The 176,647-nt window shown below is 71.0% G+C and carries 168 protein-coding genes, 3 tRNA genes and 1 pseudogene; 78 read left to right on the top strand and 94 right to left on the bottom strand.

What is annotated here, in order from left to right:
• From G6039_RS01685 to G6039_RS01675, 3 genes and pseudogenes are all read right to left on the bottom strand, one after another.
• Positions 1-321: pseudogene (locus tag G6039_RS01685) on the bottom strand (lytic transglycosylase); the annotation flags it as partial.
• 280 nt (positions 322-601) lie between these two features.
• Positions 602-1,756: a cystathionine gamma-synthase gene (locus G6039_RS01680; RefSeq protein ID WP_006939059.1), complete on the bottom strand. Its 1,155-nt coding sequence runs from the start codon at positions 1,754-1,756 to the stop codon at positions 602-604.
• A gap of 69 nt (positions 1,757-1,825) precedes the next feature.
• Positions 1,826-3,211 (bottom strand): cystathionine beta-synthase, encoded by a 1,386-nt coding sequence (locus tag G6039_RS01675; protein WP_006939058.1) that lies wholly within the window; start codon positions 3,209-3,211, stop codon positions 1,826-1,828.
• A 120-nt stretch (positions 3,212-3,331) separates the two neighbouring features.
• Here G6039_RS01675 and G6039_RS01670 point away from each other — a divergent pair, with 120 nt between their 5' ends.
• Positions 3,332-4,294 (top strand): SGNH/GDSL hydrolase family protein, encoded by a 963-nt coding sequence (locus tag G6039_RS01670; protein ID WP_043800405.1) that lies wholly within the window; start codon positions 3,332-3,334, stop codon positions 4,292-4,294.
• Here G6039_RS01670 and G6039_RS01665 read toward each other — a convergent pair.
• From G6039_RS01665 to G6039_RS01655, 3 genes are all read right to left on the bottom strand, one after another.
• Positions 4,291-5,142: a Bax inhibitor-1/YccA family protein gene (locus G6039_RS01665; RefSeq protein WP_029542200.1), complete on the bottom strand. Its 852-nt coding sequence runs from the start codon at positions 5,140-5,142 to the stop codon at positions 4,291-4,293. The genes G6039_RS01670 and G6039_RS01665 overlap by 4 nt on opposite strands.
• Before the next feature lie 96 nt (positions 5,143-5,238).
• Positions 5,239-6,384 carry a class I SAM-dependent methyltransferase gene (locus tag G6039_RS01660; RefSeq protein ID WP_006935794.1) on the bottom strand — a complete coding sequence of 382 codons (1,146 nt, stop codon included), beginning with the start codon at positions 6,382-6,384 and terminating at the stop codon, positions 5,239-5,241.
• The gene (locus G6039_RS01655) at positions 6,378-6,737 is read right to left on the bottom strand and encodes a hypothetical protein (RefSeq protein WP_006935793.1); all 360 of its coding nucleotides are present in this window, start codon (positions 6,735-6,737) and stop codon (positions 6,378-6,380) included. The genes G6039_RS01660 and G6039_RS01655 overlap by 7 nt, the downstream gene beginning before the upstream one ends.
• Before the next feature lie 161 nt (positions 6,738-6,898).
• Here G6039_RS01655 and G6039_RS01650 point away from each other — a divergent pair, with 161 nt between their 5' ends.
• Both G6039_RS01650 and G6039_RS01645 read left to right on the top strand, forming a co-directional pair.
• Positions 6,899-10,393: a serine/threonine-protein kinase gene (locus G6039_RS01650; protein WP_029542198.1), complete on the top strand. Its 3,495-nt coding sequence runs from the start codon at positions 6,899-6,901 to the stop codon at positions 10,391-10,393.
• Between the two features lie 51 nt (positions 10,394-10,444).
• A complete protein-coding gene (locus G6039_RS01645) occupies positions 10,445-11,461 on the top strand; it encodes a magnesium transporter CorA family protein (RefSeq protein ID WP_029542196.1) in 1,017 nt (338 codons plus the stop codon).
• 25 nt (positions 11,462-11,486) lie between these two features.
• Here G6039_RS01645 and G6039_RS01640 read toward each other — a convergent pair whose 3' ends face one another.
• Positions 11,487-11,678, bottom strand: a complete 192-nt coding sequence (locus tag G6039_RS01640) for a hypothetical protein (RefSeq protein ID WP_029542193.1) — start codon at positions 11,676-11,678, stop codon at positions 11,487-11,489.
• A 160-nt stretch (positions 11,679-11,838) separates the two neighbouring features.
• Between G6039_RS01640 and G6039_RS01635 the strand changes: the two genes are divergently transcribed.
• Positions 11,839-12,036: a CsbD family protein gene (locus tag G6039_RS01635; RefSeq protein WP_006935789.1), complete on the top strand. Its 198-nt coding sequence runs from the start codon at positions 11,839-11,841 to the stop codon at positions 12,034-12,036.
• Positions 12,037-12,105: 69 nt separating this feature from the next.
• Here the strand turns inward: G6039_RS01635 and G6039_RS01630 are convergent, their stop codons facing one another.
• On the bottom strand, positions 12,106-13,617 hold the full coding sequence (locus G6039_RS01630; RefSeq protein WP_006935785.1) for a DUF4389 domain-containing protein: 1,512 nt from the start codon (positions 13,615-13,617) through the stop codon (positions 12,106-12,108).
• 364 nt (positions 13,618-13,981) lie between these two features.
• Between G6039_RS01630 and G6039_RS01625 the strand changes: the two genes are divergently transcribed.
• The 3 genes from G6039_RS01625 to G6039_RS01615 all read left to right on the top strand — a co-directional run bounded on the left by G6039_RS01625 (position 13,982) and on the right by G6039_RS01615 (position 15,345).
• On the top strand, positions 13,982-14,125 hold the full coding sequence (locus G6039_RS01625; protein ID WP_006935784.1) for a hypothetical protein: 144 nt from the start codon (positions 13,982-13,984) through the stop codon (positions 14,123-14,125).
• Positions 14,126-14,401: 276 nt separating this feature from the next.
• The gene (locus G6039_RS01620) at positions 14,402-15,103 is read left to right on the top strand and encodes a type 1 glutamine amidotransferase domain-containing protein (protein WP_006935783.1); all 702 of its coding nucleotides are present in this window, start codon (positions 14,402-14,404) and stop codon (positions 15,101-15,103) included.
• Between the two features lie 92 nt (positions 15,104-15,195).
• Positions 15,196-15,345 (top strand): hypothetical protein, encoded by a 150-nt coding sequence (locus G6039_RS01615; RefSeq protein ID WP_006935782.1) that lies wholly within the window; start codon positions 15,196-15,198, stop codon positions 15,343-15,345.
• Positions 15,346-15,364: 19 nt separating this feature from the next.
• Here G6039_RS01615 and G6039_RS01610 read toward each other — a convergent pair whose 3' ends face one another.
• Complete coding sequence (locus G6039_RS01610) at positions 15,365-16,858, bottom strand: amidase (RefSeq protein ID WP_006935781.1); 1,494 nt, start codon at positions 16,856-16,858, stop codon at positions 15,365-15,367.
• A 143-nt stretch (positions 16,859-17,001) separates the two neighbouring features.
• On the opposite strand from G6039_RS01610, the gene G6039_RS01605 reads away from it, so the two are divergent.
• From G6039_RS01605 to G6039_RS01595, 4 genes are all read left to right on the top strand, one after another.
• On the top strand, positions 17,002-17,181 hold the full coding sequence (locus G6039_RS01605; RefSeq protein WP_006935779.1) for a hypothetical protein: 180 nt from the start codon (positions 17,002-17,004) through the stop codon (positions 17,179-17,181).
• Between the two features lie 736 nt (positions 17,182-17,917).
• On the top strand, positions 17,918-18,268 hold the full coding sequence (locus G6039_RS01600; RefSeq protein ID WP_029542191.1) for a DUF1254 domain-containing protein: 351 nt from the start codon (positions 17,918-17,920) through the stop codon (positions 18,266-18,268).
• A complete protein-coding gene (locus tag G6039_RS30410) occupies positions 18,265-18,819 on the top strand; it encodes a DUF1254 domain-containing protein (RefSeq protein WP_029542189.1) in 555 nt (184 codons plus the stop codon). Before G6039_RS01600 ends, G6039_RS30410 begins: the two co-directional genes overlap by 4 nt.
• Complete coding sequence (locus G6039_RS01595; protein ID WP_231386010.1) at positions 18,792-19,097, top strand: DUF1214 domain-containing protein; 306 nt, start codon at positions 18,792-18,794, stop codon at positions 19,095-19,097. Before G6039_RS30410 ends, G6039_RS01595 begins: the two co-directional genes overlap by 28 nt.
• Before the next feature lie 113 nt (positions 19,098-19,210).
• Here the strand turns inward: G6039_RS01595 and G6039_RS01590 are convergent.
• The 6 genes from G6039_RS01590 to G6039_RS01565 all read right to left on the bottom strand — a co-directional run bounded on the left by G6039_RS01590 (position 19,211) and on the right by G6039_RS01565 (position 23,705).
• Positions 19,211-19,284: transfer RNA gene (locus G6039_RS01590), tRNA-Leu, on the bottom strand.
• Positions 19,285-19,350: 66 nt separating this feature from the next.
• Positions 19,351-20,310 (bottom strand): Ppx/GppA phosphatase family protein, encoded by a 960-nt coding sequence (locus G6039_RS01585; RefSeq protein ID WP_043800401.1) that lies wholly within the window; start codon positions 20,308-20,310, stop codon positions 19,351-19,353.
• Positions 20,307-20,834 (bottom strand): DUF501 domain-containing protein, encoded by a 528-nt coding sequence (locus G6039_RS01580; protein ID WP_006940800.1) that lies wholly within the window; start codon positions 20,832-20,834, stop codon positions 20,307-20,309. Before G6039_RS01580 ends, G6039_RS01585 begins: the two co-directional genes overlap by 4 nt.
• Positions 20,831-21,493, bottom strand: a complete 663-nt coding sequence (locus G6039_RS01575; protein ID WP_006940798.1) for an FtsB family cell division protein — start codon at positions 21,491-21,493, stop codon at positions 20,831-20,833. The genes G6039_RS01580 and G6039_RS01575 overlap by 4 nt, the downstream gene beginning before the upstream one ends.
• A 10-nt stretch (positions 21,494-21,503) precedes the next feature.
• Positions 21,504-22,790: a phosphopyruvate hydratase gene (gene eno / locus G6039_RS01570; protein ID WP_006940797.1), complete on the bottom strand. Its 1,287-nt coding sequence runs from the start codon at positions 22,788-22,790 to the stop codon at positions 21,504-21,506.
• 153 nt (positions 22,791-22,943) lie between these two features.
• A complete protein-coding gene (locus tag G6039_RS01565; RefSeq protein ID WP_043800398.1) occupies positions 22,944-23,705 on the bottom strand; it encodes a lytic transglycosylase domain-containing protein in 762 nt (253 codons plus the stop codon).
• 139 nt (positions 23,706-23,844) lie between these two features.
• Here G6039_RS01565 and efeU point away from each other — a divergent pair, with 139 nt between their 5' ends.
• Genes efeU through efeB form a run of 3 tightly spaced genes read left to right on the top strand, consistent with a single transcriptional unit; the run spans position 23,845 to position 27,163 of the window.
• On the top strand, positions 23,845-24,723 hold the full coding sequence (gene efeU / locus G6039_RS01560; protein ID WP_006940787.1) for an iron uptake transporter permease EfeU: 879 nt from the start codon (positions 23,845-23,847) through the stop codon (positions 24,721-24,723).
• A gap of 29 nt (positions 24,724-24,752) precedes the next feature.
• Entirely contained in the window at positions 24,753-25,892 is a 1,140-nt protein-coding gene (gene efeO, locus G6039_RS01555) for an iron uptake system protein EfeO (protein WP_029542176.1), read from the top strand.
• Complete coding sequence (efeB, locus tag G6039_RS01550) at positions 25,889-27,163, top strand: iron uptake transporter deferrochelatase/peroxidase subunit (protein ID WP_029542174.1); 1,275 nt, start codon at positions 25,889-25,891, stop codon at positions 27,161-27,163. Before efeO ends, efeB begins: the two co-directional genes overlap by 4 nt.
• A gap of 37 nt (positions 27,164-27,200) precedes the next feature.
• Here efeB and G6039_RS01545 read toward each other — a convergent pair whose 3' ends face one another.
• From G6039_RS01545 to G6039_RS01520, 6 genes are all read right to left on the bottom strand, one after another.
• Positions 27,201-28,613 (bottom strand): sugar transferase, encoded by a 1,413-nt coding sequence (locus tag G6039_RS01545; protein ID WP_050036302.1) that lies wholly within the window; start codon positions 28,611-28,613, stop codon positions 27,201-27,203.
• A 221-nt stretch (positions 28,614-28,834) separates the two neighbouring features.
• Positions 28,835-30,691: a putative bifunctional diguanylate cyclase/phosphodiesterase gene (locus tag G6039_RS01540; protein ID WP_029542170.1), complete on the bottom strand. Its 1,857-nt coding sequence runs from the start codon at positions 30,689-30,691 to the stop codon at positions 28,835-28,837.
• A gap of 45 nt (positions 30,692-30,736) precedes the next feature.
• Complete coding sequence (locus tag G6039_RS01535; RefSeq protein WP_043800394.1) at positions 30,737-32,866, bottom strand: Rv1355c family protein; 2,130 nt, start codon at positions 32,864-32,866, stop codon at positions 30,737-30,739.
• Positions 32,866-33,210 (bottom strand): hypothetical protein, encoded by a 345-nt coding sequence (locus tag G6039_RS30405; RefSeq protein WP_232334094.1) that lies wholly within the window; start codon positions 33,208-33,210, stop codon positions 32,866-32,868. Before G6039_RS30405 ends, G6039_RS01535 begins: the two co-directional genes overlap by 1 nt.
• Before the next feature lie 513 nt (positions 33,211-33,723).
• Positions 33,724-34,149 (bottom strand): hypothetical protein, encoded by a 426-nt coding sequence (locus tag G6039_RS01525; RefSeq protein WP_029542164.1) that lies wholly within the window; start codon positions 34,147-34,149, stop codon positions 33,724-33,726.
• Positions 34,146-34,607 carry a GyrI-like domain-containing protein gene (locus G6039_RS01520; protein WP_029542162.1) on the bottom strand — a complete coding sequence of 154 codons (462 nt, stop codon included), beginning with the start codon at positions 34,605-34,607 and terminating at the stop codon, positions 34,146-34,148. Before G6039_RS01520 ends, G6039_RS01525 begins: the two co-directional genes overlap by 4 nt.
• Positions 34,608-34,853: 246 nt before the next feature.
• Here G6039_RS01520 and G6039_RS01515 point away from each other — a divergent pair, with 246 nt between their 5' ends.
• The 4 genes from G6039_RS01515 to G6039_RS01500 are packed head-to-tail and all read left to right on the top strand — an operon-like array spanning position 34,854 to position 38,581.
• The gene (locus G6039_RS01515; protein WP_029542160.1) at positions 34,854-36,110 is read left to right on the top strand and encodes a class I SAM-dependent methyltransferase; all 1,257 of its coding nucleotides are present in this window, start codon (positions 34,854-34,856) and stop codon (positions 36,108-36,110) included.
• A complete protein-coding gene (locus G6039_RS01510) occupies positions 36,107-36,901 on the top strand; it encodes a glycosyltransferase family protein (protein ID WP_029542158.1) in 795 nt (264 codons plus the stop codon). Before G6039_RS01515 ends, G6039_RS01510 begins: the two co-directional genes overlap by 4 nt.
• Positions 36,898-37,551: a PIG-L deacetylase family protein gene (locus tag G6039_RS01505; RefSeq protein WP_029542156.1), complete on the top strand. Its 654-nt coding sequence runs from the start codon at positions 36,898-36,900 to the stop codon at positions 37,549-37,551. Before G6039_RS01510 ends, G6039_RS01505 begins: the two co-directional genes overlap by 4 nt.
• 1 nt (position 37,552) lies before the next feature.
• On the top strand, positions 37,553-38,581 hold the full coding sequence (locus tag G6039_RS01500; protein ID WP_043800390.1) for an NAD-dependent epimerase/dehydratase family protein: 1,029 nt from the start codon (positions 37,553-37,555) through the stop codon (positions 38,579-38,581).
• Here the strand turns inward: G6039_RS01500 and rfbC are convergent.
• A complete protein-coding gene (gene rfbC / locus G6039_RS01495; protein WP_043800389.1) occupies positions 38,565-39,119 on the bottom strand; it encodes a dTDP-4-dehydrorhamnose 3,5-epimerase in 555 nt (184 codons plus the stop codon). The genes G6039_RS01500 and rfbC overlap by 17 nt on opposite strands.
• A 14-nt stretch (positions 39,120-39,133) precedes the next feature.
• Between rfbC and G6039_RS01490 the strand changes: the two genes are divergently transcribed.
• From G6039_RS01490 to G6039_RS01465, 6 genes are all read left to right on the top strand, one after another.
• Positions 39,134-40,204: a class I SAM-dependent methyltransferase gene (locus G6039_RS01490; RefSeq protein WP_043800387.1), complete on the top strand. Its 1,071-nt coding sequence runs from the start codon at positions 39,134-39,136 to the stop codon at positions 40,202-40,204.
• Positions 40,183-41,193 (top strand): TIGR03621 family F420-dependent LLM class oxidoreductase, encoded by a 1,011-nt coding sequence (locus G6039_RS01485; protein ID WP_080688574.1) that lies wholly within the window; start codon positions 40,183-40,185, stop codon positions 41,191-41,193. Before G6039_RS01490 ends, G6039_RS01485 begins: the two co-directional genes overlap by 22 nt.
• A gap of 141 nt (positions 41,194-41,334) precedes the next feature.
• Positions 41,335-42,831 carry a lipopolysaccharide biosynthesis protein gene (locus G6039_RS01480; protein WP_029542145.1) on the top strand — a complete coding sequence of 499 codons (1,497 nt, stop codon included), beginning with the start codon at positions 41,335-41,337 and terminating at the stop codon, positions 42,829-42,831.
• A 107-nt stretch (positions 42,832-42,938) separates the two neighbouring features.
• Positions 42,939-43,496: a YdcF family protein gene (locus G6039_RS01475; protein WP_308936536.1), complete on the top strand. Its 558-nt coding sequence runs from the start codon at positions 42,939-42,941 to the stop codon at positions 43,494-43,496.
• A gap of 256 nt (positions 43,497-43,752) precedes the next feature.
• Positions 43,753-44,751, top strand: coding sequence for a hypothetical protein (locus tag G6039_RS01470; RefSeq protein WP_196813320.1), 999 nt, complete (start codon positions 43,753-43,755; stop codon positions 44,749-44,751).
• Positions 44,752-44,883: 132 nt separating this feature from the next.
• The gene (locus G6039_RS01465) at positions 44,884-45,756 is read left to right on the top strand and encodes a glycosyltransferase family 2 protein (protein ID WP_043800413.1); all 873 of its coding nucleotides are present in this window, start codon (positions 44,884-44,886) and stop codon (positions 45,754-45,756) included.
• Positions 45,757-45,799: 43 nt separating this feature from the next.
• On the opposite strand, the gene G6039_RS01460 is transcribed toward G6039_RS01465, so the two are convergent.
• The 6 genes from G6039_RS01460 to G6039_RS01435 form a co-directional block, all read right to left on the bottom strand.
• A complete protein-coding gene (locus tag G6039_RS01460; RefSeq protein ID WP_043800382.1) occupies positions 45,800-46,687 on the bottom strand; it encodes a nucleoside triphosphate pyrophosphohydrolase in 888 nt (295 codons plus the stop codon).
• 22 nt (positions 46,688-46,709) lie between these two features.
• Complete coding sequence (gene mfd, locus G6039_RS01455) at positions 46,710-50,342, bottom strand: transcription-repair coupling factor (protein WP_029542134.1); 3,633 nt, start codon at positions 50,340-50,342, stop codon at positions 46,710-46,712.
• An 88-nt stretch (positions 50,343-50,430) separates the two neighbouring features.
• On the bottom strand, positions 50,431-51,006 hold the full coding sequence (locus G6039_RS01450) for a PIN domain-containing protein (protein WP_006938885.1): 576 nt from the start codon (positions 51,004-51,006) through the stop codon (positions 50,431-50,433).
• A gap of 11 nt (positions 51,007-51,017) precedes the next feature.
• Positions 51,018-51,350 carry a helix-turn-helix domain-containing protein gene (locus tag G6039_RS01445; RefSeq protein WP_006938886.1) on the bottom strand — a complete coding sequence of 111 codons (333 nt, stop codon included), beginning with the start codon at positions 51,348-51,350 and terminating at the stop codon, positions 51,018-51,020.
• 44 nt (positions 51,351-51,394) lie between these two features.
• On the bottom strand, positions 51,395-52,030 hold the full coding sequence (locus G6039_RS01440) for a ScbR family autoregulator-binding transcription factor (protein WP_029542131.1): 636 nt from the start codon (positions 52,028-52,030) through the stop codon (positions 51,395-51,397).
• A 160-nt stretch (positions 52,031-52,190) separates the two neighbouring features.
• A complete protein-coding gene (locus tag G6039_RS01435) occupies positions 52,191-52,784 on the bottom strand; it encodes a TetR/AcrR family transcriptional regulator (RefSeq protein WP_037201479.1) in 594 nt (197 codons plus the stop codon).
• Between the two features lie 234 nt (positions 52,785-53,018).
• On the opposite strand from G6039_RS01435, the gene G6039_RS01430 reads away from it, so the two are divergent.
• The 6 genes from G6039_RS01430 to G6039_RS01405 all read left to right on the top strand — a co-directional run bounded on the left by G6039_RS01430 (position 53,019) and on the right by G6039_RS01405 (position 59,963).
• Positions 53,019-53,090 (top strand) — tRNA-Gln (locus tag G6039_RS01430).
• 71 nt (positions 53,091-53,161) lie between these two features.
• Positions 53,162-54,640, top strand: coding sequence for a bifunctional UDP-N-acetylglucosamine diphosphorylase/glucosamine-1-phosphate N-acetyltransferase GlmU (gene glmU, locus G6039_RS01425; protein ID WP_029542129.1), 1,479 nt, complete (start codon positions 53,162-53,164; stop codon positions 54,638-54,640).
• Positions 54,637-55,617, top strand: a complete 981-nt coding sequence (locus tag G6039_RS01420; protein ID WP_006938895.1) for a ribose-phosphate diphosphokinase — start codon at positions 54,637-54,639, stop codon at positions 55,615-55,617. The genes glmU and G6039_RS01420 overlap by 4 nt, the downstream gene beginning before the upstream one ends.
• A gap of 53 nt (positions 55,618-55,670) precedes the next feature.
• Positions 55,671-56,300 carry a DUF2461 domain-containing protein gene (locus G6039_RS01415; RefSeq protein ID WP_029542126.1) on the top strand — a complete coding sequence of 210 codons (630 nt, stop codon included), beginning with the start codon at positions 55,671-55,673 and terminating at the stop codon, positions 56,298-56,300.
• A gap of 192 nt (positions 56,301-56,492) precedes the next feature.
• Positions 56,493-57,167: a hypothetical protein gene (locus G6039_RS01410; RefSeq protein ID WP_043800379.1), complete on the top strand. Its 675-nt coding sequence runs from the start codon at positions 56,493-56,495 to the stop codon at positions 57,165-57,167.
• A 237-nt stretch (positions 57,168-57,404) separates the two neighbouring features.
• Positions 57,405-59,963 carry a helix-turn-helix transcriptional regulator gene (locus G6039_RS01405; RefSeq protein ID WP_006938901.1) on the top strand — a complete coding sequence of 853 codons (2,559 nt, stop codon included), beginning with the start codon at positions 57,405-57,407 and terminating at the stop codon, positions 59,961-59,963.
• A 111-nt stretch (positions 59,964-60,074) separates the two neighbouring features.
• Here the strand turns inward: G6039_RS01405 and G6039_RS01400 are convergent, their stop codons facing one another.
• Positions 60,075-60,716 carry a class I SAM-dependent methyltransferase gene (locus G6039_RS01400; RefSeq protein WP_043800378.1) on the bottom strand — a complete coding sequence of 214 codons (642 nt, stop codon included), beginning with the start codon at positions 60,714-60,716 and terminating at the stop codon, positions 60,075-60,077.
• A 54-nt stretch (positions 60,717-60,770) separates the two neighbouring features.
• Between G6039_RS01400 and G6039_RS01395 the strand changes: the two genes are divergently transcribed.
• Complete coding sequence (locus tag G6039_RS01395) at positions 60,771-62,054, top strand: MFS transporter (RefSeq protein ID WP_043800375.1); 1,284 nt, start codon at positions 60,771-60,773, stop codon at positions 62,052-62,054.
• Positions 62,055-62,058: 4 nt separating this feature from the next.
• Here G6039_RS01395 and G6039_RS01390 read toward each other — a convergent pair whose 3' ends face one another.
• The 6 genes from G6039_RS01390 to G6039_RS01365 form a co-directional block, all read right to left on the bottom strand.
• A complete protein-coding gene (locus G6039_RS01390; RefSeq protein WP_029542117.1) occupies positions 62,059-63,255 on the bottom strand; it encodes an MFS transporter in 1,197 nt (398 codons plus the stop codon).
• 81 nt (positions 63,256-63,336) lie between these two features.
• On the bottom strand, positions 63,337-64,293 hold the full coding sequence (egtD, locus tag G6039_RS01385; protein WP_043800373.1) for an L-histidine N(alpha)-methyltransferase: 957 nt from the start codon (positions 64,291-64,293) through the stop codon (positions 63,337-63,339).
• On the bottom strand, positions 64,290-65,036 hold the full coding sequence (egtC, locus tag G6039_RS01380; RefSeq protein ID WP_006938912.1) for an ergothioneine biosynthesis protein EgtC: 747 nt from the start codon (positions 65,034-65,036) through the stop codon (positions 64,290-64,292). The genes egtD and egtC overlap by 4 nt, the downstream gene beginning before the upstream one ends.
• Positions 65,029-66,324: an ergothioneine biosynthesis protein EgtB gene (gene egtB, locus G6039_RS01375; protein WP_006938913.1), complete on the bottom strand. Its 1,296-nt coding sequence runs from the start codon at positions 66,322-66,324 to the stop codon at positions 65,029-65,031. The genes egtC and egtB overlap by 8 nt, the downstream gene beginning before the upstream one ends.
• Positions 66,321-67,553, bottom strand: coding sequence for an ergothioneine biosynthesis glutamate--cysteine ligase EgtA (gene egtA / locus G6039_RS01370; protein WP_043800369.1), 1,233 nt, complete (start codon positions 67,551-67,553; stop codon positions 66,321-66,323). The genes egtB and egtA overlap by 4 nt, the downstream gene beginning before the upstream one ends.
• A gap of 79 nt (positions 67,554-67,632) precedes the next feature.
• The gene (locus tag G6039_RS01365; RefSeq protein WP_043800367.1) at positions 67,633-68,877 is read right to left on the bottom strand and encodes an APC family permease; all 1,245 of its coding nucleotides are present in this window, start codon (positions 68,875-68,877) and stop codon (positions 67,633-67,635) included.
• 45 nt (positions 68,878-68,922) lie between these two features.
• Between G6039_RS01365 and G6039_RS01360 the strand changes: the two genes are divergently transcribed.
• The 4 genes from G6039_RS01360 to pth all read left to right on the top strand — a co-directional run bounded on the left by G6039_RS01360 (position 68,923) and on the right by pth (position 73,145).
• Positions 68,923-70,101: an aminotransferase class V-fold PLP-dependent enzyme gene (locus tag G6039_RS01360; RefSeq protein ID WP_006938916.1), complete on the top strand. Its 1,179-nt coding sequence runs from the start codon at positions 68,923-68,925 to the stop codon at positions 70,099-70,101.
• Between the two features lie 89 nt (positions 70,102-70,190).
• The gene (locus G6039_RS01355) at positions 70,191-71,660 is read left to right on the top strand and encodes an FAD-dependent oxidoreductase (protein ID WP_043800410.1); all 1,470 of its coding nucleotides are present in this window, start codon (positions 70,191-70,193) and stop codon (positions 71,658-71,660) included.
• Between the two features lie 205 nt (positions 71,661-71,865).
• Entirely contained in the window at positions 71,866-72,471 is a 606-nt protein-coding gene (locus G6039_RS01350) for a 50S ribosomal protein L25/general stress protein Ctc (RefSeq protein WP_006938918.1), read from the top strand.
• A gap of 101 nt (positions 72,472-72,572) precedes the next feature.
• Positions 72,573-73,145, top strand: a complete 573-nt coding sequence (gene pth / locus G6039_RS01345) for an aminoacyl-tRNA hydrolase (protein ID WP_006938920.1) — start codon at positions 72,573-72,575, stop codon at positions 73,143-73,145.
• An 8-nt stretch (positions 73,146-73,153) separates the two neighbouring features.
• On the opposite strand, the gene G6039_RS01340 is transcribed toward pth, so the two are convergent.
• Positions 73,154-74,788 (bottom strand): fatty acyl-AMP ligase, encoded by a 1,635-nt coding sequence (locus G6039_RS01340; RefSeq protein WP_029542107.1) that lies wholly within the window; start codon positions 74,786-74,788, stop codon positions 73,154-73,156.
• A gap of 199 nt (positions 74,789-74,987) precedes the next feature.
• Here G6039_RS01340 and G6039_RS01335 point away from each other — a divergent pair, with 199 nt between their 5' ends.
• Both G6039_RS01335 and G6039_RS01330 read left to right on the top strand, forming a co-directional pair.
• Positions 74,988-76,655, top strand: a complete 1,668-nt coding sequence (locus G6039_RS01335) for a peptide chain release factor 3 (protein ID WP_029542105.1) — start codon at positions 74,988-74,990, stop codon at positions 76,653-76,655.
• Positions 76,656-76,740: 85 nt separating this feature from the next.
• Positions 76,741-77,274 carry a hypothetical protein gene (locus G6039_RS01330; protein WP_006938924.1) on the top strand — a complete coding sequence of 178 codons (534 nt, stop codon included), beginning with the start codon at positions 76,741-76,743 and terminating at the stop codon, positions 77,272-77,274.
• 126 nt (positions 77,275-77,400) lie between these two features.
• Here G6039_RS01330 and G6039_RS01325 read toward each other — a convergent pair whose 3' ends face one another.
• From G6039_RS01325 to G6039_RS01310, 4 genes are all read right to left on the bottom strand, one after another.
• Complete coding sequence (locus tag G6039_RS01325) at positions 77,401-78,438, bottom strand: enoyl-CoA hydratase/isomerase family protein (protein ID WP_029542103.1); 1,038 nt, start codon at positions 78,436-78,438, stop codon at positions 77,401-77,403.
• Between the two features lie 83 nt (positions 78,439-78,521).
• Positions 78,522-78,968, bottom strand: coding sequence for a VOC family protein (locus G6039_RS01320; protein ID WP_006938929.1), 447 nt, complete (start codon positions 78,966-78,968; stop codon positions 78,522-78,524).
• 28 nt (positions 78,969-78,996) lie between these two features.
• Positions 78,997-79,476 (bottom strand): nuclear transport factor 2 family protein, encoded by a 480-nt coding sequence (locus G6039_RS01315; RefSeq protein WP_006938931.1) that lies wholly within the window; start codon positions 79,474-79,476, stop codon positions 78,997-78,999.
• Between the two features lie 101 nt (positions 79,477-79,577).
• Positions 79,578-80,207, bottom strand: a complete 630-nt coding sequence (locus G6039_RS01310; protein WP_029542101.1) for a TetR/AcrR family transcriptional regulator — start codon at positions 80,205-80,207, stop codon at positions 79,578-79,580.
• A 101-nt stretch (positions 80,208-80,308) separates the two neighbouring features.
• Here G6039_RS01310 and G6039_RS01305 point away from each other — a divergent pair, with 101 nt between their 5' ends.
• The 3 genes from G6039_RS01305 to G6039_RS01295 are packed head-to-tail and all read left to right on the top strand — an operon-like array spanning position 80,309 to position 83,768.
• Positions 80,309-81,823 (top strand): hypothetical protein, encoded by a 1,515-nt coding sequence (locus tag G6039_RS01305; protein ID WP_006938936.1) that lies wholly within the window; start codon positions 80,309-80,311, stop codon positions 81,821-81,823.
• Positions 81,820-82,614 (top strand): enoyl-CoA hydratase-related protein, encoded by a 795-nt coding sequence (locus tag G6039_RS01300; RefSeq protein ID WP_006938937.1) that lies wholly within the window; start codon positions 81,820-81,822, stop codon positions 82,612-82,614. Before G6039_RS01305 ends, G6039_RS01300 begins: the two co-directional genes overlap by 4 nt.
• Positions 82,611-83,768 carry an acyl-CoA dehydrogenase family protein gene (locus tag G6039_RS01295; protein WP_006938938.1) on the top strand — a complete coding sequence of 386 codons (1,158 nt, stop codon included), beginning with the start codon at positions 82,611-82,613 and terminating at the stop codon, positions 83,766-83,768. The genes G6039_RS01300 and G6039_RS01295 overlap by 4 nt, the downstream gene beginning before the upstream one ends.
• A gap of 27 nt (positions 83,769-83,795) precedes the next feature.
• Here G6039_RS01295 and G6039_RS01290 read toward each other — a convergent pair whose 3' ends face one another.
• On the bottom strand, positions 83,796-84,356 hold the full coding sequence (locus tag G6039_RS01290) for a PadR family transcriptional regulator (protein ID WP_043800364.1): 561 nt from the start codon (positions 84,354-84,356) through the stop codon (positions 83,796-83,798).
• Between the two features lie 52 nt (positions 84,357-84,408).
• Here G6039_RS01290 and G6039_RS01285 point away from each other — a divergent pair, with 52 nt between their 5' ends.
• On the top strand, positions 84,409-85,590 hold the full coding sequence (locus G6039_RS01285) for an FAD-dependent oxidoreductase (RefSeq protein WP_043800362.1): 1,182 nt from the start codon (positions 84,409-84,411) through the stop codon (positions 85,588-85,590).
• A gap of 7 nt (positions 85,591-85,597) precedes the next feature.
• Here G6039_RS01285 and G6039_RS01280 read toward each other — a convergent pair whose 3' ends face one another.
• Both G6039_RS01280 and G6039_RS01275 read right to left on the bottom strand, forming a co-directional pair.
• Positions 85,598-87,397 carry an ABC-F family ATP-binding cassette domain-containing protein gene (locus tag G6039_RS01280; protein WP_043800361.1) on the bottom strand — a complete coding sequence of 600 codons (1,800 nt, stop codon included), beginning with the start codon at positions 87,395-87,397 and terminating at the stop codon, positions 85,598-85,600.
• A gap of 23 nt (positions 87,398-87,420) precedes the next feature.
• The gene (locus G6039_RS01275) at positions 87,421-88,347 is read right to left on the bottom strand and encodes a 4-(cytidine 5'-diphospho)-2-C-methyl-D-erythritol kinase (RefSeq protein WP_006938943.1); all 927 of its coding nucleotides are present in this window, start codon (positions 88,345-88,347) and stop codon (positions 87,421-87,423) included.
• Between the two features lie 75 nt (positions 88,348-88,422).
• Here G6039_RS01275 and G6039_RS01270 point away from each other — a divergent pair, with 75 nt between their 5' ends.
• Positions 88,423-89,412, top strand: a complete 990-nt coding sequence (locus tag G6039_RS01270; protein WP_029542091.1) for a helix-turn-helix transcriptional regulator — start codon at positions 88,423-88,425, stop codon at positions 89,410-89,412.
• 81 nt (positions 89,413-89,493) lie between these two features.
• Here G6039_RS01270 and G6039_RS01265 read toward each other — a convergent pair whose 3' ends face one another.
• The 5 genes from G6039_RS01265 to G6039_RS01245 form a co-directional block, all read right to left on the bottom strand.
• The gene (locus tag G6039_RS01265) at positions 89,494-89,700 is read right to left on the bottom strand and encodes a cold-shock protein (RefSeq protein WP_003937833.1); all 207 of its coding nucleotides are present in this window, start codon (positions 89,698-89,700) and stop codon (positions 89,494-89,496) included.
• Positions 89,701-90,142: 442 nt separating this feature from the next.
• Positions 90,143-90,349: a cold-shock protein gene (locus G6039_RS01260; protein ID WP_003937832.1), complete on the bottom strand. Its 207-nt coding sequence runs from the start codon at positions 90,347-90,349 to the stop codon at positions 90,143-90,145.
• A gap of 267 nt (positions 90,350-90,616) precedes the next feature.
• Positions 90,617-91,507: a 16S rRNA (adenine(1518)-N(6)/adenine(1519)-N(6))-dimethyltransferase RsmA gene (gene rsmA, locus G6039_RS01255; RefSeq protein WP_037201475.1), complete on the bottom strand. Its 891-nt coding sequence runs from the start codon at positions 91,505-91,507 to the stop codon at positions 90,617-90,619.
• A gap of 87 nt (positions 91,508-91,594) precedes the next feature.
• Complete coding sequence (locus tag G6039_RS01250) at positions 91,595-92,722, bottom strand: resuscitation-promoting factor (RefSeq protein WP_029542088.1); 1,128 nt, start codon at positions 92,720-92,722, stop codon at positions 91,595-91,597.
• A gap of 12 nt (positions 92,723-92,734) precedes the next feature.
• Positions 92,735-93,862 (bottom strand): resuscitation-promoting factor, encoded by a 1,128-nt coding sequence (locus tag G6039_RS01245; protein ID WP_029542085.1) that lies wholly within the window; start codon positions 93,860-93,862, stop codon positions 92,735-92,737.
• A gap of 286 nt (positions 93,863-94,148) precedes the next feature.
• Between G6039_RS01245 and G6039_RS01240 the strand changes: the two genes are divergently transcribed.
• Positions 94,149-95,549 carry an amino acid ABC transporter substrate-binding protein/permease gene (locus tag G6039_RS01240; RefSeq protein ID WP_231386008.1) on the top strand — a complete coding sequence of 467 codons (1,401 nt, stop codon included), beginning with the start codon at positions 94,149-94,151 and terminating at the stop codon, positions 95,547-95,549.
• Positions 95,546-96,316, top strand: coding sequence for an amino acid ABC transporter ATP-binding protein (locus G6039_RS01235; protein WP_006944900.1), 771 nt, complete (start codon positions 95,546-95,548; stop codon positions 96,314-96,316). Before G6039_RS01240 ends, G6039_RS01235 begins: the two co-directional genes overlap by 4 nt.
• A gap of 39 nt (positions 96,317-96,355) precedes the next feature.
• Here the strand turns inward: G6039_RS01235 and G6039_RS01230 are convergent, their stop codons facing one another.
• Positions 96,356-96,781: a DoxX family protein gene (locus G6039_RS01230; protein ID WP_006944906.1), complete on the bottom strand. Its 426-nt coding sequence runs from the start codon at positions 96,779-96,781 to the stop codon at positions 96,356-96,358.
• A gap of 208 nt (positions 96,782-96,989) precedes the next feature.
• On the opposite strand from G6039_RS01230, the gene G6039_RS01225 reads away from it, so the two are divergent.
• Together G6039_RS01225 and G6039_RS01220 are read left to right on the top strand one after the other, a co-directional pair.
• Complete coding sequence (locus G6039_RS01225) at positions 96,990-97,499, top strand: VOC family protein (protein WP_006944908.1); 510 nt, start codon at positions 96,990-96,992, stop codon at positions 97,497-97,499.
• Positions 97,500-98,480, top strand: coding sequence for a pirin family protein (locus tag G6039_RS01220; RefSeq protein WP_006944910.1), 981 nt, complete (start codon positions 97,500-97,502; stop codon positions 98,478-98,480).
• Between the two features lie 68 nt (positions 98,481-98,548).
• Here G6039_RS01220 and G6039_RS01215 read toward each other — a convergent pair whose 3' ends face one another.
• Positions 98,549-99,607 (bottom strand): maleylacetate reductase, encoded by a 1,059-nt coding sequence (locus G6039_RS01215; protein WP_029542080.1) that lies wholly within the window; start codon positions 99,605-99,607, stop codon positions 98,549-98,551.
• 52 nt (positions 99,608-99,659) lie between these two features.
• Positions 99,660-100,490: a TatD family hydrolase gene (locus tag G6039_RS01210; RefSeq protein WP_006944914.1), complete on the bottom strand. Its 831-nt coding sequence runs from the start codon at positions 100,488-100,490 to the stop codon at positions 99,660-99,662.
• Positions 100,491-100,526: 36 nt separating this feature from the next.
• Between G6039_RS01210 and metG the strand changes: the two genes are divergently transcribed.
• The 5 genes from metG (at position 100,527) to G6039_RS01185 (ending at position 106,774) form a co-directional block, all read left to right on the top strand.
• Positions 100,527-102,074 carry a methionine--tRNA ligase gene (gene metG, locus G6039_RS01205; RefSeq protein WP_006944915.1) on the top strand — a complete coding sequence of 516 codons (1,548 nt, stop codon included), beginning with the start codon at positions 100,527-100,529 and terminating at the stop codon, positions 102,072-102,074.
• Positions 102,075-102,116: 42 nt separating this feature from the next.
• Entirely contained in the window at positions 102,117-103,295 is a 1,179-nt protein-coding gene (locus G6039_RS01200; protein WP_029542077.1) for a DUF2786 domain-containing protein, read from the top strand.
• Positions 103,296-103,401: 106 nt separating this feature from the next.
• On the top strand, positions 103,402-104,547 hold the full coding sequence (locus G6039_RS01195) for an FAD-dependent oxidoreductase (RefSeq protein ID WP_174824796.1): 1,146 nt from the start codon (positions 103,402-103,404) through the stop codon (positions 104,545-104,547).
• A complete protein-coding gene (locus G6039_RS01190; protein WP_006944922.1) occupies positions 104,544-105,419 on the top strand; it encodes an RNA polymerase sigma-70 factor in 876 nt (291 codons plus the stop codon). The genes G6039_RS01195 and G6039_RS01190 overlap by 4 nt, the downstream gene beginning before the upstream one ends.
• Positions 105,420-105,469: 50 nt before the next feature.
• Positions 105,470-106,774, top strand: a complete 1,305-nt coding sequence (locus G6039_RS01185; protein ID WP_029542075.1) for an aminodeoxychorismate synthase component I — start codon at positions 105,470-105,472, stop codon at positions 106,772-106,774.
• Here the strand turns inward: G6039_RS01185 and G6039_RS01180 are convergent.
• From G6039_RS01180 to rsmI, 3 genes are all read right to left on the bottom strand, one after another.
• Positions 106,713-110,693, bottom strand: coding sequence for an nSTAND1 domain-containing NTPase (locus tag G6039_RS01180; protein ID WP_029542073.1), 3,981 nt, complete (start codon positions 110,691-110,693; stop codon positions 106,713-106,715). The genes G6039_RS01185 and G6039_RS01180 overlap by 62 nt on opposite strands.
• A gap of 386 nt (positions 110,694-111,079) precedes the next feature.
• Positions 111,080-112,474 carry an alanine/glycine:cation symporter family protein gene (locus tag G6039_RS01175; protein WP_006944928.1) on the bottom strand — a complete coding sequence of 465 codons (1,395 nt, stop codon included), beginning with the start codon at positions 112,472-112,474 and terminating at the stop codon, positions 111,080-111,082.
• Positions 112,475-112,507: 33 nt separating this feature from the next.
• Positions 112,508-113,368: a 16S rRNA (cytidine(1402)-2'-O)-methyltransferase gene (rsmI, locus tag G6039_RS01170; protein ID WP_006944930.1), complete on the bottom strand. Its 861-nt coding sequence runs from the start codon at positions 113,366-113,368 to the stop codon at positions 112,508-112,510.
• A gap of 71 nt (positions 113,369-113,439) precedes the next feature.
• Here rsmI and G6039_RS01165 point away from each other — a divergent pair, with 71 nt between their 5' ends.
• The gene (locus tag G6039_RS01165; protein WP_170914054.1) at positions 113,440-114,948 is read left to right on the top strand and encodes a dolichyl-phosphate-mannose--protein mannosyltransferase; all 1,509 of its coding nucleotides are present in this window, start codon (positions 113,440-113,442) and stop codon (positions 114,946-114,948) included.
• Here the strand turns inward: G6039_RS01165 and G6039_RS01160 are convergent.
• From G6039_RS01160 to mscL (G6039_RS01145), 4 genes are all read right to left on the bottom strand, one after another.
• The gene (locus G6039_RS01160; RefSeq protein ID WP_029542063.1) at positions 114,899-115,459 is read right to left on the bottom strand and encodes an SAM-dependent methyltransferase; all 561 of its coding nucleotides are present in this window, start codon (positions 115,457-115,459) and stop codon (positions 114,899-114,901) included. The two genes, G6039_RS01165 and G6039_RS01160, sit on opposite strands and share 50 nt — an antisense overlap.
• Positions 115,452-117,104 (bottom strand): BCCT family transporter, encoded by a 1,653-nt coding sequence (locus G6039_RS01155; RefSeq protein WP_029542062.1) that lies wholly within the window; start codon positions 117,102-117,104, stop codon positions 115,452-115,454. Before G6039_RS01155 ends, G6039_RS01160 begins: the two co-directional genes overlap by 8 nt.
• Before the next feature lie 65 nt (positions 117,105-117,169).
• Positions 117,170-117,532 (bottom strand): GntR family transcriptional regulator, encoded by a 363-nt coding sequence (locus G6039_RS01150; protein ID WP_006944937.1) that lies wholly within the window; start codon positions 117,530-117,532, stop codon positions 117,170-117,172.
• An 82-nt stretch (positions 117,533-117,614) separates the two neighbouring features.
• Positions 117,615-118,040, bottom strand: coding sequence for a large conductance mechanosensitive channel protein MscL (gene mscL / locus G6039_RS01145; RefSeq protein WP_029542060.1), 426 nt, complete (start codon positions 118,038-118,040; stop codon positions 117,615-117,617).
• 94 nt (positions 118,041-118,134) lie between these two features.
• Here mscL (G6039_RS01145) and arsC point away from each other — a divergent pair, with 94 nt between their 5' ends.
• Positions 118,135-118,482 carry an arsenate reductase (glutaredoxin) gene (gene arsC, locus G6039_RS01140; protein WP_006944940.1) on the top strand — a complete coding sequence of 116 codons (348 nt, stop codon included), beginning with the start codon at positions 118,135-118,137 and terminating at the stop codon, positions 118,480-118,482.
• Between the two features lie 33 nt (positions 118,483-118,515).
• Here arsC and arcA read toward each other — a convergent pair whose 3' ends face one another.
• Entirely contained in the window at positions 118,516-119,721 is a 1,206-nt protein-coding gene (gene arcA / locus G6039_RS01135) for an arginine deiminase (protein ID WP_006944942.1), read from the bottom strand.
• Positions 119,722-119,837: 116 nt separating this feature from the next.
• Between arcA and G6039_RS01130 the strand changes: the two genes are divergently transcribed.
• Positions 119,838-120,305 carry a heme-binding beta-barrel domain-containing protein gene (locus tag G6039_RS01130; RefSeq protein ID WP_006944943.1) on the top strand — a complete coding sequence of 156 codons (468 nt, stop codon included), beginning with the start codon at positions 119,838-119,840 and terminating at the stop codon, positions 120,303-120,305.
• A gap of 4 nt (positions 120,306-120,309) precedes the next feature.
• Here the strand turns inward: G6039_RS01130 and G6039_RS01125 are convergent, their stop codons facing one another.
• Positions 120,310-120,927 carry a response regulator gene (locus G6039_RS01125; protein WP_006944945.1) on the bottom strand — a complete coding sequence of 206 codons (618 nt, stop codon included), beginning with the start codon at positions 120,925-120,927 and terminating at the stop codon, positions 120,310-120,312.
• Entirely contained in the window at positions 120,924-122,105 is a 1,182-nt protein-coding gene (locus G6039_RS01120) for a sensor histidine kinase (RefSeq protein WP_050034767.1), read from the bottom strand. Before G6039_RS01120 ends, G6039_RS01125 begins: the two co-directional genes overlap by 4 nt.
• A gap of 112 nt (positions 122,106-122,217) precedes the next feature.
• Here G6039_RS01120 and G6039_RS01115 point away from each other — a divergent pair, with 112 nt between their 5' ends.
• Positions 122,218-123,288 carry an FtsX-like permease family protein gene (locus G6039_RS01115; RefSeq protein WP_029542054.1) on the top strand — a complete coding sequence of 357 codons (1,071 nt, stop codon included), beginning with the start codon at positions 122,218-122,220 and terminating at the stop codon, positions 123,286-123,288.
• Positions 123,289-123,347: 59 nt separating this feature from the next.
• Complete coding sequence (locus G6039_RS01110) at positions 123,348-124,010, top strand: ABC transporter ATP-binding protein (protein WP_006944950.1); 663 nt, start codon at positions 123,348-123,350, stop codon at positions 124,008-124,010.
• Positions 124,011-124,013: 3 nt separating this feature from the next.
• Here the strand turns inward: G6039_RS01110 and G6039_RS01105 are convergent, their stop codons facing one another.
• The 3 genes from G6039_RS01105 to G6039_RS01095 form a co-directional block, all read right to left on the bottom strand.
• Entirely contained in the window at positions 124,014-124,874 is an 861-nt protein-coding gene (locus G6039_RS01105) for an SDR family oxidoreductase (protein ID WP_029542053.1), read from the bottom strand.
• 176 nt (positions 124,875-125,050) lie between these two features.
• The gene (locus G6039_RS01100; RefSeq protein WP_006944955.1) at positions 125,051-125,194 is read right to left on the bottom strand and encodes a hypothetical protein; all 144 of its coding nucleotides are present in this window, start codon (positions 125,192-125,194) and stop codon (positions 125,051-125,053) included.
• Positions 125,195-125,304: 110 nt separating this feature from the next.
• Positions 125,305-125,380 (bottom strand) — tRNA-Ala (locus tag G6039_RS01095).
• Between the two features lie 99 nt (positions 125,381-125,479).
• On the opposite strand from G6039_RS01095, the gene G6039_RS30940 reads away from it, so the two are divergent.
• Positions 125,480-127,129, top strand: a complete 1,650-nt coding sequence (locus G6039_RS30940) for a helix-turn-helix domain-containing protein (RefSeq protein WP_269216348.1) — start codon at positions 125,480-125,482, stop codon at positions 127,127-127,129.
• Positions 127,126-127,917: a class I SAM-dependent methyltransferase gene (locus G6039_RS01085; protein WP_006944958.1), complete on the top strand. Its 792-nt coding sequence runs from the start codon at positions 127,126-127,128 to the stop codon at positions 127,915-127,917. The genes G6039_RS30940 and G6039_RS01085 overlap by 4 nt, the downstream gene beginning before the upstream one ends.
• 85 nt (positions 127,918-128,002) lie before the next feature.
• Here the strand turns inward: G6039_RS01085 and sepX are convergent, their stop codons facing one another.
• The 4 genes from sepX to G6039_RS01065 form a co-directional block, all read right to left on the bottom strand.
• Positions 128,003-128,857: a divisome protein SepX/GlpR gene (sepX, locus tag G6039_RS01080; RefSeq protein ID WP_029542048.1), complete on the bottom strand. Its 855-nt coding sequence runs from the start codon at positions 128,855-128,857 to the stop codon at positions 128,003-128,005.
• Positions 128,858-129,082: 225 nt separating this feature from the next.
• Positions 129,083-129,718 (bottom strand): GNAT family N-acetyltransferase, encoded by a 636-nt coding sequence (locus G6039_RS01075; RefSeq protein ID WP_029542046.1) that lies wholly within the window; start codon positions 129,716-129,718, stop codon positions 129,083-129,085.
• Entirely contained in the window at positions 129,718-130,977 is a 1,260-nt protein-coding gene (gene glp / locus G6039_RS01070; RefSeq protein WP_006944964.1) for a molybdotransferase-like divisome protein Glp, read from the bottom strand. Before glp ends, G6039_RS01075 begins: the two co-directional genes overlap by 1 nt.
• A 32-nt stretch (positions 130,978-131,009) precedes the next feature.
• The gene (locus G6039_RS01065) at positions 131,010-131,921 is read right to left on the bottom strand and encodes a UTP--glucose-1-phosphate uridylyltransferase (RefSeq protein WP_006944965.1); all 912 of its coding nucleotides are present in this window, start codon (positions 131,919-131,921) and stop codon (positions 131,010-131,012) included.
• A 62-nt stretch (positions 131,922-131,983) separates the two neighbouring features.
• Here G6039_RS01065 and G6039_RS01060 point away from each other — a divergent pair, with 62 nt between their 5' ends.
• From G6039_RS01060 to mscL (G6039_RS01045), 4 genes are all read left to right on the top strand, one after another.
• Entirely contained in the window at positions 131,984-132,589 is a 606-nt protein-coding gene (locus tag G6039_RS01060) for a 5-formyltetrahydrofolate cyclo-ligase (RefSeq protein ID WP_006944966.1), read from the top strand.
• A gap of 69 nt (positions 132,590-132,658) precedes the next feature.
• Positions 132,659-132,958 carry an FmdB family zinc ribbon protein gene (locus G6039_RS01055; RefSeq protein WP_006944967.1) on the top strand — a complete coding sequence of 100 codons (300 nt, stop codon included), beginning with the start codon at positions 132,659-132,661 and terminating at the stop codon, positions 132,956-132,958.
• A gap of 98 nt (positions 132,959-133,056) precedes the next feature.
• The gene (locus G6039_RS01050; protein WP_051445995.1) at positions 133,057-133,755 is read left to right on the top strand and encodes an RcpC/CpaB family pilus assembly protein; all 699 of its coding nucleotides are present in this window, start codon (positions 133,057-133,059) and stop codon (positions 133,753-133,755) included.
• Positions 133,756-133,851: 96 nt separating this feature from the next.
• Complete coding sequence (gene mscL, locus G6039_RS01045) at positions 133,852-134,283, top strand: large conductance mechanosensitive channel protein MscL (RefSeq protein ID WP_029542041.1); 432 nt, start codon at positions 133,852-133,854, stop codon at positions 134,281-134,283.
• A gap of 90 nt (positions 134,284-134,373) precedes the next feature.
• Here the strand turns inward: mscL (G6039_RS01045) and G6039_RS01040 are convergent, their stop codons facing one another.
• The 8 genes from G6039_RS01040 to mrf form a co-directional block, all read right to left on the bottom strand.
• Positions 134,374-135,066, bottom strand: coding sequence for an MspA family porin (locus G6039_RS01040; protein ID WP_029542039.1), 693 nt, complete (start codon positions 135,064-135,066; stop codon positions 134,374-134,376).
• Between the two features lie 960 nt (positions 135,067-136,026).
• Positions 136,027-136,524 (bottom strand): MogA/MoaB family molybdenum cofactor biosynthesis protein, encoded by a 498-nt coding sequence (locus G6039_RS01035; protein WP_029542037.1) that lies wholly within the window; start codon positions 136,522-136,524, stop codon positions 136,027-136,029.
• Positions 136,525-136,595: 71 nt separating this feature from the next.
• Positions 136,596-137,864, bottom strand: coding sequence for a S1C family serine protease (locus G6039_RS01030; RefSeq protein ID WP_006944973.1), 1,269 nt, complete (start codon positions 137,862-137,864; stop codon positions 136,596-136,598).
• A 107-nt stretch (positions 137,865-137,971) separates the two neighbouring features.
• A complete protein-coding gene (locus G6039_RS01025; protein ID WP_202916546.1) occupies positions 137,972-139,360 on the bottom strand; it encodes a HAMP domain-containing sensor histidine kinase in 1,389 nt (462 codons plus the stop codon).
• 38 nt (positions 139,361-139,398) lie between these two features.
• Positions 139,399-140,088, bottom strand: coding sequence for a response regulator transcription factor (locus G6039_RS01020; RefSeq protein WP_006944976.1), 690 nt, complete (start codon positions 140,086-140,088; stop codon positions 139,399-139,401).
• A 101-nt stretch (positions 140,089-140,189) separates the two neighbouring features.
• Entirely contained in the window at positions 140,190-140,363 is a 174-nt protein-coding gene (gene rpmF / locus G6039_RS01015; protein ID WP_006944977.1) for a 50S ribosomal protein L32, read from the bottom strand.
• Between the two features lie 30 nt (positions 140,364-140,393).
• Complete coding sequence (locus G6039_RS01010; RefSeq protein WP_006944978.1) at positions 140,394-140,648, bottom strand: type B 50S ribosomal protein L31; 255 nt, start codon at positions 140,646-140,648, stop codon at positions 140,394-140,396.
• Positions 140,645-141,859 carry a ribosome hibernation factor-recruiting GTPase MRF gene (mrf, locus tag G6039_RS01005; protein WP_029542033.1) on the bottom strand — a complete coding sequence of 405 codons (1,215 nt, stop codon included), beginning with the start codon at positions 141,857-141,859 and terminating at the stop codon, positions 140,645-140,647. Before mrf ends, G6039_RS01010 begins: the two co-directional genes overlap by 4 nt.
• Before the next feature lie 117 nt (positions 141,860-141,976).
• Between mrf and rpmB the strand changes: the two genes are divergently transcribed.
• The 5 genes from rpmB to G6039_RS00980 all read left to right on the top strand — a co-directional run bounded on the left by rpmB (position 141,977) and on the right by G6039_RS00980 (position 144,044).
• Positions 141,977-142,213, top strand: a complete 237-nt coding sequence (rpmB, locus tag G6039_RS01000) for a 50S ribosomal protein L28 (RefSeq protein ID WP_006944981.1) — start codon at positions 141,977-141,979, stop codon at positions 142,211-142,213.
• On the top strand, positions 142,213-142,377 hold the full coding sequence (gene rpmG / locus G6039_RS00995) for a 50S ribosomal protein L33 (protein ID WP_003937781.1): 165 nt from the start codon (positions 142,213-142,215) through the stop codon (positions 142,375-142,377). The genes rpmB and rpmG overlap by 1 nt, the downstream gene beginning before the upstream one ends.
• Positions 142,378-142,380: 3 nt before the next feature.
• Entirely contained in the window at positions 142,381-142,686 is a 306-nt protein-coding gene (gene rpsN / locus G6039_RS00990) for a 30S ribosomal protein S14 (RefSeq protein ID WP_006944984.1), read from the top strand.
• Positions 142,687-142,696: 10 nt separating this feature from the next.
• Entirely contained in the window at positions 142,697-142,957 is a 261-nt protein-coding gene (rpsR, locus tag G6039_RS00985) for a 30S ribosomal protein S18 (protein ID WP_006944985.1), read from the top strand.
• Positions 142,958-143,150: 193 nt separating this feature from the next.
• Positions 143,151-144,044 (top strand): DUF559 domain-containing protein, encoded by an 894-nt coding sequence (locus tag G6039_RS00980; protein WP_029542030.1) that lies wholly within the window; start codon positions 143,151-143,153, stop codon positions 144,042-144,044.
• Between the two features lie 31 nt (positions 144,045-144,075).
• Here G6039_RS00980 and G6039_RS00975 read toward each other — a convergent pair whose 3' ends face one another.
• The 6 genes from G6039_RS00975 to G6039_RS00950 are packed head-to-tail and all read right to left on the bottom strand — an operon-like array spanning position 144,076 to position 150,430.
• The gene (locus G6039_RS00975) at positions 144,076-145,089 is read right to left on the bottom strand and encodes a zinc-binding dehydrogenase (RefSeq protein WP_029542027.1); all 1,014 of its coding nucleotides are present in this window, start codon (positions 145,087-145,089) and stop codon (positions 144,076-144,078) included.
• On the bottom strand, positions 145,065-146,666 hold the full coding sequence (phnE, locus tag G6039_RS00970; protein WP_029542023.1) for a phosphonate ABC transporter, permease protein PhnE: 1,602 nt from the start codon (positions 146,664-146,666) through the stop codon (positions 145,065-145,067). The genes G6039_RS00975 and phnE overlap by 25 nt, the downstream gene beginning before the upstream one ends.
• On the bottom strand, positions 146,663-147,595 hold the full coding sequence (gene phnC / locus G6039_RS00965; protein ID WP_029542021.1) for a phosphonate ABC transporter ATP-binding protein: 933 nt from the start codon (positions 147,593-147,595) through the stop codon (positions 146,663-146,665). The genes phnE and phnC overlap by 4 nt, the downstream gene beginning before the upstream one ends.
• Before the next feature lies 1 nt (position 147,596).
• Complete coding sequence (locus tag G6039_RS00960; RefSeq protein WP_006944992.1) at positions 147,597-148,559, bottom strand: phosphate/phosphite/phosphonate ABC transporter substrate-binding protein; 963 nt, start codon at positions 148,557-148,559, stop codon at positions 147,597-147,599.
• A gap of 30 nt (positions 148,560-148,589) precedes the next feature.
• On the bottom strand, positions 148,590-149,267 hold the full coding sequence (locus G6039_RS00955; RefSeq protein WP_029542018.1) for a phosphonatase-like hydrolase: 678 nt from the start codon (positions 149,265-149,267) through the stop codon (positions 148,590-148,592).
• A 32-nt stretch (positions 149,268-149,299) separates the two neighbouring features.
• On the bottom strand, positions 149,300-150,430 hold the full coding sequence (locus G6039_RS00950) for a TIGR03364 family FAD-dependent oxidoreductase (protein ID WP_006944999.1): 1,131 nt from the start codon (positions 150,428-150,430) through the stop codon (positions 149,300-149,302).
• A gap of 97 nt (positions 150,431-150,527) precedes the next feature.
• Here G6039_RS00950 and G6039_RS00945 point away from each other — a divergent pair, with 97 nt between their 5' ends.
• Positions 150,528-151,244 carry a GntR family transcriptional regulator gene (locus G6039_RS00945; protein ID WP_006945000.1) on the top strand — a complete coding sequence of 239 codons (717 nt, stop codon included), beginning with the start codon at positions 150,528-150,530 and terminating at the stop codon, positions 151,242-151,244.
• 46 nt (positions 151,245-151,290) lie between these two features.
• Here the strand turns inward: G6039_RS00945 and G6039_RS00940 are convergent, their stop codons facing one another.
• Positions 151,291-151,650: a hypothetical protein gene (locus G6039_RS00940; RefSeq protein WP_152103971.1), complete on the bottom strand. Its 360-nt coding sequence runs from the start codon at positions 151,648-151,650 to the stop codon at positions 151,291-151,293.
• Here G6039_RS00940 and G6039_RS00935 point away from each other — a divergent pair.
• The 3 genes from G6039_RS00935 to G6039_RS00925 are packed head-to-tail and all read left to right on the top strand — an operon-like array spanning position 151,619 to position 154,131.
• Positions 151,619-152,545: an AEC family transporter gene (locus G6039_RS00935; protein WP_006945002.1), complete on the top strand. Its 927-nt coding sequence runs from the start codon at positions 151,619-151,621 to the stop codon at positions 152,543-152,545. The two genes, G6039_RS00940 and G6039_RS00935, sit on opposite strands and share 32 nt — an antisense overlap.
• A gap of 23 nt (positions 152,546-152,568) precedes the next feature.
• On the top strand, positions 152,569-152,961 hold the full coding sequence (locus tag G6039_RS00930; protein ID WP_029542015.1) for a hypothetical protein: 393 nt from the start codon (positions 152,569-152,571) through the stop codon (positions 152,959-152,961).
• Between the two features lie 3 nt (positions 152,962-152,964).
• Positions 152,965-154,131 carry an MFS transporter gene (locus G6039_RS00925; RefSeq protein ID WP_029542013.1) on the top strand — a complete coding sequence of 389 codons (1,167 nt, stop codon included), beginning with the start codon at positions 152,965-152,967 and terminating at the stop codon, positions 154,129-154,131.
• A gap of 131 nt (positions 154,132-154,262) precedes the next feature.
• On the opposite strand, the gene G6039_RS00920 is transcribed toward G6039_RS00925, so the two are convergent.
• Both G6039_RS00920 and G6039_RS00915 read right to left on the bottom strand, forming a co-directional pair.
• Positions 154,263-156,200, bottom strand: a complete 1,938-nt coding sequence (locus tag G6039_RS00920; protein ID WP_043797702.1) for a vWA domain-containing protein — start codon at positions 156,198-156,200, stop codon at positions 154,263-154,265.
• Positions 156,200-157,585, bottom strand: coding sequence for a sigma 54-interacting transcriptional regulator (locus G6039_RS00915; protein WP_029542008.1), 1,386 nt, complete (start codon positions 157,583-157,585; stop codon positions 156,200-156,202). The genes G6039_RS00920 and G6039_RS00915 overlap by 1 nt, the downstream gene beginning before the upstream one ends.
• Before the next feature lie 136 nt (positions 157,586-157,721).
• Between G6039_RS00915 and G6039_RS00910 the strand changes: the two genes are divergently transcribed.
• The 3 genes from G6039_RS00910 (at position 157,722) to G6039_RS00900 (ending at position 159,826) form a co-directional block, all read left to right on the top strand.
• Positions 157,722-158,294, top strand: a complete 573-nt coding sequence (locus tag G6039_RS00910; protein ID WP_029542006.1) for a DUF4126 domain-containing protein — start codon at positions 157,722-157,724, stop codon at positions 158,292-158,294.
• A 23-nt stretch (positions 158,295-158,317) separates the two neighbouring features.
• The gene (locus G6039_RS00905; RefSeq protein ID WP_006945011.1) at positions 158,318-159,277 is read left to right on the top strand and encodes an alpha/beta hydrolase family protein; all 960 of its coding nucleotides are present in this window, start codon (positions 158,318-158,320) and stop codon (positions 159,275-159,277) included.
• A 312-nt stretch (positions 159,278-159,589) separates the two neighbouring features.
• A complete protein-coding gene (locus tag G6039_RS00900; protein WP_006945013.1) occupies positions 159,590-159,826 on the top strand; it encodes a hypothetical protein in 237 nt (78 codons plus the stop codon).
• A 23-nt stretch (positions 159,827-159,849) separates the two neighbouring features.
• Here G6039_RS00900 and purH read toward each other — a convergent pair whose 3' ends face one another.
• The 4 genes from purH to G6039_RS00880 all read right to left on the bottom strand — a co-directional run bounded on the left by purH (position 159,850) and on the right by G6039_RS00880 (position 165,031).
• Entirely contained in the window at positions 159,850-161,415 is a 1,566-nt protein-coding gene (gene purH / locus G6039_RS00895) for a bifunctional phosphoribosylaminoimidazolecarboxamide formyltransferase/IMP cyclohydrolase (RefSeq protein ID WP_029542004.1), read from the bottom strand.
• Positions 161,402-162,049, bottom strand: a complete 648-nt coding sequence (gene purN, locus G6039_RS00890) for a phosphoribosylglycinamide formyltransferase (protein WP_080688460.1) — start codon at positions 162,047-162,049, stop codon at positions 161,402-161,404. Before purN ends, purH begins: the two co-directional genes overlap by 14 nt.
• Before the next feature lie 54 nt (positions 162,050-162,103).
• Entirely contained in the window at positions 162,104-163,732 is a 1,629-nt protein-coding gene (locus tag G6039_RS00885; protein WP_029542000.1) for a cell division protein PerM, read from the bottom strand.
• Positions 163,733-163,798: 66 nt separating this feature from the next.
• Positions 163,799-165,031 (bottom strand): DUF5336 domain-containing protein, encoded by a 1,233-nt coding sequence (locus G6039_RS00880; RefSeq protein ID WP_161780427.1) that lies wholly within the window; start codon positions 165,029-165,031, stop codon positions 163,799-163,801.
• Positions 165,032-165,138: 107 nt separating this feature from the next.
• On the opposite strand from G6039_RS00880, the gene G6039_RS00875 reads away from it, so the two are divergent.
• Positions 165,139-165,762, top strand: coding sequence for an IMPACT family protein (locus G6039_RS00875; protein WP_029541994.1), 624 nt, complete (start codon positions 165,139-165,141; stop codon positions 165,760-165,762).
• A 70-nt stretch (positions 165,763-165,832) separates the two neighbouring features.
• Here the strand turns inward: G6039_RS00875 and sucD are convergent, their stop codons facing one another.
• The 3 genes from sucD to G6039_RS00860 form a co-directional block, all read right to left on the bottom strand.
• On the bottom strand, positions 165,833-166,735 hold the full coding sequence (sucD, locus tag G6039_RS00870) for a succinate--CoA ligase subunit alpha (protein WP_003937757.1): 903 nt from the start codon (positions 166,733-166,735) through the stop codon (positions 165,833-165,835).
• A gap of 15 nt (positions 166,736-166,750) precedes the next feature.
• Positions 166,751-167,920 (bottom strand): ADP-forming succinate--CoA ligase subunit beta, encoded by a 1,170-nt coding sequence (sucC, locus tag G6039_RS00865; protein WP_006945023.1) that lies wholly within the window; start codon positions 167,918-167,920, stop codon positions 166,751-166,753.
• A 144-nt stretch (positions 167,921-168,064) separates the two neighbouring features.
• The gene (locus G6039_RS00860; RefSeq protein WP_029541991.1) at positions 168,065-169,780 is read right to left on the bottom strand and encodes a hypothetical protein; all 1,716 of its coding nucleotides are present in this window, start codon (positions 169,778-169,780) and stop codon (positions 168,065-168,067) included.
• Between the two features lie 226 nt (positions 169,781-170,006).
• Between G6039_RS00860 and G6039_RS00855 the strand changes: the two genes are divergently transcribed.
• On the top strand, positions 170,007-171,050 hold the full coding sequence (locus G6039_RS00855; protein WP_043797705.1) for a M23 family metallopeptidase: 1,044 nt from the start codon (positions 170,007-170,009) through the stop codon (positions 171,048-171,050).
• A gap of 77 nt (positions 171,051-171,127) precedes the next feature.
• Here G6039_RS00855 and pcrA read toward each other — a convergent pair whose 3' ends face one another.
• Complete coding sequence (gene pcrA / locus G6039_RS00850; protein WP_029541986.1) at positions 171,128-173,572, bottom strand: DNA helicase PcrA; 2,445 nt, start codon at positions 173,570-173,572, stop codon at positions 171,128-171,130.
• A 289-nt stretch (positions 173,573-173,861) separates the two neighbouring features.
• Between pcrA and G6039_RS00845 the strand changes: the two genes are divergently transcribed.
• Positions 173,862-174,170, top strand: coding sequence for a chorismate mutase (locus G6039_RS00845; RefSeq protein ID WP_029541984.1), 309 nt, complete (start codon positions 173,862-173,864; stop codon positions 174,168-174,170).
• A gap of 159 nt (positions 174,171-174,329) precedes the next feature.
• On the opposite strand, the gene G6039_RS00840 is transcribed toward G6039_RS00845, so the two are convergent.
• A complete protein-coding gene (locus tag G6039_RS00840; protein ID WP_029541981.1) occupies positions 174,330-175,781 on the bottom strand; it encodes an NAD-dependent succinate-semialdehyde dehydrogenase in 1,452 nt (483 codons plus the stop codon).
• A 79-nt stretch (positions 175,782-175,860) separates the two neighbouring features.
• Between G6039_RS00840 and G6039_RS00835 the strand changes: the two genes are divergently transcribed.
• Positions 175,861-176,647, top strand: a 787-nt coding sequence (locus tag G6039_RS00835) for a glucose-6-phosphate isomerase (protein WP_478384484.1), incomplete at its 3' end; no start/stop codon positions are given.

Genomic DNA, 176,647 nt, shown 5'->3' with positions numbered 1-176,647 from the left:
CGGGTTCTCCACCGGCGCCGGCGGCGGTTCGAGCACCGCGGCCGCCTCCGCCGGCAGGTGCGGCATCAGCGCGTCCTTCGCCGCCGACGTCGCGTCCGCCACGGCCTGCTCCGCCGCCGGACGCATCGGCTCGGGCAACCCCGCCACCAGATCGGCGACCTGCCGGTCCGTGGTCGCGGCGGAGGCTTCGGCCGATGCCTGGAACGACTCGACCGCCTGCGTCACCTGTTCCTTGATCTGATCCGGGATGTCCGCTCCCTGTACCAGGGCACTCGCCGCCGTGGCCACCGCCACAATCACCGCCGACGGGTCAACTGACATACGCGAACTCCCCATCCCTCAGACGACCGCCTTCACCGTACTTGTGATCTCTGTCACCGGTGCGGTTTCGTTACTTGGATATCATATATATGTAAGAACCTGTTCCAATTTGGCTGTTGTGACGCGCCACACAGCGAACTCGAAGTTACATCAACAGGGAACGCGGCGCTCGATCACCGCGCGGTCGACCGGGAGGTTCGGGGGTCGAGAGGGCGGTTCCTGCGGCCACATGCGAGAAAGGGCGCCCACATCCGCCCCCTCGGCGCAGTCACATCCGGGTTTACGCCTCCAGTGCCTGCTCGATGTCCGCGACGAGGTCGGCGGCATCCTCGATGCCGACGGACAGGCGCACCAGGTCTTCCGGGACCTCGAGCAGCGACCCGGCGGTCGAGGCGTGCGTCATCGCGCCCGGGTGCTCGATCAGCGACTCGACACCACCGAGGGACTCGGCGAGGGTGAAGATCTCGGTTCGTGCGCAGAAGTCGAGGGCGGCCTGCTTGCCGCCGGCCAGGCGCAGCGAGACCATGCCGCCGAACCGGCGCATCTGCTTCGAGGCGACGGCGTGGTCGGGGTGCGCCTCGTGGCCGGGGTAGATCACCTGGGCGACGGCGGGATGCCCGTCGAGCAGCTCGACGATCTTCTCTGCGTTGTCGCTGTGCCGTTCCATCCGCAGTGCCAGCGTCTTGATGCCGCGCATCGTCAGGTACGCGTCGAACGGGCCCGGGACGGCGCCCGCACCGTTCTGCAGGAACGCGAACCTGGTGTCGAGTTCCTCGTCGTTCGTGACCAGCGCGCCGCCGACCACGTCGGAGTGGCCACCGAGGTACTTGGTGGTCGAGTGCAGTGCGACGTCGGCCCCCAGGGCCAGCGGCTGCTGCAGGTACGGCGACGCGAACGTGTTGTCGACCACGATCTTCGCCCCACCGGTGTGCGCGACGTCGGCGAGGGCCGCGATGTCGCCGATGTTGAGCAGGGGGTTCGTCGGGGTCTCGACCCACACCAGCTTGGTGGTGGGGCGCATCGCCTCGCGCACGGCGTCGACGTCCGAGATGGGCGCGGGCGTGTACTCGATGCCCCACTGCGTGAACACCTTGTCGATCAGCCGGAAGGTGCCGCCGTAGGCGTCGTTGGGGATGACGAGGTGATCGCCGGGCCGCAGCACCGAACGCAGCAGGCAGTCGGTGGCGGCCATGCCGGAGCTGAAGGCCCGGCCGAAGGTGCCCGCCTCGATGGCCGCGAGGTTCGCCTCGAGCGGCTTGCGGGTGGGGTTTCCGGTGCGGGCGTACTCGAATCCGCCGCGCATCCCGCCGACCCCGTCCTGCGCGAACGTCGAACTCGCATAGATGGGGACGTTGACGGCGCCGGTCGCCGGGTCGGGATCGTATCCGGCGTGGATCGCTCGGGTGGAAAAGCCGTGGCTGCGCTGCTCACTCATGCGGCTCAGCCTAGTCGGGGGCACACGCCGGTGGCCCGGGGAACACACCCCGGGCCACCGGCGCGGCCGCTACGAGCCCGCGCTGATGAACCCGAGCAGGTCGTGACGGGTGATCACGCCGACGGGCTTGCCGTCGTCGATGACCAGCAGCGCATCGGTGTCGCCGAACGCCTTCGTAGCGGCGGCGATCGACTCGCCGACACCGATCAGCGGCAGCGACGGGCTCATGTGCTTCGCGACGGGGTCGGCCAGCCTCGCGCGGCCCTCGAAGACGGCGCTGAGGAGCTCGCGCTCGCTGACGCTGCCCGCGACCTCACCGGCGGTGACGGGCGGCTCGGCACCCACGACCGGCATCTGCGAGACCCCGTACTCGCGCAGGATCTCGACGGCGTCGCGGACCGTCTCCGACGGGTGCGTGTGCACGAGGGCGGGCAGCTCCCCCGACTTGCTGCGCAGCACGTCGCCGACGGTCGAATCGTCCGGCTTGCCGTCGAGCGGGGCCCGCAGGAAACCGTACGAGGCCATCCACTTGTCGTTGAAGATCTTCGACATGTAGCCGCGCCCACCGTCGGGAAGCAGTACCACGACGAGCGCGTCCGGTCCCTCGCGCTCGGCGACCCTCAGGGCGGCGACGACGGCCATGCCGCACGACCCGCCGACGAGCAGGCCCTCCTCGCGGGCGAGACGCCGGGTCATGTCGAACGAGTCCGCGTCGGAGACGGCGATGATCTCGTCGGGGATCGAGGGGTCGTAGGCGCTGGGCCAGAAGTCCTCGCCCACACCCTCGACGAGGTACGGGCGACCGGTGCCGCCGGAGTAGACGGAGCCCTCCGGGTCGGCGCCGATCACCTTGACCTTGCCGCCGGAAACCTCCTTGAGGTAGCGGCCGGTGCCGGTGATGGTGCCGCCGGTGCCGACGCCGGCGACGAAGTGGGTCACCTTGCCGTCGGTATCGCGCCAGATCTCCGGGCCGGTGGTCTCGTAGTGGCTCTCCGGCCCGGCCGGGTTGGAGTACTGGTCGGGCTTCCAGCCGCCGGGCAGTTCCCGGGCGAGCCGGTCGGAGACGCTGTAGTAGCTGTCGGGATGCTCCGGGGGCACCGCGGTCGGGCACACCACGACCTCGGCGCCGTACGCGCGGAGCACGTTGCGCTTGTCCTCGCTGACCTTGTCGGGACACACGAACACGCACTTGTAGCCGCGCTGTTGCGCGACGAGCGCGAGACCGATGCCGGTGTTGCCGGAGGTCGGCTCGACGATGGTGCCGCCCGGTTTCAGCGCACCCGAGGCTTCGGCGGCGTCGACCATCTTGACCGCGATGCGGTCCTTGGAACTGCCACCGGGGTTGAAGTATTCGACCTTCGCCGCGACCAGCCCCGAACCCGGCTTCGTCACCGAGTTGAGCTTGACCAGCGGCGTGTTTCCGATGAGACCGACGACGGAATCCGCTATGCGCATTCCTCCATGGTCTCAGATGCCTCTGCACAACGCCGTTCCGGCTGCTCGAGCGACGCATACGACGCACACTGGACACGGCAACTTCAGGGTGTGGCCGTCCTCTCGGAAAGGTGATCCACCGTGCCCCGAACTTCGTGGCGTGCCGCGGCGCTGGCCGGCGCGACGGCCGTCGCCGCCGGCTCCGGCGCCGGCGGCGCCTCGTGGCTGACGTACACGTACCTGATGCGCCAGGCGACGGAAGCGAGAGGCGTCATCGGCCGCACCTGGGCGAAGCCGCCCGAGGCGGACGGGGTGTACCTGCCCGGAGCGCAGTCCCCGGTGCCGTGGCGCCGCGACGTGCCGTTCGACCTGCACCTGATGATCTTCGGGGATTCGACGGCGGCCGGCCTGGGCTGCGCGAGCGCCGCCGAGGTGCCCGGGGTGCTGCTGGCCCGCGCCCTGGCCGACGAGTCCCGTCGCCGGGTCCGGCTCAGCACGAAGGCGATCGCGGGGGCCACCTCGCGGGGCCTGGCGGGGCAGGTCGACGCGATGTACGTGGCGGGACCGCCGCCGGACGCGGCCGTCATCCTGGTCGGTGCCAACGACGTGACCGCGAAGCAGTCGCTGCATCGTTCGGCGCAGCGGCTGGGCTCGGCGGTGCACCGGCTGCGCGCCGGCGGCGCCGTCGTGGTCGTCGGCACGTGCCCCGACCTCGGGGTGGTCGGCGCGATCCCCCAGCCGCTGCGCACGGTCGTGCGGACGTGGGGGCGGCAACTGGCCCGCGCGCAGGCCGCGGCGACGCGCGCGGCCGGTGGGCATCCGGTGCCGCTGGCCGACCTGTTGACGCCCGAGTTCCTCTCCGCGCCGGACCGCCTGTTCTCCGCGGACGGGTTCCATCCCTCGGCCGCGGGATACGAGCTGGCGGCCCGTCACCTGCTGCCGGTGCTGGCCGCCGCGCTGGGTCACTGGGCGGGCGGTCCGGTGCCGGAGCCGCCGCTGACGTCGGCGGCTGCCCGGCTGTGGCTGCCCCGGACACGCCGCGGGCCCCGGGAACGGCTGTTCCCGAGGCCCGCGGTCGGCACGGTGGCCGGAGAGATCGGCTAGTCGTTCTGGAAGTACGACAGCAGGCGCAGGATCTCGACGTACAGCCAGACCAGGGTGACGGTCAGACCGAAGGCGACGCCCCACGCGGCCTTCTCCGGCGCCTGGGCGCGGATGAGCTGATCGGCGGCGTCGAAGTCCAGCAGGAAGCTGAACGCGGCGATGCCGATGCAGACGAGGCTGAAGACGATCGCCAGGGTGCCGCCGTCGCGCAGGCCCAGGCCGCCGTCGACGAAGAAGCTCGCCACCAGGTTGCCCAGCGCCAGGACGAGGACACCGATCAGCGCGCCGACGATCATGCGCGTCAGGCGCGGGGTCACGCGGATCGCCCCGGTGCGGTAGACGACGAGCATGCCGAAGAACACGCCGAACGTGCCGAGCACCGCCTGGACGATCAGGGTTCCGCCGCCGGCGCCACCGAAGGTGATGTCGGTGAACATGAACGACAGCGCACCCAGGAAGAAGCCCTCGGCGACGGCATAGGCCAGGACGATGGCCGGGTTGTCCATCTTGCGGCCGAAGGTAGCCACGAGGACCAGGACCAGGCCGATGAGACCACCGCCGATGACGAACGGCGCGGCCAGGTTCACGTTGCCGTTGACGAGGACGTAGGAGATCAGCGCCGAGATCGCCAGCACGCCGAGCGTGATGCCGGTCTTGGTGACGACGTCGTCGATCGTCATCGACCGCTCGGTGGTGGGCCGGGCCCAGGGGTCCGCCTGCGCGTACTGCGGCTGGCCGAATTGCTGGGTGACCTGCGCGGCGCCCGCCGTCGCAGAGCCGAACGTGGCGTATCCGCCGCCCTCTTGCTTGGGCAGGTTGCGGAACACCGGGTTACTGGTGGTGCGCACCGTGCACATCCCTTCTCGTGGTCGGTTCTGTCCGTTCAACGATCCGCGGACGCCGGGAGTTCCCCGGACCGGAGCCGAGCACGGACAAACCGGACTCTACCGGGTGCGCACGGAGCGGGTCACGGTGAACTTACGGTTGCGTCCTGCAACTTCTGTGCGGCCGACCGTCCGCTGCAGCATCCCACGATAGTTCAGGTGGGTGTTGTAGACGGTCCACAGTTCACCGCCCGGGCGCAACAGCCGGGCGGCCGCGTCGAACATCTTCACGGCCGCGCCCGTGTGCACGGCGGCGCCGACGTGGAACGGCGGATTGCACAGCACCACGTCGACGGAGGCGTCCGGCAGCGACCCGGCCACGTCGTCGCGCAGGACCTCGACCCGGTCCGCGACGTGGTTCGCGGCGGCGGTGGCGGCGGCCGACGCGACCGCCGCGGCCGACTGATCGGTGGCGATCACCCGCAGCCCGGGGAACCGCCGGGCCGCCGCGACGGCGAGGATGCCGGTGCCGCAGCCGAGGTCGACGGCGGTCCTCGCGTCGCGTGGCAGCCGGGGCAGGAAGTCCAGCAGGAATCGGGTGCCGATGTCCAGGCGGGAACCGGCGAACGCGGCCCCGTGCGCGACGACGGTGAGCCCGACGTCGGTCACCGTCTCGGTCACCGGGTAGGTCGGCTCGGCGGCGATCGGGCCGCGGGCGGTGAGCACCCGTGACTTCTGCCGGCCCCGGGAGGCCCGGACCTCGGTGAAGCTCCGGGCCAGCACCTCGTTCATCGCGGGCGTGATGTGCTTGTCGCGGCCACCGGCGAACACCGTCACGCCGGGGTCGGCGTGCCGGGCGACGGTCTCGGCGATCTCGGTGAGCGCGGCGAGCGACCGCGGCAGCTGCAGCAGCACCACCCGGGCCCCGGTGAGCAGATCGGCCCCGAGACCGTGCACGGTGAAACGGTCGGACAGGCCCTCGCGCGCGGCGTTCGCGGCCAGGGCCCGCTCCCCCACCACCGAGTCCTGGTGCACCCGGATCCCCGACGCGGAGTACCGCACGGCGACGCCGAGGGTGAGGGCGCCGTAGTGGTCGTCGATCACCGCGACGGTCCCGGCCGGCGCCGCGGCGAGCGCGGCGTCGGCTTCGTCGAGGATCAACCTGTCGGCGGCGTCGACGGCGACCAGGTTGGGCGCCTCCACGTCCGGGAGGCGCCGCAACCGGCCGAACAACTCGTCGCCGGCAGCAGAGTCGCCGGTCAGCACTGCCCCTTGCCGGCGTTCTCGACGGCGCGCAGCGTTTCGGCCTGCTGTTCCTCGCTCAGCTCCGCCCAACCCGGCAGCGACTTCTGCGCGTCGGCGACGGAGGTCGCGGCCTGGGTGCGGTCCTGCCCCCAGGATTCGAGCTGGTCGAAGTACGGCACCAGGGCGCTGCAGATCTGGTCGTAGCTCTGGCCCAGCTCGATGCCGGTGCTTCCGGTGACCTGGCTCGTGCTCGGCGCGGCGGTGGTGGACTCGGTGGTCCCCTCGCCTGCGGAGCCGGAGTCGCCGGACGATCCGCAGGCCGCCGCGAGCAGCACCGCACCCGTACCGAACAGCGCCGCGAGAGTCTTCTTCATCGTTTCCCAATTCCGATCGCAGTGTCGTTTCCCGGAGTTTCCGGCCGTCGTTGCCGGGAGGCCCGGCCGGACAACGGTAATGGAGAACCGGCGATCGATCCGTGTCGTGCCCGCCACACCCGGGACTATCCTGGAGGAATCCACGTGAGGTGAGTGCCCCGATGGCAGAGAACGATCCACTCGCCACCCGGCGAGCCCCGGTCTCCCACGCCGGCGCGGCGGAGGACGAGACCGTCGAAGATCTGCGCCTCGCGGGGTTCGCGGACGCCGTGGAGATCGGCCGCGGCGGTTTCGGGGTGGTGTACCGGTGCCGGGAGACGGCACTCGACCGCACCGTCGCGGTGAAGGTGCTCACCGCGACGCTCGACGCCGACAACCTCGAACGGTTCCTCCGCGAGCAGCGCGCGATGGGCCGGCTCTCCGGGCACCCGCACATCGTCACCGTGCTGCAGGTCGGCACGACCGGCAGCGGCCGGCCCTACCTGGTGATGCACTACCACCCGCACGACTCGCTCGAGGCCCGCATCCGCCGCTACGGACCGCTGCCGTGGCCGGACGTGCTGCGCATCGGCGTCAAGCTGTCCGGGGCGCTCGAGACGGCACACCGGGCCGACGTGCTGCACCGCGACGTCAAGCCCGCGAATATCCTGCTCACCGAGTACGGCGAACCGCAGCTGACCGACTTCGGCATCGCGCGCATCGGCGACGGCTTCCACACCTCGTCGGGCGCGATCACCGGCTCCCCGGCGTTCACCGCGCCGGAGATCCTGGCCGGCACGCCGCCCACCCCGGCCGCCGACGTCTACGGCCTGGCCGCCACCCTGTTCTGTGCGCTGACCGGGCACGCGGCGTTCGAGCGGCGCCGCGGCGAACAGGTCGTCACACAGTTCCTGCGGATCACGACCGAACCGGTCCCGGATCTGCGTAGCACCGGCGTCCCGGACGACGTGTGCTCGGCCCTCGAGCGCGGCATGGCCACCGAGCCGGATGCCCGTCCGCAGTCCGCCGCGGAGTTCGGGGAGCTGCTGCAGCAGGCGCAGGAGCGCGGCGGCTGCGACGTGGACGAGATGGCGCTGCCCGTGGGTCCGGACAGTCTCGGGCCGCTGCCGGTCGCGGGGACCACGCACACCACCGGACCGCACCCCACGCCCACCGCGATCACCACGCCGCCGGTGCCGGCGACCCGGTTCCGGCCGCAGGCACCCACCCGGCCGCTGGTGAAGCGCACCCGGCTCATCGACCGGCTGCGCCTCGGCCGGCGCCGCCGCCTCGTCGCGATCCACGCCCCGACCGGGTTCGGGAAGTCGACGCTGGCCGCCCAGTGGCGGGAGGTACTCACCGCCGAGGGTGTTGCGGTGGCGTGGCTCGCGGTCGATCGGGACGACAACAACGTGGTGTGGTTCCTCACCCATCTGATCGAGGCGTTCCGGCAGGTGCGTCCGCAGTTCGCCCGTCAGCTGCGGCAGGTGCTCGAGGCCCACGGCGACGACGCCGAGCGGTACGTGCTGTCCACCCTGATCGACGAGATCCACCGGGAGGAGGCGCCGATGGCCCTGGTGATCGAGGACTGGCACCTCGTCACCGCCCCGGGGACCGTCGCCGCACTGGACTTCCTCCTCGACCGCGGGTGCCATCACCTGCAGATCGTGGTGACCAGCCGGAGCCAGGCCGGCTTACCGCTCAGCCGGATGCGGGTCCTCGACGAGCTCATCGAGATCGACTCGGACGCCCTGCGTTTCGACGCCGAGGAATCCGATGCCTTTCTGCGCGACGTGAGCGGCCTGGACCTCGAGCCCGAGGACGTCCGCGACCTGACCGACGTCACCGACGGCTGGGTCGCCGCGCTGCAACTGGTGTCGTTGTCGCTGCGCGACAGTGAGGATCCGACCGGGCTGATCGAGAACCTCTCCGGCCGGCACCACGCCATCGGCGAGTTCCTCGCGGACAACGTGCTCGACACCCTCGAGCCGGAGGTGTACGAGTTCCTGCTCGCGACGTCGATCACCGAGGAGATCACCGGCAGCCTCGCCACCGCGCTCACCGGCGACCCGCACGGGCAGGCGATGCTCGAGCAGATCGAGGAGCGGGACCTGTTCCTGCGCCGGGTCGACGACGAGGGCCGCTGGTTCCGCTACCACCGGCTGTTCGCGGACTTCCTGCGCCGCCGGCTCGAACGCGATCACCCCGAACGCGTGGGCGCGCTGCACCACGCCGCCGCGGAATGGTTTGCGCGCCAGCACATGCTGCGCGAGGCCGTGGACCATGCGCTCAGCGCCGACGAGCCGGAACTCGCGGTCGAGATGGTCGCCGCCGACGGGATGCTCCTGGTCGAGCACTCCCACATGACGACACTGCTGGCGCTGGTCGCGAAACTGCCGCCACGTGGGGTGGCGGCGCATCCGCAGCTGCAGATGACCGTCGCGTGGGCGAACGCGTTGCTGCAACGGGCCGACCAGACCCGCGTCGCCCTCGCCGCGGCCCGGGGATGCCTGAGCTGCTGCAACGCGCCCGAGGAGGATATCGCGGTCCTGCAGGTCGAGGCCGACGTCGTCGACGGTGTCGTCGCCGCCTCCACCGACCACACCGCCGGCGTCGCGGACAAGGTCGCGCCGTGCCTGGACGACCCGGACACCTTCCGCCCCTGGGTGGTGTCCGTCGCGGCGAACGTGGCGACCTTCGTGGACGTCTACCGGTTCGACTTCGAGGCGGCGCGGCGGCGGCAGCGGTGGGCCGAGCCGTACCACCGGGCCACCAACGGCCCCTTCAGCCTCGTGTACGGGCTGTGCCTGCTCGGCATCGCGGCCAACGAGCAGCTCGACGTCGCCACGGCCGAAAGGCACTTCCGCGCGGGGTTGCGGGCCGCCCGCAAGGGGGGCGGCGTCCACACCCATGCCGCGCGCCTGGCCGCCGCCATGCTCGGGGAGCTGCTCTACGAGCAGGGCCGGATCGCCGAGGCCGAGGCTCTGCTCGACGAGAGTCACGAGCTCGGAACCGAGGGCGGCGTACCGGACTTCATGATCGCCCGGTTCGTCACGGCCGCGCGGCTCAAGGCGCTGCGCGGCGACCGCGCCGCGGCGGCGGCACTGCTCGACGAGGGAGCGCGGGCCGCCGACGACTACCGGCTGCCGCGGCTGCGTGCCCGGGTGATCAACGAACGCGTGCGGCTCGGCCTGCCGGTTCCGCGGCCCGCCCCGCGGGAGATGCCGGATTCCGACGCCCCGGATCCGGACGGCATCGCGGAGATCACCGCGCAGGTGGAGGACGCCACCGCCATCCGTCTCCTCTACGGCACGGGCCGGGCCGAGGACGTGGCCCGGGCCTGCGACTGGGCCCGGCTGTGGCATCGCCGGGTGTCCGGCCGCGGCCGGTACCGCGCCGAACTGCAGGCGGCGCGGCTGCTCGTGGCGTGCCTGCACGCGGCGGGACGTCTCGAGGAGGCCCAGCAGGTGCTGGCCCCCGCGGTGGCCACGTGCGGGCGGCTGGGCATGCTCCGCTATCTCGTCGACGGTGGAGCCCATGTGGTGCAGGTCCTCCCGCTGCTCCGCGACCGGCTGCAGACTCTGCTGTGGCCCCCGGACTGGCCGGCGGTGGACGAGGCCTTCCTCGACGAGATGCTGCGGCTGACGGAGTCGGGCGGCACGAGCACCGCGCTCTGAGCACCGGCCGTCGGGGCACGCGTCGGCGGACGGGTAGGGCAGACTGCGAACGTGACCGCTGCTGTTCCCGACCACGTCCGCACCCGGCTCTGGCGCGACGGACGGCTCGTCGCCGAGAACTATCCGCTGGCCGAGGTCTCCGAGCACCTTCAGGACGAGGGGGCCCTGGTGTGGGTGGACCTGCACGATCCGACGCACCGCGAGCTGTCCGACGTCGCGGACGAGCTGGATTTCGATCCGCATGCCGTCGAGGACGTCGTGGCGCACGCGGAACGCACGAAGGTCACCCGCTACGCCACCCACACCTTCATGACGATCTACGCCACGTCGCTGGCGAACGAGAGCGAGCCGGCCGATGCGCACGGGTCACGGCTCAGGATCACGCGGGTCTCGGTGTTCGTGGTCCCGCGCGGCCTGGTCACGGTGCACCGGGGCACCGGATTGGACGTCGGCGAGGTGATGCGGCGCTGGGACGACAACTCCGATCTGCTCCGGCACGGCACCGCCGCGTTGCTGCACGGGCTGCTCGACGTCGTCGTCGACGGCCAGTTCGAGACCATTCAGGGGCTCGACGACGCGATCGAGGAACTGGAGGACGGGTTGTTCGACGAGCGCGCGCACATTCGCGCGCTCCAGCGTCACACCTACCGGGTACGCAAGGAACTCGTCCAGCTGCGCCGGGTCGTGCTGCCGATGCGGGAGGTGGTGGCCGCGGTGATGCGGCACCGGGCCGAGCGGGGAAACTCCGTCGAGCTCGACGGCTGGTACACCGACCTGTACGACCACGTGATCCGCGCGACGGAGTGGACCGAGTCGCTGCGCGACATGGTCACCACGGTTTTCGAAACCAACCTGTCGCTGCAGGACGCGCGGCTGAACATGGTGATGAGGAAGCTCACGGGGTGGGCCGCGATCATCGCCGTGCCCACCGCGGTGACGGGCTGGTACGGCCAGAACGTGCCGTACCCCGGCTTCGGGCAGTGGAGCGGGGTGTTGTCGAGCACCGCGATCATCGCCGGGTCGGCGGGGATGCTCTACATCGTGTTCAAGCAACGCAACTGGTTGTGACCGGCGCGGCCCGCGTCCGGCCGTGCTACGAGGTTCCTTCGGTGTCGTCGAAGAACCGCCAGTCGTGGTCGCCCTCGACCCTGACCTCCATACGCCAGCCCAGCTCGCTGTTGTCGGCCTTGGAGTCCACGAACCAGGCGTGCGCGTCGTCCGCGCTCTCGATGTCCTTGGTCGCCACCACTTCGCCCTTGGGGTCGATCACTCGGTAAGTAGCCATGCCCGGGGCTTTCCCCGGTGACGCGGCGGCCAAACCCGCGGCGCGGGGGATTGAGCCGTCCCCGCGGCGCGGGGATTGAGCCGTCCCCGCGGCGCGGGGATTGAGCCGACGCGCTGTGGGGTAACCGGCAGGGGAAGCGACCACGGACGAAGGAGGAGACATGGCTGATTTCATCGACAAGGCCAAGCACAAGGCGGAGGACGTGTCCGGTCAGGCCAAGGAGGGAGCGGGCCGCGCGACCGGTGACCGTGACCTCGAGGCGGAGGGCCGGGGCGACCAGGCGTCGAGCAGCCTCAAGCAGGCCGGCGACAAGATTTCCGACGCCGCCGGCAAGGTCAAGGACTCGTTCAAGAAGTAGTGCCGCGGCACGCATGCACGTGGCCTCGTCGACCCTGTCGACGAGGCCACGGCTCATGTCCGGGGACCGTCAGCGTCCCTCCCCCGGGCGGGTCTGCTCCCCGGAGGCCGGGTCGCCGTACTGCTCCTTCGAGAGCGGGATCTGCGTTCGGGTGGGGCCGTGTTCGGGCGGGAGGTCGTCGTGCGGCCCCTCCGGTGCCGCGTACTCGTGCAGTTCCCGGGGACCCTGGTCGAGCCGGAACGGCGGGTACTCGTCGCGCAGCAGGGCCGCGTAGGCCCACACGCGGAACCGCCAGCGGTTGATGCCCACGACGAGATCGAACAACCCGCTCGGGTAACGGGCGGTGAACAGCAGGGCGATCGCCGCGACGAGCACGAGAATGCCGAGCAGCGACCACGAGTAGGTCCACACCGCGTCGTCCCAGTCGTCGCCGTTCCCCGACGCCGCTGTGGCCCCACCCCCGACGAGCACGGCGAGGATCAGATAGTGCGGGACGGCGAGCAGCCACCACTTGACCAGCACCAGTCCCCGGGAGAGGCGTTCCGGGTAGGGGACGTCGAAATCGGCGGGATAGTCCGTGCGGTGCAGCGTGAAGGGCGGATACCGGTCGGTGCCCAGGGCCGCGTAGGTGTAGAACCCGACGCGCCACCACCACCGCATCACGCCGACGTTGAAGTCGAACAGCGGCCGTGGGTAGCGGCCGGTGAACAGGATCGCGAAGCCCGCGACGATCGTCGTGACGAAATGCGCGATCGCGAGGAAGAAGAGCACGATGTAGTGCGGGATCGCCAAGAGCCACTTCACGAGCCACAGCCCGCGCGACGGCGCGTCCGGATCGCCGCGCAGCATCACCGGATAGGATCCCGGGGCGACGGCTGCGGGAGGCGGAGCGTGCGCCGCGGGCGGGCCGTGCCGGCCGAGTCCCACCGCTCCGAGGACGAGCAGCGGCACCCCGATCACCAGTAGCACGAGCCCGCTGATCAGCAGCCACAGCGCGAGCGGTCCCAGGAACGGGAACTGGGCGCCCGCCTGCAGGTCCACCGCCACGCCCGGGGTGGCGTCGGCGTTCATCACGACGATCGACCACACCCCTTCCTGGAATTCCCAGCGCAGCTCCTGGGTGCCCGGGCCGGAGGCCGACGCGGCCCAGAAGTCCTCGTCACCGGGCACGCGGGCGGGGTCGTCGCCTGGGATCTCGCGATACTCGGCGCGGAACGGCTCGAACCGGACGTCGGTGAGCTCGGCGTGCGCGACGCCGGACAGGAAGGCGTCGACCTCCGCCTGCGGGCCGATGCCGACGAACACCGGCCGGCCGGGATCCTCCGACGCCGCACGCAATCTGAGCCGGCCGAGGTCCTCGGCGCCGAAACCTGTCGGCGCGTCGTCGAAGACCAGGTCGATGCGCTCGGAGACGAGCGCACTCGAGTCGGTGCGGTACCGCTCGGTGGGAGCGGTGAACCAGCCGTCGTCGCGCTGGGCGAAGTATCCCCAGCCGAGCACTCCGGCGGCGACGAGCAACGCCAGGCCGAGCATCGACAGCAGGACGCCTACAACGAACATGACGATCTTGCCGGCCTTCATATCGGCCTCCGATTCGCAGTGTCGTACACGCGGTCCGCACTCACCGTAGACGCCACCGAACAGGACGAACAAGACTTTGCCTCACCTCGCCGCGCCGCACCCCGCGACACGTCACGCACAGGTTCCATGCGCGTAACGCATCGGCCACCTCCCGCCGTGTAGGGTGACTGCATCGACGACACGTCTCGGTCGATCGCTTCCGATCGGGCGAGTACAGCGTGATTTCGGTCGAGCACCACCAACCGAGCCCTGTCCCGTGACCGTCCTACCCGCATACCGGGTACGGGTGTAGCGGCGGCAGCGTCGGGGTACCACAGCTGCGGCTCCGCCGCCCCGACCCGGCTCGCCGGCCCGAAAGGACATCATGCACAACGAAACCGAGTTCCAGACGCCGCTCTTCGTCGAGCCCACCACTCCCGGCGACGAGGGGAACACCGAGCCCGTCGCGACCTCGCAGCCGCCGAGCGGTCCGTACGACTACCACGGCATCTTCTCCGCCCGGGCCTGACCCGCGTCACTGCCGGCCCGGATTGCGGGATGACAAGCCCGCCAGACGATCCCGGCAGTCTCCCTGCCCTCGAGGCCCGTGCGACAGGGCCGCCGTCCGGAAGGCGTACAGTGGACGGCGGCCGGTGGGGAAGACCCGGCCACGCGAACGCCCCGGCCCCGCGCCGGGGCGTTCGTCATTCCGGACGCCGTTCGGTCGACGATTGGAATCGGCCGGGAACGGGAACGCAGTCCGAGGGTCGCCCACGACCCTTTCCCGACCGGAAGGACTTCCATCATGACCAAGGTGCTGTTCGTCGTCACCGGAGCCGATCACTGGACGCTGGCCGACGGGACGCGACACCCCACGGGGTTCTGGGCCGAGGAGCTGATCGAGCCGTACCGGGTGTTCACCGACGCCGGATTCGACATCACGTTCGCCACACCGGGTGGCCGCACCCCCGTCGTGGACGAAGCCAGTCTCGCGCCCGACGCCGCCGGAGGCGAGGAGCGCAGCGACGAACTGCGGCAGACCCTCGCCGACCTGAAGCCGGTCCTCGACTCCCCCACCGTGCTCGAGGACGTGCGCGCCGAGGACTACGACCTCGTGTTCGTCCCGGGTGGGCACGGCCCGATGGAGGATCTTGCCGTGTCCGAACCGTTCGGCCGGCTGCTCGGGAACTTCCTGGACGCCGACAAGCTCGTCTCCGTCGTATGCCACGCCCCCGCCGCACTGCTGCCGGCACGACGCGCGGACGGCGGCTGGCTCTTCGACGGGTACCGGATGACCGGCTTCACGAACGAGGAGGAGACGCAGGCCGGTCTGGCCGAGAAGGCGCCGTGGCTGCTCGAGGATCGCCTCCGTGAGAGCGGCGCCCAGTTCTCCGCGGGACCGGCGTGGCAACCGCACGTCGTGGTCGACCGCCGCCTCTACACCGGGCAGAACCCGGCGTCGTCGCGTGAGGTGGCGGAGCGGGTGGTCGAGGCGGCGAAGAACTGATCTCGCCCGAGCGGCGCCGCTTGTCGCCCTGACCGAGCCGGGGCGCGGGGTGTCACATTGCGGACATACCGGTCACCCGGTTTCATGTAGGGGTGCGCCGGCTGTGGAAGTGGAACAAGGAAGAGCCGTTCTTCGGGGACCCCGAAGAGCCCCGTGGCACGGCCGCGATCGTCGTGATGATCGCGGTCGTCGTCGCAGTGGGGACCGTGCTGTTGCTGACGGCGGGCGCGCCGCTGCCCTGACGCGTGGCCGACACTGCCGTCAGGCAGCCGGCGCCCACAACGGCGGCTGCAGGTCGAACCATGGTCGTGCCCGCTCGAGTTCGGCCGCCAGGGACAGCAGCAAACCCTCACCGCCCAGAGGCGCCACGAACTGCACCCCGAGCGGCAAGCCCGTCGTCGTCCAGTACAGCGGCAACGAAATCGCCGGCCTTCCGGTCAGATTCGCCAACTGGGTGTAGGGCGTCCGACCGAGGTTCTCGTCCACGATGCGATCCATGACGCCCGCCCGGCGGAGGACCCCTCCCAGATGTGCCGCGAGGAGGACGCGACCGGCGGCGCGGACGACGCGGGGGGTGGTCAACTCACCGATCCGCGCCGGCGGGAACGCAAGCGTCGGTGTCAGCAACAGGTCGTACGTCTCATGGAAGACCGCCAACCGGCGGGCGTATCCGTTCCACCGCTCGAGCGAGGCGAGGTACTCGGACGGCCGCACCGAGTCCCCGAGGGCGGCGAGAAGACGGGTGTCCATTTCGAATCCCTCGGGACCACACCCGGTGAGCCGACGGGCTCGCCGGATCTCGACGGCCACCCCCGCGAACCACATCGTCAGGAAATCCACTGCGAGGCCGCGTTCGTCGACTCCGGTGGCCGCGGGTTCCACGTGGTGCCCGAGTTCGCCGAGCAGGGTCGCCGCATCGGCGACGGCCGCGACGGCCGCCGGATCCACCGGCGTGCCGAGCGGCGATTCCGTCGCGAATCCGATGCGCAGCCTGCGGGGTTCTTCCGACGCCACAGAGGAATACGAATCCTCGGGCATGGCAACCAGATACGGACCCGCCGGGTCCGGACCGGCGAGCACGTCCAGCATCGCCGCCGTGTCCCGTACCGTGCGCGTCACCACCCCGTGGCTGACGGCTCCGTGCAGGAGCTCACCGAACGCGGGACCACTCGGAACCACACCGCGCCCCGGTTTCAGGCCGACCAGCCCGCAGCACGCCGCCGGGATGCGGATCGAACCGCCGCCGTCGTTCGCCCCCGCCGCCGGCACCACCCCCGCCGCCACCGCGGCGGCCGAACCCCCGGAGGATCCGCCCGGGGTGTGCGCGGGATTCCACGGATTACGGGTGGGACCGTTGACCTCCGGCTCGGTGATGCCCTTCGCGCCGAACTCGGGGGTGTTGGTCTTCCCGAAGATCACCAGTCCCGCTCCGAGCCACCGGTCCACGACCAGCGCGTTGCGCTCGGCGGGCAGTGCGGCGAGGGCGCGGCTGCCACTTCCGGTGGGCGTCCCGGCGACGTCCTGCAACAGATCCTTGACCAGGAACGGCACCCCGGCGAACGGGCCGGTGAGTATCTCGCGCGCCCGGGCACGGGCGCGCTCGTCGAGCCGGTACACCACCGTGTTCAGAGTCGGCTCCACAGTGTGGAGTCGGCTCAGCGCCGCTTCGAGCAGCTCCCCCGCGTCGACCTGCCCGCTCGCGACGAGCCCGGCAAGGCCCACGGCGTCGAACCGGCGGTACTCGGCGTAGTCCACGGCTCCGCCTCCTCGGGAACCCGGCGGTGTCTCCTCATTCTCCCGCCGGGGCCAGCGCGAGGGGAGCGCTTTCCCGCGATGTTCGCGCGACCGGGTTCGACCGAATGCGCCCGATCGGGACGGGGCCTGCAACGATTTTGGATATGAAGCACTTTCGGATAGTCAACGAAGACGGGTCCGTCGTCGACCAGCAGCCGTTCGAGACCGAGGACGAGGCCCTGGCGTGGGCGCACACGCATCCGCGGGCGGGAACCCCGGGATGGACCCTGGAGGAGCAGGTCGAGGCAGACTGGGAGAAGCGGGAGAACTCCGAGCGGACCTGACCGCAGCGGACCGGGCTGCTCGGGGGGTGGATTCAGCCCTCCTGACGCTTCGCCCACGTCAGCACGAGTCTCGGCTCTGCAGAATTGGACGAATCGAGTTCCAGCGTGGCGTCTTCCGGAGCGCCCGCGAGGAACGCACGGACGATGCTCATCGTGACCGGGGTACTGAGGGGCAGAACGGCACTTTCGGTTTCGTTCGACATACACCGAACGTATCGTCATCGCGGGTCCTCCGCTGGGTGAGACGAGCGGTCGTCCGCCTCCGTCAACGCTCGCCGGCAGTCACGAGCGTCCGAGAACAGAGCCCCGACAACGGTGAGCACCTGGTCGGTCCGCAAGTCCGTGCGAACAAGATCATCAGTGGGTGTCGGTCGGCTGTCGGGGACAGCAACAGGCCTTCGCTGCCTGGCGGCTGCTGAGCGCAGATGATTCGACGAATGCGCCGCGACCAGGGCCTTCGTCCGGGACGATGCCCACTGGAAGTACTCCCGGATCGTGCACACGGACGGCGCCGTCGTCGACGAGCAGCCGTTCGCGACCCAGGACTAGGCGGACGCGTGGGCACGCACGCACCCGTGGACGCTTCCCGACCGAGGAATGGGCTGGGAGCAGGCGGGGCCTGCGCTCCTCATCCCTTGCAGGTGAAGGGAGCTACTCGATCGGCGGCCGACGACTGTGTACCGCGCATCCGGGGCTCAACCTGCGAGTCCACTGATTCCGAGAGAGGACCGACATCATGGACGAAACCACGCGGCCTTCGGAGGCCCTCAACACGTTCCTGAATGCACTTCCCGGAGTCAACAGCTGGGCGATGCGCAAGGGGTATCTCGAGGCGGGCATCCGGGACAACGACGTCGTCGTGTGGTCGGGGATGCTGGACTCCAGGACGATCCTGCTCGGGGGAAGTTCCAGCTCTCTCTACTTCTCGACGTCCGCGGACCTGACCGGCGGTCCACTGGTAGTCGAGAGTCCGCCGCTCACACTCACATTCATGAACGACATGTGGGCACGGTGGGTGACCGACTCCGGCATGGGCGGCCCGGACCGCGGTGCCGGCGGTTCGTCGAGGGAACCGGTCTCCCCATGAACACCGTCAATCCCAACGACAGTTCGTTCTACCAGTTCGCGAGTGACCTGGTGAGCGACCAGCCCGCCGAGGCACTCGATGCCGAGATTGCCGGCGAACTCGCCGCGATCGGGATCGTCAAGGGCAAGGCCTTCGAGCCGGACGCGCGGATGCGGGAGATCCTGACCGAGGCAGCCGCCGTGGGCAATGCGATCGCACGCACCCTCACCTTCCGCCCGCGCACAGAAGACGGGGTCCACTACTACGGGGAGGCGTCGCAATGGGTCAACGGCCTGCTCGCGGGCGGTTACGACCTCATGACCCCGCCCGCGGAGGTTTCCGACACGGGAATCGGGCCGTACCCGTCCGACGGCGCACGGAAGCTGCATCTTCGCACCCAGTTCTTCTACCTCGCCTGGGGAATCAGTCCGGCGATGTGCATGCGGATCACGAACCTCGGTTCGCAGTACCTCGTCGCGGCCGCGGACAAAGAGGGCCGAACCCTCGACGGCGGCAGGCATTACACGGTGTCGCTTCCCCTGGCATCCCGGCCGCCAGGTTCTGGTCCCTGACCGCGTGGGACAACCAGACCCGGTCCATGCTCGACACACCGCAACGATTCTCGAAAGTCGGCAGCCAGGGCTACCCTCGCCGGGCTGCGACCGCCGATCCCGACGGGTCGACGACGGTGCACTTCGCGCCCGAACTCCCCGACGGCGTACCCGATGGCAACTGGATCCAGACGACGCCGGGCAGGGGATGGTGTGTGTGCCTGCGTCTCTACAGCCCGCTGCAACCGTTCTTCGACAAGTCCTGGCGCCCCGGGGAGCTCGACGAAGTGGAGATCTGAAGGGATCACCGCCGTCGATGCTGGGCACCTCATGCTGTTCACCCGACGACGCACCCGGTGGTGCGGGTCATTTGCTACGGCCGCGAATTGGTCGCCGAATTGTATAGATCGAGTGCCCCCAGTCGGACTCGAACCGACACTGCGCGGATTTTAAGTCCGCTGCCTCTGCCAATTGGGCTATGGGGGCGCAAGAAGAGGGTAGTGCGTGGTGTCCTTCCGGACCCGGGCAGGTCCGGAAGGACACCACGGCGACCTACGCGATCGACAGCGCGATCCCGTCGAGGATGTCGTGCTCGCTGACGACGAGCTCGCCGATGCCCGCGCGACGGCCGAGTTCGTCGGCCAGCACGGTCGTGACGATCGCCCCGCCGCCGATGACGTCGACCCGTCCGGGGTGCATCGGGCCGAGCGCCGCGCGCTCGTCGTGCGTGGCGGCGAGCAGGCCGTCGCACACCTCGCGCAGCCGGTCGAAACCGACGGTGGACAGGTGCACGCGCTCGGGGTCGTACTCCGCGAGGCCGTTCGCGAGGGCCGCGATCGTGGTCATGGTGCCGGCGACGCCGACCCAGGTACGGGCCTGCTCGACCGGCACGTGTGCGAGCGCCTCGGCGATCTTCTCCCTCGTGAACTCTCGGGCCGCCGCGATCTGTCCGGCCGTGGGCGGGTCGTCGTGCAGGCACCGCTCGGTGAGCCGCACGCAGCCGATGTCGGTGGAGTAGGCGGCATGGACACCGTCGGCGTCGCCGAGCACCACCTCGGTGGAGCCGCCGCCGAGGTCCACGACGACGAACGGCCCCCGGGTGGGGTCGAGTTCGCCGACGGCGCCGGTGAAGGACAGCCGCGCCTCCTCGTCGCCGGTGATGACCTCGGCCTCGGCACCGGGGATCACCGCACCGAGGACCTCGCGGGTCATCGCGAAGAAGTCGTCCCGGTTGGCGGCGTCGCGGGTGGCGGAGGTCGCGACCATCCGCACCGCCTGCGCACCGGTCTCCCGGATGAGGCCGGCGTATTCGACGAGGGCGACGCGGGTGCGTTCGATCGCCTCGGGGGCGAGCCGGCCGGTGGCGTCGACGCCCTGCCCGAGCCGGACGATGCGCATCAGCCGCGTCACGTCGGTGAGCCGGCCGTCGTCGCCCAGGTCGGCGATGAGCAGGCGGATGGAGTTGGTGCCGCAGTCGATCGCCGCGACGCGGCGGGCGCCGACGGCGGTCACTCGGTCTCTCCGCGCAGCTCGGCGTAGGTCGGCCAGTCGGCGGGGACGGCGGTGCCACGCAGGCCGGCGTCAGCGGCGAGGGCGACGGCCTCGTCGCCGAACGGGTTCACGCCCGGCCCCTTGGCGAGGGAGTGCGCGATCAGCACGTGCAGGCACTTGACGCGGTCGGGCATGCCGCCGCCGCTGAAGTCGGTGCCGAGCGAGTCGAGGGCGTCGCGTTCGGCGAGGTAGGACTCGTGGGCCCGCCGGTACGCGGCCGCGAGGTCGGGGTCGGCGGCGAGCCGCTCGGTCATCTCCTTCATGACCCCGCCGGATTCCTGCCGGCTGGCCTCGGCGGTGAGCCGCGGATCGGTGAGGTAGAACAGCGTCGGGAACGGTGTGCCGTCGGGCAGTTTCGGCGCGGTCTTCACGACGCCGGGGGCTCCGTCCGGGCAGCGGTAGGCGATGGCGAGGACGCCACGCGGGGCCCGCCCGAGCTGAGCGGCGACGGCGTCGAGGTCTTCCTGTGCGACGGGATCGGTCACCCGGTCGGTTCTCCTGGTTCTGGGGGCGCCACCGGCATCTGCCGCGGCACCGGGGCGGGTTCGGGTTCTGGCGCGGGAACGGACACCGACTGCCACAGGTCGCTGTACCAGGCGCCGGTGGAGGGCAGTTCCTCGGTCTGCTCGGTGACCGGTTCCTGGTAGTCGCCGGGCAGCTGCACCTGGTAGGGAGTCTCGCCGGGCATGACGAACCGCAGCCGTTCGCGGGCCTGGGCGCGGATCCACGCCGGGTCCTCGATCTGCGCCTTCTGTTCGCGGAGCGCCGCTATCTCCTGCTCGAGCTGTGCCCGTTCCGCGGCGACCCGCTCGGCCTCGGAGCGCTGGCTGACGTACGTGCGCAACGGAACCGCGAGGGTCAGGGCGAGGCCGCACACCACGAGGGCGAGGACGACGGCACGGCCGGTGGACAGGCCGAGGAAGGTGCGCTCGGCACGGGCGGGCCGGGACTCGCGCGGCGTTCCGACGCGGGTGGGCCGGGCCCGCCCCGATGCGCCCCCGGTGCGGGCACCGGGAGCGTCGGCGGGCGGTTCCGTCGAGGCGGTAGGTCCGGCCGGGCGGGCCCGTCCGGGCCGCCGGACGCCCGGCGCACCCTCGGTGCGGGTGCGCCGGGCACCGGGCCGGGACCTACCGCGCTGGCTCATGCGGGTGCGCTCAGCCCTCGATGTTGAAACGCGGGAACGCCAGTTCGCCGGCGTACCGGGCGGCGTCGCCGAGCGACTCCTCGATGCGCAGCAGCTGGTTGTACTTGGCGACGCGCTCGGAGCGGGCCGGGGCACCGGTCTTGATCTGGCCGCTGCCCACGGCGACGGCGAGGTCGGCGATGGTGGTGTCCTCGGTCTCGCCGGAGCGGTGGCTCATCATCGACTTGTAGCCGTTGCGGTGCGCGAGGTCGACGGCGTCGAGGGTCTCGGTGAGGGTGCCGATCTGGTTGACCTTCACCAGCAGCGCGTTGGCGGCGCCCTTGACGATGCCTTCCTCGAGACGCTCGGGGTTGGTGACGAACAGGTCGTCGCCGACGAGCTGCACCTTGTTGCCGATCTTGTCGGTCAGTGCGACCCAGCCGTCCCAGTCGTCCTCGCTCAGCGGGTCCTCGATGGACACCAGCGGGTACGCGGAGAGCAGCTCGTTGTAGAAGTCGGCGAGCTCGTCCGCGGTGCGGTCCTTGCCCTCGAACTTGTAGCCGGCAGCTTCGGTGTAGAACTCGGTGGCGGCGACGTCGAGCGCGAGCGCGACGTCGGTGCCGAGCTTCAGACCAGTCTTGGCGACGGCCTCGCTGATGAGGTCGAGGGCCTCCTTGGTGCCGGCGACGTCGGGCGCGAAGCCGCCCTCGTCACCGAGACCGGTGGCCAGGCCGCGGCTCTTGAGCACGGACTTGAGGGCGTGGTACACCTCGGCGCCCCAGCGCAGGGACTCCTTGAAGGTGGGGGCGCCGATCGGGGCGACCATGAACTCCTGGACGTCGACGCCGGTGTCGGCGTGGGCGCCGCCGTTGAGGATGTTCATCATCGGCACGGGCAGGATGTGGGCGTTCGGGCCGCCGAGGTAGCGGAACAGCTCGAGTCCGGAGGACTCGGCCGCGGCCTTGGCGACGGCGAGGGACGCGCCGAGCAGGGCGTTGGCGCCGAGCCGACCCTTGTCGGGGGTGCCGTCGGTGTCGAGGAGGGCCTGGTCGACGGTGCGCTGTTCGGTCGCGTCGAGGCCGATGATGGCCGGGGCGATCTCGCCGAGGACGCCCTCGACGGCCTGCTCGACGCCCTTGCCCAGGTAGCGTTCGCCACCGTCGCGCAGCTCGACGGCCTCGTGCTCACCGGTGGACGCACCGGAGGGCACCGCAGCGCGGGCAAAACTTCCGTCGTCGAGCAGCACCTCGACCTCGACCGTGGGGTTACCACGCGAATCGAGGATCTCGCGGGCTCCTACCTGCTCAATGATGGCCACTGGCTGATTCTCCTTCGATGGACTTCACGCTGCGGGGTCTGCACGCTGGGAACAGCCTAACCGCCCCGACCTGCGCCCGAAGCACGGCGCGCCCCACGGCGGCGGCCACCGGCCGCCCGCCCGGCGGGGAGGCGGACGGATCGGGCAGCCGCGTCAGGGCCGACGGCCCACCCCGTACGCGGCGGCGCGGTCGCGCACCAGCGCGAGGTATTCGCCCGAGAGGTTGTAGGCCGTCAGCGCCCGCGTCCAGCCTTCGGCGGTGGTGAGGTCGCCGCCCCGGTCGCACAGGTAGCGGCCGGCGGTCAGGGTCGCGTCGTCGATGTTGTCGGGGTCGGCGACGCCGTCGCCGTTCGCGTCCACGCCCCAGCGGAACCAGGTCTCGGGGATGAACTGCATGGGCCCCACCGCCCGGTCGAGAACGGGGTCGCCGTCGAGCCGGCCGCCGTCGGTGTCTCGGATCTCGGCCAGTCCGGGACCACCGTCGAGGGGCACACCGCGGATGGGCGGGTCGACGCGTCCGTCGGGGGCGATGCTCGCGCCGTTGTACCGGCCGTGCCGGCTCTCCACGCTCCCGATGCCGGCGAGCGTCGTCCATGCGAGCCCGCAGCCGGGGCGCGAGGCGGCGAGCACGGCTGCGGCGTGACCGTAGGCCTCGAGCGCGGTGCTGGGGATGCCGAGCGCCTCGGCCTGCGGTGCCGCCCAGTCCCGCAACTGGTCGGCGGTGCGGCCGGGGGCGTCGACGTCGATCGCCGGGACCGCGGTTCCGGGGGCGGGCGGGACGCCGTCCGGGATCGGGATGCGCGGCTCGCGCGGGCTCCAGACGGCAACGCCGACGACCACGAGGATCACCGCGGCGACGGCGCCGACCAGGACGCGCGGCCACGGCGAGCGTCGGCGCGAGGCGGCAGGGGGCATGGTTCCCATCATCCATATCCCCGGCAAAGCGCAGGTAAAGAGACCAAGGTCCCTGTCGACGGAGTCCCGACCGGGTGTATGTTTTCGGCTTGCATCACCTAAGAGAGGTTCGCCTCACCTAACCGTTGGAGTCATGCCCATGTCCGCACTCGCCGCGAGCTCCGAGGCCCCGTCGATCGCCACCCAGCTGTTCGGCTCCGGCCTCATCGGGCTCCGCGAGGGCCTCGAAGCGGGCATCGTCGTGATGATCCTGGTCGCCTTCCTCGTCAAGGCCCAGCGCCGCGACGCCCTGAGGTGGGTATGGCTCGGCGTCGGCACCGCGGTCGCCATGGTCGCCGCGACGTTCGGGATCATCCACTTCGGCACCACCACCCTCACCGGCCTCGCCGCCGAGGTGGCCGCGGGCCTCGCGTCGCTCGCCGCGGTCGTGATCGTGACCGCCATGGTGCTGTGGATGCGCAAGGCGTCGCGGTCGATCTCCGGGGACCTGCGCTCCGGAATGGAGAAGGCACTGCTCGCGGGACCGGCGGCGGTGCTCACCCTGTCGTTCTTCGCGGTCGGCCGTGAGGGCCTCGAGACCGCACTGCTCATGGTCGGATACGCGGAGAACACCGCCGGCAGCGCCTGGCCGCTCGTCGGCCTGCTCCTCGGCATCGGCGTGGCCGCCGGGCTCACGGTACTGATGTACCTCGGGGCGATCCGGATCGACATGGCCCGCTTCTTCAAGTACACCGGCGCCTTCCTGATCGTGGTCGCGGCCGGCATTCTCGCCTACGGCCTGCGCGCCCTCCAGATCGGCGGCGTCCTGCCCGGGGGCTCGAACCTCGCCTTCGACGTCTCTGCCCACTACGACGCCGGCAGCTGGTACGGCACCGTGCTGGCCGGGATCTTCAACCTCCGTCCGGACCCCACCGTCCTCCAGGCCGTCGCGTGGGTGAGCTACCTCGTCGTCGTCCTGTACGTGTTCCTGCGTCCCGTCGCGCCGGCCCGCACACCCGAACCGGCCGTCGCCGTCTGACCCCCTCCCTGTTCGAAAGGCACCGATCCATGCGTCGATCCACGTACGCCCTCGCGGCGGCAGCGGCCCTGCCCCTCGCCCTGGCGGGCTGCACCGAGAAGTCCACCGCCGGCGACGACGCGATCGCGGTCACCGCCACCGACACCGCATGCGACGTGGCGGCGGCGGACGGCGCGACCGGGCACTCGACCTTCAGCATCACCAACAACGGCACCAAGGTCACCGAGTTCTACGTGTTCGCCGCCGGCGACCGGGTGATGGGCGAGATCGAGAACATCGGCCCCGGACTCACCCGGCAGCTGATCGTGAACCTGCCCGAGGCCGGCACCTACGAGCTGTCCTGCCGCCCCGGCATGGTCGGCGACGGGATCCGTCAGGAGTTCGTGGTCACGGGCGATTCCCAGGCCGCCACCGACGCCGACGGCAAGCTCACCGAGGCGGGCGACGGCTACCGCCGGTACATCCGCAGCCAGACCGAAGCCCTCGTCACCGCCACGGGCGAGTTCGTGGCCGCCGTGAAGGCCGGCGACGTCGACGAGGCCAAGCGGCTGTTCCCGGTCAGCCGCACCTACTTCGAACGCATCGAGCCGGAGGCGGAGAGCTTCGGCGACCTCGACCCGCGGATCGACCTGCGCGAGGCGGACCTCGAGCCCGGCCAGGCCTGGACCGGATTCCACCGGCTCGAGAAGGACCTGTGGGTGCAGGGCCCCCAGCCCGACACGGGCGCGATCGCCGATCAGCTCGCGGTCGACGTCCAGGAGCTGGCCGACCTGGTGAACGCCGCCGACTACACGGTCGACCCGACCAAGATCGCCGGAAATGCACAGGGCCTGCTCGACGAGATCGCCACCTCGAAGATCACGGGTGAGGAGGACATCTTCTCCCACACCGACCTGTGGGACTTCCAGGGCAACGTGGACGGCTCGCAGGCCGCGGTCGCCGCGCTGCGCCCGATCCTCGACGCGAACGATCCCGAGCTGGGGCAGGCCATCGACGCCCGGTTCGCCGACCTCGACGCCGCGCTCGCCCGGTACCGGCAGGGCGACGGCTTCGTCTCCTACGACACCGTGACCGAGCCGCAGCGGCAGGAACTCTCGCGCCTGATCGACGCGCTCTCGGCCGAGGTGAGCAAGGTGCAGGGTGTCGTCGCGGGAGCTGCAGGCGCATGAGCGGGACCCCGGACACCGCCGCGGCCCCCGCCGCCCGCGGGGGCATCTCCCGCCGCCGCCTGTTCGGTGCGGTCGGTGCCGGCGCCGCGCTCGCCGGAGCGGGCGCGGTGGTCGGCCGGGTTACCGCACCCGGCGCGGACACCGCCCACGCCGGCGCCGTCCCGTTCCGGGGCGAACACCAGGCCGGGATCGTCACCCCCGCCCAGGACCGCATGCACTTCGTGGCGTTCGACGTCACCACCGACGACCGGGACGAACTCGTCGCGCTGCTGAAGACGTGGACCGAGATGGCCGAGCGGATGACCGCCGGGCTCGAGGCCACCGAGGACGGTGCCACCGGCGAGGGTCCCTACCATCCGCCCACCGACACCGGCGAGGCCCTGGACCTCGACGCCTCCCAGCTGACCCTGACCATCGGGTTCGGCCCGTCGCTGTTCGACGGCCGGTTCGGTCTCGCCGACCGCAGACCCTCTGCACTCGAGGAACTTCCGCACTTTCCCGCCGACAACCTCGATCCGGCCCGCAGCGGCGGCGACATCGCCATCCAGGCGTGCGCCAACGATCCCCAGGTGGCGGTGCACGCCATCCGCAACCTGGCACGGGTCGCGTTCGGCACCGCGTCGGTGCGCTGGTCGCAGCTCGGATTCGGCCGCACCTCGTCCACCTCGACGTCGCAGCAGACGCCGCGGAACCTGTTCGGATTCAAGGACGGAACCAACAACCTCAAGGCCGAGGACCCCGGCGCGCTCACCGAGTCGGTGTGGGTCGGCCCCGGCGACGACCAGGCCTGGCTCGCCGGCGGCACCTACCTGGTGGCGCGGCGGATCCGCATGCTCATCGAGCAGTGGGACCGAGCGGTGCTGCAAGAGCAGGAGCAGGTGATCGGCCGCACCAAGCGCGACGGCGCTCCGCTGGGGAAGACCGGCGAGTTCGACGAACTCGACCTCGAGTCCAGGGGACCGGACGGGCCGTTCGTCCCCGTCGACGCACACGTGCGCCTCGCGTCGGCCCAGCACCTCGGCGGGCTGAAGATCCTGCGCCGGGGCTACAACTTCACCGACGGCTCCGACGGCTTCGGCCACCTGGACGCGGGCCTGTTCTTCATCGCGTTCTGCCGCAACCCGCTCGAGCAGTTCGTGCCGATGCAGCGCGAACTGGCACGACGCGACGCGCTCAACGAGTACATCCAGCACGTCGGGTCGGCGGTATTTGCGTGCCCGGCCGGGCCGGCACCGGGCGAGTACTGGGGGCAGGCGCTCTTCGAGGCGTGAACCGTCCCGGAACGAGATCGGTGAGGCCGAGCGGGGCTCAGTAGGCGCCGTCGCGGTGCAGGACGGCCCGGAGGGTCCTGCGCAGGATCGACAGATCGAGGGCGAAGGTCCAGTTCTCGACGTAACGCAGATCGGCGCGGACCGATTCCTCCCAGCTCAGGTTGCTTCGTCCGCTGACCTGCCACAAGCCGGTCAGTCCCGGCTTGACGAACAGCCGCCGGCGGGCGCCGTCCTCTCCGTACCGCGCCACCTCGCATTCCAGCGGGGGACGTGGGCCGACCAGCGACATGTCGCCGGTGACCACGTTGAACAGCTGCGGCAGTTCGTCGAGCGAGTACCGGCGGATGAAGCGGCCGACCCGCGTGACACGGGGGTCCTCCCGCATCTTGAACAGGATCCCGTTGCCGTCGCTGCAGTCGGTCAGGTCGGCGAGACGATCCTCCGCATCGACCACCATGCTGCGGAATTTGAACATCGTGAACGTCCGCCCGTCCCTGCCGACCCGGGTCTGCCGGAAGAGCACGGGACCCGGGCTCGTGAGCCGGACGGCGAGGGCAATGGCCAGCAGCAACGGCGCCAGGAGCACCACGATCATCAGGGCGGCCACGCGGTCGAAGATGTTCTTCACCAACCACGCCGGGCCGGCGTAGCGCGGGGCACTGAGTTGGAGCAACGGCAGCCCGGCGAGCGGTGCCATGTGCAGGCGCGGCCCCACCAGGTCCATGAGAACCGGGGCCATGAGGAGATCGGCGCCCGTGTGCTCCAGATCCCAGCTGAGTCTGCGGGTCTTCGAGTGCGTCCAACCGCTCGACGGCAGCAGCGCCACCGCCTGGAATCCGTGCAGCTGGGTGATTCCGACGATGTCGTCCTCGGTCCCCAGCACCGGCACATCGTCGACGGCGAGGGGCAGCACCACTCCTGACGTCCTGGCGGGCAGGCAGATCCCGTCCACCTGCCAGCCCGCATCGCGCAGTTCCCCCGCCCGGGCCAGCAGCTCGTGCACCTCGATCGAGTCACCCGCGACGAGCACCGACCGCACGAGGCGTCCCCGGCGGCGGCGCATGCGGACGAATCGCCGCAACAGCAGGCGGGCACCCAGCGTTGCAGCGCCGGCCAGGGGCAAGGCGCCGAAGATCCAGGACTGGCCGCTCGCCGTCCCCCACGCGTATCCGGCCCCCGCCAGGACCGCGATCGCAAGGACGTAGGCACGGCCGACACGCCGGAACTCCTCGACACCCGCCCCGAGAACCCTGGCATCCCATGCCTTTTGCACCGCCAGGGCGAGCACGGCAGCGAATGGTACGACCATCACGAGCGCGAGCGTCTTACCACTGGGCAACTCCCCCCGGTGGTAGCCGAAGGTGACGGCCAGGTCCGCAATCAGCACGCACAAGAGGTCGATGCAGAAGACAAGAATCGCATAGCGTCGTTCCCAGGCCGGCCGCGGCACGGCTTCCGGAGCACACAGCCCGGGCAGGCTCCGGACCACTCCTGTCCGGTCCCCGCCCCTTCGCTCCACGGACGAGCCTTCTGGGGCGTTTCCCGCCCCAGCGAAGGTTCTCGCCGTTTCCCGGTTTTGCATCAGGGCCCGCCCCATTTCGGAGTCGCACGACTCTCGGACCCCTAAAACATACTCGGAGATTGTTTCCCCGGCAATAACGGACTGGTAGTTCATTCGGGGAGCGAAGCCGGAAGTCTCCACGGGAGTTCGATCCTGCCGTGACGCAGCATCTCGACGATTTGCTCGGGCGGCTGGGGCCGGCTGAGGAGGAATCCTTGCGCGCGTCGACACCCGAGTTCCAGCAGCTTCATCGCCGCCGCCACGGACTCGAGCCCTTCGGCCACGACGTCCAGCCCGAACGCGGAGGCCAGCCCCATGATCGATTCGACGATGACGCGGTCGCTCTCGCTGCGCTGCAGATTGAGCACGAACGCCTTGTCGATCTTGAGTGTGTGGACCGGCAGAGACTTCAGGTGGGCGAGCGAGCTGTAGCCGGTGCCGAAGTCGTCGATCGCGCAGCACACACCCAGACGCTCGAGCCGGCGCAGTGTCTTGCGGGAGCGCTCCAGATCGCTGACGACCACGTACTCGGTGATCTCCAGACACAGGCACGAGCTGCCCAGGCCGAACTCCTCCAGCGTGCTCTCCACCGTCTCCACGAAGTCCAGGCTCACCAGCTGCACCGGCGAGACGTTCACGCTCATCTGCAGGTTCAACCCCGGAATCCGGCGCCGCCACTCGGCCAGCTGCCCGCACGCCGTCCGCAGCACCCAGCGCCCGAGTTCGCCCGCAAGGTTCGTCGACTCGGCCACCTCGATGAACTCGGCCGGCTGCAGCTTGCCCAGCACCGGGTGATTCCACCGCACCAGGGCCTCGACACCGAGAATGCTGCCGTCGCGCAGGTCGAATTCGGGTTGATATTCGAGGGTGAGGTGCTCGTCGTCGATCGACGTCCGCAGGCTCAGCTCGATGAGGTTGCGGCGTTCGCTCGCGCCCCGCATGTCGTCGGTGTACGCGACGACGCTGTTGCCGCCCTTGCTCTTGGCCATCAGCATCGCCTCGTCGACGCGCCCGAGCAACGCCACCGGAGTGATCCGTCCGGGCTCGCCTACGGCAACACCGAGGCTGCCGCCGCGACCGACGACCTGGCTGCCCAGCTGCACCGACATCCCGACCGCCCACCGCAGTGCCTCGGCGCGTTCCCGCGCCACCTCGAGCGACACCGCCCCGTCGAGCACGATGACGAATTCGTCACCGCCGAGGCGCGCCACCATGTCCTTCGGATCGCACACCCGCGACAGCCGCTGCGCGGTGCGGCACAGGAACACGTCGACGGCCGCGTGACCGAGGAAGTCGTTGAGCGGCTTGAGGCGGTCCAGATCGAGGAACAGGACGGCGACCGGTCCCGGCTGCCCCCGCTTCAACCGCTCCTCGAGGTGTTCGAGGAGAGCCCGCCGGCTCGCCAGGCCGGTGAGGTCGTCGTGATAGGCGGCGTCGCGCAGGTCCTGTTCCGCGCGGACCCGGGCCTGCACCTGGGCCAGCAACGCCGCGATCATCATCAAGGTATTGATCTCGTCCTCGCTCCAGTCACGATCACCGGCCTTGATGAAGCCCAGGGTGCCGGTGGTGACGCTGCCGGAGATCAGCGGCACCGCCGCGACCGAGACCTCGGGCACTCCCGAACCCGCACGCACCCGGTCCGCGTATTCGGCACCCGACTGCGCCGGACGGCTGACCGCCGGTTCCTTCATGGTCTCGGTCATGGCGAAGATCGGGTCGGCGTCGCGGAAGTGCACCACGCCCAGAGGATCCGGGCTCGGCACGAACTCCCGCGGCGGCCACTCGGCGACGAGCACCGTCGCGTGGATGTCATGGTCGTTGTAGCGAAGGAAGCAGGTGTCGACCTCGAAGTGCTCGACGAGGTCCTGGAGCACCCTTTCGATCACCGAGTGATGAGACGCGGCGTCCGCCGGCATGAGGCGGGAAGCGACCCGGGTGACAATGTTCTCGAAGCTCTTCTCCGCCATCCCAAACCCCTTGTGAGCAGCACATCCGACGCGACCGTGGCCGCATCAGGGATGTCTTCGAACCCTATCCGAGCGGCGCGCACTGCGAACCCGTTCCGGCTTCGCCCGCGCCACCCGGAGCAGGAGGGCGAAGCGTCGTCCGATCGGTCTGTCGAACACGTCGTCGAACGTCGACTGCAGCTTTCCGAGAGCGCCGAACCGGGCCTCCGAGAGCCGGGTGAGGTCGGTGTCGTCCTCGGCGTAGAGGAACACCGGTGACGCCGGCTGAACCGCCAGGCCCATGCCGTGGGCGCATATCCACACGCTCTCGGCCGCCATTCCCGCTCGGACGTAGTCGGCCGGCCGCGGTCCCGACGCGAAGACCGCTACGAGTGCCGAGCTGCTCCGCACCCGCGTTCCGGTCAGACGCCCCAGACCGTGCCCGAGGTCCCACTCCCCGAGTTGATCGAGCACATCGTTTCGCACCGTCAGGTCGAGCATCGTGCGCTCCGCGTCGTCCATCCCGAGTGCTCCGACGTCGATGCCACTGTCGATGGCCTCGGAGTGCGGCCACCGCAGTTCCGCGAGCATCTCCCGGCGCAGGACGGGTGTCAGGTAGCGGATCCTGTCCGATTCCGCGAGCAGCTCCGCGGTCTCGGCCAGGCGATCGACGTCCGTGACGACCCGGATCCGGCCGCCCTCCCGCGCGGCCGCCTCGTACAGGGCAGCCGTCTCGGCATCGGACAGTGGCGTTCCGTCACCGGGTTGCCGATTGGTGCCGCGCGAGAGCATGGCCTCGTACTGGGCGGCCAGCACCGGGTCGGTGTCGTCGGAGAACCGCATCGTCGCGATCACCTCGCGCGGCGGCTCGCCGCGGTCCCGCGCGAGCACTCGGACCGGGCCGAGTATCCGGTGGGCCGCCGCGGCGATGCGCGCGTTCTGCAGGGCTGCGCCGAGCGCCACGTAGCTGCCCCGACAGTGGATGTCGATCGCGGTCGGCACGAAATCGTCCGCGATGTCGATCTCCAGCATCCCGCCGCCGGCCGTGATGGACCAGGGTTGGCTGTTACCTCCCGAGGGGGCTCTGTTCGCGGCATGCAGTACCCGGTCGATCGGATCGTCCGATTCCGCGGGCAGGGGGGCTTCCGCGACGGCCCGGTTCCCCGGATCCGCAGGTGGGGTCAGGGCGTCGAGGCAGGCCTCGACGTCCACGCGGCCTCGCCCCGAGTTCAGCGGCTGGCCGAGGCCCAGCCGGCGCACGACCGCGGCGACCGTCGCGCCGCCGAGCATCACCTCGCTCCCCAGTTGAGGCCAGGTGACCAGCGTCCGCTCCACCTCCAGGAGGGAGGCGGCCATCCGGGTCGAGATCCGCTCCGGTCCCAGCAGGCGCAGAGCGTACGGAATCTTCTCCCGACCCGACAGGGCGGCGAGCCGCTGCGGGTCGATCTCTCCCAGCAATCCGTGAAACGGGGGTCCCGGCCGCAGATCGAAGCGCTCGACGTCGATCAGCCCCCGGTCACTCGTCTCCATCACCACCGGGATTGCTCGCCGGGCCGCTTCCGCGCGCAACACGACCTTGACGTCCAGGGAGTCGCACTCGTCCACGACGACGTCGAGTCCGTCCAGGAACTCGCTCATCGTTTCCGGTCCGACCCCGTCGGGCCACACCGACAGGGACAGGTACGGATCCAGCTCCGAGAGTCGTCGCGCGGCCACGACCGCCTTGTTCGTGCCCAGATCGACGAGGGAGGCCGGCACCCGGTTGAGATTCGACAGCTCGATCGGGTCGAAGTCGGCGAGCCGCAGTTCCCCGCCCACCCCGTCGAGCACCAGCGCCTGCGCAACCGAGAAGCCGACGCTCAATCCGACGATCCCCACCGTCACCCCGCGCAGCCGGTCCTGTTCGGCCGACGTCACCTTGTTCCGGTTGCGGTCCAGCCGTAGCCGCCGGAACGAGTGCGGGCCGAGCACGCGGACGACGGTCCGGCGCCAGGGGTAGTGGACCCACCGTGCCGGTTCGTCGAGCAATTCGCTCCCCGGCGGTGGGAGCACTTCGCGCAGTCCTCTCACCTGATCGGCGAGACGGTCGACGACCACGAGGCCGGGTTCGGAACGAACGCGCCGGAATTCCTCCATATCCTCCGGCCGGTCTTCCACAAACACGGAAGCCGTCCATCCCGCCTCGCCGTCGGACATCACGCCGGCTCCCCGTCGAAAGGATATCCACCCACTTCTCGTCGGAGTTCGTCGCCGAGCGGATCGGCGCACAGACGGTCCCACCACATGAGCCGGGTCCGATAGCGGGCGTCCGGGTACGGGGTGGCCGGCATGCTCTCGTCCACCACTCCCCCGCAGGTCTTCCACAGATCCAGAAGGTTGTCGGCGGCCGTGGCCATCATGTATCGGGATTGGAGCAGGTCCATGAACTTCGCGCCCATCCGGGCTATCGCAAGGGTGAGCTCCCGACGCTGGGGCACATCCTCGGACACCCATGCGGCCTTCGCCTCGATCAGACCGAACGGGATTCGGCTCTCGATCATGCTGCGGAGGTGATCGACGTGCTCGGGAGCACTCCACTCGGTCACGGCATGGGACTCGTCCGCACTGCGAAAAGGCCCCTGGGCTCGTACCCCACCCACGACGACCCCCCTTCGATCGAGCCCTGCGCAGAACATCGCCGTGTTCTCCCCGCTTCGCACCTTCTCGTACTCGAGTGCGCACTCGACGCCGAATCTGCGATAGGCACCCAATGCCCGGGCGAGATATTCGTTCCACAGATCCGGCGCCGCACTCGGTGCGGCAGCGACGAACGAATACCCGGAGGCAGGATCCCTGTAGGTCGAGACGCGCTCGCGCACCGAGTCCGATGCGACCCGCACTGCTCGATCCACTGTCGGCCTCCGACCTTGCGGGTGACCCCGATCGGAGTTACCCGGCGGACCACATCAGGCCCTCTCGCTCACCGCCGTCGTGATCGTCGACCTGGGACAGCACGGGGCATACATGTGGCTGTATGGGTCGAGTATGCAGTATTCGGGTGTTTCACACGGTCTTCAAGCCAAAGATATGTAAAGTTCCGTTACTCCCGACGGGCCGATGACAGCCACCTCCTCACGGTACGCCCGTTCGATCCGACCCTCCTTTTCGGCAATCTCGACCTGGTGCCACACGTCCTCGACGGGATCGGAGTGATCCCCGCCCGGAACGAAGCGGGCGAAGTATCCGGTGGGGATCCGCACCAGCGAGTCTCCGATCGTCAGGTCGGACAGGCCGTCGCAGCGATAGCCGACCACCGCGTTCCATCCGACCTCGGGGTGGCAGATGTAGACCACGACCACCTCGCCGATGCCGCGCGCGCGGATGCGATCCTCCGTAAAGGTCAGCAGTTCGGACCGCTGCCCGGTTGCCCCCGGCTCGAGTCCGGGCAGAACGAGTCCCCCCACATAGTGGTCGTGCAGCTTGGTGAGTTCGAAAGTCATTGCGCACCACCCTTTTCCGTGGTTCGGATCGCCACGTACATGTCGATGCGGTACGCGTGGGGATAGAACTCGAAGTCGCCGGTGAACGACCGGACGATCTCGCCCGCCTCCTCGGCCGCACGGATCTGGTTCCACAGGTCGATGAAGACGCCGGGAAACGTACCGGTCGAGGAGAACTTCGCGTAGGTCCCGGCGGGCAGGCAGGCCACGAGGTGGCCTTCGGTCACCTGATCCAACGACTCGCACTGATACCCGACCGTCTGGGTGTAGTAGGAGTCGATGTCGACCGCATGATCGGTGTAGGCGGAGGCCAGGGGCCCGCCGAGTTCCTGCTTCAGCACCGCCGACCAGGCCCGTTCGAGCGCCCGGTCGCGAACCTTGCCGAGGGCCCGGCGCGGGCTGCGCACGGGCAGGCCGGCGACGAGCGTCCGGTCACGCTGAACGATCTGAAACGACATCGGGCGACCTCCCCAGGATCTCACCGTACGCCTCGACACCCCGGCGTGCCCGACCCACGTGTGGGGTGTGAGTGATTCGAGTCTAGGGGTGTCTACCAATTGGCACCAAACAGCAGGCAAAACAATCTCGAAGATTGTTTCAGGGTTCCATTCATCCCCTCAGTATGATTATCTAATCGAGTCGGACCTGATGTTGCGAATATCTCGTCGGCACGGTTCCCACCGACTGCCCGAGGGGTGCCATCAATGAAGTGCCGCCTGTGCGAATCGGAACGGCTCCTCAGCGTGCTCGATCTCGGCGCCACACCGCCGTGCGAACGCTTCCTGGCCGCGGACGAGCTCGACCTGCCCGAGACCACCTATCCGCTGCACCTGCGGTTGTGCGAGGACTGCCTACTGCTGCAGATCCCGGCGCTGATCACACCCGAGGACACCTTCACCGAATACGCCTACTACTCGTCGTTCTCCGACTCCTGGGTCGACCACGCGCGGCAGTTCGTGGAAGCCGCCATCCGGGATCTACATCTCGGCGCGGGCTCGTCGATCGTGGAGGTCGCCAGCAACGACGGTTATCTGTTGCGGCACGCGGTCGCGGCCGGCATCCCGTGCCTGGGCATCGAACCGTCGGTGAATGTCGGTTCCGCGGCTCGTGCCATCGGGGTTCCCACCGTCACCGCTTTCCTCGACGAAAGCCTCGCCGAGGACATCCGCGGGGAGTACGGGCCCGCGGACCTGGTCGTGGCGAACAACGTCTACGCCCACATCCCGGACCTGCTCGGGTTCACCCGATCGTTGCGCACCCTCGTCGCCGACGACGGCTGGATCTCCATCGAGGTGCACCACGCACTGAACCTCGTGCGCGAAGCGCAGTTCGACACCGTCTACCACGAGCACTTCCAGTACTACACGGTGCTGTCCGCGATGCGGGCGCTCGCCACCGGCGGCCTGTCGGTCGTCGACGTGGAACTTCTCGGCACCCACGGCGGATCGATCCGGCTCTGGGCCCGGCCGGACGAGGTCGCGGATCCCCCCGGGTCACGGGTGGAAGCCGTGCTCGAGGAGGAACGCCGGGCGGGTCTGCACACGAGGGCGGGTTACCGCGAACTCGAGGCCCGCGCCCGTTCCGTCCGCCAAACCCTCCTGCGCTTCCTCCTCGACTGCCACGACCAGGGCCTGTCCGTCGTCGGTTACGGCGCGCCGGGCAAGGGCAACACCCTGCTCAACTACTGCGGCATCCGCCCCGACCTCATGGCGTACACCGTCGACCGGAATCCGTACAAGCACGGGCGTTACACGCCCGGCGCCCGGATCCCGATCCTGCCGCCGGAGCAGATCGACAAGGACCGGCCCGACGTGGTCGTCGCCCTGCCGTGGAACCTGGCGGCCGAACTGACGACGCAGCTGCAGTACATCGCCGCCTGGGGCGGCCGGCTCGTCTTCCCGCTGCCCACTCTGCACACCACCATCGGCCCCGCCGACTTCGTCAGGAGGATCACGGTATGAAAGTCGTTCTGTTCTGTGGCGGCTACGGCATGCGGATGCGCAGCGACCGCACCGACGAAATCCCCAAGCCCATGCAGATGGTGGGACCGCGGCCGCTGCTGTGGCACATCATGAAGTACTACGCGCACTTCGGCCACACCGAGTTCATCCTGTGTCTGGGCTACGGGGGCACCAAGATCAAAGAGTTCTTCCTCGACTACCACGAGGAGGCATCCAACGACTTCGTCATGCACCGCAACCGGGTCGAACTGCTCCATACGGATATCAGCGACTGGTCGATCACCTTCGTCGACACCGGCCTCGAATCCTCGATCGGCGAGCGGCTTCGACGCGTGCGGAACTATCTCGGAGGCGACCAGCACTTCCTGGCCAACTACGCGGACGTGCTCACCGACGCGCCACTCGATCGGATGATCGAGCGGTACCACGAGTCCGGCGCGACCGCCGCACTGCTGGTCGTACCCCCACAGTCCTCGTTCCACTGTGTGGATCTGGCCGAGAACGGCGAAATCAAGGAAATCGTGCCGGTCAGCCACTTCCCCATCTGGGAGAACGGCGGCTACTTCGTGCTGAATCGGGAGATCTTCGAGCTGTTGCCGCCAGGGGGTGACCTTGTCACCGACGTGTGCGGCACCCTTGCGGGCCGCGGCCGCCTGTTCGGATATCGGCACGACGGCTTCTGGAAGCCGGCGGATACGTTCAAGGAACGTGCGGAGCTCGACGACAACTACGCGCGAGGGATCCGGCCGTGGATGCTGTGGGAACCGACTGCCGTGGCGGTGCAATCATGATCGAGCTCTGTGCCGGCGACGTCCGAGAGATCGCAGTGCTCGGTGCGCACTGCGACGACATCGCCATCGGTGTCGGCGGCACATTGCTGACGCTGTCGGCTCGGGTCTCGTCCCCGCTGCGCGTGCATGCGTTCGTACTTTCCGGTGAGGACTCGCGGCGCGAGATCGAAGAGCGGCACGCTCTGGCGGCGCTGTGTCCCGGTGCCGAGGTCGAGGTGAGGGTCCTCGACGTTCCCGACGGCCACGCCCCTGGATACTGGGAGCCCATCAAGAACGCACTCGAATCGTTCCGGCACACCTGCGAACCCGACGTGGTGTTCGCGCCGCATCGCGACGACGCGCATCAGGATCATCGAATACTGGCCGAACTGGTGCCCACCGTCTTCCGTGACCACCTGGTCCTGGGGTACGAGATCCTCAAATGGGAAACGGATACGCCACGACCGACGATCTACCATCCGCTGACCCGCAGGATCGCCGAGGAGAAGGCACGGATCCTGCTCAAGCACTACCCGTCCCAGACCGACCACGACTGGTTCGACGAACAGGCATTCCTGGGTCTTTCCCGTCTCCGCGGCGTGCAATGCCGACGGCCGCACGCCGAGGCCTTCGTCGTGGAAAAGGCCACCGTCCACTTCGGAAAGGTATGACATGCGTGTCCTCGTCACCGGTCATCAGGGATACCTCGGGTCGATCATGGTGCCGGTCCTTCGCTCGTACGGTCACGAGGTGATCGGCCTGGATTCCGGTCTCTTCGCCGACTGCATTCTCGGGCCCGCTCCGCAGGATCCTCCCGCGATCCGGCTCGATCTACGGGACATCACCGCATCGCACCTGACGGGATTCGACGCCGTGATCCACCTCGCGGCCCTGTCCAACGATCCCCTCGGCGCGCTCGAACCGAGAATCACCTACGAGATCAATCACCAGGCCTCCGTGCGGCTCGCCCGATGCGCCAAGGCGGCTGGTGTGCGTCGCTTCCTCTACGCATCCACCTGCTCTGTCTACGGCGCCGCCGGGGAAGAGGCCGTCGACGAGAGTGCACCGCTGCGCCCGCTCACGCCGTACGCGGAGAGCAAGGTGCGCGTCGAGGACGACGTGGCTGCGATCGCCGACCCCGGCTTCTCGCCGGTGTTTCTCCGCAACGCCACCGCATTCGGGTTCTCCCCCCGACTGCGAGCGGACATTGTCCTGAACAACCTGGTGGGGTATGCCGTTCTCACCGGCGAGGTGCGTGTGCTGTCGGACGGAACCCCTTGGCGACCGTTGGTGCACGCTCGGGACATCGCGGAAGCGTTCGCGCGCTGCCTCGTGGCGCCGGTGGACGCCATCCACTGCCACGCATTCAATATCGGCACCGAAACCAACAACCTGACGGTGGCCGACATCGCCGGTGCCGTGGTGGACGTTGTCCCTGGCTCCGAACTCGTGATCACCGGGGAGAGCGGCCCCGACCCTCGCTCGTACCGGGTCGACTTCTCTGCTGCTCGGGATCGGCTCGGCTACGAGGCGAAATGGACAGTTCCCGAAGGCGCCGCGGAACTGTACGAGAAGTACACCGCCTTCAGCTTGAAAATGGAGGACTTCCACGAGCGGTTCACCCGGCTCTCACACCTGAAGGAGCTACGGGAAACGGGAATCCTGGACGAATCGATGCGGTTTGTCAATGCAATCGCGTGAGCAACTCCCGCCAGCTTCCGGCCTTCGCGTCCCTCGCGGACACGGCCGTTACCGGCAGCGGCCAGTCGATCCCGAGATCCGCGTCGTCGTAGGCGACGCCGATGTCCTCCGCCGGGTCGTGCGGCCGATCGATCCGGTAGCAGACGTCCGCCGTCGCGGTCAGTGCCTGGAACCCGTGCAGGAATCCCGGCGGAACGTAGAGGTGGCGAAATTCTTCGTCGTCGAGCCGGAAAGCCTGGCTTCGTCCGAACGTCGGCGAGTCGGGCCGGATGTCGATCAGGACGTCGTGCACCGCGCCGTTCGCACAGCGCACGAGTTTGGCTTCGCTACGGCCGGACCTACCGTGCATTCCCCGGACGACGCCGCGGACCGACCGGGATTGGGAGTCCTGCACGAACGCCGCGGCAGTTCCCGGCCTGCCGAGGTGGTCATCGAACGTCTCCGCGTCGAACGTGCGCGTGAACAGCCCCCGTTCGTCGCGGAAGGGCTGCGGAATCAGCACGATCACGTCGGCCAACTCGGCTTCCTCGATGCGCACGAGGAAATGTTCCCATGAGTGTGTGCCGAGCGTGCGGAATGCCCGATCTGGATCGAGTACTCGATCTCGGAAAGGTGCCGGCCGCCGATCACTTTCCCCCGGCCGACGACGTCATCGGCGACGACGAGGTCTCGCATCCCCTTGCCATGGATCTGTGTGCGACGTGCGGCCTCGCGCAACTCGCCGAGGACGACACGATCATCGAGGAGCCACGCGGCGTCGAACCGCAGGCCCTGAGAGAACAGGCCGTGTGTGCGGTACGGTGCGTCGCTCGATCCGAGCGGTTACGGGGCTCGACCGTACGGGAGTTCGGCAGTCCCCACGGAGGGACGTGGCTTCCGCTGCTCGTCGAGCGTGGCTTCACCGTGGCCGACGGTACCTGCGACGTCGTGCTCGACTGTTTCGGCCTGATGCACGAACCGGACCAGTTGAAGGCCATGGTCGAGCGAGCCGCTGCCACAGCCCCGGACGGTGTGCTGCTCGTCCAGTTCCATTCCCTGGCCACCATCGTCTGCCGGGGCCAGTGGAACGCGCTTCGTCATGGCCACTTCGCGTACTACTCGATGACGGCGCTGAACCGCCTCCTCGAGGACGTCGGCATGGGTCCGGTGGCGGCCTGGACGTTCGACCTCTACGGCGGCACGGTCCTCGTCGCGGCCATGCACGGGCAGGTCGAACCGGACGAATCGGTGCGGAGGGTCTTCGCCGACGAAACCGGTATGACCGATCCAGGCACCGTAGGTTCACTGCAACGTGCTGCCGACGACCATGTGCGCTCACTGCGCACCTGGCTCGAGGACGAATACCGGTCCGGCAAACGCGTGTACGCATATGGCGCGGCGTCCCGTGCGGTGGCGTTGTTCAGCCTCGCGGCCGTCGACCGGAGGCTGGTGGCCGCGGTAGCCGACGCCTCACCGGCTAAACAAGGGCGCCGAATGCCCGGCACCGACCTGCCGATCATCTCGCCGGAGGAACTCGTTGCAGCGGAGCCGGACCGGGTGCTGCTGACACTTCCGGATCTGCTACCGGAAGTCGATCGGAGGTACCCCGCACTAGCCGGACGATGGAAGGTCGACGGTTCATGAGCTCGATCGGACAAGCCCCTCCCGCGATGCGCATGATCGCGCCCATGCCTCGGCTCCGGGCCGACGGCGCCGGATGGATCGCCGACGTGCGCCGGCTCGAATCCCTGGGGTTCGACACGGTAGCCGTCTCCCAGCACGTCAGCCACGGCTGGCAACTTGCTCCACTGGTCGCCATGGCATACGCCGCGGCCGGCACCACCCGGTTACGGGTCCTGTCCCTCGTGTTGCCGAACGATCTTCACCACCCGGCGTTGCTCGCCAAGGACATCTCGACGATCGACGTGCTCTCAGGCGGACGAGTCGAAGTCGGGATCGGCGCCGGCTGGCAGCCGGACGACTACGCGGCCCTCGGCCTCCGATTCGACACCACCGGCCGGCGGATCGCGAGGCTGGACGAAGCATTGACGGTGTTGCGACGCTACTTCACGGCCGAGTTCGTCGATTTCGAGGGAGAACACTATCGAATCGGCCACATGGAAGCCCTTCCACGGTGCGTACAGCAACCGAATCCGCCGATTCTCGTCGGCGCCGGAGGGCCCCGGATGCTCGAGTTGGCCGGACGCGCCGCCGACATCGTCGGAATCCATCCGAACATGCACGGTAACAAGATCGACGAAGCAGCGATCGCCGACCTTGCGCCCGCTCGGATCGAGACCAAGATCGAGAGAGTCCGCGCCGCTGCCGATGCCGCGGAACGGGATTGCCCCGTCCTGCAATTCAGCTGCTACCACGTCCGCGTGACCGACACGCCCAGCGGTTCCGTGCCCCGTTCGTCATGGGCGGCCCACATCGAAGCTGCCGGCGACGCATTGACGAACTCGCCGGCGATCCTCGTCGGCACGGCGGCGGAATGTGCCGCGCAGTTATTCGAGTGGCGGGAGCGATTCGGGATCACCTACTGGCACCTCGGGCAGGACGTCGAAGGCGCCGCTCGGATCATCGAAGAGCTTCACGCCCAGTCCGTCCCGATCGGAATGGAAGTCGTGTGACGACAGGTTCGGCACTCGGTCCCCACCGTCGGTGGCCCCCACGGCCCGCGGCACCCATCCGCGTTCCCCCGGCGCCCTCGAGGCGGCGGTGCCGTGACTGACAATGTTCTGTCCTCGGGAATCCGATGGAGTGGTATCTCTGTGATCGGACGGGAAGTGTCCCGGACCGTCTTCACGGTTCTGCTGGCCCGAATCATCGGTCCGGACGCGTTCGGCATTGTGGCGCAGGCACTCGTCTACATCGGATTGGTCGGCCTGCTGCTGGACCAAGGCTTCTCCAGCGCCTTGATCCAGCGAGTGCACGTCGAACCGAACATGCCCGGGGCGGTGGTCACAGTCAATCTCGTCGTCGGCCTGGTACTGACCGGCCTGACCGTCGCGATAGCGCCGGTATGGGCCTCGTTCATGGACTCTCCCGAGCTGACACTCGTCCTCGTCGTGCTTGCTCCCGTACTGCTCATTCGCTCCGCCGCGATCACACCGCGCGCATTACTCCTGCGCAACATGGAATTCCGCAAGATCGGCATCGCGGACATATCGGCTGCGATGGTCGGCGGAATCCTGGGAGCCGCTGTTGCCCTGTCCGGGGGCAGCTACTGGGCACTCGTGGCGCAGATGGTCGCCACCGATGCCGTTCTGGTGGTGATGTTGACTGCAGTCGGCGCCGGCCGGTGGCCGAACCTGCATCTACGGTATCTGCGGGAAATCGCTCCGTTCTCGGTTCGTGCGTTCTCTGCCGGTCTCCTGACGACCTCGGTCTCCCGGAACATCGACAATCTGTTGATCGGCCGACTCCAGGGCGCAGAGGCGCTGGCATTCTATGGACTGGCATACCGGTTGCTCCTGCTGCCCGTCCAGTTGGCTTGCACAACCGTCGGAGCTGTGCTCTTTCCGTTGTTCTCGCGCCTCTCCGACGATCTTGCGGCGCTCCGCGCCGAAATGGCACGGACGACACGAACCCTCGCCGTACTCACCGTCCCTGCCATGGCACTCGTGGCCGCCGCCGCACCGCAGCTGGTTTCTCTGTTGTTCGGCCCCCAGTGGATGCCGGCCGTTCCGATCGTGCAAGTCCTCGCCATGGCTGGTGCCGTACAGGCTGTCTACCAGCCCTCGACCACCCCGATCGTTCTCGGGCTCGGACGGGCATCGCTCAATCTCCGCTATGCTTGGCTCACGACGCTGGTCTCCACCGTCGGCATCGTTGCCGGCCTACCCTGGGGCCCGTTGACGGTGGCCGTCGGCTACACCGCGGCCACCGTGCTGCTCGTTCCGGTCGAGTGGCTTCTCCGGCGGCACCTTCTCCACATGACCCTCCGCAGCCAGATCGTGTCGCTGGTTCCCGGTGCCCACACAGCGGTATGGGTCGCTGCGGCGTATCTGGTCGTGGCCATATCGATCCCCGGCCACGATGCGCTCGTACTCCTGTTCGGGGCGACGGCATCGATCGCTGCCGGCCTCGCGGTATTGCATTTCGCACACCGCTCCCAGCTGATGGAGCTCGTCCGTATGGTGGGCCGTGTGATAGGCCGGGGCGGGGTCGATCAGTCGGTCGCGCCGCCCGAATCGACCGCATCGCCCGCCGACGGGGCGGAGCGTCCACCACCGGAGGCGTCGACTCATCATGGTGCTCGTCGATGAACCACCCGAACGACCGGTGCCCGAGGGACCGTCCGCGCTGCCGAGGCGACGTTCGGCGGCAACCGACCGCAACCGACGCGGGTTCGTTCACGAAGGAGAAAGTGTGAATGATGCTTCGCAGCAAATGGTCCCGCGTCCGCCTGTGGGTGATGTCGATCTGCATACCGATGATCGCGGCATCGATCGGCGGTGTTCCGGTCTATGTCCGGCCCCAGACCGATCCGTTGCGGCCTGCCGATGCAATATTTGTTCTCGGCGGCGAGGACTGGCGCCGCCACATGTTGGGCGTCGAACTCGGTGCCGCGGGGTGGGCACCGAATGTGGTGCTCTCTTATCCCGACGGGCCCGGCGCGAACTGGGCCGGCGAAATGTGCGGCACGGTCCATCCGGGATTCGAACTCGACTGTTTCCTTCCGGACCCGCCGACAACCCGAGGCGAAGCGCGAGAGTTGCGCAGGAGGGCCACGCAGAACGGATGGAAACGGGTGATCGTCGTGACTTTCACACCCCACATCTCCCGTGCCCGTTTCATCCTGCAGCGCTGTTTCGACGGAGAATTGATCATGGTTGCGAGCCCGGTCGAGATGTGGCCCTGGAAATGGGTTTCCGAGTACGTATATCAGACCGCCGGCTACGTGAAGGCCGAACTGGATCCGGGATGTTGAAGGCAACGATGCGCAACGGCCGAATCGAACCCACCGTGCCCCTGGCAATTCAAACCGGTGCTGGACTCGGTGTGGCGAGCCGACGCAAACGGCACGAATCCCAGCCCCCTCTCGGCGATCGAGCACCGGCCACGGAAGGCGGAACGAAGCGGGCGACTCCGCGATACTGTGACTGTTCGATCCGCCGAACGGCACGCAGAGTGTGTCGGATATCGAGCACACTGCCCGATTTTCAACCGCTCATCCCGGTGGAGGAATGATGCAGAAGATGACGCAATCGGCGACCCACGAGCCGGATCGGGGCTTGCGAGCCGGTGACGTGGTCGAAGTCCGCAGCCCCAAAGAGATCATGGCAACGCTCGACGAGCGGGGTGAACTCGAGAACCTGCCGTTCATGCCTGAGATGCTCGAGTTCTGCGGCCGGCAGTTGACGGTGCACAAGGTCGCGCACAAACTGTGCGACACCATTGGCGGCAGTGGCATGCGCCGGATGGAGAACGCAGTACACCTGACGGACTCGCGCTGCAACGGCGCGTCGCACGGGGGCTGCCAGACCGCATGCTCTCTGTACTGGAAGGAAGCCTGGCTGAGGCGTGTGCCCGGGCCGGCGCCCGCGTCCAGTCCGATCGACCTCACGTTGTTGGAGACCAACACACGTAAGGAGCCAGGCCCGGACCGCGAACCACGCTACTCCTGCCAGGCGACCGAGTTACTCAGGGCCGCACCGACCTGTCTGCCGTTCCGCGATCTAGGCCAGTATGTGATGGATGCCCGGACGGGCAACGTGAGCCCCGTCGAGTCGATCGTGGCGTTTCTCATCGCGTTCTTCAACCGACTGCAGGGACTCAGTAGACGGATCGCGCCACGCCGGCTCCGGTTCCGCGACGGTCTGCGCTGGGGCTTCCTCGAGGGCAAGGTCGTCGGCAGGACGCCGACTGCACATCTGAACCTGCAGCCGGGCGAGATGGTCCGGATCAGGTCGAAGGAGGAGATCCTGGCCACCCTCGACGAGAACCTGCTCAATCGGGGGATGGGTTTCGAAGAGGAAATGGCCTGGTACTGCGGCCGCACCGCCCGCGTCCAGGCACGGGTGTCCAAATGCCTGGACGAGAAGACCGGCAAGCTGCTGACCATGAAGAACCCCTGCATCATCTTGGAAGACGTCGTCTGCACCGGCCGTTACAACGTCAGTTGCCCGCGCGAATTCGTGCCGTTCTGGCGAGAGATCTGGCTCGAACGGATCCCGATCCCATGAGGCGGAACGGGACACGCACCGTTGAGTGCCGGCAGGATCGCCCCGCCCATTCGATGCGGAAGACGACTTGGAGCGGTCGTCCGGTCGATGTCGCCGGTCGGTCGCACCACCGACATGCAAGGGAGTGAACCGATGCACTCCACCGACTCCCTGGTATCGGTCGGATTGCCGGTCCGCAACGGAGCCGAGCGGATCGAGCGGGTGGTCGAGTCGGTACTCGCCCAGGACCACGAGAACCTGGAACTGGTGATCTGCGACAACGACTCCACCGACGGCACCGAGGACGTCTGCCGTGATCTCGCCGCCCAGGACCGTCGGATCGTATATCACCGCAATCCCGTGAACGTCGGACTGCTCGACAACTTCGTCACCGCTCTCCGGTTGGCTACCGGCACATTCTTCCGCTGGATCGGTGACGACGACTGGCTCGAGCCGTACTGCGTGTCGCGTGGGCTCGACGTCTTCGCCGCTGACGACCGGCTGATCCTCGTGACCAGCGGGATGGCCTATACCAGACCGTACGGTGCGGACCTGACCTCTGCGTACGACGGCACCGCGCTCGGCTCGGACGACCCGATCACGCGCTTCACCGAGATGCTGCGACTACTCGATGTCGGATACCCGCTGGTAGATCCGCTGTACGGCATGATCCGGCGCGAGAAGGTCCTGGGCATCGAACGGCGCAACATGCTGCACGAGGACGAGGTGTTCGCGGCCAAGCTCGCGCTTGCGGGCCCGTGGGGGCACGTGCCCGAGGTGCTCGCACGACGGAACTGGACGTCCCTGTCGCCCTATGCTTTAGCGCGCAGATTGGACGTCCCGGTCTGGCAGGTTCACTTCGCGACCGCGTTGCAGTGCCTGGAGACGATGCGATGGCTGGATCGGTGCGAACTGGATGACCACCAACGCCGCAGAGCCCGGCGCGAGATCGGGCGAATGTATGTGCGGCATCACCGGATCGTGCTGACCCGTCGCGTTCACACGCTTGCGCGCATCGCACGGTGAGCGAGCGCCTGCCCGGGCCCGACCGCACCGTCCGATCACGCCCTCAGCGAGGCCAGTACCGAATCCACGCCTCTGCATCCAACTCACCGTCCGGTATCCCCGCGGTCCGTGCGGCGGACTCGGCCGCACGGACCGCGTCGGAGAATCCGAGGGTCACCGAACGCAGCGCGTCCTCCGCACCGCTGGTGCCGTCGATCCGCACCGCGCACATCTCCCCGGGAATCAGGTGCGCAGGTAGTCCGGCCTTCGTGGCGCGGGCGATCACCTTCTCGGTGAGCGCGAGGGCCGGCTGTGCCATCGCGATGCCGTCCAGGCAGGAGGATCGCGCCTTCTCCACCGCCTTGGCGGCCTCCCACGCCGCCTCCTGCTCGGCCACGTCGATCGGGCCGGTGTGACCGTTGGTCAGGTGCGGGCTGCGCAACGCGAGCTTGGTGACGAGCGTGTCGGCGACATCGTCGACGGTGAACGGGTTGGTGCCGGACTCCTGGGCAATCTGCGAGTGGAACAGCACCTGGAGCAACAGGTCTCCGAGTTCCTCGCGCAGGCCGTGCGGGTCACCTTCCTCGATCGCGTCGAGCAGTTCGTAGGTCTCCTCGAGCAGGTAGCGGCGCAACGAATCGTGCGTCTGGGTGACCTCCCAGCCGCCGAACCCCCACAGCCGGTCCATCACGTCGACGGCACGCAAGAGGCGCTCTCCCGGCACCGGCGGAGCCGCGATCAGGCGTTCACCACGCCGCAGCCGTTCCTGCACCGCCTCGTGGTCGGCATCGACGGCGATCAGTATTTCGTTGGCGGAACCCACTTCGGCACAAAGCATTTCGCGCACCGAGCCGGGCACGTCGTCGGTGCACGACAGCCGTCCGCCCAGCAGGGGAACCGCCTCGATCGGAATCGATCCGGGCCGGTACGGATCGAGCAGAATCACGGTCACTGTAGTCGCCTCACAATCCCGGTCACACGCTCGCGACGGCCGGCACGCGCACGTCCACCGAACCCTGCGCCTTACCGTCGAGGGCGAGCAGGAAGTCCGCGATGTACTGCAGCAACTCGACGTCGCGCACCCGATCGGAGCCCACCCCACCGGTCCGCGGCAACGGCAGCTGCACCAGGCCGCTCGTGGCCCGGTACTGCGCCGCCGGGTAGAGCCGCTTGAGCCGCATCTGCTTCGAATCCGGCAGATGCATCGGCGAGATCTTCAGCTGGGTACCGGAGACCGCGACCTCCTCGAGGGCGTACTCGCGGCACAGCAGGCGCAGCTTGGCCACCGACACCAGCCGGCCGACCTCCTCGGGCAGCGGGCCGTAGCGGTCGACGAGTTCCTCGACCACCGCGGCGATCGCGTCGTCGTCGTGCGCCGCGGCGAGCTTGCGGTAGGCCTCGAGCCGCAGCCGGTCGGAGGTCACGTAGTCCGGCGGGATGTGGGCGTCGACCGGCAGGTCCACGCGCACCTCCTTGGCGGCCTCCTCCGTGGCGACGGGCCGGCCGTCCGCGGCGGCCCGGAAGGCCTCCACCGCCTCGCCGACGAGCCGCACGTACAGATCGAACCCGACGCCGGCGACGTGACCGGACTGCTCCGCGCCCAGCACGTTTCCCGCGCCGCGGATCTCGAGGTCCTTCATGGCCACGGCCATGCCCGCACCGAGGTCGGAGTTCTGGGAGATCGTGGCGAGCCGGTCGTACGCCGTCTCGGTCAGCGGCTTCTCCGGCGGATACAGGAAGTACGCGTAACCCCGCTCGCGGGACCGGCCGACGCGCCCGCGCAGCTGATGCAGCTGCGACAGGCCGAGCGAATCGGCGCGTTCGACGATGAGGGTGTTGGCGTTGGAGATGTCCAGGCCCGTTTCGACGATGGTGGTGCACACCAGGACGTCGTACTGACGTTCCCAGAAGCCCTGCACGGTCTTCTCGAGGGTGTCCTCGTTCATCTGCCCGTGCGCGACCGCCACCCGCGCCTCGGGGACGAGGTCACGAATCCGCTTGGCGGCCTTGTCGATCGAGCTGACCCGGTTGTGCACGTAGAACACCTGCCCGTCGCGCAGCAGCTCGCGACGGATGGCGGCGGCGACCTGCTTGTCTGCGTAGGCGCCCACGTAGGTGAGCACCGGGTGCCGCTCCTCGGGCGGGGTGAGGATTGTCGACATCTCGCGGATGCCGGCCATGCTCATCTCCAGGGTGCGCGGAATCGGCGTCGCGGACATGGTCAGCACGTCGACGTGCGTGCGCAGCGCCTTGATGTGCTCCTTGTGCTCGACGCCGAATCGCTGCTCCTCGTCCACGATCACGAGGCCGAGGTCCTTCCAGCGCACGCCGGTCTGCAGCAGCCGGTGGGTGCCGACGACGATGTCGACCGCGCCGTCGGCGAGGGCAGCGATCGTCTCCTTCGACTCGGCGGGATCGGTGAAGCGGCTCAGGCCCTTGACGGTGACGGGGAACGACGCCATCCGCTCCGTGAAGGTCTGCAGGTGCTGTTGCGCCAGCAGCGTGGTGGGCACCAGCACCGCGACCTGCTTGCCGTCCTGCACGGCCTTGAACGCGGCGCGCACCGCGATCTCGGTCTTGCCGTAGCCGACGTCGCCGATGACGACGCGGTCCATCGGGACCGCCTTCTCCATGTCGGCCTTGACCTCGGAGATGACGGTGAGCTGATCCTGGGTCTCGGTGAACGCGAACGCGTCCTCCATCTCCTTCTGCCACGGGGTGTCCGGGGCGAACGCGTGCCCGGGCGCGGCCTGGCGCGCCGCGTACAGCTGCACCAGCTCCCCGGCGATCTCACGAACAGCCTTGCGCGCCTTGCGTTTCGTGTTGGCCCAGTCGGAGCCGCCGAGCTTGCTCAGGGCGGGCATCTCGCCGCCGACGTAGCGGGAGAGCTGATCGAGGGACTCCATCGGCACGAACAGCCGGTCACCCGGCTGCCCGCGTTTGCTCGGGGCGTACTCGATGACCAGGTACTCGCGGCGGGCACCGCCCACGGTCCGTTCCACCATCTCGACGAAACGGCCGATGCCGTGCTGGTCGTGGACCACCATGTCCCCGGCGGTGAGCGCCAGCGGGTCGACCTGGTTGCGACGCTTGACCGGCGTGCGGCGCCCCTCGGCGGCGGTCACCCGGTTGCCCGTGAGGTCGGACTCGGTGACGAGCACCAGGCCGGGCACGTCCGCGCCGTCGCCCGGCAGGACCACGCCGTCGTGCAGCGCGCCGCACAGCACCCCGACCGTGCCGCGCACCGGCTCGGCGCCCGGATCGAGACGCGCGGCGGGCACGTCGTTCTCCTGCAGGCGCTCGAGCACCCGCTGCCCGGTGCCGGCGCCCGCGACGACGATCGCGGCCCGCCCGCCGGTGGTGACGTGCGCGCGCAGGTTCGCGAAGAGCATCGTCAGCAGCTCGTCCGAGCCGCGCACCTCCGGCGCCGGCTGCACGTCGAGCACGACCTCGGTGTCGGCGCCCGACGCCAGCGGGCTCAGCGTCCACCACGGCCGGCCCGCCGCCTCCGCCGTCTGCCGCACCTGGGTCAGCGGCCGGTACGCCGACGCGGCCAGGTCCACGCCCTTCATGTTGGCGGTGTCCAGCGGCGCGGCACCACCGAGCGAGGCCGCGGTCCACGACGCCTCGAGAAACTCCTGACCGGTGCGCATCAGATCCGCCGCGCGGGTGCGCACCTTCTCCGGATCGCACAGCAGCACGTGCGTGCCGGCCGGCACGACGTCGGTCAACAGCTGCAGCTCGCCCGTCTGCAGCACCGGCAGCAGCGCCTCCATGCCCTCGACCGGAATGCCGGAGGCCATCTTGTCGAGCATCTCCACCAGCGCCGCATCGGCCGGGTTGTCCTGCGCCAGCCGGGCCGCGCGCTCCTTGACCTGCTCGGTGAGCAGCAGCTCCCGGCAGGGCGGGGCGATGAGGGTGCCCACCTCGAGTTCTGGGATGGACCGCTGGTCGGCGACGGAGAACGGGCGCAGCTCGGTGACCTCGTCGCCCCAGAACTCGACCCGCACCGGATGGTCCGCGGTCGGCGGGAAGACGTCGAGGATGCCGCCGCGCACCGCGAACTCGCCGCGCTTGCCGACCATGTCGGCGCGGGTGTAGGCCAGCTCGACGAGCCGCTCGATCAGCTCGTCGAAGTCGTGCTCCGCGCCGACCCGCAGGGTGACGGGCTCGATGTCGCCCAGACGCGGGGCCATCGGCTGCACCAGCGACCGCACGGTCGCGACGATCACCCGCAGCTCGGGGCCGTAGTCGCGGTCCTCGGGGTGGGCGAGCCGGCGCAGCACCTGCAATCGGCGGCCGACGGTGTCGGCGCTGGGCGAGAGCCGCTCGTGCGGCAGCGTCTCCCACGACGGGAACTGCGCGACGACGTCGCCGAGCATCTCGTGCAGTTCGGCCGTCAGGTCGTCCGCCTCGCGGCCGGTCGCGGTCACCACGAGCAGCGGCGTCTTCGCCGCGAGCGCGGCGGCGACGAACGGCCGGGCCGACGGCGGGGCCACCAGGGCCTGTTCGGCGGTCCCGGCGAGGGCGGCCACACGTTCGAGCTGAGCGTCGGCCAGCGCGATCCGCGCCAATCCGGACAGGGGGGTGACGGACACGTCGGACACGGGAAGGGCGCTCCTGGGTTCGAGAAGAGGACCGTCCGAGTCTATGCGGTGTCCGGTTCGGGCTGCCAGGACCACCGGGGGCGTCCGGTCACGGTCGGACCGGGTCCGCGGCCAGCAGATCGGCGCTGTTGTCGCCGAGATCGCGACGGGCCCACGCGGCCAGCCGGGTCTGCAGGGCGGCGTCGGGGGTCTCCTCGCCGGGCCCGAGCCACCGCCGTCGCGCCATCCGCAGCAGCACGCGCCGGCAACGCTGCGGTTCGGCGTCGAGCACGTACGCGACGAACGCGTCCGGCGTCTGCGGCTCGACCCCGGACCGCTCGAGCGAGCGAGCGAGACCGGCGTCGGTGGTGACGACGACGTCGGCCTGCGCGAACAGCGCCACCGCGGTCAGGTGCGCGTCGCGGGGATCGCTGATGTACGGCACCTCCCGCAGCACCGTGGCCGGCCAGGTCACCCGGGCCTCGGGGAAGGCGGTTTCGAGTTCGGCGAACAGGAAGTCCCGCGCCGGGCGCGACATGTGCGACGGCAGCCGCCGCTCCACCTCGGCGACGATGCCGTCGCTCCAATAGGGCTGGAACAGCGTGTCTTCGGCCAGGGCGAGCAGCACGTCGCGCACGCGTGGCGGCGTCAGCGCCGGCGCGTCGAGTACCGCTCGGATCGGCACGACCGTTCCCCCTAGAAGTCGTCGTCGTAGAGGCCGTCGCGGCGGCTCAGGTCGGCGACGGTGTCCAGGGCCCGGGTCCGGGTCTCGGCGCGCCGCTCGGCGTAGGCGAGGACGTCGGCGCGGCGGATGCGGCGGTGCAGGCCGCGAAACCGGGACGGCAGGGTGCCGTCGTCGACGAGGCGGCCCACATGCCGGCGACCGACGCCGAGCACGTCCGCCGCCTGGGCGGTGGTGAGCATCGCCGGCACCGGGGTGATGGTCACGGCGGCGGCGGCGCCGAGCTCGTCCAGGGTGCGGGCAAGTGCCGCACCGGCCGCGTCCGCGTCGAACGGTCCCAGGGTCACGGCGGCGATCGTGTCAGGCGGAGGCACCGAACGCAATCGCCCGGCTACACCCGCAGCCGGCGCGAGACGAACTGCCGGAAGTACTCGACCTTGTCGGCGGGCACGAGCGCGGGCACCAGCAGGCGCCACATGTTCTCGAGGTGCTCGACGAGCTCGTCCCGACGATTCAGTGCCGCCGCGACCGCGCGAGCCCCGGTCAGGGCCTGCAGCACGAGCAGGCCCACCGCGTCCGGTTCGAGCTCCTCGCTCAGGTCGCCCTCCGCGAGGGCCCGCTTGGCGAGATCCTGCACCGTCGAGAGCCAGATCGCGAAGACCCCTTCCCCGGACCCGCGGTAGTCGCCGATCTCGATCACCAGCCGGAACATGGCGCGCACGATCGGGTCGGCGCGGGACACGTCGACCGTGAGGACCGACAGTTCGATCATGGTCTCGAGGGCGGGGGTCCGGTCGCTGATCGCGCTCAGCCCGGCCGAACCCAGCCGGGCGAAGCCCTCGTCGATGACCGCGCGGGCCAGCTCCTCCTTGGAGGCGAAGTGGAAGTACAGCGCACCCTTGGTGACACCGGACTGCTGGATGATCTCGTTGAGGCTGGCGTTGGCGTAGCCGAGATTCATGAACACTTCCGCGGCGCCGCGCAACACGGAGTCGCGCGTCACCTCGGCGCGAACCTGCCGGGCCATTCATCCCCCTCGATGCGGGCTCGGCGCCGCCCGGCGACCCGGACGATCGGCGCCGATCGCCGCTCCGCTGGGTACCACGATCACCTCGCAATTACTCGTCGAGTCGGCTGGGCAACGATACCACCTGGTAGGGGCGCGATCGGGAGTTCGCATCGCCCGGTCAGTCGGTCCCGAGCTGCGGATTCGCCTCCAGATGGGTGAGGCCGTTCCAGCACAGGTTCACCAGGTGGGCGGCCACGACCTCCTTCGACGGGCTGCGCTCGTCCAGCCACCACGTGGCGGCCGTCGCGACCATGCCCACCAGCGCCTGCGCATACAGCGGGGCCAGGTCCGGGTCGAAGCCCCGGCGGGAGAAGTCGCCGGCAAGGATGTGCGCCACCTGCCGCACCGCCTCGTTCAGCAGGGACGAGTACGTGCCCTCCTCCGCGGCGACCGGGGAGTCCCGCACGAGGATGCGGAAGCCGTCGGTGCGTTCCTCGACGTAGGTGAGCAGGGCGAGCGCCACCCGCTCGACCCGGATGCGCGAGCGGTTCTGCGTCAGGCTCGCGCTGATCATCGACATCAGGGTCGACATCTCCCGGTCCACGACCACGGCGTACAGGCCTTCCTTGCCGCCGAAGTGCTCGTAGACCACGGGCTTGGAGACCTGGGCCCGCTGGGCGATCTCCTCGATCGACGCCGCCTCGTAGCCGCGCTCGGCGAAGATCGCCCGCCCGATCTCGATGAGCTGCTCCCGGCGCTGGGTCCCGGTCATCCGGACCCGGGGGCTGCGGTCGGCGTGGTTCTGCGACGGTTTCGACACGTGTACATCCTTTCCGGCACCCGGCCGGACCCTGTGCCACCGGAAAACACCGAGGACGACGCGCGGCGGGTTGCGATCAGCCTATCCGTGGCGGCGACGCGCCCGGCCCCGCGTTCGACTCCGGGTGTGGCGGCATGCGAGGATCACAGACGCATGACCGGGGCGTCGGCGCCGGGAATGCGGCAGTCCGCCGTGGTGTAATCGGCAGCACCTCTGATTTTGGTTCAGATAGTTCAGGTTCGAGTCCTGGCGGCGGAGCGGGGCAGTCGGGGCCGGCGAGCTCCCCTGCCGGTGCCGAACCTGCGCATGTCGAACGTCGAGGGAGCTTCATGCAAGTGCAGACCGCAGTTGTCGTTCTGGCGGCCGGAGCGGGTACGCGAATGCGATCCAAGACCCCGAAGGTGCTGCACACACTCGGGGGTCGCACGATGCTCGCCCATTCGCTGCACGCGGCCGCAGAGCTGGACCCGAGCCACCTGGTGGTGGTCGTCGGGCACGAGCGCGAGCGGGTTTCCGCCGCGACCGCCGAGATCGCCGAGACGCTCGACCGCAAGGTGTCGATCGCGGTCCAGGACCGGCAGCTCGGTACCGGGCACGCGGTGCAGTGCGGGCTCGACGCGCTGCCCGGCGACTTCTCCGGCGTGGTCGTCGTCACCAACGCCGATGTCCCGCTGCTCGACGGCCACACCCTCGAGGCTCTCGAAGCCGAGCACCTCGCCGAACCGGCGCAGTCGGCGGTGACCGTCCTGACGTTCCTCGCCGACGATCCCACCGGGTACGGCCGCATCGTCCGGAACGGCCACGGCGAGATCCGCGAGATCGTCGAGGAGACCGACACCGACGCCGAGCAGGCTGCCATCAACGAGGTCAACGCCGGCATCTACGCCTTCGACGCGAAGTTCCTCCGCAGCGCGCTGACCCGGCTGCGGGCCCACAATGCGCAGGGCGAGCTGTACCTGACGGACGTCGTCACGATCGCCCGGGAGGACGGCCTGCCGGTGTTCGCCGCCCAGCTCGCCGACCCGATGAAGGTCGCGGGCGCGAACGACCGGGTGCAGCTCGCGGCGCTCGCCGCGCAGTTGAACCGGCGCACCCTCGAGCACTGGATGCGGGCGGGTGTGACCGTGATCGACCCGTCCAGCACGTGGGTGGACGTCGACGTCGTCCTCGCCCGGGACGTGACCCTGCACCCCGGGGTGCAGCTGCACGGCCGGACCGTGGTCGACGAGGACGCGGTGATCGGCCCGGACACCACGCTGACGAACGTGCGGATCGGCGCCGGGGCGTCGGTCGTGCGCACCCACGGGTCGGACTCCGTGATCGGCGAGGGCGCGACCGTCGGGCCGTTCGCCTACCTGCGGCCGGGCACCGACCTCGGCGAGTCCGGCAAGATCGGCACGTTCGTGGAGACCAAGAACGCCGAGATCGGGCCGCACTCGAAGGTGCCGCATCTGACCTACGTCGGCGACGCCACCATCGGCGAGTACTCGAACATCGGGGCCTCGAGCGTGTTCGTCAACTACGACGGCGTGCACAAGTCGCGCACGGTCGTCGGATCCCACGTCCGGACCGGGTCGGACACCATGTTCGTGGCCCCCGTGACGGTCGGCGACGGAGCTTACACCGGCGCCGGCACGGTCCTGCGCCGCAACGTTCCGCCGGGGGCGCTTGCGGTGTCGGGTGCGCCACAGCGCAATATTGAAGGCTGGGTCCAGCGAAACCGACCCGGGACCCCCGCGGCCGAGGCAGCGTCTGCAGCACGGCAGCAGCAAGAGATCGAACGGCATAAGGACGGCCAGGACCAGTGACCTCCAATTGGATCGACAACCAGAAGAACTTGATGCTCTTCTCCGGCCGGGCCCACCCCGAGCTGGCCGAGCAGGTGGCGAAGGAGCTCGACGTCCAGGTCACCCCGCAGACCGCGCGTGACTTCGCCAACGGCGAGATCTTCGTGCGGTTCGAGGAGTCCGTGCGCGGCTCCGACGCGTTCGTGCTGCAGAGCCACCCGTTCCCGCTCAACCAGTGGGTGATGGAACAGCTCATCATGATCGATGCGCTCAAGCGAGGCTCGGCCAAGCGCATCACCGCCGTCCTGCCGTTCTACCCGTACGCCCGCCAGGACAAGAAGCACCGCGGCCGTGAGCCCATCTCCGCCCGCCTGATCGCCGATCTGCTCAAGACCGCCGGCGCGGACCGCATCATCACCGTCGATCTGCACACCGACCAGATCCAGGGCTTCTTCGACGGACCGGTCGACCACATGCACGCCCAGGGCCAGCTCGCCGAGTACATCCGCGACAGGTACGGCGTCGAGAACATCGCCGTGGTCTCCCCCGACTCCGGCCGCGTCCGCGTCGCCGAGAAGTGGGCCGACACCCTCGGGGGCGCCCCGCTGGCGTTCATCCACAAGACCCGCGACCCGCTGGTCCCGAACCAGGTCAAGTCCAACCGCGTGGTCGGTGAGGTCGAGGGCCGCACCTGCATCCTCATCGACGACATGATCGACACCGGCGGCACCATCGCCGGGGCCGTGAAGATCCTGAAGGAGGCCGGCGCGGGCGACGTCGTCATCGCCGCCACCCACGGCGTGCTCTCGCACCCCGCCTCCGAGCGCCTCGCCGCGTGCGGTGCCGAGGAGGTGATCGTCACCAACACGCTGCCGATCGACGACGAGAAGCGGTTCCCGACGCTCACCGTCCTGTCGATCGCGCCGCTGCTCGCGCGCACCATCCAGGAGGTGTTCGAGAACGGCTCGGTGACGTCGCTGTTCAACGGTTCCGCGTAGTCGCGGAAGGCGGTGTACTTTCGGACCGTCACCGGACCGAAAGGACACCCGGCATGTTCACCGGCTTCCCCGTTGCCGCCCTCGACTTCTACGAAGACCTCGAGGCGGACAACAGCAAGCCGTTCTGGGCCGCGCACAAGGCCGTCTATGACGACTGCGTGCGCGGCCCGATGCTTGCCCTGCTCGCGGAACTCGAACCGGAGTTCGGCCCGGGCAAGGCGTTTCGTCCGCATCGCGACGTCCGCTTCAGCGCGGACAAGTCGCCGTACAAGACTCATCAGGGCGGATTCGTGCAAACCGGGCCCGGCGTCGGGTTCTACGTGCAGATCGACGCCGCCGGGCTGCGGATCGCCGGCGGCTTCTACGCGGGCTCGTCCGCACAGGTCTCCGCATACCGTGCCACCGTGGACGATTCGCGCCACGGTCCCCGGCTCGAGACGCTCGTGCGGCGGCTGCGCCGGGCCGGGTACGAGATCGGTGGCGAACGGCTGAAGACCCGTCCGCGCGGCGTCGCGGAGGATCACCCCCGTCTCGACCTGCTGCGGCACAAGTCCCTCACCGCGGCGCGGGAGCACCCGTCGCCCGAGTGGCTCGACACGCCGCGCACCCTCGACGAGGTGCGCACCGCGTGGCGCGACGTCCGGCCGCTCGTGGAGTGGCTGACCGCCGCCACCGCCGCCTGAAAAGCGTTCGCATCGCGGTCGATTCCGAGCCCCCTCGGCAAACCGATCGGTATGGAAAGTCGTGTGGCACAAGACTTTGCCGCCCGGACGCCGACGGTTAACATGATCTTCATCACTCCCACATCCCTCAGCCGCAGGTCGTGCAGGACCCCCCCGACCGACCGGGCCGGCTTTGACTTAAGGTGGCTCCTCGTGATCGACGCTCAAACCCTCGAGGCCCCCACCGAAAACGCGAAACTCGAGACCGTCCGGCGGTGGAGGCCGGGAGCCTGCGTCTGGTGCGGCGACACCGATTCCGTCGAGGAGTTCCGCAACGAACCCCGTTGCGCCACTTGCCGCACGCACGAGTCGATCATCGACGAGGCGCGCAAGTTCGTCGGCATGTACGGCCTGCGTCCCATCGGCGGCACCCTGCAGTCGGACGACGAGGAGGAGTACGAGCACCGCAAGGCCGCCCGCGACTCACGCCGCGTCCTCAACGACATCCGGCTCGCCGAACAGCCCGACCCCGCCCTCGTCCGCAAGGCCCTGCGCCCCCGCGCCGCCGCCGTCGTCGCCGAGACCGCCCCGGCGCGCCGGACCGCCACGCCGCGCACGTCCTCGTCGCGCCCGTCGCAGCGCGCCGCCTCCGAGCCGGCCCCCGCGCCGGTGCGCACCGGCGCCGTCGACGTCGACGTCGACGAGATCCAGAACCGCGCCCTCGCGCTGCTCGACCAGCTCTCCGCGATCGACGCGCAGCTCGCCCTCGTCGCCGAGCAGTCCGGCCTCGCCGCCCGCGCCCGCCGCGGTGACCTCGAGAAGCAGAAGGCCACCGTCCTGCGCACCCTGGCTGCCCTGGAGAAGGCCCGGCTCAGCGCCACCCGATAGGGAACTTTCTCGCCCCGAGGGGGAGGTTGTCGCGGCATCGTTCGAGTGCCGCAGTCGACAACCTCCCCCTCGTCGCATATATCACCTGGTGGGACTACGCATACCGGACATCCCTCCCCTCGATCCGTAAGAGACCAGGTAGTCTGCCCGTGCCGAAGGGTCTGTCGGGGACACCGGGGTATCGGTGGAGACCGCACATGCAGGCTTGCGTGGACCGACCGATCGAGAGGAGTTGCCGTGAGTGTCCCCGGCGCCGGCCGTACGGGGGTACCGACGTGGCGGGCGCTGGCCACCGCGCTGCCCCGTCCTCGCCTGTTCGAGATGCTCGACCGCGGGTCTGCGCTGACGGTGGTCCACGCACCGGACGGGTTCGGCAAGAGCACGCTGCTCGCCACGTGGCTGCACGGCGGCGGCGTACCCGGGCGCGACGTCGCGTGGGTGCCGGCGGCGACGGACGACGGGGCACCGGACCGCATCTGGTCCGACGCGTGCGCGGTGCTGGGCGACCATGTCGTGGCCGGCGACCCGGTCGACCGGCTCGCCTCGACCCTCGGCGGAACGCCGTCCCTGCTCGTCCTCGACGGGCTCCCCGGCACCGCCCTCGACGACCTGCTGCCGACGATCCGGCAGCTGCTGGATCGCTGCCCGTCCGTGGACGTCGCCGTCTGTCTTCGCGGCAGCACCACGTCCGCCACCGTGGCCGCGGCGGGCCTCGACTGCACGTTCGTCTCCGCCCACGACCTCCGGTTCACGCCCCGGGAGACGGCGGAACTCTTCCGCGCCGCCGGGGTGGAACTCGGGATCGACGAGTACGGCGACCTGTGCCGCGCCCTGGGCGGGCTGCCCCAGCTGATCTCGGGCGCCCTGAACGTCGCCCGGCTGCACCGGGGCGCACCGGTCGACGAGGAGGGCCGGCCCTCCCCCGACCTGGCCGTCGCCATCGCCGGGTTCGCGTCCGGTCTGCTCGACACGCTCACCGCCGAGGAACGGGCGTTCGCGATGTGCGTCGTCGCCGCCCGCGATCTCGACGCGGAACTCGCCGCTGAGCTCACCGGCCGGCCCGAGCCGGCCGCGCTGCTCGACCGTCTCGAGGCGCGAGGCCTGCTCGTCGTCGACGAGGCGGACGAGACACGGACGTGGTCGTGGCCGTCGGCCCTGCGGTCGGCGGTACTGGAACAGGCCCGGCAGGAGGAGCCCGCACGGGTCGACGAGCTGATGACCTTTCTCGCGCGCCTGCACCGGGATGCGGGCCGGCCGGCGCAGGCCGCGGTGTACGCGGCCGAGGCTCGCAACTGGACGATGGCCGCGGGCATCGTGGAGCGCAGCTGGGGCGAGATGGTCTCCGAGCACCTGGAGGTGCTCATCCTCGTGTTGCGGACGATCCCGGAGGACTTCCTGGAGGACTACCCGGCGGTGCTCGCCGGACGGGCGCTGTTCGTGCAGATGCTCGCCGATCACCCCATCCTGCGGGCGTCGCTTCCGAGCGAACCCGACGAGCTGCACACGCTCGGCGCCGGGCCGGACGCCGCGAACGTCCTGCACCTGGCGACGGTGCAGTCGCTCGCGCTGCGTGTCGCCGGGGACTTCGTCCAGGGCGCCGACTGCACGCGACGGCTCGAGCCGCTGGTACAGAGCATGCTCCTGCACCAGCCGGACAACATCACCCCGCAGCTGCCGCTGCTGCGGGTCCAGTGGGCGATCACCTTCCAGCTCGTCGCGGAGCTGGCCGAATCCAACCGGCAGTTCGAACTGGCCTACCGCGGCGGTGTCGCCGCGGACACCCCCTACATCGTCCAGAACGCCGCGGGCAGCTCGGCGCTCAACTGGGCTCTGGTCGGCGACGTCCCGCGCGCCCGCCGGTGGCTCGACCGGGAGGCGACGACGGAACCGTCCGACGGGCTCTTCGGCGAACTCGTCAAGGTCGGCGGCCGGGTCGCCGCGGCCCTGACCCATCTCGACGCGCTCGACGTGGGCGCGGCCGAGTCGATGATCGAGCTGCTCGGCGCGCCCAGCGATCGGGAGGAGCTGTGGGGGTTCGTCGCCTACGCCCACGCCCAGCACGCCCTGCTCACCCTCGAGGCGTACGCGGGTCTGACGTGGTTGCACCACACCGTCGCCGGCCACGCCCACCGGCACGGCGACGGCGCATTCTCCCGGACGCTGCTCACCGCGACGGAGATCGACCTGCACCTGGCTCTCGGCAACGGCAACCTGGCCCGCGCCGTGGCGGACCAGGAGCCCCGGCACCATCCGATACTCGTCGTCTCCGACGCGCGGGTGGATCTGCTCGGTGGGAGTCCCGACCGGGCCGCCAAGAAGCTCGCGCGGGTGTCGTGGCCGGACTGCGGATTCCCGCGGGCCCATCTCGAGGCGTTGCTGCTGGACGCCGCCGCGCAGCTCGATCTCGGCAATCCCCGGTCCGCGATCGTGTGCTGGGAGCGCGCCTGCACGCTCGCCCGGACGCTCGGCAATAGGCGCGCCTTCACGACCGTGCCGGACCGGCATCGGCGAGAGCTCGTCGAGCGCAGCGGTATTGCGGTGCCGGGCGGTTCCGTCGAGGCGGTGTTCCCGGACGAGGTCGTGCGGGTCGAGTTGTCCCCGCGGGAGAGGCAGGTGCTCGCGTTGCTGGCCGACGGATCACCGCAGAGCGAGATCGCCCGGCTCCTGTTCGTCTCCCCGAACACGGTCAAGACGCAGCTGCGCAGCATCTACCGCAAGCTCGAGGTCCACACCCGGGTCGAGGCCATCACCCGGGCGCGGGAGCTGCGGCTGCTGCCGGTGACCGGTGAGCTCTAGGCACGCTTCCGCGGCCCTTTCCGGCGCCGACGTCCCCTCCCGAACCGAGCGAATGTATCGCTCATCTCCGCAGATCGACGCGATGGCACGTTCGCTCGGCTCGGGGGGAGGTCACGCCGGTTTGTGGGCGCGCACCCGGAACACGATGCCCATCCGCCCGGTGCGGTGCACGTCGTCGACCACGAAGCCGGCCTCGGTGAGATAGGGGACGGGGTCGCGGAGCAGGTGGTCGGCGCCGAAGCGGATGCTGAGCGGCTCGATGCCCCGCTGCAGGGCGCGCAGCGCCCGGTTCGTCGACGGGCCGTGCTCGGCGAGGACGACGCGGCCGCCGGGGACGAGCACGCGGTGCGCCTCGGCGGCGGCGCGGGCCGGGTCGGGCACGGTGCAGAACGTGAAGGTCGAGAGCACGGTGTCGGCGCTCGCGTCGGGCAGATCGAGGGCCTGGACGTCGCCCTCCCGCAGTTCGACGCGCGGATCGGCGGCGGCCTTCGCCCGGGCGAGTTCGAGCATCCTCGGTGAGATGTCGATGCCGACGACGTGCTCGACCTCCGGCCCGTAGAGGGGAAGGTTGAGCCCGGTGCCGACGGCGAGTTCGACGACGCGGCCGCGGGCCTGCGCGGCCGCCCAGTGCCGGGCCGGCCCGAGGATCAGCCGCTCGACCAGGCCCATGCCGCGGTCGTAGTTCTTCGACATCTCGTCGAAGATCCGCGATACGCGGGCGTTCTCGTTCTCGACCTTCTCCGAATCGGTCACCGTGTCTCCTTACCGCCGGGTCACCGCCGACGTTACCGGCGTACCCTCCCGGCTGTGACCGAACCGATCCCGGAACAGCGCCGCGTACTGACCGTGCTGGTGGCCGCGCAGATCCTCAGCGGCGCGGGCCTGGCCGCCGGCGTGACCGTCGGCGCGCTCCTCGCGCAGGACATGCTGGGCAGCACCAGTCTCGCCGGGGTGCCGAGCGCCCTGTTCACGATCGGGTCGGCGGCCGCGGCCGTCGCCGTGGGGCGGATCTCGCAGCGCGCCGGGCGCCGTGGGGGCCTGACGTTCGGCTACACCACGGGCGCGATCGGCAGCGCGGGCGTGGTGGCCGCGGCGGCGCTCGACACCGCGGCGCTGCTGTTCGCGGCCCTGTTCGTCTACGGCGCGGGCACGGCGACGAGCCTGCAGGCGCGCTACGCGGGCGCCGACCTGGCCGCCCCGGCGCGGCGCGGCCGCGCCGTGAGCACGGTGCTGGTGGCGACGACCCTCGGGGCGGTGGTGGGCCCGAACCTGACCACCGTGATGGGTGACGCCGCCGAATCGTGGGGCATTCCCCGGCTGTCCGGGCCGTTCGTGCTCTCCGGCGTCGCCTACGGTCTCGCCGCCGTCGTCCTGTGGGTGCTGCTGCGCCCGGACCCGCTCCTGCTCGCCCGCAGCCGCGCGGCCGCGGAAACCCTGAGCGGCACCGTCGCGCGAAACCTGAGCGGCACCGTCGGCGAGGATCCGGCGCCGGCCGGCGACCCGCCGGCGCCGGGCCGGCCGTGGACGCCCGCGGTGACCGCCGGGGTCGTGGTCATGATCGTGACGCAGCTCGTGATGGTGGCGGTGATGACGATGACGCCGATCCACATGCGCGACCACGGGCACGACGTCGGCGCGACGGGCGTGGTCATCGCGATCCACGTTGCGGCGATGTTCCTGCCCTCACCGATCGCGGGGATGCTCGTTGACCGGGTCGGGCCCTACCGGGTCGCGGCCGCCGCGGGACTCGTCCTGCTGGCCTCCGGGGTGTCCGCGGCGCTGGCCCCGCCGCACTCGGTGGCGGCGCTCGCGTTCGCGCTGGGCCTGCTCGGCTTCGGGTGGAGCCTGGGCCTGGTGAGCGGCACCGCGCTCGTCACCGATGCGGTGCCGCTCGAGTCCCGCGCGGCCACGCAGGGCACCGCGGACCTGTTCGTCGCACTCGCCGGGGCGGGCGGTGGCCTGGGTTCCGGGCTCGTCGTCGCGGCGGCCGGGTTCCCCGCCCTGGCGCTGACCGGTGCGGCGGTGTCGCTGGTGATCCTTCCGGTCCTGGCGCGACGGTCCGCACACGTCGCGCAGTCCGCCGTCCACTAGCACCTCAGGCCGGCACGGCGACGGCTCGTCGCGCCACCCGCAGGTCCGCGACCCACACCAGGGCGGTCACGACGGCCGCCGCCACCCCGAACACGCACACCCCGGTCCAGCCGGCGCTCGTCCACGCGACCGCGCCGAGCGCCGAACCGGCAGCGGCGCCGATGAAGTACGTCGTCATGTACACCGCGTTGATGCGGGAACGCGCCGCGGGCGCCAGCGCGTAGACGATGTTCTGGTTGCTGATGTGGATGGCCTGCAGCGCCAGGTCGATCGCGACCATCCCGATCAGGAACCACGCCAGCGAGTACGCGCCGGCGCCCAGCGCGGCCCAGGACGCGACGAGCACCGCCGCGCCGGCGCCCGAGGTGAGCTGCGCGAGCCCGCGATCGGCGAGGCGGCCGGTGAGGTTGGCCATCACCGCGCCGGCGACCCCGGCCAGGCCCACCAGTCCGATCTGCACCTCGTCGAAACCGTAGGGTTCGCCGGCCAGCAGGAACGCCATCGTCGAGAACAGGGCGCTCACGGACGCGAACGACAGGGCGCCGAGCAGCGACCGGGTGCGCAGCCGCGGCTGGGTGCGCACGAGGGTCCCGAGCGAACGCAGCGTGGTCCCGTAACCGATGCGCTCGGCGGGTCGCGACGTCGGCAGCACCCGCCACAGGGCCAGCGCGACCACGACCATCACGGCGGCGCTCACCCGGTAGACGGTGGCCCAGCCGCCGACGCCGGCGAGGAGCCCGGCGACGCTTCGGGCGAGCAGGATGCCGAGCACCAACCCGCTCATCACCGTCCCGACGGCCTGGCCGCTGCGCTCCGGTGTGGCCAGGGTCGCGGCGAACGGCACCAGCACCTGCGCGGCCACCGAGAACAGCCCTGCGATCGCCGTGCCGACGGCCAGCACCGCGATGTCCGGGGCGAAGCCGCTGATTGCCTGGCCGGCCGCGGCGGCGAGCATGAGCCCCACCGTGAGGCGGCGCTTGTCGAACATGTCACCGAGCGGCACCAGGAACAGCAGGCCGAGGCCGTAGGAGACCTGGGCGATGGTGACGGTGGCTGCGGCGGCAGAGTGGGAGGTGCCCAGAGCGGCGGCGATCGAGTCGAGCAGGGGCTGGTTGAAGTAGTTGCCGCCCACGCACAAACCGGTGGCCGCCGCCATCAGCAGCAGCACGGGGGTGGTCAGCACGGGCCGGGTCGACGTCACGTCTGCCAGCCTCGCGCGGCCGGGCCGGTGCTGTCCAACCGGCTTCCTGCCGTCGGCGGCCCGGGACCGCCGACGCGCGGCTCAGGCGCGGCTCGCGCCGATCAGCGCGAACCTCCCGTCGGGATCGATCCACTCGCGCCGGACGACGAACCCGGCCTCGGTCAGTTCACGGCCCATCCCGTCGAGACGGAACTTGGCGGAGATCTCGGTGCGCAGCTGCTCACCCGCCGCGAAGGAGATCTCGAGATCCAGCCCGGGAATTCGGACGGTCATGGGCTCGGTGGCCTCGAGCCGCATCTCGATCCATTCGTTGATCGGGTCCCACACGGCGACGTGCCGGAACTTCCCGGGTTCGAAGTCCGCACCGAGCCGGTTGTTGAGCACGTTCAGCACGTTGCGGTCGAATTCCGCGGTGACCCCGGCCGCGTCGTCGTAGGCCGGCACGAGCACGTCCGGGTCGGTGACGAGGCCGATGCCGAGAAGCAGCCACTCCCCCGGCTCGAGCACGGCGGCGAGATCGGTGAGGAACGCGGCGCGCTCGGCGGGCGCCAGGTTGCCGATGGTGCCGCCGAGGAACGCGATCATGCGGCGTCCGCCGCCGGGCAGGTGCGCGAGCGAGCCGGTGAAGTCTCCGACGACGCCCCGCACCGTCAGGTCCGGGTACTCGGCCGAGAGCCGGGTCACCGCGGGCTGCAGGGCGGCCTCCGACACGTCCTGCGGTACGTACGTATGGATGTACGGTTGCAGCGCGTCGAGCAGGATCTCCGTCTTCTCGGAGGAGCCCGACCCGAGCTCGACGAGCATCTCGGGGCGGGCCTCGTCGGCCAGTTCCGGTGAATGCTTTTGCAGCAGAGCCCGTTCGGTGCGGGTGGGGTAGTACTCCGGCAGGCGGGTGATCCGGTCGAAGAGCTCGCCGCCGCGCGCATCGTAGAGCCAGGTCGGCGAGAGCCACTTCGGCGACGACGTCAGCCCGCGGCGCGCGTCGGCCCGCAGCGACTCGTCGAGCTGCTCCGGGGTCAGGTACACGTCCACCGTCATGAAACGGCCACCTCCATGGGGGACACGATGAGGTGTCCCGGTCGGGCGCTGACCAGGTGCCGGTCCGGCACCTGACGCCAGCGCGGATCGTCGTCGTACGGTTCCGAGGACACCACGGCGACGTCCTCGTCGACGAGGGTCCACAGCGAGTGGTACCAGGCCGTCGCCCACAACCCGGAACCGTTGCCCAGCAACAGGTTCAGCCGCGAACCCGGCGCGACCGCGAGCACGTCGTGGACGAGCCGCATCAGCGCCTGCTCGGGCCGCGAGGAACGCAGCCGCGAGTACAGCAGCAGCCACAGCGCGGCCGCGTCGGTGGGCGACTCGAGCTGCAGCAGTTCGGCCACCGGCAGGCGCTGGGCCAGCGAGACGAGCGAACCGGGCCACCCGCGGACCAGCCCGTTGAGGCTGAACGCCCAGCCGTCGCGGGTGAACGGGGCGCAGGCCGAGCGCTCGACGGGCATGCCCTCCGTCGCCGAGCGCAGCGACGCCATGACGGCTCCGGCGCTGATGTGCGAAAGGCCTTCGGCGACAAAGGGGTCGGACCAGATCGGAGCGGGGTTCCGGTAGCGGCCGAAGCCGTCGGCACCCCACCATGCCACCCCGAACCCGTCGGCGTTGATGGTGCCGCCGCCGCGCATGTCCTTCGGCGCCCACGATTGGCGCAACAGCGACCGGGGTCCCTCGGTCACCAGGGAGCTCACCGAGCGGACCGGCCCGAGATATCCCAGGTGTCTACACATCCGGCACGTCCCGCGCGCAGCGGAAGCCGGCGAAGATCTGCCGCCGGATCGGCAGGTCCCAGTTGCGGAAGGTGCCGCGGCAGGCCGCGGGGTCGGTGCCGAACGAGCCGCCGCGCAGCACCCGGAAGTCGCCGCCGAAGAACACCTCCGAGTACTCCCGGTACGGGAAGGCGGTGAACCCGGGATACGGCTCGAACCCCGAGGCCGTCCATTCCCACACGTCGCCGATCAGCTGGTGCACGCCGAGGCGCGACGCACCCGCCGGATAGGCGCCGACGACGGCCGGCTCGAGGTGCCGCTGGCCGAGGTTGGCGTGGGCCTCGGTCGGTTCCTCGTCGCCCCACGGGTAGCGCCGGCTCGCCCCGGTCAGCGGGTCCCAGCGGGCGGCCTTCTCCCATTCGGCCTCGCTGGGCAGCCGGCGCCCGGCCCAGCGCGCGAACGCCTCGGCCTCGTGGAAGCACACGTGCACCACGGGCTCGTCGGGATCGAGCGGCACCACCGCCCCGAACCGGCGGCGCCACCACGTGCCCGAGTCGTCGCGGGTCCAGAACTGGGGGGCCTCGAGACCCGCCTGCTCGCGGTGCACCCATCCCTCCGGGCTCCACAGCTCCCGGCGGGCGTAGCCGCCGTCGGCCAGGAACTCGAGGTAGCGCCCGTTGGTGACCGGCACCGTGTCGATCGCGAACGCCGGTACGTACACGCGGTGCGCGGCCCGCTCGTTGTCCAGCGCCCACGGATCGGTCGAGGTCCCCATCTCGAACTCGCCGCCCGGGATCAGCACCTCCTCCGCGGCCGGCGGCTCGGCGCGCCGCGGCGGCGGTGGGGCGTCGAGCACGGGCGATCCCGCCCGCAACTGGTGCGTGGCCAGCATCGTCTCCGCATGCTGAACCTCGTGCTGGACACTCATCGCGAAGACGAATCCGTCACGGGTGAGGTCGGTGTCGAATGCACACTGCGCCAGCACGTCCGCCGCCCGCGCGCGGACCTCCGCCGCGTAGCCGCGGGCCTCCGCCGGCCCGAGCAACGGCAGCGCCGGACGGTCCGCGCGGGGATGCCGGAAGGCGTCGTAGAGGTCGTCGACGTCCGGGCGCACACCGCCCTGACCGCCGGCCGCCCGGAGCAGCCAGCGTTCCTCCTGGTTGGCGATATGCGCGAGATCCCACACGAGGGGGCTCATCAGCGGCGAATGCTGGGCCGTGAGCTCCGCGTCGTCGATGTCGGTCAGCGCGAGGACCCGCGCCCGCGCGCGGGCGAGGTCCCGGCCGAGCCGGGTGTGCAGACCGCTCACCGGTCCTGGACCTCCGGGGTGCGACCGCGGCAGCACCGCGCCGCCGCCGAGTCCAGGGCCGTGGTGAACCGCATGTCCGGCGACGCCTCCGCGGCGAGGGCGAGCAGTCCGACCGCCGCGGCCCGGAGCTCGAGGTCCGCGAGACCGAACTCGGCAGCCTCCTGCCAGCGGTCCACGACGGGTGCGGCGACGGCCAGGGCCTCGTCCATCACGGCCGGCGAGGTGAGCAGCGCCTCGACCGCGGCGACCGGGACCTGCCAGAGGGCACCCGGCTGGGCGTCGATGTACCGGACCTCGAGATGCCCGGCGGGACGCACCGGCGGGAACAGGGTGGTCAGGTGGTAGTCCAGGTCGGCGACGGTGGGCCGGCGCCCGATCTCGTCGTCGAGACCGCCGCCGAGCCAGTCCGCGAACGACGCACCCGGCGGCGCGTGCCAGTCCCCGTCGGACGCGCGCACGCACAGCAGCGGCGCGTCGAGCGCCCAGGCCGGGTAGTGCGCCGGATCGGGGACGGGCGTGGTGCGGTCGGCGTCCAGCGCCAGCCAGGTCCGCATCCGCTGCGACGCCCAGGTTCCGTCCGGGGCGCCGCGCAGCGAGGGGGAACACGCGAACGCGGCCACGAGCGCCGGTCCGACGGCGTGCAGCACCCGCCACCGGCGGGCCAGCTCGCCGTCGTCGGCGCCGGCGTCGACGCTCACCTGAGTGGCGGCGGTGCTGTTCATCATCAACCGGCCCAGCGGCCCGATCCGGTCGAACCGGAGCTCCATCGCGCTGTACCGGGGGGTGCGCAGGAGCCGCTGCGGGGGGCGCAGTTCGTCGGCCGCCGCGTCGATCATGTCCACCGACCGGCGCGCCAGCAACGCACGGAGCATGCGGGCATCGGCGGTGAGACGGTCGCAGACCTGCCGCGCCGAGCCACACGGCACGCTCGACAGTTCGACCTGCCCGCCGGGCTCGAGGGTCACGGCGCTGCCCGACGGCAACGGCCGCGCCGAGGAGCCGGGAGCCAGCTGCCGGGGGGCGTGCGGGCCGAGGGCCTCGAGGATCGCCTGCAGCTCCGGCCGGGCGCTCGTGCCGTCGGCCCGGGCCGTGAGCCATTCCAGTTCCACCCCGATCAGCCGGGGCGGCCCGAAGCGGAAGCTCACCCTTCGCACGTGCAGTTCGGCGGCGGTTCGCGAGGCGATGCCGGCGTCCGCGCGCGGCACCGCCGTGTCGAATGTGATCACCACTCGGTCCGCCCCTCCCTCGCCTGTGGGCCAGCTCACGGACGAGCCTAACGTCAACCGGCGACAGGATGCGGGTGAACGCTCACGGCACGGCCCGGCGCGTCGCCCGTGCGAGGACACCGACCGCCAGCACGGCGACGCCGACCCCGACGGCGCCCGGCGGCAGTGTCAGTGTCAGCGCGACGCACCCGACGGCCCCGATCACCTGCAGGAATCGGGGGTAGCGACGGTGCTCGTCCCGCTGGGTGAAGGCGGACAGGTTCGCGACGAGGTAGTACACCAGCACCCCGAAGGATGAGAATCCGATCACTCCGCGCAGATCGACGGTCGCGACGAGCAGGCACACCACCGCGGCGACGGCGAGTTCGGCCCGGTGCGGCACCGCGAACCGCGGATGCACCGCCGCGAGCGGGCGCGGCAGATCGCCCTGCCGCGCCATCGCGAGTGCGGTGCGGCCGACGCCCGTCACGAGGGCGAGCAGGGCGCCCAGCGACGCGACCGCGGCCCCGGCCACCACGACGGGCGCCGCCCACGCCCAGCCGCCCGCGCGGACCGCGTCGAGCAGCGGCGCGCTGCTCGACGCCACCCGGTCCGGCCCGAGGCACGCGAGCAGGGTCACCCCGACGACGGCGTAGAGCAGCACCACGAATCCGAGGGCGCCGACGATCGCGCGCGGGATGGTCCGGCGCGGCTCGCGCACCTCCTCACCGAGTGTTGCGATCCGCGCGTAGCCCGCGAAGGCGAAGAACAGCAGGCCGGCCGCCTGCAGCACCCCGTACGCGCCGCCGCCGACGGGGCCGAACGGATCGGCGGGCTGCGCCCCGGGGCCGGCCCAGCTCGCCGTCACCGCCACGGCGAGGGCGACGAGCACCAGCGCCACGATGATGCGCGCGAGCCGGGCCGTGCGGGTGATGCCCCGGTAGTTCACGGCGGTCAGGGCGAGGACCGCGGCGACGGCGACCGGCCGCCGCCACGGTTCCGGCACGGCGTAGGCGGCGAAGGTCAAGGCCATCGCCGCGCAGCTGGCGGTCTTGCCGATCACGAAGCCCCAGCCCGCCACGAAGCCCCACCACGGCCCGAGCCGTTCCCGGCCGTACACGTAGGTGCCGCCGGACGTCGGATACTGCGCGGCGAGCTGCGCCGACGACGTGGCGTTGCAGTACGCCACGACCGCGGCGACGGCCAGGCCGACGAGCAGGCCCGCGCCGGCCGCGGCGGCGGCCGGCGCGAACGCCGAGAACACCCCCGCCCCGATCATCGCACCGAGCCCGATGGCGACGGCGTCACCGGTGCCGAGCCGGCGCTGCAGGGGTGTCGGTTCGCTCACGCGTACATTCCAACCACGAAGACATGAACGGGAGGTACGTCCTCGATGCTCGACCTGCAACGCGCCCGTCGGGACACGCCCGGCTGCTTCGACCGGGTCTTCCTCGACAGCGCGGGCTCGTCGCTGCCGCCCACCCCGGTGCTGGAGACGACCGTCGCGCATCTGCGGCGCGAGGCCGAGGTCGGCGGGTACGTCGCGGCCGCGGAACGCGCCGGTGACCTCGCCGCGGTGAAGACCTCGATCGCGCGGCTGATCGGCGCGGAGGCGTCGTCGATCGCGCTGGTCGAGAGCGCCACCCGGGCGTGGGCGAGCTTCTTCTACTCGGTGCCGCTCGGCGAGGGCGACCGGATCCTGCTCACCCGCTCCGAATACGCCAGCAACGCCGTCTCCGCGCTGCAGCGCGCCCGCGCGACCGGCGCGACGGTGGAGACGATGCCCACCGACGCGCTCGGCCGGATCGACGTCGACGCCCTCGGCCGCACCCTCGACGAGCGGGTCAAGCTGGTGTCCGTCGTGCACGCCCCGACCAACGGCGGGCTCGTCAACCCGGTGCGGGAGGTGGCCGACGCCGCGCACGAGGTCGGTGCGCTGGTGCTGCTCGACGCGTGCCAGTCCGTCGGCCAGCTGCCGGTGAGCGTGCCCGAGTTCGACGTCGACGCGCTCTCCGCGACCGGTCGCAAGTGGCTGCGCGGACCCCGCGGCACCGGCTTCCTCTACGTCCGCCCCCGGCTGATCACCGAGCTCGAACCGGCCGTGCTCGACCTGCACAGCGCGCAGTGGACGGCCCCGGACGAGTACCGGGTCGCCGACGACGCGACGCGGTTCGAGCTGTGGGAGACCAACGTCGCCGCCCGCCTCGGGCTCGGCGCCGCCGTCGACTACCTGCTCGACTTCGGTGTCGACGCGGTGACCGAGGCGGTCGCCTACCGGGCCGAGCACCTGCGCGACGGGCTGGGCCGGATCCCCGGCGTGGCCGTGCGCGACCTCGGCAAGGAACACAGCGGCATCGTCTCGTTCACCGTCGACGGCTGGGATCCGGCGCACCTGCGCGAGGCGCTGGCCGCCGAGGCGATCACGGTCACGGTCAGCGGGCGCGGCTCGACGCTGCTCGAGATGTCGGCGCGACGGCTCGAGTCGGTGGTGCGGGCCTCCCCGCACTACTTCGTCTCCCCCGCCGACGTGGACCGGTTCCTGGCGGCCGTGCGGTCGCTCACCCGGTCCTGACCGTCCCGGCAACCGGGACAGCCGGTACCGCTCCCCCAGGTCGCGTGGTCAAGGTGTGCGAATCCCCGCACCACTTCGAGAGGATCGCGATGACCGAGACCAGTCCCGTCCGTCCTGTTCCCGTCGACCGGATCCCCGCCTGGGATCTCGAGGCCGACGTCGTGATCGCCGGATACGGCATCGCCGGTGTCTGCGCGGCCATCGGCGCCGCCGACGCCGGAGCCGACGTGCTGGTGCTGGAACGCACCGGCGGGTGGGGCGGCGCGGCCGCCCTCGCCGGCGGGTTCGTCTACCTCGGCGGCGGCACGGCCGTGCAGCGGGCCTGCGGGTTCGAGGACTCGGTGGACGACATGCGCGCGTTCCTGACTGCGGCACTCGGACCGGGCGTGGACGAGGAGAAGATCGCCGCGTACTGCGCGGGTTCCGTCGCGCACTTCGACTGGCTCGTCGGGTGCGGGGTGCCGTTCAAGCACGAGTTCTGGGGCGAGCCCGGGTGGGAGCCACCCACCGACGCGGGCCTGCAGTACACCGGCGGGGAGAACGCGGCGCCGTTCCGCACCGTCGCCCGGCCCGCGCCGCGCGGTCACGTGCCGCAGATGAGCAACAAGCGCACCGGCGAGCAGGGCGGCGGCTACATGCTCATGAAGCCGCTCGCCGAGAAGGCCGCCGCGCTCGGGGTCCGCGCCGAGTACGACGTGCGGGTGCAGACCCTCGTCACCGATGCGTCCGGACGGGTGGTCGGGCTGCTGGCCAAGCGGTACGGCACCGACCTGGCGATCCGGGCGCGCCGAGGGGTCGTTCTCGCCACGGGCAGCTTCGCCCACAACGACGACATGGTGCGGGCGTACGCGCCGCATCTGGTGGGCCGTCCCGCCGCGTCGATCGAGGAGCACGACGGCCGGGCGATCCGGATGGCGCAAGCCCTCGGCGCCGACCTCGCGCACATGAACGCGACCGAGGTGGCGTTCTTCTGTGATCCTCAGCTGATCGCGCGCGGCATTCTCGTCAACGGGCGCGGCCAGCGATACGTGCCCGAGGACACCTACCCGGGCCGCATCGGTCAGCTGACCCTGCTGAAGAACGACAACGAGGCGTTCCTCGTCATCGACGAGGCGGCGTACGAGGCGGGGATGGCAGCCCCGACGTCGTCGGAGCAGCTGCGGCATCAGCCGAAGTGGGTGTGCGAGACCGTCGCCGACCTCGAGGCCGAGATGGGTCTGCCCGAGCAGGCGCTGCAGTCCACGGTGCAGCTGTACAACCGGCACGCCGCACGGGGCGAGGACCCGCTGCTGGGCAAGAAGCGCGAATGGGTGAAGCCGATCGGTTCGCCCGTCGCGGCGATCGACCTGCGCGGCATGACCGGCGGGTTCACGCTCGGCGGCCTGCGCACGAGCCTGGACTCGGAGGTGCTGCACGTCGACGGCGCGCCGATCCCGGGGCTGTTCGCGGCGGGACGGGCGGCGGCCGGGCTGTCGGCGTGGGGATACTGCAGCGGCATCTCCCTCGGCGACGGCAGTTTCTTCGGCCGGCGGGCGGGCACCGCCGCCGCGCGCGGCTGAGCGCAGGGCGGCGTTCGACTGGCCCGGGCGGATCCGGTAGAGTCGTTCGAGTTGTCTCGGCGAGGGTGAACCGCGAAATCGCTGGCTCACCGTGATCGACGCGGCTGCGGCTCCGCTCGAGCGTGTCTACGCTCCTGGCCGCGCGCGTCGCCCCTCGCCGGGAAGACCGCCCCAGTTCGAGCCATATGCGTAGGAGCCTTTCAGCATGTCCGACGAAAACCGTCTCGTAGCCGCCGTCCGTACCGAGTTCGGCAAGGGTGCCGCCCGCCGCGCCCGCCGCGACGGTCAGGTCCCCGCCGTTCTGTACGGCCACGGCACGGACCCCAAGCACCTCGCCCTCCCGGCCCGTGAATTCGCGGCCGTGCTGCGCGCCCACGGCACCAACGCCCTGCTGACCCTCGAGGTCGACGGCGGCGAGGAGCTGGCGCTGACCAAGTCGGTCGTCGTGCACCCGATCCGCAACTACATCGAGCATGCCGATCTGCTCGTCGTGAAGAAGGGCGAGAAGGTCACCGTCGAGGTCCCGCTCGTGGTCACCGGCGAGGCCGCCTCCGGCACCCTGGTCGTCAACGAGGTCAGCACCGTCCAGCTCGAGGCCGACGCCCTGAACCTGCCCGAGCAGGTCGAGGTGTCCATCGAGGGTGTCGAGGCCGGTACCCAGATCCTCGCGAACAACGTGCAGCTGCCCGCCGGTGCGACCCTGCAGGGCGACCCGGAGCTGCTGCTGGTGAACGTGGTCGCCGCACCGACCGCCGCCGCGATGGAGGGCGAGACCGCGGAGGGCGAGGCTGCCGAGGCCGAGGAGGCCTGAGCCCCCACCGGCTCCGCGTGACGTGACGAGCGGCGCGTCATCCCACGGGATGACGCGCCGCCGTCGTGACAACACCCGCCGCAACGGAAGGACACCGCCAAGTGAGCGACGGCACCGCCCTCGTCGTCGGGCTGGGCAATCCCGGCCCGCAGTACGAGAAGACCCGCCACAACGTCGGCTGCATGGTGGCCGACACGCTCGCCGCCCGCGTCGGCGGAAAGTTCAGCGCGCACAAGCGCAGCAACGCCGACATCGTGCAGGCCCGCCTCGACGGCCGGCAGGTGATCCTCGCCAAGCCACGCACCTACATGAACCTCTCGGGCGGGCCGGTCGCCGGACTCGCGCGGTTCTTCTCCGTCGAGCCCGCCGACGTCGTCGTCCTCCACGACGAGCTGGACCTGGACTTCGGCACGATCCGGCTCAAGCTCGGCGGCGGCGAGAACGGCCACAACGGGCTGCGGTCGATCTCGAGTGCCCTCGGCACCAAGCACTACCTGCGCACCCGCATCGGGATCGGCCGCCCGCCCGGCCGCATGGACCCGGCCGACTACGTGCTCAAGCCGTTCTCCTCGACCGAACGCAAGGACCTCGACCTGATCCGCGAGCAGGCCGCCGACGCGGTGGAGCTGTTGCTGCGGGTCGGCCTGGAAGAGGCGCAGAACAGGCTGCACTGAGCGCGGCGTCAGCCGCCCAGCAGGTGGACGGAGCTGCCACGGCGCAGCTTGCCCGACGACGTCTTCGGGATGCTGCCCGGCCCGAGCACCGCGACGGTGCGCGGCCGCACCCCGACCTCCGCGACGACCGCGTGCACGACGTCGTGTTCGATGCGGCGCACCTCCTCCGGATCGTCGATCCGGTTGGTCTCGACGGCGACCGCGAACGACTCGCGTTTGTCGCCGGCGTCGAGGCGGATCGCGACGGCGTTGCCGGGGCGCACGCCGTCGACGCTGCACGCGGCCCGTTCGATGTCGGTGGGATAGACGTTGCGCCCGCCCATGATGATGACGTCCTTGACGCGTCCGCACACCACGACCAGGCCGTCCTCGGTGAAGTAGCCCACGTCGCCGGTGTCGAACCAGCCCTGCGAGTCCTGCGCGGGCACCGGACCGTCGACGGTGAGGTAGCCGTGGGTGACCGCCTTGCCGCGCAACTGGATGATGCCGACGCCGCGGGGCGGCAGCAGCTCCCCGTCCTGGCCGACGACGCGGCCCTCGAGGCCGGGCACGAGGTGGCCGAGAGTGGGCAGGCGACGGGCGTTGGACCGGCTCGACGGCACCGCCATCCCGCCGGCCTCGAGCAGGTCGGGGTCGACGAGATCGAGGATCTGCCCGCGTCCGGGGTCCGGCACCGAGACCGCGAGGGTGGTCTCGGCCATGCCGTAGACCGGCGCGAGCGCGGCGGGGTCGAGGCCGAACCGGGCGCCGGCGGCGGCGAGGGCCTCCATGGTGTCCGGGTCGACCGGCTCGGCACCGTTCCACATCCACCGCACCGACGACAGGTCGACCGCGCCGTCGGGCGCCTGCGCAAGCTTGCGCGCCAGCAGCGAGTACGCGAAGTTCGGTGCGGCCGTTACGGTTCCGCGGTACTTGCTCATCAGCTCGGCCCACAGCAGCGGGGACCGCAGGAAGTCGAGCGGGGTCACGGAGACGACCTCGGCGCCGACCTGCATGGGCACGCTGAGGAACCCGACCATCCCCATGTCGTGGAACAGCGGCAGCCAGCTGACCATCACGTCGTCGTCGAGGGAGAACTTGATCCGCTCGATCATCGCGTACGCGTTGACGTAGAAGTTCTCGTGCGTGATCTGCACGGCCTTCGGGGATCCCGTGGACCCGGAGGTCAGCTGCTGCAGCGCGATGTCCTGTTCGTCGGTGGGCAGCGGGTCGACGGGCGTGCCGGCGTCCATCTCGGCGATCGTGACGACGGGGATGCCCCGCTCGGCGAGCAGCGGCGCGGCGATCTCGAAGGGGGCGCCGAGCACCACGGTGCGGGCGCCGATCATGCCGATGACGACCTCGGTGTCGCGGGCCCACAGGGCCAGGTCGGTGCGCGGGGTGGGCTGGTGCAGCATCGTCACCGAGGCACCGCGCATCCACACGGCCTGGCAGGCGGGGGCGATGTCCACCGGATTCCCGGCGAGGATGCCGACGGCGTCGCCGTGGCCGATGCCGGCCGCGGCGAGGGCACCGGCCATGCGCCGGGCCTGCTCGTGGATCTGCCCCCACGTCTGCCGCCGCGGGGCGTCCGGCTCGCCGGTGACCAGAGCATGCGGCGAGCGAGCCGCGGTCTCGTACATCTCGTCGGTGAATCTGCTCACGAACCACTCCTCACGCCGGATACGACCACGCCCAGGGTGCCCCCGATCCGCGCCGAGGGGGAGTCTCTTCGGCGAATGTGACCGAATCTGGCGGAAATCGACATTCAATCGCCGAGTAACATGGACGAGTTGTCTGCGATGCGCGAGCCGCCCGCGCGCATCCACGAGCCGCACATCCGCTTCGAGAGGTTCTCCTGCGTTGACTACCCCGCCCGTTTCCACCGGCAACGACGCCGGCACCACCGCCGTGTCGTCGAAGGAAGTGCTCGCGGAAGCGGGTCGCCGCCGCACCTTCGCAGTGATCTCCCACCCGGACGCCGGCAAGTCCACGCTGACCGAGGCGCTGGCCCTGCATGCGAAGGTCATCGCGGAGGCCGGTGCGGTGCACGGCAAGGCCGGGCGCAAGTCCACCGTGTCCGACTGGATGGAGATGGAGAAGGCCCGCGGCATCTCCGTCAGCTCCACGGCGCTGCAGTTCAACTATCGCTCCGAGGAGTCCGGCGACGACGTCGTCAACGTGATCAACCTCGTCGACACCCCCGGCCACTCCGACTTCTCCGAGGACACCTACCGGGTGCTCACCGCCGTGGATGCGGCGGTGATGCTCATCGACGCCGCCAAGGGCCTCGAGCCGCAGACGCTCAAGCTGTTCCAGGTGTGCCGGCACCGGGGCATCCCCGTCATCACCGTGATCAACAAGTGGGACCGGCCCGGCCGCACCCCGCTGGAACTGCTCGACGAGATCGACGAGCGCATCGGCCTGACCCCCACCCCCCTGTTCTGGCCCGTCGGCATCGCCGGCGACTTCCGCGGCCTGCTGCGCCGCGGCGAGGACGGCGCACCGGTCGAGTACGTCAAGTTCACCCGCACCGCCGGCGGCGCGAAGATCGCCCCCGAGGACCGGCTCTCCCCCGGCGAGGCCGAGGACCGCGAGGGCGAGACGTGGATCGAGGCGGCCGAGGAGTCGGAGCTGCTGTCGGCCAGCGGGCAGGACCACGACCAGGAGCTGTTCCTGGCCGGGCAGACCTCGCCGGTGATCTTCGCGTCGGCGATGCTCAACTTCGGTGTCCGGCAGATCCTCGACACCCTCGTCGCGCTGGCGCCGCCGCCGCGCGCCCGGCTCGACGTGAACGGCAACTCCCGCAACGTGGACGACCCGTTCAGCGCCGTGGTGTTCAAGGTGCAGGCGGGCATGGACACCGCGCACCGCGACCGCCTGGCGTTCATGCGGGTGGTGTCCGGGGTGTTCGAGCGCGGCATGGTCGTCACGCACGCGCAGACGGGCAAGCCGTTCGCCACCAAGTACGCGCTGACGGTGTTCGGCCGGGAACGGTCCACGGTCGAGAACGCCTACCCCGGCGACGTGGTCGGCCTGGTCAACGCCACGGCTCTCGCGCCCGGGCACACCCTGTACGTGGACAGGAAGGTGGAGTTCCCGCCGATCCCGTCGTTCGCGCCCGAGCACTTCTCGATCCTGCGCGCCGAGAGCGCCTCGAAGTACAAGCAGTTCCGCAAGGCCGTCGATCAACTCGACTCCGAAGGCGTGGTGCAGATCCTGCGCAACGACATCCGCGGCGACGCGTCCCCGGTGATGGCAGCCGTCGGTCCCATGCAGTTCGAGGTGGTGGCGGCCCGGATGAAGGCCGAGTACAACGTCGAGCCGCGGATGGAACCGCTCGGCTACGCGCTGGCCCGCCGCACCGACGCGGCCTCGGCGGACGAGCTGAACCGGCAGCGCGGCGTCGAGGTCTTCACCCGCTCGGACGGGGTGCTGCTGGCGCTGGTGAGCGACAAGTGGCGGCTGCAGTACATCCAGAAGGAACTTCCCGAGCTCACCCTCGAGCCGCTGGTGGCCACCGCCGATTAGGGACGCCCGTGGTGCGTGGGGCTGGTGTTACTGGTAGTTTGCTGTGCCGTCGAGCCGACCGAGCTCGCGGATGTCAGGAGCGTTCATGGACGACGACTCGGCCGCACCGACCGACGGCACGCCGCTGCGCGGCCGTTCCGACCCTGCGGACGAGTCGCCGGGGCCCAAGCGGGCGGGCACCTTCGTCTATCCCCTGCCGGGAACCCTGACCGGTAACGGCGCGTCCGCCCCGCACTCGGTGGGAAGCCACGCGGCGGACCACGACGTCGCCGACGAGGCCGGTGGCAACGGCACCGATCCGCTCTCGCTGCCGAGCTTCGACGAGATCGTCGCCGGCACGAACGGCGTCGCCGCGGACAGCACGCCGACCGCCGCGTCGCGCCGCAACTCGATGGGAGTGGCATCCGTGCGGATCGCGGCGCGACTGGCGCACACCGAACTCGCCGCCCGCGCGCAGCGGCCCCCCGCCTCCGACCCGACGATCGGCACCGACGAACTGCTCACCCTGCTCGGCGAGTACCTCGTCGCGGGCGGGTTCGAGAACCCGGAGATCCGCGCCGTGCTGGGCGGCCAGGAGATCGTCGTCGACCTGCTCGCGCCGCAGCGCACCGCACGCTGACGCCCGCATCCGCGCCCCCGCCGGTCGGCAACGCACGAAACAAACTGCACTGCTGAGGATTTCGTGCGCGGATGCGTCGTCTCGTCGTGCCCCACTCCCCGCGCGGGACTGCGGCCGGCCGAGCGTCTACTCCCGGAACAGCCCCGCGACGACGGCCGGGTCCACCTCGCCGATCCCCCGCGGCGACCACGACGGGTTGCGGTCCTTGTCGACGAGCACCGCGCGCACCCCCTCGGCGAAGTCGGGCTCGGCGGTGATCCGCACCGCGACCTCGAGTTCCCGCGCGAAGCACTCGCCCAGGGTGCTCTCGGCGCCGCGACGCAGCAGCTCCGCGGTGGCCCAGAGGCTCGTCGGGGACGCCGCGCACAGCGCCGCGCGGGTGGTGACGGCCCACTGCTCGTCGAGGTCGTGGTCGCCGGAGAGCCGTTCGACGGCGTCGGCGACGGTGCCGTCGCCGAACACCGCGTCGATGTCGGCGTAGCGGTCGGCGATCGCCGATGCGGGGGCCGCCTCGGCGAACTCGTCGAGCGCCAGCTGCCAGTGTCCCTCGCGGATCCGGTCGGCGAGGGCTTCGATCCGGTGACTGGGAACGAAGTGGGTGGCCAGGCCGACGGCGATGGCGTCGCCCGCGTCGGCGCGGGCGCCGGTCAGCGCCAGATACAGGCCGACCGCGTCGCAGCGGGCGGTGGTGCCGCGCAGCCGCGGCAGGAAGTGGCTGGCGCCGACGTCGGGGATGAAGCCGATCGCCGTCTCCGGCATCGCCAGCATCGCCTTCTCCGTCACGACGCGCACCGCGCCGTGTACCGAGATGCCCAGCCCGCCGCCCATCGTGACGCCGTCGAGGAGCGCGAGATACGGCTTGGGGTAGGTGGCGACCAGTTCGTCGAGCCGGTACTCGTTCGCGAAGTAGTCCCGCACCGTGGCGGTGTCGCCGGCCACGGCGGCGTCCCGGACCGGCTTGATGTCGCCGCCCGCGCAGAACGCCCGGTCGGATGCGCTGGTGACCAGCACCGCGGTGATCTCGGGGTCGTCGCGCCATGCCAGCAGGGCCTCGTACATGTCGCGGATCATCGACGAGTCGAGGGCGTTGAGCGCCACCGGCCGGTCGAGCACCACCTCGCCGATGCCGTTGGCGACGCGGGTGCGGATGAAGGTGTCGGTCACGGGGCGGAGCCTACCGGGCCGCTCCCCCGACGGCCGATCGTGTGAGCCCGGCGGCGCGCGTGTCGAACTCGGCGCACCGCGGCCTACTGTCCGGTACCGGCGGTGCCGTCCTGCCGGCGACCGGTCGGGGGGCCGATGAGCAGCCAGCGGTGCCCGAACGGATCGAGCAGCGTGGCGTTGCGGTGACCGTGGCTCTCGGCGATCCAGCGCTCGACGGTGCCGCCGGCGTCGTGGGCCTTCGCGAGAACGGCGTCGGTGTCGGCGACCGGCAGCATCAGGCTCACCGACGTCGCGCCGGCCTCGGGCGCGGCCAGGCCCATCTCGGGGAACTCCTCCGCGAGGTAGACCATTCCGGTCGGAAAGACCAGCTCGGCGTGCCCGATCCGGCCGTCCTCCAGCACCACGGGGTCCGCGGCCAGTGTCGCGCCGAACACCTGCCGGTACCAGTCGATGGCGCTGCGGGCGCGCGCCACGATGAGGTACGGGAGCGCACCGGCCCGGGGGAAGACTTCGGTGTCGGTCGCGGTCATCGGGCGGGGTCCCCTCCTCTCGGGTGGTTCAGGATGCGCGGGGCGGCTGCTGCAGCAGCGACCACCGGTTCGACGTGAGCCGGAAGCTGGGCATGTCGGACACGGATGTGACTGTCTCCCAGTTTCTTTCGTATCCGGTATGGGAGATGCGCCAGCTCCCGTCGGAGCAACGCACATAGCGGTCGTGGTAGTAGGCGGACCCGCGCATCACCAGCCCGTCCTCGGGCACCACCACCGTGTCGGCCAGGAACCAGATGCCCGTGGCCGTGTCGCCCTCGACGTCGATCTCGGGATGGCCACAGTGATGTTCGGTGATGACGTGGGATCCGAGGGTGTTCTCGAGGAAGTTCAGGAACGCGTCGCGCGACTCGAAACTCAGGTGCTCGCCGTAGACGGCGGTGGCCTCGGGAACCATGGTGTCGGCCAGTTCGATCCACGACTTCGTGTCGAGCGCCCGCGCGTAGCGGTACTTCAGCCGCTCGATCTCACCTATCGCCTGCAGATCCATTCTCGCGCCTCCCACCACAGGTAAGACCTGTCAGCCAGGCTAGCCGGGATCACCCTCGGAGGGTATCGATTTCGGCGGCTCGCCGGGCAATTCGATTGCAGTTAGGTCACGGCACCTGGATCGTGTTCCCGTTCCGCGACCAGCGCCCGGATCGCGGCGTCGACGAGCGTGCGGGCATAGGCGTCGTCGTCCGCCGCCGATCCCGGGTCGGCGAGGGAGAACAGCACGTGACTGAGCGCCGCGCCGGTGACCATCTCGAGCAGCAGGGTCACCGAGACCGCCGGGGGCAGCTCGCCCCGCTCGACCGCCCGCAGCACGATGGTGCGGGCCGCGACGAGGCGGCTCCGGTTGAGCGTGGTGGTCAGGTTGGCCAGCAGGTCCGGGTGCACGCGGGCGTCGAGCGCGACGCGCAGGCTCACCAGCCCGGGCGTGGTGCGGTAGCCGCGCAGCAGCTGGGTGACGAGCTCGACCAGGTCCGAGCGCAACGATCCGGTGTCGATCGGCACCGGCAGCGGGCTGCGCGCCTCGAGGGCCTGCACGAGCAACTCGTCCTTGGTGGCCCAGCGCCGGTACAGCGCCGCCCGGCCCACCCGGGCGCGCCTGCCGACCGCGTCGATGGTGAAGCCGCGCCAGCTGGTCTCGGAGTAGACCTCGATCACCGCGTCGTAGACGCGGTCCTCGAGGTCGGCGTCGCGGGGTCGGCCCCGGCGACGGACGGTCGGCTCGGTCACGGTCTGCAGTGTGCCAGACACCCCACCCCATTTACAGACTGAATCAGTCCGTATTAGTGTGCGGGTGACCGATCCCAGGACAACTCCCCCGGAGGACCGCCATGACCGACCCTGTCCGGGTACCCGTCGTCGTCGGCGTCGGCGACCTGCGCTCCGGACGCGCCGGCGCCCCCGCCGACCCCCGCGAACCGCTCGACCTGATCCACGAGGCCGCCGTGGCCGCCCTCGCCGACTCCGGTGCCGACGGACTCGCCCAGCGCATCGACTCCGTGTACGCCGTCAAGACCGCGAGCTGGGCGTACGACGACCTGCCCGCCCTGCTCGCCGCGCGTCTCGGCGCCGCAGCGGTCCGCACCCACACCAGCCCCATCGGCGGGCACTGGCCGGCCGCCCTGCTCGACCGGATCGCCCACGAGATCGCCACCGGCGCCGCGGGTGTCGCGCTGCTCGTCGGCGGCGAGTCCCAGGCCTCGGTCACCGCCGCGACGAAGACCGGCACCGACCCGGCCACGCTCGGCTGGACCACCGACCCCGGCGGGCCGCCGGCGTTCGACCCCGACGACCTCGGCAGCCCCGCCATGCAGCGCGCCGGGATGATCGCACCCACGCGCGTCTACCCGCTGTTCGAGACCCGGCTCAGCCACGAACTCGGTCACTCCCGCGACGAGTCGCTGGCCTGGTCCGCCCAGCTGTACGCCGCGTTCTCGGAGATCGCCGGCCGCAACCCCGCCGCCTGGAACCCGGACCTGCGCACCGCCGAGGACATCACCGCCGTCGGCCCCCGCAACCGGATGGTCACCGCCCCGTACCCGCTGCTGCTCAACGCGATGCCGTTCGTCGACCAGGCGGCCGCCGTCGTCGTCACCTCCCTCGCGACCGCCCGCGAGCTCGGCGTCGCCGAGGACCGGATCGTGTACGTGTGGGGCGGTGCAGGCGCGACCGAGCCGGCCGACATCCTCGCCCGCGCCGACTTCGGCCGGTCCGCGGCGCTGGCCGACGCCCTCGCCCGCACCCTCGAACGCACCGATCTCCGGCCGGCCGACCTCGACATCGTGGACGCCTACAGCTGCTTCCCCGTGGTGCCGAAGTTGCTCATCGAGCACCTCGGCCTGCCCCGCGAGACCGTCCCGAGCGTCACCGGCGGCCACTCGTTCTTCGGCGGACCGCTCAACAGCTACACGCTGCACTCGTTCGTCGCCGTCACGCGCCGGCTGCGCACCGACGCCGAGATCGCCCTCGTCCACGGCAACGGCGGCTACCTGACCTACCAGCACACCGTCGTGCTCGCCGCCGCCCCGCACACCCGCGGGTACGTCGGCGACCCCGAGCCCCGCGTGCTGACCGCCACCGCACCCGAGTTCGCCGCCGACTACACCGGAGAGGTCGAGATCCACACGGCCACCGCAGAATACGGGCGCGACGGCCACCCGGCGATCGGGTTCCTGGTGGGCACCACCCCCGACGGCCGCCGGGTCTCCGGCTACACCGATGCGGCGGGCGCGGCGGTGCTCGCCGGCGGTCCCGACCTCGCCGGCCGCACCGTCCACGTCGTCGACCGCGGTGGCGCCCTCACCGTCACCCTGACCGACCCCGTCCCCGAGGAGACCCCCGCATGACCGAGCCCGTCGTCCTGGTCGAGCAGCGCGGCCACACGTTGCTCGTCACCATCAACCGGCCCAAGGCCGCCAACAGCATCGACGCCGACGTGCACACCGGCCTCGGCGAGGCGTGGGAACGCGCCGACAAGGATCCGGACGTGCGCGTCGTCGTCCTCACCGGCGCCGGGGACAGCGTGTTCTGCGGCGGCGCCGATCTCAAGGCGCTCGGCACCGCCGGCCCGGGTGGGGTGACCCCGCCCGAGACCGCGCACTGGGGCTTCGCCGGCGTGGTCAGGCACCACATCACCAAGCCGATCGTCGCGGCGGTCAACGGCACCGCCCTCGGCGGCGGTACCGAGCTCGCCCTCGCGAGCGACCTCGTCGTCGCCGCCGACACCGCCGAATTCGGGCTGCCCGAGGTCCACCGCGGCCTCATCGCCGGCGCCGGCGGCGTGTTCCGGATCGTCGAAGCCCTCCCGCGGGCCGTCGCGATGGAGCTCGTGCTCACCGGCAAGCCGATGGCCGCGGCCGACGCGCTGCGCTGGGGTCTGGTCAACCGCGTCGTTCCGCGGACCGACCTCCTCACCACCGCGCTCGAACTCGCCGACCTCGTCGCCGCCGGCGCACCCCTGGCCGTGCAGGCGAGCAAGACGATCGCGCGCGGGATCGTCGACGGCATCGTCCCGTCCGAGGAACAGGCGTGGGCCGCGACCGACGCCGCCCTGGCCCGACTGACCACCAGCGCCGACACCCTCGAGGGCGTCATGGCCTTCATGGAGAAGCGCACACCCATCTGGAGCGGACGATGACCACGACGTTGAACAGGGAAACCTGGGACACCCCCGAGCGGGCCGCGCTGCGCCGGCTCGCCGCCGACTTCACCCGCAAGGAGATCCTCCCGCACCTCGACACCTGGGAGCGCGAGGGCGCCGTCCCGCCCGAGCTGCACCGCACGGCGGCCGACGCCGGGCTGCTCGGCGCCTCGGTCGCCGAGGAGCACGGCGGTTCCGGCGGCAACCCGCTCGACATGCTCGCGATCCTCGAGGAGATCATCCTCGCGGGCGGCTCGTCCGGCCTGATCTCCGCGTTGTTCAGCCACGGCATCGCCACCCCGCACATCGTCGCGTCCGGGAACCGGGACCTGATCGAGCGGTTCGCCCGGCCCGCCCTCGAGGGCCGGATGATCGGCTCGCTGGGTATCACCGAGCCGGGCGGGGGTTCCGACGTCGCGGGCATCCGGACCACCGCCCGCCGCGACGGCGACGAGTACGTGATCAACGGCGCCAAGCTGTACATCACCTCCGGCACGCGCGCCGATTTCGTCACCACCGCCGTCCGCACGGGTGCGGCGGGAGCCGGGGGCATCTCGCTGATCGTCGTGCCCACCGGCACACCGGGATTCACGGTCTCGCGCAAGCTCGACAAGATGGGCTGGCTGTGCTCGGACACCGCCGAGCTGTTCTACGACGACGTGCGGGTGCCCGTCGCGAACCTGATCGGCGAGGAGAACAGCGGGTTCGCACAGATCGCGCAGCAGTTCCAGGGCGAGCGGCTCTCGCTCGCGTTCCAGGCCGTCGCCACCGCGCGGCGTTGCTACGACCTGGCGGTGGAGTGGGTCCGTTCGCGCGAGACGTTCGGCCGGCCCCTGTCGAGCCGTCAGGTGGTGCGCCACCGGCTCGCGGAGACGGCAACCGAGATCGCTGCGGCCCACACCTTTTGCCGCTCCGTCGCCGAACGCTGGGTGAACGGCGAGGCGATGCTGCTCGAGACGTCGATGGCGAAGAACTTCGCCGTCCGGGTGTGCGACCACGCGGTGATGGAGTCGGTGCAGCTCTTCGGCGGCCTCGGCTGCATGCGCGAGAGCGAGGTCGAACGCCACTTCCGCGATGCCCGCGTTCTCGGCATCGGCGGCGGCACCACCGAGATCATGAACGAGATCATCAGCAAGCTGCTGGGATTGTAGGCGGCTCGGGGCGGGTCGCCCGCGCGCTCACCAGCGCAGGCGGCCCGCGGCGATGTCGTCGGTGAGCGCGCGCACGTAGCCGAGCTCGGCTGCCAGCACGGCCCGCCGGTACTCGTCCTCGACGACGAACAACCGCGGCAGGAACGCGGCCGCGCCCGCCAGGCCGGCGGCCAGCGCCTCCAGGTTCCGCTCGAGCGCCGCGACGCGCGCCCGCAATGCTGCGGCCGCCTCGTCGGGGGTGAGACTGGGCAGAAATGCCAGAGCGGCCGGGAATTCCGGGAATTCGCGTGCCGGTTCGGCGAGCATCGTCGTCAGCCATTGCCGCAGGATCATGCGCCCGGGCTCGGTGAGCCGGTAGGTGGTGCGCTCGGGGCGGTTCTCGGCCCGCTCGGTGGCCTGCACTTCGATCAGGCCGTCGCGCAGCAGCCTGTCCAGTGTCTGATAGACGCTGTTGCGCTGCGCGACGTTGACGACGTCGTCCTTGTGCCGCTCCTTGATCAGCTGCTGGATCCGGTAGGCGTGCATGGGTTCCTCGGAGAGCATCGACAACAACGCCATGGCGAGGACCGATCTGCGCGGTGTGGCCATCGGTCGAGCATATCCACCCGTCCGTCATGGTCATTTTATGTATAGTGTAAGTATGACTAACACCGTAGCGATCATCGGAGCGGGCATCGCCGGACCGGTCACGGCAATGGCGCTACAACAGGCGGGACTCCACCCCGTCGTCTACGAAGGGCACGACCGGATGGCGGACGGCGTGGGCGCGTTCCTCACCGTCGCCACCAACGGCCTCGAGGCGCTGCACCTGCTCGACCTCGACCTTGCCGGCGTCGGCATGGAGACCCGCCGGATGCGCATCTGCAGTGGCACCGGGAAACTGCTGGCCGAGTTCGACAACGGCGGCGTGACCTCGTTCGGCGCGGCAAGCCGCACCCTCCGGCGCGCCGACCTCTATCGAGTGCTCCGCGACGAGGCTCTGCGTCGTGGCGTGCGAATCGAATACGGCAAACGCCTGGCCGACGCCCGCCCCTGCGGCGACGGTGTGCGGGCCGACTTCACCGACGGCACGTCGGCCGAAGCGCACCTGCTGATCGGGGCGGACGGGCTGCACTCCCGCACGCGCGCGGTCCTCGACCCCCACGCCCCCGAGCCCCGCTACCTCGGCCTCCTCAACACCGGCGGGTTCGCGAAGGGCCTGCGGCTCGACGTGGAGCCGGGCACGGCGCACTTCGTCTTCGGCGCGCGGTGCTTCTTCGGGTACCTCGCCCACCCCGACGGTGACGTGTGGTGGTTCGCCAACCCGGGCCGGCGCACCGAACCGGCCCCCGGGGACCTCGCCGCGCTCACCCCGGATCGGTGGCGCGACGAACTGCGCACCCGCTTCGCCGCCGACGCCGGTCCCGCGCTGCGGATCGTCGATGCCACCGAGGAGATCGTCCGCGGATGGAGCACCTACGACCTGCCCACCGTCCCCACCTGGCGCACCGACCGTATGGTGCTCGTCGGCGACGCGGCGCACGCCGCCTCGCCGTCGTCGGGACAGGGTGCATCCATGGCCGTCGAGGACGCCCTCGTGCTCGCCCGGTGCCTGCGCGACGTCCCCGGCACCGCCGACGCGCTCGCGGCCTACGAGCGCCTGCGCCGCGGCCGGGTCGAGCGAATCGTGGAGCAGGGCAGGCGCAACGGCAGCTACAAGTCCGTGGGCCCGGTCCGCCGGATGCTGCGCGACGCGGCCCTGCCGGTGATCCTGCGCGCTGCGTCCCGTCGGGACAACCAGCGCTGGATCTACGACTATCGCGTCCCGGAGACAGTCCGGTAACCGATCCCTATTCCAGTTCTCCCGCCAGCTCCATCCACTGCTCCTCGGCGGCCTCCTTCTCCGCGACCACGCTGCGCAGCTCGGCGTCGAGCTTCTGCAGGCGATCGGGGTCGGTGGCCGCGTCGGCGAGGTCGTGGTGCAGCTTCTCCTCGCGCTCGGTCAGCTTCGCCACGCTCCGCTCGAGCCGTGCCAGTTCCTTGCGGGCGGCGCGCTCGGCCGCACCGTCGCGCTTCGGTTGCGCCGCAATCTGGTCCGGAGTCGACGCCTTTGCCACGGTGGAGGCCGACGACGGGATGTCCCCGTCGCCCAGCGCCGCGCGCCGGCGCAGGTACTCGTCGATCCCGCCCGGGAGGTTGGTGAGCCTGCCGTCGCCGAACAGCGCCCACGTCGAGTCGCAGATCCGCTCGATCAGGTAGCGGTCGTGGGAGATGACCACCATGGTGCCCGCCCAGCCGTCCAGCAGGTCCTCGAGCTGCTGCAGGGTGTCGATGTCCAGGTCGTTGGTGGGCTCGTCGAGCAGCAGCACGTTCGGCTCGGCCATGAGCACCCGGGTCAGCTGCAGCCGTCGGCGCTCGCCGCCGGAGAGGTCGCCGACGGGGGTGCGCTGCCGCGCCGGGGTGAAGCCGAGCCGTTCGGCGAGCTGGCCGGCCGAGATCTCCTTGTCCCCCAGGGTGATCCGCTCAGCCACGTCCTTGACCGCGTCGAGCACCCGCAGGTCGGTGGGCAGGTCGTCGAGTTCCTGTCGCAGCCAACCGATCTCGACGGTCTTGCCCTGGATGCGACGACCCGACGCCGGTTCGAGTTCCCCGGCGAGGGTGCGCAGCAGCGTCGTCTTCCCCGATCCGTTGACCCCGACCAGGCCGATCCGCTCGCCCGGGCCGAGCCGCCACGTGAGGTCGTGCACCAATTCCCGGCCGTCGGGGGTGGTCAGCGTCGCGTCCTCGAGTTCGATGACGACCCGGCCGAGGCGCCGTTTGGCGAACGACGCCAGCGCCACCGTGTCCCGCGGCGGCGGCACGTTCGCGATCAGCGACTCCGCCGCCTCGATGCGGTAGCGCGGCTTCGAGGTGCGCGCCGGAGCCCCGCGCCGCAGCCACGCCAGTTCCTTGCGCGCGAGGTTGCGGCGCCGTTCCTCCATCGCATCGGCCTGCCGGGCCCGCTCGGCGCGGGCGAAGATCCAGTCGTTGTAGCCGCCCTCGTAGCTCTCCACCTGCCCGTTCACGACCTCCCACGTGCGGGTCGCGACGGTGTCGAGGAACCACCGGTCGTGGGTGACGACGACGAGGGCGCTGCGCCGGGCGAGCAGGTGCTCGGCGAGCCACTGCACGCCCTCGACGTCGAGGTGGTTGGTGGGTTCGTCCAGCACGAGCAGGTCGAGGTCCTGCACGAGCGCGGCCGCGAGCGCGACGCGCCGTCGCTCGCCGCCGGAGAGACCGTCGACGAGCGCGTCGAGGCCGAGCCGGTCGACGCCGATGCCCGCGAGGACGGAACGGATCCGGGCGTCGCCGGCCCACTCGTGCTCGGCGACACCCAACGGCCCGAGCACGACCTGCCCGACCGTGGACCCGGGCGGCAGAACACCGCGCTGGGTGACGACCGCCATGCGCAGCCCGCCCACCCGGCTGACCCGGCCCGAGTCGGGCTCCTCGAGGCCGGTGAGGACCTCGAGCAGGGTGGTCTTGCCGCCGCCGTTGAGGCCGACGACGCCGATGCGTTCACCTTCCTGCACGCCGAGGGACACCGAGTCCAGCAGCGGCTTGATGCCGAAGGACTTCGAGACCTGTTCGAGGTTGATCAGATTCGCCACGCGGAGCAATGCCTTCCGAGAGATCAGTGGTGGGAGTTGTCGACGACGCGCGCGCCCGGGACCGGCCCGGAGGCCACGCGCACCGTCCGACACACGCCGGCACCGGCCAGCTCGGCGCTCACCGTCACCGCCGCGGCGGCGTCGGCGCACAGGAACGCGCATGTGGGTCCGGACCCGGAGACGATGCCCGCCAGGGCCCCGGCCTCCACGCCCGCGCGCAGGGTGCGCCGCAGCGCGGGCTCGAGCGACAGGGCAGCGGCCTGCAGGTCGTTGCCCAGCAGCGGCGCCAGCGCGTGTGGATCGCCGGCGGCAAGCGCCTGCAGCAGACTGTCGAGTCCGCCGACCCGGGGCGGGGAGCCCTCGGCCCGGAGCCGGTCCAGCTCGCGGAACACCACCGGGGTGGACAGGCCGCCCTTGGCGAGGGCCAGCACCCAGTGGAACGTGCCGCGGGAGAGCACGGGCACCAGGCGCTCGCCGCGCCCGGTGCCGATGGCGGTGCCGCCGTGCAGGCAGAACGGGACGTCGCTGCCCAGTTCGGCGGCGAACTCGTCGAGGTCGTCGCGGGTGAGACCGAGCCCCCACAGGGCGTCGAGGGCGACGAGCGTGGCGGCGGCATCGGTGCTGCCGCCGGCCATGCCACCCGCGACGGGAATGCCCTTGTCGATCGTGATGGCGACCTCGGGTGCGCGTCCGGCGCGCTCGGCGAGCAGGGCCGCCGCCCGCCACGCGAGGTTGCCGGCGTCGGTGGGGACGGCCGCGGCGTCGGCACCGCGTACCCGCAGGCTCAGCGTGTCGGCGCGGGCGACGGACACCTCGTCGCTCAGCGACAGCGCGTGGAAGACCGTGCGCAGCTCGTGGTATCCGTCGTCGCGCAGGTCACCGACGGCGAGGTGCAGATTCACCTTGGACGGCGCCCGCACGGTGACGGGGCTCGGAACGACGGACAGCACGGATATACAGCTTACGCACCCGCGCGGAACCGATTGCGGACGACGGCTGTCCTCGTTCACTGGCATGCTCGGGCCATGCGCGAAACGTCCGCTCGCCTGCTGCGCCTGCTGTCGCTGCTCCAGACCCGGCGGGACTGGTCCGGCACCGAGCTCGCCGAGCGCCTGCAGATCACCACCCGCACGGTGCGCCGCGACGTCGACAGGCTTCGCGACCTCGGCTACCCGGTGGACGCGACCGTCGGGGTCGGCGGCGGGTACCGCCTCGGCGCGGGTGCGGAGATGCCGCCGCTGCTGCTCGACGACGAGGAGGTCGTCGCGGTGGCGGTCGCGCTGCAGTCCGGCGCGACCGGCTCGGTGACGGGCATCGGGGAGGCCTCGGGCCGCGCCCTGGCCAAGCTGCGGCAGGTGATGCCGTCGCGGTTGCGGCACCGGCTCGAGGCGCTGCGGGTGGACGTGGTCGAGCAGGCTCCGGCCGCGTCCGCGGTCGACGCGGGCCTGCTGTCCGCCGTCGCCTCGGTGTGCCACGCACACGAGCGGCTGCGCTTCGACTACCGCACGCACGACGGCGGATTCTCGCGGCGGGAGGTGGAGCCGTACCGGCTGGTGCGCTCCGGGGCACGGTGGTATCTGGTGGCGTGGGATCTGCACCGGCAGGACTGGCGGTCGTTCCGCGTCGACCGGATGGAACCGAAGATCCCCACCGGTCCGCGGTTCACCACACGCGGGCTGCCGCCCGGCGGGGCCGCGGAGTTCGTGGCCCGGGGCATCGCGCGCGGGTCGGTCCGGGTCCGGGCCCGGGTGCTGCTGCACGCGCCGTTCGAGTCGATCGTGCCCATGGTCGACGAGCAGTGGGGCACCCTCGAACCGGTCGACGACGACCATTGCGCGGTGGCGCTCGGCGGCACGTCGCTCGGGTCGATCGCGGGCTGGCTCGCGGCGTTCGACGTCGACTTCACCGTGCTGGATCCGCCGGAACTGCGGGACGCGTGCCTGCACGCGGGACGGCGCCACGAGCTGCTGGCCCGGCGATACGAACGCGCCGGCTCCGTCGCTGTGAGCGACTGAGCCGGCGCGTGCGATGACCGGATGTCACACGTATTCGATCGAACCGAACTCGTGTGACATCCGGCCGGTGAGGCGGGTGTGTCAGCCGATGACGGTGACGCCGGTGGCCTGCGGGCCCTTCTGACCCTGGCCGACCTCGAAGCTCACGCGCTGGTTCTCCTCGAGGGTGCGGAAGCCGCCGCCCTGGATCTCGGAGAAGTGCACGAAGACGTCCGCGGAGCCGTCGGCGGGGGCAATGAAGCCGAAGCCCTTTTCGCCGTTGAACCACTTCACGGTACCTTCAACCATGTTCATTCCTAAGAAGATTCGGGAAGCACCAGGCTTCCCCACTCGTCGAGCGACACATCGCCGCTCGGGTCTGTCACTCGACGGTAGAAAACGATTCCGTGTGGGCTATCGCATCCGCTCGCGACCAGAAATGCGCGAGGGGTGAACCACGAACACTACCTAACGACCGAGTGCAAGTAGATCACATCGGCGCCCGCACCGCCAGTGATATAGCCGGAACTGCCACGAAACAGCGTTGTGCCGAAACGTTTTCGCAGGACACGACGCCGACGCCCGGATACGACGACGCCGGCCCACCGACACGAAGAGGGGCCGGTCCCTGCGGACCGGCCCCTCTTCACTGCTCGGATGCACCTCTCACGGCGGCACTTCCACGACGACCTCACGAGGCCGTCGGAGAAGGCACCTGCCCGGGGAACGCGCAGCGAGCGTTCGACCTACGTCAGCCGATGACGGTGACGCCGGTGGCCTGCGGGCCCTTCTGACCCTGGCCGACCTCGAAGCTCACGCGCTGGTTCTCCTCGAGGGTGCGGAAGCCGCGACCCTGGATCTCGGAGAAGTGCACGAAGACGTCCGCGGAGCCGTCGGCGGGGGCAATGAAGCCGAAGCCCTTTTCGCCGTTGAACCACTTCACGGTACCTTCAACCATTTTCAACCTCATACATCTCGGAAAGCCGTGCGGCCTTCATCTTTCGTCGAACGACACGACGTCGTCCGGGCCTGTCACTCGACGGCTGAGAAGGATTCCGTGGGAATTTCGCATCCGCTCGCAACTAGAAATGTGCGAGGGGTAAACCACGAACACACTACCTAACGACCGTGTACCAGTAGAGCACAGATCCGCCCGCCTGCCAAGCGCTGCGACGGAACCGACCTGCCCGGCGCCGTCACCGTGTGCCGGCCCTGCCCGGCGCCGTCACTGCGCGGCGGCGATCCGCACGAAGGCAGCGGCGTCCAGCTTCTCCCCCCGCGTCGACGGATCGATCCCGGCGGCGAGCAGGCGTCGCTCGGCCTCCGCGGCCGAACCGGCCCAGCCGCTCAGCGCTGCCCGCAGCGTCTTGCGGCGCTGCGCGAATGCGGCATCGACGACGGCGAATACCCTGCGGCGGTGCCCCTCGTCCGTGGGCCACGGCGGCTCGGCGTAGCGGTCGATGCGCACCAGCCCGGATTCCACCTGGGGCACCGGCCAGAAGACGGCCCGGCCCACCGACCCGGCGCGACGGACGTGGCCGAAGAAGCCGGCCTTGACACTGGGCACGCCGTACACGCGGCTCCCGGGTTCGGCGGCGAGCCGATCGGCCACCTCGGCCTGCACCATCACCAGAGCCGTGCGCAGCGAGTCGAATTCGGCGAACAAGTGCAGCAGCACGGGCACCGCGACGTTGTAGGGCAGGTTCGCGACGAGCGCCGTCGGGGTGGCCGGCAGGTCGGCCGGATACACCCGCATGGCGTCCTTCAGGACGACGTCGAGCCGCCCGGCGAGGTCGGGCGCGCGGTCGGCGACCGTCGCGGGCAGGCGCTCGGCGAGCCTGGGATCGATCTCCACGGCGACGACGCGGTCGACGACGTCGAGCAGGGCGAGCGTCAGCGAGCCGAGGCCCGGGCCGACCTCGAGCACCACGTCGTCGCGGCCCACGCCGGCGACCGAGACGATGCGGCGCACCGTGTTGGCGTCGTGCACGAAGTTCTGGCCGAGTTGTTTGGTCGGCCGGACCCCGAACTCCTCCGCGAGGGCGCGCACCTCGGCGGGACCGAGCAGGGCGGCACGACCGCGAGCGGTCACGTCGGAACCGTCGCGGGCGGTCACGTCGGAACCGTCGCGGGCGGTCACGTCGGAACCGTCGCGGGGGGTCGAGCCGGGGTCGCCGGGTGAGTGGTCTGGCACGTGCCGAACCTAACGCACGCCGATGCGGGACGAGCAGGACGGCCACGCTCCCCAGCCCTGGGCGCGCTGCATCCGGCTCGCGACGGCGATCTGTTCTTCCCGGGTGGCGAGGTCGGCACGGGGCGCATACTTCAGGCCGCCCTGGCGCTCCCAGGTGCTCTGGTCGAACTGCAGGCCGCCGTAGTAGCCGTTGCCGGTGTTGACGGCCCAGTCGCCGGTGGCTTCGCACTGCGCGAGGGCGTCCCAGGCGTCGCCGTTCTCGACGGGCGGCACCTCGGTTCCCGGCTTGGCGCCCACGCGCACGATGCGCGGCTGCGCCGGGGTGGTGACGACGGCGTCGATCTGTTCGCGGGTGGTCTCGACGCCGTCGACGGTGGTGACGGCGAAGGTGACGTCGTGCACGCCGGGCACGCCGGGGTTCTCGACGACCGTCCGGCTCATGTTCATGGTGGGATCCTCGATGCGCTGCTCCGGAGGCGCGAGCGGCTGAGTCTCGGTGACCCGGACCGTGCGCTGGCGGGTGACGCGGATCTCGAGGCCGTCGGTCAGCGCCGCATCGACCGCCGGCACCACCGAATCGGCCTGCTCGAGCGCCACCCCGTGCGCGGCCAGGAACTCCCCGACCGTCGGCGCCGCCATCCGCACCTGAACCGCCGGCGCACCGCCGTCGAGCAACCGCACCGTCTTCGGGCTCACCACGTCGAGCTCGGCACCCTCGAGCGGCAACCGGTGCGACCGCGACGCCGAGGTGTACACATCCGCCGCCAGCTCGAACTGCGCCAGCGCCTCGTCCACCGTCGTCGCCGTCGTCCACACCGTGCGCTCGGCACCGTCGACGCTCAGCTGCACCTCACGCGCCCGCCGCAGCACCACCGTGTCCCCGTCCGACACCTCGGCATCGACGGCCGGGGCCACCACGTCGCGCTCGCCGACGGGATGGCCGGCGTGGGCGAGGACGGCTCGGACGTCGGTGCCCATGGTGCCCAGGGTGAGCCGGTCCCCGTCGACGTCGATCGTCACGGTCTTGTGCCGGGCGAGCGCCGTCGCGGCGCCGGCCACCAGGGTGGCCAGGAGCGCCGCGACGACGGCGTACAACAGCACGGAGCGCGAGTTGTTGATCTTCGTCAGTGGGGACACAAGCCGTACTTCTTACCGCAGTCCCATCTTGCTGGTGCACGCCGGCCAGGCTCCCCAGCCCTGCGCGGCCTGGACCTTCTCGGCGACGGCGATCTGCTGCTCGCGGCTGGCCAGGTCGGCGCGCGGCGCGTACTGGGTGCCGCCGAACGCGGCCCAGGTCTGCTGGGTGAACTGCAGACCGCCGTAGAAGCCGTTGCCGGTGTTGATGGCCCAGTTGCCGGTGGCCTCGCACTGCGCGAGGGCGTCCCAGGTGGAGGAGCGTCCGGAGGCGGGCACGGCCGGCTTCGGCTTGGTGCCGACGCGGACGATCGCAGGAGCCGGCTCCCGGACGGTGGTCGAGGCCTTCTCGGTGCGGCCGACCTCGACGCCGTCGATCGTGTGCACGTCGAGGGTCACGGTGCGCTCACCGGGAGCGCCCGGGTTGTCGAGCGCGGTCTCACCCTCGGTCATGTTCGGGTCGTCGACGCGCTGCTCGGGCGCGGGGACCGGCTGGTTCTCGATGCGGGTTTCGATGCGGTCGCGGGTGATGCGGATCTCGAGGCCGTCGGTCAGCGCCGCATCGACCGCCGGCACCACCGAATCGGCCTGCTCGAGCGCCACCCCGTGCGCGGCCAGGAACTCCCCGACCGTCGGCGCCGCCATCCGCACCTGAACCGCCGGCGCACCGCCGTCGAGCAACCGCACCGTCTTCGGGCTCACCACGTCGAGCTCGGCACCCTCGAGCGGCAACCGGTGCGACCGCGACGCCGAGGTGTACACATCCGCCGCCAGCTCGAACTGCGCCAGCGCCTCGTCCACCGTCGTCGCCGTCGTCCACACCGTGCGCTCGGCACCGTCGACGCTCAGCTGCACCTCACGCGCCCGCCGCAGCACCACCGTGTCCCCGTCCGACACCTCGGCATCGACGGCCGGGGCCACCACGTCGTGCTCGCCGACGGGGTAGCCGGCGCCGGCGAGAACGTCGCCGACCTCGGAGCTCATGGTGCTGAGCGCGATCCGCTCACCGTCCACGTCGAGGGTGAGTTCCTTGTGCTGAATCAGGGCGGCGACGCCGCCGGCCGCAAGGGTGAGGAAGAGTGCGGCGACGACCACGTACAGCGTGGGCGATTTCGCTCGGTTGATCTTGGTGAAAGGTGACACGGCTATTCCTGCACTGTCGACAACTTCGATCACGGCACGGTAACGAATCGGCATTGATACGGCAACTGCACCATTTCTACCTGCAGTTTCTCGGTAACGAGACAGGTGACGATTCGTAATTTTCGATCAATAGCCGGGCCGCGACCGAAGGTGCGGGCTAGCGTCGATTCGACGCTCGGGAAAACGTGCCGCACGACGCGCGAATTACAGAGGTGGGATTACTTTGGGTGACCGAATTCACCGTCCTCCGGCGCGGCGGAGTGCGGCGCTGCTGACTCTGCTCGGCATGCTCGGCGCGCTGCTGCTCGCTGCCACCCCGGCGGCCCTGGCGCAGTCCCCCGCCGCCGGCCGCACCTACGTCATCGCCACCGACGTGACCTTTGCACCCTTCGAATTCCAGAACGAGCAGGGCGACTTCGTCGGCATCGACATGGACCTGATCCGGGAGATCGCGGAGGACCAGGGCTTCACCGTGGAGGTTCGTCCGCTGGGCTTCGATGCCGCCCTGCAGGCGGTGCAGGCGGACCAGGCCGACGGCGTGATCGCGGGCATGTCGATCACGGAGGAGCGCAAGCAGGTCTTCGACTTCTCGGATCCCTACTTCGAGTCCGGCGTGCAGATGGCGGTCCTCGCCGGCAACGACGAGGTCGCGTCGTACGCCGATCTGGCAGGCAAGCGCGTCGCGGTCAAGAACGGCACCGAGGGCGCCGCGTTCGCCGAGTCCATCAAGGGCGAGTACGGGTTCACCACGGTCTACTTCGCCGACTCGGCGAGCATGTACGACGAGGTCCGCACCGGGAACTCGGTCGCGGTCTTCGACGACTACCCGGTGCTGGCGTACGGCATCGCCCAGGGCAACGGGCTGAAGACGGTCACGGAGAAGGAGGCCGGTGCGAACTACGGGTTCGCGGTGAACAAGGGCCGCAATCCCGAGCTGCTCACCGCGTTCAACGCGGGCCTGCAGAATTTGCGGGACAACGGCCGCTACGACGAGATCGTGGAGAGTTACCTCGGCGAGGGCGCCGTGCAGGCCGACAACTCCATCCCCGGCCTGCTCCGCAGCACCTGGCAACTGCTGCTCGAGGGGCTGTGGCTGACCCTCGTGCTGTCGGTCGTCTCGATCGCGATCGCGCTGGTGCTCGGTGCGCTGTTCGGCCTCATGCGGGTCTCACGCAACATCGTCCTGCGCGGGATCGGCACCGCCTACGTCGACGTCTTCCGCGGCACCCCGCTGCTGGTGCAGGCCTTCTTCATCTACTTCGGCATCCCGGCCGCGGCCGGATTCCAGATGTCGGCGTTCACCGCGGGCATCATCACGCTCTCGCTCAACGCGGGCGCGTACATGGCCGAGATCGTGCGTGGCGGCATCCTGTCCGTCGACAAGGGGCAGATGGAGGCCGCCCGCAGCCTCGGCATCGGCTACCTGCCCGCGATGCGCAAGGTGGTCATGCCCCAGGCGGTGCGCACCATGATCCCGTCGTACATCAATCAGTTCGTGATCACGCTGAAGGACACCTCGATCCTGTCGGTGATCGGCATCGCCGAGCTCACCCAGACCGGGCGGATCATCATCGCCCGCAACTTCCAGTCGTTCCAGATGTGGCTGATCATCGGGGTGATCTACTTCGTCGTCATCATGGCGCTGACCAAATTGTCGGACCGACTCGAGAAGAGGATCAACCGTTGACCGAGGCAGCCGCGGCCCAGCCGCTCGAGGACGGTCGCGAGGTGAAGATCCGCGTGCGCGGCCTGAAGAAGTCGTTCGGCGAGAACGAGGTGCTCAAGGGCATCGATGTGGACATCCTCGCCGGCGAGGTGGTGTGCGTGATCGGCCCCTCCGGTTCGGGCAAGTCGACGTTCCTGCGATGCTTGAACCGGCTCGAGGACATCAGCGCCGGTTCGGTGGTGGTGCACGGGTTCGACCTCGCCGACCGGAAGATCGACATCGACCGGGTGCGCCGCCACATCGGGATGGTGTTCCAGCACTTCAATCTCTTCCCGCACATGACGGCCCTCGAGAACATCGTGCTCGCGCCGGTGCTGACGAAGCGGGCGACCAAGGAGGAGGCACGGACGCGGGGGCTCGCCCTGCTCGACCGGGTGGGGCTGAGCGAGAAGGCCGACGCGAAGCCGGCCAACCTGTCCGGCGGGCAGAAGCAGCGCGTCGCGATCGCACGGGCGCTGGCCATGAATCCGGACATCATGCTGTTCGACGAGGCGACCAGCGCCCTCGACCCGGAGATGGTGGGCGAGGTGCTGCAGGTGCTGCGCGACCTGGCGGCCGAGGGCATGACCATGGTCGTGGTCACGCACGAGATGGGCTTCGCCCGGGAGGTCGCCGACCGGGTGCTGTTCATGGCCGACGGGTACGTCCTCGAGGAGGGCACGCCGAAGGAACTGTTCGGGAGCCCCCGCCAGGAACGGACCCGCGACTTCCTCGCGAAGGTGCTCTGAGGCCGGCGCCCGGTTCCCGGGCGCCGGCCTCACCCACGGCTACGCGGTCTGCAGGAACCGCACCCGGCGGGCGAGCAGGGCGTCGACGCTGTAGGCGCCGGCGCCGACGACGGCGAGCACCAGCGCACCCGCGCCGAGGGCCCCGACGAGTTCCCATCCGCCGTCGGTGACGTAGATGCCGTTGCCGATGTGGACGACGAAGAACGCGCCGAGCATGTTGATCAGCAGCAGGACGCCGAAGATCGGCACGAGCAGGCCGATGATGAGAGCGATGCCACCGAGCGTTTCCACCCAGGTGGCGTAGAAGGCGGACAGCGCGGGCACGGGCACGTCCATGCCCTCGAATCCGGCCTTGGTGGCGGAGTATCCCTGGTTGATCTTCTGCAGGCCGTGGGCCAGGAAGACGATGCCGATGACCACTCGGGCGACGAGCAGCCCGACGTTGCGCAGGACGGGGTTGTTCATGGAGATGACCTTTCGGTGCGGGCGGTGGGGGGCTCGTCCTTCGATCGAAGCCGCGTCCACGGTAGCTGCGCAAGGTTGAAGGTTCAACCTTGGGGTGCCCGAGCGCCCCGGCTGCCGGAAGGTCGGGGGCCGAAAAGTAGTTGATTAATCAACAATGTGGAGTATGCTCCTCGTCGAAGGGGCATTCACCGGCCGAAGGAGCACTATCGTGGCAATCAGCGTGGAAGAGGAGCGCAGCCGCCGATCCGCGACGCTGCGGGAGGAACTGCGCAGCCGTTACCTCCGGCCGGTCGACGAGCGACCCGCGTCGTCGGCCCGCGGGCTGCACCACACCGCGCTCGTCAGCAGCGACGTCGAACGCACCGTGCGCTTCTACCAGGACGTGCTCGAATTCCCTCTCACCGAACTGATCGAGAACCGTGACTACCCCGGTTCCTCGCACTTCTTCTTCGACATCGGCAACGGAAACCTGCTGGCGTTCTTCGACTTCCCCGGACTCGACGTCGGGCCCTACCGGGAGGTCCTCGGCGGCCTGCACCACATCGCGATCAGCGTCGAGCCCGGCAGGTGGGAACGCCTGCGCACCAAGCTGACCGACGCCGGCGTCGAGCTCGTCGAGCACAGCGAGGTCTCGCTGTACTTCCGCGACCCCGACGGCGCCCGCATCGAACTCATCGCCGACCCCCTCGGCGAGATGTACGGAAACAAGGTCCTCTAGATGAGCAACGTCGACGCCGAGCCCACCGAGATCCGCTGCGAAACCGAGCCCGCCCCCACCCGTGTGCAGATCATCACCTCCCGCGAGGTGCCGCTCGGCGGCCCGCGCGCGATGCCGGTCCGCCGCACCCTGCCGCAGCGCGCCCGGTCCCTCATCGGGGCCTGGTGCTTCGCCGACCACTACGGGCCCGACGACGTCGCCGCCACCGGCGGAATGGACGTCGCGCCGCACCCGCACACCGGCCTGCAGACGGTGAGCTGGCTGTTCGCCGGCGAGATCGAGCACCGCGACAGCCTCGGCAAGCACGCGTTCGTCCGCCCCGGCGAACTGAACCTCATGACCGGCGGCCACGGCATCGCCCACTCGGAGGTCTCCACGCCGGCCACGACGGTCCTGCACGGCGTCCAATTGTGGGTGGCCCTGCCCGACGCGCACCGCGGCGCACCCCGCGACTTCCAGCACTATGCCCCCGAACCCGTCCGGATCGAGGGCGCGACCGTGAGCGTGTTCCTCGGCTCCCTCGCCGGGTCCGCGTCGCCCGTGCACACCTTCACCCCGCTGCTCGGCGCCGAGATCACCCTCGACCCGGGCGCGACCGTCGAACTGGCCGTCGATCCCGAGTTCGAGCACGGTCTGCTCGTCGACACCGGCAGCGTCCGCCTCGCCGGCACCGTCCTCGCCCGCTCCGCGCTCGGCTACGTCGGCACCGGAGTCCCCACGCTCCCCCTGACCAATCTCACCGACGAACCCGCGCGGGCCGTCCTGCTCGGCGGTACGCCGTTCGGCGAGGAGATCGTCATGTGGTGGAACTTCGTGGGCCGTAGCCACGACGAGATCGTCGCGTTCCGGGACGAGTGGCAGCGCGAGGGGGAACGCTTCGGGCGGGTCGAGGGCTACACCGGGAAGGTGACACGGCTACCCGCGCCGACGCTGCCGAACGCGCAGATCCGGCCGCGCCGCAACCCCCCGACCGCCCCCTGAGTGAGCACGCACCGAGTGCGCACACACCGAGTGAGCACACACCGAGGGCACACACCGAGCGCGCACCGTCACTCGGGGCGGACTCCGGCATAGGCGTCCCCGAGCAGGCGCCGCACCCCGACCCGGGTCACCTCCCGCGGGTTGGGGTACTGCCGCTCGGTGGCCAGGTGCGCCGCCTCGTCGAGGTCGCCCTCGGACATCCCCAGTTCGGCGAGCGTCGTCGGGCCGCCCGCCGCCGCCACCAGGTCGAAGACCCCGGCCGGGGCCGTGGGGGTGCCGAGGGCGTCGGCAATGCGGCTCATCACGGTCGGCACCGACGGCGCGTTGAACGCCATCACATGCGGTAGCACCACGGTGTGCGTCGGCGCGTGCGGCAGGTCGAAACTGCCGCCCAGGACATGACACAGCTTGTGGTGCAAGCCCATTCCCACCGCGCTCAGGCACGTGCCGGCCAGCCACGCCGCGAGCAGCAGATCCGAGCGGCCCTCCCGGTCCGCGGCGTCGGCGCCGAGGACCGGCACGCCCCGGGCGATCGCGCGGATGGCCTCGAGCGCCAGCGTGTCGACGATCGGGTTGGCATGCTCGGCGTACAACGCCTCCACGGCATGCGCCATCGCGTTGATCGCACTGGTCACCGCCATCGGGATCGGCATCGACAGGGTGAACTCGACGTCGTAGATGACGGTCTCGGGCAGGATGGCCGGCGACGAGTGCGTGGTCTTCACACCGTCCGCGGTTTCCCCGAGGACGGGAGTGACCTCGGATCCGGCGTAGGTGGTCGGCAGGATCACCTGGTCCACGCCGGTGCGCACCGCGATCGCCTTCGACAGTCCCGTCGTCGACCCCCCGCCCACGGCGACGACGGCATCGATGTCGTGTTCGGAGACCAGGCCCAGCACCTTCTCGGTGACCGCCACCGGCGTGTGCATGACGGCGCCGTCGAACCGGGCGACCTGCAGCCCACCGAGGGCCTTCTCGACGAGTTCCACCTGCGGACGGACGTGCTCACCACCGAGCAGGAGAACCCGGGAGCGGTCGAGGCGGCGCACCTCGTCGGCGACCCGCGCCGCGGTTCCCGGCCCGAACACCACCCGTGACGGCTGAGCGTTGTAGACGAAGCTGTGCATGCCGTCCATTGTCCCGGCCGCACGGGCCGGCCGCCTCGGAACGGCGACACCGTTACGAAAGTCCGTACACCCGTTCGGCGTTCGCGGTGGTCGCGGCGGCCAGCTCGGCCGGGTCCGCGCCGCGCACCTCCGCCAGCGCCCGCACCGTGTACGGCAGGCAGTACGACTCGTTGGGCGCGCCGCGGAACGGATGGGGCGTCAGGAACGGAGCGTCCGTCTCCACCAGCACCTGCTCGAGCGGCACCAGCGGGGCCGCGGCACGCAGCGCCGCGGCGTTCTTGAAACTCACCGTCCCGGAGAAGCTGAGCAGGTAACCGGCGTCGACGCAGGCCCGCGCCATGTCCGCGTCCGACGAGAAGCAGTGGAAGATCACCGTCTCCGGCGCACCCTCGTCGTGCAGCACGCGCAGCAACTCGGCGTCGGCGTCGCGGTTGTGGACCATGAGGGTCTTGCCGAGCCGTTTGGCCAGGTCGATGTGCCAGCGGAAGGCGTCCTCCTGCTCGATCGGGTCGGCGCAGCCGTCGAGCTTGCCGGGCCAGTACAGGTCCAGGCCGGTCTCCCCCACCGCGACCACGCGCGGGTCGGCGGCGAGCTTCTCGATCTCGGCCCGGGTGGCGTCGTCGAGCGCGTTCGCCCGGGTGGGGTGGATCGCCACGGCGGCGTAGACCCGCTCGTCCCAGTGCGCGGCGTCCACGGCGAAGCGGGCGGCGACGATGTCGTCGGCGACGGTGACGACCCGTCCGACCCCGACCGCGGCCGCCCGGTCGAGGATCGCCGCCACCGACTCGGCGTCGTGCGCGCCGCACGCGTCGAGGTGCGTGTGGGCATCGACGAGAGGCGAGAGCGGCTGCGGAGGCTCGGGCGCGGGGCGGGTTCGGCTCACGGCCCATACACTATCTACCTATAAAGTGGACGCACCATGACTGTTCCTGCCGCCTCCCGCCCGCCGTTCTACCTGACGACCGCGATCGCTTACCCGAACGGCGCCCCGCACATCGGCCACGCCTACGAGTACATCTCCTCGGACGCGATCGCCCGGTTCAAGCGCCTCGACGGCTTCGACGTGTTCTTCCTGACCGGCACCGACGAGCACGGCCTGAAGATGCAGCAGACGGCGGCGAAGGAAGGCCTGGACGTGCGGGACCTCGCGGCCCGCAACTCCGGGGTGTTCGAGGCCATGGACAAGTCGCTGAACATCTCCTTCGACCGGTTCATCCGTACCACGGACGCCGATCACCGCGAGGCGAGCAAGGCCATCTGGCAGCGCATGGCCGACAACGGCGACATCTACCTCGACACCTACTCGGGCTGGTACTCGGTGCGCGACGAGGCGTTCTACGCCGAAGCCGAGACGACGGTGCTCGAGGACGGTTCGCGCATCGCCACCGAGTCGGGCACCCCGGTGGAGTGGACGGAGGAGTCGACGTACTTCTTCCGGCTCTCGGCGTATCAGGACAAGCTGCTGAAGCTGTACGAGGAGCGACCGGACTTCATCGCCCCCGCCACCCGGCGCAACGAGATCGTCAGCTTCGTCTCCGGCGGGCTGAAGGATCTGTCGATCTCCCGCACCACCTTCGACTGGGGCGTGCCGGTGCCGGACCACCCCGAGCACGTGATGTACGTGTGGGTGGACGCGCTCACCAACTACCTGACGGGCGCGGGCTTCCCCGACACCGAGGCGGAGTCGTTCCGCCGCTACTGGCCCGCGAACCTGCACATCATCGGCAAGGACATCACCCGGTTCCACACCGTGTACTGGCCGGCGTTCCTGATGTCGGCCGGAATCGAGCTGCCCGAGCGGGTGTTCGTGCACGGCTTCCTGTTCAACAAGGGCGAGAAGATGTCCAAGTCGGTCGGCAACGTCGTCGACCCGCTCGAGATGGTCGAACAGTACGGTCTCGATCCGCTGCGCTTCTTCCTGCTGCGGGAGATCTCCTACGGCCAGGACGGCAGCTACAGCCACGAGGCGATCGTGACCCGCGTCAACGCGGACCTGGCGAACGAACTCGGCAACCTGGCGCAGCGCTCGCTGACGATGGTCGCCAAGAACCTCGACGGCGTGGTGCCGACCCCCGGCGACTTCACCGAGGACGACCGCGCGCTGCTCGCGCAGGCCGACGCCCTGCTCGAGAAGGTCCGGGCCGAGTTCGACGTGCAGGCACTGCACCTCGCACTGGAGACGATCTGGCACGTGCTCGGCGAGACGAACCGGTACTTCTCCGCGCAGGCACCGTGGGTGCTGCGCAAGACGGACCCGGCCCGGATGGCGACGGTGCTGTACGTGACGCTCGAGGTCGTGCGGATCGTCGGCCTGCTCGTGCAGCCGGTGATGCCCGATTCGGCCGCGAAGATCCTCGACCTGGTGGGCCAGGACCCGCAGGCGCGGCAGTTCGCGGACATCGCCACACGCCTCGCCCCGGGCACCCCGCTGCCGGCCCCGGCCCCGGTGTTCCCGCGGTACGAATAGGCATCCCGCCGCCTGTCGGTGGCCTCGTGCACACTCCCGCGCATGGGGCGAGATAGAACATACTTTCGACAGGCGCCGGCGGGGTCCGGGGCATCCGACGAGGTCTTCCACCTCGGCACCCGGCCACTTCTCGACGAACTGTGCGCCGCCTACGAACGCGGCTGGCAGCCCGCCGACGTGCTGCACGTGACGGCCCGGTCCGGCGACGCCACGGACGTCCCACTGGCGGCCGCCGCGGTGCTGTACGACGCCCGGCGCAGCCACGCGGCCGACCGGGCGCCCATGGACTGGGTGCAGCAGCTCGGTGTGATCGCGGAGCGCTGTCCCGGTGCCGCGCGGATCGCCGAACGGGTTCCGCCCGACGCACCGGTGCGCCACCTCGGCGTCGAACTGCTGCGCGAGCTGCCCGGCCTGTCCCGCTTCCAGGTGATGGGGCTGGCGTTCGCCTGGAAGTACCTGCCGCGGTTCGCCCCTCTCCTGCCGCCGCCGTCGCAGTGGCCGCCGTTGCGCCCGGTCCCCGCGACCGGCGAATCCCTGTGCCCGGACCCGAGGGTGCTCGCACGGATCCGCGGCCTCCTGGCGAAGGCCGAGTCCACGGACTATCCGGAGGAGGCCGAGACCCTCACCGCCAAGGCGCAGGAACTGATGACCCGGTACGCGATCGGCGCGGCCCTGCTCACCGGCGCCGAGACGGGCGCCGCGCGGGGGCGCCGGGTGCACGTCGACAACCCGTACGCGAAGGAGAAGGTGCTGCTGCTTACCGCGATCGGGAACGCGAACCGCACCCGCACGGTGTGGTTCACCAAGGTCGGGATCGCCACGATCGTCGGCGCCGACGTCGACCTGCAGCAGGTCGAGGTGCTGTTCACGTCCCTGTCGGTGCAGGCGAGCCGGGCCGTGCGCGCGGCCGGGACCGGGGGCCGCACCGGCGGCGCGGCGACGGCGTTCCGTCGCGCCTTCCTGGCGGGGTTCGCATACCGGATCGGCGAACGGCTGCGGCAGGCCGACGTGCGCGCCACCGCGGCCGCCGCGGCCGACGCGAGCATGGCCGTCACGCAGCTCGCCCCGTTGCTGGCCCGTCGCTCCGAGGCCGTGGACTCGGAGTTCCGCCGGTTGTTCCCGACGACCCGGTCGACGCGCACACGCAGCGTCGACGCCGAGGGGTGGTTCGCGGGCCGGGACGCGGCCGAGTCGGCCTTCCTCACCCCCGGTTCCCCGTAGCGGGCCGGCCGTGTGAGCACTGCCACGCCGCACCCTGTCACATTCGCGGGCCGGCCGGTGTCCCATGCACGACCGCGAATCGTCGACAGCAGAAGGAGTGGTCAGGATGGCAACCGACGTGGTGGTGCTCGGGGCCGGGTACGCGGGCGTGATGGCAGCGAACCGCATGCTCGCCGCGCATCCGGAGGTATCGGTGACGGTCGTCAACCCGCGACCGGTGTTCGTCGAGAGGGTGCGGCTGCACCAGCTCGCGGCCGGATCCGGTGCGGCCGCGCACGACCTCGCCGAGGTGCTGCACCCGGCGGCGGTCGTGCACCTCGGCACCGCGGTGCAGATCGGTGCGGATCGGGTGCTGCTCGCCGACGGGACGGCGCTGCCGTTCGACGTGGCGATCTACGCCGTCGGCAGCGGCGCCGGCGTGCCCGCGATCCCGGGCGCCGACCGGCTGCACTCGCCGGCCGAGTTCGAACGCGCCATGGACACGGCCGCCGCGCTCGACAGGCTCGGCGACGGTGCCGGCGTGGTGGTCGTCGGAGGCGGGCTCACCGGCGTCGAATCGGCCGCCGAGATCGCCGAGGCGCATCCCCACCTGACCTGCACCCTCGTCGGGGACCCCGTCGCGCACCTGCCCGGCGCCACCCGGCGGTTCGTCGCCGCACGGCTGCGACGGCTCGGTGTCCGGGTGCGGCCGGGCCGGGTCGTCGCGGTCACCGGGCGGGAGGTGCTGCTCGCCGACGGCGAAGCGGTGCCCGCGGAACTCACGATCTGGGCGGGCGGCTTCACGGTGCCCGACCTGGCCCGGCGGAGCGGGTTGCCGGTCGACGGGACCGGTCGGCTCCGCGTCGACGCCACCCTGCGGAGCACGGGCGCAGCCAACGTCGTGGGGGTGGGCGACGCCGTGACCGTCGACGGCCAGGATCACATCCGGATGAGCTGCCAGGCGGCGCTGCCGCTCGGCGCGCACGGCGCCGACACGGCATGGGCGCTGCTGGCGGGCCTGGAGCCGCAGCCGCTGTCGCTCGGGTTCGTGGCGCAGTGCATCTCGCTGGGCCGGGCCTCCGGCGTCGTGCAGCGCACCCGCCCGGACGACACGGCCCGCGGCGGCGCCCTGCGCGGTACGTTGGGCGCATTCGGCAAGGAGATGGTGGTGCGCGGAACGGTGTGGACACTGCGCCGGCAGGCACGGGGGCACGGCTATCCCTTCCCGAAGGGACCGGCCGCTGCGCACGATCCGATCGCGGCGCCGCGATGACGCACGACGAGCTGTTCACCCGGCACCGCGGCCTGCTGTTCGGCATCGCGTACGAGATCACCGGCAGCGTCGCCGACAGCGAGGACATCCTGCAGGACAGCTACCTGCGCTGGGCCGAGGTGGACCTCGACGAGGTCGCCAACCCCCGGGCGTATCTGAGCCGCGTGGTCACCCGGCAGGCACTGAACGCGCTGCGCACCGCGCAGCGTCGCCGGGAGGACTACGTCGGGCCGTGGCTGCCCGAGCCGGTACGCACGGCGCCGGATGCCGCCGAGGACGTCCTGCTCGCGGAGTCGGTGTCGATGGCGATGATGCTGGTGCTCGAGACACTCGGCCCGCTCGAACGGGCGGTGTTCGTGCTGCGCGAGGTGTTCGGATTCGACCACGCCCAGATCGCGGCGGCGGTCGGCAGGCCGGAGGCGACGGTGCGGCAGATCGCCCACCGCGCCCGAAGCCACGTGCACGCGCGGCGCAAGCGGTACACCGCGTCCGGCGCGGAGACCCGCCGGGTGGTCGAGGAACTGCTCGCCGCCGCCGGCACCGGCGACGTGGAGGCGCTGATGAAGGTGCTGTCCCCGGAGGTGGTCTACGTCGCCGACGGCGGGGGCAAGGCGACGGCCGCACGGGTTCCGGTGTCCGGGGCGAAGAAGGTCGCGCGGCTGTTGCGGAACCTGGGGCGCAGGCCCCTGCCCGACATGCGCTTCGAGTTCGCGTCGTTCAACGGTCTGCCCGCGCTGGCGGTGTACTCGGCCGAGCGGCTCGACCTCGTGATGATGATCGAGACGGACGCGGGCCTGGTCACGGGCCTGTATGTGGTGCGGAACCCGGACAAGCTCGGCGCGGCGGACAGGGTGATGCCGCCGGTCCACTGAACGCCCGGTGTGATTCGGCCCGTCCCGGCATCCCGTGGGAGGCTGTGCTCATGCGGATGGAACGGCTCGGCGCCGGGGGTGGCCCGGCGCAGGTGCTGCGGGTGCTGGGCGCCCGCGCCGAGGCGGCGGGAGCGCCCCCGCCGGCCGCACTGACCGGCACGTGGTTCGGCGCGGCGGCGGTCCTCGCGCCCCACGTCGAGGCCGTCGCCACCCCGCCTTCCGACGCGTTCGTCCTGCGCGAGGGCCCGTCCCTGCGCACCCGCGACGACGGGCCGGTCGTCGGCGGGGGGTGGATCGGCTACCTGGCGTACCCGGACCGAGCCCCCGCCCACCCGGCGTTGCCTCGGGCGGCCGGGGGGTGGGCGGACACCGTGCTGCGGCTCGACCACGACGGCTGCTGGTGGTACGAGAGCCTCACCGACGCGCCGTGCCCGGCCGGGCTCGCCGCCGCCGTCCGCGAGGTGCCCGAGGCCTCCGGTCGGGCGCCGTGGCGTATCGACTGGACCGCGCCGGACCGCGGCGCCCATCGCCGCGGCGTGCGGCAGTGCCTCGACGCGATCCGGGCCGGCGAGGTCTATCAGGCGTGCGTGTGCACTCGCTTCACCGGCGCCTGGTCGGGCAGCCCGCTGCACTTCTTCGCCGACGGGATCGAGCGCACCGCGCCGGCCCGGGCCGCCTACGTCGCAGGCGGGTGGGGGGCGGTCGCGTCGCTGTCGCCGGAGTTGTTCCTCGCCCGCCACGACGACCGGGTGACGTCGAGCCCGATCAAGGGCACGCTCCCGATCGGCGCGGATCCGGCCCGGCTGCGCGCGTCCGTCAAGGACGTCGCGGAGAACGTGATGATCGTGGACCTCGTGCGCAACGACCTCGGACGCGTGGCCGAGACCGGAACCGTCACCGTGCCGGATCTGCTCGGGGTGCATCCGGCCCCCGGAGTCTGGCACCTGGTGTCCACCGTCGCGGCCACGCTGCGGGCCGGTGTGGACACCGCGCGGTTGCTCGGGGCCGCGTTCCCGCCGGCCTCGGTGACCGGCTGTCCCAAGCTCCGGGCGCGGGAGTTCCTGCGGGTCTGGGAGCCGCAGCCGCGGGGCGTGTACTGCGGCACCGTGGGCATGGCCAGCCCGCTCGCCGGGCTGGAGCTCAACGTGGCGATCCGCACCGTCGAGTTCGGCGGCGGGGACGCGGGCACGCCGGGGTCGTGTGGTCTCGGCGTCGGCGGTGGCATCACCATCGATTCCGATCCGGACGCCGAATGGCAGGAGTGCCTCGACAAGGCTGCCAGCATCCTGGCGCTCAGCCCCCGCACACCGTCCGGCCGGCCACCGGCAGATCGGACTGCGGCAGCGATGCGGTGATCCGGCCCGTCGTCGCCGCGCAGATCCGCGCGATGATCGACTCGACGTCCAGGCCCCACGTGCGCACCATCCCGTCGCCACCCGCCGCGATCACGGCGTTGCTGCCCGGCAGGAAGCCCACCTGCCACCGGCCGACGCCGACGTCGGTGATCGGGCCGCCCACCGGGTGCATGTCCTCCGGGTCGCCGACGTGCCACAACCGCACCGTGCCGTCGTCGCTGCCGCTGACCACCTCGTGGCCGTTCGGCGTCACCGACACCGAATAGACGGTGCCGGTGTGCCCGCGCAGCGCCTCGGGACGGACGGTGAACGACCCGTCGGGTCCGCGGTCCCACACGCGGACCGTGTGGTCGTCGCCGCCGGTGGCGAGGACGTTGCCGTCGGCGCTGAACGCGAGGGCGTTGACGCCGGTGGCATGGCCGTCCGACACCGGCACCGGGACCGGGGCCGCGGGATCGGCGACGTTCCAGGCGTAGAGCGAGCCGTCCGCGCTCGCCACCACCAGGTGCCGGCCGTCCGGTGCGAACGCCGCCGCCCGGATCAGGTTGGTGGGGCCCCCGAGCGGGGCGCCCCACGGCGCCGGCCGCGCCGGATCCGACACGTCCCACAGCACGAGGGAGTGGTCGTCGTCTCCCGTGACGAGGGTGGTGCCGTCGGGACCGAATGCGAGTTCGGACGTGAACCGGGTCTCGGTGACGATCGGGTTCGCCCAGAGCCGCGGAACGGTGGGGTCCCGGACGTCCCACAGGTGGATCTCGCCGTCCGTCGTCGAGGCCGTGGCCAGTGTGCTGGCGGAGGGAGACAGGGCGGTCGTCACCGCACCCCCCAGCGGTCGCGGGCGGTTCACGGCACCGAGCGGTGACCAGCGCCCGTCGGAGCCGATCCGCCACAGCGGCACGGTGGCGTTGTAGCCCCCGGTCGCGACGAGCGAGCCGGTGCGGTCGATCGCCGGGAGGGTCAGGGCGGAATCCGCGACCGGGACGCGTCCGCGCGGCAGCGTCCAGACCCGGATGGTGCCGTCGTGACCGCCGGTGACCAGCGCGGCACCGTCGGGGGTGAACGCGAGCGCCGGGACGCCGCCGCCGTTGCCGGCGAGGGCCGGCCGCATCTCGTCGACCGCTCGCGTCGCCGGGTCGATCGACCACAGCTTCGCGGTCCCGTCCCACGACGCGCTCGCCAGGGTGCGGCCGTCGGGCGCGAACGCCACGGTCCACACCCCACCGGTGTGCGCCTGCACGGGCGGGCCGGCCGGCCGTACCGCCCCGGGCTCGGCGGTGTCGAACAGCGTGAGGACGCCGTCGTCGCTGCTGACCGCGAGGGTCCGGCCGTCGGGGGCGAACGCGACGGAATGCGCCACGTCGCGGAAACCGGTCAGCGGCTCGCCGAGCGGCGCGGCGGCCTGGTCGGTCAGGTCCCACAACCGCACCGAGCGATCGTCGCTCGACGTGGCCAGCACGGTGCCGCCGGGGTGGAACGCCACGGTCCGCACGGCCGCCCCGTGCGCGGGCAGGACGGTGCGGGGAAATCCCCGCGTCCGGGGTTCGCTCGTGTCGACGAGCACCACCGACCCGTTGTCGTACGGCACGGCGAGCAACCGGCCGTCCGGGCTGAACCGCACGTTGTGGATGACCTCCGGCACGAGCACCTCGGCGGTGAGCAGGGCGACCGGCCGGTCGCGATCCGTGACGTCCCAGATCCACACCGCGCCCGTCGCCCCACCCGCCGCGAGCAGGGTGCCGTCCGGGCTGAACGAAACCGATGCCAGATACTCGGGCTCGCCCGACACCAGCGCTCCGAGCGGCCGCGGGGCGGTCCGGTCCGACAGGTCCCACAAGCGAACGCTGCCGTCGTCGCTGGCCGAGGCGAGGGTCGTGCCGTCCGGCGCGATCGCCACCCCGTAGACGGGACCGCTGTGGCCTTCGAGAGGCAGCGCCAGCGGCATCTGCTCGGTCGCGACGAGCCGCGAGTACGCGACCTCGCTGTCCGGCTTCAGCTGCCACGCCGCGAGCGCCAGCTGGGCCGCGGTCGACGGGTCCTTCTCGCGCATGGAGTCGGCGAGCGCGACGACCTGCTGGAACTGGGCGGCACTGCGCTCGGCCTCCGCGCGGTTCTTGCCGGCCCAGGCCAGCGTCCCCATCACCACCGCGACGATCGTGGACAGCACGAGGGCGGCGATCGCGCCGTTGCGGATGCGGGTCCGCCGGCGGATCTGCCGCCGCGATTCCCGGAGGAAGTCCACCGCGGTCGGGCTCAGCGCGGCCTCGACGCCGACGGGCCGCGTCCGCCCCGCGAGGTCCCCGGCCTCGTGCTCGGCGACGAGGTCCATCCGGCCGCGCTGGTAGAGCAGGTCCGCGTGCCGGCGTCCCTCGACCCACCCGGCGGCGTCCGCCTCGATCTGCTGGCACAGCGCCGCGTACGAGCGGTCCGCCTGGATCCAGGACTTCAAGCGCGGCCAGGCGTCGATCACGGCGTCGTGCAGCAGCTCGACGCTGCCGGCGTCGACGACGAGGACGCGAGCGGTGACGAAGTGGTCGACCACCCGGCGCCCCGCGTCGACGTCGTCTCCGGCGACGGCGAGCAGCCGGTCCAGCGGACGCCGGATCTTCACGTCGGTGCCGGTGTCGGTCACGTAGACCAGGTGCACGAGCATCGCGCGAGCGAGGCGGCGGCCACGGGCGTCGAGCTCCTCCCACGCGCGTTCCGCGCTGGCGGCGATCGATCCGCGCACCCCGCCGGTGGCACCGTAGCCGGCCACGGTCAGGTGGCCGCCACGCCGGCGTTCCCACAGGGCGTCGAGCAGGTGGGACAGCAGCGGCAGCTCCGCCCCGCCGACGTCGTCGGCGGTCAGCACGCCGAGGTCGTGCAGGATCAGCTCCACCAGCCCCGGCTCGAACCGCAGGCCGAGCAGCCGCGCCGGTGCGGAGATCACCTCCACCAGATCGTCGCGGGTCAGGGGCTGGACCGTCTTGCTGTGCCGCTCCAGCGCCCGCGCCAGCACGGGATACGTCACGGCCCGGTCGTAGAAGTCCGACCGCAGCGTGGCCACCACCGCGATCGGGGTGTCGCCGTCGCCCACGGTCGCGGCCCGCTCGAGGAGCGCCAGGAACGCCGAGCGTTCGGCCGGGTCCTCGCAGTGGGTGAACAGCTCCTCGATCTGGTCGACGACGATCAGCAGGCCCGAGCTGCCCTGACGGCCGGCGGCGGCGCGCAGCCGCGCGACGGCGGAGGGCTCGTCCGCGTCCGAGATGTCGGCGAGTTCGGGTATGCACTCGACGAGCTGCGCCACGGGGTGCCGCCCCGGAGTCAGGACCACCGGCCGCCAGCGGCCGTCGCGGCACAGTTCCGGGATGAGGCCGGCCTGCACGAGCGAGGACTTGCCGACGCCGGAGGCGCCGGTCACCACGACGATGCCGTGCCCGTGGGCGGCGACGACGGTCTCGACGAGCTCGCGCACACTCCGGCTCCGGCCGAAGAACAGCTGCGCGTCGCGCTCGCGGTACGCCTCGAGTCCCCGGTAGGGCCGCACACCGGTGGGCGGCGTCGCGGCGGGCGCCTCGGACGTCTCCGCCCGGGCCCGCCCGGCTGGTCCCCGGGCGAGTTCCCACCACCGTTCCCACCGCTTTATCGAGTAGAGGCCGGGTGCCGGCGGCTGGGCGTGCAGGGCCCGGGCGGCGCGGATCAGGACGACCAGGACCGGACGGATCGCCTCGAAGGTGGCGGGCACCCGGGCGCCGGATCGCCAGTCGCTGAGCCGCTGCACCGACACGGTGCGATCGCTGCCCACGGCGCGGGCGACGGCCGCCGCCTCGGAGGAGACCTTCTTGAGTGCGGGACGCCCCGCCGCCGCGAACAGAATCCGGAGCTGGTCGGCGAACACCTGCCGCGGCTCAGCCTCGGTTCGCTCGTCCGCCGGTTCCATCTCCCGCATCCTCCCTGCTCCGCACCCCTCGAGAGCCCGGATCGTCCGCTGCGGAAAAACTCCTCACCAGCCCTGACCTGGGATGATATCGCGAGCGGCACGCGAACCGGTTGGTCGCCCCGGATATACCCGACAGAGTTGTTCCCGAGCGGGAAGACCCCGCGACGCGCTGCACCTCCGCACCGGCCGGAACCCGACGAGGGGTGGTTCCGCCCGAGGCGGAGGGAATGCAGCGCGCGACCCGAACCGAGGGATCGTGTACAAGCTCGTCGACCGGATCGTCAACGGCGTTCCGCCCACGTTGGTCGCGGCCCTGATCGTGGCCGTCGCCGTGTTGCTGATCGTCGCGCTCTCCTCGGCCGCGCCGTAGCGACGGCCGGCCGCGCCTACCGGGCCGGCGTGCTGCTGCCCTTCTCGCCGAGCAGGTACGGATCGCGGGCGAGGTACTCCTTCGTCTCGCGGGCGATGAGACCCGAGAGGACGAGCAGGCCCACCAGGTTGGGCAGTGCCATCAGCCCGTTCATCACATCGGAGAAGTTCCACACCACCTCGAGCTCGGTGGTGGCGCCGACGTAGACGACGAGCACGAAGATCGCCCGGTACGGGAGGACGCCGCCCCGGCCGACGAGGCGTTCGACGCAGCGGTCGCCGTAGTACGACCACCCGAGGATCGTCGAGAAGGCGAAGAACACCACGGAGATCGTGACGATCCAGCTGCCCCAGTCGCCGCCGAGGCCGTCCGAGAAGGCGAGCGAGGTCATTGCCGCGCCCTGCTCGCCGGACTTCCAGGCGCCGGTGGTGATGATGACCATGCCCGTGAAGGTCACGACGATGATCGTGTCGATGAACGTTTGGGTCATCGACACGAGGCCCTGCCGCACCGGATGGGTGGTCTGCGCCGCGGCGGCGGCGATTGCGGCGCTGCCCATGCCGGACTCGTTGGAGAAGATGCCGCGGGCCACGCCGTAGCGCAGGGCGATCATGAACACCGAGCCGATGAAGCCGCCGGTCGCGGCGGTTCCGGTGAATGCGTCGGAGAACACCAGGGCGAACGCCTGCGGGATATCGGTGATGTTGACCGCGAGGACGATGATCCCGGCGCCGACGTACAGCAGGATCATCGCGGGCACGAACCCGGCGGTGACCTTGCCGATGGACTTGATGCCGCCGAGCAGCACCGCGGCGGCGAGCACCGTCATGACTATGCCGGACAACCAGGTGGGCACCCCGAAGGTGGAGTCCATCTGGGTGGCGACGGTGTTGGCCTGCGTCATGTTGCCGATGCCGAAGCTGGCGAGCACGGCGAACACCGCGAACATCAGGCTCAGCGCCAGGCCGAACTTGTTGGGGATGGCGCGGGCCAGGTAGTACTGCGGGCCGCCGGACTGCTCGCCCTTGGCGTCGGTGACGCGGTACTTGACGCCGAGGAACGCCTCCGAATACTTGCTGGCCATGCCGACGAGACCGGTGACCCACATCCAGAACAGGGCGCCCGGGCCGCCGAAGTAGATGGCAGTGGCGACACCGGCGATGTTGCCGACGCCCACGGTGGCGGCCAGCGCGGTCGTCAGCGCCTGGTACTGGGAGATGTCACCCTCGGTGGCGTCCGGGTCCTTGCGGATGATCAGCCCGAGCCGCAGGGCCGGCCACAGCTTGCGGAACTGCACGCCCCGCAGCCGCACCGTCAGGATCACGCCGGTGCCCAGCAGCAGCGGTATGAGCAAGTACGGCCCCCACACCACCGACGCGACCTCGACGAGGAATTCGTTCACCGACTCCATCCGTACCTCCTGCTGCGCGGTAAGGGGCAGAGTCTACGACGACGGCTCGTCCTGCCGCGCGGCCAGTACCGCGTCGTACAGCTCGCGTTTGGACACCCCGGACGTCGCCACCTGCGCGCACGCGTCCTTCAGCCGCACCCCGTCCGACACCAGCCGTTCCACCTCGTCGACCAGCTCGGCCGGCTCCGCGATCTGCGCCGACGCGCCCTCGAGCACGACGGTGATCTCGCCGCGCGCCCCGTCGGCCGCCCACCGCGCCAGCTCGGCGAGCGTGCCGCGACGCACCTCCTCGTAGGTCTTGGTCAGCTCCCGGCACACCGCGGCGCGCCGCTGCCCGCCGAGCACGTCGACGGCGTCGGCGAGGCACGCGGCGAGGCGATGCGGGGCCTCGAAGAACACCACCGCGCGCGGCTCGGCGGCGAGGGTCTGCAGCCAGGCGCGACGGGCGCCGGCCTTGCGCGGTGGGAAGCCTTCGAAGCAGAACCGCTCGACCGGCAGCGCGGACAGCGCGAGTGCGGTGGTCACCGCGGACGGGCCGGGCAGGCACGTGACGGGCAGCCCGGCCGCGACGCACGCCGACACCAGGCGGTAGCCGGGGTCGCTGACGGACGGCATGCCGGCGTCGGTGACCAGCAGCACCGTCTTGCCGGCCTCGACGTCGGCGACCAACGCCGGCGTCCGGGCGGCCTCCACCTGGTCGTAGAAGCTGACCACCCGTCCGGTGACGGTGACCCCCAGCGCGGCGGCGAGCGCCCTGGTACGACGGGTGTCCTCGGCCGCGACGACGTCGGCGCTGCCGAGCGCGTCGCGGAGCCGTTTCGAGGCGTCGCCGATGTCGCCCATGGGGGTGGCGGCGAGCACGAGCCGGCCCTGTCCCGGATTGTCTGCCTGCATGCGTCTCAGCCTACGATCGGGGCGTGACCGTGACGGACGAGCGCCCTGCCGTGGCATCGGACCGCCGCCGGATGAACAGCCCGGGCCCGACGGTGCCCGCACCGGATTTCGGTCCGGTCGACCGCGGCCGGGGCTGGGTGGTGACGCTGTTCGTCACCGCGATCGCGGCGATCACCCGGTTCACGATGCTGCACTACCCCACCGACGCGAAGACGCCGGTGTTCGACGAGAAGCACTACGCCCCGCAGGGCTGGCAGGTGCTCACCGGCGGCGGGATCGAGGACAACCCCGGGTACGGCCTCGTCGTGCACCCGCCCGTGGGCAAGCAGCTCATCGCGCTCGGCGAGGCGCTGTTCGGTTACAACGGGTGGGGGTGGCGGTTCTCCGCCGCCGTCGCCGGGACGCTGCTGGTCCTGCTGGTGGTGCGGATCGTGCGGCGGCTGACCCGCTCGACCCTGCTCGGCGGCCTGGCGGGGATCCTGCTGATCGCCGACGGCGTCACGTTCGTCTCGTCGCGCCTCGGGATGCTGGACATCTTCCTGGCGCTGTTCGCGGTCGCCGCGTTCGGGTGCCTGATCGTCGACCGGGACGAGATGCGGGAACGCATGGCGCGCGTGCACGCCGAGGGACGCATCGCCGACACGGTGTGGGGTCCCCGGCTGGGCGTGCGGTGGTGGCGGTTCGGAGCCGGCGTGCTGCTGGGTCTGGCGGTGGGCACCAAGTGGTCGGGGCTGTATCTGATCGCCTTCTTCGGGCTGATGTCGGTGGCGTTCGACGTCGCCGCCCGCCGGGCCTACGGCGTGCAACGGCCGTGGCTCGGCACCGGGCTGCGCGACGTCGGTCCGGCGCTGTACGCGCTGGTGGTGGTGCCGCTCGGGGTGTACCTGGCGACGTTCTGGGCGTGGTTCGCCGGCGAGACCGGGGTGTACCGGCACGCGGTGGGTCGTCAGATCGGCACGGACGGGGCGTTCGCATTCGTGCCGGACGCCCTGCGGTCGCTGTGGTATTACAGCGCCTCCGTGCTCGAGTTCCACTCGGGGCTGACGAACTCGGCCGGCAACCTGCATCCCTGGGAGTCCAAGCCGTGGACGTGGCCGATGGGGTTGCGCCCGATGCTGTACTACTTCGCCGACGGCGAGCAGATCCGTGGGTGCGGCGGCGAGCAGTGCGTCAAGGCGGTCATGCTGGTGGGCACCCCGGCGATGTGGTGGCTGGCGCTGCCGATGCTCGCGTGGGGTGGGTGGCAGCTGCTGGTGCGGCGGGACTGGCGGTGGGCCGCGGTGCTCACCGGTTACACGGCGACGTTGCTGCCGTGGTTCGCGACGCTCGACCGGCAGATGTACTACTTCTACGCGGTCCCGCTCGCGCCCTTCCTGGTCATGGGGCTGGCGCTGGTGCTCGGCGACGTCCTCGGCTCGCCGCGGGCCTCGGCCGAGCGACGCTCGACCGGCCTGCTGGTCGTGTGCCTCTACGTCGGCCTGGTGGTGGCGAACTTCGTGTGGCTGTGGCCGATCCTCACCGCAGCGCCGATCACCGTGGAGACGTGGCAGCAGCAGCTGTGGCTGCCGAGCTGGCGGTGACGTCCGGCGGCGCGGCCCGCACGCCGACGGTCCGCTCGCGCTCGACGATGTCGACGATCGCGTAGCCGCAGCGCGAGAGCAGCGCGCTGATCCGCATGGACACCGGTCCGAGGGCGAGGCCGGGCGGCGGTTCGTCGAACACCCACAACTCGCCGGCGGGTCGCAGCAGCGATGCGACGGCCGTCGGCGCGGCCGGGTCCTCGCTGCGGAAACCGGGGACGTTGACGGCGAAGACCAGGTCGAACGATCCCGGCAGGTCGACGCCGGGGAATTCGCCGACGCGCAGTTCGGCGAGCCCGGCGTCGACTCCGTCCCGGTTGCGGCGACGAGCCCGATCGATCTGCGTGGCCGAGCGGTCCACCCCGACGACCCGGCCGCGGCGGCGCAGCCGCTCGCACACGAGCGCGACGGCGACACCCCCACCGCAGCCGATCTCGAGCACGTCGCTGCCCGGCTGCGGGTCCATGGCCTCGACCGCGAACGCGATCCGCGCCGGCACGGCACTACTCATTCGACGTCCGTTCTTCTCCGCGCCGCGCCGGGGACCGGTACTCGGCGCGGCGCAGCAACCGCCGACCGCGTGGGGACACCAGTGGGTCCCGCGACAGGTCCCGGTACAAGGACACGCACAGACCCACCATGACGAGCACGAACGGCGCCGCCGCGATGATCGTCATGGTCTGCAAGGCGGTGAGGGCATCGGCACCGCCCGTCCACAGGAGCAGGGCGGCGACGCCGCCGGTGAGCACGCCCCAGAACACCACGACCCGACGGTGCGGGGAGAGTGTGCCGCGCTGGGACAGGGTGCCCATCACGATCGATGCGGCGTCGGCCCCCGAGACGAAGAAGATGGCCACGAGCACCATCACGACGGCGGCCGAAATCGTGAACAGCGGCAGATTGTCGAGCATGCCGAACAACTGCGCCTCGGTCGTGCCGACGTCGGCCAGGCCGAGGCCGTCGCGCTGCTCGCCGATGGCCGCACCACCGAACACCGCGAACCACACCAGGCTCACCGTGCTGGGAACGACGATGACCCCTACGACGAACTGGCGGACCGTGCGGCCACGGCTGATGCGGGCCAGGAACATCCCGACGAACGGCGTCCACGAGATCCACCATGCCCAGTAGAAGACGGTCCACGCGGAGAGCCACTCGGCGACCTCGGGGCTCGACGCCGCGGTACGAGCGGACATGCGGGCCAGATCGGCGGCATAGGCGCCGAGAGTGGTGGGTACGAGATTCAGGATCAGCACGGTGGGACCGACCACGAAGACGAACGCGGCGAGCGCGAGCGCGAGCACCATGTTGATGTTGGACAGCCACTGGATGCCACGAGCCACACCGGACACCGCGGAGGCGACGAAGGCTGCTGTGAGCAGCGCGATGATCGCCACGAGCAGCAGCACCCCCGTCTCCTCGAGCCAACCGGTCACCGCGAAGCCGGACCCGATCTGCAGGGCCCCGAGGCCGAGCGAGGCAGCAGTGCCGAACAGCGTGGCGAACAGGGCGAGGATGTCGATGACCTTCCCGGCGGGTCCCTCGGCGCGGCGGCCGAGCAGCGGCAGGAAGGCGGAACTGATCAGCTGCTTACGCCCCTTGCGGTAGGTGCCGTAGGCGATGGCCAGACCCACCACGGCATAGATCGACCACGGGTGCAGGCTCCAGTGGAACATCGTCGTCGCCATCGCCGGTCCCACGCCCCCGGCTGTGCCCGGCGGCGGGGTCACGAAATGGGCCAGGGGCTCGGCGACACCGAAGAACATCAGGCCGATGCCCATACCGGCGCTGAACATCATCGCAATCCAGCTGACGGTGCGGAACTCCGGCACCTCGTCGTCCTTGCCGAGCGGGATCCGTCCGAACCGGCTCAGGGCCAGCCAGATCGAGAAGACCACGAAACCCGACGCGGTGAGCACGAACAGCCACCCCAGGTTGACCACCAGCCAGTCCAGTACCGCCCCCGTCACGGCGGCGAAATTGTCCGGTGCGAGCAGCCCCCAGACGACGATCGACACCACGATCAGGGCCGTCGGGACGAACACGGCCGGATCGATCACCGGTGCGGTCCGTCGGCGCAGCCCTCCCGGGCGAACCGAAACGAGCCGGCCACGCCGAGCGTCGTGCGGATCCGTCGGTTCGTCCGAAAGGCCCATGATGTAAACCTCGTCCACTTCTCTGCGGAGCGCAACCGTCACCGCTCCGGGGGAAGTCGGACGAGTCACGCGCCCCGCAGCGCCGCGACGACGAATTCGAGCACCTCGTCGTCGGACATGCCGAGGGTGCGCAATTCGCGGACGTAGCCGGTGGCGGCGCGCTGGGCGAGCGTGCGGGTGGGGTCACCGGACTCGGCGACGAACGTGCCCGCCCGGCCCCGCGTCTCGATGATGCCGAGATGCTCGAGCTCCCGGTAGGTCTTGGCCACGGTGTTCGGGGCGATGCCGAGGTGTTCGGCCAGCCCACGGACGGTGGGAAGCTTGGTGCCGGCGATCAGCTCGTCGCGCCGCACCATCGTGACGATCCGCTGGCGCAGCTGCTCGTACGGCGGGACCGGCGAGTCGGGGTCGATGACGATGTCGAGCATCGGGGCGTCCTCAGGTGGGCAGGTGGTGCGTCGAGGCTAACAGTGCGGGCCGACCGTCCCCGACTGCGCCGCGGGGGCCGCCTCAGACCCGCGCCCTGTCCTCGTCGGCGTCCGCGGCCCGGGTGTAGCTGCCGGTCTCGAGCAGGTCGCGGATCTGGATCAGCAGGTCGGTCTCGCTCAGCGGCTTGTCGCCCTCCTCCTTGGGGGCGAACCGGGCCTTGGCGGTGTTCACCGGCAGGATCAGCACGAAGTAGACGACCGCGGCGATCAGCAGGAAGTTGATCACCGCCGACACCACGGCACCGATGTTGACGAACGTCTCCGGGCTCGAGGTGATCTGGAATCCCCAGCCGTACTCGTTCGCGCCGCCCACCGAGGCCACGAGCGGGTTGACGATGTGGTTGGTGAAGGCGGTGACGATGGCCGTGAACGCGGCCCCGACGACCACCGCGACGGCGAGCTCGACCACGTTCCCGCGCAGCAGAAAATCCCGGAATCCCTTCAGCACGACACCTCTCCTGTCCTTCACCGACGCCGGACGATGGTAGAGACCGGCCGCGCCGCACTCAACCGGAGCGGGTGCGGCACGGCAGAATGTGGCCATGGCAACGACCGCGACGATCTACCACAACCCCCGGTGCAGCACGTCCCGCAACACCCTGAAGGTGCTGCAGGAGGCGGGCCTCGAGCCGACCGTCGTCAAGTACCTCGAGACCCCGCCGTCGCGCGACGGGCTGCGCAAGCTGCTCGACGACGCCGGACTCGTGCCGAGCCAGGCGATCCGGCGGAAGGAGGCACTGTTCGCGGAGCTGAACCTGGCGGACGCCTCCGAGGACGAGCTGCTCGACGCGATGGTGAAGCACCCGATCCTCATCGAGCGGCCGATCGTGGTCACCGACAAGGGCACCGTGCTCGCCCGCCCGGTGGAGAAGGTGCGCGAGATCCTCTAGGGTCCGGCCGCTCGCCCGCGCCGGACGCGCCGGTCAGCCGCGGGCGAGCGGGCAGGACATGCAGCGCGGCCCGCCGCGTCCGGAGCCCAGTTCGGACCCGGCGATCCGCAGCACCTCGATGCCCGCGTCCTCGAGGCGGGTGTTGGTCTCGATGTTGCGTTCGTAGGCGACCACCACGCCGGGCGCGAGGGCGAGGGTGTTGTTGCCGTCGTCCCACTGTTCACGCTCGGCGACGACCGGATCGAGGCCGGTGTCGATGACGCGGAGCTTCTCGATGCCCATCGCGTCGGCGGCCGCCTCGAGGAACCCGCGCGGCCCGCCGATCCGGACGTCGCCGTTCTCCCGGCGCAGAGTGAAGGCCTGCAACGTTTCCCGCACCGCGGGGTACATCACCACGGCGTCGACGTCCACCATGGTGCACACGGTGTCCAGATGCATCGAGGCCCGCTGCTGCGCGATCGGCACCGCCAGCACGGTGTGCGCGAGACCGTCCTCGAAGACGCTGCGCGCCAACGCTTCCGCACCCGCCGGTGTCGTGCGCTCCCCCACGCCCACGGCCACGACTCCCGGGCCGAGCAGCAGCACGTCGCCGCCCTCGACCGGCGCCGTGTGCGATTCGTAGGCGCGGCGCACCCCCAGGAACCGCGGGTGGAACGCGTAGATCAGATCAGTGATCGAGGCCTCCCGGCGCCGGGCCGGCAGTGCCAGGGTGGGGATCGCGACCCGCGGGCCGATCCAGAACGACGAGTCGCGGGTGAACAGCAGGTTCGGCAGCGGCTCGATCACGAAGTCGGCTCCGTGATGCATCAACCGCACCAGCGACGGCGCGGCTCCGAGGCCCGCGACGGGTAGTTCGTCGAACGTCATGCCCGCGACGAGGACGCGGGTGAGATCCGCGGCGGACATCGCGCGCAGGTGCGCGGCGAGTTCCTGCGCCAGCCCGTGCCCGAGCCGGCGCGGATCCACCGCGGACGACACCCCCTGGACGCGGGCGGCCCCGCTGACCTCGAGGGTCTCGGTGAGCAGGTCGGACAGGAGCAGCACCTCCACCCCCCGCCCGCGCAGCAGGTCGACGAACGCGTCGTGTTCCTCCTGCGCCCGCGCCACCCACGGCAACGCGTCGAACAGCAGCTGGTCGTTGTTGCGGGGAGTCAGGCGTTCGAGCTCCGCGCCCGGCCGGTGCATCAGCACCGCCCGCAGCGACCCCACCTCGGAATCCACACCCAGCTGAGCGTTCATGAATAAGACCGTAATGCCGCGGCCCGCCGCGCGGCGCGCCGAAACTCCGCGAAGCCGGCCGGGCGCCCGCCCGGCGATGGCAGGATCGACGGTGCCCGACGACCGAGGAGACCCACATGACCGACACCGGCCCGCTCGGTGATCTCGCCGCCTTCGCCGGCCGCTGGGTGGGCGGCGGCGAAGGCCACTACCCCACCATCGAGGACTTCACCTACAACGAGACCATCGAGTTCACCCCCACCCCGGGCAAGCCGTTCCTGATGTACGTCAGCCGCACGAAGAACCCGGGCACCGGTCAGCCGATGCACACCGAGAACGGATACCTCCGTCTCGCCGATCACGAGGTGGAGCTGCTCGTCTCCCAGCCGACCGGGTTCGTGGAGATCCAGCGGTCGCGGCTCACCCACGGCGTCCTCGACTTCACCACCGTGCACCTCGAGCGCTCTCCCCACGCGAAGCCGGTGCACGAGCTGCGGCGGCGGTTCGTCCTCGACGGCGACGAACTGTCCTACGACCTGTGGATGGCGCACGCCCAGACCCCGCTCACCCACCACCTGCACGCCCGGCTGCGACGCGCCGGATAACCGTTCACAGCAGGCCGCGCTCGCGCGCCGCCGCGACCGCCGCGGTGCGCGAATCCACGCCCAGCTTCGAGAAGGCATGCACCAGATGGGACTTGACGGTGGCCTCGCTCACGAACAGTTCCTTGGCGACGGCCCGGTTGGAGAGCCCCCGCGCCACCGCGCCGAGCACCTCGATCTCGCGGGCGCTCAGCTCCACCCGCGGCGTCTGCATGCTGCGGTAGAGCCGTTGCGCCACACCGGGATCCAGCACGGTTTCGCCCCGGGCGGCCCGGGCCACCGCGTCGACGAGCACGGCCGGGTCGGCGTCCTTGAGCAGATACCCGGCCGCCCCCGCCTCGACCGCGCGCAGGATGTCGGAGTCGGTGTCGTAGGTGGTCAGCACCAGCACCTTCGGCGGATCCGGCGCGGAAGCCAGTTCGGCCGTCGCCTGCGCCCCGTCCATCCCGGGCCCGAGCCGCAGGTCCATCAGCACCACGTCCGGGCGGTGCGCCGCGTTCTGCGCGACGGCCTCCCGACCGGACGCAGCCTCGGCCACCACCTCGAGCCCGGGCTCCGACGCGAGGAGGGCACGCAGCCCCGCCCGCACAACGGGATGGTCGTCGACGAGCAGTATCCGGATCACGGCAGCACCCGCACGGGAAGCGTTGCCGCCACGGCGGTTCCGTCGCCCGGCGCCGACTCGAGGAACACCGTGCCGCCCAGCTCGGCGAGCCGCTCCCGCATGGCGGTGAGCCCGAACCCACCGCCCGAACCCGCGTCGCGGACGTCGAAGCCGACGCCGTCGTCGACCACGTCGAGCCGGACCTCGTCCGGGGTGTAGGCGAGGGTGACCCGCACGCGGCGCGCGTGGGCGTGCAGCCGGACGTTCGCCAGCGCGCTCTGCGCCACCCGCAGCAGCGCGACGTCGAATCCCGTGGGCAGCGGCAACGGTTCGCCGTCCACGCGCAGTTCCGCGTCGATGCCGGTGTCGGCACGCAACCGGTCCAGGATGCGGCCGAGGGCCGCCGCGAGCGGCGCATCGTCGAGATCGGACGGTCGCAGCTTGTCGACGACCCGGCGGGCCTCGACGAGATTGCGCCGTGCCGTCTCCTCGATCCGGCCGAGCAGCGCCGCGGTGTCGTCGCCGGCCCGCAGCCCGGCGCGGGCGAGCAGCAGGATCGACGAGAAGCCCTGGGCGAGGGTGTCGTGGATGTCGCGGGCCAGCCGGGCCCGCTCGGCGGTGGCACCGGTCTCCCGCTGCAACCGCACCAGCTCGTCCTGGGCGTCGAGCAGTTCGCGGTGTGCCTCGGTGAGCTCGGCGAGCAGCGCGTCGCGCTGCTCGGCGTCGCGCACGAGCTGCCGGTAGATCAGGGCCGTGCCGGACGCGACGAGCGCCCCGAACAACGGGCCGACGACGGCGGCCGTGGCGTTGGCCGTGCCGTGGCCCAGGCTCGCGGCGATCGCGACCGCCGTCAGAGCCGCCGTCGCGGCGAACGCGGCGATCGTGGGCAGCAGGTGGAAGCACAGGAAGAACAGCGCGAAGGCGAGCCACACGAAATCCGGTGCGAGCACCACCAGCGCCAGCCAGCCGGCCAGCAGCACCGCCAGCCAGATCCCGCCGCGGGACCCGCGCCGGGCGAACCACAGCCCCGAGATGTACCAGGCGAATTCGGCGCCCGCGAGGACCAGCACCCCCGGGGTGCCGCCGCCGCGCAGCACCCCGACGAGCAGCAGCAGTACGAACAGCGCGTGCTGGCCCAGCTGCATCGCACGCAGCACCGGGACCGTCCCCTCGGGGCGGTGCTGTCGGGCGGTCTGCATTTCACCGACGCTAACACCGCCGCGCACGCCGCCGCCTCCCACTTTCGATTGATCCGGGAACCCATCCACCGAGCGATGCGCCGGCATCGCCGCACCGGGCACCGTGGAACTCATGTTCCTCGCACTGCGCGATCTGCGCTTCGCCACGGGGCGCTTCGCCGTCATGTCGGCGGTGCTCGTCCTGGTCTCGTTTCTCGTCGTCATGCTCTCCGGCCTCACCGCGGGCCTGGGCAACCAGTCGATCGCCGCGATCCGCGGCATCGGCGCCGATCACTTCGCCCTCGACGGCGGTGACGCCGATCCGTCCGACCTGTCGTTCGGGGAGTCCACCGTCACGGACGCGCAGCGCACCGCCCTCGCCGCGCAACCCGGCGTGACCGACACCGCCGTGCTCGGCGTTGCCCCCGGACGCGTCGGTGCGGGCGGGCGCGAGGTGATGGCGGCACTGTTCGGGGTCGCTCCCGGTTCCTTCGCGGCACCGGCGGCCCTGCGCCCGGCGACGGCGGCGGTCGACGCGCAACTCGCCACCGACAACGGCTGGACGCCGGGCACCGTCCTGACCGTCGGCGGGCGGGAGGTCACCCTCACCGCTCTCGTCGAGGGCTCCTACTACAGCCATCAGCCCGTGGTGTGGCTCGACCTCGGCACCTGGCGCGAACTCCCCGCGACGGCCGGCGCCGACGGGACGGTGATCGCGCTGCGGACCGGTCCCGGGTTCGACACGGCGGCGGCCGCGGCCGCGACCGGCACGAGCGTCCTCGACACGTCCGCGACCCTGAACACCGTCGGCTCGTACACCTCCGAACGCGGGTCGCTGCTGCTGATGCAGGGCATGCTGCTCGTCGTCGGCGCCCTCGTCGTGGGTGCGTTCTTCACGGTGTGGACGGTCCAGCGCAGCCGGGACATCGCGGTGCTGCGCGCGGTCGGCGCCTCCACCTCCTACCTGCTGCGCGACGCCCTCGGACAGGCCGCGGTGGTGCTCGTGCTCGGCACCGGCCTGGGCACCGTCGCCGCGACAGCCGCGGGAGCGGCCGCAGCCACCGTCGTGCCGTTCACGCTGAGCGCGGCCACGACCGTGCTGCCGTTCGTCGCGCTGGTCGGGGTCGGCCTCCTCGGGGCCGCGGCGGCCGTCGCACGCATCGGCTCCGTCGACCCGCTCACCGCGCTCGCCGCGGCCCACTGAGCTGTTCGAGACACCGACGCTGTTCGAAAGACACCGACTCGTTCGAGAAAGGCACCACCATGAGCGTGCGGCTCACCGACATCGTCCTCACCTATCCCGACGGCGACGCCACGCTGCGCGTCCTCGACGGCCTGGACTTCCACGCCGAGCCCGGCGAGACGGTCGCCGTCACCGGTCCGTCCGGATCCGGCAAGTCGAGCCTGCTGGCCGTCGCGGGGCTGCTCACCGTGCCCGACTCCGGGCGGGTCGTCCTCGACGGCGTGGACACCACGGGCCTCGACGCGGCGGCCCGCACGCGGCTGCGGCGCGAACGGATCGGCTTCGTGTTCCAGCAGGCGAATCTGCTTCCCTCGCTGACCGCCACCGAACAGCTCTCGCTGATCGCGCACCTGAGCGGGCGCCGGCTCGACCGGGCCCGCGCCCGCGACCTGCTCGCCGCGGTGGGCCTGACGCAGCAGGCCGACCGCCGCCCGCACCAGCTCTCCGGCGGGCAGCGGCAGCGGGTCGCGATCGCCCGGAGCCTGGTCAACGATCCGGCGGTGCTGCTGGTCGACGAGCCGACTTCGGCGCTGGACGCCGAGCGCAGCCGGGAGATCGTCGAGCTGCTCGAACGGATGGCACGCGAACGCGACGTCGCCGTCGTGATGGTCACGCACGATCGGGAGGCGCTGCGGGCGGGAACACGGCTGCGCGAGTTCGCCCTCGACAAGACGCCCGCCTGAGCGTCACCGGCGGGTACGCACCGCCTCGAGCGTGCGGGAGAAGTAGTTGTTGGCGAGCTGCATCACCACGTTGTACGGAGGCGCGAACTTGCGGGCCCACCAGTAACCGAAGCGCACGTCGAACGACGTGTACACCAGGAAACGGTTCTTCCGGATCCCGGCGAGGATGCACCCGGCGACCTTCTCCGGCGACGCGGCGTGCCGCTCGAACCGCGAGGTGAGCTTTCGGGCGGTCGGATGGTCGCGGTCCACGCCGACGATCTGCACCGAGTTCACCAGCGGGGTACGCACGGCGCCGGGCACGACGAGCGAGACCCCGATGCGGTGCCGGTGCAGGTCGAAGCGCAGCACCTCGGAGACCCCGCGCAGGCCGAACTTGCTCGCGCTGTACGCCGCGTGCCACGGCAGGGCCAGCAGGCCCGCCGCGGAGGAGACGTTGACGAGGTGCCCGCCGCGGCCGGCCTCGATCATGGGGGGCACGAAGTTCTCGATGACGTGGATCGGGCCCATCAGGTTGACGTCGACCATCTGCTTCCAGTGGCGGTGCTCGAGGGCGTCGACCGTGCCCCACACCGACGTTCCGGCGACGTTGGCGACCACGTCGAGGGCGCCGGCGCGGTCGTGGACGTCGGCGGCGAAGGCGGTGACCGCGTCGTAGTCGGAGATGTCGAGGGCGGCGGCGTGCAGCACCGACCCACCCCCTTCGCGCACCGTCCGCACCGTGTCGTCGAGACCGTCGGCGGCGAGGTCGGTGAGCACCAGTTCGGCACCCTCCGCGGCGGCGGCCAGGGCCAGCGCCCGGCCGATGCCGCTGGCCGCCCCGGTCACGAGGAACTTCCGGCCCCGCAGGTCCTTGATCGCCATCTCCGCCCCCGATTCGTCGTGTGCGGGTCACCTTAGCGCGGCGCGATCCGCCGCGGCGCCGCGCGGGCGCCGCGGTGAGAGAGAGGGGCTGAGGGCGTATGGGACCGCCGGCCGCGCGCTCGACAGTGCGTGTGCGCGACGAATGCGCGCGGGCGGCACCGATGCGCGCGGACGGCTCAGAGACGCTGGGCCATCTCCTCCTGGTACTTGCGGATCGTCTCCTCGATGCCGTCGGCGTCGGCCTCGCGCCCTTCGCTGCGGGCGCTGTCGGCACGTTCGCGGAGCACTCGAATAGCGCGCCGCAGTTCGTCGTCACTCATTCTGTGTTCCATGTCACACAGTCTCCCCGACCGCGGGCCGGTTCGGCCGGCAATCGGCGGCACGGCATCGACGACGAAGGGCGCCTCCCTGTCCGGGAGACGCCCTTCGGTGGTGGAGCTGAGGGGAATCGAACCCCTGACCTCTTCGATGCGAACGAAGCGCGCTACCAACTGCGCCACAGCCCCGCAGGTTCCGTTCGGAACCGCTCGCAAACTGTAGCAAACCAGCGAGCCGGAGACGAAATTGCGGTATCGGCACAGGTCACGGCGGCGGACAATCGACATGTGGATGCAGTGCGCCTCCGCGGGGAGCAGGCCCTGCGGGAGGGTCGGTGGGCCGCCGCGCTGGCCGACCTGACGTCGGTGGCGGCCGCGACCGACGATCCGGCGGCGTGGCTCGGCGTCGGCGAGGCGTCGTGGTGGCTCGGGCTCCTCGACGACAGCGTCGCCGCCTATCGCAGGGCCTACACGACGGCTCTCCGGATCGGCGACCGAGAGAGTGCGGTTCGCTGCGCGGCGTGGCTGAGCATCAGCTACACGTCCGATTTCGGCAACCGGTCGGTGGCCCACGGTTGGGTCCGCCGGGCGCAGCGACTGCTGCCCGAGGGCGCACCGGGCGCGTTGCACGCCCTGGTGTGGGTGGCACACGCCCACCGCCTGCTCCCGGACGCCGCAGCGGCCGGACCGTGGGCGGCGCGCGCCCTGGACGCCGCACACCGATGCGGCGACCGGGATCTCGAACTGGTGGCACTCGCCCAGTCCGGTCACGTGGCTGTGGCCCGGGGCGACCTGGAACCCGGATTCGCGCTGCTGGACGAGGCCGCGGCGGCCGCTCTGGGCGATGCGGACCGCCGATTCGACACCGTCGTGTTCGTCTGCTGCGACATGCTGGGCGCGTGTGCGCTCGCCGGCGACACCCGTCGCGCCGACGAGTGGTGCCGCGTCGCCGAGGACTTCACCTCCCGCTGGGGGTGTCCCTTCCTGTACGTCGAGTGCCGCACCCTCTACGGGGCATTGCTGCTCACCGCGGGCCGTTGGGCGGAGGCGGACCGGCTCCTGACGGCGGTTCTCACGCTCGACGAGAAGGTCTGCCCCGCCGTCCACGCGCGCGCCGTCGCGGCCCTCGCCACGCTCCGGGTCCGGCAGGGGCGGCTCGACGAGGCCCGGGCGATGCTGGACCGATCCCGCCGCCCGACCACGGAATTGGACACCGCCCGCGCCGAGGTCGCCCTCGCCGACGGCGATCCCGCAACCGCCCGGCGGCTGCTCGAACGTCACGGCACCACGTCCCTGCTGTGTGCCCGGGCCCAGGCGGCCACGGGCGACCTGAACGCGGCGACGACCACCGCGGCGGCGCTCGATCCCGACGGTCCCGAGGCGGTGGAGGCGTCGGCGCTGACTGCCGCGGCGCAGGGCTGCGTGGCGGCCGCGGTCGATGCCTTCGAGACGGCCGCCGCTCGCTGGGCGGACCGCTCGGCGCCGTTCGAGGAGGCCCGATGCCTGCTCGAACTGGCCGCGTCGGCGATGAACGACGATCCTGTCCTCGCGACCGCACGCGGGCGAACGGCGGTGACGATCTTCCGGGAACTCGGAGCCGTCGCCGCCGCGGACCGTTCCGCGGCCCTGTTGCGGCGTCTCGGGGTGCGCGGCGCCGGCATCCGCGCCACCACTCGCGCCGGCCCGGATCTCGACAGCGGCCTCACCGCCCGCGAACGCGAAGTACTGGACCTGCTCGCGAGGGGTTTGACGAATCCGGAGATCGCCGGCCGGCTGTTCGTCTCCCGCAAGACGGTGGCGCACCACGTGAGCCACATCCTCCGCAAGCTCGGCGTGCGGAACCGCTCGGAGGCCGCCGCGTATGCCGCCGCCCACCCGGAAGATGGGTCACCTGCCCGATGCGCGGCACCCGGGCGCGGCGCCATCCTCGGTGTATGACGAACACAAGCGAGAACTTCGGGATTTCACCGGCGGCCGCGGAGGTGTACGAGTCACGCTTCGTACCCGCGATCTTCGCGCAGTGGGCGCCACGGCTGCTGGACCAGGCTGCGATCACGACGGGCACGCGGGTGCTGGACGTGGCATGCGGAACCGGGATCGTCGCGCGCGTAGCCGCCGACCGGGTAGGCCCGTCGGGACGGGTGGTCGGTGTCGATGCCAGTGAGGCCATGCTGGCGGTGGCACGTCGGTTGCGTCCCGACCTCGAATGGCACCGGGGTGACGCCGGCGCGCTGCCGTTCGCGGACGGTTCGTTCGATGCGGCGCTGTGCCAGATGGCGCTGATGTTCTTTCCCGATCGTGCACGGGCGCTGCGCGAGATGCGCCGCGTGGCGACGGAGATGGTCGCCGTGTGTGTGCCGGCCGCGTTGGACGAGCAGCCGGCATACCGAGACTTCGTCGACGTCGCGGTGCGGCACGCCGGCCCGCCCGCGGCATCCCTCCTGGGCACCTACTGGAGTTGTGGGGACCGCGACGAACTACGGGGATGGTTCCGCGACGCCGGACTCACCGTCGATCGGTTCACCACGCACACCGGAAGCGCGCGGTTCCCGTCCGTGGATGCGATGGTGGCGACCGAGGTCGAGGGCAGCCCGTTGATCGAACGGCTCGACGCCGGAACGTACGAGGCGATCACCTCGGAGGCCCGAACGGTGCTGGCCCGGTTCACCGACCCGGACGGCTCGGTGTCGGCGCCTCTCGTGGCGCACATCGTCACCGCGCGCTGAATACGCCCTCGCTCCGAGCGAATGTATCGCCCGCTACCGCTGAGGAGATGAACGATACATTCGCTCGGCCCGAACGGATCGGTGACTACTCCCCGGAGGCCCGACGCACCGGGTAGTCGTCGGCGTCGTAACGGGGTTCGTACGTCTCGTGGGCGGGCTCGTCGTCCGTGTAGTGGTCCAGGTGCTCGAACACCGGGTCCTCGTCGTCCACCTCGAGCACCACCGCGCCGGGGCGTCGCAGCCGGGCCGGGACCAGCCGCAGCTCGTCGTCACTGTGTGACTCGACGCCGAGCCGCGAACGGTTCAGGCGCGCCATGCGACGGCGGCGGATCTCCTGCTCGACACGCACCTGGCGACGGAGGTAGATCAGGTAGCCGGCGAGGGCAGCCGTCGCCACCGTGCACAGCCACCACAGGGCCGACGAGACGATGAGGGCGAGGGCGGCGGTGATGATCGCGGCGAACAGCAGGCCGAGCACGGTGCGCTGCCGGAACTCGTAGCGCGCGGCCCGGGCCATGGCGTCGGCCTGCGGGTCGAATCCGCCGCGTCCGCGGCGCTGGGGCACGAACTCCCGGGCGGGAGCCCGGTCGGGACGCTCCTCGAAGTCGATGTCGGTGTCGTGGTCGGTGTCGAGCTGTGTGTCCATGCGGTCCTCCGCTGGGTGGCGGTGTCTGCGGTCGTCCACCGTGCGGGCGCGACCGGAGTCGTCGCCGGCTGTGGGACGGGCGGAATCCCGACTCGGACGCCAGTGGGGGTCGGTGCGATGACCGGCGGCCGGCCCGCGCGGGGCGAGTGGCTCGTCGTCACCTCGGTGCAGGACCCGGGTTGCGAGTGCGGCGTCGGTCGTCTGGCGAATACGGGGGCGCTTCGTGACCAGCATGGGCACCAGAACGAACAACCACACGGCAACCAGCCCGATCCACAGGAGCGAGTTCGGCATTTCGGCGGCCCTCCTCCCAGTTGTCGCCTACCAGTCCGTCGACGCCACTGACCCCGTCAGGTTAGCGGCCCCGAAGCCGTCACCCGGACAGAAACGCCGACTCAGATGACTACAGCTGTCACACGAGTCACGCGAATCATGTGACACTCTCTTCACTCTAGTCACAGGGATATAGGACCGTGTGGGTATTACTACGCAGCGATGCACGTAATCTGCGTTACAAGATCAGGCCCAGGTGGCCCGGCCGCCCCGGATCAGCACATCGGACACGCTTCCGGGGACCTCCTCGACCGTCATCGCGACCAGCAGATGGTCGCGGAACCGCCCGTCGACGTCGAGGTAGCGCCGCAGCAGGCCCTCCTCCCGGAAGCCGACGTTGCGCAGGACCGCGCGGCTCGCAACGTTCTCCGGCCGCACCGTGGCCTCCACCCGGTGCAGTCCGGCCGGCCCGAAGCAGTGGTCGAGCCCCAGCGCCACCGCCGCTGTCGCCACGCCCAGGCCGTTGACGTGCTTGGCCACCCAATACCCGATCCACGCCGACCGCAGCGCTCCGCGCACCACGTTGCCCACGGTGATCTGCCCGCAGAACTCGCCGTCGAGCTCGATCGCCATCGGCAGCATGTGGCCCCGGCGGGCCTCCGCCCGCAGGCTGCGGTACAGCCCCGGCCACACGGTGATGTGATGGCGCATCTCCCACGGCACGTCGCCGGTGGGTTCCCACGGCTCGAGATGCGCCCGGTCCCGGATCCGCAACCGGCTCCACGCCGCCGCGTCCCGCAGCCGGATCGGCCGCACCGTGACCAGGCCGCCGGCCACCCGCAGCGGGCCCAGCTCCGCCGGCCATCCCGGATGACGGGTCATCAGCCGCGCTGTCCGAGGAAGGCGACGTCCACCGGATCCCCGGTGCGCACCTCGGTCACCTCCGGCTCGATCAGCACCAGGCAGTTCGCCTCGGCCAGGGTCGCCAGCAGGTGCGACGACGCGCCCGCCGCCCCACCGAGCGCCTGGACCATGTACTCGCCGGTCGCCTCGTCGCGCATCAGCTGCCCCCGCAGGAATCCCTTGCGGTCCGGGATCGAGGTGATCGGCGTGACGGTGCGGGCGGTGACGACGCGGCGCATCGGCTGCCGGCGGCCGAGCGCGATACGGATCAGCGGCCGCACCATCACCTCGAACACGACCAGCGCGCTGACCGGGTTGCCCGGCAGCAGGAAGGTGGGCACCTCGTCGCGGCCGAGCTGGCCGAACCCCTGCACCGAACCGGGGTGCATCGCCACCCGCTCCACTTCGAGCTTGCCGAGGTCCGACAACGCCTCGCGCACGTCCTCGAGCGCGCCGCCACCGACGGCTCCCGCGACGACGACGATCTCGGAGCGGATCAGCTGGCCCTCGACGACCTCCCGCAGGCGCTTCGGGTCGGTGCTGGCGATTCCGACGCGGTTGACGTCCGCGCCGGCGTCGCGGGCGGCCGCCGCGAGCGCGTACGAGTTGACGTCGTACACCTGGCCGGGGCCCGGAGTGCGGTCCACGTCCACGAGTTCGCCGCCGATGGAGATCACCGAGAGCCGGGGACGCGGATGGACCAGCACCTTGTCGCGGCCGACCGCCGCGAGCAGCCCGACCTGGGCGGCCCCGATGATGGTGCCGGCCCGGACCGCGACGTCACCGGGCTGGACGTCGTCGCCGGCGCGGCGCACGTAGTCGCCGGTCCGGACGGGACGCAGGACCTTGATGCGCGCGCGGCCACCGTCGGTGCGGTCGAGCGGGAGGACGGCGTCGGCGAGGGTCGGCAGCGGCGCCCCGGTGTCCACCCGCACGGCCTGCCGTGGCTGCAGCCGGATCGGTTGACGCGAGCCGGCCGAGACCTCCCCCACCACGGGCAGGGTCAGCTCGATCGGCTCGCCGTCCTCGCCGGTCCGGTCGGTGCCCGCCCCCTGGACGTCGACGCTGCGGACCGCGTAACCGTCGATCGCGGCCTGGTCGAAGCCGGGCAGTGGCCGTTCGGTGACCACTTCCTCCGCGCAGAGCAGCCCCTGGGCCTCGGAGATGGCGACCCGGACCGGCCGTGGCGCCACCGCCGCCGCCGTGACCCTGGCCTGTTGATCCTCGACCGACCGCATACCGCTTCTCGTCCTCCCGACCTGTCGCGCCGTCAGTGCTTCAGGCGCTCGACCAGCCACTCCCGCAGGGAGGGGCCGTACTCCTCGCTGTTCAACGCAGAGTCAACCGCAGCGCGCAGATAGCCGCCGGGATTTCCGAGGTCGTGTCGAGTGCCGCGATGCACCACCACATGCACGGGGTGACCCTCCTCGATGAGCAGGGCGATCGCATCGGTGAGCTGCAGTTCGCCGCCCGCACCGGGGGTGATCCGGCGCAGCGCGTCGAAGATCGCTCGATCGAGCAGATAGCGGCCGGCAGCGGCGAAGGTGGACGGCGCATCCTCGGGCGCCGGCTTCTCGACCATGCCGACGACCTTCAGCACGTCCGGGTTGACGGCGTCGGGCACCTCCTCGACGTCGAAGACGCCGTAGGCGCTCACCTGGTCCTTGGGCACGTCGATCGCGCACAGCACCGTGCCGCCGCGCTTGGCACGCACCCGCTGCATGGTCTCGAGGACGCCGCGCGGCAGCACGAGGTCGTCCGGGAGCAGCACCGCGATGGAGTCCTCGTCCGGATCGAGGGCGACCTCGGCGCACGCGACGGCGTGCCCGAGCCCGAGCGGCTTCTCCTGCACCACCGACTCCACCTCGAGCAGGCCCGGCGCCTTGCGGACCTTCTCGAGCAGGTGGTACTTGCCGCTCTCCTTCAGCTTCGACTCGAGGACCAGGTCCTCGACGAAATGCGCGACGACGCCGTCCTTACCCGGAGCCGTCACGATCACCAGGCGCTCGGCACCCGAGTCCGCGGCCTCCCCCGCCACGAGCTCGATTCCGGGCGTGTCCACCACCGGAAGAAGTTCCTTCGGCACGGTCTTGGTCGCGGGCAGAAAGCGCGTACCGAGACCGGCTGCGGGAACCACCGCCGTCCGGAAGTGGCCGGCTTCACCGGTCGCTCTGTTCGTCATAAACACCCACCCTAACTTTCGGCTACCACCCGGTAGATACGTCAGATCCTAAGGTGGCGGATATGAGCGCACTCTCCAAGTCGGAATGGCGGGCCCGAATCGTTGCTGCGCGACGGGCCCGCAGCGACGGGGAGCGCCGCGGCGAGGACGACGCCCTCGCCGCGGCGGCACGGTCGCTGGCCCCCGCTAGGGCGACGGTCTGCGCGTACGTGCCGGTCGGTTCGGAACCCGGTGCGTTGTCCCTGCTCGACGCCCTGCGCGAGGCCGGAAACCGGGTGCTGCTCCCGCTCACCCGTCCGGACAGCACCCTGGACTGGGCGCAGTACACCGGCCCCGGCGCCCTCGCCCCCGCCGGGTACGGCCTGCTGGAACCCACCGGGCCGGCGCTGGGCCCGGAGGAGGTGCGACGGGCGCACACCGTGGTGGTGCCGGCGCTCGCAGTGGACGAGCGCGGCGTGCGGCTCGGTCGCGGGGCCGGCTTCTACGACCGGACCCTGCACCTCGCCGCCGCCGACGCCGTCCTGGTCGCGGTGGTCCGGGACGACGAACTCGTGCCGGAGCTGCCGGAGGATCCCCACGACATCCGGATGGGCTGGGCCCTGACCCCCGGCCGCGGCCTGGTGCCGCTGAACGGGTCGCGCGACACCGGGAATAGAGCACCCAGGTAGCCACGTTGGCACTGTCGGCTGTAGAGTGCTAATGCTGCGGTCGCCAACCAATTCGCGGAGGATCCACCGGTGCCCACTTACTCCTATGCCTGTACGTCCTGCGACAACCGATTCGACATCGTGCAGTCGTTCACCGACGACGCCCTGACGGAATGCAACGAGTGCTCGGGCAAGCTGCGCAAGCTGTTCAATTCGGTCGGCATCGTCTTCAAGGGCAGCGGCTTCTACCGCACCGACTCCCGCGGCGGAGGCAGCACCGCCAGCGAGCCGGCCAAGTCCGACTCGTCGTCCGGCAGTTCGTCGAGCACCTCGTCGTCGGACTCCTCGTCGTCGAGCACCTCGTCGGCCCCGGCCGCAGCCGCGAGCTGACACAGTTTCATCCACAGGCGGACGGTTCATCCACAGTCCGCCCGTGACCGGCACTTCACCGGGCCGGCGGGCACGGCCGAACTCGTAGGGTTCGGACCATGCCCGCCGGTCCGTTCTCGTTCCCGCCCCTGCGGAATCCGCTCGATCCCACCCTGCCCGACCGCCTCACGGCCCTGATACGGCCGGGCTGGGCGCGCACCGTCGCCGTCCGCCGCGCGATCGCGGCCGGTCTCGTCGGGGTCGCGGCGGTCTCCGCCGTCACCGGCGGCCCGTCGGGCGACCGGACCCCCACGGTCGTCGCCGCCCGCGACCTGCGGCCCGGGCAGACCCTCACCGCCGACGACGTCACCGTCGTCGAGCGCGACTCGTCCCAACTCCCGTCCGGGGCACTCACCGACCCCGCCGAGGCGATCGGCCACACCCTGGCCGGACCGGTGCCCGCCGGCGAAGCCCTCGTCGGGGTGCGGATGCTCGGGCCGCGGCTGGCGGCGTCCGCCACCGGCGACGCGGCGGCTCGGGTGGTCCCGGTGCGCCTGGCCGATCCCGGCGTCGGGGATCTGCTGCGCGAAGGCGACCTCGTCGACGTCCTCACCGTCGCCGAGGACGACCCCCCCTCGTCGGGTGCGGCGCCGGAGGTGCGGGTGCTGGCCACGGAGGCGACCGTCGTGCTGGCCCAGGGAACGGACCGGACGAGCGACCGCGGCGAGAAGGTGGTCCTGCTCGCCCTGCCGCCCGAGCCCGCGACGGCTGTGGCTGCTGCGTCGCTCGTGAGCGCGTTGACGGTGACCCTGCACTGATCCGGGCCGGGATCCGCATTCCGGACTTTGCGACATACCTACTGGTCTATGGTGCGACTGCGAGCATGACGACAAGACACGTCTAGGAGAAGCGCCATGTTGAAAGGCTTCAAGGACTTCCTGCTCCGCGGAAACGTACTCGACCTCGCTGTCGCGGTCGTCATCGGCACCGCGTTCACGGCCATCGTCACGGCCTTCACCAGCAACGTCATCGAACCCCTGATTGCCGCGCTCGGCGGCGACAACGAGATGGGCTGGGGCTTCCAGATCCTCGCGGACAATCCCGCCACGTTCGTCAACATCGGCGCGGTGGTGTCGGCGATCATCAATTTCGTCATCATCGCCGCCGTCGTCTACTTCGTGCTGATCGTCCCGGCGAACGCGGCCAAGAAGCGGTTCGCCACCGAGAGGGACGACACCAAGGCGAGCGCCGAGGATCTGCTCATCCAGATCCGCGACCTCCTCCAGGTGCAGTCCGGCCAGACCGGCGCACACGCCAAGCTGAGCCTCGAGGAGAGGGAACAGTAGGCGCAACCGTGCCACCGACGAAAAAGGTTGGGCCCGCTCGGAATTCCGAGCGGGCCCAACCCGTGTTCAGCCTGTCGGCAGGACGTCGTGTCAGACGGTCCAGGGCTTGCCGTAGGTGGTCACGTTGTCGCCGTTCGCGGTGATCACGCGGACGAACGGACGGACCTGAACGCTGCCGATGATGCCGGAGCCGGTGCCGTGGACGTTCGCGAACTGAACTTCCTTGTAGTCCCCGTCGAACTCACCCTCGGTGACGACGAGTTCCTCGATACCCGGTGCCGGGGTCAGCTCGATCTCGGCGTAGGCCTGCGGCAGGATGTCGGTGACGGTCGCCGTGCTTCCGACCGTGACCTCCGCCTCGGCCGGCGCATCCAGCGGATCCAGCCCCACGGTGGCCGTACCCTCCGCACCCGTCTCCAGCTCGAGCTGCGGGGTGGAGTAGGTGACGCCGATCTTGCCGTCGACGCTGCCGGCCCACGCGAACTGGTAGCCGAACTGGAAGGTGCTGGTCGCGTCGGCCGCGTCCTCACCGCTCAGGACGGCCTTGCCCCGCCCGTTGTGAAACCACTCGCGATTGAACGGGCTGCCACCGAGGGCCGGTACGCCGTGGATGAAGGTGTCCTCCTGGGACACTACGACCTCGAGACCGTTCGAGACGATCCGGTTGGAGTCGTCGACCGCGGCCTGCGCCGTACCGGTCGCACCGAGGACCAGGCCCAGGACAGCGGCACCGGACACCGCGGCGTTACGTGCGGCCTTGAGGCCACGCGACTTGATTCCCATTTCTTCTCCGTACTTCGTGGTGGGGTTACTGCAGGGCTGGCCCATTCCGGACCGGGTTCCCGGACTTGCGATGGTTCGACGTAGACGACGATCCCGGACCATGTGCCCTGACGAGCAGCGTCTCGGACCGGCGAGAAGACCACTGCCGACGGATGTCGCACCCGGTCCTGCCGACCTGTTTCTCAATGCGTCATCCGTTCTCTGCCTGTCCGTCCGCACGTCCGCGCCGACTACCGTCCTCGAGCGCGCCGAGCGTGCGCCGTCGCCCACCCGGCCTCATGGATCGGGGACCGACGGAGACGTCTCGACAGGCTCCGTTTCCGATTCGTGATGAAGATCCTCGCAAGGCTTCCGATCTTGACCTCAGCGAACCACGACAGAGACTAGACCGTGACCTCAAGAGCCAGCAACGGCTACGTCGGCGCGACGGGACGCCACGGACCGGAAATGTTTCGGCTCAGTGAAACAACCGGTGACCAATGGAGACAGCGGCACACAGAGACCGCAAGATGTCAATTCTTAGGGTTAGCTTATCCGCATTTGCGCATACCCACTGGTGACACACGCAAACGGGGTGTGACGTGATACACCTGGTATGCAACGCGTGATCGGAACCACCCGATGAGGCCCCGAGGGGCGAGAGGGAACGCCGAGCCTAGGGGTTACGAAAAGATTTCGAATCGTCGGCCGAGAAATTAACGATAAGCCATGCGAAGGCAACTAGAAGTGGGGTAGATCACACACCACCACCGTGATGCGGCGGTACCTGCCGGCGCAGCCATTCTTCCGAGTCGGACGAATCGTCTGCCGGCGAGCGCTCGTCGCGGGTCGTCTCGGGGAGGACGTCGCCGAAGATGCGGCGGAGCCGGGCCCGGTCGATCCGGGCCCGGCTCGCGTCGTCGCGCCGTGGTGCGTCGTCCGACGACGCGCCGGACGCGCTCTCGTCCGTGCCGGTGATGGCTATCCCTCCACCCGCGACAGTTCCTCGATCACGTGCGAGGCGAGCGGCAGGAGCGTGGCCATGCCGTCGCGGATCGCCGCGCGCGAGGAGGCGAGGTTCGCGACCAACGTGGAGCCGGACAGGCCGACCAGACCGCGGGACAGACCGGCGTCCATCGCGCCGGCGGAGAAGCCGGACGAGCGCAGGGCCTCGCCGATCCCCGGGAGTTCCCGGTCGAGCACATCGGAGGTGGCGTCGGGCGTCACGTCGCGCGGCGACACCCCGGTGCCGCCGACGGAGATGACCAGGTCCACGCCGCCGATGACGGCGGTGTTGAGGGCGTTGCGGATCTCCACCTCGTCGGCCGACACCGTGACGACACCGTCCACGGCGAATCCCTCCTCTGCGAGGAGCTCGGTGACCAGGGGCCCGGCGGAGTCCGGGTTGTCGCCGTGCGCTACCCGGTCGTCTACGATCACCACGAGGGCTCGCCCGGTCCTGGGGGTTTCGAATTCCATGATGCCCACCGTAGTTGCCCTGTCCGTCGAACGAGCTGTATGTCCGAGAATGAACCCGGCGGCGTCTCTTCTCATCGGCCACCCGCCTCGGCCGCCGCGAGCTGCACGTCGACGGTCTTCTCGCTGCCACCCTGTGCGTCGGTGTAGGTGATGCGCACGGTGTCACCGGGCGCGTACGAGCGGACCGCCGCGATCAGCGAGTCCCCGTCGGTGACGAGCCGGTCGTCGACCTTGGTGATGATCACGCCGCTCGGAATACCGGCCCGTTCCGCCGGCCCGCCGCCGGTGACCTCCATGACCCGAGCGCCGCGCACGTCGCTTTGCGACGGCACCTGGACGCCGATGACGGCGTGGGTCGCCTTGCCGGTGTCGACGAGTTCGTCGGCGATGCGGCGTGCCTGATCGACCGGGATGGCGAAGCCGAGGCCGATGGATCCGGACTGTCCGCCGGCCGTGGCGATCGCCGTGTTGACGCCGATCAGCTGGCCGTCCATGTTCACCAGCGCGCCGCCGGAGTTGCCGGGGTTGATCGCGGCGTCGGTCTGCAGCGCATCGATGACGGTGTTCTGGTTGCCAGTCTCCCCGCTGGTCGACACCGGCCGGTCCAGGGCCGAGACGATACCGGTGGTCACCGTGCTCTCGAGACCGAGCGGCGAGCCGACCGCCACCACCTGCTGGCCCACCTGCACGGCGTTCGAGTCGCCGAGCTCGATCGGGGTGAGGTCGGTGCGGCCCTCCGCGCGGATCACGGCGATGTCGGAGATCGGGTCGGCGCCCACGATGGTCGCGGGGACCGAGCTGCCGTCGGAGAAGTACACCGTGAGCTGCGCGCCGGCGCCGCCTCCGGCGACGACGTGGTTGTTGGTGAGGATCAGGCCGTCGGAGGACAGGATCACGCCCGAGCCCTCGCCCTGCGCGGTGCGGCCGACCACCTCGATGCGCACGACGCTCGGTACGACCTTCTGCGCGACGGCCTGCACCGAACCGGCGGGGGCGGCGGCGACGGTCGTCGTGGACGGCCGCGGCGCGTCGAGGGCGTTGGTGACGGCCGTGCCGCCGGTCGACTGCTGCGTGGTCCACGCGCCGACGGCGCCGCCGATCCCGCCGCTGACCAGTGCCAGCGCGACGGCGCCGAGGGCGAGCAGGCCCCGCGCCGATCGGGGTGAACCCTGGGGCCCCGGCGCGGGCTGGGGCGGGGCGCCGAACGGCGCGGTGTGCCCGTACCCGGCATAGGGACCGGAGGGAGCCTGGTAGGGATTCGGCTGGTGCGGTGTCGGCTGCTGCGGTGTCGGCTGGTGCGGCTCGGGGCGGCCGCCACCCGGTGTGGGGTCCTCGCTCATCTCATCGCTTTCGGTCTACACGGCCGCCGGGTCGGCGGCTCGTCGTTCGGCTTCCAGCATGCCCGCGGCGGCTGAGAGTCCGCTTAGATCCGACGGCGATTTTCCTGTCAATCCGCCGGGTGTTCGAGCTGCGGGGTGCCGGGCAGCACGATCCGGACGAGGGCACCCCCACGCGACGAGATGTCGACCGCGATGGTGCCGCCGTGCTTCATCACCACCTGCCGCACGATCGCGAGGCCGAGGCCGGATCCGGGCATCGACCTCGACGCGGTGGAGCGGTAGAACCGCTCGAACACCAGCTCGCGGTCCTCCTCGGGGATGCCGGGCCCGGCGTCGTCGACGGTCAGCTCCATCAGGCCGGTGCCGAGCTGGCGCATCGACACCAGCACCTCGGCGTCGGCGGGACTCCACTTGGCAGCGTTGTCGAGGACGTTGAGCACCGCCCGGGAGAGCGCGGCGTGGTCGCCGTAGACGAACCACGGTTCCGTGTGCGCCGTGAAGTCGATGTCGGAGCGGCGGCGCCGGGCGCGTTCGAGGCTGCGCTCGACGACCTCCGAGATGTCGACGGGTTCGAACACCGTCTCGGGGGCGTCCTCGCGGGCGAGGTCGACGAGGTCGCCCACCAGGGTGGACAGCTCCTCGATCTGCGCCACCACGTCGGCGCGCAGCTCCGCCATGTCCTCCTCGGGCAGGTTCGGCGCGTCGGGCCGGCTCGCCGCGATGAGCAGCTCCATGTTCGTGCGCAGCGACGTCAGCGGGGTGCGCAGCTCGTGGCCGGCGTCGGCGACGAGCCGGCTCTGCCGCTCCCGCGACTCGGCGAGGGCGCGCAGCATCGTGTTGAAGCTCTCGGTGAGCCGGGCCAGCTCGTCGTGCCCGGTCACGCGGATCGGCCGCAGGTCGTCGGTGCGGGCGACCCGCTCGGCCGCCGCGGTGAGGCGCGCGACGGGGCGCAGACCGGTGCGTCCCACCGTCGCGCCGGCAGCGGCGGCGAGCACCACGCCGCACCCCCCGACGACGAACAGCACGCTCGCGAGCCGTTTGAGGATGTCCGCCGTCGGCTGCAGGCGCTGGGCGATGACGATGGTGCTGCCGTCGGGGATGCGCTGCGCGAGCACCCGCTGATGGCCGACGGTGCGCAGCGACGACTCCCGTTCGCCCTTCGCGACGGCGAGTTCGGCGCCGCCGATCGGGACGGACGACCCGGGCGGCACGTACTGCCCCAGGTTGGAGTAGATGAGCGCCACGCTGATGTCGGAGCTGTAGAGCTGGGCGCCACCGATGTAGCGGGGGTCGTAGGTGATCAGGGTGCTGCTCTCGACGAGCGCGGCAGCCCGCGCCCGCAACTGCTTGTCGACGTCGGCGTAGAGGGCGCGGGCCACCACCGCGTACGCCGCGATGGAGGTCACCGCGACGGCGATCGCCACCGCGCCGGCGGCCAGCAACGTGACACGCCGGCGCAGCGGCACCGACCGGGTCAGCAGCAGCGGGGGGCGCATGGGGCGCTTCGAATCCGGGTCGGCGCCGTCGAGCCGGGTCACGGCGGGGTTTCCCGCAGGACGTAGCCGACGCCGCGCACCGTGTGGATCAGGCGCGGCTCCCCGTCGGCCTCGGTCTTGCGGCGCAGGTAGCCCACGTACACCTCGAGGGCGTTGCCGGAGGTGGGGAAGTCGTAGCCCCACACCTCCTCGAGGATGCGGCTGCGGCTGAGGACCCGGCGGGGGTTCGCCATGAGCATTTCCATGAGCGCGAACTCGGTGCGGGTGAGGCTGATCGACCGGGTGCCGCGGGTCACCTCGCGGGTGGACGGGTTCAGCGTCAGGTCCGCGAAACGCAGCGTCTCCTCCGACTCGGTGGCCGGGTCGGGCGAGGCGCGGCGGAGCAGCGCGCGCAGCCGGGCGAGCAGTTCCTCGAGCGCGAACGGCTTGGGGAGGTAGTCGTCGGCGCCGGCGTCCAGGCCGGCGACGCGCTCGGAGACGGAGTCACGGGCGGTCAGGACGAGGATGGGCAGGTCGTCGCCGGTACTGCGGAGTCGGCGGCACACCTCGAGGCCGTCGACCCGCGGCATCATCACGTCGAGGACCATCGCGTCGGGCCGCTCGGCCGCGACCTGTTCGAGGGCGTCCTGCCCGTCCGTGGCGAGTTCGACGGTGTATCCGTTGAAGCTCAGTGATCGGCGCAGGGACTCCCGCACCGCCCGGTCGTCGTCGACCACCAGAATGCGCATGGCCTCCAGTGTGGACCCGACCGCTGAGAGGTGTCTGAGAGGGCGGCGGCGTGTCCGGCGAGGGGGACCCGCCCGGCGCCGCGGTTCCCCCTCGCGGGTCGTCACACCTCGTTCGGGTCGATCACCCCGAGCCGCACGGCCTTCACGAGCCGTCGCGGGACGTGGTGCGTGACACCGGCGACGGTGACCGGCACCAGGGCCGGGACCTGCGCGTGCCACTGCGAGCGGCGGCTGCGAGTGTTGGACCGGGACATCCGGCGCTTGGGTACTGCCATGGTGGTTCTCCTCGGGTGTCCGGGTGGGGGTCAGGGCCGGCGGCGCTTGCCGTACTTGCGTTCGAACTTCTCGACCCGGCCGGCGGCGTCGAGCACGCGGGCAGTTCCCGTCCAGAAGGGGTGGGATTCGCTGGTGACGTCCACGACGATCAGCGGGTAGGTGTTGCCGTCGGACCATTCGACCGTGCGGTCGGCGGTGACGGTGGAGCGGGTCAGGAACGCCGATCCGGTGTTGGCGTCCTGGAACACCACGGGGTGGTAGTCGGGGTGGATGCCGGGCTTCATGCTCGTCCTTCTCCTTCTGTCGGTGCGGTGCCGGCGGTGGGTGCCGACAGGTCGTCGCACGGGTCTTCGTGGTACTCGCCGAACGGGTCGTCCCACGTCGGCCAGGCCGCCGGGTCGGCGAACTCCTCGTCGGTGAGCAGCGCCCACTCCAGGGCGCGGTGGATCTCGTCGGGGTCCGCGTCGTGGGTGAGGATCACCATCGAGGTGTCGCGGTCCCCGTGGGTGTCGTCCCAGCGCAGTGCCGCCATGGCCCGCCGTTCGCCGGAGACGCGTTGCTGTTGCTCGGGAGTCATCGCGGCGAGCCACGGCCCGGCGTGGGCGACGCGCAGGCCCTCACCGGCGGACTCGATCAGCAGCGCGTTGTCCGGTTGCGTCGCGACCCAGGCCCGGCCGCGGGCGCGGACCACGCCGTCGAGGAGGACGTCGATCGCCTCGTGCAGGCGCTGCGGGTGGAAGGGCCGGCGGGCACCGAACTCGAGCAGCCGCACGCCGCAGTCCTCGCCGAGCGGTGGTTGACCGCGCAGCAGCGGAGAGTGCGCGTCGGACACCGTCCCGCGCCGCGCGCCGGGCGGGATCTGCCGGAGCAGGTGTTCGACGTCGACGTCCTCGCCCCACGCGACGGGTGCGTCGGGCGCGAGCCGCGAGAGCACCGCGTGCAGCTTGGCCTGCTGCCAGCCGTCGGCTCCGGGCCGGACGACGAGGGCGTCGGCGAACTCGACCTGGCCGACGACGACCTGGGCGACGGTGCGGTCGTCGTCGAGTTCCTCGTCGCCGGTGGCGTCGGTGAGCCAGGTGGCGGCGTCGATGCAGGTGACGGTGGCCTCGATCCGCACGTCGTGGGCGGCGGGTCCGTCGATCTGCCCGACCACGCCGGAGACGACGACGTGCTCGACGGCCCAGCACAGCGCCTCGGGTTCGAGCCGCGGGTCGAGGAGCAGGACGATGCGGTCGACGTTGCTGCGGGCGTGCAGGCGCCGCAGCAGCGGGAGCAGATCCTCGCGGAGGGTGCAGGAGACGCAGCCGTGGGCCAGTTCGAGCACGTCGAGGCGGTGGTCGTGCACGGTGGTGAGGGTGCGGCGCACGACCCCCTCACCGACGTGGTCGAGGTCGTGGTGCACGACGACGGTTCCCGGACGCAGCAGGGCCCGCGCGGTGCGTTCGGTGGGTCCGCGCCGGCCCGAGACGACGATCAGCGGCGTTCTGGTGTCCACCGGAACCCCTTTCGGTAACGATTGTCATTAGCTCGAAGGGAGCGTACAGTCGCTCGGGCCATTTGTCGAAAACGATTGTCGTTACGCCCTCGGGGCGCCGACAGAAGGGAGCCCGCCGTGTCGGCGCACTGCCAGGTGACCGGACGCAAGCCCGGCTTCGGGAAATCCGTCTCCCATTCGCACGTCCGCAGCAATCGCCGCTGGGACCCGAACATCCAGCGCAAGACCTACTACCTGCCCTCCGAGGGACGCCGGGTCACCCTGACGCTCTCCGCCAAGGGCATCAAGACCATCGACCGCGACGGCATCGAAGCCGTCGTCGCCCGCCTCCGCGCCCGAGGAGAAAAGCTCTAGTGGCCCGCAACGAGATCCGACCCATCGTCAAGCTGCGCTCCACCGGCGGCACCGGGTACACCTACGTCACCCGCAAGAACCGGCGCAACGATCCCGACCGGCTGGTCCTGCGCAAATACGATCCCGTGCTGCGCCGCCACATCGACTTCCGCGAGGAAAAGTAGGCCATGGCCAAGAAATCGAAGATCGCCCGCAACGAGCAGCGCAAGCTCGTCGTCGCCCGCTACGCCGCACGTCGCGCGGAACTGAAGGAGATCGTGCGGCGCCCGTCGAGCACCGACGCGGAACGCCTCGCCGCCCGGACGGCCCTGCAGCGTCTGCCGCGCGACGCCAGTCCGGTACGATTGCGCAATCGAGACGCTGCGGATGGACGTCCGCGCGGCCACCTGCGGAAGTTCGGGCTCTCACGCGTGCGCGTGAGGGAACTCGCGCACCGCGGCGAGCTGCCCGGCGTCCACAAGTCGAGCTGGTGAGGAGCGAGTCATGGCAGTCAAGAGGGGCCCGTCGAAGAAGTCGCGTGCCGTGGAAGGCCGCAAGCCCAAGAAGAACCCGCTGTTCGCGGCGAAGATCGAGTACGTCGACTACAAGGACGTGAACCTGCTCCGCACGTTCATCTCCGATCGCGGCAAGATCCGCAGCCGTCGCGTGACCGGCCTGACCCCGCAGCAGCAGCGGCAGGTCGCCGTCGCGGTCAAGAACGCCCGCGAGATGGCGCTGCTGCCCTTCACCACCACCAGCAAGTAGAGCTCCACTCGCGACGAGGGTCGCGCGGGCACGTGCCCGCGCGGCCCTCGTCGTATCTGTGGACCGTCGAGTGTGCACAATTCGCGCTGGCTCACGGTGTGTCGTCCCGAGATGTGCACACTCGCGCGAGTTGTCCACAGGCCGTCGCGACCGCGGTTCCCTCCCGCACGGTCACCGGGCATCCTCGGCGATCATGGGGGAATTCGACGAACCGTTCCTGGGGACGCAGGCCGTACGGGCGGGCCTTCTCACGCCGCACCAACTTCGGCGATTCCGGCGCGTACACCGGGACGTGTACATCCACCGGGACGCGGCCGTCACACCGTACGGCCGCGCACGGGCCGCATGGCTCTGGGCGGGAGGCGACGGCGTGCTGGCCGGCTACTCGGCCGCTGCCCTGTTCGGCAGCCGATGGATCGACGCGACCGCGCCCGCCGAACTGATCCGACGCGGTAGCCGCCGGGGTACGGACGGGGTCGTCGTGCACGCCGAGACGATCCTCGACGACGAAGTGTGCACGCTGGCAGACATGCGGGTGACGTCTTCGGCCCGGACCGCGTTCGATCTCGGTCGTCGTCTCGTCCTGGATACCGCGGTCGAACAGCTCGACGCGCTGTGCCGTGCCACCCGCTTGGACCCTGCGCATGTCGCCGAACTGGCCGATCGGCACAGCGGCGCCCGCGGCGTGCGGCGGCTGAGGCAGGCGCTCCCACTGGTCGACCCCGGAGCCGAGTCGCTCCCGGAGACGCGGGTACGGCTGCTTCTCGTGCGTGGCGGCCTACCCCGCCCCAGCACCCAGGTCCCGGTCGCCGGCGTGGACGGACGCGTCCTCGGGTGGGCCGACCTGGGCTGGAAGCAATGGCGCACCCTCGTCGAGTACGACGGCATCCATCACTGGACGGACGAGCGACAGCGCACCAAGGACATCGAACGATACGAGGCATTCGCGGCGCTGGGCTGGTCCGTGGTCCGCGTCAACTCCGAACAACTGCGCCTGCGCCCCGCATCGGTCGTGGAGCGCGTGCGGATGCGGCTTCGAGCGGCAGGCGCTCCCGTCCGACCGCCGAGTGCGCACAATTCGCGCTGAGTCACGGCGTGTCGTCACGAGAAGTGCGCGCTCACGGGGCGACGGACGCGCGCAGGGCGGGCGCGGCGGGCCGACGCAGGGCGTCCGCGAGATCGTCCAGCCGGACCGGTTCGGCGACGAGTTCGTCCCACGGGTAGGTACCGGCCGTGCGGGTCAGGAACGCCACGGCACGACGGAGGTGGGCGGGCTCGTAGTTGTGGACTCCGGTGACGGTGAGCCACCCCCGCACGACGGCCTCGGGGTCGAGGGGCACCGAAGGGCCCGGCGTCACGGACCCGGCCAGCACGAGGCGGCCCCCGACGTCGAGCCGGCGCAGGCACTCCCCCACCGCCGCGACGGATCCCGAGAAGTCGAGCGCGACGTCGACGGGGCCGCCCTCGTCGCCGAGGGCCCCGAACCGCTCGGCCACCGCGATCCGTTCCGCATCCGGGTCGGCGACGCGCACATCGGCACCGGCCGCCGCGCACAGCGCGATCGCGGTGACCCCGAGCAGGCCGGCGCCGCACACCAGCACCCGCCGTCCGGCGACGTCACCGGCCGCCTCGACAGCGGCGACCGCCGTCGCCGTCGCACATGCCGCCGGGGCCGCGACGACGTCCGGCACCGAGTCCGGCACCCGGACCACGCCCACCCCGGCCGGCAGCACGATGTGGTGGGCGTAGCCGCCCGACAACGCCCAGTCGCCGTCGAACGGTTCGTGCCCCACCTTGCGCACGGCCCGGCACTTGGCGGTCCGCCCGGACACGCACCTGTCGCACGCGCCGCACGAGGCCGTGACAGTCCACACGACGCGCGCGCCGACGACGGTCCCGGCACCGGGACCGGCCGCGACGACGTCACCGACGGCTTCGTGCCCCAGCACCGACGGCCGCGGCCCGGGCCGCCGTCCGGCGACGGTGTGCAGGTCGCTGCCGCACACGGTTGCGAGCCGGACACGCACCAGCAGTTCCCCGTCACCGAGCCGCGGGACGGGGACGTCGAGCACGTCGACGCCGTCGCCGGTCCACACGGCCGCGCGCGTCAGACCACCAGCGACCGGATCCATCCCGACATCCTTTCGATCAGGTAGACGACGGCGAACACGATGATCACGATCGCTCCGGCGAACTCGAAGTTCAGGGTGCGGATCGCCTCGAACAGCAGGAAGCCGACGCCGCCGGCGCCGACGATGCCGAGCACCGTCGAGGTGCGAATGTTGACGTCGAGCAGGTAGAGGCTCGAGCCGATGACGGACGGCACCGCCTGCGGAATCACCGCCGCGAACAACGTCTTCCACCAGCCCCCGCCGACGGCCCGCACCGCCTCGACCGGCCCGGGATCGATCTCCTCGACGGCGTCCGCCACGAGTTTGCCGAGGAATCCCACGGATCCGAGAGCGAGTGCGCACGCCCCCGCGACGGGACCGAGGCCGATCGCGGCGACGAAGATCACCGCGAGGATCAGCTCGGGCACCGCGCGGACGAACAGGATCACCGAGCGAGCCGACCAATACACAGCCGAGTTCGGGGACACGTTGCGGGCGGCGAGTATCCCGAACGGCAGGGAGAGCACGATCCCGGCGGCCGTGGCGACCGCACCGATCGCGAAGGTTTGCAGGACGGCGTCGAGCAGCCTGCCGCCGACGGCGGTGAAGTCCGGCGGGAGCAGCCGGGTGAACACCTCGAGTGACGGACCGATCCACGTGACCAGCGCACGCGGGTCGATACGCAGGCTGATCAGTGCACCGATCGTGGCGGCGGCGACCGTGCCGGAGAAGATGAGTCGCGCGGCTCTTTCCCGGCGCGGATCCGGAACGGAGGGTGCCAGCAGAACCCGCCGGACGACGACCGCGAGCACCTCCATCGCGGCGATGATCGCGAGGATCACGCACACGATGCCCAACGCCCGCGGATACACCAGTCCGCGCAGGGCGTCCTGGAGCGCGAACCCGATGCCGCCGGCGCCGACGAAACCGAGCACGACGGAGGTGCGCAGGTTGATGTCGATGCGGTAGACGAAGGTACCCATCCAGGACGGAACCACCTGGGGCACCACGGCATTGAGCATCTCGCGGACATAGCCGGCACCCGTGCTGCGTACCGCCTCCCGTGGTCCGGGATCGGTCTGCTCGACGGCGTCGGCGAACAGCTTGCCGAGCATGCCGATGGAATGCAGCGCGAGCGCGAGCACGCCGGGCAGGACACCGATGCCGAGGGCGCGGACGAACAGCACCGCGAACAGCAGGTCCGGCACCGCCCGGCAGAAGGTGATCACCGCGCGCGCCACCGTGTACACGGCGGGGTGCGGGGTGGTGTTGCGGGCGGCCAGGAAGGCCAGCGGCACCGACGCGACGGTCGCGAGCACCGTCCCGAGCACCGCCATCAGCAGCGTGTCGAGGGCGAGTTTCCAGATCCGGCCCGGATCGTCGAGGGTGGGTGGAAACATGCGGCCGAGCAGGCCGGCGACGTCGTCGAGCCCGTCGAGCAGTGCCGCGGGGGCGAAGTCGATGTAGCGGGCGGAGACCAGGACGACGAGGAGCGCGACAGCCGCGCACGTTCCCAGCAGACGCCGGCGGCGGACGGCCGGCCGCGGCAGGCGCCGCCCGACACGGTCGGGCGGCGACGGCGCGAGGGCGGTGCTCACGACGGTCCCGTCGGCGCCGAGGCCGGCCGGGCGGCCGGGTCGACCCGCCGGTAGATGTCCATGGCCTCACCCCTGCTCAGCTCCACGGCCGGCCGGTCGAGCACCTTCCGTCCGCCGCGCAGGCCGACGATCCGGTGGGCCCAGCCCAGCGCGAGGTCCACCTGGTGCAGGGTGCACACGACGGTGAGCTTGTCCTCCATGCACACACGGAAGAGCAGGTCCATCACCACCCCGGCGTTCTCGGGGTCGAGGGACGCGACCGGTTCGTCGGCGAGCAGGACGGTGGGACGCTGCATCAGCGTCCGCGCGATCGCGACCCGTTGCTGCTGCCCACCGGAGAGGGTGTCGGCGCGACGATCCGCGAGGTCGGCCAGCCCCACGCGGTCGAGGTGGTCGAGGGCCTCGGTGCGCATCCGCTTCGGGTACGTCGCGGCGCCGTAGCGGGGCAGGCGCAGGCGCCCGAGCCCGCCGACGAGGACGTTCTCGAGGCAGCTGAGCCGGCCGACGAGGTTGAAGTGCTGGAAGACGAACCCGACCTCCCGCCGCAGCATGCGCAGCTCGGCGCGGGACGCCAGATCGACGCGGGTGCCGGCCACCTCCACGGCCCCTTCGGTGACGCTGTGCAGACCGTTGAGGCAGCGCAGCAGCGTCGACTTGCCGGAGCCGGACAGGCCCAGCAGCACGACGAGTTCGCTGCGGTGCACCTCGAGGTCGACACCGTCGAGAGCCACGGTGTCGCCGAACTTCTTCGTGACGCGACGGGCGGAGACGACGACGTCGTCGCCCGCGACGGTGAGGTCTTCGTCGCCCGCGACGGTGAGGTCTTCGTCGCCCGCGACGGTGAGGTCTTCGTCGCCCGCGACGGTGAGGTCTTCGTCGCCCGCGACGGTGAGGTCTTCGTCGCCCGCGACGGTGTGATCGCTGTTCAACTCAGCCCTTGCACTTGTCGGACTCGGTCAGGGCACACACCTCGCGCACGCCCTCGTAGTCGGCGTCGGTCGCGGCGACGACGCCCCACGCCCGTTCGTCGGTGATGCGGCACTCGCCGTCGCACAGTCCCGCGGCGCGCATGTGATCGGCGTTGGCCTTGTCGACGAAGATCGTGCGGAGCCGGTCGACGGTGTCGGCACCGAGCGAGTTGCTCGCCACGAACAGCGAGCCGGCGATCGTCTCGGACTCCCAGACCTTCTTCAGTTCGCCTTCCTTCAGGTCGCCGCTGGCGATCATGGTCTCGTCGACCATGGTGTCGAAGGCGAATCCGGCATCGCAGTCGCCGGCGGCGATCGCGAGGGCCGAGGCGTCGTGGCCGCCCGCGTAGATCGGGTTCACACCGGCGGCGACGGCCTGCTCGGTGCCGGATTCGACGACGCCGGCCTCGATGAGTCCCGCGGAGGGGTAGAGGAATCCGGACGTGGATCCCGGGTCCACGAAGCACACGTCCTTGCCGGCGAAGTCGTCGATGCCGTCGATCTCGGTGTTGTCGGAGCGGGTGAGGCCGTAGGACCGGTAACCCGGCTCGCCGCCGGCGGCCTGGACGACGGCGCCGAGCGGGCTGACATCGGCGCCGTTGACGCCGGCCACGACGTAGGCGAACGGGCCGAAGAAGGCGAGGTCGACGTTGTCGGCGATGATGCCCTCGACCACGCCGGCGTAGTCGGAGGCCTGCACGAACTCGACATCGGCGCCGGTCTCGCGCTCGAGGAGCGCGATGAGCGGGTCGTAACCGGCCTGCAGGTCCGCCGAGTTCTCGGCGGGAATCGCGGCCAGGGTGAGCTTCTCGGGGAAGCCCTGGGCGTTGACGGCGTCGGGATCGGAGCCGCCGCAGGCGGTGAGGGCGAGAGCGAGGCCGGTCGCGAGCGCGGTCGCCGCGACCGTTCGGCTGGAGCAGTGCATGTCGGGAAGTCCTCGGGGTCGGGGTGTCTGTCAGGACTGCAGGAGCAGATCGGGCAGGTCGGCGACGGAATCGACGATGTGGGTGGCCCCGGCGTCGCGCAGCGCCTGTTCGTCGTGGGCGCCGGTGCGGGTGCCGGCGACGACGGAGGCACCGGCGCGGCGGCCGGAGAGCATGTCGCCCACGGTGTCGCCGACCACGGCGACCTCGCGAACGTCGTCGATCTCGGCGCGCAGCAGCGCGGTGAGCACCAGGTCGGGGTACGGCCGGCCGCGAACGGCGTCGGACGGCGCGAGGGTGAGATCGGCGAGGTCCTCCCAGCCGAGGGCGGCGAGCAGCCGGTCCTGGGTGGCGCGGCTGAAGCCGGTGGTGAGGGCCACGGCGAGGCCGGCGTCGCGCAACCGGGTGATCGCCTCGGCGGCCCCGGGGATCGGCTCGACCTCGCCGGCGTCGACGAATTCGTCGTAGGCCCGCTCGAAGGCGGCGTTCGCGGCGCGGGCCCGTTCCTCGGAGCCGAACAGGGACCGGAAGACGACGATCTTGGACCGGCCCATCGTGTCGAGGACGTAGCCCCGGGCGGCGTCGCGTTCGGGCCCGTCGGCGGGCAGTCCGACGCTGGTGGCGGCCGCGTCGAAGGCGCGGAGGACGAGGCCGCCGTCGGCGACGGTGGTGCCGGCCATGTCGAGCACGGCCAGTCGGATGACAGTCATTGCTACTCCGGAATCGTTGCGGGAGAGGATGTTCAGAGCTCGAGGAGATCGGCGGTCCGCTCGCCGAGGTAGGGGCCGAGGGTCATGCCGCGGCCGCCCGGCCCGGCGATGATCCAGATGTCGTCGTCGACGCGGGCACGGTGGACGAGTTCGGTGGGATCGAGGCACTGGCTGTAGACCCCGGCCCAGCGCCGCATCACCGGCGGGAGCCGGCGTCCGAGCAGGTCCTCCGCGACGGTGACGAGGTGCTCGTACGGGGCCTCGTCGACGTCGAAGGCGAACGGTTCGTCGTACTCGTGGGTGTCGCCGAGAGTGAGCCCGCCGTCCAGGCGCTGCACGCACAGCAGCTGCATGCGGTGCCGCTCGGCGGTGAGCGCCTGCGGTTCGCGCGCCTTCAGCTCCTCCAGCGCGGCCCCGGCGAATCCCGGGTAGTAGCGCAGGCTGTCGCCGTCGGCGACGGACGTGGTGAGCTTCTCCCCCAGCGGCGCGGTCTGCATCATCTGCAATCGCACGCGGCGCAGGGGCAGGTCGCCGCCGAGTTCGCGGGCGAGACCGGACAGGGTCGCTCCGGGGCACACGAGCACGAGGTCGGCCTCGTGGACGGTGCCGTGGTCGTCGCGCACCTGCACGGTGCCGTGGGCGGTGCGGGTCACGGTGCGCGCCTCGGTCTCCGGCCGGAATCGATACCGCCCGGAGGTGGCGAGGTGCCACCGGATCGCGGGCAGGGCGACGCGGGATTCGACGGCGGCGTCGGTGCTGCAGTGCAGACCGGCGACGAACTTGCCGCGCAGGGCGGGATTGAGCCGCCGGACCGCCTCGGGCTCGAGCAGGGTGAAGCCCCGGTCACGCGCGTCGGCGCGGTCCGCGGCCTCCCGGGCGACGGCCACCTCGGCGTCGGTGCGAAGAAGGGTGATCGATCCGTTCGCCCGGAAACCGATGCCGGGGACGCGGGCGCCGAGGTCGGCCCACAACTCGCGGGAGCGCAGGGTGGCAGCCAGTTCGCCCTCGGTACGCCCGGAGACCCACACGAGGCCGAAGTTGCGGACGGTGGCGCCCCGGGCCTCCGGTTCGCGTTCGAGGTGAACGACGTCGTGTCCGCGGCGGACGGCGGCGTCGGCGTGGGCGGTGCCCAGAATGCCGCCGCCGATGATCAGGATTCGCATGGCCCCGAGCCTGAGCGATGGTCTAGACCAATGAGGGGACGGCAGGCGAACGCGCGGTGAACAATTGGTATAGACCAAAATCCGGTACGCTTCGAGCGTGACAGCAACCGCTCGCGAGGCCCGGGTCCCCAAGCACCAGATCGTGCGGCATCAGGTCGACGCCCTGCTCGACGAGCTCTCCGTCGGCGACCCGGTGCCTTCCGAGCGCGACCTCGCCACCCGGTTCGACGTGGCCCGGGAGACCGTGCGCCAGGCGCTGCGCGAACTCCTCGTCGACGGCCGCATCGAACGCCGCGGCCGGGGCACCGTCGTCGCGAAGCCCAAGATCCTGCAACCGCTGATCATCGGCTCCTACACCGAGGCCGCCCTCGCGGAGGGCCGCAGCGCGGGACGCATTCTCGTCGGCTGGACCGACCTCGCCGCCGACCCCGACCTCGCCGAGGTACTCGCGATCGCCGTCGGCGACCCCGTCCTCGAACTCGAACGCGTCCTGCTCACCGACGGCGTCCGCGTCGGACTCGAACGGACGCGCCTGCCCGCCGATCGCTATCCGGGACTCGTCGACAGCTTCGACTCCACGTCGTCGCTGTACGCGGCGATCCGCGCGCGCGGGATCACCTTCGCGCGCGCGGTCGAGTACATCGAGACCACCCTGCCCGACGCCCGCGAGGCGGCACTCCTCGACGCCGACATCCGCACGCCCATGCTCCTGCTCAACCGCGTTTCCTACGATCAGCACGACGCGCCGATCGAGCAGCGGCGGTCGCTCTACCGCGGGGACCGGATGACGTTCGTCGCCACGGTGACGCCCTGAGTCCGCCCCGGAGCACGGCGGCGAGGTGCGCCGGGCCCGGAGCCCCTCAGGAACCGTCGTCGCCGCACACGCCGAGATGCTGCAGGACCAGTTCCTGCCGTCGCACCAGCCGCTCCGAGATCGTCCAGTCGGCGTGCTGGTAGCGCGGATGCTGAGCCAGCGCGATGACGTTGGCCGGAGGGTAAACAATCGGGTCGGTCGGCATTTTTTCAGCATCGCAGACTTTCGCCCGCGATGTCCGGCCGGGCTCCCACCCGCATCGTTCCTGCTGCCCGGCACGCCCGGTGAGCCGCGGTGCCGTTACCGCCGGTAAGGTTCTCGGCCTGGCGTGCAGCGCCTGAGTGTCGGGTGGTGACGAAGGGTTGTGACGGTCGGTGTCGGGCGTGATCGCGGGATTCAGCGTCATCTTCGTGATCATCGCGATCGGATTCGCGCTCGGCCGCACCGGCACGCTCGGACCCGAGGGACAGTTTGTGCTCAGCCGGATGGTGTTCTTCGTCGCCACTCCCGCGCTGCTGTTCGACTCGCTGGCCACCTCCGACCTGTCGGTGATCTTCTCCCCCACCCTGTACGTCGCCGCGGCCACGGCGTTCGCCGTCGCCGCGCTCTACCTCGTCGTCGCGAAGCTGTGGCTGCGCCGACCCCTGCCGGAACTGACGATCGGCGCGCTCGCCGCCTCCTACGTCAACTCCGCCAACCTCGGCATCCCGATCGCGGTGTTCGTCCTCGGCGACGCCTCCTTCGTCGCGCCGCTGCTGCTGTTCCAGATCGTGCTGTTCTCCCCCATCGCGTTGACGATGCTGGACCTGTCCACGATGCGCGCCGGGGCGTCCCGGATGGAGACGATCACCGCCCCGTTCAAGAACCCCATCGTGCTGGCCGGTGCGGCCGGGCTCACCGTCGCCGTCGCCGGCTGGACGCTGCCCACCGCGCTGATGCAGCCGTTCCACCTCCTCGGGGGCGCCTCGGTGCCGGGTGCCCTGCTCGCGTTCGGCCTGTCGCTCCAGGGCGTGCGGGTGCTCGAAAAGGGCACGAGCCCACGCCGCGACGTCGCGCTCGCCTCGGTACTCAAGATCGTGGTGCAGCCCGTCCTCGCCTACGTCATGGCCCGCCACCTGATGGGCCTCGACGGGCACGAGCTCTTCGCGATCGTCGTGGTGGCGACGCTGCCGACCGCACAGAACGTGTTCGTCTACGCCAGCCGCTACGGCCGCGGCATGGTGCTCGCCCGCGACGCCGCGCTGGTCACCACGCTCGCCTCGATACCCGCGATCGGCGTCGTCGCCGCGCTGCTGGCATGACGGGCACGGCTAGGTTGAGACCCATGCGATTGCTGCTGCTCGCCGCCTGCTGCGTCCTGGCCGTCGCGTGCGGTCCGGGCGGCGCCGGCGTCCCCGCCCTGCCCGAGGCGCCGACGCCGGAGGGGGCAACGGTCTTCACGGCCCGCGACGATCTCGTCGACCCGCACCCGATCCCGATACAGTCGTGGACCCGCGTCGGCGGCGACCGCATCGCCGTCCACTTCGAGACCGGCACACCCGAGTGTTTCGGGGTCGACGCCACCGTCACCGAGTCCGGCACCTCCGTGACGGTGGCGCTGCGCGGCGGCACGCTGCCCGAGGCGGTGGACCGGGCGTGCATCATGATCGCCGTCACCGGTGTGCTCGAACTGACGCTGCGGGCGCCGCTCGCCGACCGGATCGTGACGGCCGGCTGATCGATGGCCCGCACCCCCCGGCACTGGCTGCTGCTCCTGTGCACGGCGACGGCGCTGCTGCACGCGACGTTCCAGTCGGTGCGCGTCCTCGTCTCCTACCGCGTTCTCGCCCTCGGCGGCGACGCGGCCGTGATCGGCGTGGTGACGGCCCTGTTCGCCCTCGTTCCGCTGGTGCTCGCGGTGCCACTCGGCCGGGCCGTCGACCGCCGGCACGCGGCCGGAATCCTCCGGGCCGGGGTGGTCGTGTCGGTGGCCGGTGCGCTGATCATCGCCCTCAGCCCGGACCTGCTGGTGCTCGGTCTCGGCAACGCCGTCCTGGGTCTCGGTCAGCTCCTGGTGACGGTGTCGGGGCAGGCGTTCGTGTCGATCCTGTCGCCGCCGGGCGAGCTCGATCGCGGCTTCGCGGGCATCACCCTCGGGGTGTCGGTCGGTCAGGCGATCGGGGTGCCGCTCGCCGGCGTGATCGCTGCGGCGAGCAACGGCGAGACCGTCGAGACCACGCCGGCGCTGCTCGTGATGACGGTTCTGGCCGCGATGGCCCTGCCGTTCGTCGTCGGCTTGCGCGAACCACCCGGTTCCGGACGCACCCCGGACGACGCGCCCCCGCAGTCGGTGCTGTCGATGCTGCGCACGCGCGGGATGAAGCCCGCGATGTTCTCGAGCCTCGTGGTGCTGGCGTCCGTGGACATCGTCGTCGCGTACCTGCCGCTGCTCGGTGAGGAGTTCGGATTCGGGGTGCTGCTCGTGTCGGCTCTGCTCACCGCCCGCACCGTCGCGTCGATCGTCTCGCGCGCGGTGCTGCCGTGGGCGCTGCGGACGATCCCGCGGCGACGTCTGCTGCTGTCGGCGACGGCGTGCACTGCGCTGCCCGTCGCGGCCCTACCGTTTCTGCCCAACCCGTGGGCGCTGGGCGCGCTCCTGGCGCTCTGCGGCGCCTTCTGGGGTTTCGGGCAGCCGCTGACCATGACGTGGGTGGTCGAACTGGTGGCACCGGCGGACCGGGCGTCGGCGCTGGCGGTACGCCTCACCGGCAACCGTCTCGGCCAAGTGTCGGTGCCGTTGGCAGCCGGCGCGATCGCCGGGGTCGCCGGCACCGCCTCGGTGTTCCTGGTAACCGCGGGACTGCTGTCGGCTGCCGCGGTGAGCACGTGGCGGGCGCTGCGCAGGTAGACGCCACCCGTGCGCGCTTTCGGTAGCTCCCACTACCGGAACCGCGCACGGCCGCGTCAGCGGCGGCGCAGCCGCGCATAGTCACCGGCGGCGCAGCCGCGCATAGTCACCGGCGGCGCAGCCGCGCATAGTCACCGCCGGCGCAGCCGCACGTAGTCACCGACGACGGCGGCGCCGAGTCCGTCGACGTCGGGCGCGACGACCCGCCCACCGACCCGGCGGGCCATACGGTCGACGATCCGTGCCAGCCCGGGATCGTCGCCGAGCCGGAAGATCGTCACGTGCGCACCGGCGCGGGCGAGATGATCGAATTCGCGGACCGTCATCCCCAGGGTGCGGGCGCTGGGTGGATAGTCGAACGCCGCGTAGCCGTCCGCCTCGAGGTGCGCGGTGGGTTCGCCGTCGGTGACCACCAGCACCACCGGCTGGGCGTTGGAATGCCGGCGCAGGTGCCGGCCGGCCAGCATCAGCGCATGATGCAGGTTGGTGCCCTGCTCGTAGACCCCGTCCAGCCCGGCGAGTTCGGTGGCGGTGACGACCCGAGCGTGCCGGCCGAACGCGATCAGCTGCAGCGCGTCACCGCGGAACCGGGTCGAGACCAGGTGGTTGAGGGCCAGTGCCGTGCGCTTCATCGGCACCCATCGACCGTCCATCACCATCGAGAACGAGGTGTCCACCAGCAGTGCCACGGCGGCCTGGGTGCGCTGCTCGGTCTCGACGACCTCGACGTCGGTGACGTCCATCCGCACCGGGATTCGCGCGGGAGCGCGCAGGGTGGCGTTGGTGAGGGTGCGCACGACGTCCCACGGCTCGGTGTCTCCGAACTCCCACGGACGCGACGCCCCGGTGGGCTCGCCCGTCGCCCCCGCACGGCGGGTCTCGCGCTGCCCGCCGCGGGTGGACAGCTGGTCCATGACGTCGCGCAGCGCGGTCCGGCCGAGTTCGCGCATCGCCTTGGGCGACAGTCGCCACTGCCCGTCGGCGCCGCGGTCGAAGAGCCCCTGCCGTTGCAGTTCCTTCTCGAGCTGGGCGAGCATGCGCGCGTCGGCCGCGGCCTCGTCGCCGAGCTGGCGAGCCAGCGCGTCGAGGTCGATGTCGTCGAGGGAGGCCCCGGCGTACTGCTGGGAGAGCTGCTCGGCGAGCGCGTCGAGTTCGGCAACCTCCTGCAGCGCCCCGGTCGCTTCGCCGAGGCCCATGCCCTGGTCGCCGCGGAACCGCTCCGACCCGGTCCAGTCCTCGCCGGGACGGGCGGCGCGCAGGTGCGAGTCGAGGCGGTCGAGCTGCGACATCAGGCTCGGCGAGCCGAACGCCTGCTGGGCGAGAGCGTCGAGCTCGTCCCGCTGTTCCTGGCTGAGCGAGTTGCGCAGTCGCTGCGCCGCCGCGGCGCGCTGGGCGAGCGAGTCGAGCAGTTCCTCCACGTTGCGGGGGTTCTCCGGGAAGAAGTCGCCGTGCTCGGCCATGAACTGCTCGAAGTCCTCCTGGGTGTCCTCCCCGCGGGAATGCTTGTCCAGCAGATCGTTCAGATCCTCGAGCATCCGGTTCACACGTTCGCGGTCCTCGTCGGTCGCGCCTTCGAGGGCCTGCTTCATCCCGGCGAACCGCTGGTCGAGCATCTCCCGCCCCAGCAGATCGCGGATCTTCTCGTAGTCCTCCCGGGCTTGCGAACTGCGCCAGTCGTAGTCGGCGAGTTCCTGCACGGCCTGGGCGGCGGAGGCGGGCAGTTCCTCGATCCGCATCTCCGCGAACCGGGCCTCGTCGTCGAGAGCGCGCGCGAGCGCCTTGCGCTCCTCGAGCACGGCCCGGTCGAGCAGCTCGCGCACCTCACGCAGCGTGCCGTCGAGATTCGTGCGGTCCAGCAGGTCCCTGCGACGCCGATTCGCCTGCGCGGCAAGCCGGTCCAGGCCGCGCATGGACCCGTGCCCGCGGCGCAGCAGCTCCCGCAGCGCCCGTCGCGGCGAACTGCCGGACAGCACGTCCTCGCCGATGGCGGCGAGGGCCTCACGCAGATCCACCGGCGGGGCGAGCGGGTCGCCGCCGTCGTAAGGTCCGTACCTCGCGCCCCGGCTCATCAGGAGTACACCGCGGCACCGTCGTCGTCGGCGTGCTTGGCGATGCGCCGCGCCAGATAGAGGCCCTCGAGGGCGAGTTCGACGGCGGCAGCCCGGGTTCCGATGCCGTCCGCGCCGAGCCGTTCGGCGACGACGTCGAGGACGGGCAGGTCGGGCAGCTCGTCGAGCAGCGCCTTGGCGGTGATCCGGTCGCCGGTCACCACCGGCCGGCCCTGCTCGACGGCCGCGACGAGCGGACCGAGGTCCACCCCGGCCAGCCGGGTTCGGGCGGCGTCCGCCGTGGCCCGCCGGAGCAGATGGTCGAGCACCTCGAATTCCCGTCCCTCCTCGCCGGATTCGAACTCGACCTTGCCGCGCAGCACCTCCACGACGGTGCCGAGGTCGACGGGCCGTGCGACGGGGTCGGCCTCGCCGAGCACGGCCCCGCGACGCATCGCGGCGGCCGCGACGGTCTCGGCACCGGCGACGGCGAAGCGCGCGGACACGCCGGAACGCTGGTCCACCGACGTGGATTCGCGCAGCAGGCGGGTGAAGCGGGCCAGGATCTCGAGCAGGAAGTCCGGGACCCGCGACTGCAGCTGCGCCTCCTGCTCGATGACGGCGATCTCGTCGTCGAGCTGCGTCGGGTAGTGGGTACGGATCTCGGCGCCGAACCGGTCCTTGAGCGGGGTGATGATCCGGCCCCGGTTGGTGTAGTCCTCCGGGTTGGCGCTGGCGACGAGCAGGACGTCGAGCGGGAGCCGCAGCGTGTACCCCCGCACCTGGATGTCGCGCTCCTCCATCACGTTGAGCAGCGAGACCTGGATGCGCTCGGCGAGGTCGGGCAGCTCGTTGACGGCGACGATGCCGCGGTGGGCGCGGGGTACGAGACCGAAGTGGATGGTCTCGGGGTCGCCGAGGCTGCGGCCCTCGGCGACCTTGACGGGGTCGACGTCGCCGACCAGGTCGGCGACGGAGGTGTCGGGGGTGGCGAGCTTCTCGGCGTAGCGCTCGCTGCGGTGCCGCCAGGCGACGGGCAGGTCGTCGCCGAGCTCCGCGGCGCGGCGGATCGAGGCGGGGGTGATCGGGTCGTAGGGATGCTCCCCGAGCTCGGAGCCGGCGATCACCGGTGTCCACTCGTCGAGCAGCAGGGGCAGGGTGCGCAGCAACCGGGTCTTGCCCTGACCGCGTTCGCCCAGCAGCACCACGTCGTGGCCCGCGAGGAGGGCGCGTTCGAGTTGCGGAACGACGGTGTCGTCGAATCCGACGATGCCCGGCCACGGGTCGATGCCGTCGCGCAGGGCGGCGAGCAGGTTCTGCCGGATCTCGTCCTTGACGGAGCGGTGCACATGGCCCGAGGCGCGCAGCTCGCCGAGGGTGGACGGCCTGACTGTGGGTGACGTCACCCCTCCCAAGGTACGAGCGTTCGGTGATTTCGGCACCTGCAGCCGCGGCGCGTCGCCGCGGCGGGAACGCCGCGCGGGAGCGCCTGCCCGGCCCGGTTCGGTACCCGATGTCGGCGGCGATCCCTACACTCCCGCCATGGACACCTGGCTCCTCGCGGCACTGCTGGGCCTCGGACTGGCCGCCGCCACCGGCCTGCGCACCTTTCTCCCGCTGCTGATGCTCGGCACCGCGGTGCACTTCGGCCTGTTCGGGATCGCGCTCAACGAGTCGATGCAGTGGGTCGGGTCGACGGGCGCGCTCGCCGCCCTGGCGATCGCCACCGTCGTCGAGATCGGCGCCGACCTGGTCCCCCTCGTCGACAACGTCCTCTCGGCCGTCGCCACCGTCGTGCGGCCCGTCGCCGGCGCGCTCGCCGCCTGGGCCGCGTTCGCCGATCTCGACCCGGCGATGGCGGCCCTCGCCGGCATCGTCGTCGGCGCCCCGACCGCGATGGCGGTGAGCACGGTGCAGACCGGCACCCGCGCGGCGAGCACGGTCACGACCGCGGGACTCGGCAACCCGGCGCTGTCACTGCTCGACGACCTGCTCTCCTTCGTCACGTCGTTGATCGCGCTCGTCGTCCCGCTGCTCGTGGTGCCCCTGCTCGCCGGCTTCGCGTGGGCCGTCCACCGCGGGTACCGAGGGCTGAGCCGCCTGCGGACAGGCTGACCGGTTCTGATAGACACGACGCCATGGCGGACACCGACATCTCCTTCTCCAGCGGCGACGTGACCCTGCACGGCAGCCTGCGCGTGCCCGCCGCGGGCGACGGGGACGTCCCGGCCGTGCTGCTGCTCGCCGGCAGCGGTCCCACCGACCGCAACGGCGACAGCGCGCTGCTGCCCGGCCCGATCGGCACCCTGCGTCACCTCGCCGACGTGCTCGAACGCAACGGCTTCGCCAGCCTGCGCTACGACAAGCTCGGCAGTGGCGTCACCGGCCTCGGTCCGTACGACGTCTCCGACGTCGCCGACCTCGGATTCTCCACCTTCATCGACGCCGCCACCGACGGCCTGCGGTTCCTCGCCGGACAGCCGGGCGTCGACGCCGAGCGACTCTACGTCGTCGGGCACAGCGAGGGCGCGCTCATCGCCCTCTCCCTCGCCCACGCCGGCGCGCCCGTCGCGGGCATCGCCCTGCTCGAGCCGCTGGCGGTGCGGCTGCTGGACCTGCTCACCGCCCAGATCGACGCCCAGCTCGACGCCGTCGTCGACGCCGGTCAGCTCCCGATCCAGGTGGCCGACGAACTGCGTCTCGCCCTCGCGGACGCCGTCGAATCGCTGCGGGCCGACGGCACCCTCAGCGACACCCTGCCCGAGCCGCTCCGCAACGCCGGACTGGTCTCGGCCAACGCAAAGGCCCTCGCCGAGGAGGACGCCCTCGATCCGCGGATGCTCGCGGCCCAGCTCGACGGGGCGCTGCCGGTACTCACCAGCGTCTCCGCGAAGGACATCCAGGTGCGGGTCGAGGACGTCGACGCCCTCGACTCGGCACTCGTGCACACGAGCCTGACCTCGCTGCGCCTGCACCGGGCCAACCACGTGCTCAAGGACATCGGCGACCAGCAGTCCACCGGCGCCGACTACATCGCCGATCTGCCCTTCTCGGACGAGTTCACCCGCGGTTTCGAGGCGTGGCTCGCCAAGCTCTGACCCGCCGCCCGAGATGGGCGGAAAACAAGAGATGTCAGATTCGCGTTACTCGGGTATGGTGTCCGGTTAACCCGTAGGAACACACGAGAAAGGTACGGTCCGATGCGAGACGACAAGGTCATCGCGGCGAAGTCGATGCGCATTGCCGTACCCACCTGGTGCCGACACACCTACGCGTACTTCCACTTCGCCAAGTGGCAACCCCGGGAATGAGTCGACGACTCGAAAGACTCCTTCTCGGGCACCCGGGCACATCGCCTCGGGTGCCTTTCTTTATCCCGTACCGATCTTGTCCAGTAAGAGGAGAACACGATGAAACTGCGACTCGGCGCCACCGGCGCCGTCCCCAAGGACCTGCCCGACGATCTCACCGGTCACGCGATCACGATCGACCTGAGCCACGTCGGCACCGAACAGGCCGCGGCCGCTGCGGACCTCATCCGCGAACTGCTCGACCGCGGTGCCGCCCGGCTGGTCATCTCCGACGCCCGCGACGCCGCGCCGCGGACCGTGACCCGCCCGGCGACCGGCCACCCGCACGCGGCCTGACGGCGCGGGCGGCCGGGCGGCGCTCAGTGCGCGAAGTGCCGTGCGCCGGTGAGGTACAGGGTCACGCCGGCCTCGCGAGCGGCCTCGATCACCTCGTTGTCGCGCACCGAACCACCCGGCTGCACGATGGCCTTGACGCCGGCCTCGGTGAGCACCTGCAGGCCGTCCGCGAACGGGAAGAACGCGTCCGATGCGGCGACGGATCCGGTGACACGGTCCCCGGCGCGTGAGACCGCGAGCCGGGCGGAGTCCACGCGGTTGACCTGGCCCATGCCGACGCCGACGGTGGCGCCGCCCGCAGCGAGCAGGATCGCGTTGGACTTCACGGCCCGGCAGGCGCGCCAGGCGAACTCGAGATCCGCGAGGGTCTCGGCGTCGGCGGCCTCGCCGCAGGCCAGCTCCCAGTTCCCGGCCGAATCACCCGGCGCCGTGAGGGTGTCGCGCTCCTGCAGCAGCATGCCGCCGGAGATCTGACGCAGCTCGATCTGCGCCGCCTGCGGCGAGTCGGCCCGCAGGATGCGGATGTTCTTCTTGCGGCTGAGCACCTCGACCGCGCCGGCCGCGTACGCCGGGGCGATGATCACCTCGGTGAAGATCTCGGCGACCTGTTCGGCCATCGCCACGCTCACCTCGCGGTTGACGGCGATCACGCCGCCGAACGCGCTCACCGGATCGCACTCGTGCGCCTTGCGGTGCGCCTCGGCGACGGTGTCGGCCACCGCGATGCCGCACGGGTTGGCGTGCTTGATGATCGCGACGCACGGCCGGTCGTGGTCGTGCGCGGCGCGCCAGGCCGCGTCGGCGTCCTGGTAGTTGTTGTAGGACATCTCCTTGCCGTGGAACTGCTCGGCGCGGGCCAGGCCCGGCTCGCCGGCCTCGTTCACGTACAGCGCCGCCGCCTGGTGCGGGTTCTCGCCGTACCGCAGCACGGCCGCACGCTGCCACGTCGCACCGGCCCAGGCCGGGAACTGCTCGGCGGCGTCCGCCTCCGGGACGGCATAACCGGCGTTCATCCAGCTCGCCACCGCCACGTCGTAGGCGGCGGTGTGCTGGAACGCCTGGGCGGCAAGGGCTTTGCGCTGCGGCAGGGTGAAGCCGCCCGCCTTGACGGCGTCGAGCACGTCGTCGTACCGGGCCGGGTCGACGACGACGGCGACCGACGGATGGTTCTTCGCGGCGGCACGCACCATGGACGGGCCGCCGATGTCGATCTGCTCGACGCACTCGTCGGGGGTGGCCCCCGAGGCGACGGTCTGCGTGAACGGGTACAGGTTCACCACGACCAACTCGAACGCCTCGACACCGAGCTCGGCGAGCTGGTCGAGGTGGTCCTGCTTGCGCGTGTCGGCGAGGATGCCGGCGTGCACTCGCGGGTGCAGCGTCTTGACCCGGCCCTCGAGGCACTCGGGGAAGCCGGTCAGGTCCTCCACCTTGGTGACGGGGATGCCGGCGCCGGCGATGGTCGCGGCCGTGGAGCCGGTGGAGACCAGCGCGACACCCGCCTCGTGCAGACCCGTCGCCAGTTCGACCAAACCGGTCTTGTCGTAGACGCTGACGAGTGCACGTCGCACAGCCTTACGTTCGGTCACTGGGGATCACGGCCTTTCGTCCATCGGATACAACTCCACGGGTGGCGACGGCGGCGACCACGTCGGCCAGCAACCGTCGCTCCACAACCTTGATGCGTTCGTGCAGGGTGGCCTCGTCGTCGTCGTCGAGGACCGGCACGGGTTCCTGCGCCAGGATGGGGCCGGTATCGACACCGGCATCGACCAGATGCACGGTCGACCCGGTGACCTTCACCCCGTAGGAGAGGGCGTCGGGGACTGCGTGCGCGCCGGGGAACGCCGGCAGCAGCGCAGGGTGGGTGTTGACGATGCGGCCGCCGAACCGGTGCAGGAAGGTCGGCCCCAGGATCTTCATGAAACCGGCGGAGACCACCAGGTCCGGCTCGTGCGCGGCGACGGCGTCGGTGAGGGCGCGGTCCCACGCGGCGCGGTCCGGGTGCTCACGCAGCACGACGCGGAGATGCGGGATGCCGGCGGCCTCGGCATGCCCCTCGGCGGCGCACTCGCGGTCCACTCCGACGGCGACGATCCGGGCGGGGTACCCGTCCGTGTGCGTCGCGTCGATCAGCGACCGCAGCAGGCTTCCGGTGCCCGAGGCGAGGACGACGACCCGTGCCGGCGCAGTCGGCGGCAGCTGGTCACGCGAGGCAGTCAGCGCTCTACTCCTGGAACTCGAGAGGGGTCGGCCGGATGCTCGGCCGGGTAGAGCCTAGCCCTTGGGGGGTGCGGCCCCCTCCGGCAGGTCACCGTTGCGCTCCGGCGGCGCGCCGGCATCCTGCTCGGTTAAGCCGGACCCGCCCGGCTCGTCGGCGGCGTCCTCGAGTTCCGCGTCGGCGACGTCCACACGCTCGTCGTCGGCGGGGTCCACGCGCTCGGCGGGGTCCTCGCCCTCGGTGCCGGCGTCGGCGGGGTCCTGCTGCCCCGCGGGGCCGTCCTCGACGATCTCGGCCTCGAGCACGTCGGCGGCCGGCGTCGCCGGGCCCGCCTCGAGCGCCTTCGCCTCGTCGAGCGGGGTGGCGTCGGCCTCCTCGACCGGCTCGTCGCCGTCGGGATTCTCGGCGGCGGCGGTCTCCGTGGCGGACTCCCCCGCGGCGGCCGACGCTCGGACGGCCTCCGCCGCGGCCAGGCGGTGCTCGCGCCACAGCAGCAGCTGCGACGTGACGAGGCCCAGCAGCCCCGACCACGCGAATACCAGAACCCCGGCAAGCCACCAGTTTCCGCCGACCACGCCGAAGATCCCCAGGGGGCCACCGGCGACCCACGTGGCCAGCGCGCTCGTCGCGCCCGCGAGCGCCGCCGCAGCGACCACCGTGAGCGCGGCGTCGGTGGACGACACGTACTCCCCCCGGGCCCGCGCCTCGAGGTGGCGCTGGGCGACGTACCGTCCGAGCAGCGCACCCACCGTCGCGGGAACGGCCAGCAGCACCGGCCAGAACGGCGCGGCCGGTCCCGGTGGGATCACGGCGAGCACCGGCAGTGCGGGCAGGTCACCGCCGGTCGCCTCGAACAGGCTCAGGGTCACGTCGCCGAACTGCACCGTGCTGCCGGCCACCACGGCGGCGGCCCCGATCAGCACGTTGGGCAGGTACAGCACCGACAGCACCGTCAACCCGAGTGCTCCAGTCACTCCCCCGCCGCGGCCGATCAGGTCACCGACCACGGTCCACGACCACAGCAGCCCGAGTACGGTCACCACCCCGGCCGCGGCGAACATCCCCAGCACCGCGCGGGCCGCGGGGCGCACGGCGGCGACCAGCCAGTTCGGCACGCCGTAGCGGACGGACAGCGGCCGCCACGTCCGGGCACCGATGCCGAGCCCGGCCCCGAACAGGTAGAGGGCCGTCACCCAGGCCAGCGCGGCCGCCGGATTGGGGGTGACGACGGGCAGGACACTCGCCGCATCCTGGATCACGATCAGTGCCACGATCGTGATCACCGTCGGACCGGCGAGGGTGGCCACGGCGATGCGTGAGGCGTTCCGACGATCGAGCGGACGGCCGCCGAGCGCGACGAAGGCGTCGGTGGCCGAACGCGCGGCCCGGGCGGTCAGCCACACCAGCACCGCCGTCGGCAGCAACGGCAGCACGCCGAGCGCTACCCCGTCGATCGTCAGCGTCACCTGATGCAGGGCCAGCCAGCTTCCCGCGATCGCCGCGTAGATGCCGGTCAGGTCGCTGCTCGCGGCCACCATCGTGGTCACCACCAGCGTGGCGATCAACGCGAGGGTCACTGCCGGCACCCTGGCCGCCGTGCCGAGCAGGATCCGCAGCTGCTCCGGTTCGACCGGGTTGCCTTCCGGGGTGGTGCGCCGGTCGGACCGGCCTAGCGTCGAGGTCATCGTGTCGAGAGTGTCACCCGGCGACGGTCGTGACGGTCAGGCGCGCCGCAGCACGTGCGGGAGCCGTCACCGCGGCTCGTCACCGGGGCGGAACGCCTGCGTCGGCGCCGGGTCCGACGTCCGCTCGGCGTCGTCCTCCGACGGACGCCCCGCGGCATCCTGCTCGGAGTCGGCGTGCCGGGGGGCGAGCACGGTCGGCTCGTCCGCGCCGCCACCGGCGGGCTCCCCCGGCCGGCCCGAAGGACCGGGCGACCCGGCGCCGTACGGGGCCTGGGCTCCCGTCGGGGTGTAGGCCTGCTGGCCGGGGTGCTGCCCCTCGGATTGCGGCCGGTCGACGCGCAGCGGCTGGCTCAGGTGCTCGGTCTGGGCGCCGTAGTCCGGGCTGGGGTAGTGCTCGCGCGGCTGCGCGCCCGAGTACTGGGTGCCCGGGTACTGGGATCCCGGGTACTGTCCGGACGGGTGCTGCCCGGACGGATACTGGCCGGTGGAGTACTGCCCCGACGGGTACTGCCCGGTGGAGTACTGCGGCTGCTGGTAGCCGGGGTACTGCGCCGAGGACCCCGAGGGGTAGGCCGAGGACCCCGAGGGGTAGCCGGAGCCCTGCGTTCCGTATCCGCTCGACGCCGCGCCGGGAGCGTAGCCCTGACCGGACGGATAGCCCTGCCCCGCGCCGGCACCCTGCGCTCCGTATCCCTGACCGCTGTAGCCCTGGCCGCCGCTGTAGCCCTGGCCGCCGCTGTACCCCTGGCCCACGCCCTGCCCGCCGCCTCCCTGGCCGCCGAACGACTGCGCGGGCGCGCGGCGCTGGCCGGGCACCAGGATGCCGATCCCGAAGAGCAGCGCCATCAGCGCGAGCGCAGTCTGCAGGAAGCCGAGGACGAGGATCGACACCCCACCCCACGAGATGCCGGTGTCGTCGGGCAGGTGGAAGAGCTGGAACAGCGACACCACGAAGCCGACCGCGGAGGCCGCCACCGCAACGGAGCGCAGGTCCTGACCCGGTAGCAGCGACAGTGCCGCAGCCGCGCCACCGAAGAGCAGGAAGGCCAGCGGCACGACCGCGAACCCGAAGTCGAACGACGACAGCGCAACCTGGGTGCCGAAGGAGATCCGCACGTACGGGGCCAGGCCGAGCAGGAAGTTCAGCACCGCCAGCACCGCGACGGCGATCGGCAGGAGCAGCGGCACCACCTTGTCGGAGCCACGGGAGGCGAGGCTGGATCCGCCCCCGGTCGACGACCCCGTGGGACCTGACGGGGTGTCGGACCGGCCCGTTCCCGAGCCTGCTGGGTAGGTCATCGCTCCTCCTGATGTCGTCGGCTGCTCTGTGACCAGCCTAGGCACGATCACCGTGGGCGGCAGGAGTCCCGCGAATCCGGCGAATCCCCACCGGCGAGAATGTGCGCATGCCCAGCACCCTCGAGCCCGGAGCGGACGTCGTCGCCGAGACGGAGATCAAGCATTCCCGCTTTCTCGCCGCGCTGCGTCGCGTCGACTCGGATACCGCCGCGCTCGCCTTCGTCGAGGAACAGCGGAGGCTGTATCCCGATGCGCGGCACCATTGCTGGGCCTTCGTGGTGGGCGACGAGCCGGCGCACCGGGCGGAACGGTCGAGCGACGACGGGGAACCGGGTGGCACGGCCGGGGTGCCGATGCTGCAGGTGCTGCACCATCGCGATCTGGTGAACGTCGCGGTGGTGGTCACCCGCTGGTTCGGCGGCATCAAGCTCGGCGCGGGGGGACTGGTCCGGGCGTATTCGGGTGCGGTGGCCGTCGCGGTCGACGCGGCGACGCTGGTGCCGCGGGAGCGACGGGCGGTGTTCACCCTGGCGGTGGGGCACGGTGACGCCGGCCGGCTGGAGTCGGAACTACGGGGCCGCGGGGTGAGCGTGCTCGACGTGTCCTACACGGAGCGTGTCGTCTTCACGGTCGCGGCCCGGGATGCGGCCGGGTTGCGGAGCGTGGTGGCGTCGGCGACGGCCGGCGCCGGCGAGCTCGAGCCCGTCGGCACCGAATGGGTGGACGGGTAGGCAGCGGAGCTGCCGGTGCGTCCTTTGGGCGGTCAGGACCGCCCAAAGGACGCACCGGCGGCGGAGCCGCCTACAGCGACTGCAGGATCTCGCGCGCGAGAGCGGCGGTCTCGGACGGCGTCTTGCCGACCTTCACGCCGGCCGCCTCGAGGGCGTCCTTCTTGGCCTGCGCGGTGCCCGAGGAGCCGGAGACGATGGCGCCGGCGTGGCCCATGGTCTTGCCCTCCGGAGCGGTGAACCCGGCGACGTAGCCGACGACCGGCTTGGTCACGTTGGCCTTGATGTAGTCGGCCGCGCGCTCCTCGGCGTCGCCGCCGATCTCGCCGATCATGACGATGAGCTTGGTCTCGGGGTCCTTCTCGAACGCCTCGATGGCGTCGATGTGGGTGGTGCCGATGACCGGGTCGCCGCCGATGCCGATGGCGGTGGAGAAGCCGAAGTCACGCAGCTCGAACATCATCTGGTAGGTCAGGGTGCCGGACTTGGACACCAGGCCCACCGGGCCCTTGCCGGAGATGTTGGCCGGGGTGATGCCGACCAGCGACTCACCCGGGGTGATGATGCCGGGGCAGTTGGGGCCGATGATCCGGGTCTTGTTGCCCTTCTCGACGTTGTAGGCCCACGCGTACGCGGTGTCCTGCACCGGGATGCCCTCGGTGATGACCACGAGCAGCGGGATCTCCGCGTCGATGGCCTCGATGATGGCGTCCTTGGCGAACTTCGGGGGGACGAACGCGATCGAGACGTCCGCGCCGGTCTCCTTCATCGCCTCGGCGACGGTACCGAAGACGGGCAGCTCGACGGCCGAGCCGTCGGCGGCGGTGTGGGACACAGTGGTGCCGGCCTTGCGGGCGTTGACGCCGCCGACGACCTGGGTACCGGCCTTGAGCATCAGGGCGGTGTGCTTGGTGCCCTCGCCGCCGGTGATGCCCTGGACGATGACCTTCGAGTCCTTGTTGAGGAAGATAGACATGTTCTCCGTGTGTCCTTACTTCGCGGCGTGCGCCAGCTCGGCGGCCTTGTCAGCGGCCTCGTCCATGGTTCCGACCAGCGTGACCAGCGGGTGGTTGGCGTCGGCCAGGATCTTGCGGCCCGCCTCGACGTTGTTGCCGTCCAGGCGGACGACCAGCGGCTTGTTGGCCTCGTCGCCGAGGATCTCCAGCGCCTTGACGATGCCGTTGGCGACCGCGTCGCACGCGGTGATGCCACCGAAGACGTTGACGAACACGCTCTCGACCTGGCCGTCGTTCAGGATGACGTCCAGGCCGGCGGCCATGACCTCGGCGGACGCGCCGCCACCGATGTCGAGGAAGTTGGCGGGCTTGACGCCGCCGTGCTTCTCACCGGCGTACGCGACGACGTCGAGGGTCGACATGACCAGGCCCGCGCCGTTGCCGATGATGCCGACCTGGCCGTCGAGCTTGACGTAGTTCAGATCGTGCTCCTTGGCCTTGGCCTCGAGCGGATCGGTGGAGTCCTTGTCCTCGAGCTCGGCGTGCTCGGGGTGGCGGAAGCCCGCGTTCTCGTCGATGGTGACCTTGCCGTCGAGGGCGAGGATCTGATCGTCGGGGGTGCGCACGAGCGGGTTGACCTCGACCAGGGTGGCGTCCTCGGCGACGAAGACCTCCCACAGCTTCTGGATGGTCACGGCCGCGGCGTCGAGCACGTCGGCGGGCAGGTGGCCCTGCTCGGCGATGCTGCGCGCGAACGCGAGGTCGACGCCCTTGACGGCGTCCACGGGAACCTTGGCGAGACGCTCGGGCTTGGTGGCCGCGACCTCCTCGATCTCCATGCCGCCCTCGACCGAGCACATGGCCAGGTAGGTGCGGTTGGCCCGGTCGAGCAGGAAGGAGATGTAGTACTCCTCGGCGATGTCGCTGGCCTCGGCGACCAGGAGCTTCTTGACGATGTGACCCTTGATGTCGAGGCCGAGGATGTTCTCGGCGTGGGTCTTCGCATCCTCGGGGGTGGCGGCGTACTTCACGCCACCGGCCTTGCCACGACCACCGGTCTTGACCTGGGCCTTGACCATCACAGGCTTACCGATTTCCTCGGCGATCGCCTTGGCATCGTCGGCCGTGTCGGTCACACGACCCAGCGACGTCGGCACACCATGCTTGGCGAAGAGTTCCTTCGCCTGGTATTCGAAGAGATCCATCTGCTCACCGTCTCGTCTGCGTTGACGCCCGCTCGAGGGGTATGAGCGGGTCCGTTCGGACTGTAACTAGTCGGAAGTCCCACCAAACGCCCGCACTCCTGGTATGTGTCGCATGTCACCGGAGCGAGGGGCCCGAGGGGTACCTCACGGATTTTCCTCCCGGATTGTGAGCCACGCCGCAGCCAGGAGGAACACCACCCCAAGGATTGCAGGCAGTGTGAGGACGCCGTTCACCGGCTCCTGCTCCGGGCTCCGCACGAGCAACCACGACGCCGCATACAGCGCCACCGACGCCGCCGCGCCGAGCAGCAGCACACCGCCCCGGGCCGGCCGCGACCGCGCTGCGACCAGCACCGCTGCGACCACCGCGACGGCGAGCAGCACCCGCCCCCACACGTCGTAGCCCCACGGATAGCCCAGGACCGAACCGGCCCCGGGCTGCACCGGCAACAGCACACCGGCACCGGCGACGAGAGCCGCAGCCGCGCCCACCGCGCGCACGACCGGCCCGGCGATCCGTTCGACGGAGGTGTCGATGCCGTCGCGTTCCGCACCCCCGGCCAGCACGACGAGCACCCCCGTCGCCGCCGCCCCCAGGATCGCGGCGCCGGCCAGCCACGCGCCCGGCCCGGCACCGACGCCGGGCAGGTCCGTGGCGAGCACCCAGGACTGCAGGACCGCCCCGGCGGCGGTGACCACCGCGACGACCGGCACCGCGACGGCGGGCCGCAGCGGGGCGGCGAATTCGGAGAGCAGCAGCCACACGCTCAGCGCCAGCACGAGCAGGCCTGCGGCGAGCAGCAGGCGAGTGGCCGGCAGGTCGGGCGCCGGCGCCCCGGCCGGGACCGACAGGGTGGGCAGCAGCGCACCCGCCGTCGCGACGACGCCGGTGGCAATCCCCGCGACGCCCGCGGTGACGTGCCGGCGCAGCATCGCCGGGACGGACGTGACCGCCCTGGGCACCGGCCCTGCGGCGCGGGCGGACCGGGCGACGAGCCGGGGCAGTGCGACCGCGGCCGCGACGAGGGCGACGGCGGCGACCACCCCGACGGCGGCACCGGGCGACGGCGCGAGCCGCTCACCGGTGAGACCCGCCGCCAGGCGCGGGCCCAGGATGCCGAGCGCACCGAGCCCCGCACCCGCCACCAGGCCCGTCGCGGCGGCCGGCGAACCGGTCACCAGCGCCCACGTCGCCGTCAGCACCACCGCGACCGCGGCGGCCAGGGAACCGATCGCGGTGGCAGTGGTGGCGTCGAGGACGCCGGGGCCGAGCAGCACCGGGTCGTCCGAGACGAAGGGCGGGGCGAGGAGCGCACCGGCCGCGACCAGGGCCGCCACCGCCACCGCGGTCGCCGCCGGGGCCCCGACGCGCACACCCACCGGGCCGTCCTCGCCGGGCACGTGTGCGGGGTCGGCCCCGAGCCGCCGGACCGCGACGGCCCCGAGGACTCCGGCGCCGACCGCGGCGAGATGGCCGGCGAGGACGACGCCCGCGCCCGGGCCCGCCGTGAGGCCGGCGGCGGTGAGGGGCCGGAAGAGCTCGAGCCGGTCGGCGTCGAGGGCGTCGGTGAACAGCGCGACGTCGAGCAGGGCCGCGCCGAGTGCGACGAACCCGGCCCCCGCAAGCAGCGCGCCGGCCCGGATTCCGGCGAGGGGCCCGGGCCGACGGGCGAGATTCACCGCGCCGACGGGCACCGCGAGCGCGGCGGCGACGGCGACGAGCGTCGCGGCGCCGAGGGCGGCGCCGACGGGCCCGGCGTCGGCGCGGACCGCCGGCAGGAACGGCGCGACCGCCACGGCGATGGCGCCGAGCACGGACAGGACGAACGCGGCGACGAGGACGGGCGGGCGGCTCGGCACGCCCCGACGCTACGGCGACGTTCCGATTCATCGCGGCGTGACACACCGTGAATATTCGGTATCGCGCCGTAACCGAAGGAACGTTTCCATATACGCCCAGCTCAAACTGTGATGCCAGTCACAAGGCCCGATTTCCAGCCCGTTTGGGTTGCCACGCTTGCGATCGTTTCGTTACCGTCGCTTCGGTCCGAATAACGGTCAGGTCACGAACGGAGGACGGCAGTCGATGCACACTTGCACTCCACGCGCCGACAGCCGTCCCGGCAGCGGGTTCGGTGACTTCGAGTCCACGGAGGCCACCGACCATCTCTATCCGGGCCACTGGCAGCCGCACGAGCGTTACCTCGACGAGGGCCCGGCGGACGATCTAGACGTCTCGAGCATTGTGAACTTCCGCAACACCAGTACCACCGAGCAGTACGAATTCTATGGCACCGAGCCGGCCGAGCCGCTCACCGCCCCCGGATCACCCGACAGCGATCTGGCCGCCCCCACTCGTCGCGGCGGCGCCCACCGGGTTCCCACTCCCCCCGCCGCCCTCAAGGGCCGCGCCGCGGTCCTCGCGGTCGCCGCTGGCGCCGTCGTCGCCGCGGGCCAGGCCGCCGCCAGCGGCCCCGCCCAGGAGTCCGGGCACTCCGAGGTCGCCCTCGCCGCGGACGCCACCGACTCGCACGTCATCACCGCCACCGCGGTGCCGCAGGCCGCGCAGTTCGCCCCGGAGACCGAGTCCGAGGGCGCCGCCCCGTCCCAGGCCCCGCAGGTCCTCAACATCGCGGACCCGAACGACCTCTCCCAGTTCTCGAACCTGCTCGCCAAGGGCCAGCGGTTCAGCGAGGAGCGCGCCGCCCGCGAGGCCGCCGCCCGCCGCCCGCTGTTCGTCCTTCCGGCCGCCGGCGTCTTCACCTCCAGCTACGGTGCCCGCTGGGGCACCCTCCACGCCGGGGTGGACATCGCCGGTCCGATCGGGACCCCGATCCTCGCGGTCGCCGACGGCACCGTCATCGACTCCGGTCCCGCGTCCGGCTTCGGCATGTGGGTGCGCCTGCGCCACGCGGACGGCACCGTCACCGTCTACGGCCACATCGACCAGTCCATGGTGACGGTCGGTCAGCAGGTCATGGCCGGCGACCAGATCGCCACCATGGGCAACCGCGGCCAGTCGACCGGCCCGCACCTGCACTTCGAGGTGCACCTCAACGGCATCGACAAGATCGACCCGCTGCCCTGGCTCGCGACCCGCGGCATCTCCCTCGGCATCCGGAACGACTGACCTCCGGCGCTTCTCGCGAAACGGGCCCCGCACCGGCTGGTGCGGGGCCCGTTTCGCGTCCGGCCGGGAACCCGGGGTCAGAGCTTGACCATCGGCACGCCGCCGACGAGCATCAGCCGCACCTTCCCGGCGCTGCCGAAGTCGATGACCACCGTCGCCGTCGGCCCGGAGCCGCGGGTCTCGAGGACCGTGCCGAGGCCGTACTTGTCGTGGCTGACCCGGTCGCCGACGGCGAGCACGAGATGGTTGTTGCGCGAGCGCGCGGTCCCGAAACTCGGTGTCGACTGCCGGTCGTCGCCGAACCGGGACGCTCCGCCCCCGAAGCCGGAGCCGACTCCGCCGTAGCCGCCCCGGCCCCGGCCGGCTCCGATGGCGTGACCACCGGCCACCCCCGGATCCTCCCGGCGCCACTCCACGAGTTCCTGCGGAATCTCTTGCAGGAAGCGCGATTCCGGATTGGTCACCGGCTGCCCCCAGGCCGAGCGCAGCACCGCCCGGCTCAGGTAGAGGCGCTGCCGCGCGCGGGTGAGCCCGACATAGGCCAGGCGCCGTTCCTCCGACAGCTCGGCCGGGTCGCCGAGCGCTCGCATGTGCGGGAACTGCCCGTCCTCCCACCCGGTCACGAACACCACCGGGAACTCGAGACCCTTGGCGGTGTGCAGCGTCATCAGGGTGACGACCCCGTCGCCCTCCTCGGGGATCTGGTCGGCGTCGGCCACCAGCGACACCCGTTCGAGGAACGCGGCGAGCGAGCCGGGCTCGGGCTCCCCCTCCGCGCCCTCCCGTTCCTCCTCGAGACCCGCGGCATTGCGGGCATCCGAACTGAATTCCCTTGCCACGCTGACCAACTCGTTGAGATTGTCGAGCCGCGTGCCGTCCTGCGGGTCGTCGCTGGCCTCGAGCTCGGCGCGGTAACCGGTGCGGTCGAGGACCGCCTCGACGACGTCGCCGATGTCGACGAGGTCGTTGCCGTCGGCGTCGGTCTCGGTGAGCATCCCCCGCAGCTCGTCCATGAGGTCGACGAACGCGGCGATGGCCTTCTGCGAGCGGGTGTTCAGCAGGGGCACGGTGCCCTCGGCCGCGTCGCGCAGGGCCCGGCCGAACCCGACCGCCGTGCGTTCGGCGTGCACCGCCACGCAGGCCTCCGCGCGGTCGCCGATGCCGCGACGGGGGGTGTTGAGGATACGGCGCAGGCTGACCGTGTCGTCCGGGTTGGCGAGCACCCGCAGGTACGCGACGAGGTCGCGGACCTCCTTGCGCTCGTAGAAGCGCACGCCGCCGACCACCCGGTAGGGCACGCCGTGCCGGATGAACACGTCCTCGAGGGCACGGGAGGAGTTGTTGGTGCGGTAGAACACCGCGACGTCGGCGAACCTGGCCTCACCGGCGTCGACGAGCCGGTCGATCTCCGCCGCCACGAACTGCGCCTCGTCGTGCTCGTTGTCGGCGACGTACCCGGTGATCGGTTCTCCCGCGCCGGAGTCCGTCCACAACCGCTTCTCCCGTCGTCCGGTGTTGCGCGCGATCACCGCGTTGGCCGCCGAGAGGATGTTCTGCGTGGAACGGTAGTTCTGCTCGAGCAGGATCGTGCGAGCGTCGGGATAGTCGCGTTCGAACTCCTCGATGTTGCGGATCGTCGCGCCGCGGAACGCGTAGATGGACTGGTCGGCATCGCCGACGACACACAGCTCCCCCGGCGCGACCGCATCGTCCGTCACGGTGTCGTCCGCACCGCCCACGAGCGTGCGCACGAGCACGTACTGCGCGTGGTTGGTGTCCTGGTATTCGTCGACGAGAACGTGGCGGAACCGTCGGCGGTAGTACTCCGCCACCTGCGGATGCGCCTGCAACAGTGCCACCGTCTCGCCGATCAGGTCGTCGAAGTCGAAGGCGTTGGCCGCGCGCAGCCGCTGCTGGTAGTGCGCGTAGACCCGCGCGACGATCCGCGGCAGTTCCGCCGCCTCGCGGTCCGCGTCGGCCGCGGCCTCCTCGGGGCCGATCAGCTCGTTCTTGAGATTGGAGATGTGCGTCGCCAGCAGCCGCGCGGAATACCGCTTGACGTCGAGGTCGAGATCCTTGGCGATCATGGTGAGCAGCCGCCGGGAGTCGTCCGCGTCGTAGATGGTGAAGTTCGAGTTCATCCCCGACAGCAGCGCCGACTGCGCCCGCAGGATCCGCACGCAGCTCGAATGGAACGTCGACACCCACATGCTGTTCGCGCGCGGACCGACGAGGTGGGCGACGCGCTCGCGCATCTCGGCGGCCGCCTTGTTGGTGAACGTGATCGCCAGGATCTGGCCCGGCGCCACCCCACGCTCACCCAGCAGGTACGCGATGCGCCGGGTCAGCACCGCCGTCTTGCCGGAGCCGGCCCCCGCGACGATGAGCAGCGGAGACCCCGTGTGGGTCACGGCCTCCCGTTGCTGGGGATTGAGTCCCTCGAGCAGCGCGTCGGGGGTCATCGCCCGCACCCCCGAGTTCGACGCGGGGACGGGACGGCCGGAGGCAACGGGTGTGTTCATCGTGGTACCAAACTACCGGCGATCGCCGACAGCCGTGCCGGCCGGGCCGGGGCGATTCGGCAGGTATGCCTTACTTGGCCGGTTCGGGGACGGGTGGCAAACTGAACGTCATGTCATGCGCTCCACGTCGCCACTATCGGCGACACTTCCATCGGTGTGAGAGCCGATGACCGAGGCCTGACCACACCCGAGGCTTCGGCTGCTGCGCCACCGAAGTCCCGAGCCGACGGCCGGACCGGTAACGCCCGCAGTATCCGAAGCGATCCCAGAGCTGACGCGAGGAGACGACATGAGCACCAACACCGAGGCCGCCGGTTCCGGAGCCAGCGCATCCGACGCTGCCCTGCCCACCACCGAGGCGGAGATCGACGAGCTCCGTAAAGAGATCGACCGGCTCGACTCCGAGATCCTGGCGGCGGTCAAACGCCGTACCGAGGTCTCGCGCATCATCGGCCAGACCCGCATGGCCTCCGGCGGTACCCGCCTGGTGCACAGCCGCGAGATGAAGGTTCTCGAGCGCTTCAGCGAGCTGGGCCAGGAGGGTCACACCCTGGCCATGCTGCTGCTGCGGCTCGGCCGCGGCCGTCTCGGTCACTGACGCCACGGCCGTCCGGGTCACCGAGGCCACGGCCGTCCGGGTCACCGAGGCCACGGCCGTCCGGGTCACCGAGGCCACGGCCGGTTCGGTCACCGAGTCCCGCCGGTACGCCCCCGAGCCCGTCGGTCCCGACGCTCGGGGGCGTCACCGTCGCGCAGGTCACTGCAGCGCGATGTACTTCGTCTCGAGGTACTCCTCGATGCCTTCACTGCCGCCCTCGCGGCCCAGCCCGGAGGCCTTGACACCGCCGAACGGCGCCGCCACGTCGGAGATCACGCCCCGGTTGACGCCCACCATGCCGGACTCGACGGCCTCGGCCACCCGCAGCGCCCGGTCCAGGCTCTGCGTGTAGATGTACGCGGCCAGTCCGTATTCGGTGGCGTTGGCCGCATCGATCGCCTCCTGCTCGGTGTCGAACCCGGCCACGGCGGCGACGGGGCCGAACACCTCCTCCCGCAGGATCCGGGCCTCGGCCGTCACCCCGTCGAGCACGGTCGCCGGGTAGTACCACCCCGGGCCGTCGGGGACGGATCCGCCGAGCCGGAGGCTCGCCCCGGCCCCCACTGCGTCCTGCACCAGCGCGCCGACGGTCTCCCGCTGGCCGGCGTTGATCAGCGGCCCGAGTGTGGTGCCGGGGTCGGTGCCGCGCCCGAGCCGGTACTGCGCCATCCGCTCGGTCAGCTTCTTCACGAACTCCTCTCGCACCGAGTTGGCGACGTGGAAGCGGTTCGCGGCCGTGCACGCCTCGCCGCCGTTGCGTAGCTTCGCGGCCAGCGCGCCCTCGACCGCGGCGTCGAGGTCGGCGTCGTCGAACACCAGGAACGGCGCGTTGCCGCCCAGCTCCATCGACGTGCGCAGCATCGCCTTCCCGGCCCGCTCGGACAGGGCCCGGCCGACCCCGGTGGAACCGGTGAAGGTCAGCTTGCGCAGGCGGGGATCGTCGATCAGCGGACCGGTGACCGCCCCGGCGCGCGACGTCGGCAGCACGGACAGCACCCCCTTCGGCAGGCCGGCCTCGGCGAACAGCTGGGCGAGCAGCAGCATCGTCAGCGGGGTCTCCGACGCGGGCTTCATCAGGATCGTGCAGCCCGCAGCGAGGGCGGGACCGATCTTGCGGGTGCCCATCGCGAGCGGGAAGTTCCACGGCGTGATCGCCAGGCACGGTCCCACCGGCTGCTTCGTCACCAGGATCCGTCCGTTGCCCGCGGGCGCGTGGGTGTAGCGGCCCGCGATCCGCACCGCCTCCTCGGCGAACCAGCGGAAGAACTCGGCACCGTACTTGGCCTCGGCCCGGCTCTCCGGCAGGGCCTTGCCCATCTCCAGGGTCATCAGGAGCGCGAAGTCCTCGGCACGTTCGGTGATCCGCGCGAACACCGAACGCAGCAGTTCGCCACGTTCGCGCGGCGGGGTCGCAGCCCACTCGTGCTGGACGGCCACCGCGGCGTCGAGGGCGCGGACGGCGTCCGCCGGACTCGCGTCGGCGACGTCGGTGAGCGTGTCGCCGGTGGCGGGATCGTGGACGGGGAAGGTGGCGCCGTTCTCTGCGGCCACCCACTCCCCGCCGAGGAACAGTTCTGTCGGTACGGTCCGGATCAGTTCTTCGGTGTCCATGACCCACATCATGCGCTCCACGACCCGAGCGGATTCCGAACCCGCCGGTAACTGCGGCCCCGCACTAGGCTCTGAATTCATGAGCGACGTGACTCGAACCGCACCGTGGCAGCAGCTGTCCCAGCACCGTTCGGAGCTCGAGGCGGTGGATCTGCGGGGGTTGTTCGCGGCGGATCCGGGGCGGGCGCAGCGGTTCTCGCTGACCGTCGGGGAGTGGTACATCGACTACAGCAAGCATCGGATCACCGACACCACGGTGGGGTTGCTGCTCGAGCTGGCCCGGGCGTGTGGGCTCGAGGCCCGCCGCGATGCGATGTTCGCCGGGGACCGGATCAACACCACCGAGGACCGGGCGGTGCTGCACACCGCGCTGCGGTTGCCGCGGTCGGCGACGCTGACCGTGGACGGCACCGACGTGGTCGCCGAGGTGCACACGGTGCTCGACGCGATGGCCGGCTTCGCCGAGAAGGTCCGCTCGGGCACCTGGCGCGGCGCCACCGGCGAGCCGATCGCCACGGTGGTGAACCTCGGGATCGGCGGCTCGGATCTGGGCCCGGCGATGGTGGCGCGGGCGTTGCGGCACTACGCCGACGGCCCGGCGGTGCGGTTCGTCGCCAACATCGACCCGGCGGATCTGACCGCGCAGCTGACCGGCCTGGACCCGGCCACCACGCTGTTCGTGGTGGCGTCGAAGACGTTCACCACCGTCGAAACCCTCACCAACGCCACCGCCGCGCGGCGCTGGCTGGTCGCCGCGCTCGGTGAGGACGCCGTCGCGGCGCATTTCGTGGCGGTGTCCACGAACGCGAGCAAGGTCGCCGAGTTCGGCATCGACCCGGCGAACATGTTCGGGTTCTGGGACTGGG

The organism is Rhodococcus aetherivorans (assembly GCF_011058165.1).
GTDB classification, from domain to species: Bacteria; Actinomycetota; Actinomycetes; order Mycobacteriales; family Mycobacteriaceae; genus Rhodococcus; species Rhodococcus aetherivorans.
Note: the sequence above shows the minus strand (reverse complement) of the source record. Positions and strands in the feature narration are given on the sequence as shown.

Excerpts from the sequence above, each read along its gene's own strand:
- G6039_RS01625 (WP_006935784.1), top strand. The coding sequence starts at position 13,982 with ATGCACAACGAAACCGAGTTCCAGACGCCGCTCTTCGTCGAGCCCACC.
- G6039_RS01265 (WP_003937833.1), bottom strand. The coding sequence starts at position 89,700 with ATGGTTGAAGGTACCGTGAAGTGGTTCAACGGCGAAAAGGGCTTCGGC.
- G6039_RS00960 (WP_006944992.1), bottom strand. The coding sequence starts at position 148,559 with ATGCACTGCTCCAGCCGAACGGTCGCGGCGACCGCGCTCGCGACCGGC.
- G6039_RS01220 (WP_006944910.1), top strand. The coding sequence starts at position 97,500 with ATGAGCAACGTCGACGCCGAGCCCACCGAGATCCGCTGCGAAACCGAG.
- pcrA (WP_029541986.1), bottom strand. The coding sequence starts at position 173,572 with ATGAACACACCCGTTGCCTCCGGCCGTCCCGTCCCCGCGTCGAACTCG.
- rpsR (WP_006944985.1), top strand. The coding sequence starts at position 142,697 with ATGGCAGTCAAGAGGGGCCCGTCGAAGAAGTCGCGTGCCGTGGAAGGC.
- G6039_RS01150 (WP_006944937.1), bottom strand. The coding sequence starts at position 117,532 with ATGCTCGACATCGTCATCGACCCCGACTCGCCGGTCCCGCCGTACGAG.
- G6039_RS01160 (WP_029542063.1), bottom strand. The coding sequence starts at position 115,459 with ATGAGTAGTGCCGTGCCGGCGCGGATCGCGTTCGCGGTCGAGGCCATG.
- G6039_RS00950 (WP_006944999.1), bottom strand. The coding sequence starts at position 150,430 with ATGCGAATCCTGATCATCGGCGGCGGCATTCTGGGCACCGCCCACGCC.
- G6039_RS00940 (WP_152103971.1), bottom strand. The coding sequence starts at position 151,650 with ATGACGCTGAATCCCGCGATCACGCCCGACACCGACCGTCACAACCCT.
- G6039_RS01025 (WP_202916546.1), bottom strand. The coding sequence starts at position 139,360 with ATGCGCCCCCCGCTGCTGCTGACCCGGTCGGTGCCGCTGCGCCGGCGT.
- G6039_RS01630 (WP_006935785.1), bottom strand. The coding sequence starts at position 13,617 with ATGAAGGCCGGCAAGATCGTCATGTTCGTTGTAGGCGTCCTGCTGTCG.
- rpmF (WP_006944977.1), bottom strand. The coding sequence starts at position 140,363 with ATGGCAGTACCCAAGCGCCGGATGTCCCGGTCCAACACTCGCAGCCGC.
- G6039_RS01010 (WP_006944978.1), bottom strand. The coding sequence starts at position 140,648 with ATGAAGCCCGGCATCCACCCCGACTACCACCCCGTGGTGTTCCAGGAC.
- G6039_RS00875 (WP_029541994.1), top strand. The coding sequence starts at position 165,139 with ATGCCCAGCACCCTCGAGCCCGGAGCGGACGTCGTCGCCGAGACGGAG.
- G6039_RS00905 (WP_006945011.1), top strand. The coding sequence starts at position 158,318 with ATGGCGGACACCGACATCTCCTTCTCCAGCGGCGACGTGACCCTGCAC.
- G6039_RS01535 (WP_043800394.1), bottom strand. The coding sequence starts at position 32,866 with ATGTCCGACGGCGAGGCGGGATGGACGGCTTCCGTGTTTGTGGAAGAC.
- rsmI (WP_006944930.1), bottom strand. The coding sequence starts at position 113,368 with ATGCAGGCAGACAATCCGGGACAGGGCCGGCTCGTGCTCGCCGCCACC.
- G6039_RS00955 (WP_029542018.1), bottom strand. The coding sequence starts at position 149,267 with ATGACTGTCATCCGACTGGCCGTGCTCGACATGGCCGGCACCACCGTC.
- G6039_RS01085 (WP_006944958.1), top strand. The coding sequence starts at position 127,126 with ATGACGAACACAAGCGAGAACTTCGGGATTTCACCGGCGGCCGCGGAG.
- G6039_RS01520 (WP_029542162.1), bottom strand. The coding sequence starts at position 34,607 with ATGTCGTTTCAGATCGTTCAGCGTGACCGGACGCTCGTCGCCGGCCTG.
- G6039_RS01290 (WP_043800364.1), bottom strand. The coding sequence starts at position 84,356 with ATGGCCACACCGCGCAGATCGGTCCTCGCCATGGCGTTGTTGTCGATG.
- glmU (WP_029542129.1), top strand. The coding sequence starts at position 53,162 with ATGCAAGTGCAGACCGCAGTTGTCGTTCTGGCGGCCGGAGCGGGTACG.
- egtC (WP_006938912.1), bottom strand. The coding sequence starts at position 65,036 with ATGTGTAGACACCTGGGATATCTCGGGCCGGTCCGCTCGGTGAGCTCC.
- G6039_RS01605 (WP_006935779.1), top strand. The coding sequence starts at position 17,002 with ATGAAGCACTTTCGGATAGTCAACGAAGACGGGTCCGTCGTCGACCAG.
- G6039_RS01230 (WP_006944906.1), bottom strand. The coding sequence starts at position 96,781 with ATGAACAACCCCGTCCTGCGCAACGTCGGGCTGCTCGTCGCCCGAGTG.
- G6039_RS01565 (WP_043800398.1), bottom strand. The coding sequence starts at position 23,705 with ATGCCCCCTGCCGCCTCGCGCCGACGCTCGCCGTGGCCGCGCGTCCTG.
- G6039_RS01035 (WP_029542037.1), bottom strand. The coding sequence starts at position 136,524 with ATGGAATTCGAAACCCCCAGGACCGGGCGAGCCCTCGTGGTGATCGTA.
- G6039_RS01120 (WP_050034767.1), bottom strand. The coding sequence starts at position 122,105 with ATGCAGACCGCCCGACAGCACCGCCCCGAGGGGACGGTCCCGGTGCTG.
- G6039_RS01500 (WP_043800390.1), top strand. The coding sequence starts at position 37,553 with ATGCGTGTCCTCGTCACCGGTCATCAGGGATACCTCGGGTCGATCATG.
- G6039_RS01180 (WP_029542073.1), bottom strand. The coding sequence starts at position 110,693 with ATGGAACCGGCGGACGAGCGAACCGAGGCTGAGCCGCGGCAGGTGTTC.
- arsC (WP_006944940.1), top strand. The coding sequence starts at position 118,135 with ATGGCAACGACCGCGACGATCTACCACAACCCCCGGTGCAGCACGTCC.
- G6039_RS01515 (WP_029542160.1), top strand. The coding sequence starts at position 34,854 with ATGAAGTGCCGCCTGTGCGAATCGGAACGGCTCCTCAGCGTGCTCGAT.
- G6039_RS01115 (WP_029542054.1), top strand. The coding sequence starts at position 122,218 with ATGTTCCTCGCACTGCGCGATCTGCGCTTCGCCACGGGGCGCTTCGCC.
- G6039_RS01155 (WP_029542062.1), bottom strand. The coding sequence starts at position 117,104 with ATGGGCCTTTCGGACGAACCGACGGATCCGCACGACGCTCGGCGTGGC.
- G6039_RS30405 (WP_232334094.1), bottom strand. The coding sequence starts at position 33,210 with ATGATCGAGAGCCGAATCCCGTTCGGTCTGATCGAGGCGAAGGCCGCA.
- G6039_RS01490 (WP_043800387.1), top strand. The coding sequence starts at position 39,134 with ATGAGTGTGTGCCGAGCGTGCGGAATGCCCGATCTGGATCGAGTACTC.
- egtD (WP_043800373.1), bottom strand. The coding sequence starts at position 64,293 with ATGACGGTGGACGTGTACCTGACCCCGGAGCAGCTCGACGAGTCGCTG.
- G6039_RS00975 (WP_029542027.1), bottom strand. The coding sequence starts at position 145,089 with ATGGATCCGGTCGCTGGTGGTCTGACGCGCGCGGCCGTGTGGACCGGC.
- G6039_RS01330 (WP_006938924.1), top strand. The coding sequence starts at position 76,741 with ATGGACGACGACTCGGCCGCACCGACCGACGGCACGCCGCTGCGCGGC.
- G6039_RS00845 (WP_029541984.1), top strand. The coding sequence starts at position 173,862 with ATGAGCACCAACACCGAGGCCGCCGGTTCCGGAGCCAGCGCATCCGAC.
- G6039_RS01360 (WP_006938916.1), top strand. The coding sequence starts at position 68,923 with ATGCTCGACCTGCAACGCGCCCGTCGGGACACGCCCGGCTGCTTCGAC.
- G6039_RS01440 (WP_029542131.1), bottom strand. The coding sequence starts at position 52,030 with ATGGCCCGGCAGGTTCGCGCCGAGGTGACGCGCGACTCCGTGTTGCGC.
- G6039_RS01075 (WP_029542046.1), bottom strand. The coding sequence starts at position 129,718 with ATGACCCGTCATCCGGGATGGCCGGCGGAGCTGGGCCCGCTGCGGGTG.
- G6039_RS01620 (WP_006935783.1), top strand. The coding sequence starts at position 14,402 with ATGACCAAGGTGCTGTTCGTCGTCACCGGAGCCGATCACTGGACGCTG.
- G6039_RS00980 (WP_029542030.1), top strand. The coding sequence starts at position 143,151 with ATGGGGGAATTCGACGAACCGTTCCTGGGGACGCAGGCCGTACGGGCG.
- G6039_RS01185 (WP_029542075.1), top strand. The coding sequence starts at position 105,470 with ATGCGGATGGAACGGCTCGGCGCCGGGGGTGGCCCGGCGCAGGTGCTG.
- G6039_RS00855 (WP_043797705.1), top strand. The coding sequence starts at position 170,007 with ATGCACACTTGCACTCCACGCGCCGACAGCCGTCCCGGCAGCGGGTTC.
- G6039_RS01635 (WP_006935789.1), top strand. The coding sequence starts at position 11,839 with ATGGCTGATTTCATCGACAAGGCCAAGCACAAGGCGGAGGACGTGTCC.
- efeO (WP_029542176.1), top strand. The coding sequence starts at position 24,753 with ATGCGTCGATCCACGTACGCCCTCGCGGCGGCAGCGGCCCTGCCCCTC.
- G6039_RS01640 (WP_029542193.1), bottom strand. The coding sequence starts at position 11,678 with ATGGCTACTTACCGAGTGATCGACCCCAAGGGCGAAGTGGTGGCGACC.
- G6039_RS00880 (WP_161780427.1), bottom strand. The coding sequence starts at position 165,031 with ATGACCTACCCAGCAGGCTCGGGAACGGGCCGGTCCGACACCCCGTCA.
- efeB (WP_029542174.1), top strand. The coding sequence starts at position 25,889 with ATGAGCGGGACCCCGGACACCGCCGCGGCCCCCGCCGCCCGCGGGGGC.
- G6039_RS01485 (WP_080688574.1), top strand. The coding sequence starts at position 40,183 with ATGGAAGGTCGACGGTTCATGAGCTCGATCGGACAAGCCCCTCCCGCG.
- metG (WP_006944915.1), top strand. The coding sequence starts at position 100,527 with ATGACTGTTCCTGCCGCCTCCCGCCCGCCGTTCTACCTGACGACCGCG.
- G6039_RS01110 (WP_006944950.1), top strand. The coding sequence starts at position 123,348 with ATGAGCGTGCGGCTCACCGACATCGTCCTCACCTATCCCGACGGCGAC.
- G6039_RS01600 (WP_029542191.1), top strand. The coding sequence starts at position 17,918 with ATGGACGAAACCACGCGGCCTTCGGAGGCCCTCAACACGTTCCTGAAT.
- G6039_RS01050 (WP_051445995.1), top strand. The coding sequence starts at position 133,057 with ATGCCCGCCGGTCCGTTCTCGTTCCCGCCCCTGCGGAATCCGCTCGAT.
- G6039_RS01105 (WP_029542053.1), bottom strand. The coding sequence starts at position 124,874 with ATGGCGATCAAGGACCTGCGGGGCCGGAAGTTCCTCGTGACCGGGGCG.
- G6039_RS01030 (WP_006944973.1), bottom strand. The coding sequence starts at position 137,864 with ATGAGCGAGGACCCCACACCGGGTGGCGGCCGCCCCGAGCCGCACCAG.
- G6039_RS01525 (WP_029542164.1), bottom strand. The coding sequence starts at position 34,149 with ATGACTTTCGAACTCACCAAGCTGCACGACCACTATGTGGGGGGACTC.
- G6039_RS01305 (WP_006938936.1), top strand. The coding sequence starts at position 80,309 with ATGACCGACCCTGTCCGGGTACCCGTCGTCGTCGGCGTCGGCGACCTG.
- G6039_RS01655 (WP_006935793.1), bottom strand. The coding sequence starts at position 6,737 with ATGAAGAAGACTCTCGCGGCGCTGTTCGGTACGGGTGCGGTGCTGCTC.
- G6039_RS01260 (WP_003937832.1), bottom strand. The coding sequence starts at position 90,349 with ATGGTTGAAGGTACCGTGAAGTGGTTCAACGGCGAAAAGGGCTTCGGC.
- G6039_RS01475 (WP_308936536.1), top strand. The coding sequence starts at position 42,939 with ATGATGCTTCGCAGCAAATGGTCCCGCGTCCGCCTGTGGGTGATGTCG.
- G6039_RS01130 (WP_006944943.1), top strand. The coding sequence starts at position 119,838 with ATGACCGACACCGGCCCGCTCGGTGATCTCGCCGCCTTCGCCGGCCGC.
- rpsN (WP_006944984.1), top strand. The coding sequence starts at position 142,381 with ATGGCCAAGAAATCGAAGATCGCCCGCAACGAGCAGCGCAAGCTCGTC.
- G6039_RS01510 (WP_029542158.1), top strand. The coding sequence starts at position 36,107 with ATGAAAGTCGTTCTGTTCTGTGGCGGCTACGGCATGCGGATGCGCAGC.
- G6039_RS01295 (WP_006938938.1), top strand. The coding sequence starts at position 82,611 with ATGACCACGACGTTGAACAGGGAAACCTGGGACACCCCCGAGCGGGCC.
- G6039_RS01680 (WP_006939059.1), bottom strand. The coding sequence starts at position 1,756 with ATGAGTGAGCAGCGCAGCCACGGCTTTTCCACCCGAGCGATCCACGCC.
- G6039_RS01200 (WP_029542077.1), top strand. The coding sequence starts at position 102,117 with ATGGGGCGAGATAGAACATACTTTCGACAGGCGCCGGCGGGGTCCGGG.
- G6039_RS01415 (WP_029542126.1), top strand. The coding sequence starts at position 55,671 with ATGTTCACCGGCTTCCCCGTTGCCGCCCTCGACTTCTACGAAGACCTC.
- G6039_RS01100 (WP_006944955.1), bottom strand. The coding sequence starts at position 125,194 with ATGAGTGACGACGAACTGCGGCGCGCTATTCGAGTGCTCCGCGAACGT.
- G6039_RS01190 (WP_006944922.1), top strand. The coding sequence starts at position 104,544 with ATGACGCACGACGAGCTGTTCACCCGGCACCGCGGCCTGCTGTTCGGC.
- G6039_RS01650 (WP_029542198.1), top strand. The coding sequence starts at position 6,899 with ATGGCAGAGAACGATCCACTCGCCACCCGGCGAGCCCCGGTCTCCCAC.
- G6039_RS01285 (WP_043800362.1), top strand. The coding sequence starts at position 84,409 with ATGACTAACACCGTAGCGATCATCGGAGCGGGCATCGCCGGACCGGTC.
- G6039_RS01315 (WP_006938931.1), bottom strand. The coding sequence starts at position 79,476 with ATGGATCTGCAGGCGATAGGTGAGATCGAGCGGCTGAAGTACCGCTAC.
- G6039_RS01065 (WP_006944965.1), bottom strand. The coding sequence starts at position 131,921 with ATGACGAACAGAGCGACCGGTGAAGCCGGCCACTTCCGGACGGCGGTG.
- G6039_RS01195 (WP_174824796.1), top strand. The coding sequence starts at position 103,402 with ATGGCAACCGACGTGGTGGTGCTCGGGGCCGGGTACGCGGGCGTGATG.
- G6039_RS01215 (WP_029542080.1), bottom strand. The coding sequence starts at position 99,607 with ATGCACAGCTTCGTCTACAACGCTCAGCCGTCACGGGTGGTGTTCGGG.
- G6039_RS01540 (WP_029542170.1), bottom strand. The coding sequence starts at position 30,691 with ATGGCGGAGAAGAGCTTCGAGAACATTGTCACCCGGGTCGCTTCCCGC.
- G6039_RS01505 (WP_029542156.1), top strand. The coding sequence starts at position 36,898 with ATGATCGAGCTCTGTGCCGGCGACGTCCGAGAGATCGCAGTGCTCGGT.
- G6039_RS01020 (WP_006944976.1), bottom strand. The coding sequence starts at position 140,088 with ATGCGCATTCTGGTGGTCGACGACGACCGGGCGGTGCGGGAGTCCCTG.
- G6039_RS30410 (WP_029542189.1), top strand. The coding sequence starts at position 18,265 with ATGAACACCGTCAATCCCAACGACAGTTCGTTCTACCAGTTCGCGAGT.
- sepX (WP_029542048.1), bottom strand. The coding sequence starts at position 128,857 with ATGCCGAACTCGCTCCTGTGGATCGGGCTGGTTGCCGTGTGGTTGTTC.
- G6039_RS01470 (WP_196813320.1), top strand. The coding sequence starts at position 43,753 with ATGATGCAGAAGATGACGCAATCGGCGACCCACGAGCCGGATCGGGGC.
- G6039_RS01175 (WP_006944928.1), bottom strand. The coding sequence starts at position 112,474 with ATGGAGTCGGTGAACGAATTCCTCGTCGAGGTCGCGTCGGTGGTGTGG.
- G6039_RS00930 (WP_029542015.1), top strand. The coding sequence starts at position 152,569 with ATGCGATTGCTGCTGCTCGCCGCCTGCTGCGTCCTGGCCGTCGCGTGC.
- G6039_RS01355 (WP_043800410.1), top strand. The coding sequence starts at position 70,191 with ATGACCGAGACCAGTCCCGTCCGTCCTGTTCCCGTCGACCGGATCCCC.
- G6039_RS01040 (WP_029542039.1), bottom strand. The coding sequence starts at position 135,066 with ATGGGAATCAAGTCGCGTGGCCTCAAGGCCGCACGTAACGCCGCGGTG.
- G6039_RS00910 (WP_029542006.1), top strand. The coding sequence starts at position 157,722 with ATGGACACCTGGCTCCTCGCGGCACTGCTGGGCCTCGGACTGGCCGCC.
- G6039_RS01435 (WP_037201479.1), bottom strand. The coding sequence starts at position 52,784 with ATGACCGGGACCCAGCGCCGGGAGCAGCTCATCGAGATCGGGCGGGCG.
- G6039_RS00900 (WP_006945013.1), top strand. The coding sequence starts at position 159,590 with ATGAAACTGCGACTCGGCGCCACCGGCGCCGTCCCCAAGGACCTGCCC.
- G6039_RS01575 (WP_006940798.1), bottom strand. The coding sequence starts at position 21,493 with ATGAGCCAGCGCGGTAGGTCCCGGCCCGGTGCCCGGCGCACCCGCACC.
- sucC (WP_006945023.1), bottom strand. The coding sequence starts at position 167,920 with ATGGATCTCTTCGAATACCAGGCGAAGGAACTCTTCGCCAAGCATGGT.
- G6039_RS01320 (WP_006938929.1), bottom strand. The coding sequence starts at position 78,968 with ATGACCGCGACCGACACCGAAGTCTTCCCCCGGGCCGGTGCGCTCCCG.
- sucD (WP_003937757.1), bottom strand. The coding sequence starts at position 166,735 with ATGTCTATCTTCCTCAACAAGGACTCGAAGGTCATCGTCCAGGGCATC.
- efeU (WP_006940787.1), top strand. The coding sequence starts at position 23,845 with ATGTCCGCACTCGCCGCGAGCTCCGAGGCCCCGTCGATCGCCACCCAG.
- G6039_RS01465 (WP_043800413.1), top strand. The coding sequence starts at position 44,884 with ATGCACTCCACCGACTCCCTGGTATCGGTCGGATTGCCGGTCCGCAAC.
- G6039_RS01240 (WP_231386008.1), top strand. The coding sequence starts at position 94,149 with ATGCTCGGCGCGCTGCTGCTCGCTGCCACCCCGGCGGCCCTGGCGCAG.
- G6039_RS01270 (WP_029542091.1), top strand. The coding sequence starts at position 88,423 with ATGCGCGAAACGTCCGCTCGCCTGCTGCGCCTGCTGTCGCTGCTCCAG.
- arcA (WP_006944942.1), bottom strand. The coding sequence starts at position 119,721 with ATGAACGCTCAGCTGGGTGTGGATTCCGAGGTGGGGTCGCTGCGGGCG.
- G6039_RS00885 (WP_029542000.1), bottom strand. The coding sequence starts at position 163,732 with ATGACCTCGACGCTAGGCCGGTCCGACCGGCGCACCACCCCGGAAGGC.
- G6039_RS01675 (WP_006939058.1), bottom strand. The coding sequence starts at position 3,211 with ATGCGCATAGCGGATTCCGTCGTCGGTCTCATCGGAAACACGCCGCTG.
- G6039_RS01165 (WP_170914054.1), top strand. The coding sequence starts at position 113,440 with ATGAACAGCCCGGGCCCGACGGTGCCCGCACCGGATTTCGGTCCGGTC.
- mscL (WP_029542041.1), top strand. The coding sequence starts at position 133,852 with ATGTTGAAAGGCTTCAAGGACTTCCTGCTCCGCGGAAACGTACTCGAC.
- G6039_RS01060 (WP_006944966.1), top strand. The coding sequence starts at position 131,984 with ATGAGCGCACTCTCCAAGTCGGAATGGCGGGCCCGAATCGTTGCTGCG.
- glp (WP_006944964.1), bottom strand. The coding sequence starts at position 130,977 with ATGCGGTCGGTCGAGGATCAACAGGCCAGGGTCACGGCGGCGGCGGTG.
- G6039_RS01300 (WP_006938937.1), top strand. The coding sequence starts at position 81,820 with ATGACCGAGCCCGTCGTCCTGGTCGAGCAGCGCGGCCACACGTTGCTC.
- G6039_RS00840 (WP_029541981.1), bottom strand. The coding sequence starts at position 175,781 with ATGGACACCGAAGAACTGATCCGGACCGTACCGACAGAACTGTTCCTC.
- G6039_RS00920 (WP_043797702.1), bottom strand. The coding sequence starts at position 156,200 with ATGAGCCGGGGCGCGAGGTACGGACCTTACGACGGCGGCGACCCGCTC.
- G6039_RS01350 (WP_006938918.1), top strand. The coding sequence starts at position 71,866 with ATGTCCGACGAAAACCGTCTCGTAGCCGCCGTCCGTACCGAGTTCGGC.
- G6039_RS00925 (WP_029542013.1), top strand. The coding sequence starts at position 152,965 with ATGGCCCGCACCCCCCGGCACTGGCTGCTGCTCCTGTGCACGGCGACG.